We start from the raw sequence: 223021 nt of genomic DNA, 5'->3' as shown, positions 1-223021 counted from the left end.
TCTCTGCGTAGTCGGTGGTCCTACCCGCCGTCGGGCAGGCAGACTGGAGACCTATGTCGCCGTTCACGCCAAGCCTCCGGCTGCACGACCGGTACGTCCTGCGCGAGCGCATCGGCCGCGGCGGGATGTCCGAGGTGTGGCGCGCCCACGACGAGGTGCTGCACCGGCCGGTGGCGGTGAAGGCCCTCGCCGGCGAGCTGGCCGCCGACCCTCAGCTCCGGGCCACCATCCAGCGCGAAGCCCGCGCGGCCGCCCGGCTGAGCCACCCGCACGTGACCCAGGTGTACGACTACGGCGAGGCGTCCCTCGCCGGTGGCGCCGTCGTGCCGTACCTGGTGATGGAGCTGGTGGACGGGCACAACCTCGCCGACCGGCTGGCCGCCGGCCCGCTGCCTTGGCCCGAGGCGGTCCGGATGGCCGCGCAGGTCGCCGCGGCGCTCGCCGACGCCCACCGGATCGGCGTCGTGCACCGCGACATCAAACCCGGCAACGTCATGCTCACCGCCACCGGCGCGAAGGTGCTCGACTTCGGCATCGCCGCCCTGGCCGGTCCCGACCACCCCCTGGCCGGGCAGACCGGTGAGCTGCTGATGGGCACGCCCGCGTACTTCGCCCCGGAGCGGATGCGGCCCGGCCCGCCGAACCCGGCCAGCGACGTGTACGCCCTCGGCGCGCTGCTCTACCGCACGCTCACCGGCCGGGCGCACCTGCGCGTGGACAGCTGGGAGGACGCGGTCGACGTGCACGCCCGTGGCGCCACCGTGCCGCCACCGGCCGTACCCGGGCTACCGGCCGACGTCGCGCGGCTCACGCTCGCCTGCCTCGCCGCCGATCCGGCCCGCCGTCCCACCGCCGCGCAGCTCGCCGCCCACCTGCGTGCCACGCGACCCGCCGCCCCACCCGCGAACCCGCCGACCGCGATCCTGCCGTCCGTCGCCGCGTCGACGCCCGCCCACGCGCCGACGCTGGTCGACCGGCGCCCGGCCACCCCCGACGGTGCCGGGCCACGGCCGCCCGCCCCGACCCGGGCACCCGCCCGACGGTCGGACCGGCCGGTCGCCGCCCTGGTGGCCGCGGGTCTCGCCCTGGTCGTCGCGACCGTCGCCGCGCTGGTCCTCGGCGACCGGGGCGACCAGGCCCCGACCGCGGGACGGTCCGTGCCGGTCGAGGCGCCGAGCAGCTCGCCCGCGCCGAGACCCAGCACCGCCGCGCCCACCACCGCCGGACCGGCGCCGGTCAACCTGCGCGAGGTGGCCGCCGAGTTCGCCGCGGTGCTCGCGCTGGCGGTCGCCCAGGGCGACGTCGACCGCAAGACCGCCGAGCAGCTGGGCAGGGACCTCGTCGAGCTGGGCGGCCGGCCGCGGGACCGGGCCGAGCGGGTCGAGAAGCTGCGCGAGCGCCTCGACAAGGCCGTCGAGGACGGCAAGCTCGACCCGACGGTGGCCGCCCAGCTCGACGCCCTGCTCGCCGACACCGGCGGCACCCGGCGCGACGGCTGACGGTGAGCGGGCGCCGGCCCGGACCGCCGGCTCATCCCAGGACCGTCCGGGCGATGTCGCCGGTCGCCGCGCCGGCCCGCGCCAGCACGGTGCCGTCCGGGGACCAGATCGCCGATCGGCCGGCCGCCTCCGGGTAGCCCTCGCCGGACGAGCCGGCGAAGCTGGCCACGGCCACGTGGACCCGGTGCGCCGTGGCGATCCGGTGGGCCCGCCCGTCGGTCACCGCCGCGTCCCGGGCGGCCTCGAGGACGGACGCCACGTACACCTCGATCCCCGCGGCGGCGGTGCGCCGGGCGTGCTCCGCGACCCCGGTGTCCCTGCAGATCGCCAGGCCCAGCCGCCAGCCGTCCACGTCGAGCACCGCCGGTGCCGGGCCGGGGGAGAAGCGTCGCGGCTCCGTCCCACCCAGCCACATCTTCCGGTACGCCACCCGCGCCCCGCCGCCGTCCACGGCCAGCGTCGCGATGTGGTCACCGGCGACCGGCGCGCCGGCCAGGGCCAGCGCCCCCGTCGCGGCACACGCCTCGACCAGTGGCGCCAGCACCGGGTGGGTGGGGTCGAGGACGGGCGCGTCCAGGTGGTAGCCGGTCAGGGACAACTCCGGGAAGACCACGACCCGGGCGTCCGCCGCGCGGACCGCGTCGGCGTGCCGAGCCGCGTTGACCGCGACGTCGTACGGCTCACCCGCCGGTTGCGCGACGGCGATACGCAGGGGCGTACGCATTCGGGCGGCTCCTCTCCCGGGGCTCCGCAGCATAATCGGATCGCGCCAAAGTGGGGCCGCCCGCTCGGCCGGCTCTCAGGATGGGTTCGTAGCGTGTAGCTCATGTCTGGAACCGCGCACGCCCTACTCGCCGCCGGCACCGCCACCGGGGAGGCCGCACCACCCCAGGACGGCCTCGTCGGGTACGTCACCGGCCTGGTGGAACGGCTCGGAGGGCCCGGCGCGGGTCTGGCCGTGGCCCTGGAGAACCTCTTCCCGCCGATCCCCAGCGAGGTGATCCTGCCGCTCGCCGGGTTCGTCGCCGGGCAGGGCCGGATGAGCCTGGTCAGCGCGATCTTCTGGACGACGCTCGGCTCGCTGCTCGGCGCGCTGGCCCTGTACTACATCGGGGCCGCGCTCGGGCGGGAGCGGATGCGGGCCATCGCCGCCCGGCTGCCGCTGGTGAAGCTGAGTGACGTGGACCGCACCGAGGAGTGGTTCCTCCGGCACGGCGTCAAGGCGGTGTTCTTCGGGCGGATGATCCCGATCTTCCGCAGCATGATCTCCATCCCGGCGGGCGTGGAACGGATGCCGATCCTGACCTTCGCCGTCTACACCACGCTGGGCAGCCTGATCTGGAACACCACGTTCGTCATGGCCGGCTACCTGCTCGGGGACAACTGGCATCTCGTCGAGGGGTACGCCGGCGCCCTTCAGAAGATCGTCATCGTCGCCTGTGCGGTGGGGCTCGTCTGGTTCGTCGTCACGCGGGTGCGCCGGTCGCGTACGGCCGGTGGTGTGCTGCCGAACGGGCCCGAGGACGAGTTCCCCTCGTCCGTCCCGCCCGCCGACGGCGTACCCGACCCGCACGGCCGCGGCACGCTGTACCGCAGCTCGTGGTCGCAGGGGCAGGACGTCGGATAGGCGACTCGTCGTTGGTTGCGGTAGGGGGTGTGGCCCGCCGTGCCCGGCTCCTCACTGTCAGGCCTGATCCCTGCGCCGGTCACGGCGGGCCACACCCCTGACCTGGCCCTGTTCCGCCGGTGGGATGCCGACTCAGCCCTGTTCCGTGGCGAGATCTTGGAAGGGTTTGGCCCCTGGAGGGGCCGAATTCCTCCGTGATCTCGATGCGTCGCGTGCGCGTGCTGGGTGGTGTGTCCGGTTGGTCTGTGCCGTGTCACGCCCGGGTGTCTGGTTTGGGGGTGTGATGGGCGGCATCGTGGGGGTGGAATGGTGGCGGGGGCGGGGTCGTTACATCACCTGGACGATCGAGTAGGGCCGCCCACCCGAGCGGGTGGGGCATGGGTCCTCGGGCCCGGCCGGAATGATGGCGGGCCGGTGGTCGTTACATCTGGATCCGGCACCACGAGGGCCCCGGCCCCGGTTCGCCGGTCTTTCGATCACCACCTGCCCGCCCCCCTTGGGCCTGGTGGTCATCCCCTGAATGTCTGTGAGCGCCGGACGGTGCTTGCGTCACCACACCCCTTTCCCCCCTTTGCGGGTGGGTGGCGTCTTCCCCCGAATGGAGCTTGATCATGAACTCGAAGCTGCTGCGTAAGAGCGTTCTCGGTATCGCTGGTCTGGCCTTCGCCGGTGGCATGGTCGCCGGCCCCGCCACCGCCGCCCCGTCGGTGGAGTCCAAGCCGGTCGCCGCCACGGTGCTGGCCGACAAGCCCGACACCGGCAAGCTGATTCCGCACGGTGTGCAGGGCAAGCAGTCCCGCATCGACCTGGACGACGAGCAGGTCGCGAATGTGAAGGCGATCATCGCGGCGACGAAGAAGGCCGGCATGGACGAGCGGGCCGCCGTGGTGGCCATCGCCACCGCGTTGCAGGAGTCGAAGCTGGTCAACCTGGGTCACCTGGGTGAGCGCAACGACCACGACTCGCAGGGCCTGTTCCAGCAGCGCCCGTCCAGCGGGTGGGGCACGGTCGAGCAGATCACCGACCCCGAATACTCCACGCTGGCGTTCCTGAAGGGTCTCAAGCAGGTCGACGGTTGGCAGGACATGCCGCTGACCAAGGCCGCCCAGACGGTGCAGGTGTCGGCCTACCCGTTCCACTACGCCCAGTGGGAGACCCAGGCCGCCGACCTCGTCGCCGAGCACTGGAACTGACTTTCCTCATAGGGGGAACCAAGCCGCTGGCCGGCACCCGAACCCGGGTGCCGGCCAGCGGCGTCTGTGCCGTAGGCGTCACCCCGCAGGGGCCTGTGGTCACCGGAGCCGGTGGAGCCAGCGACGCTGCCAGGGTGTCTCCACGGCCCGGGGCCGGTAGTGGGCGCGTACCCAGGGCACCGCCTCCCGGTGCGGCAGCCCGTCGAGGATCGCCAGCGCCGCCAGGGCGGTGCCGGTACGGCCGGTGCCGCCCCGGCACGCCACCTCGACCCGCTCGCCGCCGTGGGCGCGGGCCAGCGCCTCCCGGAGGGCGTCCAGCGCGTCGGCGCGGTCGACCGGCACCCAGAAGTCCGGCCAGCGGATCCGCCGGTGCGGCCAGGCCGGCACCGGCCCCGGCGCCAGCAGCAGCGCGAAGTCGGCCGGCGGGGCCGGGTCGGCGAGGCGGCGCCCGCGTACGGCGGCTCCGCTGGGGAGGACGACGACGCCCGGCAGCCCTGTCCAATCGTCGCGTTCACGCACCCGGCCATCATGCCGTGGTGGGTGGCCGGCCGCGGGGCGCGTCCGGCCACCGCGGTCAGCGGGCGACGTACTCGCGCAGGTGGCGGGCGGTGAGCGTGTCCCCGTGGGCGACCAGTTCGGCGGGTGTGCCGGTGAAGACGATCCGCCCGCCGTCGTGGCCCGCGCCCGGCCCGAGGTCGATCAGCCAGTCGGCGTGCGCCATCACCGCCTGGTGGTGCTCGATGACGACGACCGTGTTGCCGGCGTCGACGAGACGGTCGAGCAGGGCGAGCAGCTGGTCCACGTCGGCCAGGTGCAGGCCGGTGGTCGGTTCGTCGAGGACGTACGTGCTGGTCTTCTCGGCCATGTAGATGGCCAGCTTGAGTCGCTGCCGCTCGCCGCCGGAGAGGGTGGTGAGCGGCTGGCCCAGCGTGATGTAGCTCAGCCCGACGTCGGCGAGCCGGTCGAGGATGACCCGGGCCGGACCGCTCGGGAAGAAGTCCCGCGCCTCGCTGACCGGCATCGCCAGCACCTCGCTGATGTTCTTCCCACGCAGCCGGTAGGTGAGCACCTCGTCGGTGAACCGGCGGCCCTCGCACCGCTCGCAGACCGAGGCGACCCCGGCCATCATGGCCAGGTCCGTGTAGACGAGGCCGATGCCCTTGCAGGTCGGGCAGGCGCCCTCGGAGTTGGCGCTGAACAGCGCGGCCTTCACGCCGTTCGCCTTCGCGAAGGCGGTGCGTACCGGGTCGAGCAGGCCGGTGTACGTGGCGGGATTGCTGCGCCGCGAGCCCCGGATGGGGGACTGGTCGACGATGACCACCCCGTTGCGGCGGCGCAGGGAGCCGTGGATGAGCGAGCTCTTGCCGGAGCCGGCCACCCCGGTGACCACGGTCAGCACGCCGAGCGGGACGTCCACGCTCACGTCGCGTAGGTTGTGCAGGTCGGCGTTGCGGATCGCCAGGTGCCCGGTGGGCGTCCGGACCTGGTCGCGCAGCCGGACCCGGTGGTCGAGGTGCCGGCCGGTGAGCGTGTCGGAGCGGCGCAGGCCGCCGACGTCGCCGGTGTAGCAGACGTGGCCGCCGGCCGTACCGGCGCCGGGCCCGAGGTCGACGACGTGGTCGGCGATCACGATGGTCTCCGGCTTGTGCTCGACCACCAGCACCGTGTTGCCCTTGTCGCGCAGCCGCCGCAGCAGGTCGTTCATGCGGGCGATGTCGTGCGGGTGCAGGCCGACGGTGGGCTCGTCGAAGACGTACGTGACGTCGGAGAGCGGTGAGCCGAGGTGCCGCACCATCTTCACCCGCTGCGCCTCGCCGCCGGAGAGGGTGGCCGACTCGCGGTCCAGGCTGAGGTAGCCCAGACCGATCTCGACGAGGGAGTCGAGCAGGTCGCGCAGATTGGCGACGAGCGGGGCGACCGCCGGGTCGTCGATGCCCCGCACGAACTCGGCCAGGTCGCTGATCTGCATGGCGGCGCACTCGGCGATGTTGCGCCCGGCGATCCGGGAGGAGAGGGCGGCGGCGTTCAGCCGGGTGCCGCCGCAGTCGGCGCAGGTCGTGAACGTGACCGCCCGGTCGACGAACGCCCGGATCTGCGGCTGCATCGACTCGCGGTCCTTGGCGAGGTAGAGCCGCCGGACCTTGACGACCAGCCCCTCGTACGTCCAGTTGTTGCTGCCGACCTTGATCTTCGTGGCCGGCTTGTGGAGGAGGTCCTGCCACTGCTGCGGCGTGTAGTCCTGGAGTTTGGCGTCCGGATCGAACAGCCCGGAGTTGGCGACGATCTGCCAGTACCAGGTGTCGACGCCGAAGTTGGGGACGGTGATCGCGCCGCCGTTGAGCGACTTCTCCACGTCGACGAGTTCGGTGACGTCGAGGTCGGAGACCCGGCCCAGCCCTTCGCAGGCCGGGCACATGCCCTCGGCGAGGTTGAAGCTGAACGCGCCCGCCCCGCCGACGTACGGCTGGCCGAGCCGGCTGAAGACGATGCGCAGCATCGCGTACGCGTCGGTGGCGGTGCCGACCGTCGAGCGGGAGTTGACGCCCATCCGCTCCTGGTCGACGACGATGGCCGGGGTGAGGTTGCGCAGGGAGTCCACGTCCGGCCGGGACAGGCTCGGCATGAAGGTCTGGAGGAACGCGCTGTAGGTCTCGTTGATCAGCCGCTGTGACTCCGCGGCGATGGTGCCGAAGACCAGCGAGGACTTGCCGGAGCCGGAGACCCCGGTGAAGACGGTCAGCCGGCGCTTGGGGATGTCGACCGAGACGGAGGCGAGGTTGTTCTCCCGCGCTCCGCGTACCTCGATCATGTCGTGGCTGTCGGCGGCGGACCGGTCTGGCTGCTGCATGCGAACCCTTCACGTGAATCGTGGGCAGGGCGAAGCCCCGCCGGGTGTGCGTCTTCTGGCCTGGCCGCCTTCAATCGTCTCATTGAAGCCCTCGTAGAGACTTCGCGTGCACAGGCCAGCGCGCTGAAGGCGAAGGACACCGGAAAGTCTCAAACAACGCGTAAGCAGTAGGGTGAGCTTGTGAGGACAGCGCGCCGGCTCCGGGCCGTGGACGTCGCCGCGACGGCCGGCATCTCCACCCAGCAGGTCCGCAACTACGTCGCCGACGGGGTGCTGCCGCCGGTCGAGCGCACCCCGTCCGGGTACCGGATCTTCACCGAGGCGCACGTGCGGGCCCTCGCCGTGGCGCGGCGGATGGCCGAGGGGCACGGCTGGGCGCGTACGCGGGAGGTCATGACCGCGGTCCACCGGGGTGACCTGCCGGCGGCGCTGGCGGCGCTCGACGGCGGCCACGCCGAGCTGGACCGGGAGCGGGCCGAGATCCGGCGGGTGCTCGGCGCGTTCGAGACCGTGGTGTCCGCGCCGGCGGTCGCGGCGCCGCGGGACGGCGCGCGGATCGGCGGGGTGGCGCGGCGGGTCGGCGTCCGCACCTCCCAGCTGCGGTTGTGGGAGGAGCGCGGCCTGCTCCGGCCGGTGCGCGACCGGGCCACCGGCTACCGGGTGTACGACGCGGCCGAGCTGCGCGCCGCGCAGGTGGTCGCGCTGCTGCGGCGCGGGGCGTACCCGTTCGACATCATCTCCGCCGTGCTGGACGAGCTGCGCACCACCGGCAGCGCCGTCCGGGTGCGCGCCGAGTTGGCACGCCGCGAGCAGGATCTGCACCGCCGGAGCCTGCGGCGGTTGCGGGCGACCGCGGCGCTGCACGACTACCTGCGCGAACGCGGCGAGGCCGGCCCGGTCTGAGCGGCGTCGGACCTCGACCCAGGCCTAACGCAGCACGAGCAGGTCCAGGTGGTCGACGACCGGCCCGGGGGTGTGCGGCGCGGCGGCACGCAGCCGGGCCACGCCGGCCTCGTACGCGTCGTCGCTGATCAACCGCAGCGGCGTGTGCGCCCGCCGGTCCAGTCGGTGCGCGAAGTCCGCGAGGGACGCGGCGGTGGTCTGGGCGACCGCCTCGACGCTGCTGACCGGGAAGCCGGCCGCGGCGAACACGGCGCGGACGCGGGCCAGATCGGGGTACGTCTCCAGCACCTCGATGGCCTCCGGGAACCAGTGGAAGAGACCGATCCGCTGGTGGCGCCCGGGGAAGGGGGAGCGGATCAGCACCGGCGCGCCGGGGCGCAGCACCCGGCGCAGCTCGTGGGCCGCCGCGTCGAGGTCCGGAACGTGGTGCAGCATCGTCGACAGCCAGGCGGCGTCCACGCTGGAGTCGCGCAGTGGCAACGCCCCGGCGTCCCCGGCGAGCAGCGGCCGGTGGTCCGCGTACGCGCGCATCGCCGTCGCGGGCTCCACGCCCACCACCCGGATGCCGAACCACCCGGTGAAGGCGTGCGCCCAGGCACCGGTGCCGCAGCCCAGGTCGAGCAGGGTCGTGGTGTCCCGGGGCCGCAGGTGCTGCTGCACGGCGTGGCGCCAGCGGTCGAGGCTGGCCGGGGGCAGCTCCCGGGTGGCGGCGAAGGCCGCCGCCTCGGCGTCGTCGTAGGAGACCAGAGCCACGTCCATCACCTCGCCACCGTCGCCGGGAGGTCCGGGCGATCGTTGCTGAGGTTCTAGTCGGACGGTGACCCCGTGGGCAACACCTTGTGATGTACCCCCCGAAACGTTGACGGCCGGGCGAGTGCCGCCCGGCCGTCACGACGGGACGGATCAGGCCAGGTCGACGCCCGGGTACAGCGGGAAGCCCGCCAGCAGCTCCGTGGCCTGCTTGCTGACCTTGTCGGCGATCGCCGGGTCGAGGACGTACTTCGCCTTCGAGGGGGTGCCGTCGGCGTTGGCGCCCGGGGTGGTCTGGCCGAGCACGGCGTGGATCAGCTCGGCGGTGGCGTCCATCTCCGCGGTGCCGAGGCCCCGGGTGGTCAGGGCCGGCGTGCCGATCCGGATGCCGGAGGTGTACCAGGCGCCGTTCGGGTCCTGCGGGACGGAGTTGCGGTTGGTGACGATGCCGGAGTCGAGCAGCGCCTGCTCGGCCTGCCGGCCGGTGAGGCCGTACGAGGTGACGTCGATGAGCACCAGGTGATTGTCGGTGCCGCCGGTGACCAGCTTGGCGCCGCGGCGCAGCAGCCCGTCGGCGAGGGCCTGCGCGTTGGCGACGATCCGCTGCGCGTAGTCGGCGAAGTCGGGGCGGCGGGCCTCGGCCAGGGCGACCGCCTTGGCGGCCATCACGTGCGGCAGCGGGCCGCCGAGCACCATCGGGCAGCCCCGGTCGACCTGCTCGGCCAGCTCCGGCTGGCAGAGCACCAGGCCGCCGCGCGGGCCGCGCAGCGACTTGTGCGTGGTGGTGGTGACGATGTGCGCGTGCGGCACCGGGTCGAAGTCGCCGGTGAAGACCTTGCCGGCGACGAGGCCGGCGAAGTGCGCCATGTCGACCATGAAGGTGGCGCCGACCGAGTCGGCGATCTCCCGCATGATCCGGAAGTTGACCTTCCGGGGGTACGCCGAGTAGCCGGCGACCAGGATCAGCGGCTTGAACTCGCGGGCCGCCTCGGCGACCTTGTCGTAGTCGACCAGGCCGGTGTCCGGGTCGGTGCCGTAGCTGCGCTGGTCGAACATCTTGCCGGAGATGTTCGGCCGGAAGCCGTGGGTGAGGTGGCCACCGGCGTCCAGCGACATGCCGAGCATCCGCTGGTTGCCCAGCTCGCGGCGCAGCGCGAACCAGTCGGCCTCGGTGAGGTCGTTGACGTGCCGGGCCTGGGCGCGCTTGAGCGCCGGCGACTCGACCCGGTCGGCCAGGATCGCCCAGAAGGCGACCAGGTTGGCGTCGATGCCGGAGTGCGGCTGCACGTACGCGTGGGACGCGCCGAACAGCTCCCGGGCGTGCTCGGCGGCGAGCGCCTCCACGGTGTCCACATTCTGGCAGCCGGCGTAGAAGCGGCGGCCGACCGTGCCCTCGGCGTACTTGTCGCTGAACCAGTTGCCCATGGCCAGCAGGGTGGCCGGGGAGGCGTAGTTCTCGCTGGCGATGAGCTTGAGCGACTCGCGCTGGTCGGCCAGCTCGGCGCGGATGGCGTCGGCCACGCGCGGCTCGACGCCGCCGATCACTTCGAGCGCGCTGCGGAAAGCGGTGGACTCGGCGTTCAGCGACATGCGACCTCCTGGTGACGTGCGGAAGGCCCAGGCGCTCGGCATGCGTCCTCGTGACGGGGCCGCTCCCCGATGGTTCTCCATCTCCAATGCGCCAGTCACGGCCCGAGGGGGATCCTACCGGGTGCGGGCGGGCCGGACCGTCCGCCGGGGGTCGACCGGGCGGTCGCGGTCACCCGGCCGTCGGGGGTCGGCCGCGCCGGGGCCGGGCACAGCGCCCCCGAGGCCGGCCGTCGGGGGTCGCGGGGCCGGTGACGGGCCGCCTAGGATCGACGGCATGGCGGGGGCGGGTGGTGGCGGGAGCCTGCTGGCCATCAGCGACCTGCACGTGCGGCACGCGGACAACCGCGCGATCGTCGAGGGGCTGCGTCCCGACTCGCCGGACGACTGGCTGCTCGTCGCCGGGGACGTCGGCGACACCGTCGAGCAGATCGAGTGGGCGCTGCGGCTGCTGGCCGGTCGGTTCGCGAAGGTGGTCTGGTCCCCGGGCAACCACGAACTGTGGACTCCGCCCAGCGATCCGGTGACGCTGCGCGGCGTGGCGCGCTACGCCCACCTGGTCGAGCTGTGCCGCGGCCTCGGCGTCCTCACCCCGGAGGATCCGTACCCGGTGTGGGCGGGGCGTGGCGGTCCGGTGACCGTGGCGCCCCTGTTCCTGCTGTACGACCACAGCTGGCGGCCGGAGGGCTTCGACACGCCGGAGGCGGCGCTGGCCGAGGCGTACCGGACGGGGGTGGTCTGCACCGACGAGTACCTGCTGCACCCCGACCCGTACGAGAGCCGCTCGGCGTGGTGCGCGGCCCGGGTGGCGCAGACCGCCCGGCGGCTGGCCGAGCGGGATCCGGCGCTGCCGACCGTGCTGGTCAACCACTGGCCCCTGGTCCGGGAGCCGACGCGGATCCTGCGCTACCCGATCTTCGCCCAGTGGTGCGGCACCGAGGCCACCGCCGACTGGCACGTCCGCTTCGGCGCCGCCGTCATGGTCTACGGCCACCTGCACATTCCCCGCACGACCTGGTACGACGGCGTACGGTTCGAGGAGGTGTCGCTGGGCTACCCGCGCGAGTGGCGGCGGCGCAGCGCGCCCCCGGGGCAGCTACGGCGGGTCCTGCCGGAGCCGGACGGGGTGCCGGCGACCGCCTGGTGACACGCGTCGGGGCCCGACCGACGGCCGGGCCCCGGACGGCGTGGCGGGGTCAGGCGCGCACCGCGTCCAGCGACTTCTTCAGCGCCTTCGGCGCGGCCGGCGAGCGGGGTGCCGTCGGACGCATGTCGATCATCCGCTGGCCGAGATCCTGCAGTTGGTTACGGCCCATCTTCTCGCGCACCTTGGGGAACCACTCCTGCTCCTCCTCCTCGACGTGGTGCAGCACGTTCTCGATCAGCACCGTCGTCTTGGCGTTGTAGTGCTCGTCGTCCGGCTTCATCGTGAAGAGTTCGAAGCAGAGCACGTCGGCCACGTGGTGCTCCTCGTACGACTCCAGGATGTGGTCCTCCAGCTCCGGCAGGCGCTTGCGGACCTCCGGGTACATGACCTCGTTCTCCAGGTACGTGTGCACGGTGAGCGCTTCGAGGATCTGCTTCACGAGCTTCTCGCGCTGGCTCGCCGGAGCGTCCTCGTTCGCCTGGAACTCCTTGAACAGGCGACGCATCTCCTTGTGGTCCTCTTTCAACAGGACGATGGCATCGGTCGACACCGGCTGACCTCCTCGACGTGGGCTGAGGACTCCCTCCGTACCCCACAGTGAGCAGGAGAAACGGGTGGGCCCGGCGGATCACCGCCGGGCCCACCGTGGTGCTGGTCGCTACTTCACGGCCTGGTAAGCGTTGACCATGCCGGCGCCGTAGAAGCCGTTGCGCGCCCCGCCGGAGCAGGTCGCGTCGTAGGCGTGCGGGCCGGCCGGGTGGAGCGGCGCCGGGTTGTAGACGCCATCCGGGCAGGACTGCGCCACGGCGCTGTTCTCCAACAGGGCCGCCAGAGCCCCCGGCTTGATGCCCGGGTGCGCCGAGGCGGCGAGCGCCGCGACACCCGCCGCGTGCGGCGAGGACATCGAGGTGCCCTGCTTGTAACCCCAGCCGTTGCCGCTGGTCTGCGACCAGGTGGTGGACAGGATGCCGTCGGTGGTGGTCGGGAGGGCACCCTGGGTGCGGAACCGGGTGTCGCCGCCCGGCGCCGTCACGTCGACGACCCCGGTGCCGTACGACGAGTAGAAGCTCTTCTCCCCGGTCGGGCCGGTCGCCGAGACGGTGACCACGCCCGGCGCCTCACCCGGCAGGACGAGGCAGGCGCTGTTGAGGTCCTTGCGGTCCTCGACCGGGCCGCTGCCGTCGTTCGGGCTGCCGTCGTCGGTGTTCTTGTGCGCCAGGTCCCAGTTGGAGTTGCCCGCCGACGCGACGTGCAGCACGCCCTGGGACTGCGAGTAGCGGATGGCCCGCTGCACCGCCTTCCACACCGGACGCTGCCGCTCGTCGTTCCGGCAGTTCAGCTCCCACGGGTCGATGTAGTAGCTGTTGTTGGTCACCTGCATGCCGTGCTCGGCGGCCCACATGAACCCGCAGACCGCAGCCTCCGGGAAGATCCAGCCGCCGTCGTTGACGACCTTGACCGCGGCCACCTTGACGCCCGGTGCGACGCCGGTGACGCCGACGCCGTTGATCGCCGCGGCGATCGTGCCGGCCACGTGGGTGCCGTGGTCGGAGGTGGTCGGGTTCCAGGCCGTCTCGGACGTGTCGACGACGCCGCCGAGGCAGGACGCGCTCTTGTCCTTGGCGATCTGGCTGGCCAGGTCGGGGTGGCTGCTGGAGATGCCGCTGTCCAGCACGCCCACCACGACGTTCGCGCTGCCGGTGGTGACGGCGTGCGCCTCGGGCACGTCGATCATCGGCATGTCCCACTGCAGGCCGTAGAGCGGCTCGCCGGTGGGGTCCCCGGCGGCAGCGGCGACGGCCGCGGTGTCGGCCTCGATGGCCACGCCCTCGTCGATGGCGGCACCGAGGCCGGTCGTCGCGGCGACCGAGTCGACCCCGCTGCCCGCCACGTCGGCGGCGAACCCGGGGTTGGTGGAGCGGACGACGAGCACGCCGATCTGGTCGTACTCGGCCACCACCGTGCCCTTGGCGGCGGCCACGCGGGCCGCTGCCTTGTCGGTCTTGGCGCCCTGCGGGGCCAGCACCAGGTACGTGGTGTCCGGCCCGGCGGCCGACGCGGCCGGAGCCATGCCACCGGTGACGGCGAGACCGACACCGAGGGACACGGCCGACGCGGCGGCCAGTGTCTTGCGACGGAGGTTCTTCACACAGACTCCCAGGGGGCTGTTGCGGTGCCGGTGCACTCCCTGGTGGGGAGCGACCGGTGGGTGGCGGGCAGGTCGCCGGCCACCGATGAACACAGCGCCGGAAAGTCATGTGGCGTTACACACACTTTCTCGCGGGAGACAAATGGTGTCAGACCGTGGCGAGGGTGTGCGGGATCTCGTCGAGCAGCTCGCGGGCCAGGAAGCCGATCCGGCCGTACTGCGGCACCAGGCGCTGGCCGCTGACGGCGTGCGCGAACGCGCCCCAGCACGCGGCCTGCGCCGGCTCCGCGCCCCGGGACAGCAGGCCGGCCAGCAGACCCGCCCGCACGTCGCCGCTGCCCGAGGTGCCCAGCCCCGCGTCGCCGCTCTCCTCCCGCCAACCGCGCCCGTCCGGAGTGGCGATGTGGCCGTACAGCGACACCACGGCGTCGTACCGGCCGGCCAGCTCCGCCGCCGCCGCGTCCAGGTCGTCGCCCGGCTCGCGGCCGAGCAGGTGCCGGGCCTCGGTGAGGTTGGGGGTCAGCACCACCGGACGGCCCGCGCCGACCAGCAGGTCCGGGGCGTGGCTGAGGGCCCCCAGGGCGTACGCGTCGAGCACCAGCGCCGTCTCCCGGCTCGCCGCGTCGAGCACCGTACGCAGCAGGAGTCCGGTCTCGTCGATGTCCTTGAGTCCCGGGCCGACCGCCACCACGTCCGCCTCGGCCACCAGCTCGCCGAGCCGGTCGCCGCCGGCACCGGCCACCGCGCCGTCCGCGGTCTCCGGCAGCCCCACCACCAGTGCCTCCGGCACCTGGATGCTCAGCGCGGCGGCGGTCGACTCGGCGGCGGCGAGCTGAAGCACCCCGGCACCCGCCCGCAGGGCGGCCACCCCGGCGAGCAGGACCGCGCCGGGCGTGAACCGGGAGCCGCCGACCACCAGCACCGTGCCCCGCGACTCCTTGCCCCCGGACGGCATGGGCAGCGCCCAGTCCCGCAGCAGCGCCGGCGTGATGACCGGGGTGTCAGACCGGCTCGGCATGGACCTCGTCCTCCCTGGTCGGCCGGGCACCTTCGCGGCGCAGGTGGCGGACGTCGTTGAACACGTCGGGGCGGAGCCGCCCGTCCTCGTCGGCCGACCAGCCGGTCACCGAGCAGTTCGCGATGACGTGCTCACGGGTCAACGCCATCAGCTCCTCCTCGGTGAGCCCCTCCACCAGGTAACGCATGAGGAAGACCAGGGCGTCGTGGCCGAACAGCAGCACCCGCCGGCCCTCGTGGTCACGGCGGAGGTCACCGAGCAGGGCGCGCAGCCGCAGCGCCACGTCCGTCCACGACTCGCCGCCGGGCGGGCGGTAGTAGAACTTGCCCAGCCGGTCCCGCCGCGCCGCCTCCTCGGGGTACCGGCGGCGTACCCCGTGCCCGGTCAGGCCGTCGAGGATGCCCAGCTCCCGGTCGCGCAGCCGCTCGTCACGGGTGCAGGAGACACCGGTGCCGTCGAGGGCCAACTCGGCGGTGCGCCGCGCCCGCAGGTACGGCGACACCACCGCCACGTCGGGGCGGCGCGCCTCGGGCAGCCCGGCGAGCCACCGGCCGGTGGCCCGGGCCTGCTCCTCCCCGGTGCGGCTGAGCGGCACGTCCGGGTCGCGGTGGGTGAGGTCGATCAGCTCGGCGCCGGCCGCCTCGGCCGCCCCGGCCGCCACGTTCGCCGTGCTCTCGCCGTGCCGGACGATCCACAGCGCCGCCAGTTCCGCCATGCGCCACCCCCTACCCCGGCGCGTCGCCGGGTAACCGCGAGGCGCCGGCGCCCGCGGGCGTGAACGGGCCGAAGAGGGGTAAGCGCTGGCTCGACCACGACACGGACAGGGGAGGTACGCCGTGGCGACCATGACCATGGAGCAGAAGAGCGCCCTCAAGGACAAGAACTACGACCTCATCCACGCGGTACAGATGTCCCTGGAGAACATCTACCGGATGGAGACGTACATTTCCGACGCCGAGGCGCGCGGAGACAGCGAACTCGCCACCTGGTTCAAGAAGATCCAGGAGAACAACCGCAAGGCGGGTGAGCAGGGCAAGCAGATGCTGATGGCGCGCATGCAGCAGGAAGGGCGCTGATCGTCGCCGTACCGCCGGCCGGACCGCTCACCGGAGCCGTCCGGCCGGCGGCGTGTCCCCGCCAGTCGGCCCACGGGCGGTTACGGTGTGGGCGTGGCGACGACGGCGGCGGAGGAGATCCGGGTCGGGGAGCGCGTCGTGCGGGTCTCCAGCCCGGACAAGCCGTACTTTCCGGAGCGCGGGCTGACCAAGCTCGACGTGGTGCGATACTTCCTGGCCGTCGGCGACGGGATCCTGCGGGCCCTGCGGGACCGGCCGACCATGCTGGAGCGTTGGCCGCGCGGCGTCTTCGAGGGCGCGAAGATCGCCACCCGGCAGGACAACCGGGGTGACGCCTTCTACCAGAAGCGGCTGCCGGCCGGTGCGCCCGACTGGGTGCGGACCGCGCACATCACGTTCCCCAGCGGTCGTACGGCCGACGAGGTCGCGCCGAGCGAGCTGGCCGTGGTGATCTGGGCGGCCAATCTCGGCACGCTGCGTTTCCACCCGTGGCCGGTGTCCAGGGGCGACGTCGAGCGGCCGGACCAGCTGCGCATCGACCTGGACCCGCTGCCGGGGGTCGGCTTCGACCAGGTGGTGCCGGTGGCGCACGAGGTCCGCGCGTTCCTCGACGAGCTGGGGCTGGTCGGCTACCCGAAGACCACCGGCGGTCGGGGCCTGCACGTCTACCTCACCATCGAGCCCCGGTGGAGCTTCGGCGAGTGCCGGCGGGCCGTCCTCGCGCTCGGCCGGGAGATGCGGCGCCGCCGCCCCGACCTGGTGACCACCACCTGGTGGCGGGACCAGCGGGACCGGCCGGTGTTCGTCGACTACAACCAGATGGCCCGGGACCACACGATGACGTCGGCGTACTCGATCCGTCCGACGCCGGCGGCGCTGGTGTCCGCGCCGCTGGACTGGGCCGAGCTGGACGACGTCCGGCCGGAGGACTTCGACGTCACGACGATGCCGGCCCGCTTCGCCGAACGCGGTGACCCGCACGCCGGCCTCGACGACCGGGCGTACTCCCTGGAACCCCTGCTGGAACTCGCCGACCGCGAGGGCCTGGAGGCCCCACCGGAACGCTGAGCCGCTCCACCGACCTGTCCGCTGCTCGTCGGCTCTGCGGCGCTCACCGGTCGCTGTCGAGGCGGGAGTGGAGGTGCATGTCGTGCCAGCCGTCGGCGTGGCGGCCCTGCCCGCGTCTCGTACCCTCGGCTGCGAACCCGGCGTGCCGCGCGACCCGGCAGGACGCCAGGTTCGCGGTCGAGTGGGACAGCTCGACGCGGTGCAGCCGGAGGGTGGCGAAGGCCCAGGCGGTCACCGCGGACAACGCGCGCGGGGCGATGCGGCGACCTCGCGCGGCCGGCAGCACCCAGTACGACACCTCGGCCCAGCCCTCGGCGAGGTCCACCCGGCGCAGGCTGATCTGCCCGACGACGCGCCCCGCGTCGAGCACGGCCCACCCGGCGCCGGTCTCACCGCGCCACCGGCCCGGCCAGGCGGCTATCCAGTCGCCGGCCTCGTCGTCGGTCATCGACCGGCAGTGCCAACGTCGGATGGCCGGGTCGGCGTAGGCGGCCACCACCGCCGGACGATCCGACGCCCGCCAGGGTCTCATCAGCAGCTCGGCGGTGTGGATCTCAGGCTGCGGCAGCGCCGACATCGAGCCGGGCGGCAGCGCGGGGGTGGCGAGCAACGGCACACCGGCCACTGTATGGCGGCCGGCTCAGCCCGGCCGGTTCCGAAGCGATCGCGGTAGCCCGAACGACGGGAGGACACTGTTCTCGAAGCGGGTCATCGCGCGGATCCGGTCGCCGCTCAAGGTGAGGACGTAGAGGCCGGTCCCGTTGCTGACGCCGCTGGGGCCGCGCAGGTAGGCGCCGAACGCCGGCTGACCGTTGGCTCTGGTCGGCACCAGGTCGAACCTCCGACCGGCGCGGAAGATGCGGGCGCAGAAGCTGGCCACGACGTCCCGACCCTCGTACTCGAAGGGCATGGGCGGCATCGACATGAAGACGTCGTCCGTCAGCAGGGCCACCAGCGCGTCGAGATCGGCGGACTCCCACGCCCGGACGAACCTCGCCACGGTCGCATCCTCGGCGGGTGATCCGGCGGCGGGCGGCGGTTCGCGGCCTTCGGTCGTGAGCCGTCGAGGCAGGCCGGCGCGCGCCCGTTTGAGGGCGCTCTTGACCGACTCGACGCTGGAGCCGAGCATGTCGGCCACCTCGTGGGCGCGGAATCCGAGGACGTCGCGCAGGATGAGCACGGCGACCTGGCGGGGCGGCAGGGTCTGCAGAGCGGTCACGAACGCCAGGGAGACGGCTTCGGTCCGCTCGTAGCGAGCCTCCGGGCCGGACGGCGTGTCGAGGGCACCGGTGAGCAGAGCGTCGGGGCATGGTTCGAGCCAGACGACCTCGCCGAGCCGGGTCGGCTCGAGCAGGTCGACGTCGGGCACGTCCCACTGCTTGGCCGGGCGTCGGCTGGCCGACCGGCGTGCGTTGAGACATCTGTTGGTGGCGATCCGGTAGAGCCAGGTGCGCAGCGAGGCGCGTCCCTCGAACCCGCCGAGGCCCTGCCAGGCAGCCAGCAGCGTCTCCTGCAGCGCGTCCTCGGCGTCCTGGACCGATCCGAGCATCCGGTAGCAGTGCACCCGCAACTCCCGGCGGTAGGGCTCGGTCAGCTCCCGGAAGGCGTCGCTGTCCCCGGCCCGAGCCCTTGCGATCGCGTCCGTTCCCACCCTCAGGTCACCTCCTCCCGCGCTCGGTCGCGCTCCGGGTACGGACACCGGCCAAGGGGCGAACGGGGCGGTCGGGGCCCGCCACTTTCTCGACGTCGCGGGTGTCCACCTCAGTGGTAGCTGACAGACACCAGCGGAGGAGAATCGAGATGGGGAAGATCGTCGTCAGCGAGAACGTCTCGCTCGACGGGGTCGGCCAGGATCTGACCGGTGAGGAGGGTTTCCGGTTCGGTGGCTGGTTCGGCCAGGTCGGGGACAGTGACCGCGAGGAGTGGGCCAAGGTCGGGTTCGCGGAGGCGCTGGGCGCCGAGGCGCTGCTGCTGGGTCGGCGCAGTCACGAGTGGTTCGCCGCGCGGTGGCCGTCGCGGACCGGTGAGTGGGCGGACAGGTTGAACGGCATGCCCAAGTACGTCGTGTCGTCGACTCTCGCGGATCCCGGCTGGAACAACTCGACGGTCTTGCGGGACGACGTTGTCAGCGAGGTCCGGAAGCTGAAGCGCCGGGTGGACGGGGAGATCGTCGTCTACGCCAGCGGGCGGCTCGTGCGCACGCTGCTGGCGCACGACCTCGTCGACGAACTGCGGTTGATGATCTATCCCTTCGTGCTCGGTGCCGGCGACCGTCTCTTCGACGGGATCGGCGACCGGAAACCGCTGCGGCTGGTCGGCTCCCGAACGGTCGGTGACAGCCTCGCCCTCCTCACCTACCAGCCGATCCGAGACGCGGGTGCGTGAGCCTCCACCGCGTCGCTGACGAGAACGCTCCGGGGCCGGAGGGCGGGGCCGTCGGCGGCGACGGTCCCGCCCTTCGTATCCCGGTGGTCCGTAGTGCGCGGGTTCCGGCATCGATGCCGGACGCGTCGGGGCCTTACCCGCTACCCGGCGTAGGTTTCGTATTCGGCGACTCTCGGCGTGCCGGTCGAGCTGGTGATCTCGAAGGTGATCTTGCGTAGCGAGGTCGCCGGGAAGGTGATGACGCCCGCCCCGCGGTTCTTTGCAGCGTTGGCGCGGCCCGGTCACTCCCAGGGGCTGGTCTCGCCGTCGAACTCGTGGAAGACCAGCCACGTGCGCGTGGAGAGAACCCCCGGGATGCTCTGCACCCGGCTCAACACCACGTCCCGCAGGGTGGCGTTGTCCGGCGCGCGGACCAGGGCGAGCACGTCGTGGTCACCGCCCAGCAGCGCGGCGTGCTCGATGTAGCGCACCCGCGCCAGTTCCGCGGACACCTCGCGCCAGGTGTTCTGCTCGATCGTGATCGCGACGTACGCGGAGGTGCCGAGCCCGGCGGCCTCCGGCGTGACCTGCGCCCGGAAGCCGGTGATCACGCCGTCGCGCAGCAGGCGCTCCACCCGGGCGTACGCGTTCGTGCGGGAGATGTGGATGCGCTCGGCGAGCGTACGCACCGAGGTGCGCCCGTCCCGGACCAGTTCGGCCAGGATGCGCCGGTCCACCTCGTCGAGGACGCGGGCCGATCGTCCCGTTCCGGGCGTCGAGTCCAGCTCCGGATCGGACTCCTGGCTCATGAGCGCACCACCTTCCTGTCATTCGTCCCGCGTTCACCGCGCATCTTGAGTCAATCATCCGACAGCAGGAGCATAGGCGCACCAGATGTCCAGGAGGTTCCCGCCGTGACGACCACACCCCAGGCGGTCCGCAGGGAGTCCCGGCGCCGGTCCCGACCGGCCACCACGCCGGATCCGGCCCGTGCGCTGCTGCCGGCGGGCGAGCCGGTACGCCTGCTCGACCCCGCCGGCACCCCGCTGCCGGCCCACCCCGACTACCCGGAGCCGCCCGTCGAGGCGCTCGTCGAGCTGCACCGGCGGATGGTGATCGGCCGCCGCTTCGACGTGCAGGCCACCGCGCTCACCAAGCAGGGCCGGCTCGCCGTCTACCCCTCCTCCCGCGGCCAGGAGGCGTGCCAGGTCGGCGCGATCCTCGCCCTGCGCGACGACGACTGGGTCTTCCCCACCTACCGGGAGTCGATGGCCCTGGTGTCCCGGAGCATCGACCCGGTCGAGGTGCTGACCCTGCTGCGCGGCGACTGGCACTGCGGGTACGACCCGGCCGCCCGGCGTACCGCGCCGCAGTGCACGCCGCTCGCCACCCAGTGCGTGCACGCCGCCGGCCTCGCCTACGGGGAGGCGTACCAGGGGCGGGACACCGTGGCGCTGGCCTTCATCGGTGACGGCGCCACCAGCGAGGGCGACTTCCACGAGGGCGTCAACTTCGCCGCCGTGTTCAAGGCGCCGGTCGTCTACTTCGTCCAGAACAACCGGTACGCGATCAGCGTCCCGCTGTCCCGGCAGACCGCCGCGCCGAGCCTCGCGTACAAGGGCGTCGGCTACGGCGTGCCCAGCGAGCAGGTCGACGGCAACGACCCGGTCGCCGTCCTCGCGGTGCTCACCCGCGCCGTGGCGCACGCCCGCGCCGGCCACGGTCCGTTCCTGGTCGAGGCGCACACCTACCGGATGGAGCCGCACACCAACGCCGACGACGCCACCCGCTACCGGGACGCCGACGAGGTGGAGGCGTGGCGGGACCGGGACCCGGTCGCCCGGCTGGAGACGTACCTGCGGGCCCGGGGCGCGCTCGACGACGCGGCGGTCGCCGCGGTCGCCGAGGAGGCCGAGGCGTACGCCGCCGACCTGCGGGACCGGATGCACGACAAGCCCACGGTCGACCCGCTGAGCCTCTTCGACCACGTCTACGCCCAGCCGACGCCGCAGCTCGTCGAGCAGCGGGAGCAGGTCCGCGCCGAACTGGCCGCGACCGCCGAGGAGGGGGACGCCTGATGGCCACCATGACCATGGCGAAGGCGCTCAACGCGGCCCTCGCCGACGCGATGCTCGACGACGAGCGGGTGGTCGTCTTCGGCGAGGACGTCGGCCAGCTCGGCGGCGTCTTCCGGATCACCGACGGGCTCCAGGCCCGCTTCGGCGACAAGCGCTGCTTCGACACCCCGCTCGCCGAGGCCGGCATCGTCGGCTTCGCCGTCGGCCTGGCCATGTCCGGCCTGCGCCCGGTGGTGGAGATGCAGTTCGACGCGTTCGCGTACCCGGCGTTCGAGCAGATCGCCTCGCACGTGGCGAAGCTGCGCAACCGCACCCGGGGCGCGCTCAGCGTGCCGATCGTCATCCGCGTCCCGTACGCGGGCGGCATCGGCGGGGTGGAGCACCACTGCGACTCCTCCGAGGCGTACTACGCGCACACACCCGGCCTGAAGGTGGTCACCCCGGCCACCGTCGAGGACGCGTACTCCCTGCTGCGCGAGGCGATCGCCGACCCGGACCCGGTGGTGTTCATGGAGCCGAAGAAGCTCTACTTCGCCAGCGCCGAGGCCGACCTGCCGGCCCGCACCGAGCCGTTCGGGCGCGCCGTGGTCCGCCGCCCCGGCACCGACGCCACCCTGGTCGCGTACGGGCCGGCGGTGCCGGTCGCCCTCGAGGCCGCCGAGGCCGCCCGCGAGGAGGGCTGGGACCTGGAGGTCGTGGACGTCCGCACGATCGTGCCGTTCGACGACGCCACCGTCACCGCCTCGGTGCGGAAGACCGGGCGGTGCGTGGTCATCCAGGAGGCGCAGGGCTTCGCCGGCGTCGGCGCGGAGATCGCCGCCCGGGTGCAGGAGCGCTGCTTCCACGCGCTGCACGCCCCGGTGCTGCGGGTGTCCGGCCTGGACATCCCGTACCCGGCGCCCATGCTGGAGCACACCCACCTGCCCGGGGTGGACCGGGTGCTCGACGCGGTGGCCCGCCTCCAGTGGGACGACCAGCCCGACGCGCGCTGGTTGACCGAGGCGGGTGCGGCATGAGCGAGAAGGTCTTCCTCCTGCCCGACCTGGGGGAGGGGCTGACCGAGGCGGAAATCGTCGAGTGGCGGGTCGCCGTCGGCGACACGGTGACGGTGGACCAGACCGTCGTCGAGGTGGAGACCGCCAAGGCCGTCGTCGACGTGCCCTGCCCGTACGCCGGGCGGGTCGTGGCCCTGCACGGCGCGGCGGGTGAGGTCCGACCGGTCGGCCAGCCGCTGATCACCGTCGCGCCGCTGGAGGCGGCGGCGCCGACGCCCGGCGGGGCTCCCGAGCCCCCCGGCCACGCCACCTATCGCGAGGAGGAGCGCGCCGGCTCCGGCAACGTCCTCATCGGGTACGGCACCGGCCACGGCGGCTCGGGCCGGCGCCGCCGGCCCCGCCTCGCCGCGGCGGCGGACGCGCCGGCCGGTGCGCCGGGCAACGGGACCGCCGTGCCGGCGGCCGCCGACGCGGGCGCCGTGCTGGTCATCTCGCCGATCGTGCGGCGGTTGGCGAAGGAGCGCGGCGTGGACCTGGCCACCGTGCGCGGCACCGGGCCGGGCGGGGTGATCCGCCGGGCCGACGTGGAGGCCGTCGGTCCGGTCTCGCCGACCCGGCTCGCCGCCGTTCCGGACGTCCCGGACCCGCACGTCGGGCTCGGCGACGGCGACGTCGTCATCCCGCTGACCGGCATCCGCAGGGCCATCGCCGACAAGCTGTCCCGCAGCCGGCGGGAGATCCCCGAGGTGACCATCTGGGTGGACGTCGACGCGACCGCCCTGCTGGAGACCCGCGCGGCGATCAACGCGGCCACCCCGGACGCGCCGGTGAGCATCCTGGCCCTGCTGGCCCGGACCTGCCTGTCCGGGCTGCGGAGGTTCCCGCAGCTCAACGCCCGGGTGGACACCGAGGGGCAGCGGATCGTGCAGTCCGCCGGGGTGCACCTGGGCATCGCCGCCCAGACCGACCGGGGCCTCGTGGTGCCGGTGCTGCGCGACGCGCAGCGGCTCACCACCGCCGACCTGGCCGCCGCGCTGGCCGAGACCACGGCGGCGGCGCGGGCCGGCACGCTGCCGCCGGCCCGGCTCACCGGCGGCACGTTCACGCTGAACAACTACGGCGTGTTCGGGGTGGACGGCTCCACCCCGATCATCAACCACCCGGAGGCGGCGCTGCTCGGCGTGGGGCGGATCGTGGACAAGCCGTGGGTGGTCGACGGCCAGCTCGCGGTGCGGAAGGTGACGCAGCTCAGCCTCACCTTCGACCACCGGGTCTGCGACGGCGGGGTGGCCGGCGGCTTCCTGCGGCACGTCGCGGACTGCGTGGAACGGCCCGCGCTGCTGATCGCCAACCTCTGAGCGACGGGCGCCCCGGGCGGTGATGCCCGGGGCGCCCCGTCCGTGCCGAGGGCGTTTCGCCCGCCGTCGGCCGGGAACCCCGCCCCGCAGCGCTGGAGCGCCGAAACCCCGCCGCCGGGCACGGCGTACGAGCTGCCCGACGCGCCGTCCGTGGTGGCCGGCCTGACGATCAACGCGGCCGTCGACTCGACGACCGTCCGGGGCAACCGGATCTGGGACAGCCAGGATCCGCGGACCCAGGCGTACGGGATCTGGGTGACCGAGCGGGGCAGCGCGGTCGGGTGCCGGGTGCAGGACAACGATCTCGCCGGCAACGGGCACGGTGGAATGCTGCTGGACACGCCGCCGGTCGGCGGCCGGTGGACCGGCAACGACGACGGCTCGGACTGGGACTGATCGGGCGCCGCCGGACACTCCGCCCGCACGGGCCGCGGGTGGTCGGCGCCCGGAAAATGGGGCCGGCAATTGCGGCCGGAGATTCGCCGAAATTGGGTACGAAACTGTGTCCGGCGGAGAGAATGTGGCAGAGGGAACGCAATAACGGGGGGACGCAACCATGGATTTCAGGCGGCGAATGACGCTGCTCGCGGTGACCGTCGCGGCCGCACCGTTGGCCCTGGGCGGATGCACCGCCGACCGCAAGCCGGGGGCGCGGCCGGGGGAGGGCCGGGGAGGCGGGCCGGAACTGGCGGTGACACCCGCGGAGGGGACCCGGGACGTGCCGATCAGCGCTGAGGTCGGCACGACCGTGAAGGGCGGCCGGGTCACCTCCGTGAAGATCGTGGACGACAAGGGCGGGCAGGTGGCGGCGGAGCCCCGGGAGGACGGCTCGGGCTGGGTGCCCAGCGCGCCGCTGAAGCCCAGCCGGACGTACACGGCCGAGGTGACCGCCACCGGTGACCGCGGCAAGACCACCACCCGGAAGACGACCTTCACCACGATGCCGAAATCCACCAAGCAGGCGATAACCAGTACATTGTATTTCGCGGGTAATCGGACTTACGGAACGGCGATGCCGGTAACCGTCGCGTTCGACCCGCCCATTCCGAAAGAGGCCAGGGCGGCGGTGCAGCGCCGATTGTTCGTGAAGACCGACCCGCCGCAGCCGGGGGTGTGGTCCTGGGTGTCCGACGGCACCCAGGTGTACTACCGGGCGCCCGACTTCTGGCGGCCGGGGACCACGATCAGTTTCCGCGCCGGGCTCGAGGGCCTGCCGATCGGCAAGGAGTACGTGGGCGACGCCGACCGGAGGGCGACCTCGAAGATCGGCCGGCAGGTCTCCCTGGAGATCGACAACGCCACCAAGCAGATGTCCGTGCACCGCGACGGCAAACTCGTCCGCAAGATCCCGGTGAGCCTGGGCAAGCCGAGCACACCCACCTCCAGCGGCAAGATGGTGATCATGGAGAAGCACCAGTTCACCACGTTCGACACCCGGGGCTCGGCCGACCCGTACGTGGTCGACGTCGAGGACGCGCAGCGCCTCACGTGGGGCGGCGAGTTCATCCACGGCGCCCCGTGGTCGGAGGGGGTCCAGGGGAGCGAGAACGTCTCCCACGGCTGCACCAACGTCTCCGCCACGGCGGCGGACTGGCTCATGAACATCACGCAGGTCGGCGACCTGGTGACGATCAAGGGCACCGAGGTGAAGCTGGACGAGGGCAACGGCTGGACCGCCTGGAACGTGAGCTGGGACAAGTACGTCAAGGGCAGCGCGCTGCCCGTGCCGGCCGGCCTGGCGCCGAGCCCCACGCAGGTGCCGCACCCCGGCGCGGTCGCCGGCGGCTCACCCGCGCCGGTGCCGTCCGTCCGCGGCGGCTGACCCGGGCAGTACGCGGGGACCGGTCCGGAAACGCGGGCCGGTCCCCGTGGCGCGGGGTCCGCCCGGTCCGCGGTGGACGCTCAGCCCAGCGGCACCCGGGCCACCCCGGCACCGGTGAGGCTGCCGAGCCAGAGGTGGTCGCCGTGCTGGCGGACACCGGTGACCATGTCGTACGTCCCGTTCGGACCGTGCAGGGTGCGCAGCACCTGACCGTCGCCGTCCACGAGGGCGACCAGGCCGTAGCGCAGCGGCTTCGGCTGCACCGCCGCCGGCAGGACGGCCACGAGCTGCCGCAGCCGAGGGTGCGGCAGCAGCCGCTCGACGACCGGCACGCGGGGGCTCGGCAGGGCGATCCAGTACGTCCCGTCGCCCACCGGGGAGACGTTGTCCGGGTACGCCGGCAGGTCCGCGAGCACCGTGACGACCCCGTCCGGCAGGTCGACCCGGACCAGCCGGTGGGTGGCCGTCTCCACCAGCATCAGTGCCGACTCGTCCGGGGTCAGCGCGATCCCGTTGGGGAAGTGCAGCCCCGAGCAGACCACCTCGGTGCGCCTACTGCCCGGGTCGTACGCCAGCACCCGCCCGTTTGGGCGGTGCTCCAGCAGGTCGCGTTTCCAGTGCGAGACGGGGAACCGGCTGGACGAGTCGGTGAAGTAGACCGTGCCGTCCCGGCTGATCGCGGCGTTGTCGGCCAGGTGCGGCCGGGGGCCGGAGCCGCCCAGGTCGCGGACGGCGCCGTCCCAGGTCACCCGCAGCAGCCCCCGGTAGGCGTCGCAGACCACGAGGCTGCCGTCGCGGGGGTCGACCTCCACGCCCAGCGGTCGGCCGCCGGTCTCGGCGAGAAGCCGCGGACGGGTGCCCGTCGGCGCGTCGACCGGCCACCACCAGATGCGGCCGTCCTCGGACCCGCTGACCACCCGCCCCGCCGGGTCGACGACGACGTCCTCGGGACCGGACGTGCCGTCGGGCAGGGGCAGCAGCTCGACGGCGTCGAGCCGGCGGTCGGCGGGCGCCCACGGCCCGTCGAGGGGCGGCGGGACCGTGGCGGGCTCGCGGACGGGTCGGATCAGCCACGGTGCGCGGGGGCGGGGGACGACCATCCGCTCATTCTGGCCCGCCGATCCGCCCGGCGTCGCCCCCCGACGTACCGGGGCGGGCCGTCCACCGGTGTGGGTCGCCGCCATCGCTGCCGGGGTCGCCCGGAAGGGGGATCCCCGATACCGGCGGGTGCGACCCTGGTCGTACCCGGATCCCGTCCCGCGGCACGACGGAACTGTCGGTGGTCGGGGCTAGATTCGTGGCCATGGGACAGCGGGACGACCGGTTCCACGTCGAGGTCAGCGTGGGTGCCCGGGTGGTGGAGGTGCGCGCGAACGGCGAGATCGACGTCGCCACGGTCGGCGCGCTGCGGTCGGCGCTGTGGGCCGTGCCGGCCCGGTCGGTGCTCCGGCTCGACCTGTCCGGCGTCCGTGTCCTCTCCGCCGCCGGGGTGCGTGCCCTGGCCGCCGCCCACCTGCGGTTGCGGGCCGGTGGTGGCGAGCTGGTGCTGGTGCGGCCCGACCCGGTGGTCGCCCGGGTCCTGCGCGTGACCGGCCTGCATCGGGTGGTCCGCGTCATCGACGACGCTCCCGCGCCGGTGGCCGGCCGCACGTTGATCGCCGCCTGACGCAACCACTGACCGCCGCGGTGCGGGCCCCGGTGGTGCCGGGGCCCGCACCGCGTCAGCGCACGCCGAGCAGGTCGACGACGAACACCAGCGTCTCGCCCGGCTTGATGACGCCGCCGGCGCCCCGGTCGCCGTAGCCGAGGTGCGGCGGGATGGTCAGGCGACGACGACCGCCGACCTTCATGCCGACGACACCCTGGTCCCAGCCGGCGATGACCCGTCCGCCCCCGAGGGGGAATTCGAACGGCTCGCCTCGGTTCCACGACGCGTCGAACTCCCGGCCGTCGGAGTGGGCGACGCCGACGTAGTGGACCCGCGCCACCTGCCCCGCACGCGCCTCGGGCCCGTCCCCGACGGTGATGTCCTCGACGACGAGGTCGGCCGGAGGCGCGCCCTCGATCGGGCCCACGTCGGGCTTGCCTGCCTGGTTCATCCGGAAGTCTCCTGCCGTGTCCGTCGTGATGTCCTTCGCCCCGTGATCCTGCCGGATCGCCACTCACCGATGTGCGCGCGGCCCCCGTTCAGAACAGTTCTTGCCATGGACCGGCCCCTCGAAGGGCCGACAGCATCCAAGGTCTGGGCACCGCGAAGCGGGCCTCACCCGGAGGGTGGGGCCCGCCCCTGTGGCTGTGCGGAGATCAGGTCAGCGGAGCCAGGGGAACCGCTGGACGATGGGCAGCTTCTCCCAGGTGGCGCCGAGGCCGAGGGTCCGGCCGGCGCCGATGAGGGTGAGGCCGACCAGGACGGCGGCGAGGGTCAGGTGTTCGTCCAGGAACGGGTTGGTCTGTGGGGGCAGGGCGACCGACCACATCATGACGTAGAGGGTGGCGCCGGTGGCGGCGGCGATGCGCATGCCGATGCCGAGGGTGAGGGCCAGGCCGATGCCGAGCAGGCCGAGCAGGAAGGTCCAGTTGGCGAAGGCGGTGCCGGCGAGGTCGTGGTAGATGCCGGCGAAGGGTCCTTCGGCGCCGCTCAGGAAGCCTTTGGTGGGGTTGCCGCCGTTGAGCCAGGCCCGTTCGGTGGGGGTGGCGAAGCCGAGCCCGAACACCTTGTCGACGAACGCCCACAGGAACGTCCAGCCGAGGGCCAGCCGGACACCCGCGAACACGTACCGCGCGGCGCGCCCCCGGGTGGTCTCGTCCTGGTGCCGCTGCTCCGCCGCCGGAGCGGTGTTCCCGGCGGTGTTCCGTTCGATCATCGCGGCCATGGTCTCCACGTCCCTTCCTGTCCCGCACCGCGCTTCCCGGTGGCATCTCCATTGGACGACCAGCCGCCCCCGGCGCGTCAGGGCCGACCGTGCCCTGCCGGACCGGGACCTTGGACCCCTCTCCCACCGGGTCTCCCGGACCGTCGGATCCCGGTCCCGCGGCCCTGCCCCGGCCCCCTGGCGCGGCCTAGCGGCTGCCGGTGCTGGACGACCTGGGCCGCCTGGTCGGCGTCGTGACCCGTGGTGACCTGCTGCGGGTGCACCTGCGGACCGACGCGGAGATCCGGGAGGACGTCGTGCAGGAGGTGCTGCACCGGGTGCTCGCGGTGCGGGACGGGCTGGTGACCGTCCAGGTCCGCGGCGGCGAGGTGACCCTGGACGGGCGGCTGGACCGGCGTAGCGCGGCTGAGCTGGCGGAGCGGCTGGCCGGGCAGGTGAGCGGCGTCGTGCGGGTGGTCAGCACGATCGCGTACGACGTCGACGACACCGTCCTGGTCGCGCTGGAGGCGGGCCAGGTCACCCCGGTCGCCTGATGGGCACCGGGTTCGGCGGAGCGCCGCCGGAGGGCCGGCCGGCCGCCTAGGCTCGGGGCGATGACGTGGTCCGGTTTCCCCGCCGGTTGCCGGGCGGACCGGTCCCGCCCCGTGGCCGGCGCCGGGAAAGGGGCGTCACGGATGCGGGGGGCGCCGGGTGGACGAGGCGACGTTCGCCGTGCCGCTGTGGGGGTGGGCGGCGGTCGGCGCGGTCATCGCCGTCATGCTCGCCGTCGACGTGCTCTCCCACCGTGACAACCACATCATCGAGCTGCGCGAGGCGGTCGTCTGGTCGGCGGTGTGGATCACCGCCGGTCTCGCGTTCGGCCTGGTGGTCCTGGTCTGGCTGGGCGGCGAGCCGGCGGTCGCCTACTACTCCGGCTATCTGCTGGAGAAGGCCCTGTCGGTCGACAACGTCTTCGTCTTCGCGCTGCTGTTCGGCTACTTCCGGGTCCCCGACGAGTACCAGCACAAGGTGCTGTTCTGGGGCGTGGTCGGTGCCCTCGCGTTCCGGCTCGCCTTCATCTTCGCGGGCGCGGAGTTGCTGCACCGGCTGGCCTGGGCCGGGCTCGCCCTCGGAGCGTTCCTGGTCTGGACCGGCTGGCGGCTGGCCGTACGCGGCGAACCGGACGTCGATCCCGACCGCAACCCGGTCGTCCGGCTCTTCCGCCGGCTGGTGCCGACCGATCCGCGCTACCACGGCAGCCGGTTCACGGTCCGCGTCGACGGGCGCCGCAAGGCCACCGTGCTGCTGGTCGCTCTCGTCGCGATCGAGGGCACCGACGTGGTCTTCGCGGTCGACTCGGTGGCGGCGATCCTCGCCATCACCACCGACACGTTCCTGGTCTGGACGGCGACCGCCTTCGCGGTCCTCGGTCTGCGCAGCCTCTACTTCTGCCTGGCCGGCCTGCTGCGGCACTTCGAGTACCTGCGGTACGGGCTGGCGGTCGTGCTCGCCTTCGCCGGGGTGAAGCTGATCCTCGCCGAGACCCCGGTGGGGGAGGTGCCGGTCTGGCTGACCCTGGCGGTGGTGGTGCTGGCACTGGCCACCTCGATCGCCTGGGGCCGGGTCGCCGCCTGGCCGGGACGCCGCCGGGCCCGCCGGGCCCGCCGCCGGGCCCGCCGGAGACGGATCAGCCCGCGGGACGGGTGACCGGCGCGGCCAACTGGGCCGCCAGCAGGGCGGGAGCCTCGGCGAGCGACGGTCCGTACCAGGTCAGGTGCCGACCCGACACCAGGGCGCACGGCGTCCCGGGGAATGCGTCCGGCCCGTCGGCGGCGGTGAACCGGTACGGCTCGTCGGGCAGCACCACCAGCTCCGGCGCCCGCCCGCGCAGCTCGTCCAGGCTCGGCCGGGGGTACCGCTCGGGGTGGTCGGCGTACCGGTTGGTCACGCCCAGCCGGCGCAGGACGTCACCGGCGAACGTGTCGCGACCCAGCACCACCCACGGCCGACGCCAGACCGGCACCACCGCCGGGCGCGGCGCCGCCTCGGCGGGCAGCGCCGCCCAGGCACGGCGGGCCGCCAGCAGCCAGGTCGGCTCGGCCGCCGCGCCCAGCTCGGTCAGCAGTGCGCCCAGTTCGGTGAGCGCCTCGTCCACGGTCCGGGGGTAGGTGACCCGCACCGGCACGCCGGCCGCCGCCAGCGCGTCGGCGTCCTCGCGGCGGTTCTCCTCGACGTTGAGCAGAACCAGGTCGGGGCGCAGAGCGCGGACCCGCTCCAGGTCCGGGTACTTGCTGCCGCCGACCCGGGGGACGTCCAGCCCGGTCGGGTGGGTGCACCAGTCGGTCGCCCCGACCAGCAGCCCGGGCAGCGTCGACGCCACCGCCTCGGTCAGCGACGGCACCAGCGACACGACCCGCACCCGACACCCTCCCCGTTCCCGTACCGGCGGCCTCCGTCGATCATCCCGCGTCGGCTGGCCGGGACCGCCGGGGCCGCCGACAATGTCAGGATGCCCCCGAACCGCCCCGCCGGCCCGCCGGCGTCCCGGCCCGTGCCCGACTACGGCGTACCCCCGACGGATGCGCTGGCCCGGGTGCGGGCCTTCGCCGACGCGATGACCCGGCGCCGCACCGTCCGCGACTTCAGCGACCGGCCCATCCCGGCCGGCGTGCTCGACCAGGCGCTGCGGGCGGCGGCTTCGGCGCCGAGCGGCGCGAACCGGCAGCCGTGGCGGTTCGTCGTGGTCACCGACCCGGAGCTCAAGCGCCGGCTGCGGGTCGCCGCCGAGGCGGAGGAGCGGGTGTTCTACGAGCGGCGCGCGCCGGAGGAGTGGCTGTCGGCGCTGGCGCCGCTGGGGACGGACGCGAGCAAACCGTTCCTGGAGACCGCTCCGGCGGTGATCGTGGTCTTCGAGGTGCACCGGGGGCCCCGCAGCCCCCGCCCCTACTACGTGAAGGAGTCGGTGGGGATCGCGGTCGGTCTCCTGCTCGCCGCGTTGCACCAGGCCGGACTCGCCACCCTGACCCACACCCCGAGCCCGATGCGCTTCCTCAACGAGCTGCTGGACCGGCCCGCCGAGGAACGGGGCAACCTGATCATCCCGGTCGGTTACCCGGCCGACGACGCTACCGTGCCGGACATTTCCCGAAAGCCGCTGTCCGAGGTGGTCGTCTGGCGCTGAGCGGGACCCGGCCCACCGACGCGCCGGCCGTGCTCGCACCCTAGACTCGGCCGGTCGCCGCCCGGGACGGCGACGGGACGGCGACGGGACGCGGGGCGATGACGAGCGGCGAGGGCGTGGATGGCGGCGGGCGGCGGGTGGTGCCCGGCGTCGGTGGTCCGGTGCTGACCCGGGACGGCCAGGTCGTGCACGGCCCGCTCCGGCTGAGCGACCTGGTGCGCCGGCGCCCACCGGGGGTCACCGGCCACCAGTGGAGCACCGCCCTGCGCGAGACGTACGACCTCGTCGTCCGCGCCGCCGGCACTGGCCGGGTCATCGTCGCGGTCGAGATCGGGCCACCGCCGGCCGACGGGTCGCCGGGCCAGCGCGTCGCCCGGATGAAGGACGCGGTCGCCGCCGCGGTCGGTCTGCCGGTGCTGCGGATCGGATCGTCGACCTTGCGGCCCGCCGACCACGGGCCCGGGATCGTGGCGTACGTCCTCGACGCCCACGCCTACACGAACCGCTGGGCGGGGGAGCCGGGTGTCACCGGGTTCCGGGACATCGCCGGTCGACTCCCCGACGGGCGGACCGGGCCGGTCAACGACCTCGGCGCGCTCACCCGCGCCGCGGCCGTCGAGGCGTACGTGGCGCGGCGGCTGTCCGACCCGATCGTGCGCGGCCTGCACGTGCGGTGGTCCGGTGGCCCGGCCGAGGGCTGGAGCTGGGTGGAGGTACGCCCCGGCGCGGTCCTGGTGGAGCGGGTCACGGTTGCGGAGCACCGGTTCACCTGCGGGGTCGACGCGGCGCGGCTCGCCGAGGACCTCGCCACCCTGGCGGTCGGTGAGCGGCTGCGCACGCTGGACGGTGCCGAGCCGCCCCTGACGTCGCGGGAGGAGCTGCTGGCCGGGATCCGTGGGCTGGCCGCGCGACGGGCCGAACTGGTCGACGGCTTCGCGTTCGACCACCTCTGCGTCGACTGATCGGCACCCCCCCCGCACGCCCTCTCGAAACCCGCGGGAAATTTCCCTCGCCCCGGTTGAACCATCGCCGCGGCCGTCCCGTACTCATGCGGGAATGGACAGGATCTCCCCGACCGCGTCCCCCGACGTGGAAGACGGTGCGGAAAGGGCATCGTCGGTCATCGACGTGCCACCGGATACGGCCCGACGGTAGTCGTCGGGGCGTTCCACCTCAATTCCGTCGGTCCGCCGAGGTCTCGAATGAACTACCGGATCGAGAAGGAGAGCAATTCGATGCGCAGGTCCACACGGGCGCGCCGGCCATCCGGTAACGCGCGGAGCAAGCGGCTGATCGCCGTTGTCGGCACGCTCGCGGTCTTCGGCGGCATCGTCGCCGTGACCCAGATCTCGTCGGCCGGAGAGCGGCGGTCGAACAAGACCCGGCCCGCGTCCGCGCAGTGCGTGCAGCCGAGCCCGGGTGCGACCGCGCCGAGCGGAACCGGCACCACGACGCGCACCTGGCAGAACGGACGGTGGGTGCGCAACCACTGGGGCGACGGCCAGCAGTCGGTCGAGGAGTGCCAGGAGACCCGGGACGGCCAGGCCCCCGGGAACAACGGCGGCTCCGCCGTGGCCTGCCCGGACGTGGCCGGCCGCCTGCCGCAGGTGCCCGAGCGGGCCCGCGCCGAGGTGGACCGCAACCTGGCCCAGTTGCAGGCCCAGATCACCGAGGCCGACCGGCGGCTCGCCGCCGAGGGAAGCCGCGGTGAGGCGTTCGTCCGCAACTCGATCCTGGCCCCGCTGGCCAGCAAGCGACGGGCGACGCTGGATCGCATCACGAACGCGATCGACCGGTTCGGTTCCCGCCCCCGCGGTCTGTCCCAGCTCGCCGAGTGCCAGGTCGCGCCGACCGGCAACACCAACGACGGAAACAACAACGGCGGCGACAACGACAACGACAATGACGGCGGCAACAACGGCGGAAACGACAACGGGGGCAACAACAACGGCGGCGATAACAACGCCCCGGGTGCCGGGCTCGGTGTGCTGGCGAACGACTGTGACGAGAGCCAGCTCCAGCCGCACGACGGTTTTCAGAACGGTAACCGGTGCGTGAGCACGGCCTTCGGTGAGGTCGCTGCCGCCGCGAACAACCCCTCGCTGCTGATCACGGACTTCCCGCAGCAGGTCCAGGCCGAAGAGCCGTTCACCCTCCGGGTGAGCACCCGGAACCTGGTCCGGGACCGGTTCCTCGCCGCCGGCCAGGGCGGGTACTACGTGGAGAGCTCGCTGCTCAACGGCGACGGCCTGGTGCGCGGCCACTTCCACACCGCCTGCCGGATGCTGGAGAGCACCGACGAGGCCCCGGCGAACCCGGAGGACGTGCCGGCGTTCTTCGTCGCCACCGAGGACAGCCGGGGCGGCCGGGAGGCCGACGAGGTGACCATCCAGGTTCCGGGCATGCCGGAGTCCGGTACCGCGCAGTGCGCGGTCTGGGCCGGTGACGGTTCGCACCGGGTACCGATGATGGAGCGGGCCAACCAGACGCCCGCCTTCGACGTGGTGCGCATCGAGGTCAACTGACCGACCAGGGTGGCGGGGCCGTCCGGGGGTACCGGGCGGCCCCGCCCCGTGCTCAGGCCGCGACCGGTGCCGGCGGAGCCGCCGTGGGCGCCGCCGCCCGGAGCGCGGCGATCCGCCGCGTGCGGGACCGGGCCGCGAGCAGGTTCGCGGCGGCCACCGCGAGCGCCAGGCCGAACAGGCCCAACCAGAGGGCGTCGACGGAGAACCGGTGGGCGACCAGGCCGCCCAGTGTCGGCCCGGCGAACGTGGCGAAAGCGTGCCCGAGCGAGTAGACGCCCTGGTAGCGCCCCCGCTGCGCGGTCGGTGAGAGGTCGGCGGTCAGTGCCGAGTTCGACGGGGTCATGGCCATCTCGCCGAGTGTCCAGACCAGCACCGTGACCGCGTAGAACCAGACGCTGTCGGCCAGCGCGGTGAGGGCGAACCCGGCGCCGATCACCAGGACGGCGACCGCGATGGTGCGCGACCGGTCGAAGCGGCCGACCAGGCGCGGCACGAAGAGCTGGCCGAGCACGATCAACAGACCGTTGACCGCGATGATCGGCCCGTACGCGGCGGCCGGCAGCCCGTCGGCCTGCAAGGAGACCGGCAGCATCACGCTCGCCTCGATGCAGAGCCAGGCCAGGCCGGTCAGCGCGGTGAACGTCAGGAAGACCCGGTCCCGCAGGACGGTGCCCAGACCGCCGCTCCCGGCGCGGGTGAGGGCGCCGGCGGCCGGCACGACGGGCCGGGACTCGGGAACGCGGAGACCGATCAACGCGGCGGTGCCCAGCAGCACGATGGCGTTGATCACGAACAGCAGCAGCGGGTCCACCCGGACCAGCAACCCGGCGACCGTCGCGGCGACCGAGAAGCCGATGTTGATGGCCCAGTAGTTCAGCGTCAGCGCCCGCAGCCGGTCCCGCTCACCGACGACGTCGATGATCGTGGCGGTGAAGGCGGGCCGGGCGACGCCGAGACACGCCCCGAGCAGCAGGGTCAGGGCGGCGATCGCGACCGGATGCCCGGCCAGGCCCAGCGAGAGCGCGGTGGCGGCGGCCGTGACGTTGCCGCCCAGCATCGCGGGCCGGCGCCCCCAACGGTCGGCGACGAGGCCGCCGATGACGCCCCCGGCCGCGCTGCCGGCCCCGTGCAACCCGATCACCATGCCGGCGTACGCGGGGCTGAAGTCCCGGACCGAGACGAGGTAGACGCCGAGGTAGATGGCGACGAAGCTGCCCAGCCGGTTGATCAGCGTGGCCGTCCACAGGTGCCAGAAGGTCCGGGGGAGTCCGCCCGCCGTCTGCGTCCACCAGTGCCTCATCCGCCGCCCCCGTCCGCTCGTCCCCGTAATGGCTGATCGGCTTTGCGATCATTGCAGCCCAGGGGTGCGACAGGACGGCGGCCGCCGGCCGGCGCGGGTGGCGCCGGTCACGGTCCCGGCCGGAGGGAATGGTGCGGGCCGCAAATGCCGGCGGGGCCGTGCCGTTTTCGGCACGACCCCGCGCGCGGGCCGGCCCGCTCCGGCTCAGCGGTTCTTGTAGGCCTCGACGACCTCCACCGGGATGCGGCCCCGCTCGGAAATCTTGTAGCCGTTCTTGACGGCCCATTCCCGGATCGCGCGGTTCTGCTCGCGGTCCATTCCGGCGCCGGATCCGGCTCCCCGTCGGGGTGCCCGCGACGTTTCCACGCCGCCGCGACCGATCCGCCGGCCGGCGCTGATGTACGGGTCCAGCGCCTTACGCAGGACACCCGCGTTCTCGTCGGACACGTCGATCGTGTACGCCACGCCGTCCAAGCTGAACTCGACGGTCCGATCGGCCTTTCCGCCGTCGAGATCGTCAGTCAGAACCGTGATTACTTTTCTGGCCATCGCCGATTACTCCCTGTGTGGGGACGGGGTGTGGTCAAAGTTTGACGTATCGCGTGGCATAACCGCAAGAAAACGCGTCCTCCTCATTTCGGCGGGTCGGGTAATCCCGCGCCGAAATCGGCGTGCCACCGGTCGGAAAGTGCCGTGCGGTCAGTCCCCGAGCAGGCCGGCGTGGCCGCCTACCTGAAGGAGGAACGCATGTCCGTCCCGCGCGCCCGACGCAAGCTCGTGTCCTTCGCGGCCCTCACCGTCGTCGCCCTGCTGGCGGGACTGCCCGGCCCGACGGTCGCCGCCCTGGTCCTGACCACCGTGGCGATCCCGCTCGCGGTGGCCGTCGGCGGGGGAAGCGGGCCGGTGCGGGAACTGCTGGCACTCCGCCGGCCCGTCCGGGTTCGGCGTGGCCTGGGTCACACCTCGGAACAAGGGGAACGATTTGTTACTTGAGTTGAACACGCTCAACTCAACGCGATAGCAGGTGTTCGATGGCAACTCTTCCGGTTCTTCCCCTGACCGACGCCGTGCTGCTGCCCGGCATGGTCATCCCGGTGACCCTCGACCCGACCACCCAGGCCGCCGTCGACGCGGCCCGCGCCACCGGCGACCACCGGCTCCTCGCCGTGCCCCGCATCGACGGCGAGTACGGTCCCGTCGGCGTCGTCGCCACGATCGAGAAGGTCGGCCGGCTGCCCAGCGGCGAACCGGCCGCCGTCGTCCGCGGCCTCACCCGCGCCCGCATCGGCTCCGGCGTCCCCGGACCCGGCGCCGCACTCTGGGTCGAGGCGGCCGAACTAACCGAGCCGGCACCCGCCGGCCGCGCCCGGGAACTCGCCCGCGAGTACCGGGCCCTGATGACCTCGGTGCTCCAACAGCGCGGAGCCTGGCAGGTCATCGACGCGATCGAGCGGATGACCGACCTCTCCGAGCTGGCCGACTCGGCCGGCTACGTCACCTGGCTCAGCCTCGCCCAGAAGACCGAACTGCTCGCCGCGCCGGACGTCACCGCCCGGCTCGAACTGCTGGTCGGCTGGGTGAAGGACCACCTGGCCGAGCAGGAGGTCACCGAGCAGATCAACACCGACGTGCGGGAGGGGCTCGAGAAGTCCCAGCGCGAGTTCCTGCTCCGCCAGCAGCTCGCCGCGATCCGCAAGGAACTCGGCGAGGACGAGCCGGACGGCTCCGCCGACTACCGGGCCCGCGTCGAGGCCGCCGACCTGCCGGAGAAGGTCCGCGAGGCGGCGCTCCGGGAGGTCGGCAAGCTGGAGCGGGCCAGCGACGCCTCACCGGAGGCCGGCTGGATCCGTACCTGGCTCGACACCGTCCTCGAGATGCCGTGGAACACGCGTACCGCCGACAACACCGACCTGGCGGCGGCCCGGGCGGTGCTCGACGCCGACCACGCCGGCCTGGCCGACGTGAAGGACCGCATCCTGGAGTACCTCGCGGTGCGCAACCGGCGCGCGGAGCGCAACCTCGGCGTGGTCGGCGGCCGCGGCTCCGGCGCCGTGCTGGCCCTCGCCGGCCCGCCCGGCGTCGGCAAGACCAGCCTCGGCGAGTCCGTCGCCCGGGCGCTCGGCCGGAACTTCGTCCGGGTCTCCCTCGGCGGTGTGCGCGACGAGGCGGAGATCCGCGGCCACCGGCGCACCTACGTCGGCGCGCTGCCCGGCCGGATCGTCCGGGCGCTGCGCGAGGCCGGCTCGATGAACCCGGTCGTGCTCCTCGACGAGGTGGACAAGCTGGCCGTCGGCTACTCCGGCGACCCGGCCGCCGCCCTGCTGGAGGTCCTCGACCCGGCGCAGAACCACACCTTCCGGGACCACTACCTGGAGGTCGACCTCGACCTGTCCGACGTGCTCTTCCTGGCCACCGCCAACGTGGTGGAGACCATCCCCGGCCCGCTGCTGGACCGGATGGAGCTGGTCACCCTGGATGGCTACACCGAGGACGAGAAGGTGGCCATCGCCCGGGACCACCTGCTGCCCCGGCAGCGGGAACGGGCCGGACTCACCGCCGACGACGTGACCGTCGCCGACGAGGCCCTGGCCCGGATCGCCGGCGAGTACACCCGGGAGGCCGGCGTCCGGCAGCTCGAACGCGCCCTCGCGAAGATCCTGCGCAAGGTGGCGGTCGCGCTGGCGACCGACCCCACGCCGGTACGCGTGGACACCGGCAACCTGGCCCGCTACCTGGGCCGGCCGAAGCACACCCCGGAGTCGGCGGAGCGTACGGCGGTGCCCGGCGTCGCCACCGGCCTGGCGGTCACCGGCGCCGGCGGCGACGTGCTCTTCATCGAGGCCACCAGCATGGAGGGCGAGCCGGGGCTGACCCTGACCGGCCAGCTCGGCGACGTGATGAAGGAATCCGCGCACATCGCCCTGTCGTACCTGCGGTCGAACGGGCGGCGGCTCGGGCTGGACCCGAACGCCCTCGCCGGACGGCGGATCCACCTGCACGTCCCGGCGGGAGCCGTGCCGAAGGACGGCCCGAGCGCCGGCATCACCATGGTCACCGCCCTCGCGTCCCTGGCGAGCGGCCGGCCGGTCCGCCCCGAGTTCGGGATGACCGGCGAGGTGACCCTCTCCGGCCGGGTCCTGCCCATCGGCGGCGTCAAGCAGAAGCTGCTCGCCGCCCACCGGGCCGGCCTGACCGAGGTGATCATCCCGATGCGCAACGAACCGGACCTCGACGACCTGCCGACCGAGGTACGCGAGGCGCTGACCGTCCACACCCTCGCCGACGTCGCCGACGTGCTCGCCCTGGCGCTGCGCCCGGCCGACCTCGACACGGAGGCATTGGACGGCCCGCCGGCCCTCACCACCGCCTGAGGTGTAAGGAAGGGCCCCCTGTTAACGCCTGGCGTTGTACAGGGGGCCCTTCTCAACGGCGTGGTTCCGGCGCCGCCCTCGATGCCGGTCGGCAACGTGCGGCGGTGTTAACAAGGGACCCTTTCGCTACCGCAGGCGTTGAGAAGGGGCCCTTCCTTACCGCTCAGCGGCGCTGCCAGCCGCGGTCGCGGCGGCCGTCGAAGCGGCGGTCACCGTCGGAGCGGCGGTCACCGTCGGAGCGCCGGTCGTCGCCGTCGGTGTCGCGGTCGCGGTCGCGGCGTACGGTGGCCTTGCGGCCCTTGATCGTACTGCCGCGCAGCCCGGCGATCACCTCGTCGGCCATCCCGACCGGCACCTCCACCAGCGAGAACCGGTCGGCGATCTCGATCGACCCGATGTCCCGCCCGCTCACCCCGGTCTCACCGGTGATCGCGCCCACCAGGTCCTGCGGCCGGACGCCGGCGCGCCGGCCCAGCCCGACGAAGACCTGCGTCGTGCCGGCGCCGCGGGGCCGGCCGCCGCCGCGCCGGTCGCCGCGGCCCTCGTACCCGGGCCGGCCCTCCCGCGCCGGGCGGACCGCGACCTGCGGGATCTCCTCCTCCTCGTCCGCGGTGCCCGGCAACGTGGCCTCGTGCGCCAGGCGCACCGCGGCGAGCGCCACCTCCATCAGGTCGAACTCGTCACTGAGCGACTCGACGATGGCACGGAACGGTTCGAGGTCGTCCTCCAGCAGGCTCTCCCGCAGCGCCGCCTGGGTGAGCTCCAGGCGGCGGGTCCGCAGGTCCGCCACCGTGGGGATCTTGTCGACGGTGATCCGCTGACCGGTGACCCGTTCGATGGTCTTGAGCATCCGGTGCTCGCGGGGCTCGGCGAGGGTGATCGCCACCCCCTCCCGCCCGGCGCGGCCCACCCGGCCGATGCGGTGCACGTACGACTCGGGCGCCGACGGCACGTCGTAGTTGACGACGTGGCTGAGCTGCTCCACGTCCAGGCCCCGGGCCGCCACGTCGGTGGCGACGAGCAGGTCGGCGGTGCCGGCGCGCAGGCGGCCCATCACCCGGTCACGCTGCTCCTGGCTCATCCCGCCGTGCAGCGCCTCGGCCCGGTACCCGCGGCCGTTCATCGTCTCGGTGAGCCGGTCCACCTCCTCGCGGCTGCGGCAGAACACGATCGCCGCGGTGGGCGACTCCACGTCCAGCACCCGGCCCAGCGCCGCCGGCTTGTGCGCCCGCGACACGAGGTACGCGCTCTGCCGTACCCGGGGCGCCTCGCCGGCCACCGGCTGCTCGCGGGCGATGAGGATGCGCACCGGGTCGCTCAGGTGCTGGCGGGCCAGCCCGTCGATGCGCGACGGCATGGTCGCCGAGAACAGCACGGTCTGCCGCTCGGCCGGGGCGTGCTCCAGGATCGCCTCGATGTCCTCGGCGAAGCCCATGTCCAGCATCTCGTCGGCCTCGTCCAGCACCACGGTGGCGAGCCCGGCGAGGTTGAGGGTGCCCCGGGCGATGTGATCCAGGGCCCGGCCGGGGGTGGCCACCACGACGTCCACCCCGGCGTCCAGGGCGCGAAGCTGCCGGCCGATCGGTTGGCCGCCGTAGATCGGCAGGGTCCGGGTGCCGAGGTCCTTGCCGTACCGGTGGAAGGCCTCGGAGACCTGCACCGCCAACTCCCGGGTGGGCACCAGCACCAACGCCACCGGATTCCCGCCCGGCCGGTCGTCCGGCATCCGCTGCAGCAGCGGCAACGCGAACGCGGCCGTCTTGCCCGTACCCGTCGCGGCCTGACCGAGCAGGTCCCGGCCGGCCAACAGAGGAGGGATCGCCTCCCGCTGGATCGGCGTCGGCTCCTCGTAGCCGAGCGTCGAGAGCGCGGCCAGCAGTTCGTCGCGCAGGCCCAGGTCGGCGAAGGCGGTCGCGTCGTCGGTGGGCGATTCGGTGGGTGCGTCGTGCCGTACAGGTGCGGAACTCATGCCGCAAGCCTTCCATCACCGCCGCGCGTCCGCTCCGGCGACCGGCACAACACGCCGCCCGGGCATCCGCGGCCCCGTGCCGCGGATGCCCGATCACGTCGCCGACAGGGGTGCCGCACGCGCCCCGGTCGTTCCTCACGGCGTGGCGAGGATCATCAGGCTCACCGTGACACCGACGACGGCGTCGAGGACGCCACAAAACTCGGCGTACCCGCGGGGCACGACCTCGTTCCGCCGGTGGTGGACCGCGTCCCACGCCGCGTGGGCCAGCCACCCGGCGGCCACCAGCCAGAGGGCGGCGTCCCCGCCGAGGGCCACCGCGGCCAGGGCCAGCGCCGTCCACCCGGCCAGGCCCGCCAGTTGTACGGCGAGCACCCGGCGGTCGCCGAGCCGGCCACGGTACGCCCCGATCAGCAGGTAGCCACCGGGCAGGACGAGCAGGGCCAACGGGTGGGGCGCCAGCGGCGAGAACCAGTTGCCGAAGGTCATCAGCAGGGCGAGTCCGGTGGGCCAGCGGTGGGCCAGCGCGCGGACCCACGGGTGCTGGCGCGGGGTGGGGCGGGAGGCGTGGTGCCGGGCGTACTCGTCGCGGCGCCGGAGCATCGCCACCAGCATCGCCGGCAGCATCAGCAGATGACCGCCCATGAGCAGGGCATCACCGTCGATCAGCCCGGCCCGGAACGGCACGAGCAACAGCAGCACCGGCACGTACATGGCGGCGGTCATCTCGCCGATCGCCGGCCCGGAGTGCCCGCGGTACCACATCCACACCGCCATGCCGACGCTCATGTCGGTGGCCATGAGCAGCGCTCCGACGCCGGGTGACGCCGGCGCCAGCCCGAACGCGCCGGCCAACGCGCCGCGTGCCGGACCGAGCAGCAGCATCCCGGCCAGCATGGCCAGCGCCATCTCCAACAGGTGCCGGGCCAGGGGCCGGAGTCCGGCGCGCCGCGCCCGACCGTCCTCGTGGTGGGGGGTCGTCGTAGTGGAGGTCAGCTCTGTCATGGGATCGAGCCTTCCGGCGGCGCCCGGCCGGAACCATCCGCGCGGTGTCACCGGTCGGCCGGGCGGAACGCACGGGCCGACCGTGCGCACCCGGCGGGTCCACCGGTGGGGCCGCCGCCTCTACGCTTCAGACCGTGGTGGCGGACCCTGCGGTGCCGGGCGGAGACCGGACCTTGTCGCGCGCCCGGACCGCGACCCTGGTCTCCCTCGCCTCCGGCATGGCCGCCACCCTGCTCCTGCCGGCGGTGGGGCTGTCTCGGGAACCGGACCCCTGGCGGGTGACGGCCGGTGCGGCCGGGCTCGGCGCGTTCGCGGTGGTGCTGGCGGTGGCGCTGCGCACCGCGGTGACCCCCGCGTCGTCCGACCGGTCACGCCGGCGGCTGCGGTCCGCGTACGCCGCCGTGGCGGTGCTCGGCGTTCCGCTCGTCGCACCCGTGGCCGTCGGCGTGTGGCCCACCTGGGCCTGGCTGGGCGCGGCCGTCGTCGGCGGGGTCCCGTTACTGGCCCCGTTCCGCTGGGTGGCGCCGACGCTCGTCGCCGCACTCGCCGTCGCCGGGGCGGTGGCCGGGTTGTCCGGTACGTCGGTGGCCCGGTCGCTGCTGGTCACCGGCCTGGGCGGCCTGGGCGTGGCCGCGGTGACGGGCTTCCAGGTGTGGTTCTGGGAGCTGCTGGTGCAGGCGGGGCAGGGACGGGCGGCCCAGGCTCGGCTGGCGGCGGCGCAGGAGCGGCTGCGCTTCGCCGGTGACGTCCACGACCTGCTCGGGCACCACCTGACAGTCATCGCGCTGAAGGCCGAGTTGGCGGCCCGCCTCGCGCCCACCGACCCGGAGCGGGCCGGCCGGGAGGCGGGCGAGGCGCAGCGCCTGGCGGCCACGGCGCTGACCGAGCTGCGCCGGACGGTGCACGGGTACCGCAGGGTCGACCTCGTCGAGCAGCTCACCGCCGTCGGGGAGGTGCTCCGCTCGTCCGGGGTGCGGTGCACCGTCGTGCCGCCGGCGGGCGAGCTGCCGCCGGAGGCGGCGACCCAGCTCGCGGCCGTGCTCCGTGAGGCGGGCACCAACGTGTTGCGGCACAGCCGGGCCGGCTGGTGCCGGATCGAGATCATCCAGGAGGACGACGTGGCGCGGATGACCGTGACCAACGACGGGGTGACCGCCAGGGCGGCGCCGGACCGGCACAGCCACGGCCTGCTCGGCCTGGCGGACCGCCTCGCCGGCGTCGGGGGACAGCTGCGGACCCGCAGCGTCGACGGTGTCTTCACCGTCGAGGCGACCGTACCGACCGCCGCATGATCCGCGTCCTGCTCGCCGACGACGAGGACCTGATCCGGTCCGCCCTCGCCGCTCTGCTCGACCTGGAGGACGACCTGGAGGTCGTCGCGCAGGCCGCCGACGGGGACGCCGCGGTGACCGCTGCCCTCGCGCACCGGCCCGACGTGGTGGTGGTCGACCTGTCGATGCCCCGGCGGGACGGTTTCCAGGTCGCCGCCGAGCTGTCCCGGGCGCTGCCCGGCTGCGCCGTGGTCATCCTGACCGGCCAGGGACGGCCCCCGCACCTGGCCCGCGCGCTCACCGCCGGGGCCCGGGGCTTCCTGCCCAAGGGCGCGCCCGGCGGCGCGCTCGCCGACGTGATCCGGCGGGTGCACGCCGGCGGCCGTTACGTCGACCCGGCGCTGGCCGCCGACGCGCTGCTGATCCCGCCCTGCCCGCTCACACCACGCGAACTGGAGACCCTGCGCCTGGCGCAGGACGGCGCACCGGCGGCGTCGATCGCCCGCCGTGCGCACCTGTCCACCGGCACGGTGCGCAACTACCTGGCGGCGGCGGTGCAGAAACTCGGCGTCGGCAGCCGCGCCGAGGCGGTGCGAGCCGCGCGGGAGAACGGCTGGCTCTGAACGCCGCGCCAGCGACACCACCCCGGAAACCGCCATGCCGGGTGGCGTGGACCCGTGCCCGCAGGGCGCTGCCGTGGGCATCAGGGCGGGTGGGTGTCGGTCCGGGTCCTTTGGAGCTGCCCGCATGGACGGGGCAGGTTTCGCGGGGAGAGCGGGTCCGCGGGGGCGGACCGGGACAGGGCCGGCGGGACGTGCTGTCGAACCGGGGCGCATCGATACCGTGGGCGCATAGACGGGGCAGCTCCACAGTCGCCCCGGAGCAAGTCTGGGCGGGGCCGGCCCGGCACGGGAGACGGGGCGGCGGTCCGGGCGGGTCGGCCCGGTGCAGGAGGTCCGCAGCGGTGCCGGGCCGGTCCGGCTGCCCCAGGCGAGGCGGGGCGTCCGGTTAGCCTGGCGGGGTGCGTACGGTGGAACTGGTCTGCTCGGCGGGCCTGGACGCCGCCGTGCGGGCGGCGTGGGCGCGGCTCGGGTTGGCCGGCCTGCCGAGCCTGGCCCGCAACACCCACCCCACCAACCGTCCACACCTGACGCTCGCCGCCGTCGACGACTTCCCGCCGGGGGCGGTCGCCCGCCTGGTCGCCCTCCTGGACGCGGCGCTGCCGCTGCCGGCCGTGCTGGGCGAGGTCGCCGTGCTGGACGGCAGCGCTCCGCTGGTGTGGCTGGTGCGTCCCGGTCCCGACCTGGTCGCACTGCACCGCGCGGTCTGGGCGGTGCTGGCTGACGCGGACGGCCGCAACCCCTGGCACGCGCCGGACCACTGGACGCCGCACCTCAGCCTGGCACTGCGCTTCCGCGATGCGGACCGGAGCCTGGCGCGGGCGGTGGTCGGGTCGGACCGTCCGACCGGTTCCTTCGTGGGCGCCCGGAGCTACGACAGCGCCGACCGGTCCGTCCACGTCCTGTCCGGCCGGCGCTGAATCCACCCGATCCGATCTTTTGCGGCGGCGTTCCGCGGGGTTTAATGCTCGGTAACTTGTGGCGCACGCCACAGGCAACCCTTGGGGGTGCCGTGCTGCGGGTACGGAATCTCGAGGTCGTCTACGACGACGTGATGCTGGTCCTTCGCGGCCTGAGCATCACCGTGCCGCCCGGTGCGATCGTCGCGCTGCTCGGCGCGAACGGCGCCGGGAAGACCACCCTGCTGCGGGCGATCACCGGGCTGCTCGACATCCACGACGGCGAGGTCGCCCGGGGTGAGGTCACCCTGGACGGCGAGCCGCTGCACCGGCTGCGGCCGGCCGCGATCGTGCGCCGGGGCGTCGCCCAGGTGATGGAGGGGCGGCGCATCTTCGGCGAGCTGACCGTCGAGGAGAACCTGCGCCTCGGTGGGCACACCGACCCCCGCCGGATCCCGGCCCGGCTCGACGAGGTCTACGCGCTGTTCCCGGTGCTCGCCGACCGCCGACGCCGGACGGCCGGCTACCTGTCCGGCGGGGAGCAGCAGATGCTCGCGATGGGCCGCGCGTTGATGGCCGGGCCACGGTACCTGCTGCTGGACGAGCCCAGCCTGGGCCTCGCGCCCCGGCTCGTCGAACAGGTCCGGGAGCTGATCCTGCGGATCAACGCCGCCGGCACCGCGGTGCTGCTGGTGGAGCAGAACGCGACGATGGCGCTGTCCATCGCCGCCCACGGGTACGTGCTGGAGACCGGCCGGGTGGTGCTCGACAAGCCGGCCGCCCAGTTGCTCGCCGACGACGACGTCCGCGAGTTCTACCTCGGGCTGCACGCCGGCGACGGGTCCACCCGGCGGTCGTTCCGGGACGTCAAGCACTACCGGCGACGAAAGCGGTGGTTGTCGTGAGCCACGAGCCGACCCGGACCGACGAGCCGACCCGGACCGACGAGCCGACCCGGGCCGACGAGCCGATCCTGACCTTCGACGACGTGCGGCTCGCCTTCGCGGGCGTCCGGGCGATCGACGGGGTGAGCTTCACCGTCGGCCGCCAGGAGCTGTTCGCGGTGATCGGGCCGAACGGCGCCGGCAAGACGTCCATCTTCAACGTGCTCTCCGGCGTCTACCGGCCGCAGGCCGGCCGGGTCGTCTTCGACGGCGTCGACCTGATCGGCCGCCGCCCCCACGAGATCGCCGCCCTCGGCCTGGCCCGGACCTTCCAGAACGTCGAGTTGTTCGCCAACCTCACCGTCCTGGAGAACCTGCTGCTCGGGCGGCACCACCACATCCGCTACGGGCCCCTGGCGGCGGTCCTGTGGCGGGGCCGCGCCCGCCGCGAGGAACTCGCCGCCCGCGCGGCGGTGGAGGAGATCGTCGACTTCCTGGAGCTGGAGCAGTGGCGGCGGATGCCGGTCGGGCTGCTGCCGTACGGGGTGCAGAAGCGCGTCGAGCTGGGCCGCGCGCTCGCCATGGAACCGAAGCTGCTGCTGCTGGACGAGCCGGTGGGCGGGATGAACCTCGAGGAGACCGAGGACATGGCCCGCTACATCCTCGACGTCCGCGAGGAACTCGGCATCCCGATGGTGCTCGTCGAGCACGACATGGGCCTGGTCATGGACCTCGCCGACCGCGTCCTGGTGGTCGACTTCGGCCAGCCGGTGGCCACCGGCACCCCGGCGGAGATCCAGCACCATCCGGACGTCATCCGCGCCTACCTGGGGGAGGTGACCAGGACATGAGCACCACCACCGCGCCGTCGGGGACGCCCGCCGCGGACACCGCCGGCGCCGCCGCCACCACGATCGCCTCCCGGGTACGTGACCGCGCCCGCGCGACCCCCGACCGGGTGGCCATGCGGGAGAAGGTCCGTGGCGTCTGGTCGGAGGTCGCCTGGGCGTCCTACTGGGACACCGTGACCACGGTGGCGCACGGCCTGCTCTCCCTGGGCGTACGGCCCGGTGACCGGGTGGCCGTCCTGGCCGAGAACCGGCGGGAATGGCTCTGGACCGACGTGGCCACCGTGGCCGTCCGGGGCGCCACGGTCGGCCTCTACCCGACCAATCCGGCCGGCGAGATCGGTTACCTGCTGGCCCACTCCGGGGCGCGCGTGTTGGTGGCCGAGGATCAGGAGCAGGTCGACAAGGTCCTCGACGTCATCGACGACTGCCCCGACCTGGAGCACGTGGTCTACCTGGAACCGCGCGGCGTCCGGGGCCGCTACACCCACCGCGCCCTGCTGCACTGGGACGACTTCCTCGCGCTGGGCACCGCGCACCGGGTGGCCCACCCCGGCGCGGTCGACCACCTCATGGCCGCCGCCGCCGACACCGACCTGGCCACCCTCATCTACACCTCGGGCACCACCGGCCGGCCCAAGGGCGCCATGCTGACCAACGCCAACGTGGACTTCGCCGTGCGGACGGTCACCGACGGCGCCGGCCTGGCCGACCCGCCGCCGGGCCCGGACGACCTGATCCTGTCGTACCTGCCGCTGTGCCACGTCGCCGAGCGGGTCTTCACCACCTGGAGCAACGCGGGCGCGGGCGTGCAGGTCAACTTCGCCGAGTCGATCGCCACCGTGCCGGCGAACCTGCGCGAGGTGCAGCCCACGCTGCTGTTCGGGGTGCCGCGCATCTGGGAGAAGATCCTCGCCACGGTCACCACGCGGATCGCCACCGCCTCGCCGCTCAAGCGGGCGGTCGCCCGCTTCTGGCTGCGGGTCTCCGACCGGATCGGGGCCCGGCTCGTCGCCACCGGCGGCCGGCACACCGCGGCCACCCGGCTGGCGTACGCGATCGGCTGGGTCTTCTGCTACCGGGCGCTGCGCGAGCGGATCGGTGTGCGCCGGGTCCGGTACGCGGCGTCCGGCGCCGCCCCCATCGCCCCCGAGGTGCTGCGCTTCTTCATGGGCATCGGGGTTCCCATGCACGAGGTGTACGGCATGACGGAGAACTCCGCCATCGCCACCGGCAACCACCCCGGGCGGGTGAGGCTCGGCACCGTCGGCGAGCCGCAGCCCGGCGTGGACCTGCGCGTCGACGAGGCGACCGGTGAGATCCTCACCCGCAGCCCCGGCGTGTTCGCCGGCTACCTCGACGACCCGGAGGCCACCTCGGCCGTGCTGGAGCCGGACGGCTGGCTGCACACCGGCGACGTGGGGGAGTGGGTGGACGGCACGCACGTGCGGATCACCGGCCGCGCCAAGGACATCATGATCACGGCTGGCGGCAAGAACATCGGACCCGCCGGCATCGAGAACGAGCTGAAGGCGTCCCCGTACGTCAAGGAGGCCGTGCTGATCGGCGATCGGCGCCCGTACCTGGTGGCGCTGATCGGCATCGAGCCGGACACGGTCGGGCAGTGGGCGCAGACCCGCCGGCTGGCGTACACCACCTACCGCGACCTGACCACCAAGCCGGAGGTGGTCGAGCTGGTCCGGGGCGTCGTCGACGAGGTCAACCGCCGGCACCCCCCGGTCGAGCAGGTGAAGCGGTTCCGGCTGCTGCCCAAGGAACTCGACCAGGACGACGGCGAGCTGACCGCCACCCAGAAGGTCCGCCGGGAGGCCGTCGGCCGGGCCTTCGCCGACCTGGTCGACGACCTGTACGCCCCGGGTGGTGACCGGTGACGGAGCTGATCGAGAGCCTGCTGCGCGGGCTCGGCACCGGCAGCGTCTACGCCCTGCTCGCGCTCGGGTTCGTCATCATCTACAAGGCCACCCGGGTGATCAGCTTCGCGCAGCCGGCGTTCATGCTCGCCGGCGTCGTGGCGGTCACGTACCTCAGCCCGGCCGTCGGCTTCTGGGCCGCGGTGCCCCTCGCGGCGCTCGGCACGGCGCTGCTCGCGCTGGGGGTGGAGCGCAGCGCCGTCCGTCCCATGGTGGGGCGGCCGGCGTTCGTCGTCGCCATCATCACCCTCGGCGTGGACGTGGCGGTCCGGGTGGTGGTCAACGCGTTCATCGGCCTGGACGTGCGGCACGTCGGCGACCCGTGGGGGCTGCGCACCCTCGCCCTCGGCCCGGTGGAGATGCAGCAACGGCACCTCGCCGCGGTGGCCGCGGCGGCCCTGCTGGTCGCCGGGCTGTTCGCGTTCTTCCGCTTCACCCGCACCGGGCTGGCCATGCGCGCCGCCGCGCTCGACCAGGAGGCGGCCCTCGCGCACGGCGTCTCCGTCGGCGCCGTCTTCGCGGTCAGTTGGGCCCTCGCCGGCGGGCTGGCCGCCGTCGCCGGGACGTTCGCCGCCGCCGGCGCCAGCGTGGACAGCGCCCTCTGGCTGATCGCCCTGACCGCCCTGCCGGTGATCATCCTCGGCGGGTTGGACTCGCTGCCCGGCGCGGTGATCGGCGGGCTCGCCGTCGGCGTCCTCCAGGAACTCGTCGCCACGTACGCCAACGACGTCGCCTGGCTCGGCGGCAACGTCTCGGTCATCACCCCGTACGTGCTGATGCTGGTCGTGCTGCTGGTCCGCCCGTACGGGCTGTTCGGAACCCGGGAGGTGGAGCGGGTATGAGGGGTCGGCCGCTGCTGCGCACGTCGTACGCGGAGGAGCTCGCGCTGCTCGACACCCCGGCGAAGCGGTGGTGGACCGGTGCGCTGCTGGTGCTGGCGTTCACGCTGCCCTTTCTGCTCACCGACGACCTGCTGCAACTGCTCGCGGTGTGCTGCGTCGCCGCGATCGGCGCGATCGGGCTCGGCCTCGTCACCGGGTACGCCGGCCAGGTCTCCCTCGGCCACGCGTTCTTCCTCGGCATCGGGGCGTACACGGCCGCGGCCCTCAGCGGCGACCCGGACGGCCGGGTCATCGGCCTCGGCGTCACCGACATCGCGCTCTGGCTGCCGGCCGCCGGCCTCGTCGCGGCGGTCGCGGGGGTGCTGGTCGCGCCCCTCGCGACCCGGCTGCGCGGGCTCTACCTCGCCATCGTCACCCTCGGCCTGGTCTTCATCGGCCAGCACATCTTCAACGAGTGGTCGTCGCTGACCGGCGGCGCGGGGGTCGGCCGGCCGGCGGCCACCCTGGAGTTCCTCGGGCGGCCGCTCGCCGTCACCGACGAGGTCGCCACCCGCGACCAGAAGCTGTACTGGTTGATGCTCGCGCTGCTGCTGGTCTTCGCCCTCGCCGCGCGCAACCTGGCCCGCTCCCGGATCGGGCGGGCGTTCACCGCGATCCGCGACCGGGACATCGCCGCCGGCGTGATCGGGGTGAACCTGCCCCGCTACAAGACCGTCGCCTTCGCCGTGTCGTCGTTCTACGCCGGCTGCGCGGGCGCGCTGCTCTACACCGTCACCGGCTTCTTCGACCCCGGTTCGTTCAGCCTGCTGCTGTCCGTGCAGTACATCGCCATGGTGCTCATCGGCGGCGCGGGCACCATCTCCGGCGCCGTCGCCGGGGCGTTCTTCATCACCCTGCTGCCCCGGCTCACCCGGGAACTGCAGGCGTGGGTGCCGTTCATCAGCACCCAGCCGAACGAGGTGCCGAACGTCTTCCAGGTGGAGACGATCCTCTACGGCGTACTCATCATCGTCTTCCTCATCTTCGAACCACGCGGGTTGTTCGGCCTCTGGGTACGGGCCCGCAGCTACTGGAAGGCGTGGCCGTTCTCCTACTGACACACAAGTGAGGAAGCCATGGGAAGAGCGACGTCGCGGATCGCCCTCGGGGCGGCCGTGGTCCTGCTGGCCGGCACCCTCACCGCCTGCCGGGGCGGTGACACCGAGACCGACGCGTCCGGGTTGAAGACCGACGTGGGCGTGACCTCCGAGCCCTGCCCGGAGGCGGTGGACAAGAACAAGGGCTGCATCTACCTCGGCATCATCTCCGACCTCACCGAGGGCCCCTTCCGGGCCCTGGCCGTGCCGATCACCGACGCCCAGAAGGCGTTCTGGAAGCGGGTCAACACGAGCGGCGGGATCGGCGACTACGAGGTGGACGTCAGCCGGTACGTGCGCGACAACAAGTACAACCCGCAGACCCACAACCAGGTGTACCAGGAGATCAAACCGAACGTGCTGGCGCTCGCGCAGAGCCTCGGCTCGCCCACCACGGGCGCGATCCTCGGCGACATGAAGGCCAACAACGTGATCGCCGCCCCGGCGGCGTGGACGTCCGGGTACGCCTTCGAGGACGTCATCATCGAGTCCGGCGCGAACTACTGCGTCGAGTCGATGAACGCCCTCGACTACGCCCGGGAGGCGTACAGCCCGAAGTCGGTGATGGCGGTGCACCTGGCCGGCGACTACGGGGACGACGCCGCCGCCGGGGTGAAGCTCGCCGCGCAGGCCCTCGGGCTGACCTTCACCGACGTCAAGACCGACTCGGGCGCCGACAAGCAGGCCGGGGCGATCCAGGCCATCCTGACCGGCAAGCCGGACCTGGTGGTGCTCACCATGGGCCCGGCCGACGCGGCGACCATCGTCGGCCAGGCCGTCGCCCGCGGCTTCGCCGGCCGGTTCATCGGCACCAGCCCCACCTGGAACCCGGCGCTGCTGCAGAGCCCGGCCGCTCCGGCGTTGCTGGCGAAGTACGAGCAGTCGGCACCGTGGAACTCCTGGAGCACCGACACCCCCGGCCACCGGGCGTTGCGGGAGGCGCTGCCCGGCGTCACACCCAACGACGGCTACACCGCCGGCTGGGTGTGGTCGTACCCGATGAAGGCGGCACTGGCGAAGGCGGTCGCCGACGGCGATCTGACCCGCGCCGGGCTGCTCAAGGCGGTCAAGTCCCTGACCAGGGTGGACTACGAGGGCATGCTGCCGGAGAACGCCGGCAACTACGCCGCCGGGCCCAACGACGGCGCCGTCCGGGTGACCGCGATCTACAAGCCGGACCAGGCCGCGCCCACCGGGGTCAGCCGGGTGCGGGACCTCTTCACGGGGCCGACGGCGCAGGCGTACACGCTGGACCGGCCCTGCTACGAGAAGCTCTGACGGGGTGTTAGGAAGGGGCCCCTGTACAACGCCAGGCGTTAACAGGGGGCCCTTCCTTGTGTGCCAGGATGGGGGATGAGTACCGCCGCCACGGGTGGTCCGGCGTTGGCCCGGCTCGCCGCCCTGCTCGCCGACGACACCCGGGCCCGGATCTGCCTGGCGCTGCTCGACGGGCGGGCGTGGACCGCGGGCGAGCTGGCCCGGCTGGCCGGGGTGGCGCCCTCCACCGCGAGCGACCACCTCACCCGGCTGGTCCGGGGCGGGCTGCTCGCCGAGGAACGGCAGGGGCGGCACCGGTACGTCCGGCTCGCCGACCCGTCGGTCGCCCAGCTCGTCGAGGACCTGGCCGCGCACGCGCCGGCCACGCCCGCGCCGGTCCGCTCGTTGCGCGCCGCCCGGGCCGACGCCGCCCTGGCGTACGCCCGCACCTGCTACGACCACCTGGCCGGCCGGCTCGGGGTGCTGCTCCGGGACGCGATGCTGGCCCGGGGACTGCTCGACGCCACGTCGGGGCTGGCGCTCACCCCGACCGGACACGACTGGCTCGCCGACCTCGCGGTGCCGGCGACCCGACTTGGTGCCACCCGGCGGCCGCTGGTCCGCGACTGTCTGGACTGGACCGAGCGCCGCCCGCACCTGGCCGGCGCGCTGGGCGCGGCGCTGTGCGACCGCTTCCTCGACCTGGGCTGGCTGGCCCGGGGCGGCGGCCGGGCGGTCCGCCTGACTCCGGCGGGCGGACCGGCGCTCGCCCTCGCCCTGGGTGTGCCGCCGGCCGACCTCGCGCCCGCGCCGGCGGCGGGAGCCGGCAGCGGGCGCGCCTGACCCCGGCCAGATCCGCGCAGTTTCGGGAAAGGTTGCGGCCTCGCCACGGAAGGAGGCAGCAACTTCCCCGACGTTGTGCGCCGGCCGGCCACGCGGGCGCGGCGGCACGCGGGGGGCTCCGCGAGGGTGCGGGGCGGGCGGACGGTTCGGCGGGCGCCGAAGCGATCGGCGCCTACGGTCGGGCGGTGACCGACGATCTCCTCATCGCCCCGCCGCCCGGTACGCCCGCTTGTGGGCCGCCCGTCCGCGACCCGGACAGCGGCTGGCTGGTGACCCGGCACGCTGACGTGCGCGCGGTCCTCACCGATCCGGCCTTCCAGGTCCCGGTCGCCGACGCGGGCCCGGCCGGAACCCTGGCCTGGCTGCGGAGCACCGTCAGCCGGTTCAGCGCCCCGCAGCGGCATCCGGACCGGCGGGCGATCGGGGTGGCCGTGCTCGCCGCGCTCGACCCGGACGAGTTGCGTACGGCAGCGGCCCGGCTGACCCACCAGGTCCTCGACGGGGCCGGCGACCGGCTGGAGGTGATGTCCGCGCTCGCGCGGCGCGGACCGCTGCGGGTGCTGGCGATCCGGCTCGGCCTGGCCGACCCCGATGCGGCGGTGCCCGCGGTGACGGCGGTCGCCGCTGCCTGGCATCCGGGCGTCGAGGGGCCACGGATCGCGGCGGCGGACCGGGCGGTCACCGCGCTGCTGGCGATGCTGCCGCCGAGCGCGCCGGACGTGGCGGCGAACCGGCTCGGCGTGCTGGTCCAGGCGTGCGACGCCACGGCCGGACTGATCGGCGCGGCCGTCCGGCACGGCCTGGGAACGCCACCGGCCGTGTCGACCGCCGCCCTGCTGGCGGAGGTGCTGCGGCTCGACCCGCCGGTCCGCGGGACCCGCCGGGTCGCCACCGCGTCCGTCCGGCTCGCCGGCCGCCACCTGGCTGCGGGCGATCCGGTGCTGCTCCGCTTCGACGCCGCCAACCGGGATCCCGCGGTCGTCGCCGACCCGGACCGCCTGCTGCCCGGCCGTACGGGGCTGCCGGTGACGTTCGGAGCCGGGCCGCGCGGCTGCCCGGGCGAACGCCATGCCCTCGCGCTGGCCGGTGGCGTGGTGGAGGTGCTGCGACACCGCTGCCGCCTCGTCCCCGGCCCGGCGGACCACGAACCGCACCCGCTGCTGCGCGTCCCGACCCGGCTGGAGGTGGAGGTCCGGTGACCGCCCGCTGCGCCGCCTTCCACGCCCTGCACCACGGCGACCGGCCCCTGCTGCTGCCCAACGCCTGGGACCACGCGAGCGCCGCCGCGTTCGCCGCCCGGGGCCACCCGGCCGTCGGGACCACCAGCCTGGGGGTCGCGGCGGCGGCCGGCCTGCCCGACGCGGCGGCGGCCACCCGGGCCGAGACTCTCCGGCTGGCCCGGCTGCTCCGTCCGCTGCCGGTGCTGCTGACCGTCGACATCGAGGCCGGACACGCCGACGACCCGTCGGCCGTCGCCGACCTCGCCACCGAGCTGGCCGGGCTCGGCGTGGTCGGCGTCAACATCGAGGACGGCCGCGGGGACGGGAGTCTCGGTGCGCCCGACGTTACCGCCGCCAAGGTGGCGGCGGTCAAGGCGGCAGCGCCCGGGTTGTTCGTCAACGCGCGTACGGACACCTGGTGGCTCGGTGTCCCGGATCCGCTGCCGGCCACCCTCGACCGGGCACGCGCCTACCGGGAGGCGGGCGCGGACGGCATCTTCGTTCCCGGCGCCCTCGACGGGCGGACCGTCGGCGTGCTCGCCGCCGCGATCGAGGGGCCGCTGAACGTGCTGTACCGGCCGGGCGGGCCGACGCTCGATGAGCTGGGTGCCCTCGGGGTGGCCCGGGTCAGCACGGGGTCGCTGTTGTTCCGGGCGGCGCTCGGCGCGGCGCTGGACGCCCTCGACACCGCCGTCTCGGGTCGGCCGGCGTCGACCGAACCGCCCTCGTACGCCGAGGTGCAGCGGTTGAGTCCGGTGTCCGGGGCGGAGCCGTTCGCGCCGGGGCGGCCGTCCTGACTCCGTTGCGGGGAAGATAGGAGGATTGTTCGGGCTTTGACCGCTGCGCGTGATTACGGTGTGACACAGGGTGACGTACACCGTGATGCCGTGACGGGAGAGAGGACCCGACCATGCGCGTGCCCAGTCGAAGCCCGGGACACCAGCCCGGTCCTCCCTCCTCGCCCACCGCGCCGGCCCGGCGGCGCGCACCCGCCGTGTCGCACCGCCGCCTCCCGGCCACCGAGCCCGACCTGGACGCGTACCGCGCCGCCGTCGCCGACCTGCTGGTCGAGATCGGCGCGCTTGCCGACACGTCCTGCGCCGCCGCCCGGCAGGTGCTGGTCGACCAGCGGCTGCGCGAACCGGCCCTCGCCGCGGTGCTCGACGCCACCCCGCAGGGCCTGGTCGGCGCCCGCGAGACGCTGCTGCTCGAGATGGCCCGGTACGTGCCGAACGAGCGCAGCTCCGCCGGTGACCTCGCTACCCTGGTCCGGATCTACCTGCTGTCCCGCATCGACGTGATGTGGTGGCGCGACGCGCCCACGTACCTCACCGACGAGCAGGTCAACGGCAGCCCGGACCTGGTCGACCTGGAGTGGCTGCGCCGGCGCGACCTGCTGCGCTTCCGGTACCAGGAGCAGCCCGCCACGCTGCTCGGCCGGGGCGTGCGGGCGGTGCGCCGCCGCGTCTTCCCCGGCGCCACCCCGCGCACGGCCGGCCTGCTGTTCCGCCGGACCCGCCGGGAGGTCGTGGCGTTGCTGAACGACATCGGCCGGGAGTTCGCCGCCCGTACCCCGGCCGCCACCCCGCCGCTCTGGGTGACCAGCCTCGTCCGCAGCGTCGAGCACCAGCACCGGCTGCGCCGGCTCGGGTACGCGGCGATGGTGCCGAGCGGGCACTGCCTCGGCTGGGCGGTGGACGTGGAGGTGACGTGGTTCGAGCGGTTCGGGGTGCGGGACACCCTCGCCGACCTGCTGCTCGCCCGGCAGCGGGCCGGCGAGGTCAACGTCGTCGACGAGGGTCAGGCCTGGCACGTGTGCCTCGCGCCCGCGGCCCGCCACCGCCTGCGCCGCGCGTACGAAGCCGAGATGGGGATCTGAGCCGATGTGTGGCATCACGCTGAGCATCGGCCCCGAGGCCGACCCGAGTGTCTTCCGGCGCATGCTGGCCACCCTGCAGACGCGCGGCGAGGTGACCGAGACCCGGTACGAGACCGGCCTGCTCACCGGCGTCCGCCGGCTGCGGGTGGTGGACCGCGACCGGGCCGTGCAGCCCTGGGTGTCCGACGACGAGGCGTGGGTGCTCTGCTACAACGGCGAGGTCTTCAACCACGACGAGCTGCGGGCGGAGCTGACCGCGCTCGGGCACCGCTTCCGCAGCGTCAGCGACACCGAGGTGGTGCTCGCCGCGTACCTGTGGTGGGGCGAGGGGATGGTCTCGCGGCTGCGCGGCGAGTACGCCTTCGCGATCGTGGAGCGGGCCAGCGGTCGCGTCTACCTGGTGCGCGATCCCCTCGGCGTCAAGCCGCTGTACTGGACGCGCACGCCGGGATGCCTGCACGTGGCGAGTGAGGTCAAGGCCCTGGCCGGTTTCGGGACCCCGATCGGCGAGGTGCCGCCGGGCCACCACGGCTGGGCGGACGTGGCGCTGCCGGTCCGGCTTCGCCCGTACGTCGACCTGCTCGCCCTCGGCGACGGACTGCCGTCGGTGGACGACCCGGACGAGGCCGCCCTGCTCGTCCGTGCCGCTCTCACCGACAGCATCCGCCGGCGGGTGGACACCGACCTCACCGTCGGCGTGGTGCTCTCCGGAGGGCTGGACAGCTCGCTGGCGCTGCTCCACGTGCGCGAGATGCACCCGGACTGCGTCGCCGTGACCGTCGGTGTCCCGGAGAGCCCCGACGTCGCGTACGCCCGGCGGCTGGCGAGGGACCTCGGCGTGCCGCACGAGGTGGTGGAGTTGCGCCCGCGCGACATCCGGCTGGCGGAGATCCGGGAGGCGATCCGCATCTCGGAGCTCACCGAGTACGGCGACATCATCAACGCGGTGGTGTCGGTGCCGCTCTTCCGGCGGCTGCGCGAGCTCGGCGTCAAGGTGGCGCTCACCGGCGACGGCTCGGACGAGCTGTTCGGCGGCTACCCCATGTACCAGCAGGTCGGCCCCGAGGCGGCCCGCCGGCTCTTCCTCCACAAGATCCGCAACCTCTGCCGTACGGAGTTGCAGCGCGTCGACCGGACCAGCATGGCGTACGGCGTGGAGGCCCGCGTGCCGTTCCTCGACCTGAGCGTGGTCGAGCTGGCGATGCGCCTGCCGGTCGGGCTGAAGATACGGGACGGCCAGGAGAAGTGGATCGTCCGCCGCGCGTTCGCCGACCTGCTGCCCGACTACATCCGGCGCCGGCCGAAGAACCCGATGTCGTACTCCTCGGGCCTGCACGAACGCGCCCGCCTGTACAAACCGCTGTTCGCCCGACTGCACCGGTCGTTCCGCTACGACCTTCTGGAGCCGGTGCGCCGGGACTTCGACAGTGTGCTCACCCGCTGCGGCAACGACCTGGACCGGGCGCTCGCCGCCGGCCGGGCCCGGCCCGACTACACGATGCTGGAGCACGCCCGGGACCTGGTCGGCGCGGCGAGGTGGAACGCCGTGCCGGTGGTGCGCCGGCTGGTCGGGCCCCGCCGCAACCGGGGGGACGGCGCGCCGCTGCCGGGGTGACCCGCTCTGATCCGCGGGTTGACTCTGACACCGTGTCAGGGCCGACCGTGGAGGGACCATGTTCACCATCGGAGACTTCGCCAGGCTCGGCCGGGTGTCCGTGCGGATGCTGCGTCACTACGACAGCATCGGCCTGCTCCGGCCAGCCGCCGTCGACCCGCACACCGGGTACCGCTACTACACCGCCGTGCAGTTGCGCCGGCTCAACCGGGTGATCGCCCTCAAGGACCTCGGCCTCACCCTGGCCCAGGTGCATGTGATCCTCGACGACGCGCTCGACGTGGCCGAGCTGCGGGGGATGCTGCGGCTGCGCCGGGCCCAACTGGAGGCGCAGGTCGCGGCGGACACCGCCCGGCTGGCGGGGATCGAGGCGCGGCTCCGGGCCATCGAGAAGGAGGGCGGCATAACCAACCAGGACGTCGTACTCAAGGAGATCCCGCAGGTCCGCGTCGCCGAGCTGACGGCGGTCGCGCCCAGCTACGCGACCCCGGACATCGGTCCGGTGATCCAGCCGCTCTACCCGGAGCTGTTCCGGCGGCTGGAGGCGGCCGGGATCACGCCGACCGGGCCCGGTCTGGCGTACTACGAACCGGCCGGCGAGCGGGAGAACGTCGTCGTGCACGCGGGCGTCGGCGTCGCCGTCGACCCGGACCGGGCCCGCGACTTCGCGGTCGTCGACCTGCCGGCGGTGCCGGCGGCGGCCACCATCATCCACCACGGTCCGATGGACGAGGTGGAGGGCACCATGCAGGTCCTGGCCCGCTGGATCGAGGAGAACGGCTGGCGGGCGGACGGCTACGCCCGCGAGCTGTACGTGGAGTACTGCGCCGACGACCCGTCGGCCGGGGTGACCGAGCTCCAGCTGCCGGTCCGCCGCGACTGACGTCGGCGCGGACGGCCGACGGGGCATCGGTCCCGGCCGCCGCGGCCGGGGCCGACGCGGGCGTTCCAGTCGTCCGCGGGAGTGCGGGCCGCCGCGCCGGGTACAGGGAGCGCGTGAGGGCACCGGACGTGATGGTGGTCGGGCAGCTGGCCCGCGACCTCGTACTGCTGGTCGACGAGGTCCCGGACGCCGGCGGCAGCGCGCCCGTGCGGCGCCGGCGGGAGATGCTGGGCGGCAAGGGCGCCAACCAGGCCGTCGCGCTGGCCCAGCTCGGCGCGGCCGTGGGCCTGCTGGCCGTGATCGGCGACGACGAGGTCGGCGAGCGGTTGCTGGCCCAGGCGCGGGCCGACGGGATCGACGTCGGCACGGTACGGTGCCGGCGCGGCGTCCGGACCGGACTCATCGTGGACGTCGTCGACGGGTGCGGCCACTGGCGCTACCTCGAGGACCTGCCGGACGGCGTGCTGGTCACGCCCGACGACGTGGCGTGGGCGGCCACCTCGCTGCGTGCCGCGCGGGCCGTCCTCGTTCAGCTCCAACAGCCACCGGCGGCGGCCCTGGCCGCGGCGCGTACCGCCCGTGACGGCGGGGCGATGGTCGTCCTCGACGGGGCGCCGTCCGACCCGGCCGCCACGGCCGAACTGCTGGTGCTCGCCGACGTGCTGCGCGCGGACGCGCGGGAGACCGAGCAGATCACCGGCGACCGTCCGGAGGACGCGGACGCGGGGCTCGCCGCCGGCCGGGCGCTCGTGCGCCGCGGTCCCTCCCTGACGGCGGTCGAGGTGGCCGGCGTCGGCAACGCCTTCGTCTGGCCCGACGGCGAGCTGTTCGTGCCGCTGAGCGAGACACCGACGGTCGACAGCACCGGGGCCGGGGACGCCTTCGTCGCCGCGCTCACCCGGGCTCTGCTGGCCGGCGAGCCCCGGGACCGGGCGGCGCGGCTGGCGGTGGCGGCGGCCGGCGCCACCGTCGGGCACCCGGGCGGTCGCCCGGCGCTGGATCCGGCGGCGATCCGCCGTCAGCTCGACCGCATCCCCGGCTGACCCACCCGCGCGGCAACCGACCGTACGGTCCAGGGCGTCGAACAAGCATGTGGCGGAAGATTCCGGGCGCCGGCGCCGCCCTCCTGATCGCCGTGACCGCGTGCTCCGCGCCGCCGGCCCCGGCCGGCGCCCCCGCGCCGGCCGGGGCGCCGGCGGCCTCTGGGACCGCCTCGCGCCAGGACGCCGGCCAGGCCGCGGCGACCCTCGCCAGCCTCCGGCGGGTCGACGACCTGCCGCTGTACGAGATGACGTACGTCGGGGCCTACGACCCGACCGTCGGCACCGACGCGAGCCCGGAGGCGGAACCGTTCGGCTGTTCGCTCTTCGTGGCGGCGGGTGACCGCGCCCGGCCGCTGTTCGCCCGCAACTTCGACTGGGATCCGAACCCGGCGCTGGTACTGCGCGCGGACCCGCCGGACGGGTACGCGTCGATCTCGGTGGTCGACATCTCGTACCTCGGTGTCGGCACCGACCCGGCCGGCGACCGGCGGCTGCTCGACGCGCCGCTGCTGCCGTTCGACGGGATGAACGAGCGGGGGCTGGCGATCGGGCTGGCCGCCGACGACGGAGCCCGGGCGATCCGCGACCCGGGCAAGCCCACCGTCGGGTCGGTCCGGATCCAGCGGCTCGTCCTGGACCGGGCGGCCACGGTGGACGAGGCGGTCGCCGTGTTCGCGCGACACAACCTGGACTTCACCGGCGGGCCGGCGCTGCACTACCTGCTCGCCGACGCGACCGGGGCGAGCGCCGTGGTCGAGTTCGTCGACGGACGGATGCGGGTCGAGCGGGGGCGTGCCGCGTGGCGTGCCCTGACCAACGTACCGGTCGTCGGGGTGCCGGAGCAGCGCCGGCGCGCCGACCACCGGTACGGGCGGATCGCTGCCGCCCTGGACCGGGCCGGCGGTGCGGTGGACGCCGCGGGTGCGGCCGCCCTGCTCACCGAGGTGCGCCAGCCGCACACCCGCTGGTCGGTCGTCTACGACCTGCGCGGCGGTGAGGTTCGGCTGACCACCGCCGCCGGCGGTTCGCGGCGCTACCGGATGCCGATGGCCTGACCTGGAACGCGGCCGGGCCCGGCCGCCGCGAGCGGAGCCGGGCCCGGTGGTGCGGGCGGTGCCTAACCGCCCAGGTAGCTGGGCTGGGTCTGCACGTTCAGCTCGCGGTAGCGGATCAGGTTCGCCGTCCAGGTGCGCCAGTCGCTGAGCTTGAGGACGTCCAGGCCCTTCACCATGTCGTTGGAGTAGATGTAGCCGTTGTACCAGTACGCGGACCAGGTGCCGCCGCCGGTGAGGCGCTCCGCGTTCAGCGGGCCCCGCTCCCAGTACGCGATCTCCCGCGGGTTGGCCGAGTCGGTGAAGTCCCAGACCGAGATGCCGCCCTGGTACCACGCCTGGACCATGATGTCGCGCCCGAACACCGGCACCAGCGAGCCGTTGTGCGCCACGCAGTTCTCGGTGTCGGCGTTGGGCCGCGGGATCTTGAAGTAGCTGCGGAAGACCATGGTGCGGTTGTCGCCGCGCCCGAGGATGTCGTAGACCGCGTCGGCGCCCCGGTTCGGGCCGACGGTCTCGTTGCAGGTGGCGGCGCCGCCACCACCCAACTCGTCGGTGAAGACCACCTTGGTGCCGGCGTTGTTGAACGTGGCCGAGTGCCAGAAGGCGAAGTTCACCGTGTCCCGCACCCGGTTGATGACCCGGGGCGCCTCCCGGTTCGAGATGTCCATCAGGATGCCGTCACCCATGCACGCGCCGGCGGCCAGGTTCTTCGACGGGTAGACGGTGATGTCGTGGCAGCCGCTGGTCGCCGACTTCTGACCCGGCACGCCCTCGAAACCGCCGTCGGGGAACAGGTTCGGCACGGCCACCACGGCCGCGTCGGTGGGCGACTTCACCGGCACCTTGATGATGGAGATGGAGTCGTGCGGCCGTGGGCAGCCGACGTACGTGTCCGACGGTCCGTACGACGACACGTACACGTACACCGTCTTGTGGTTCTTGCCCGGCACCAGCGTGTGCGTGTGCGAGCCGCAGGCGGTCTGCACGCTCTTGATGTAGCGCGGGTTGGCCTTGTCGCGGATGTCGAAGATCTTGATGCCCTCCCACCGCGTCTCGGTCGACGGCACGCCCGTGCTGGCGCAGGAGTCGTCGCTGCGCGGCGAGTCGGTGGAGAGGAACAGCAGGTCACCGTGGACGGAGATGTCGTTCTGCGACCCGGGGCAGAGCACCCGCGACACGACGGTCGGCGCGGTGGGCTTCGAGATGTCGTAGACGACGAAGCCGTTGTAGTTGCCGGCGAACGCGTACCGGCCCTGGAAGGCGAGGTCGCTGTTCGTGGCGTCGAGCGGCGCCACCTTCGGCAGGTTGGCGACCTGCTTCAGGTTGGGACTGCTCCGGATCTCGTCGACACCGGGGATGGTGTTCGCGGTATCGACCGTCCCGGACGGTGCGGTCGCCACCCCGGCGCTGCCCGGTGGGGCGGCGACCGTGCTGGCGAGGAGGAGGCCGGCCGTGGCCAGGCTCACGGTGGTGAGCCGTCGGGACCGCGGCGAGGGAAATCTGAACATCGGCGGCGCCCTTCGCAAGGGGATGATGCTTGGGCGACACCTTACCTCCGACTGACCACCATCGATAGAGTGCGGACCCGACCGGGCCCGGCCTTCGCGGGGAAGGCCGGGCCCGGGTGTTCCGGTCAGCTCCGCCGGAACGTCAGTAACTCGGCTGGGTCTGCACGTTGAGCCGCTTGTAGTGGTGCGTCTTCGCGCCCGGGATCGACTCCTGGTCGATCTCGATGACGTCGAAGCCCTTCTGGATGTCGCTCGAGTAGATGTGGCCGTTGTAGTAGTACGCCGACCAGGAACCGCCGAGGATCCGCTGGGTGTCGGAGAGCGGGCCCCGCTCCCAGTAGCCGATCTCCGTCGGGTTGGCCGAGTCGGTGAAGTCCCAGACCGAGATGCCGCCCTGGTACCACGCCTGGACCATGATGTCGCGGCCGGGCACCGGGATCAGCGAGCCGTTGTGGGCGACGCAGTTCTCGTTGACGGTGTTCTCCCGCGGGATCTTGAAGTAGCTGCGGAACACCAGCTTGCCGTCCACGATGTCGTAGACGGCGTCCGCGCCCCGCTTCGGTCCGATGGCCGGGTTGCAGGTCGCGCCGCTGCCGCCACCGAGCTCGTCGGTGAAGACCACCTTGGTGCCGGCGTTGTTGAACGTCGCCGAGTGCCAGAAGGCGAAGTTCACCGTGTCCCGGACGGAGTGGACGACCTTCGGCGCCTCCCGGTCGGAGATGTCCATCAGGATGCCGTCACCCATGCAGGCGCCGGCGGCCAGGTCCTTCTCCGGGAACACCGTGATGTCGTGGCAGCCGCTGGTGTTGGTGTATCCGCCCTCGGGGAAGAGGTTCGGCGTGGCCACCACCGCCGCGTCGGTCGGCGACTTCACCGGCACCTTCACGATGGAGATCGAGTCGTGCGGCGGCCGGCAGTCCGGGAAGGACGCCGACGGGCTGTACGACGAGACGTACAGGTAGACGAACTGCTTGTCCTTGGCCGGCACCAGCGTGTGGGTGTGCGAGCCGCAGGCCGTCTCGACGGCCTTGATGTACTGCGGCTTCACCGGGTTGCTGACGTCGAAGACCTTGATGCCCTCCCACGAGTCCTTCACCGTCGCGGACTGGGACGTGCTCGCGCAGGAGTCGTCGCTCCGCGAGGAGTCGGTGGAGAGGAACAGCAGGTTGCCGTGGATGGAGATGTCGTTCTGCGAACCGGGGCAGTGCACCGTCGACATGATCTTCGGTGCGGCGGGGTTCGCGATGTTGTAGATGGTGAACCCTTCGTAGTTGCCCACGTAGGCGAAGGGTCCCTGGAAGGCGATGTCGGTGCCGAGCGCCGCCGTGGTGTCGAACGGAGCCTGCTTCGGCAGGTTCGCGATCAGCCGCATGTTGTCGCTGCTGGCGATCTCGTCCACGGCGAGCTGGGCGGCGGCGGCAGCCTCCACGGTGGCCTGTTGCTGCGCGGCGACCTCGTCCGGTGCCGCCTGGGCGCCGGCCGGGGCGCCCGCGACGGTGGCCACGAGGAGACCGGCGGCGGCGACGCCGGCCAGGCGTCGCACCGATCGTGGTGCGGAGAATCGGATCATCGGCGAGTCCCTCCGGAAGGGGATCATGATTCACATCACAGTACTGTTTGCTAGAGCAACTTCTATGTGAAGCAGATCACATTTTGCGTCCGTCGCGAATGGATACGATCGCCATGACCTCGACCTCCAGGGGGTATCGGATGACCGTGCGAGGCAGATGGGTGCTGGCCGCCGTAACAACGGTGGCGCTGCTCCTGGTCGTGGTCGCCGCGCTGCTCCGGTCGGGCTCCGACACCGACCGCCCCCCACCTGCGCCGAGGGCCGCGACCGCATCGAGCGCCGGTGCTGGCCCGTCGGTCGTCGTGCCCGGACGACCGGGGGAGTCCGCCCAGGTCCGGCCCGCCGAGGAGGTGCGGGCCACGGCCTCGCCGGCCCACAACTCGATGGACGCCTGGTACGTCCGGATGATGATCCCGCACCACGAGCAGGCGCTGGAGATGGCCGCGCTCGCCCCGGACCGGGCCGCCGACCCGCGGGTGAAGGCCCTGGCGGACCGGATCCGGGCCGGTCAGGCGCCCGAGATCGGCGTGCTGCGGGCCTGGCTCCAGGCCCGGGATCTCCCGGCCGACGTCGCCGGGCACGACCACGGCACCATGCGGGGCATGCAGTCGCCCGAGGCGATGCGACGGCTCGCCGACGCCCGGGGCGCCGACTTCGACCGGCTCTTCGTGCGGATGATGAGCGACCACCACGCCGGCGCCGTCGAGATGTCCACCAACCTGCTGAAGGTGGGCGCGGAGCCCCTGCTCCAGGAGTTCGCCAACTCGGTCGCCGTGGAGCAGAACGTCGAGATCAACCGGATGCGGGAGATCGTCGACGCCTGACCTGGCCGCCCGGCCAGGGGCGTCGCCCGCGTACGCTGGGTGACCGTGGACCGCACCATCCTCGGCCGCCCGCTGCGCGGCGTCGCCTTCGACGTGTTCGTCTCCGGGGCCGTGGTGCTCGTCGGTCTGACCGGCGTGGTGAACCAGCCCGGCGGGTGGTGGGCCACCCTGGTCGGGGTCGGCATGGCGGTGGCGCTGCTGTTCCGCCGCGCCCACCCGTCGGCGGTCGCCGCCGTCGTGGCGGCGCTGGCGCTGGTGCAGGTGATCGCCGGGTGGGGGCCGCTGGCGTTCGACATCGCGGTGCTGATCGCGCTCTACAGCGTGGTGAAGTACGCCGACCGGCTCCGCGACGGTGTCCTGGCCGGCGTCGCCGCCGCGGTCGGCGTGGTGCTGGCCGCCCTCCAGACCGAGGGCCCCGAGTGGTGGGCGAGCGCCCTCTACTTCGGGCTGGTGACCGGCGCGGTCTGGCTGGTCGGCCTCAACGTGCGCACCCGGCGGCTCTACGTGGTCAGCCTGGAGGAGCGCGCGGCGACCCTGGAGCGCGAGCGGGAGGCCGAGGCGCGGGCCGCCGTGGCGGGGGAGCGGGCCCGCATCGCCCGCGAGTTGCACGACGTGGTGGCGCACAGCATGGCCGTGATGATCGTCCAGGCCGACGGTGCCCGCTTCATGATCGACCGTGATCCGGCGACCGCCCGGGAGGCCGTGCGGGTGGTCGCCGACACCGGCCGCCAGGCCCTCGAGGAGATGCGGCGGCTGGTCGGCGTACTCCGGGAGCCGAGCCCGCCCGAGACGGCGGCGGCCGGCCCCGACGGCGCCCGGGTCGTCGAGCCGGAGCACCGCCGCCCGGCCCTCACGGAACTACCCGCGCTGCTCGACCGGTTCTCCGACGCCGGCCTGCGGGTGCGCCGGACCGTCACCGGCGAGCCGCCGCCCCTGCCGCCCGGCCTGGAACTGACCGTCTACCGGGTCGTGCAGGAGGGGCTCACCAACGCGCTCAAGCACGCCGGGGTCGGCGCCACCGTCGAGGTCACCCTGGACCACACCGCCGACGCCGTCGCCGTGCGGGTGGTCGACGACGGGCGGGGCCGGCCGCCGGTGCGGCCCGCGCCGTCCGGCGGCCACGGCCTCGTCGGCATGCGGGAGCGGGTCGGCGTGTACGACGGCCGGCTCACCGCCGGGCCCCGCCTCGCCGGCGGCTGGCAGGTCGAGGTGCGGCTGCCGCTGCCGTCGACCCCGACCGCCGAGGCGGTGGCGGCGTGACCGTCCGGGTGGTGATCGTCGACGACCAGGCCCTGGTCCGGGCCGGATTCCGCATGGTGCTGGATTCCCAGCCCGACCTCGAGGTGGTCGGCGAGGCCATCGACGGCGCCGACGCGCTGCGCGTCCTGGCCCGCGTCGAGGCCGACGTCGTGGTGATGGACCTGCGGATGCCCACCATGGACGGGGTGGAGGCCACCCGCCGGCTCTGTGCCGGCCGGCCCGCCGGCCCCCCACGGGTGCTGGTGCTGACCACCTTCGACACCGAGGCGGACGCGTTCGCCGCGCTCCGGGCCGGGGCCAGCGGATTCCTGCTCAAGAACGTCCCGCCCGAGGACCTGCTCGCCGCGATCCGGGTGGTCGCGCAGGGCGACTCGGTCGTGGCGCCGTCGATCACCCGCCGCCTGCTCGACCGGTTCGCCGGCCAACTCGGGCCCGGCCCCGCCGAGGACCCGCGCCTCGCACAGCTCACCGACCGGGAACGGGAAGTGCTGCTGCTGGTCGCGCAGGGCCTGTCCAACGCCGAGATCGCCGACCGCGTGCACGTGGCCGAGGCGACGGTGAAGACCCACGTCGGCCGGATCCTGGCCAAGCTCCAGCTCCGCGACCGGGTGCAGGCGGTGGTGCTCGCGTACGAGAGCGGCCTCGTCACGCCCGGCGGCTGACCCGGCGTACGCCTCAGGTCGTACCCGCCGGTCCCGCCGTACCGCCCGAGGGCGCAGCGGGATCGAGAGCGCGGGTGGACGCCACCCCCGCGCGGCGTCCATAGCGTCGGAAGCGTTCACACTTCCGACCCACGGGGAGCAGACATGCCCGTCGCACCTCCCGCACACGCCACCGCCGGTGTCGCGGTCACCGCCCGCGGCCTGACCCGCCGCTACGGCACCGGCCCGGCCGCCGTCGTCGCCCTCGACTCGGTCGACGTCGACTTCGCCGCGGGCGCGTTCACCGCCATCATGGGCCCGTCGGGCTCCGGCAAGTCCACCCTGCTGCACTGTCTCGCCGGCCTGGACCGCGCCGACGCCGGCACGGTCCACGTGGGCACGGCCGACCTCGGGCGGCTCGACGACCGGGGACTGACGCTGCTGCGCCGGGACCGGATCGGCTTCGTGTTCCAGTCGTTCAACCTGCTGCCGGCGCTCACCGCCGAGGAGAACGTGGTCCTGCCCCTGGCGCTCGCCGGCCGGCGCCCCGATCCGGCCTGGCTGCGCCAGGTGGTGACCGCAGTCGGCCTCGGTGACCGGCTGCGGCACCGGCCGGCCGAACTCTCCGGCGGCCAGCAGCAGCGGGTCGCGGTGGCGCGGGCCCTCGTCACGAAGCCCTGGGTGGTGTTCGCCGACGAACCCACCGGAAACCTCGACTCCCGGTCCGGTGCCGAGGTGCTCCGGCTGCTCCGGGAGGCCGTCGACGCGCTCGGCCAGACGGTGGTCATGGTGACCCACGACCCGGTCGCCGCGAGCCACGCCGACCGGGTGGTGTTCCTCGCCGACGGCCGGCTCGTGACGGAGCTGACCGAGCCCACCGCCGAGCGCGTGCTCGACGCCCTCGCCCGCCTCGATCCGGCCCGCCGTCCCGAGGCGGTGGCCCGGTGATCCGGCTGACCCTGCGCTCGTTGCGGGCCGAGGCGCCGCGCCTGCTGCTGTCCGCCCTCGCCGTCGTGCTCGGCGTCGCGTTCGTCGCCGGCACGCTGATGTTCGTCGACGGCATGCGGGCCGGCGCGTACGACCGGGCGGGCGCCTTCGACCGCCACACCGACCTCGGCGTGTACCCGGCCGGCTCGGAACCGCTGTCTCCCGCGCTCGTCGAGCGGGTACGCGGTGTCGACGGGGTGGCCGCCGCCGAGGGGGAACTGCTCGGCTCCGGCGGGATCGTCGGCGCCGACGACCGGCCCGTGCTTGGCTACGTGGTCCTCGCCGCCATCCCCACCGACCCCGCGCTGCGCTCGTACGACGTGGTCGCCGGCCGGCTGCCGGACCGTCCCGGCGAGGTGGTCGTGGACGCGCCGACCGTGGCCGAGGAGGGCTTCGCCGTCGGCGCGCCGGTCCGCGTCGGCGGCGCGGCCGGCGCCGCCCGCCCGTACACCCTGGTCGGCACCGTCGACGTGGCCGGCACCGCCCGGGACGTCGGTGGCCCGTTCGTCGGCCTGGTCGGGGCGGACGCGCTCGCGGTGACCGGGCAGCGCGGCTACGACCGGATCCTCGTCGCCGCCGCGTCCGCGGGCGACGGCACGGGTCTCGCGGACGCGGTGGCGGCGGCGGTGGGCACCGGTGCCACGGTGAAGACGCGGGCCCGGATCCTCGACGAGGCGGTCGAGGACGCCGTACGCAACCTGGAGCAGTTCAACCTGGTGCTGCTCACCTTCGCCGCCGTGGCGGTGGTGGTCGCCGCGTTCGTCATCGCGAACACGTTCGCGATCGTCTTCGCCCAGCGGACCCGCCGCACCGCGCTGCTGCGGCTGGTCGGGGCCACCCGCGGGCAGCTGTTCCGGGCCGCGGTGCTGGAGGCCGCCGTGGTCGGGCTGGCCGCGTCGGCGCTCGGCGTGCTGTTCGGGGTGGGCCTGGCGGGTGGCCTGAACCAGCTCATGTCGCGGCTCGACGCGCCGGTTCCCGGCGGGCTGACCATCACCGCGCCGACGGTCCTGGCGGGCCTGGCACTGGGCACGGCGGTCACCGTGGGCGCCGCCCTCGCGCCGGCCTGGCGGGGGACCCGGGTGGCGCCGGTGGCCGCGCTGACCGACGCGGCGGTGCAACCGACGCGACGGGCCGGGTGGCTCCGGCTGACCGCGGGCGCGCTGGTCCTCGCCGCCGGGATCGCCGCCCTGCTCACCGCGGGACCGGCGGTGCAGGTGCCGCTGGTCGCCGCGGGCGGGGCGCTCTCCTTCTTCGGGATCGTCCTGTTCGGACCGGTGCTGGTTCCCGCCCTGGTCCGGGTGTTCGGTCTGCCGGCGCGCCGGCTGTTCGGGGCGACCGCCGGTCTCGCGGTGGCGAACGCCGTCCGCAACCCGCGCCGGATCGCGGCGACCGCGACCGCACTGGTGATCGGCATCGGGCTGGTCTCCGCCTTCGTGGTCGGCGCGCACAGCACCAAGGCGGGGATCGAACGCGGCGTGGACGCCGAGATCGGCGTGGACTGGCTGGTCACCGGCATCGGCGGCCCGCTGCCCGCCGCGGTCGTGGGCGAGCTGCGGGCACGGCCGGAGCTCGCGGTCGTCCACGAGCAGCGCAGTGGCCTGTGGTCGGACGTGGAGGTGCGGGCCGCCCATCCCGCGCTGGTCGGCCGGACGCTGACCGGTGTGCTCGCCGGGGACCCGGACCGGCTCGGGCCCGGCACGGCGCTCGTCGGCCGGGAACTCGCTGAGGCGCGGGGGTGGACGGCCGGCAGCGCCATCACCGTGCGGGGCCGGCCGCTGCGGGTGGTCGCCGTGGTCACCGACGGCGGGCCGGCGTTCGCGGGCAGCCCGGTGCCGGCGGGCCACGTGGTCCACGTCGTGGACGCCGACTTCATCGTCCTCTTCCCGGACGAGCGGGGAATCCTCGCCGAGATCGACCCGGCCGGTGGGATCACGCCGGACCGGGCGCGGGCGGCAATCGAGGCGGTCGTCGTGCGTTACCCGACGGTCAACCTGATGGACCAGGGCGCGTACAAGAAGATGCTCACCGGCACGGTCGACATGCTGCTCGCGATCGTCACCGGTCTGCTCGGCCTCGCCGTGGTGATCGCGCTGGTCGGCGTCGCGAACACACTGTCCCTGTCGGTGGTCGAACGGACCCGGGAGAACGCCGTGCTGCGCGCGGTCGGGCTGACCCGCGGACGGATGCGGGGCATGCTCGCCGTCGAGGCGGTGCTGACCGCGCTGGTCGGGGCCGTGCTCGGGGTGGGCCTGGGCGCCGCCGTGAGCGCGGCGGCGATGGCCCTGCTGAGCCGGCTCAGCGACGGGTTCTCGGTGGTGCTGCCGCTCGGCCAGCTCGGGCTGATCCTCGGCGTGGCGGTGGTCGCCGCGCTGGCCGCCTCGGTGCTGCCGGCCCGCCGGGCGTTGTCCCGGCCGGTGGTGGAGGCGCTCGGCGCCCAGTGACGCGCCGGAAACCTGGTCGGCGGTGCCGTCGAGTGGCGGCACCGCCGGGTCAGGTGGTCGGGTTCGCCGGCTCCGTGGTGGTCGGGTTCGGCAGCGGCGGCGTGGTCGGGGGCGTCCCCGGGTCGCTCGTGGTCGGCTCGGGATCGGGCGTCGTCGGATCCGACGTCGGGGGCGGGGTGGTCGGCTGTTCGGCCGTGGGGCTCGGCTCGCCCGTCGGCGACGGGCTCACCGACGGCGACGGGCGGCTGGTGGACCCGGCCGGCCGGTAGGGGCGCTGCGGAGCGGACGAGGTGGTCTCCGCCGGCAGCACCGGCACCGCCGCGTCACCGGTCCCGTCGTCGACCGGTGTCGTCGCCTCCGGCACCTTGACCCCCGCCGGAGCATCCGCCGCGCCGCTGATGCCCAGCGCCGCCGCCAGACCGGCGACCCCCACCAGTACGGCGGTGGCCGCTCCCACCAGGGGGCCGCGCCCGCGTCGGCGTGCCGGCGCCGCGGCGACGGGTACGTCGGCGCGGGTGTGCGGCCCGGCGTCGCGCAGCGCCGCCGCGCCCGCCGCGGGCACGACCGTCGTCGCCGCCGACGGGTCCGACACGGCGGCCCGGGCCGCCGCCGCCATGGCCGCGCCGTTGCTGAACCGGTCCGCCGGGTCCTTCGCCAGTGCCCGGGCGACCAGCGCCCGCACGGCCTCGGGGATGTCGTGGGGCAGCTCCGGCGGCTCGTCGTCGAGGTGCCGGACGGCGACCTGGAGCGGGTTGTCGCCGGTGAACGGCGGGCTGCCGCTGAGGCAGCAGTACGCCACCGCGCCCAGTGCGTAGATGTCGGTGGCTCCGGAGACCGGCCGACCGGCGGCCTGCTCGGGCGCCATGTAGAGCGCGGTGCCGGGGACCGCGTTGGTGCTGGTGATGCTGGTCACGTTGGTCGAGCGGGCCACCCCGAAGTCGACCAGGACGACGTTGCCGTCCTCCTGCACCAGCAGGTTGCTCGGCTTGACGTCGCGGTGCACGATGCCGTTCTTGTGCGCGGCGTGCAGCGACTGCGCCACCTGCGCCACGATCGACATGGTCTCGGCCACGTCGAGCCGGCCGGCGGCCTCGATCCGTCGCGACAGCGGCTCGCCGGTGACGAACTCCATGACCAGGTAGTCGGCACGGCTGCCGTCGTCGAGCTGGTCCTCGCCGTAGTCGAAGACCTGGACGATGCCCGGGTGCCGCAGCGCGGCCATGATCCGCGCCTCCGCCCGGAACCGGGCGATGAAGTCGGGATCGGAGACGAGCGCGGGCAGCAGCACCTTGACCGCCACCTGCCGGCCCAGGACCAGGTCGGTGCCCCGCCAGACGTCACCCATGCCGCCCGTGGCGACACGTTCGTCCAGGCGGTACCGACCGCTGAGCACGACCTCCGATGACAACACAGCACTACCGTACCCAGAGGGTGCATGGTCGGCGCGTCGTGGCCGGCCGGCGCGGGCGGGCCCACCAGCCCTCGCGCGGCGTCGGGTGAGCGTCCGGCTCCGGTGCGCTGTCACCGGGCGACTACGTGCGGTGACGGGAGCGACTTCACCCGTGCTTTACCCTGGGCAAACGTCGCGTTCGCCCGTTGCGCCGCGTGCGGAGCGCCCGGAGGAGTCGTAACGTTACGGCGACGCGCCGGCTGATCGTGTTGATTATTCTCACTCTTTTCCTGACCTCGGGCGACTTGTCCGATCGGCCCACGACTCCTAGCGTTGGCCCGGCTCGGGCCCACACGACGTTGTCGGCGGCGGTACGCCGACGGCGGGGCCGTCCTGGTGGAGCCCAGGCGAACGGTCGGGCCGAGCGGCCCTGGCGTGATCAGGTCAGCGGGGGGCTGAGGGTGCGGGATCAGGTCCGGCTGCCGGACCGGGTTGAGGTCGCGCCCACGGGCGTGTGCCGGCCCGGTGGGGCCGAACGGAAGCGGGCGGCGTGACCGGTGAGCTGAACGAGGCCGTCGTCGCGGCGCAGGCCGGGGACGAACAGGCCTTCCGTTTCCTCTACCGCAGCCTCCAGCCCGGTCTCCTGCGCTACCTGACCGCCCTGGTCGGGGCGGACGCCGAGGACGTCGCCTCCGAGACGTGGCTGCAGGTCTCCCGCGACCTGCCCAGCTTCACCGGCGGGGAGTTCCGCGCCTGGACGGTCACCATCGCCCGGAACCGGGCGATGGACCACCTGCGCCGGCAGCGCCGGCGTCCCTCGCTCCCCGTGCCCGTGCAGGCGTTGAGCGACCTGGCCAGCGACGCGGACACGGCCGAGCGGGCCGGCGAGACCATCGGGACCGAGGCGGCCCTCGCCCTGATCGGCACGCTGCCGCCCCGGGAGGCGGAGGCCGTCCTCCTCCGGGCCGTCCTCGGTCTGGACGCCGAGACCGCCGGGCGGGTGCTCGGCCGGCGCCCCGGCGCCGTCCGGACCGCGGCCCACCGGGGACTGCGCCGGCTCGCCGCACTGTTGGAACGCCGCGGCGAGGACGCCCCGGCCACCGCCGCCGAGGATGCGACCCCACCTCGTCCCCGAGACGCGCGCCGGCAGACGCCGCACGCCGAACCGGCGGACGGTTGACGTGAGGGGACTCAGGATGTTCTTCCGCCGTTCCGCGCGGGCCGACCGGGCCGCGCTCGACCGGCTCCTCGACGCCGCGCCCGACGCCGTCCCGGGTGCCGGCGCCGAACCGTTGTCCCGACTCCTGTCGGCCGCGGCCGCCCCGGGGCGGCCCGACGAACTCGCCGGTGAGGAGGCGGCCCTCGCCGCCTTCCGCGCCGCCCGCGCCACCCCGACCCCGGCGCCGGAGCCGCGGCGACGGCGTCGGCCGGTCACCGCGGGGGTGCTCGCCTGGGCCGCCGGAGCGGCCGCCACCGCGACCGCCGGTGTCGCGTTCGCGGCCGTCGCCATCGACCGTCCCGACGCCCCGCCACCCCGCCCGGCCCCGACCACCGGTGTGAGCGGCCCGGGCGAGACCGACGGTCCCGGCGGCACCCCGGGCGGTGGCGCCAGCACCGGCACGCCGGGCGGGACGCCGTCCGGGCCGCCGACGCCCACGGCCGGGGCGCCCTCGACCGGTCCCGGCTCACCGTCACCCCGCGAGCGGGCCGCCCAGTTGGACGGGCAGTGCCGCGCGTACCTGGCGAAGTCGCCGGCCCAGCGGGAGAAGGCCCTCGACACGCCCGGCTTCGCGGATCTCGTCGCCGCGGCCGGCGGTCGCGGGCAGGTGACCGACTACTGCCGGGAGCGGGTCGGCGAGCCGGAGCCCCCGAAGACAAAGAAGCCCAAGTCGGGGCCCACACCGACCGCGTCGACCACCCCCTGAATCCGGTTCGCGTTTACCCCGGACACGGGACGTTCGTCTGCTAGACAGAAGGAGGTCGGCCCGCCGGCGCCTGCCGATGTCGGTGGGTCGCGTTACGGTGGCTCGGACCGGACGTCGGGCGGCGAAAGGGGCCGAACCTGTGGTGACGTCTCCGGAGGTGGATCGGGCCACCGTCCTCTCCTCGTCCGCCGCGGCCGCGGGCCACATCGCCCGGATCTGCTTCAAGACCGGCCCACCCCGCCACGTCGGAGTCGAGCTGGAATGGACGGTGCACGACGCCGTCGACCCCGCCCGCCCGGTCGAGGCCGACCGACTGCGGGCCGCGCTGGGGCCGCACTGCCCCCGCACCCTGCACAGCACGAGCCCCGCCCAGCGGCTCCGGCACGGCAGCACGGTGACCGTCGAGCCGGGCGGGCAGGTGGAGATCTCCACCGCTCCACGCACCTCGATCGCCGCGCTCGTCGACGCGACGGACGCCGACATCGCCCAACTGTCGGCGCTTCTCGCGCCGGCCGGGCTGGTTCTCGGCCGCGACGGCATCGATCCCCACCGGCCGCCACGGGCGGTGCTGGAGACCCCCCGTTACCGCGCGATGCGCCGGGTGTTCGACCGGCGTGGCCCGGCCGGGCGCACGATGATGTACAGCACCGCCGGTCTCCAGGTCTGCCTCGACGCCGGGGAGGCGGAGCACCTCCCGGACCGGTGGGCCACCGCGCACGCGATCGGGCCGCCCCTGGTCGCGGCCTTCGCCACGGCCGGCCGTCACGCCGGGCGGCCCACCGGCTGGGCGTCGGCCCGGATGGCCGCCTGGCTCGCCATCGACCCGGAGCGCACCCACCCGGTGTGGACGCCGGAGCAGGGCGACACGGACCCGGTGGCGAGCTGGACGGCGTACGTGCTCGCCGCGCCGCTGCTCTGCCTGCGCGACGCCGGTCCCGACTGGACACCGCCGGCCGGCGTCACCTTCGCCGACTGGCTCGCCGGCGCGCTGCCCCGACCGCCGACCACCGACGACCTCGACTACCACGTGAGCACGCTGTTCCCGCCGGTACGCCCGCGCGGCTACCTGGAGCTGCGTTACCTCGACGCGCAGCCGGGGCGGGCGTGGACGGTGCCGGTGGCGGTGGTCGCCGCCCTGCTGGCCGACCCGGCCACCACCCACGCGGCGCAGGCCCTCGCCCGCCCGCAGGCCCACCGGTGGACCGCGGCGGCCCGCCACGGCCTGCACGACCGGGGCCTCGCGGCCGCCGCCGCCGACCTGTTCGACCTGGCGCTCGTCGCGCTGCCCCGGCTGGGGCTGCCGGCGGCGCTGCACGACGAAATCGACCGAGGCGTACGGCGGCGGCGTGCGGCCGCCGGGAGGAGGCAGCGGTGACGGAGACGACGACGGACCGGCGCGACGGGGAGGCGGTGCGGGCACGGATCGCGGCGGAACTGGCCCGCACCCGCGCCCGCACCGCCGCCCTGACCGACGCGGTCGACGACGAGGACCTGATGCGGCAGCACTCGCCCCTGATGTCCCCGCTCGTGTGGGATCTCGCCCACGTGGGCAACCAGGAGGAGCTCTGGCTGGTGCGCGACGTCGGCGGCCGCCCACCGGTCCGCCACGACATCGACGACCTCTACGACGCGTTCAAACAGCCCCGCCGGGACCGGCCGTCCCTGCCGCTGCTGCCACCGACCGAGGCCCGCGCCTACGTGGCGACGGTCCGGGACAAGGTCTTCGACCTGCTGGACCGGGTGCCCTTCACAGACCGCCCGCTGATCGCCGACGGCTTCGCCTTCGGCATGATCGTCCAGCACGAGCAGCAGCACGACGAGACCATGCTCGCCACCCACCAGCTGCGCTCCGGCGCGGCCGTCCTGGACGCCCCGCCCCCGCCCGAGCCGCGGGCCCGGGTCGGCGGTGAGGTGCTGATCCCGGCCGGCGAGTTCACCATGGGCACCGACACCGACCCGTGGGCGCTGGACAACGAACGCCCCGCGCACCGGGTGCACCTCCCGGCGTACGCGATCGACGCGGCACCCGTCACCAACGGCGCGTACGCGGGGTTCATCGCCGACGGCGGCTACGACGACGCCCGCTGGTGGAGCACCGCCGGATGGGCGCACCGGCAGCAGGCGGGGCTGTCCGCCCCGATGCACTGGCGTCGCGACGGCGACGGCTGGGCGTACCGCCGCTTCGGCCGCTGGGCGCCGGTCCGCGCCGACGAACCGGTGGTGCACGTCTGCTTTTACGAGGCGGAGGCGTACGCCGCCTGGGCCGGCAAGCGGCTGCCCACCGAGGCGGAGTGGGAGAAGGCGGCCCGCTGGGACCCGGCGACCGGCCGCTCCCGCCGCTACCCCTGGGGCGACGAGGACCCGACGGCCGACCACGCCAACCTGGGCCAGCGGCACCTCTGGCCGGCGCCGGTCGGCGCGTACCCGGCCGGGGCGTCACCGTTGGGCGTCCACCAGCTCATGGGCGACGTCTGGGAGTGGACCTCGACGAGCTTCCGTGGCCACCCGGGCTTCACCGCCTTCCCGTACCGGGAGTACTCGGAGGTCTTCTTCGGCGACGACTACCGGGTGCTGCGCGGCGGGTCGTTCGGCACCGACCGGGCGGCCTGCCGGGGCACGTTCCGCAACTGGGACTATCCGATCCGGCGGCAGATCTTCAGCGGGTTCCGTTGCGCCCGGAACGCGACGCCCGAGGAGGCCCACGCGTGAGGGTGGGCGCCTGATGTGCCGCCACCTGGCCTACCTCGGGCCCCCGGTCACCCTGCGGGAGCTGCTGTTCGATCCGCCGTACTCGCTGGTGCGCCAGTCCTGGGCGCCGCGCGACATGCGCGGCGGCGGAACGATCAACGCCGACGGCTTCGGCGTGGGCTGGTACCCGGGCGACGGCGAGCCGGTGCGCTACCGGCGGGCGCAGCCGATCTGGAGCGACCCGACGATCGAGCAGCTCGCCGGCGTCACGTCCGCGGGCGCGGTGCTCGCGGCGGTGCGCTCGGCGACGGTCGGCATGGCGGTGCTGGACTCGGCCGCCGCGCCGTTCGCCGAGGGACGCTGGCTGTTCAGCCACAACGGCGCGGTGCGGGGCTGGCCGGACAGCATGGTCCCGCTCGCCGCCGCGCTGCCCGTCCGGGACCTGCTCACCCTCGACGCGGCCACCGACTCGGCGCTGCTGTGGGCGCTGGTCCGGCACCGGCTGCGGTCCGGGATCAAGCCGGCCCGGGCCGTCGCCGAGACGGTCGTCGCGGTGGCCCGGACGGCACCCGGGTCGCGCCTCAACCTGCTGCTCACCGACGGGCACACGGTGGTGGCGAGCGTGGTCGGGCACGCGCTGTCGCTCCGCACGACGCCGGCCTCGGTGCTACTGGCGTCCGAGCCGCACGACGACGACCCCGGCTGGCAGGACGTGCCGGACGGGCATCTGGTGGAGGCCACCGCCACCGGGGCGCGGGTCCGCGCCCTGACGGAGGCGTGACCGCCCACCGAGACACCTCGACAGGAAGGGCAGAGATGGGCGCGGAGCCGTTGGAGATCCACCTCGAGGAGCAGGACCTGGGACGCAGCCTCCGGCAGGACGTGCGCACCGGGCTGACCGCCGAGGAGAAGTGGTTGCCCCCGAAGTGGTTCTACGACGCGCGGGGCAGTCAACTCTTCGAGGAGATCACCCGGTTGCCGGAGTACTACCCGACCCGGGCCGAGCGCGCGGTGCTCGCCGAACGCGCCGGCGACATCGCCGCCGTCACCGGAGCCAAGACGCTGATCGAGCTGGGCTCGGGCTCGTCGGAGAAGACCCGCCTGCTGCTGGACGCGTTCACCCGGCACGGCGACCTGGGCACCTTCGTCCCGCTGGACGTGTCGGTGAGCGCCCTGCGGCAGTCCACCGCCGAGATCGCCGCCGACTATCCGGGCCTCCGGGTCCGCGGCATCGTCGGCGACTTCACCCGCCACCTCGACCGGCTGCCCGCCGGTGGCCGGCGGCTCGTGGTGTTCCTCGGCGGCACGATCGGCAACCTGCTGCCGGCCGAGCGCGGGGAGTTCCTGACCCAGATGCGGTCCTCCCTGGAACCGGGGGACTGGCTGCTCGTCGGCACCGACCTGGTCAAGGACCCGGCGGTCATCGTGCCGGCGTACGACGACGCGGCCGGTGTCACCGCCGAGTTCAACCGCAACGTGCTGCGGGTGATCAACCGGGAGCTGGGTGCCGACTTCGACCCGGCGGCCTTCTGCCATGTGGCGTGCTGGGATCCGGAGCGGGAGTGGATCGAGATGCGGCTGCGGGCGCTGCGGCCGATGCGGGTACGGGTGCTCGACCTCGACGTGACGTTCGCCGTCGGGGAGGAGTTGCGGACCGAGGTCTCGGCGAAGTTCCGGCCGGAGGGGATCGCCGCGGAGCTGGCCGGGGCGGGCTTCACCGCCCACGACTTCTGGACCGATCCCGGCGGCCTCTTCGGGGTGACGCTGGCCCGCGCGGACTGACCGGTTGCGGCTGTTCACCCCCGGCACCCCGCCGCTCGGGTGATCGGCTAGGGTGAGCGCAGCGAAGGGGAGTAGCCCCCAACGTCGTGGTCGACACACTGGTGCGTTCCGCACCCGGCCACGCGGCCCCGCACCCACGGGGCGGGCGAGACCTTCGACCCAGGCTTGTGCAGCCGGGTCGAGGGCGCCCCGTACCTCCTCCCGGCCTGATCCGGAAGGATGTCATGGAGGGTTTCCTCGTCGCGCTGGTGGTCAGCTTCGGCGTCATCTTCGTCGCCGAGCTGGGGGACAAGTCCCAGCTGATGGCCCTGACCTTCGCCACCCGCTTCAAGCCGCTGCCGGTGCTGATCGGCATCACCGTCGCCACGGCCGTCGTGCACCTGGCGTCGGTGGCGATCGGCTACGGGCTGGGGGCCGCGCTGCCCACCGAGTGGATCTCCCTCCTCGCGGGCGTCGCGTTCCTCGGCTTCGGCGCGTGGACCCTGCGCGGCGACGTGCTCACCGAGGAGGAGCGGCGCAAGGCGCAGAAGAGCAGCAAGTCGGCGATCGTCGCGGTCGGGGTGGCGTTCTTCCTCGCCGAGCTGGGCGACAAGACCATGCTGGCCACCATCACCCTGGCCACCCAGTACGGCTGGTTCGGCACGTGGATCGGCTCGACCGTCGGCATGGTGGCCGCCGACGCCCTGGCGATCCTCGTGGGCCGGCTGCTCGGCCGGAAGCTGCCCGAGAAGACCGTGAGGTACGGCGCCGCGATCCTCTTCGCCGTCTGCGGGCTGTGGCTGATTCTGGAGGCCGTCGACCAGCTCACCTGACCTGCCGACTACCCGCCCGTCCGACGGGTAACGCCAGCGGGTGGGGGACGTCCTGCGGCACGGGTACGGGTTCCTGATCACCACGGTGGAGCTCGCCGGCGCGATCATCATCTTCGTCGGGGCGGTCTGGGCGGCGGCCCGGTTCGTCGTCGAAGGGCTGCGGCACCGCACCGCGAAGGTGTGCACCCCGATCCGGCTCGCTCTGGGGCGGGCCCTCACGCTCGGACTGGAGTTCCTGCTCGCGGCGGACATCCTGCGGACGGCCGCGTCGCCGACCTTCACCCAGATCGGCCAGCTGGCCGCCATCGCCGCCATCCGGACCGCGCTGAACTACTTCCTGGGCCGGGAGATCCGCGAGGAGCAGCGGCAGGTGCAGGGCCGGGACGAGGCGTGATCAGCACCCTGGTCACCGTCGTCACGGCGCTCGCCGCCGTGGCGGGGGTGGCCGTGCTGGTCGGCACCGGCTCCGGCCGCGCCGCCCTGCGCGTGCTGCTGGACCTGCTCACCGCCGCCGGCCTGCTCCGGCTCGTGGCCGGTCAGGGCTGGGTGGACCTGGCCACGGCCGCGGCGATCATCGCGCTGCGCCGGCTGCTCTGGGCGGTCCTGACCGCTTCCGGGCGACTATCCGCCCCCCGTCCGGGGAAAGACGATCACGGACCGCCGCTGACGGTGGGCGGTGAACGCGGACGTTCCGGGAGGTTGACCCCATGAGCAGACATGACGAGCCGAACGAGTACGGCTTCGCCGGTGGCGCCACGGCGCCCGAGCCGCCGCCCGGCGGGCGGGCCGACGAGCAGGACCGGGCGGAGGAGGTCGCGGTGCCCGGCGACGACCTCATGGAGCCGGTGAGCGACGCCCTGGCCGACGAGCAGGAGGAGCGTCGCCGCCGTACCGAGGGGCGGGCCTGACGAGCGGCGGCGGGCACCGGGCGGCCCCCGCCCGGCCCGCCGCGGTGCCCGGCCCCGACAGCGGTGTCCGTCCGGCGCCCGCCCCCGCGAGGTGCTCCGGTCAGGCGTCGCGGCGCTGGTAGACGTCGGGGATGCCGTCGCGGTCCGAGTCCACCTTTTCCGCCTCGGCGATCCGCCGGTAGGCGGCGTTGCGGCGGACCAGGACGGCGGTGGCGAGCAGGGCCGAGATCAGCGAGCCGCTGAGCACCGCGGCCTTCACGTTGCCGTCCGCCGCGGTTCCGGTGCCGAACGCCAGCTCGCCGATCAGCAGTGACACGGTGAAGCCGATGCCGGCGAGCAGGGCGACGCCGAGCAGATCCGACCAGGTGATGTCCTCGTCGAGTTGAGCGCGGGTGAACCGGGCCAGCAGGAACGTCGAGCCGAGGATGCCGATCGCCTTGCCGAGCACCAGCCCGGCCACGATGCCGACGACGATCGGGTCGGTGACCACCGCCCCCAGGTCGGCGTCGCGCAGCGACACCCCGGCGGCGAAGAACGCGAAGACGGGCACGGCGAAGCCCGCGGACACCGGCCGCCAGCGGTGCTCCAGGTGCTCGGCGAGCCCGTGCCGGTCACCCTCCTTGCCGCGTAGCACCGGGACGGTGAAGCCGAGCAGCACGCCGGCCACCGTGGCGTGCACGCCGGAGGCGTGCACCAGCGTCCAGGCCACCACGGCGAGCGGGATGAGGGCCCACCACCAGGTTCGGCGGCGCTGCACCAGCAGCCCGAACAGCGCGATCGGCGCCAGCGCGCCGAGCAGCGGCAGCAGGCTGAAGTCGTCGGTGTAGAAGATGGCGATGATCGTGATGGCGAAGAGGTCGTCGACCACGGCGAGGGTGAGCAGGAAGGCCCGCAGCCCCTGGGGCAGGTAGGAGCCGATCACGGCCAGCACCGCCAGGGCGAAGGCGATGTCGGTCGCGGTGGGGATCGCCCAGCCCCGCAGGCCCTCGCCGCCCGCGGCGAGGTTGACCCCCACGTAGATCAGCGCGGGCATCGCCATTCCGCCGAGCGCGGCGACCACCGGCAGGGCGGCGCGCCGCGGGTCGCGCAGTTCCCCGGCGACGAACTCGCGCTTGAGTTCCAGGCCGACCACGAAGAAGAAGATCGCCAGCAGGCCGTCGGCCGCCCACTTCGCGAGCGTCAGGTCCAGGTGCAGGGCCGAGCCGCCGGACCAGGGCACCCACTTGGTGACCGCGGTGTACGCGTCCCCCCACGGCGAATTCGCCCAGATCAACGCTACGACCGCGCCGAGCAGCAGCAGGCCGCCGCCAACCGTCTCGGTGCGCAGCACGTCGGCCAGGAAGCGCGCCTCCGGCCAGGAGGTACGCGAGAACAGCCGGAAGCGGCCGGGCTGCGGGGTGCGGTCGGTCATGCGTGATCCATCCGGTGGGTCGAGGGCAGGAGGCATCGATCGCCGACCAGGCTTCCCGGCACACCGCCCGTAACCCTATCCAGCCGGGCGAACGGCCGCGAACGGAGACGACGTGACCTCGCTCGCGCCGTTCCGTTTGTCCCTGGGGAAATGTGTGCCCGGCTGTTAGTCGAAAATGCATAACTCCGGACATAAGACGCACGAGCCGCTTTAATGGTTTCACGCGATTAAGACGACCTTGGGGGTTTTCGTGAAGTTCTTTGGCGTTACCGGCCTGGTACGGAGGCGCGCCTGATGGACCTGTACCGCCACCTCCGCCTCGTGCGCCGGCACTGGTGGATCGTCCTCGTCACGCTCCTGGTCGCGATGGGCGTCACCGCCCTGGTCACCGTCCGGGCCCAGCCCCGGTACGTCGCCTCGGTGACCTTCTTCGTCACCACGCCCAGCCAGGGGGTGACCGACGCCTACCAGGGCGGTCTGTTCCTCCAGCAGCGCGTGAAGTCGTACGCGGAACTGCTGACCAGCGACCGCCTCGCGCAGAGCGTGGTGGCCGACAACCCGGTCGGGCTCACCGCCGAGCAGGTCCAGCGACGGGTGAGCACCTCCACCGAGGCCGGTACGGTCCTGCTGCGCGCCTCGGTCACCGACACCGACCAGACCCGCGCGCTGCGGGTCACCGAGGCCCTGTCGGCGAAGTTCGTCGAACTGGTGCAGAAGGTCGAGACCACACCGGACGGCAAGGCCGGCCCGATCAAGATCGAGGTCGTCAGTGGGCCGCGGGTCAGCCCGACCCCGGTTTCCCCGCAGCCGGTCCGCAACTTCGCGATCGGAGCGCTGATCGGCCTGCTCGCCGGTGTCGGCCTGGCGATCCTCCGCGGGCTCGCCGACGTCCGGCTGCGCGACGCCGCCGGTCTCCAGCGCGTCACCGGCAGTCCGCTGCTCGGGGAGATCCCGTACGAGGGCACGGCGAAGGCCTCCCCGCTGATCGTCGGTGAGGCCGCCACCTCCGCCCGGGCCGAGGCGGTCCGGAAACTGCGGACGAACCTGCGCTTCGTCGACGTGCACGAGCCGGCCCGGGTCATCGCCGTCACCAGCGCGTTGCAGGGCGAGGGGAAGACGACCCTCTCCTGCAACCTCGCCATCGCGCTGGCCGAGGCCGGCTGGCGGGTGCTGCTGGTCGACGCGGACCTGCGTCGCCCGAAGGTCGGCGACTACCTCGGGCTGGACAACGGCGTCGGGCTCACCGACGTGTTGGTCGGCGACGTGCAGGTCGGGGACGTCGTCCAGCGCTGGGGCGACAAGTCACTGCTGGTGCTGCCCAGCGGTTCGGCTCCGCCCAACCCGAGCGAACTGCTCGGCTCGAAGGCGATGGCCGACCTGCTGCTGGCGCTGCGCGAATCGGCCGACATCGTCATCATCGACACCGCGCCGCTGCTCGCCGTCACCGACGGCGTCGTGGTCGCCGTCCAGGCCGACGGCGCCCTGCTGGTGACCCAGCAGGGCCGGACGTCCCGCTCGCAGGTGGCCACCGCCGCCCGGTCGCTGCACTCGGTCTCGGTGCGGCTGCTCGGCTGCGTCCTCAACATGGCCAAGGTGCCGAAGGCCGAGGCCTACCAGTACGAGGCCTACCGGGTGGTCGCGGCCGCGGAGCCGCCCGCCGTGCCGGCCGAGCGGGTCGCCGGTCCCCGGCACGCCGGGCAGCCGGGCGTGGTCAGCGACCACACGCAGGAACTCACCCGGCTGTCCCGATGAGCGCCGCGAGGGGTCGCAGCGACCGTTCGATCTCCTCGGCGCAGCGTCGGAAGTCGGCGGCCGTGCCGCCGATCGGGTCCCGCAGGTCATCCGCGTCGGGGGCGGCTGGTTGCAGTCGCCCCCGGGCGCGGGCGGCGGCCTCGACCGCGGCGCGCAGCGGGTCGTCGGCCGGCGTCGACGCCGGCTCCGCCGCGGCGGCGAGCCGCCCGAACTGGCGCAGGGTGAACGTCCGGTGCAGTACGGCCGGGGCGAGGGTGGCGCACACCGAACGTTGGCGCCGGGTCGCGGTCAGCACCAGCGTCGCGCCGGTCAGGTGCTCGCGGCGCAACCGGCGGGTGCGGAACCCGGTCGGGTCCGCGCCGGTCCCGGCCGCGACCTCGGCCGCGTACGGGTGCATGGACAGGTCGTCGACGGCGTCGGTGCCGGCGCTGGCCACCTCGACCGGGCGGTCGGCCAGCAGCCGTCGGGCCAGGTACTCGGCCATCGGTGACCGGCACAGGTTGGCGTGGCAGACGAACAGCACCCGGTCGATCATCAGGACCCCTCTTGCGGACGCGGAGACGGCGGGCGTCCGGCACGGGCGGCCGGACGCGGAGGGGTTGCCCGCATCGTACGTGGACACCCGCCGGGCGCGTCACCGTGCCGCGCCGAGCATCGGGGAGTCGCGATGAGGATCGGCATCCTGTCGTACCACTTTCCACCGGAACCGGCCTTCATCCCCGGCAGCCTCGCCGAGGAGCTGGCCCGCCGTGGCCACGAGGTGCGGGTGCTGACCGGCTTCCCGGACTATCCGGGCGGCCACATCTATCCGGGGTGGCGCCAGCGCTGGCACCACGAGACCCGCAGCGAGCGGCTGACCGTGCGCCGGGTGCCCCGCTACGCCGGGGGAGACGGGTCGGTCCGGAGCCGGATGGCCGGCTACCTGTCGTTCGCCGGCAGCGCGTCCCTGGTCGGCCGGCGGTTCCTCGCCGGCGTCGACGCCCTCTACGTGCACCAGCCGCCGGCGACCGCGTTCGCCGCCGCGGCCCTGCTGCGGCTGCTCGGCCGGGTGCCGACCGTCCTGCACGTGCAGGACGTGTGGGCCGAGGAGGAGCCCGCCGCCGGCGAGCAGGGCCGGTGGAAGGCCCGGGTGGCCGGGGCGATGGCGCGGACCTACCGGGCGGCCGACCGGGTCGCGGTCGCCGCACCGTCGATGCGCGAGCTGGTGGTGGCCGCCGGGGCCGACCCGGCCCGGGTCGACGTGGTCCTCAACTGGACCGACGAGCGGATCTTCCAGCCGGCCCGACCCAGCCCGGCGGCGCGACGGCTGGTCCGCCGGGACGACCGGTGCGTGGTCATGCACGCCGGCACCATCGGCGCGCGACAGGGCCTGGAGACGGCGGTACGGGCGGCCGTGGCGCTCGACCGCACGATGGATCTGGTCCTGGTGGGGTCGGGCGAGCAGGAGCGGCGGGTGCGGGGGCTCGCCGCCGAGTTGCGCGCCGACAACGTGCGGTTCGTCGAGCGGCGCTCGCCGCTGGACATGCCGGAGCTGTACGCCGCCGCCGACTACCAGCTGGTCATGCTGCGGGACCTGCCGGAGCTGCGCAGCACCCTGCCCGGGAAGCTCCAGGCGGCGCTCTCCTGCGCGGCGCCGGTCGTCGTGTCGGCCGGCGGGGACGCCGCCGAGCTGGTCGAGCGGGCCCGTGCCGGGTTGTCCTGCCCGCCGGAGGACTGGGCGACGCTCGCCGACCGTTTCTGGCTGGCCGCCACGATCCCGTCGGGCGCCCGGGCCGAGATGGGCCGCCGGGGCCGCGAGGCGTACCTGCGGCAGATGTCGATGCCGGCCGGTGTGGACCGCATCGAGCGGCTGCTGTACGAGGCCGCCGCTCGCTGAGCTGATCCCATACCGACCGCGACGCCGTGCCCGACCGGGCGCGGCGTCGCGCGCTGGGAGTACGAGCTTCACTCTCGTAACGGTCAAGACCGTCAATTTCCCACTACGTCGGTCGTTACGTGTTAAGAACGACGGAGAAATCATCCCTAGTGTCCGATTCCGGGGGAACGGAGTGTCTGTGAGGGAGAGCGAGGCACCGCGTCGACGGCGCGGTCGATCCCGCCGGCGTCGGCAGGCCCGCCTGCGGCGCGCGCTGCTCGCCGCTCTGGTGGCCGGTTCGGTGCTGCTGGTCTCGGCCGGCTGGGTCGGCTTCCGGGGCTGGCAGGCCCGCGCCCACCTGGTCAACGCCGCGGGGCTCGCCCGTGACCTCAGCGCCCAGGTGGTCACCGGGGACACCGAGCGGGCCCGGCGCACGCTCGCCGCGCTGCAGGAACAGGCTGCCGCCGCCCGCGCGGCCACCGGCGACCCCGGTTGGCGGCTCGGCCGGCAGGCCCCGTACGCCGGGGACAACCTGGTGGCCGTCCGGCAGATCGCCGTCGCCATCGACGACCTGGCCCGGGAGGCGTTCCCGGCGCTGCTGCGGACCGACCTGAGCACCCTGCTGCCGAAGGCGGGGCGGCTCGACGTCCAGCGGCTGCGCGCCCTCTCCACCGACCTCGCGGCGATCGACGCCACCGTGCGACGGAGCCGGGCGAGTCTCGCCGAGGTGCCCACCGCTGGCCTGGTCGACCAGGTCCGGGCGGCCCTCGCCGGCCTGCGGGGAGAGATCGACCGGCTCGCCGGCCTGACCGCCGCGGCCGGCCAGGCCACCCGGCTGTTACCGCCGCTGCTCGGTGTCGCCGGCCCGCGCAGCTACCTGCTGGTCTCGCAGAACCCCGCCGAACTCCGGGCCACCGGCGGCCTCATCGGCGCGTACGCCCTGTTGCACGCCGAGGGCGGGCGGGTGCGGCTCGGCCGCCAGGGCACGAGCGCGCAGCTCGGCCGGTTCACCAAGGCACTGAAGGTCCCGGAGGAGGTCCGCGCCCTCTGGGGTGACCTGCCCGGGATCTATCCGGCCGACGTCAACCTCACCCCGCACTTCCCGACGGCGGCCGCTCTCTACCGGGAGATGTACCGCCGAAAGACCGGGACGGCCGTGGACGGTGTCCTCGCCGTCGACCCGGTCGTCCTGTCGTACCTGCTGAAGGCCACCGGCCCGGTCATGGTTCCCGGCGGGGTGCCGCTGGCGGCGGACACCGTGGTGCGGACGTTGCTCAGCGAGGCCTATCAACGCCTCGACCTGCGTGAGCAGGACGAGTACTTCGCGACCGCCGCGGCATCGGTGTTCCACACGCTGTTCACGAAGAATGTCGACCCGATGGGGCTATTGTCCGCATTTGACCGTAGTGTCACCGAACGCCGGATATTGTTCTGGAGTGCCCGACCTGAAGAGCAACGGACGCTCGGCGACAGCCGGATGGCCGGGGTGCTTCCGGAGAAGGACACCGTGCCGACGGTCGGCGTGTTCCTCAACGACGGCAGCGGCGCGAAGCTCGGCTACTACCTCCGGCCGGAGGCGACCCTGACGGTCGGCGACTGCCAGGACGACGGAAGCAGGGAACTGCGGTTGCGGGTCACCCTGCGCTCGACGGCGCCGAAGACGGGACTCAGCGAGTCCGTGCTCGGTCTCGGCCTGGCGGGCGATCCCTACACCGTCCGCACGCTCGTGTCGGTCTACAGCCCGGCCGGCGGCGGCGTGCAGGGCGCGCGGCTCGACGGCGCCGACCTCCCGGTGGGCACCGGCACCGAGCGGAAACGGCAGGTGGCCACGGCGAACATCGAAGTCCCACCGGGGGCCTCCCGGACCGTCGAGGTGACCGTGCACACCGCGAAGACCGGCAGTGGGACGGCCGAACTGTGGCTGACCCCCACCGCCACTCCATGGACCACCCAAGTAACTACCGCACCAAGCTGTGACCAGTAGGAGGGAACCAATCATGCGGCTATCCCGCATCATCATGGCGCTCACGGTCGGTCTGGCCGTCGCGGCCGCGCCGACCGCGGCGGGGGCGGCGCAGCCGCAGCCGACGCAACCACCGGTGTACCCACCGGGTGGGGTCGAGCTGTCCGTGGACGACCCCCAGATCATCCTCGGCGAGACCGTGACGCTGTTCGGACGGGGCTGGAACCCCGGCGAGCGCATCGTCATCCGGGTGTCCTCGAGCCCGCTGGCCAACGCCATGACGGCCGTACGCGGCAGCAGCGGCGACCGGGTCGCGATGACGCCGGTCGCCTACCGGCCCAGCCGCGACGAACCGGACCTGGCGGCGTTCGCCGCCCGGGCCGACGGCACCTTCGAGGTGACCTACACGCCGCGCCGCACCGGCTACTTCCTCTTCGAGGCGGTCGGCGAGACCGGCCGTACGGACACCGCCCAGGTGACCGTCCTGCGCAAGAAGAAGAGCGCGCTGCCGGTGACGGGTGCCAGCACCAGCACGCCGATGAAGGTCGGTGGCGGTCTGGTGGCCACCGGTGCCGTCCTGCTGCTGATGACGCTCGCGTGGCGGCAGCGGCACCGCTTCAACACCCGGAGCGTCCGCTGACGTGACCGCGCGCCGGGCAGGGCCCGGACATGTCGTGGGCGGGCGCCCGCCGGGTCGATCTCCCGGCGGGCGCCCGCCCCGTGGTGCGCTCGTCAGCAGGCGGGGTAGAGGCGGCGGGTGCCGACGCCGGCGGCGTACGCGGCCCGGTCGCTGAACCGGCAGCCGTAGTCCGCCGCCGCCACCACCGCCGGGTCGGTGACGGTGTCGCCGGCCGGGCGCTTGCCGGTGCGTACCCAGGACGCCAGGTCGTCCCAGGCGGCGCCGGCCTCGGCCGGGGTGAACTCGCAGTGCTGCGCGGCCCGGACCGCCCGCTGGACCAGCAGCCGGCTCCGGCCGTGCTTCGCGACGTCGCGGGCGTACGCCTGCTCCATCGAGAACGGTACGAAGAGGTCGCCGAGGTTGTGCAGGCTGAGCACCGGCGCGGTGGGCCGGCCGGCGACGCGGGGCACCTCGGTCAGGGTCGGGGACAGCCGTTGCCGCAGGTTCTCCGGGGCGACGCGCCGCACGGCGGCGTTGACGTCCACCGGGCTGTTCGGCGCGTACCGGGTGAACAGGTTGGTGGCGAGCTGCCCGGGCCGCTCGGCGGGGGAGTCACCACCGTTGGGCACGCTGATCCCGAACAGGAAGTCCTTCCAGATCGCGAACGTGACATCCGCCCCGGGACGCGGCCCGCCCGACCGGTTGACGGTGATGTCCCGAAGCTGCCGCCCCCGCTCGTTGGTGATCCCCGGGCTCGTGGGCGTCACCCCGGTCAGGCCCAGCGCCACCTGGATCCGCGGCACCACGGCGGTCAAATAGTCGGCCGGCACCGGGTAGGCGTCGACCCCGGCGAGGGCCTGCGCGACCAGGTTGTAGTCGAGGAAGAAGTCCAGCAGCGTCTGGTCGCCGAGCACCCCGCACAGCGGCAGCGCGCCGGCGTAGAAGCCGGGATACTGCTCCAGCGAGCGGGCGATCACGTAGCCGCCCATCGACGCGCCCGCCAGGTACGTCCGGTGCGGGCGCCGCACCTCCCGACGGAAGTGGTCGGCCAGGTCCCGGGTGCTCAACACGCCGGCCCTGATGTCGAAGCCGTTGCGGTAGTACGAGGAGGACGCCCACGCGTACCCCTGCTCCAGCAGGCGCTGCCGCAACCCGAACCCGGGCGGTTCCGGCGACAGGACCGTGCTCTGCCCGCGATAGCCGTGCGCCCACATCACCAGGTCGCCGTTCCACTTCGCCGGGACCTCGACGATGTAGGCGGAGTGGCGGTGGACGCCCTGCCGGACGGTGGTGGGCGCGCCGCCCACCACCAGCGGGTCGAGCGGCGGGTTGCTGATCGTGTAGCCGGGCAGCGGCTGCGTGCCGTCGCCGTGGCGGTCGGGGGCGGCGGTCGCGGGCACGGCGCCGGCGAGCCCGACCGTCAGGGTCAGGGCCACGCCGGCGCCGAGAAGACGTCGGACGGTACGGGCGGTCGAGGACAGCATCGGCGCTCCCGCTGGGACGGTGGCCGCCCGGTGGTGAGCGGGCGGGACGGTGGCCTACCGACCGGTAGGGACCTGAACGTAGGCGCGCCGTTCCACCGGTGTCAATGGAACCGACTGACCGACCGGTCAGTCACACCACCCCGTGCGCCAGCATCGCCTCCGCCACCCGGCGGAACCCGTTGATGTTCGCCCCGGCCACGTAGTCACCGGGCAGCCCGTACTCCTCGGCGGTCGCCCAGCAGCGGGCGTGGATGTCCCGCATCGTCTCCCGCAGCCGCTGCTCCGACTGCGCGAAGGTCCACGAGTCGCGGCTGGCGTTCTGCTGCATCTCCAGCGCGCTCACCGCCACCCCGCCCGCGTTCGCCGCCTTGCCCGGGGCGAACCGCACCCCCGCCCGCCCGAGGATCCGCACCGCCTCCGGGGTGGTCGGCATGTTGGCCCCCTCGACCACCGCGACGCAGCCGCCGGCGACGAGCTCCGCGGCCTCCGCGCCGCCGATCTCGTTCTGCGTCGCGCACGGCAGGGCCACGTCGCAGGGCACCTCCCAGACGGTACGGCCGGCGACCGCGACCGCGTGCGGCACATGGCGTACGTAGTCCTCCAGCCGGGTCCGGCGCTCCTCCTTCAACTCCCGCAGCAGCTCCAGGTCGATGCCCTTCTCGTCGAGCACGTACCCGTTCGAGTCGGAACAGGCCACCACCGTCCCGCCGAGCTGGTGCACCTTCTCGACCGCGTAGATCGCCACGTTGCCCGAGCCGGAGACCACCACCCGCTTGCCGTCCATGCCGTCCCCGGTCTGCTTCAACATCTCCTCGGCGAAGAACACCGCCCCGTACCCGGTCGCCTCGCGGCGCGCCTGCGCACCCCCGTACGCCAGGCCCTTACCGGTGAGCACCCCCGACTCGTAGCGGTTGGTAATCCGCTTGTACTGCCCGAACAGGTAGCCGATCTCCCGGCTGCCCACGCCGATGTCCCCGGCCGGCACGTCGGTCTGCGCACCGATGTGCCGGTAGAGCTCCGTCATGAAACTCTGGCAGAAGCGCATCACCTCCCGGTCCGAGCGGCCCTTCGGGTCGAAGTCCGCCCCACCCTTGCCGCCGCCGATCGGCAGCCCGGTCAGCGCGTTCTTGAAGATCTGCTCGAAGCCCAGGAACTTGACGATCCCCAGGTACACCGACGGGTGGAAACGCAGCCCACCCTTGAACGGGCCGAGCGCGCTGTTGAACTCGACCCGGAAGCCCCGGTTCACCCGCACCCGGCCGTGGTCGTCCTCCCACGGCACCCGGAAGATCACCTGCCGTTCCGGCTCGCAGATGCGCTCGATGATCCGCGCCTCGGCGTACTCCGGGTGTCGCGCCAGGGCCGGCCCGATGCTCTCCAACACCTCCCGAACCGCCTGGTGGAACTCCGGCTCACCCGGGTTCCGGGTGACCACCCGGGCGAACACCGTCTCGACGGTCTCCGGCATCCCGACACGTCCCTTCGATCGCTCCCGGCGGCCCCGTTGCCGCCCGCGTCGGCGACTTCGCCGAACCGTCCCCGAGTACGGACCGTCACCCCTGTCCGGTTCACCGACGCGTGCCGTCGGTCATGTGCTCGCCTTTGCCTGGTCGGGGTTGGAGCCCTGTGCCGGGGCGAGATCTTGGAAGGGTTTGGCCCCTGGAGGGGCCGAATTCCTCCGTGATCTCGATGCGTCGCGTGCGCGTGCTGGGTGGTGTGTCCGGTTGGTCTGTGCCGTGTCACGCCCGGGTGTCTGGTTTGGGGGTGTGGTCGGCGGCATCGTGGGGGTGGAATGGGGGCGGGGGCGGGGTCGTTACATCACCTGGACGATCGAGTAGGGCCGCCCACCCGAGCGGGTGGGGCATGGGTCCTCGGGCCCGGCCGGAATGATGGCGGGCCGGTGGTCGTTACATCTGGACCCGGCACCACGAGGGCCCCGGCCCCGGTTCGCCGGTCTTTCGATCACCACCTGCCCGCCCCCCTTGGGCCTGGTGGTCATCCCCTGAATGTCTGTGAGCGCCGGACGGTGCTTGCGTCACCACACCCCTTGTCCCCCCTTTGCGGGTGGGTGGCGTCTTCCCCCGAATGGAGCTTGTCATGAACTCGAAGCTGCTGCGTAAGAGCGTTCTGGGTGTTGCTGGTCTGGCCTTCGCCGGTGGCGTGGTCGCCGGCCCCGCCACCGCCGCCCCGTCGGTGGAGTCCAAGCCGGTCGCCGCCACGGTGCTGGCCGACAAGCCCGACACCGGCAAGCTGATTCCGCACGGTGTGCAGGGCAAGCAGTCCCGCATCGACCTGGACGACGAGCAGACCGCGAATGTGAAGGCGATCATCGCGGCGACGAAGAAGGCCGACATGGACGAGCGGGCCGCCGTGGTGGCCATCGCCACCGCGTTGCAGGAGTCGAAGCTGGTCAACCTGGGTCACCTGGGTGAGCGCAACGACCACGACTCGCAGGGCCTGTTCCAGCAGCGCCCCTCCAGCGGGTGGGGCACGGTCGAGCAGATCACCGACCCCGAATACTCCACGCTGGCGTTCCTGAAGGGTCTCAAGCAGGTCGACGGCTGGCAGGACATGCCGCTGACCAAGGCCGCCCAGACCGTGCAGGTGTCGGCCTACCCGTTCCACTACGCCCAGTGGGAGACCCAGGCCGCCGACCTCGTCGCCGAGCACTGGAACAACTGACCCACAGTCTTTCCTCGACAGGGGGAACCAAGCCGCTGGCCGGCACCCGAACCCGGGTGCCGGCCAGCGGCGTCTGTGCCGTAGGCGTCACCAACGGAGCCCAGCACGCGAGCCAACCCCAGCCCGATCCACCGACCGGGCAGCGCCCGCCCGTGGCTGCGGCCGTCGGAGCACGGCCGCCGTGGTCGTACGCCGGACGGCTGCTGGTGGCGGCGGGTTGCCCGTTCCGGAGCCGGGCCGGTCCGCGGGCGCCACCGCGGTGACGGTCACCTGGGGTTGAGCGCAGGTCGGTGGGCGTACAGTCGGGCCGTGGAGCGTACCGAGAAGATGCCGGCGGAGACCCGCCCACCTGGTGTGGCGACGGTGGATCCCGGCAGCGTGCTGCTGCCCGGCCACGACGTGCCGCTGGGGCGGTACACGACGGTGCGGCGGCTGCTTCCGCAGCGGCAGCGGCGACTCGTCGGGGCGTGGTGCTTCGTCGACCACTTCGGCCCGGACGACGTCGCCGAGCGGCCCGGCATGGAGGTGCCGCCGCACCCGCACACCGGCCTGCAGACGGTGACCTGGCTGCTGGACGGGGAGATCCTGCACCGCGACAGCCTCGGCAACGTGCAGCCGATCCGCCCGGGCCAGCTCAACGTGATGACCTCGGGGCACGGCATCGCCCACTCCGAACGGTCGCCGGCGCAGCATCCGCCCCTCATGCACGGCGTGCAGCTGTGGGTGGCGCTGCCGGACCCGGCGCGGGCCGGCGCGGCGGACTTCGCCCACCACGCGGAGCTGCCGCGCTGGCGCGACGACGACCTCGACGTGACCCTGCTGGTGGGCGAGCTGGCCGGCGAGCGCTCTCCGGCGGTGGTGCACACGCCGCTGCTGGGCGCGCAGCTCGAGCCGCGCGGCCCGGCGCCGGCCACGCTGCGGCTGCGCCCCGACTTCGAGTACGGGCTGCTGGCCATGTCCGGCGCCGCCGACGTGGACGGGGTGGGTCTGACCCCGGGGGCGCTGCTCTACCTGGGCACGGGGCGGGAGCGGCTGACCCTGCGCGGTGAGCCGGGAAGCAGGTTGCTGCTGCTCGGCGGCACGCCGTTCGACGAGCCGCTGGTGATGTGGTGGAACTTCGTCGGGCGTTCACACGAGGAGGTCGCCGCCGCCCGGGAGGACTGGATGGCCGGGCGCCGCTTCGGCGTGGTCGCCGACGACCCGGCGCCGCCGCTGCCCGCACCCGCGCTGCCCACCACCCGGCTGAAGGCCCGCGACCGCAGCGGCGGCGTGCACGGCTGAGCGGTCGTCGCCGGGCAGGCGTGGGCCGGCGCGGGACGGGTAGTCGCCGCCCATGCCGAGCATCTCCACCATCGAGGACAAGAAGCGCCTGGTCCGCCGGCTGGCCGGCGGCGGGCGAGGCTTCGCCGAGCAGTACGGCTTCCGGGTCACCAACAACCCGTCGAGCCTGTTCCAGATTCTGTGTCTCGCCGTGCTGCTGGCCCGGCGGGGCGATTTCCGGCGCGCCCTGGACAGCGCGCACGCCCTGCCCGCGAACGGGTAGGACAGCGCCGCGCGGCTGGCCCGTTCCCTGCACGCCGACCGGATGCGGGTGCTGCGGGAGAGCGGCCAGCGGGGGGACGTCGACGCCCTCGCCACGACCCTCGGCGATCTGGCGCGTACCGTCGTCGAGCGGTACCGCGGCGACCTGCGCCGGTTGCGGTCTCTCGCCCACCACGATCCGGCCCGGGAGCGGGCGCTGCTCACCGAGCTGCCCGGTGTGGACGGCACGGTGGCCGACCTCTTCCTTCGTGAGGCGCAGGCGCTGTGGCGGGAGGTGGCGCCGGTGGCCGACCGGCGCGCGCTGGTCGCGGCGCGGCGGCTCGGGCTGGGGCGCTCCGCCGACGACCTCGCCGGCCTCGCCGGCAGCGGCGAGTCGGAGCGGCTGGCCTGGCTGGTGGGCGCACTGGCCAGGGTGGATCTGGAGCAGCGGTACGCGGAACTGACGCGCTGACGCGACGTGCGCCAGCCCACAGTCATCCGGAATTTCCACCCGTTCGGGGGATGTCATGTCGTATGCTGAGCGCGGCAGAGATGCCCGCCCGGTTCGGGCGTAGGGCAACTGCCTGGTGAGCGCGATCCGGTTCGGGCGCGCAGACCACCGGGACAGGTCCGTGTATGGCGCCCCAGGTCGCGGTTCGCGGCCCGGGGCGCCGGCCTGTCCGGGCCGGCTCACCTCGGCAAACTGACCAGCAGGTTCACGATCGCCGCGACGACGAACGCCCCGAACAGGTACGACACCATCGAGTGCCGCAGCACGGTCCGGCGCATCTCGATGCTGGTAATCGTCGTGTCCGACACCTGGAAGGTCGCACCGACGGTGAACGCGAGGTACGCGAAGTCCGTGTAGCAGGGCGGGCCGGTCTGGCTGAACTCGATTCCGCCGGCGTCGTCCATGTAGTAGAGCCGGGCGTACCGCGCGGCGAAGACGGTGTGCACCACGAACCACGACAGCAGCACGCTCAGCACACCCACACCGCCGAAGGCGTCCCGGACCGCCCGGGTGGGCGCGCTGTGCGCGGTGGTCACCACGAACCCGATCGCCAGCAGGCTGGCCACGCACGCCACCAGCAACAGCACGTCCCGTACGGCCCGGTTCGGGTCCTCGCGCAGCGAGAGCCGCGCGGTGTCCTCGGCGTCCAGCGGCCACAGCTTGTGCCACACCAGCACCAGCCACGTCAACGCGGCGGCGTCCCACCCGATCAGGGGGGCGAGGGTCTCCATGCCGAGCGCCACGCTGACGGCACCAGTCACCACGCCGACCACGCCCATGACGGTGAGCTGGACCGCGGCCGGCGGGTGCCCGTCCGGCATCCGCACCTTACGTACGCGTCAGATGCTGCGCAGGTGCTGCGACACCCGTTGGTGCCGCTCCCTCGCCTGCGCGGCGCGCTGGGAGGGGCCGACCTCCGGGGCGGCCTCGATGCCCGCGGAGCGGGCCACCTCGTTGCCGTTGGCGTAGTCGACCTGGGGCGGCAGGGCACGCAGGGCGCGCAGCACGTCCGGCGGGGCGCCCTCCCGTTCGGCCTCGCGTACCACGTCGTCCTTCTCCGCCGGGTAGTCCAGGCTCGACAGGTACTGCAGCACGTCGGCGTACGTCGCCATGATGGTGAGCTCCTCCGGCATCGATCCGGTCACGACCGGCGGCGGTTACCCGTCCGGGCCGGACTCACGCCCCCGACCGGCGGGTAACCGGGCCGTTTTCCGGGCCGGGTTGCGGGTACCCGCGGGGCCGGATTCCGAGGGAGTACGCATGAACTACGACACCTTCATCGACCGGGTCGCGCAGCGCACCCGTACCCCGTCCGAGCAGGCGGTGGAGCTGACCCGGGCGACGCTGGAGACCCTGGCGGAGCGGCTGACCGGCGGGGAGGTGCTGGACCTGGCCGTGCAGCTGCCCCGCCCGTTGCAGCTGGTGCTGAAGCCGGGCCCGGACAACGAGTCGGCGCAGCGCGTCGGGGCGGCGGAGTTCGTGACCCGGGTGGCGGCGCGGGCGCACGTGGACGAGTCGACCGCCCGGGACGCGGTGCGGGCGGTGTTCACCACGTTGCGGGAGGCGATCAGCGGCGGCGAGTTCGACGACGTGGTGGTGCAACTGCCCCGCGACTACCGGGACATGGTGGAGCCGGCACTCGCCCCGGGCGCGACGCTGCGCCGGCCCTGACGGCTGTTAACAAGGACCCCTTCCACTACCGCAGGCGTTAACAGGGGGCCCTTCCTTACACCTCAGGCGATTGCGCCGCTGGTGCGGAGGGCGGCGATCCGGTCGGCGTCGAAGCCGGCTCCGGCCAGCAGTTCGTCGGTGTGCTCGCCCGGCTGCGGCGGTGGGCGACGCAGCGCCGTCGGGGTGCCGGAGAAGCGCGGAGCGGGCGCCGGCTGCGTCGCACCGTCCCGCTCGACGAACGTGCCGCGCGCGGCCAGGTGCGGGTGTGCCGGGGCCTCGGCCCAGTCCAGCACGGGGGCCACGCAGGCGTCCGAGTCGGCGAGCAGCGCCGCCCACTCGTCGCGGGTCCGGGTCCGGAACAGCCGCGCCCACGCCTGCCGCAGCGCCGGCCAGTTCGCCGGGTCGGTGCGGTCCAGTGCCTCGTCGCCGGGCAGCGGGAAGCCGGTCCGCCGCACCAACTCGTCGTAGAAGCGCTGCTCCAGCGCGCCCACCGCGACGTGCCTGCCGTCGGCGCACTCGTACGTGTCGTAGAACGGCGCGCCGCCGTCGAGCAGGTTCACGCCGCGCGGGTCCTGCCACATGCCCAGCCGCCGCAACGCGTGGATCTGGGTGCTGAGCACCGACACGCCGTCCACGATGGCCGCGTCCACCACCTGGCCCGGGGCGCCGCCGCGCGCCGCGTACAGGGCGCTGACCAGGCCCAGGGCCAGCATCATCCCGCCGCCGCCGAAGTCGCCGAGCAGGTTCATCGGCGGCACCGGCCGCTCGCCGGCCCGCCCCATGCCGTGCAGCGCCCCGGTCAGCGCGACGTAGCCGATGTCGTGCCCCGCGTACGGGGCGGCCGGGCCGTCCTGTCCCCAGCCGGTCATCCGCCCGTACACCAGGCGCGGGTTGACCGCGTGGCAGTCCGCCGGCCCGAGGCCCAGCCGCTCGGTCACGCCCGGCCGGAAGCCCTCGATCAGCGCGTCCGCCCCGGCCGCCAGCGCGAGCACCACGTCCCGGCCGTCCGGTGACTTCAGGTCGACCGCGATCGAGCGGCGGCCGCGGTTGAGCAGGTCCGGGTGCGGGCTGCCGAACGCGGACGGGTCCACGTCGGTCACCCGGTCCACGCGGACCACGTCCGCGCCCAGGTCGGCCAGCATCATCGCGGTGAACGGTCCCGGCCCGATCCCGGCCAGCTCGATCACCCGTACGCCGGCGAGGGGGCCGGCTGGGACGTCCTCGGTCACCGGGCCACGATAGGCGGTCCGGTGTTTGCGCGGTCAAGGGGCCGGGAACGCGACCGGGTGGACGGGAAGGTGGCCGACGACCGGATCGGGGTGGCCCTGCCGCACGGTGATCCGCCGGGCTCGGGGCGTACCGCGCTTGGCGGTCGGAAACCGGCTGACCTAACCTTGTGCCACGAGGGGAGTACTTCCCACGAACCATGCCGGTCAGTACGGCGTGCCCGGAGCACGCCTCGGGTGGTTGCCCACGAAAGCGGGTGAAGGAGACCTCGAGCATGACACCGTGTTCGAGGAGGCTCCATGACTGAGTTGCACCTTTTCGCCGATCTCCAGTCGGTCGGCACTCCTACGCTGTGGGCCGTCACCATCGCCGGCGTGCTCGCGCTCCTGGTGCTCGACTTCCTGGTGACCCGGCGACCGCACGAGGTGTCGCTGCGGGAGGCGCTCGGCTGGTCGGCGTTCTACATCGCCCTGCCGCTGGCCTTCGGCGCGTGGATCTGGTCCCGGTACGGGTCGAAACAGGGCATCGACTACCTCACCGGTTACCTGGTCGAAAAGTCGCTGTCGGTCGACAACCTGTTCGTCTTCATGCTGCTGCTGGCCGCCTTCGCGGTGCCCGCCGTGCTCGCCCAGCGGGTTCTGCTCTACGGCATCGCCGGCGCGCTCGTGCTCCGGGCGATCTTCATCGCCCTCGGCGCCGCCGCCCTGCAGACGCTCGACTTCGCCTTCCTGCTCTTCGCCGCCATCCTGCTGGTCACCGCCGTGAAGCTGCTGCGGGACGCGCTCTCCGGCCACCAGCAGGAGGTCGACATCAACAAGATGCGCTCGGTGCGTCTGCTGCGGAGGTTCATGCCGGTCACCGAGGACTACCACGGCACGAGGATGACCGTCCGCATCGACGGCCGGCGGACGCTCACGCCGCTGGCCCTCGTGGTGGTGGCGGTGCTCGCCACGGACGTGGTGTTCGCCGTCGACTCGGTGCCCGCCGTCTACGGCATCACCGAGGACCCGTACCTGGTCTTCGCCACCAACGCGTTCGCCCTGCTGGGCCTGCGGGCGCTCTACTTCGTCCTGCACGCCGCGCTGAGCCGGCTGGTCCACCTCACCTACGGCCTGTCGATCATCCTCGGCTTCATCGGTGTCAAGCTGGCCCTGCACTGGGCGCACGGCATCTGGGCTGGCGTGCCGGAGATCCCCACGCCGATCTCCCTCGCCGTGATCGTCGTGGTGCTCGTGGTGGTCACCCTCACCAGCCTGCGCGCCACCCGCGAGCGCACACCGGGCGAGCGGGAGATCGTCGTCGAGCGCCGGTGACGGTCACCCGCCGCGGGTCCCTTCCCCCGAGCGGGCACGGACCCCCCGCCCGGGGTGGTAGGACTGACGGGTGGGAATCGTGTCACCGGGCTTCCAGGGCCGGCCCCGCTCGGCGGAGCCGGCCCTGCCGCCGGGCCAGTACCTGACCGAGGACTTCCCGGTGCTGTCGGCCGGCCCGACCCCGAAGGTGCCCCTGGACACCTGGGAGTTCGTCATCACCGCCGAGACCGGCGTCGAGTACCGGTGGACGTGGGACGAGATGATGGCCCTGCCGCAGGAGACGGTGACCGTCGACATCCACTGCGTGACCCGCTGGTCCAAGCGCGACACCGACTGGCGGGGCGTCTCCCTGGACACGCTGCTCGGCGGCGTCGACACCGCCGCCCACTACGCGCTGGCCCACTCGTACGGCGGCTACACGACCAACCTGCCCCTGGCCGACCTGCGCGGCGCGCGGGCCTGGGTGGCGCACACGTACGACGGGGGGCCGCTGCACGCCGAGCACGGGGGGCCGGCCCGGCTGCTGGTGCCGCACCTGTACTTCTGGAAGTCCGCGAAGTGGGTGCGCGGCATCCGGCTGGGCACCACCGACCAGCCCGGGTTCTGGGAGACCGCCGGCTACCACGACTACGGCGACCCGTGGCGTGAGCAGCGGTACCAGGGCGACTGATGGCGGCACCGACGGCGGGCGCCCGGGTCGCCCCGCTGACCTGGCGGGTGGGCCGCCTCGTCGAGCGCCGGACGGAGACGCCGACCGCGCAGACCCTCGTCCTGGAGGTCCCCGGCTGGCCGGGGCACCTCGCCGGGCAGCACCTCGACGTGCGGCTCACCGCCGAGGACGGCTACCAGGCGGCCCGGTCGTACTCGCTGGCCGGGCCCGCCGACGGGGACCGGATCGAGCTGACCGTGCAGCGGGTGCCCGACGGCGAGGTGTCGCCGTACCTCATCGACACGTACGCCGTGGGTGACCCGGTGGAGGTGCGCGGCCCGGTCGGCGGCTGGTTCGTGTGGCGGCCGGCGGAGACCGCGCCGGTGCTGCTGGTGGGGGGCGGGTCGGGGGTCGTGCCGTTGATGGCGATGGTCCGGGCCCGGCGCGCCGCCGGCAGCCGCGCGCCGTTCCGGCTGCTCTACTCCGTCCGCACGCCGGTGGACGTCTTCTACGCCGACGAGCTGCGCCGCCGGGTCCGCGACGACTTCGGCCTCGACGTGGCGTACGTGTACACCCGGGAGGCCCCGGAGGGCTGGCGGGGGGAGCCGCACCGCATCGGCCTCGCCGACGTCAACAGCCACGGCTGGCCACCCGACCTGCAACCGCTGTGCTACGTCTGCGGCCCGACCGGCTTCGTGGAGACGGTCGCCGACCTGCTGGTCGGCCTGGGACACGAGACCCGCCGGGTGCGGACCGAACGGTTCGGGCCGACCGGCTGACCCGCCGAGAGGGAAACCATGACCGAGATGTCCTACCTGGACGGCAACATGCTGGACGGGCCGCTGCGGGAACTGTTCGCGGTCGACCTGAGCTCCGCCACCGGCCGCTGCGAGAACTGCGGGATGGTCGGCCCGTTGGCCACGCTCCAGGTGTGGTCGCACGCCCCCGGCCTGGTGGCGCGCTGCCCGAACTGCACCGCGGTGATGCTGCGCCTGGTGCGCGCCCCCGATCGCGCCTGGCTGGACCTGCGGGGCAGCACCTTCCTCCAGGTGCCGATGCCGCTCGACCAGCCGCACCCGCGTCCGCTCTGACCGACGCCGGGTGGACACCGGCGCGACGAGCGGCCAGAGTGGGGCGCCGTGAGGTACCTGTGCAGCGACGGGCGGGTGGGCATCCGCCGTCCCCGTCCCACCGACGAGGCCGAGTTCGTCGCCGCCGCCCGCCGCAGCCGCGAACTGCACCACCCCTGGCTGTCCGCGCCCGACGACGCGTCGGCGTACGCCGCGTACCTCGCGAAGCTGCGCCGCCAGGACCACTCCGGCTACCTGATCTGCGACCGCGCGAGCGGCGCCATCGCCGGGTACGCGAACATCAGCGGCATCATCCTGGGCGCGTTGCGCGGCGGCTTCCTCGGCTACGCGGCCTTCCTGCCGTACAGCGGCACCGGGCACGCCTCGGCCGGGATCGGCCTGGTGGTGCGGCACGCGTTCACCGCGCTCGGACTGCACCGGCTGGAGGCCAACATCCAGCCGGGCAACGAGGCGTCCCGCCGGGTGGCCCGCAAGCTCGGCTTCCGGCTGGAGGGCTACTCGCCCGACTACCTCTACGTCGACGGGGCGTGGCGGGACCACGAGCGCTGGGCGATCACCGCGCCCTGACCTCGCTGGTCCGGCCTCCGGGAAGGCCGGACCGGGTCACCGACCGGGACCGCGGGCTTCGCGGCGCTGCCCTCCCAGGCTCTCGATGTGGCCCTCCTTGTGCTTCACCCGCCGGCGCTGGCGCGGGGTGAGCTGCGTACGGCCGCTCTGCCGCAGGTACGTCGGCACCCGCCGGTCGTTCGGTGTCGGCTCGCTCATGCGGCGCTCCCTTCCCGTCTCGTGGTGGAACAAGGGTGCGCCCCCCTCGGGTGAGTCGTCCTCACCCGGGACGGGTGAGGACGAGCGCCCGACCGGCACGTTTGTCCCGGGTGTCGGTGGGAACGGCAGCGGGCATGACGAAGCCTCGTGTGGTGATCGTGGGGGCCGGGTTCGCCGGGTACCACGCGGCGAAGACGCTCAGCCGCCTGGCGAAGGACCGGGCCGAGATCGTCCTGCTGAACGCGACCGACTACTTCCTCTACCTGCCGTTGCTGCCCGAGGTCGCCGCCGGCGTGGTGGAGCCGCGACGGCTCTCCGTGCCGCTGACCGGCACCCTCGACGGGGTCCGCGTCGTCATCGGCGAGGCCGACCACGTCGACCTCCAGAACCGCTGGGTCGGCTTCACCCAGCCGGAGGGGGAGCGCAACCGGATCGCGTACGACCGTCTCGTGCTCGCCGTCGGCAGCGTCAACAAGCTGCTGCCCATCCCCGGGGTGACCGAGTACGCCACCGGCTTCCGCAGCCTGCCCGAGGCCGTCTACCTGCACGACCACGTCGTGCGGCAGATCGAGCTGGCCGAGCAGGCCACCGACCCGGCCGAGCAGCGTGCGCGGGCCACCTTCGTGGTGGTGGGGGCCGGCTACACCGGCACCGAGGTGGCCGCCCACGGGCAACTCTTCACCGACCGGCTGTCCGCGCAACGACCCCGCCTCAAGATCCGGCCCCGGTGGATGCTGCTCGACGTGGCGTCCCGGGCGCTGCCCGAGCTGGACAGGAAGATGTCGGACACCGCCCACCGGGTCCTCGACCGGCGCGGCGTCGACGTGCGCATGGGCACGTCGGTGGGCGTCGCCACCGCCGACGGGGTGAAGCTCACCGACGGCGACTACATCCCCACCTGCACGCTGGTCTGGTGCGTGGGCGTCCGCCCGGACCCGTTCGTCGCCCAGCTCGGCCTGCGCACCGAGAAGGGCCGCCTGGTGACCGACGAGTACCTCACCGTCCCCGGCTTCCCCGAGGTGTACGCGTGCGGCGACGCCGCCGCGGTGCCCGACGTGACCCGGCCCGGGGAGGTCTGCACGATGACCGCGCAGCACGCGCAGCGGCAGGGCAAACTCGTCGCCCACAACATCGCGGCGTCGTACGGGCAGGGCAAGCGCAAGCCGTACAAGCACCACGACCTGGGCTGGGTGGTCGACCTCGGCGGACGGGACGCCGCCGCCAACCCGCTGCACGTGCCCCTGTCCGGGCTGCCCGCCAAGGCGGTCACCCGCGGCTACCACCTGCTCGCGATGCCGGGCAACCGCGCCCGGGTGGCCTCCGACTGGGTGCTCGACGCGACGCTGGCCCGCCCCGCGGTGCAGCTGGGCCTGGTGCCCGCCAACGCCGTGCCGCTGGAGAGCAGCTCACCGGAGATCCCCGCCCGCGTGTAAGGAAGGGCCCCCTCTTAACGCCTCGCGTTGTAAAGGGGTCCCTTCCTAACCGCCGGCCGGGTCGGTGCGGGGGTGGGCGCCCGCGACGAAGGCGTCGAGTGCCGGGCCGTGCAGCACCCCGCCCGGCACCGGGTCGCGCAGCGCGCGTGCCACCAGGCGCGGCACCGGCAGCCGGCCGGGACGCCGCCCGGCGGCGAGCACGAGATTGCCGTACCGCCGACCGCGCAGCATCCGCCGGTCGGCGACGAGGCACACGTCGGCGAACACCGCCCGCAGTGTCGCGGCCTGCACGCGGGCGTGGACCAGCGGGGGAAGGTCGGTGACGTTGACCAGGTGGATGCCGTCCGGGCGCAGCACGCGGGCCACCTCGGCGGCGAACCCCACCGTGGTGACGTGCGGCGGCATCCGGGCCGCCCGGTAGATGTCGGCCAGCACCAGGTCGTACGCGCCGTCGGGGGCGGCGCTGACCGCCTCGCGGGCGTCGGCCACGTGGATCTCGACCGGCGGGGGCGGGAGTTCCCGCGTCACCAGCTCGACGACCGCCCGGTCCCGCTCGACGACCACCTGTGTCGACCCGGGCCGGGTCGCCGCGAGGTAGCGCGGCAGCGTCAGCGCGCCGCCGCCGAGGTGCAGCGCCCGCACCGGCCGGCCGGCGGGTGCGGCCAGGTCGATCACGGCGGCCATCCGGCGGACGTACTCGAAGTGCAGGTACCGCGGATCGGCGACGTCCACGTACGACTGCTCGACGCCGGCGGCGAGGAGGGTGCGCCCGGTGGGCCGGGCCGGGTCGACGACCAGTTCGAGCCGGTCGTCGGGGGCGTCCATGAGAGGCCAGGCTAGCCCATGCCGAGCGGCGTGCCGCGCAGCGCCGGCGCCGGCCGGCGAGGCGGGAGCCCGCCGGCCGGCGAACGCGGTCAGCCGCTGTTCATCCCGGCGCCCACCTCGTCGATCGCGTCGTCGACGGCGTGCGCCAGGTCGACGTCGGGGGCGGTCACCGAGCGGTCCTGCCGGGACCGGACGGTCGCCACGGTCACGAGGGCGGTGTTGCCGTCCGGCCGGGCGATCCGCGGTCCGCGACCGGTCTGCTGCTTGAGCAGGTCGAGGCGGTCGAGTACGCGGTCGAGATTGTCCGCCGGCAACACCACCGTCCGCGACAGCCCGTTCACGTCACCGGACCAGTACGGCAGATCGGCCAGCGCCTCGCGCACCTCCGCCTCGCCGAGCGGAGGTGTCGAGGTGGTGGCGCCCACCAGACCGCCCCCGGGCTCAGGTGGGGCGAGCAGGTCCCGCAATCCGTCCGGGACGTGCAGTGACTCGACCAGGTCACCGTCCCGGTCGGCCAGCGCGGCGAGGGTCGCCTCGGCCTGGTAGCGGGCCTGTTCCGGGGTACGGCCGCTGAGCCGGCCCACCTCGGCCAGGAAACCGGGCAGGTCGGCGTGGCTCTCGACACCGTCGACCGGCGTGACGTCGTGCAGGGACATCGGCACCGCGTCCAGCAGCCGACGGCGCTCCGCCTCACCGAGCGCCCAGGCCAGAACCAGCACGGTCGCCTCCGCTCCCACCTTCGCGGTCCGGAAATCCACCCCGGCCCGGCGGCCCACGTCGTCGACGAGTTCGCGGTAGCCGATGGTGGTCACTCCCGGGGAGGCCGTACCGGGGTCCGCCATCGGCCGGGGGTTCTCCGGGATGCCGGTCGGGGGCGGTGCGGGACCACCGCGCGTAGCGTCCGGTTTGCGACGACCCGCCGGGGGCGGCCCGTTCCGTCGTCCCTGGTCGAGGCTGGTCAACTGCTTCGACGCGCTCAGGCTGGCACCGGTCTCGCTGGGCCGCATGCCGCGTTCCCGGGCCTGGCGGGCCAGGGCGCGGCGGCGCTGGCTGTCGCCCTCCATCTGCTTGCGCATGGTGACACCTCGCTTCCGCTGGTGTTCCCTCGCTTTCCAGCCGGTCGCCTTCCCGCCGCCGCCGACCACGAAACGGACGCCGCCGGCCACGAAAGGGACACGCCGCCGGCCACGAAAGGGACAAGCGGCCGGCCCGGCCCGACCGGGTACGAGCTTCATCCAACGTGGGTGAGGGACGGTCACCCGCCCGGGCCGGACGATCGCAGCGGACCGGGAACCTCCGAGGCACACCCGGAAGGGAAGGTCGTGATGAAGAGGATCGTCGAGATCGTCCCCGCCCGACCCGGCTGGTACGCGCGCTGGCAGCTCGCCCCCGGCGACACGCGCTGCTACCCGGTCAGCCTGTGGGCGCTGCTGGAGGAGGCCGACGGCACCGGCCGCGAGGTGATCGGCGTGGACTGTGTCGGGCAGTGGCCCGGGGCGGACGACAACGAGGCGGGTGGGGAGTTCGTCCGCTACCTCTTCCAGACCCCCGATTCCGGCGCGCCCGACGACGTCGAGCCGCCACCGGACGTGCCCGAGCGGGCGACCGGACCCCGCCGGCAGGCGGTGCCCGCACCCTGAGCATCACTCCGGCCCCCGGCCCCTGGTCCCAGGGTCGGGGGCCATCCCCCGGGCGGCGCGACCCGGCCGCTTGCGCAGGCCGCGGTCAGCCGGCCTCGCGCAGGTCGTCGTCCCCGGTCCGCTCGACGGCCAGCAGCTCGACCAGGCCGGTGCGGTCCAGCAGGTTCTGAAGTTGTGGGCTCACGCCGGCCAGGCGGACCGGGCCGGTGCCGGCGCGGTGCACCACCACCAGGGCGCTCAGGCCGGACGAGTCGCAGAGGCCGACCCCGCCCAGGTCGATCAGAAGCTCGTGGTGGCCGTCCCGGCGCGCCTCGGCGGCCGCCTCGACGAGCTCCGGCGCGGTCTCGAAATCCAGGTCGCCGGTCAACCGGAGCCGGGCGCATCCGGCGTCGAGCCGGGTCACCTCGATCGTCAACAGCCGCGGCCCCATGCCTCCATGTTCCCAGTCGCGCACCGATTGGCAACTGTCGGGGCGGCGTCGGCGATTCACGCCGGGGCGGTCGGTTGTTCCGCGGGGTCGTCCGTGGCGGGGCCGCTGTCGGTGATCGGACGCGCGAGCAGGCCCGTGACGCCGGTCAGGTCGAGGATCGTCGCCAGGAACCGGGGCACCGTGCGCAGTTCGAGGACCGTGCCGCCGGCCTGCCCCTCCCGCCACGCGTGCACGATGACGCCCAGGCCGGTGCTGTCGATGAAGCACAGGTCGGCGAAGTCGAGGACGAGGGTGGCCGGGACTTCGGCGAGGACTCGGTCGACCTCGGTCCGCAGCGGGGCGGCGGTCGTGTACGCGAGGTCGCCGGCGACCCGGATGAGCGGGGCGTCCGGATCCGACCGATCGACGGTCATGCTCATCGGCGCGGGCTCCGGGTTCCTCCCATGGCCTAGCACGATCACGCCTTTCCGCAGGCTGCCGGTCGGCAAGCGTCCCCGGGATGGTAGCAACACCCGCTCGACGCCGCCGGGAGCCGAGTCGCCCGCCCGGCGAGGGCGTGGGGTGGCGGTACCGGCGTACCGGCGTAGGGTGGGACGCAGAGATTTGACCACAAGCGTCGGTTCCCGGCGCGGTGCGGGTGTCGACGAGGAGTGGGGCTCAGCTGGTGACTGCTGCCGACGTCAGGGGTCAGGACCCGGGCGACGGGCGGATCTCCACGCCGAATGCCGCACGGGCTCCGGCGTGGCCCGCCGACACCCGGGCTCGTCCCATCCGCGCCCGTCCGGCACTCGCGCCCGACCCCGCCCCCGTCGCACCCGAGTGGTCCGAGGTCGTCGAGCACGTCCGGGAGGGCCTCGTCGTCTGCGACGCCGACGGCGTCGTGCGGCACGTCAGCCCGGTCGCGCAGCGGCTGCTCCCCGAGGTGATGGCTGGTGCGTCCCTCGCCGTTCCCGGGCTCCTCTCCGGCGACTTCACCCACCACGGCCGCCGCCTGCGGTCCCGGCGGGTGGCGCTGTCGTCCGGCCGCTCCTGCTGGTACGTCGAGGATGTGACCGAAACCCTCGCCCGCGCCGACGCCCTGCTCGCGGAGCGGGCCCGGTCGGCGTTCCTCGCGGTGGTCGGCGAGAAGCTCGGCAACCCCCTGCACCCCGACCGCGCCGCCGCGGCGGTCGTCCGGCTCGCCGTGCCCACCCTCGGGGAGGTGGCGGTCCTGGCGCTGGCCCCCCGTGCCGGACGGGTCCGCTGGTGGCGCGCCTCGCGGGCCGACGACGAGACACCCACGGTCGACAGCGGTGCCCTCCCCGCGACCCACCTGCCGCCGGCCGTCGTTCAGGGGCTCGAGGGCACCGAGCCGCACGCGGTGGACTGGCTCGTCGAGCAGGCCGTCGACGCGGGCTGGCTGCCCGGCCCCGCCTCGACCGACATGTGCGCCCGGGTGGTGCCGTTGCCCGGCCGGGACGCGCCGGCCGGGGTGCTGCTGGTCGTCCGGTGGGCGGCCCGGTGGTACGAGGACGCCGACGTGGACCTGGTCCGGGCGTTCGCCGCGCGGGCCGGGGCGGCGTTGACGACCGCGCTGCTCTACCGCGACCAGGCCGAGGTCGCCGACACCCTCCAGGCCAGCCTGCTGCCGGTGGAGCCGGCCGCGGCCACCGGCGTCCAGTGGGGCACCGCGTACCGCCCGGCGCAGGCCGGGCTGCGCATCGGTGGCGACTTCTACGGCTCGCACCGGCTGCCCGACGGCGGGTCGGTCTTCTTCCTCGGCGACGTGTCCGGCAAGGGCGTCGAGGCGGCCGTGTTCACCGGCCAGCTACGCCAGTGCCTCCACGCGCTGCACCGGGTCGAGACGCACCCGGGGCGGCTGCTCAAGCTGCTCAACGACGCCCTGTTGGAGACCACCCAGGCGCACGACCGGGGGCGGTTCGCGACCATGGTGCTCGGGGTGCTCCGCCCGTGCCGGGACGGCGGCCTGACGCTGACGCTGGCCGGCGGCGGTCACCTGCCGCCGCTGGTCCTGCGCAACTCCGGCGAGGTCGAGCAGGTGCCGCTGCGCGGGATGCTGGTCGGCGTCGTCCCGGACCCGCGCATCGGCGAGCAGACGGTCCACCTCGACGCGGGCGAGACCTGCCTGCTCTACAGCGACGGCGTGACCGAGGCCCGGGGCGGGCGCCACGGGCACGAGCAGTTCGGCACCGACCGGCTCGTCACCGCCGTCACGGGGTGCCAGCGCATGCCGGCGCCGGCCCTGGCCGAACGGGTCGAACAGGTCACCTGTGACTGGCTGGCCGACGGGGACCACGACGACATCGCCGTGCTCGCGCTCCGCGCGACCGGCCCGGCCGGGCGTACGCCCCGGCACCTGCACGCCGTGCCCGACCAGGCGGCGACGGACGAGGAGAGGGAGGCGCGCGGGTGACCGCCTCGACCACCGCGGCCGGCCCGGCCGCCGCCTGGTCCCGCTATCTGCACTGCCTCGCCGAGGCCGACGAGTACGCCGCCGTCGAGGTGGCGACCCGCCTGCTCGACGACGGGCTGTCCGCCGAGCGGGTGCTGCTCGATCTGGTCGCCCCCGCCCAGGCCGAGGTGGGGGACCGCTGGGCCCGCAACGAGTGGAGCGTGGCGCAGGAGCACGCCGCCACCCACATCAGCGAGCGGGTGGTGGCGGCCGTCGCCGCGTACGCCGGTTCGCGCCCGACCCGCGGTCGGATCGTCGTCGCGTGCATGGACGGCGAGTGGCACGCGTTGCCGCCCCGGCTGGTCGCGGAGGTGCTGCGCCTGCGCGGCTGGCAGGTCACCTTCCTCGGCGCGAGCGTGCCGGCGGCGCACCTGGTGTCGTACCTGCACCGGCACGACGCGCACGCCGTCGCGCTGGCCTGTGCGCTGCCGATGCGGCTGCCGCAGGCGCACCGCATGATCGAGGCGTGCCGCCGCTCCGACGTTCCCGTGGTCGTCGGCGGGCGGGGCTTCGGCGCCGACGGGCGGTGGGCGCGTCGGCTCGGGGTCGCCTGGGCGCCGGACGCGCCGTCGGCGGCGGACCTGGTCGCCGACGAGCGGGCGCTGCGGCGGACCCCGCCGGCGGAGCTGTCCCACCTTGCCGACGACGAGTACGCGAGCCTCGTCAAGCGGCGCGGGGAGCTGGTCGACTCGGCGCTGGCGGACCTGCGGGAGCGGACGCCGGCGACCCGGGACTACACGCCCGCCCAGGTGGACTCGACGGTCAGCGACCTCGGGTACGTGGTCGATTTCCTGGCCGCCGCGCTCTACGTCGACGACGGCACGCTCTTCACCGAGTTCGTGGACTGGCTCGTCGACATCCTCGCCAGCCGGGGCGTGCCGGCGCCCGCGGTGGGGCTGACGCTGACGCACTACGCAGAGTCGCTGCGGGATTTCCCGCGGGCGGCACGCTTCCTCGACGCGGGTCGCAAGGTCGTCGCCGCGCGGTAGATCACGCCGGCTGCTGCGCGGGCACCTGTGCGTATACTTGCCCCGCTGCAAATGTCCACGGTCGACCGAGGGAGACCACCGTGACGTTCTCCGTCACGTACGCCGAACGCGACGGGGACACGACCCGCGTGTGGCTCTCCGGCGAGCTCGACCTGAGCACCGCCGGCGAGCTCAACGCGGTGCTGGACCGGCTGTCCGAGGCGGGCGTGCACCGGTTCCTGGTCGACCTCAGCGACCTGGCCTTCTGCGACTCCACCGGGATCGCCGCCTTCGTCCGCGCCGACAACCGCGCGGCCGCCCGTGGCGGCTGGCTGCGGCTCACCGGCGCCACCGGGCGGGTGCACCGGGTGCTGCAGGTCACCGGTCTGGCCGAGGTGCTGCGACACGACTCGGACACCGGCAACCCGGGTGTGACGGTTGATCCCTCGATCGGCTAGATTTCCCCGCCAGCACGGTGACCGCCAGGTCCCCGCTCCACCGACACGAAGCAGGTAACGATGGGTCCAGAGAGCCCGAATCCGGTGCGTATCCTGGTGGTGGACGACGACCCTGGTGACGTGCTCATGATCGAGGAGGCGCTCGCCGACTCGGACGTCGAGAAGGTCATCGACGTGGTCGGCGACGGCCAGGAGGCGATGGAGTTCCTGCGGCGCACCGGCCGGCACACCGAGGCCCGGCGGCCGGACGTGATCCTGCTCGATCTGAACATGCCGCGAATGGACGGGCGGCAGGTGCTGGGCCAGGTCAAGGGTGACGCGGACCTGCGGACCATCCCGATCGTCGTGCTCACCACCTCCAACGCCGACACGGACATTCTCGGCAGCTACACCCTCCAGGCCAACGCGTACGTGACGAAGCCGATCGACCTGGACGACTTCAACGACGTGGTGCGTCGCATCGACGAGTTCTTCGGCCGGGTGGTCGTGCTGCCCAAGCGGCCCTGACGCTCCTCGGGTGGCTCGGCGCATTGTCCACGCCGGGCCGCCGGCCGGCACCCCACGACGCGCCGAGGCGCACCGGCAGCTCGCATGCTGAACATTTTTCCCGAACCCCCTCGGCGGCCGTCCGCAGCGCCGAGGATCAAGGGCGGGGGAAGACGTACCAGCTGCCTGGGGGGCGACAGTATGAGGTTCTCCGTCGTTGAGCTCGGCTACGACCAGCGGCAGGTGGATTACTGCCTGGATGAGCTCGGTATCCGGTTGATGCGGCTCGCGGTGCGGGCCGAGGGCGCCGGGGGGACCGGACGGGAGTGGGACGAGATCCGCGAGGAGGCGGCGGGTCTGTGCGGCCTGCTCCAGCGACTCGACATCGGCGACGGGACCCGCCGGTTCGGCAACGCGGTCGAGCGGGAGGCCGCCGAACTGCTCGCCCGGGCGCGGTACGAGCTCGACGCCGCCCGGGAGGAGGCCCGGCAGGTGCGCGAGCGGGTGTACGAGGAGGCGGTGCAGGCGCGCCGCGAGTTCGAGGCGGCGCTGCACGCCCGCCGCCGGCGCGAGGCCCGGGTGGACGAGATCCTCGGTGGGGTGGCCGCGGAGCCGGTCCCGGCGGACACGCCGACCGCCGCCGCGGCGACCCCGGGCAACCGGGGCCGGCTCTTCGGCCGCGCGGCCCGCTGAGACGCGCCACCGCCACGGGGCGGCGGCCCGGCGGACGGCCCGCCGGTGCCTGACCGCCCCGATCCCGCCCGGCGAGCGCGGCGAGGTGCCGCCCCGCGCCGGGCGCCGACGGTCAGGTGAGCGCGTCGACGATGGTGGTGGCGCGCATCTCGTGCTGGGCGTACGCGTCCGGGAAGGCGGAGACCTGCACGGCCTGGGCGGCACCGGCGACGCTCATCGCCTGCCAGCCGGGGATCTCCAGCAGCGCCTCGTAGAAGGCCCGCGCGGCGTACGACGGGCGCATGAGCTGCGCGACGGTGCCCCAGCCGCTGCTGGGCCGCTGCTGGAACAGCCCGACGGAGTCGTGGTCCCAGCCGGTGGCCTGGTAGGGGTGGTTGAACGAGTCGGGCACCCCGCCGTTGGCGTAGTTGAGCAGGGTGCTCTCCTGCATCGCGGTGGCGATGGCGACGACCAGGGCCCGGCGGGGCATCTTCATGTCGACGCCCACGTCGACAATGATCTTGGCGTTGTCCATCTGCATCTGGGTCAGGCCCGCCACCGGGCGCGGCCGGGCCGGCTTGGTGGGCTTCGGCTTTTTCGGCGCCTTCTTCTTGGTGGCCGAGGGGGAGGGCTTGGGCTTGGGCGTCGGGCTCGCGCTGGTCGGTACGGGGGAGGCGGCCCGGTCCAGCGAGCGGGAGGCGCGCTCGTCGGCGGCGGCCCGGTCGGCCACCGCCTCGGCGACCGGGGTCCGGTCGGTCTCGGCGAGGCCCCGCGTGCCGGTGACGGCGACCACGCCGAGGCAGCAGGTCACACCGGTGGCGAGGGCGATGCGTACGGGGGTCGACGCGAGCAGCGCCCGTCGGCCGCGGCTGGGCGCCTCGGTGGCGCGATGCCGGCCGATCGTCCGTTCGGCTGAGGCGGCATCGGCGGACCGGTCATCCGGTCGCGTCTCGGTCGTCTTCTGGTCGAAGGTGTCGTCGGGGTGCACCCGCCGAGGCTAGAAAGCGGATCGTGGGTTGCCACCGGCACCCTTTGGTGGCATGCGTCACAATTCGCGGCAATGGCCTGGGCGAAGAGTGTGAGGCGACCAGCAATGCCACTTTCCGGCCCTGTCTGCCATGTCGGATATGAGGCCGACAACGGCTAGGAAGGGCACGAAAGATGGATCTTGGGCACCGTGGGAGGGGTGCGGCACACCCATCGGCCGAACGGTGGACCATCCATCAGGCGTACGGGCTACGGATCGCCGGTCGGACGTGCCGGCGAGCCGGAGTCAGTGCCGGCCGTTCTCCGCCGGAGTCACCGTCAGCCGGTGCCGGCTACCGTCCCCGGACGAGAACGGCCAGAGCCGATCCGCGTGCTCGACCAGCTCGTCCAGCTGCTTGCGGGTGAGCCCGGCGGACGAGATGGAGGCGTGCACGTCGGCCAGGTACCGTCCCTCGCCGTCGCGACCGAGCTTCGCCTCCGCCCGTACCTGCACGGTGTGCGCCTCGTCGGTGATGTCCCCGGCCGCCTCGACCGCCGCGTGGTGCAGGCAGGAGGCGAAGGCGGCGGCGAGCAGCTGCGAGGGTGTCAGCCCCGTACAGTGCTGTGCCAGTGGAGACGCCAGGGCGGTGGATAGACTGCCGTCCTCGGTGCGGACATGGCCGCCCTCCGCGGTCGCGGCGGCCGTCTCGTCGAGCCAGGAACTGTGGTGCGACATCGCGTTCCTCCCGTCACTCACCGGCCCGGCTACCCGGCGCCCGGCCGGTGAAACCGCACCGGACCGTGACGGCGCAGGTCAGCCCCGGTGCCACTCGGGAACGGGCGCCGCCTCGGTCGCCTCGGCCGCCGCCTGCTCCGTCCAGCGGGACACCGGCGCCGTCCGCTGTCGGGGCGGCACCGGCTGCCGCATCGGCACGTAGACGCGGGCGTCGACGGCCTCGGCGAGCAGCAGCGCGGCCATCAGGCTGGTCGGCCGGCGCTCCGGATCGTCGGACAGGCAGCGGGCGCACAGGTCCGCGACCTCCGGCGGCAGGCCCGCGATCTCCGGCAGGGGCGCGGGCGGCTGCCGTCGCCGTACCCCGAACAGCTCGGTGGCCGTCCCGGCGGGGTACGGCAGGTGCCCGGCCAGGCAGTAGTAGAGGAGGACGCCGACGGCGTACATGTCGGCGGCCGGCGTGGCGGGCTCCCGGTCGAGCTGCTCCGGGGCCAGGTACGCCGGCGTACCCAGCACGATGCCGTCCGGCACCTCGTCGGGGACGCCGGAGGGCGTGGCGATGCCGAAGTCCAGCACCTTGACCCCGGACGGGGTGAGCATCACGTTCGCCGGCTTGATGTCGCGGTGCACGATGCCGTGCGCGTGCGCCGCGGCGAGGGCCGCGCTCACCTCCGCGCAGACCCGTACCGCGATCCGCCAGTCGAGCGGCCCCGCCCGCAGGTGGACGGCGAGCGTCTCGCCCTCCGCCAGCTCCATCACGATGTACGGCACCTGCCGCTGCGACGAGGACGAGGCGGTGCCGAAGTCGTGGACGCTGGCCACGTTGGGGTGGACCAGGCGGGCGGCGGAGCGTGCCTCCGCGCGGATGCGCTCCACCGACGCGTCCTCCCGGCCCTCGCGGGCCGGCGCGATCAGCTTGACGGCGACCGGACGGTCGAGCACCTCGTCGTGGGCCGACCAGACCTCCGACATCCCGCCGACGCCGATGCGCTGTTCGAGCCGGTACCGCCCGTCCAGCGTCCTCATCGACCGCTCCTCTGCTCCTGTCCGACCTGCTTCGGGGTGCCGGTACCCGGGCTCCGATCAGGGCAAACCGCCGCGGGATCGGCCGGCGTCGGTCCCGGGTGCGGTAGCTTGCGAGCCGAGAGGCGTGTACCGATGGAGGCGGGATGAGCGACGTGACCGTACGCTTCGTCGGCGGGCCGGCCCACGACGTGATCCGCGCGCTGCCGGCCGACCCGGACGGCGCCCCGCCGGCCCGCTGGGTCCTGCGCCACCCCGACGGCGGTGGCCCGACGGTCACCGGAGCCCCGGACCACCTCTACGAGCGGGACCGGCCGGACGGGTCCGGGACCTGGACGATGCGGTTCGTCCACACCTACCCGGTGGGGATGTCCGAGTAGGCGCGCACAGCGCGGACACAGGAAACGCACACACGCGGCACAGCGGACCCGCCCACGATGGGGGTCATGGTGACCAACGAGCAGGTCGGCCCGGTCCGGGTGGAGCTGCGCCGTCCCGACGGGCAGCCCGTCCGCGTCCTGGTGGTCGACGACGAGGCGACCCTGACCGACCTGCTGTCGATGGCGCTGCGCTACGAGGGCTGGCAGGTGCGTACCGCGGGCGACGGCATGGCGGCGTTGAGCGCCGCCCGCCAGTTCCAGCCGGACGCGGTGATCCTCGACGTGATGCTGCCCGACCTGGACGGCTTCGCGGTGCTGCGCCGGCTGCGGGAGGTGTACCCGACCGTGCCGGTGCTCTTCCTGACCGCGCGGGACGCCGTCGAGGAGCGGATCGCCGGGCTGACCGTCGGCGGCGACGACTACGTGACCAAGCCGTTCAGCCTGGAGGAGGTCATCGCCCGCCTGCGGGCGCTGCTGCGCCGCTCCGGCTTCGCGGTCGCCGCCCGCGCGGAGGCGGTGCTCACCGTCGGGGACCTCACCCTCGACGAGGACAGCCACGAGGTGCGCCGGGACGGCCAGTTGATCACCCTGACAGCGACCGAGTTCGAACTGCTGCGGTACCTGATGCGCAACCCGCGCCGGGTGCTCAGCAAGGCGCAGATCCTCGACCGGGTGTGGAACTACGACTTCGGCGGCCAGGCCAACGTCGTCGAGCTGTACATCTCGTACCTGCGAAAGAAGATCGACGCCGGTCGCAAGCCGATGATCCACACCCTGCGCGGCGCGGGCTATGTCCTCAAGCCCGCCGAGTGAGCGCGCGGGCCGGCTGCGCCGGTGGCTGGCCGGCTGGTCGCTGCGCACCCGGCTGGTGGTCATCCTGCTCGCCCTGCTCGCCGTGGTCAGCGTCGCCATCGGCGGCATCACGACGGTGGCGCTGCGGCACTTCCTGATCGAGCAGGTGGACGACCAGCTCACTCTCGACGATCGCCGTCCGGGCGGGCCGCCGGCCTGGTTCGGTACCGACCGGTGGCGGCAGCCCGGGCAGCAACCCGGCACCGGGCCGGAGCCGCCACCCACCTTCCGGCCGGGCTCGGTGGCGGCGCGCGTCGTCGGTGACGACCTCACCGCCGCGCGGATCCGAACCGAGGCCGGCACCGTCGAGACCGTTCCGGTCGCCGAGGTCTCCGCGTTGGCGCGGGTGCCCGCCGACGGGCGGCCGCACACCGTCGACCTGGGCGACCGGGGGGAGTACCGGGCGGTGGCCCGCGAGATCACCGACGTGACCGTGCTGGTCTTCGCGATCCCCCTCGCCGAGGTGCGGGAGACAGTCATGTGGATGGTCGCCGCGCAGGCCGCCGTCGCCGGGGCCGGACTGCTCGTCGCGGGCGCCGCCGGCGCGCTCATCGTCCGGCGTACCCTGCGCCCGCTGCGGCGGGTCGCCGCCACCGCCGGCCGGGTCAGTGAGCTGCCCCTCGACCGGGGGGAGGTGGCCCTGTCGGTCCGGGTGCCGGACGCCGACACCGACCCGCGCACCGAGGTCGGGCAGGTCGGCGCCGCACTCAACCGCATGCTCGGGCACGTCGCCGCCGCGCTCGCCGCCCGGCAGGCCAGCGAGACCCGGGTACGCCAGTTCGTCGCCGACGCGAGCCACGAGCTGCGTACCCCGCTCGCCGCCATCCGGGGGTACGCCGAGGTGGCCCGACGTGGCCGGGACCGGGTACCGCCGGACGTGGCGCACGCCCTGCGCCGGGTGGAGTCGGAGAGCACCCGGATGACCAGCCTCGTCGACGACCTGCTCCTGCTCGCCCGGCTCGACTCGGGCCGGCCCCTCGCGGTCGAGCCGGTGGACCTCTCCGCCCTCGTGGTGGACGCGGTCAGCGACGCGCACGTCGCCGGGCCGGAGCACCGGTGGCAGCTCGACCTGCCGGACCAGGCGGTCCGGGTGCCGGGCGACCCGGCCCGGCTGCACCAGGTGCTGGCCAACCTGCTGGCCAACGCCCGGGTGCACACCCCGGCGGGCACCACCGTCACCACCGCCCTGGCCGTCGAGCCGGACGCCGCGGTGCTCCGGGTCACCGACGACGGTCCCGGCATCCCCGCCGACCTGCGCTCCGACGTCTTCGAACGGTTCGCGCGCGGCGACAGCTCCCGGTCCCGGGCGCACGGCAGCACCGGCCTCGGCCTGGCCATCGTCGCCGCGGTGGTCGCGGCGCACCACGGCGCCGTGTCGGTGCAGAGCCGGCCGGGCCGGACGGTGTTCACCGTGCGGCTGCCCCATCCCACCGCTGACGGATAGCCGGCACCCGGGGCCGGGACGTCGGCACGGTCGGCGTCCCGGCCCGACCGGCGGCGGGTCAGGCGGTTGTCGTCGGGCGGGCCCTGCGCAGCCCGAACAGGGCGACCAGGGCGAGGAGGATGATGGCGACGGAGTACTCGTTCGCGGTCTGCGGCAGCCCGCCGGCGTGGACCACCAGGTAGCCGGCGACGACGGTGGGCAGGCCGAACCCGACGTAGCAGACGATGTAGAGCAGGGAGAGCACGCTGCCGCGGTCGTGCGCCTCCACCAGCGGCATGACCGTCTTGAGGCTGCCCTGGAAGCCGGCGCCGAAGCCCACACCGCCGAACGCGAGACCGACGAAGAAGCCGGGGACGGACTCCATCATGACCGACACCAGCGTGATGACCATGCCCAGGATGAGAGCGCCGATTCCGGTGAGCATCACGGTCTGCGGGGCGGCGTTGCGCAGCAGCAGGACGGTGATCGACCCGACGAGGCCGAAGACGAAGAGGAGCAGGCCGGCAACCACGATCGAGGTGTTCATCAGGGCGCGTACGAGCGCCGGGCCGAGCGCCCCGAAGAAGCCGGCCAGCGCCCAGACGGCGAAGACCACCGGCAGGACGCCCAGTACCCGTCCGCGTACGGCGCGGGGCAGCCTGATCTCCGGCCGCAGACTCCGCAGCGCTCCCGCCATCGGCGTGACCGTCTCCCGCATCAGCAGGATGCCGACGCCCTGGATCAGCAGGACCACGAGCAGGACGACGTACACGAGTCGCGTCGGCGCGGGCAGGTACCGGATGAGCAGCGCCGAGAGCAGGGCGCCGGTGCCGGTGCCGATGCCGGGGGCGATCGCGTTCGCGAGCGTGCCGCGGGAGCGGTCGATGTCGAGCATGGCGGCGCCGACGGCGCCGGTGGCGGCCCCGGCCGCGAGCCCCTGCACGACGCGGGCGGCCAGCAGCGCGGCTACGCCGCCGGCGAGGATGAAGATGACCAGCGCGACCATCTGGACCGCGATCGCGACGAGCAGGACCGGCCGCCGCCCGACATGGTCGGACAGCTTGCCGAACGTGAGCAGGGTCGCCAGCACCGCGACGGCGTAGACGGCGAACACCACCGTCGTCGTGATCGGCGAGAAGTGCCAGCGCTCCTGGTAGGTCCCGTAGAGGGGGGTCGGGGCGGCCGACGCGGCGAGGAAGGACACGAGCACCGAGGCGAGCAGGAACAGGGAGACGTTCGGCGACAGGCGCCCCGATCCGGGGATCCCCATCCGGCTGACCTCCTGAGCGGCGAGCGGCGGCCGTGCCTAGTCGGCCAACACCTCGGCGAGGACCTCGACGACCCGCTCCGCGTGGCGGCCGTCGGGGTCCTCGTCGGCGTTGAAGTCCGCGAGGCTCATCCCGAGCAGGCGACCCGACCGCACCATCGGCCTGATCAGGGCGGCGACGTCCGGCCAGTCCAGCCCACCCGGCTCCGGGTAGGTGACGGCCGGCAGCACCAGCGGGTCGAGCACGTCCAGGTCGAGGTGCAGCCAGGCCGGCCCGGCGCCGTCGGCGGCCAGGTCCCGGCCCGCGGCCGCGGCGGCCTCCCCGCGCAGCCGGTCCGCCGTCACGACGTGGATCGCCGGGTCGAGCCGGGCCGCCTCCCGCACCCCGGCGGGCTCGTGGGACGGCCGGTAGCCGAGCACGTGCACCTGGTCCGGGTCGACCAGCGGCCCCTCCCGGTCGAGCACGCCGGCCGGGCCGTGGTCGGTGACCAGCGACAGGTCCATGTCCGCCGCCTCCCCGGTGAGGGAGGTGATGCCGTCGTAGAAGTCGAGGTGCCCGTCGAGGAACCACAGCGTGAACCCCGACGGCAGCCCCTGGAGGACGCCCGGCAGGATCGCGCAGTCACCCCCGACGACCAGCGGCACGTGGCCGGCGTCGGTCAGCTCGGTCACCCGGGCCGCGATCGCCCGCCCCGCCCGGCGTACCTGGTCGGCGCCCACCATCCCGGTCTCCGGGTCGCGGACCGGGTCGGTGATCACCGTGTCGATCGCGCCCACGTCCCGCGCGTCCAGCCGGTCGACCAGACCGGCCGCGCGTAGGGCGACCGGTGCCCGCCGTTCGCCCCGCCCCCGGCCGGAGGAGTCGAGCGGCGCGTCCACCACCGACCATCGCACAGCTTCCGAGGCTAGTCGGGCGTGGCAGGCTGGGGGCGTGTACCGGGAACGTCCCGCCGGAATCGCCGGCGCCGTGCTCTGGACCAGCACCGTACCGGCCGGGGCGGCGCCCACCCGGGTGCTGCCCGACGGCTGCGTCGACCTCCTCTGGTCCAGCCGGGCCGGGTTGCTGGTGGCCGGCCCGGACCGCACCGCCTTCGTCAGCGTGAACCCGCCGGGGGAGCGGTGGGTGGGGCTGCGGCTGCCACCGGGCGCCGGGCCGGCCGTCCTCGGCGTACCGGCGGTGGAGTTGCGGGACCGGCGCGTTCCCGTCGCCGCGCTCTGGGGCGACCGGGCCGCCGCGCGGCTCGCGGCCCGGGCCGGCGAGTCCCCGGCTCGGGCACTGGTCGAGGCGGCCGCCGCCCGGCTGCGCGAGGCGGGTGGCCCCGACCCGCTCGCCGCGCGGGTGACCGCCGCGCTGGGCGCCGGCGCCACGGTCGGCGCGGTCGCCGCCGCGGCCGGGCTCGACCCGCGCGCCCTGCACCGCCGGTCCCGGCGCCTCTTCGGGTACGGCCCGAAGACCCTGGCCCGGATCCTGCGGTTGCAGCGGGCGCTGGCCCTGGCGCGTGCCGGCACGCCGCTGGCCGAGGTGGCGGCCCGAACGGGGTACGCCGACCAGGCCCACTTCAACCGGGACGTCCGGGACCTGGCCGGGGTGCCGCCGACCGCGCTGCTCTGACGGGCTGGGCCGGCGCGGCCCGGCATGTTCGCGTGGAACGGGTTCCGGGCCCCCAGGACAGGCTCTTCCTGTATCGACCTTGCCAGCTCCTGGCGTGACCCCTGAGCCCCTCGGGTCGCGCAATGGCCGCAGTCGGGCGGGCGACGACCTCGCCCGACAGCCGCTGTCCGGGCGGGAAGGCGGCTGTCGGGCGCGCGTCGGTGGATCAGCGCTGCGGGCTGGGTGACGGGATGGGTGCGGTGGGCCACGAGGTGGGCCTGCCGGGCGGCGGGAACGCGGGGCTCGTGGACGGAACGGCGGCGGTTGGCGTCGGCGGTGGCACGCTGGCCGCCGGGGTGGGCGGGGCGGTTGGCGCCGGCGGGCGCGGGGCGGCCGGCCGCGGCGCGTCCCCGCCGGTCGCGGCGACGGCGAGCGGCGCGGCGATGAGCACGGCGGCGAGGGTCCCCGCCACGCCGAGCGCCGCGGTGGCGCGTCGGCGGTTCCGGGCCCGGCGTTCCGCCGGGATCAACTGGTCCTGCACTGTGGGTGCCTCCTCGGCCAGGTCGGAGAGGGTGGCGCGGATGAGATCCTCGATCGGCGTGGTCACGGCCGTACCTCCAGGAGTTCGACGTCCGGCAGGAGCTGCCGCAGCCGGCTCACCGCCCGGTGGGTACGGCTGCGTACCGTGCCGACGGTGCAGCCCAGCGCCTCGGCCACCTGGGTCTCGGTGAGGTCCTCGTAGTAGCGCAGGACCACCACCGTGCGCTGGGCCGGCGGCAGGTGACGCAGTGCCGCCCGCATCGCCAGGCGTACGTCGGTGCCGCCGCTCGGGTCTTGCTGGACCGCCTCGTCGGCCCCGGTGAGCGCGATCTCCCGCCGTCGGCGCAGCCGCCGCCACCAGCTCACCTGCTCCCGGTACATGACCGTGCGCAGGTACCCCTCCGGGTCGGCGTGCCGCAGCGTCCGCCACTTCGGAATGGTCCTGGCCAGCGCCGACTGGAACAGGTCCTCGGCGGCGTGCCGGTCGCCGGTGAGCAGGTACGCGACCCGCATCAGCGCCGGCGTACGGCTGGCCACGAACTCCGCCAGCCGGGCCCGGTCGTCCTCGTCCACGCACCCTCCCGCACTTCTCTGTCACCGATACAGACGCCCCAGCTCAGGCCAGCTATCCATAGCCCGGCAACGGATTTCGCCGCTCCAGTAACAGACATGGCGAGACTCGTCTCACCCTCCCGTCCCGACACCACTCATGGGCTAACCGGGCAGGGGTGCGAACAGGTCCACGCCGTTGCCGTCCGGGTCGTGCAGCACCGCGTACCGCTGTCCCCAGAAGGTGTCCCACGGCTTGCGGTGGCCGTGGTACCCGGCTTCGGTGAGCTCGGCGTACCAGCGGTCGACCTCCGTGGGGTCGGCGCAGCGGAAGGCGAGGTTCATCCGGGGGCTGCCGGTGGGCGGTGTCCAGTCCGGGTCGAACGAGCGGATGGTGTCGACGGTGTCCCAGGCGAGTCGGACACCGCCGGGCAGGGTCACCTCCACGTGCGGCTCGGACTCCGCGCCGGGCGGGATGTCGAGGCCGAGCCGGCGGTAGAAGTCCAGGGTGCGGGCCATGTCGGTGACGGCCGTGCCGATCAGGTCGAAGCGAGGTGTCATGCCGGCCACGGTAGGGCCCGCGGCGCCGCCCGGTCTTGGACGGATCGGACACCGGGTGCCCGGTCTCGCCCTCGCCGGGGCGTCTTTCCGCGTACTGTGACCGACAAGTCAGGCGTACCGGGTCAAATCCCTCAGGAGGATGCTCCGGTGCGCCGAGGGTCGATACGGAAGGAGCGGTCGGTGAACCATCTGGCGTACCTGGACGCGGGTTCCGGCAGCCTGATCGTGCAGGCGGTGGTCGGCGGCGTGGCCGGCGTCGCGGTGGCGGCCAAGCTCTACTGGCGGCGCCTGGTGGACCGGTTCCGCAAGCAGCCCACCGACCAGCACTGACCGGCATGGCGTACCCCGACACCGGCCTGCGGGCCGAGCCGGCGTCCTTCCGCGACCCGGCGAACCGCGTCTACCACCACGGCGACGAGGTGCTGCGGGTGCTGGACGAGCGGGCCGCCGCCGAGTGGCGGGCGCTCGCCGCCAGCGACTTCTTCCCCGCCCTGCTCGCCGAGGGCAGGGTGTGCGGCACCGAGCCCGTCGAGACCGTACCCGTGCCGCAGGGCTGGGCGGCCGTGCTGCGCCACGAGCGCATCCCGTTCGTCTCCCACCCGTACGAGTGGTCGCACGCCATGCTGCGCGACGCGGCCCTGCTGCACCTGGAGATCCTGCGTGCGGCGCTGCCGGCCGGCTTCACCACCAAGGACGGGTCCGCCTACAACCTCCAGTGGCGCGGCGCGCAGCCGGTCTTCATCGACGTCGGCTCGTTCACGCCGGCCCGAGACGGCGAACCGTGGGCCGGCTACCGCCAGTTCTGCCAGACGCTGCTCTACCCGCTGATGCTCGGCGCCCACCTCGGGCTGGACTTCCAGCCGTGGCTGCGGTCCCGGGTCGACGGCATCGAGCCGGACGAGATGCGCCGCCTCTTCGCCGGCCGACACCGGCTGCGGCCCGGCGTGTTCGCCCACGTGCACCTGCACGACGCGATGCGGCGCCGCAACGCCCGGGCCAGCACGGCCGACGTCCGCACCCAGTTGCGCGCCGCCGGCTACTCGCGGGAGCTGGCCCTGGCCACCGTACGCGGACTCGAACGCCTGGTCGGCCGCCTGGACCGGCAGCCGCCCGCCAGCCACTGGATCGACTACCAGCGCACCTGCGGCTACAGCGCCGCCGACCGGGCGGCCAAGGAGAGCTTCGTCGCCGGGTCGCTGGCCGCCGGGCCCCGCGCCCGCCTCGCGCTCGACCTCGGCGCCAACGACGGGCGCTACGCCCGCCTCGCCGCCGACCACGCCGACTACGTCGTCGCCGCCGAACAGGACCCGGCGGTGGTGGACCGGCTGTACCGGGCGCTGCGGGCCGAGGGGGAGCGGCGCATCCTGCCGCTGGTGATGGACCTTGCCGACCCGTCCCCGGGCGGGGGCTGGCGGGGCGTCGAGCGGGCCGCCTTCGCCGACCGGGCACGGGCCGACGCGGTGCTCGCCCTGGCCGTGGTCCACCACCTGGCGATCGGGCGCAACGTGCCCCTGCCCGAGGTGGTGGACTGGCTCGCCGGCTTCGGCGTGCCCGGCGCCCGGCTCGTCGTGGAGTTCGTACACCCGGAGGACCCGATGGCCGGCCGCCTGCTGGCGAACAAGCCGGACGGGCTGTTCCCCGACTACCGGCGGGACGAGTTCGAGCGGCTGCTCGGGGCCCGTTGCCGCATCGAGAACCGCCTCGACCTGCCCTCGGGCACCCGGACGCTCTACCGGGCGGTCGTGGGTGGCTGACCCGGCCACCCCGCCCGATCCACCGGGCCGGCGGGCCGTACGGCTCCGGGCCGGCTGGCGGGCGGAGCGCGGCCGGCTGCTGGAGATCACCGCCCTGGTCGGGCTCGCGGTCACCCAGCCGCTGCTGGACGTCCTGGGCCGCAGCCCGGACTTCTTCCTGTTCCACCGCGCCGACCGGGGTGAGATCCTGCTGCTGGTGGCGCTGGTCGCACTGGTACCCACGCTCGCGGTGGGGCTGCTCGGCGCGGTGTCCCGGCTCGCCGGAGCACGCGTCCGGGCGGCGACGCACACCACCCTCGTCGGCCTGCTGGTCGCGGCGCTGGCGGTGCAGGTCGGCCGGTCCGTCACCACGCTGCGGGGCACGTCGCTGCTGCTCGTCGCCGTCGCGGCCGGTGCCGGCGGCGCGGTGGCCCACCGGCGCTGGCGGGGACCCGGGCGGGTGCTACGCGTGGCGGCGGTGGGTCCGCCGATCTTCGTCGGGCTGTTCCTGCTCGCCTCGCCGACGTCGGCGGTGGTCCTGCCACGTGGCGAGGGCGGGGCCGCCGGGGTCGCCAACGGGGGCCGCCACCCGCCGGTGGTGATGCTGATCCTCGACGAGCTGCCCCTGGTCTCCCTGCTCGGCCCCGACGGGCGGGTGGACGCCGCCCGGTTCCCGCACTTCGCGGAGCTGGCCGCCGGGTCGACCTTCTACCGCAACGCGACCGGCGTGAGCGGCTGGACGCCGTACGCGATGCCGGCGATGCTGTCCGGGCGCTACCCGACGACCGGTGCCGCGCCGCACTACTCCCAGCACCCGGACAACCTGTTCACCGCCTTCGGCGGCCTGTACGACATCCGCGCCGAGGAGAGCATCACCCGGCTCTGCCCACCCAGCCGCTGCGAGCGCCGCGTGACACCGGAGCAGGGGATCGGTGTGCTCGTCCGGGAGAGCGCGGAGCTGCTGGCCCGCCTCGCCGCGCCCGTCGACAGCCGGGTCGACCCCCAGGACTCCTACCGCGAGCGCACCGCCGCCGAGGCGGGCGTCGACGCGGCCGAGCCGGTGCCCACCGACCCGAAGTTCCGGTGGGACCGGCTGAACGCCAACCAGCCGGCCCGGTTCACCAGCTTCCTCGCCGGCCTGAAGCCGTCGGCCACGCCGACGCTGCACTTCCTGCACCTGCTGATGCCGCACTCGCCGTGGGCGTACCTGCCCTCCGGGATGCGCTACGAGGCGCCCGAGGACTTCCCGAACGTGGGGGAGGGCTGGATCGAGCTGGCCCGGCAGCGCCACCTGGCCCAGCTCGGCTACACCGACCGGCTGATCGGCGAGACGCTGCGCACGCTGCGGGCCACCGGCCTGTACGACCAGGCGCTGCTGGTGGTGACCGCCGACCACGGGGTCAGCTTCACGAGGGGCGCGCAGGGGCGGGGCATGGACGCGATCCGGGCCGCCGTCGACGAGGTCGCCTGGGTGCCGCTGTTCGTCAAGTCGCCGGGGCAGCGCGCCGGTCGCGTCGACGACCGGAACTGGCAGCACGTCGACCTGCTGCCCACCGTCGCCGACGAGGCCGGGATCCGGGTGCCGTGGCCGGTCGACGGCCGCTCCGCCCGGCAGGCGCCGCGGGACGACCCGGGCAAGCTCTTCTACGACCGGCCCGCCCAGGGCACCCCCATCTCCGGCGGGGTGCCGGCCGCGCCGCCGCCACCCTCCCCGCACCCGCTGATCGGTACCCCGGTGGGGAACCCGCCGACGGCCGGCTCGGCCCGCGTCGGCGACCTCGCCGCGTTCCGGGACGTGGACCCGGACGCCGGGCGGCTGCCCGCGCTGGTCTGGGGCGACCTGCCCGACTCCGTGCCCGACGGCACGCCGCTGGCCGTCGCGGTCAACGGCCGGGTCGCCGCGGTCGTGCCGGTGGTTCCCCGGGACGCCGGCGGTCGCCGGTTCGCGGCCCTGGTCGCCGACGACCGGCTGTTCCAGGTCGGGGCGAACCGCCTCGACCTCCTCCTCGTCGCCGCCGACGGTACGCTGGCCCGCCTCGCGCTCTCCTGACCCGCGCCGGCCCGACCGGGGTTTCCCAGCCGGCTGGTCGGGAATCGGGTGACGCATACCTCACCGGAGAACCACCGCGGGCGGTGTCCCGCGAACCGCGAATACGGTAGAAGCGAAGGCAATTCAGCGAAGATCTGCCGGCGAAGCGAGGAACCACATGACGGAAGTCAAGCTCGATCACCCCGGTGGGCAGCTCTCGATGCCGGTGCACCCCGCGGTCGAGGGCCCCTCCGGAATGCGCGTGGGCAATCTGCTCAAGGAAACCGGGCTGACGACGTACGATCCCGGTTTCGTGAACACGGCAGCGTGCTCCTCCGCGATCACCTACATCGACGGCGACGCGGGGATCCTGCGTTACCGCGGCTACCCGATCGAGCAGCTGGCCGAGAAGTCCTCCTTCCTGGAGGTCTCGTACCTGCTGATCTACGGCGAGCTGCCCACCCAGCAGCAGCTCACCGAGTTCTCCGAGCGGATCCGGCGGCACTCCCTGCTGCACGAGGAGATGCGTCGGTTCTTCGACGGCTTCCCCCGCGACGCGCACCCGATGGCCGTGCTCTCCTCGGCGGTCAGCGCGATCTCGACCTTCTACCAGGACAGCCTCGACCCGTTCGACGCCTCCCACGTGGAGATGTCGACGGTCCGGCTGATGGCGAAGGTGCCGACCATCGCGTCGTACGCGTACAAGAAGTCGATCGGCCAGCCGCTGCTGTACCCGGACAACTCCCTCGGGTACGTGGAGAACTTCCTCCGGATGACCTTCGGCGTGCCGGCCGAGCCGTACGAGGTCGACCCGGTCGTGGCGAAGGTGCTGGACCAGCTGTTCATCCTGCACGCCGACCACGAGCAGAACTGCTCCACGTCGACCGTCCGGTTGGTCGGTTCCAGCAACGCCAACCTCTTCGCCTCGGTCTCGGCCGGCGTGAACGCGCTCTTCGGCCCGCTGCACGGCGGCGCCAACCAGGCCGTGCTGGAGATGCTGGAGCGCATCCACGCCGACGGCGGTGACGTCCGCGCCTTCGTACAGAAGGTCAAGGCCAAGGAGGCCGGCGTCAAGCTGATGGGCTTCGGCCACCGGGTCTACAAGAACTACGACCCGCGCGCCGCGATCGTGAAGAAGGCCGCCCAGGACGTGCTCGGCCGGATGGCCAAGCCGGACCCGCTGCTGGACATCGCGATGGAGCTGGAGGAGATCGCGCTCGCCGACGACTTCTTCGTCTCCCGCCGGCTCTACCCGAACGTGGACTTCTACACCGGCCTGATCTACAAGGCCATGGGCTTCCCGACCAAGATGTTCACGGTGCTCTTCGCGCTGGGCCGGCTCCCGGGCTGGATCGCCCAGTGGCGCGAGATGATCAACGACCCGGAGACCAAGATCGGCCGCCCGCGGCAGGTCTACACCGGCTCCCCCGAGCGCGACTACACCCCATCCAACGAGCGCTGAGGTGCAAGGAAGGGCCCCTTCTTAACGCCTCAGGTAGAGGAAGGGTCCCTTCTTAACATCGGTGCCGCACGAAGGCCGCCGACCTGGAGTCCGGGTCGGCGGCCTTCGTCGTCCGCGCCGATGGGCAGGTGTTAACAGGGGGCCCTTCCTCTACCCCAGGCGTTAAGAGGGGGCCCTTCCTTTCACCGCAGGGCGGGGGTGGTTAGGAGGTTGCCGGAGGGGAGGGGCGGCGGGGTGTGGCCGTGGGTCATGCGGTGGGCCGCCCTCGCCGTGGCGAAGGTGGGGGCTTCCGTGATCGCTGCGGCGTACGTCGAGGCGGTGCGGGCGGCTATCTGGGGCCAGCCGTACTGGTCGTGGACCATCTGGCGGGCGCGGCGGGCGAGTTGGCGGGCGTGGTCGCGGTCGGACAGCAGGGCGTGCACGGCGTCGGTCAGGCCGTCCGGGTCCTGCGGGCGGAAGGTCATCCCGGTGACGCCCGGCTCGACGATCTCGGCGAGCCCGCCGGTCGCGGACACGGCGAGGGGCGCCCCGGCGGCGGCGCCCTCCAGGGCCACCATCCCGAACGGCTCGTAGATGCTCGGCACCGCGAAGCAGTCCGACGCCGCCATCACCGCCGGCAGGTCGGTGCCGCCGAGGAAGCCGGGCAGGCTGACCGTGTCGCCGAGGCCGAGCCGTCGCACCTCCGCCTCCAGTTCCCCGCGGTACGGGCCGTCGCCGACGATCACCGCCCGCAGTCCGGGGTGCCGGTCGCACAGCCGGGGGAGGCCGGCGAGGAGGTGCTGGACGCCCTTCTCGTACACCAGCCGGCCGGCGAAGGTGACCAGCGGGCCGTCCCCGGCGAAGCGGGCCCGGGCGCGGGCCACCGCGGCGGCCGGCGCCCGCCAGCGGCGCGGCTCCACGCCGTTGGGCACCACGTCGACGCGGGCGGTCGGCACCCGGAACAGGGTGGTGACCTCCGAGCGCATGTAGCCCGAGCAGGCGATGACCCGGCCAGACTCGGTGGCCAGCCACTGTTCGACACCGTGGATGGTGCGGTTCATCTCCTCGGGCAGCCAGCCCTGGTGCCGGCCCGCCTCGGTGGCGTGGATGGTGCTGACCAGTGGGATGTCCAGGTGCTCGCGCAGGGTCATCGCGGTGTGCGCGACGAGCCAGTCGTGGGCGTGGATGACGTCGTACCCGCCGGTCTCGGCGGCGCGCAGGGCGGCCCGGGTGAGGGTGTGGTTGAACGCCATCGTCCAGGCCAGCAGCGAGCCGGTGGCGAGGGGGAAGGTGACGGGGTCCTCGGCGGCGCGGACGATGCGGACGCCGTCGGCGTACTCCTCCAGGGGTGCGCCGTCGGCGTGGCGGGTGACGACGGTGACCTCGTGGCCGGCGGCGGCGAGGGCGACGGACAGGGCGTGGACGTGCCGGCCGAGGCCGCCGACGAGCACCGGCGGGTACTCCCACGACAGCATCAGGATCCGGCGGGGCTGCGGGGGGACGCCCGGGGCCGGCTGGGCCGGGACCTGGGTACGGGAGGTGAGGGTGGGCCGGTGGATCCGGTCCGGGGCGGTGGCGAGCGGCTCGCCGACCCGCAGGGTGGTCACATCAATCTCCGTCCATGCATGGTGGGTCGCGCCGGCGCCGGTGCCGGCAGAGAAGGTGGTGGGGTCGGCCGAGAGGCCGGGCGGAGGCGCGCACCCGCGCGCCCTATCCAAGAAAGCGCATGCGGGCCGATTCCGCACCCGGGAGAAGGGCGACCGTGACGGAAGACACCTGAAGGTTTACCAGGGGTCAGTAGGGTGGATTCCGGTCATCGGCCGAACGGTGGGATTGGTGGCGAATTCTGTGGGGCAATAACCGCGTGCGTGCCAGCGGCCCCGCCGGTGGCCCGCTCATGGTGCGGTGCCGCGCTCATGATCGTGTGCCGAAGGAGCGACATGCAGGTCTGGCCGGGTGAGCGTTACCCCCTCGGGGCCACCTACGACGGGATGGGCACCAACTTCGCGATCTTCTCCGAGGTGGCGGAGAAGGTCGAGCTCTGCCTCTTCGACGAGTGGGACATCGGCACCGAACGCCGCGTCGAGCTGCGCGAGGTCGACGCGTACGTGTGGCACGCGTACGTGCCGGGGATCGAGCCGGGCCAGCGGTACGGCTACCGCGTCCACGGCCCGTACGACCCGGCGAACGGGCTGCGCTGCAACCCGCACAAGCTGCTGATCGACCCGTACGCGAAGGCGATCGACGGCGACGTCGAGTGGAACCCGGCGGTGTACGACTACGAGCTGGGCGACCCGGACACCCGCAACGACACCGACTCGGCGCCGTTCATGCCGAAGTCGGTGGTGGTGAACCCGTACTTCGACTGGGGCAACGACAAGCCGCCGCGCACCCCGTACCACCATTCGGTGGTCTACGAGGCGCATGTGCGCGGCCTGACGATGCGCCACCCGGACGTCCCGGAGGAGCTGCGCGGCACGTACGCGGGCATCGCCTCCCCGCCGATGATCGAGCACCTGCGGAAGCTCGGGGTGACCGCGATCGAGTTGATGCCGGTGCACCAGTTCGTGCACGACCACCGCCTGGCCGACCTGGGCCTGCGCAACTACTGGGGTTACAACACGATCGGCTTCTTCGCCCCGCACCACGGCTACTCGGCGCTGGGCCGCCTCGGCCAGCAGGTGCAGGAGTTCCGCGGCATGGTGAAGGCGCTGCACGCCGCCGGCATCGAGGTCATCCTCGACGTCGTCTACAACCACACCGCCGAGGGCAACCACCTCGGGCCCACGCTGAGCTTCAAGGGCGTCGACAACGCCAGCTACTACCGCCTGTCCGAGGAGGACCGGCGGTACTACGTCGACTACACCGGCACCGGCAACAGCCTCAACGTCCGCAGCCCGCACTCGCTCCAACTGATCATGGATTCGCTCCGGTACTGGGTGACCGAGATGCACGTCGACGGCTTCCGGTTCGACCTGGCCGCCACCCTGGCCCGCGAGTTCTACGAGGTCGACCGCCTGTCCACCTTCTTCGAGGTGGTGCAGCAGGACCCGGTGGTCAGCCAGGTGAAGCTGATCGCCGAGCCGTGGGACGTCGGGCCGGGCGGCTACCAGGTCGGCCAGTTCCCGCCGGTGTGGACGGAGTGGAACGGCAAGTACCGGGACACCGTCCGCGACTTCTGGCGCGGCGAGCCGGCCACCATCGCCGAGTTCGCCTCCCGCATCTCCGGCTCCGCCGACCTCTACCAGGACGACGGGCGCCGCCCGTTCCACAGCATCAACTTCGTCACCTGCCACGACGGGTTCACCCTCAACGACCTGGTGTCGTACAACGACAAGCACAACGAGGCCAACGGCGAGGAGAACCGGGACGGCGAGAGCCACAACCGCTCCTGGAACTGCGGCGTCGAGGGCGAGACCGACGACCCGGGAATCCTCGGCCTACGCGCGCGCCAAAAACGCAACTTCCTCGCCACCCTCATGCTCTCGCAGGGCGTGCCGATGATCGGCCACGGCGACGAGCTGGGCCGCACCCAGCGGGGCAACAACAACGCGTACTGCCAGGACAGCGAGCTGGCCTGGATCGACTGGGAGCACGCCGACACCGCCCTGCTGGACTTCACGAGAAGGCTGGTCGACTTCCGCCGCCGGCACCAGGTGTTCCGCCGCCGCCGGTTCTTCACCGGCCTGCCGGTGCGCTCCCGGCTGGTCGACGAGCCGCTGCCCGACCTGGCCTGGTACACCCCCGACGGCCGCGAGATGACCGGCGAGGACTGGGGCAACGACTTCGGCCGGTCGGTCGCGCTGTTCGTCAACGGCGAGGGCATCCGCGAACGCGGCCAGTACGGCCAGCGCCACGTCGACAGCTCGTTCCTGCTCTGCTTCAACGCCCACGACGCGCCGCTGGACTTCACCATGCCGCCCGCCGAGTTCGGCCAGCGCTGGGAACTGGTGATCAGCACCGCGGAGCCGGAACCGGAGAAGACGACGACGGTCGAGGCCGGCGACGCGCTGACCGTCCCCGACCGCTCCCTGGTGGTCCTGGAGAGGACGATCTGATGCCCCCCACCCCGCAACCCGGTCCCGCCACCTCGGCGAGGGTCGGGTCGACCTACCGCGTGCAGATCCGCCCCGGCTTCGACCTCGACGCCACCGCCGGGCTCGCCGGCTACCTCGCCGACCTCGGCGTCACCCACCTCTACAGCGCGCCGCTGCTCGCCGCCACCCCCGGCTCGCCGCACGGCTACGACGTGGTCGACCACCGCCAGGTCAACCCCGAGCTGGGCGGCGAGGCCGGCCGGCAGCGCCTCCTCGCCGCGCTGCGGGCCGCCGGGCTGGGCCTGGTCGTGGACATCGTGCCCAACCACGCCGGGGTCGCCCGGCCGGCGGCCAACCCCGCCTGGTGGGACGTGCTGCGCCGGGGCCGCGACTCCGCGTACGCCCGCTGGTTCGACATCGACTGGGACCGGGGCCGGCTGCTGCTCCCGGTCCTCGCCGACGACCCGGCGGCCCTCGACGACCTGAAGATCGTGGACGGGGAGCTGCGCTACCACGAGCACCGCTTCCCGATCGCCGACGGCACCGGCGACGGCACGCCGCGGGAGGTGCACGACCGGCAGCACTACGAACTGGTGTCCTGGCGGCGCGGCGACAGCGAACTCACGTACCGCCGGTTCTTCGCCGTCTCCGACCTGGCCGGCCTGCGGGTGGAGGACCCGGAGGTCTTCGCCGCCACCCACGAGCTGATCCTGCGGTGGGCGCAGGCCGGGGAGATCGACGGCATCCGCGTCGACCACCCGGACGGGCTGCGCGACCCCACCGACTACCTGGCCCGGCTCCGCGCCGCCGCGCCCGCCGTGTGGCTGGTCGTGGAGAAGATCCTGGAGTACGGGGAGGAGCTGCCGGACTGGCCGGTCGACGGCACCACCGGCTACGAGGCGCTGTCGGCGGTCTCCGGTCTCTTCGTCGACCCGGACGCCGAGGGGGACTTCACCGCCCTCGACGCCCGCCTCGTGGGCGGGCACACCTCCTGGGAAGACCTCACCCACGACACCAAGCTCGAAGCCGCAACCCGGCTGCTGTCGGCGGAGCTGACCCGGCTCGCCATGCTCGTCCCCCAACTGGACCGGCACGCCGTGCGCGCCGCGCTCGCCGAACTCGCCGCCGCGTTCAACGTCTACCGCGGCTACCCGCCCGAGGGCGCCCGGCACCTCGCCGCCGCCCGCTCCGAGGCCGGCCGCCGCCGGCCGGACCTCACCGGCGTCCTGGACGCGGTCACCCGCCGGCTGCGCGACCCGGACGACGAGCTGGCGAAACGCTTCCCGCAGCTCACCGGCGCGGTGATGGCCAAGGGCGTGGAGGACACCGCCTTCTACCGGTGGAGCCGCTTCATCGCCCTCAACGAGGTCGGCGGCAGCCCCGCCCACTTCGGCACCCCGCCGGCCGAGTTCCACCGCTTCGCCGCCGCCCGCAACGTGCGCTGGCCGGCCGCCATGACCACCATCTCCACCCACGACACCAAGCGGTCGGAGGACGTCCGCGCCCGCCTCGCCGTCCTGTCGGAGCTGCCGGAGCGCTGGGCCGTGCAGGTCGGGAGCTGGCTGGCCCGGGTGCCGCTGCCCGACCCCGCCTTCGCCCATCTGCTGTGGCAGACCGCCGTCGGCGCCTGGCCCGTCGAGCGCGAGCGCCTCCACGCGTACGCGGAGAAAGCCGCCCGGGAGGCGTCGACCTCGACCAGTTGGGCGGACCCCGACCCGGCGTTCGAGCAGGCGATGCACGACCTGGTCGACGCCCTGTACGACGACCCCGCGCTGAACGCGGAGCTGACCGCCTTCGCCGACCGGATCACCCCGGCCGGCTGGTCCAACTCCCTCGGGCAGAAGCTGGTGCAGCTCGCCATGCCCGGGGTGCCGGACACCTACCAGGGCACCGAGCTGTGGGACAACTCCCTCGTCGACCCGGACAACCGGCGGCCGGTCGACTTCGCCGTACGCAAGGACCTGCTGGCCCGGCTCGACGCTGGCTGGCATCCTCCGGTGGACGCGTCCGGGGCGGCGAAGCTGCTCGTGGTGTCGCGGACCCTGCGGCTGCGCCGGGACCGCCCGGAGCTGTTCACCGGCTACCGGCCGGTGCCCGCGCGTGGGCTCGCCGCGCGGCACGCGGTCGCCTTCGACCGGGGCGGCGCGATCGCCGTCGCCACCCGCCTGCCGGCGCGGCTGGCCGCTCGTGGCGGGTGGCGCGGAACCAGGCTGTCGATTTCCGCGCATTCTGTTACAGACATGTTCACCGGACGGGTCTACAGTGGGTCTGAGCTGCTGCTTCATGATCTGCTGCGCACCTATCCCGTCGCCCTCCTCGCTCCCACCGATTCCGTGGAGGCTGCCGCATGACCGAGTTCAGGGTGTGGGCGCCCGAAGCCGCCCGGGTGCGGCTGCGCCTCTTCGGCGACGCCGACCACGAGATGCGCGCCGGCGCCGGCGGGTGGTGGCGGGTCGAGGTGCCGAGCGCCGGCCCCGGCACCGACTACGCGTTCCTCCTCGACGACGACGATTACGCCCTGCCCGACCCCCGCTCGTCGTGGCAGCCTGATGGCGTCCACGGTCCGAGCCGGGTCTACTCGCATGCGGCGTTCCCGTGGACCGACTCCGGCTGGACCGGCCGGCAGCTCCCCGGCAGCGTCCTGTACGAGCTGCACGTCGGCACCTTCACCCCCGAGGGCACCTTCGACGGGGTGATCGCCAAGCTCGACCACCTGGTCGACCTGGGCGTCGACATGATCGAGCTGCTGCCGGTCAACGCCTTCAACGGCGAGCACAACTGGGGCTACGACGGGGTCTGCTGGTACGCGCCGCACCAGCCGTACGGCGGGCCGGACGGCCTCAAACGACTCGTGGACGCGGCCCACGCGAAGGGGCTGGGGGTGATCCTCGACGTCGTCTACAACCATTTCGGGCCCTCCGGGGCCTACGCGCCGATGTTCGCGCCGTACCTCAGCGAGCAGTCGAACCCGTGGGGCCGGACGGTCAACCTGGACGGGCCGCACTCGGACGGGGTGCGCCGCTACATCATCGACTCGGTGCTGATGTGGCTGCGGGACTACCACGTCGACGGCCTGCGCCTGGACGCCGTCCACGCGATGCCCGACTCCCGCGCGGTGCATGTGTTGGAGGAGGTCGCGGTCGAGGTCGAGGCCCTGTCGACGCACCTGGGCCGGCCGCTGTCGCTGATCGCCGAGTCCGACCTGAACGACCCTCAGTTGATTACGCCCCGGGAGGCCGGCGGGTACGGCCTGCATGCCCAGTGGAACGACGACGCCCACCACGCCCTGCACACGCTGCTGACGGGGGAGCGGCAGGGCTACTACGGCGACTTCGGTTCGCTGGAATGCCTGACCGACGTGCTCACCGGCGGGTTCTTCCACGCGGGCACCTGGTCTTCGTTCCGTCAGCGTCATCATGGGCGGCCAGTCGATCGACAGCGGACGCCGGGGCACCGGTTCGTGGCGTACCTCCAGAACCACGACCAGATCGGGAACCGCGCTACCGGGGATCGGATCTCTTCCACGCTCTCGCCTGGGCTGCTGCGGGTGGGGGCGACGTTGCTGATGACGGCGCCGTTCACGCCGATGCTGTTCATGGGGGAGGAGTGGGCGGCTTCGACGCCGTGGCAGTTCTTCACGTCGCACCCGGAGCCGGAGTTGGCTGCTGCTGTCGCCAACGGTCGTCGTCGGGAGTTTGCTTCGCACGGGTGGGCTACGGAGGACGTGCCGGATCCGCAGGATCCGCAGACGTTCATCCGGTCGCGGCTGGACTGGGCGGAGCTGGACAAGCCGGAGCACCGGGAGATGTTGGAGTTCTACCGGCGGCTCATCGCGCTGCGGAAGAGCCGGCCGGACCTGACGGACCCGCGGCTGACGGCGGTCGACGTGCGGCACGGAGACCAGTTCCTGCTGATGCGGCGGGGGGAGTGCCTGGTGGCGGCGAACCTGGCCGGGAAGCCGCAGCGGATCACGCTGCCCGGGGTCGTGCGGAAGGTGTTGCTGGCCACCGGGGACGGCGTGACGGTGATGCGGGACCGGATTGAGCTACCGGCGGAGACGGCAGCGATCGTGGCGCTCTGAGGTTTGAGTGAACCATGGGCAGCCGCCCCGCGCCGTCCTCACATGCGGTCGAAGCAGCCATAGGACGCAAAGCAAAGCTGCCGCCCCTGGCGGGACCCTGCAACACCCGGCGATTGTTTCTACTCGGAGCGGGCTCACGGGCCTCGCCATCCATGCACCTCGGCTCGCTTCAAGCACCGGGCTGCAGTAGATTGGCTGCGTGCGCATCGAAAGACTTAAGGTTGAGAATATCGGCGGCCTGCCTGACCTTGATCTTGAAATACCCCAACAGCAAATGGTCGCCTTTGCCGGAGCTAACGGGACTGGAAAGTCCAAGCTACTCGCATCGCTCTTAACGCCTTGGATCACAGCCTTTCCCGTCGCGCGGAGTCCGGATGTGGAGGCCAGAGTATCGATCAGATTCGCCTTTGATAGCAACGAGCTTGATCAGTTTGAGGCTTTCGACCGTGAGAATAATTGGCGGCGCGGGCGGCCCCCTGAGCGGGTTGCTGTGACTGTCATGCGAACTTCAACTGGAAATGTAAGGCGTGACGCCCGCGCGGCTGATGGCACCCCTCATCCATCAATCGTGGGTGGGCTTCATTCCTCGCAACTCCTAAAGAGATGCCCAAGCCTCAATGTAATTTATCTGCCCGCCGAAAGACGATTCCATCCTTCTGGCGCGGCTTCAGTCGACCTATCGCAGTTAAGCCCGGAGGCAGCCGTCCAGAAGATCATCGATGCGCGAGCGAGCAGCCTTGGTCCCGGGCACCTGGACGACCAAGAATTCGAGACGTATGCCAAGGCGCTTTGCGTAGCTGGATTTCTACCATCAGAAGATGCGGCGCTTGTAAGCCGAGCGCAGTCTCAATGGGAGCGCTTTCGTGATTCGGTTGACTCGCTGCTCTTTCCAAAGAAGTTGCTGCCTCTGACTGCCGAGAACCCCTCGTCGCTCCGAATAGGGCTGCCCGACGGTTCAACCCATGAGGTTAGTAGTCTATCGAGCGGCGAACGACAAGCGCTCATTATCATAAGCCGTGTGTTTCGTGCTGGAGAAGGGCACAGCCTAGTTGCAATCGACGAGCCGGATGCGTACCTACATCCGTCGCTCAGCGCCCGGCTGCTACGTGCACTACGCCCAGGTCTAGAGACAGGTGGCCGACTTATCGTGGCAACTCATAGCCCTTCCGTCCTGGATGCGCTTCCGACCGCCGGGATTGTTCGGCTCCGTCACTCGGCTGCACCTGCGATCATTGAGGACGAGGTAGAACGGCTCGATCTTTATCGCGAAGCGGGTTTCCGTGCCAGCTCATTAACTCAGGCCGACTTGCTGGTCTTGACGGAGGGGGAATTCGACGCCACCGTTTTGCCTCTTCTAGTGCCAGAGATGGCGTCCGCAAGCATCCAGTCCAAGGGCGGCCGGGAGCCGACAATAAAGGCGCTCAACCTGCTTGCTGGCTACGGCCTGCCGATTATGGCGATTGTAGATTCGGATGTGCTGGCCGACGATGTGCCCGCAGGCTTGCGGGACATTTGCCACGTATGGCCAGTCTCCGACATCGAAGCCGCCCTTCTTAGTGACCCGGCATTCCTGCAAGCTGCAGTTGACGGGAAGCTAGTTCGAGAGTCTTACAGTTCGGTAGACGCCCTGCAGAAGCTTCTAACCGAGCAGCTGATCGCGCACAGGGATCAGGCGGTGAGTGAATACGCTCAGCGACTCCTGCGGGGACGTACCAGGATCATTTGGCCGAGTCCTCGCGGCGGCGATGCTCTGGAAAGGCTACGCAGGGTGGCGGACTTGGCGCAGCCGTTGACGCCGCAAATGGTTGAGGAGGCGATTGTAGAGGCAGAGGCGGCGTGGGATCTGGCCCTACCCAGCCCTTGGACCATGGTCCGTGGTAAGTGGATCATCGGAGCCTTCGTTGCAGAAGCAACCTACTTCAGGTCGAAGGACGCATTCGTTAACGCCGTAGCCGCCCGGCAGCCCGAGCTTGTGTCGGTTGAAGGGCTTAGAGAGACGCTGCGGCGGGTTGCCAGAAGCAAGTAGCCGTTGCTGATCTTGGGCCGTTACGTCTCAAGGAGGGCGCTGAGGGATCACCCGGTGGCCTGCGCCGGCATGCCGTCGATCCAGTTCAGGCGGCGTTAGGACCTCACAGTATTGCCGGCTGCTTGCCAACGTTTGACGGTGTCTTGTGCCCCATCTGTTCCCCGGGCGGTCTGCCGCACCTCCTCTCGCCCGAGCCAGCGTCGGCGCCCAGGGCTTGGGATGGCAGATGCGCTCGACCGGCGCCCAGCCTTCTACCAGGGACTACGCCCGACGTTCGAACAGCCCCGAGCTCAGCGTCTCCGCGCCTCATGACGTGAGTGAGCTGGATCTCCGCCCTGATTGACGCCCGTGGCAGCATCCATCTCATGACGAGGTCATGGCAGATGGGCTGGCGCGACCAGCGGAGAGCCGAGTCGCAGATGGAGGAAGGACGGTCTCTGACGACGCAAGGCGTCGGCTCCGCCTTGGACTATTTTTGGGAGCGTAGCGTGGTGAAGCTATACATGGACGAGTCAGGGAATGGGCACCCGTCGCAGCCGTTGATCGTGGGTGCGGTCGAAACGAACGAGAACTCGGAAGAGATTGAGAACCGAGTCCGGGAGCTCTATCGCCGCTTGTCCGCTCGGCGAAGCCTCGGCGGACTGCGAAGCTTTGAGGATTTTCGCAAACACGGATTCCACGCTTCAACCGATCCATTGGAAGTCTCTGGCCCGTTTATCGAGCTTATGCAGGACCTGCCCTTCAAGGCATATCTTCTAGTCACTGAGAGGACTGATGCCAGAGCAGGCGACACCGAAACCGAAAAGCTCGCGTTCATGTACGAAAGCCTGCTCGGCGATCTACTGATCCGACATCGTAACGAGTCAGAATTGTTGTGTTGCATCGAGCAGAATGACAGCTTGCGGCAGTTGATCCGAACTCTACCTCAAAATGCGCTTAAGCGAGCCTATATTAAGCTTGGGCGCAAAGTTCCCCTACCACGGCTCAACATCTCCATGCTTACCAAGACGGAAGCAATGTCCATGGCTATCGTGGACTACATAATGTTGGCGGTAAGTAGGTGGCTCCGAGCCGACAATAGGGCTGATCCGGCAAGTCGGCACTATCGGGCCTTCCGGGAGGTGGAGCCGTTCATCTCCGTTCTGTATTCCCTGGAGCATGGCCTCATTACCAGCCGAAAGACCCCACTACATTGATGTGTGGTACACTCGCCCCGAGTAGGGCCGGAGTCATTTAGTGCGCGAGTCCGCGTGCGTTGCTGAATAGTTCTTGGACAGGGACGCCGGCCCTACTCTCGCAACCTAAGACGCAAGGGCCTGCCAATGTCTTACTCCATCCACGATCTCGCACAGCACGCAGGCGCTCCGATGGGAATACTGGAAATGCTCTTCGAGAGCCTTCCGTCGGGGGCTGGACGTCTTTACCAAGCTCGGTCGTTCCGCAAGAGACGTGGAGGGTTGCGCGAGATAATCAAGCCAGGACATGTGCTTGACGCCGTAACCAAGAATCTCCATCGGAGTTTCTCGACGGAATTGCCATACCGGCCACCCGACCACGTCCATGGATTCGTTTCTCAACGCTCGACTTTGACCAACGCGTCCGCACATCTTGGCAAGGCATGTGTCCTGCGTGTTGACCTCGAAGACTTTTTCCCTTCGATTAACTCAACACAGCTGAGGGCCGCACTGCAGGAGCAAGGATACAATGAGAAGGCGGCAGAGTTAGCAATTGGTATTGTCACCATAGCTGGCAAGCTTCCAATTGGACTAAGCACGTCTCCATTCTTGTCCAATCTCGCTTTTCAGGATACGGATCGGCTTCTTGCCGAACATGCGGCAGTGGAAGGTCTGTCATTTACGCGCTATGTGGACGACCTCACATTCTCCGGCGCGGTGACCGACCAGCACTATGCCGACATTGAGCGGATTATCAACGATGCAGGCTGGTCCATCAACTCAAGTAAGACTGCCTTTATGCGGCGGGGTGGCCCCCAGTATGTGACTGGACTCTATGTTGGGGCTGAGGACCGTCCACGCATCCCACGCGAAATAAAACGGCGCATGCGCTGGGTCTCGCATATTATTGCGAAATTTGGTTACGAAACCTACATGACTGAGTTTGGTGGCGAAAACGCCGACATGCTACCCCAGCGCCTTCTCGGTTGGGCACGCTACATCGCCGCCGTCGAGCCCGACGAGGGCTACGACCTTTTGCGACTATTTCACGAGGTGCTTCCAGAGCAGTATATTTCCAGCAGCGATATCGAGTGGCTGATGCAGATCAACGATCTGGATTGAGGAGTGACCAGATAGCCCCGCTAGCGACAAGTGGGTAGCGAGCATGTCAGTGGGGAGAGTTAGTCTCGGTCTATGGATCTGGCGCTACGTTCGATGCGTGGCATCGGTGACCGTTGGTCGACTCCGCGCACGACGGTCAACTGACTATGTGAAGAGGGGTAGCCGAGCCGCCGGCAAGGTAGATCGGGGCATTCTGGGCTCGGGCCTGCAATGCCGCCCGGACTCGCGGAGCTACGTTATCGGGAAGACGCTCCTCGGCCTCCTCCTGGGAGTAGAACGCGATGTCCTCCAACTCTTGTCCCGAGAAGTCCAAGCCGTCTGGGCCAATGAGGGAACCGCAGTCGAAGGTGAAGCTGATGATTGCCCGTGGCCGTTGCCCGGCGGGCGGTGCCCAATCCACAACCAGCAGTTCGCCTGCCGTCACATGGACCCCCAGCTCTTCCCGGATCTCCCGGGCGCAGGACTCATGCGGATATTCGCCTTCGTCAACGTAACCCCCTGGGAAGGCCCAGTGGTCTCGGTACGTCGGTTTGACGAGCAGCACGTTGCCAGCCGGATCGGTGATGAAGGCTGCAGCGGCGGCATAGAAGGAGGGCAGGTTGGCGTACCAGGTGGCGGGCTCCGTCCAGGTCACATCAGTGACGCTAGCCGACGGGCCGCCACATGGGTTCGCGCTAATTAGGCGGTGGCGTAGTCCCGAAGGCAACTAGGAGTTCGTTGACCTGGGGCAATGCTTGACGTGGACTCAGCGCGGCGATCAGTTCGCTGACCCGGTGCTTCACCCGGGCAGAGTGAACGTCTGTGGCGCGTCGCGCTGCCTCTCTGCCCCAGCAGCAGGAGGCGTCGATATCACCGGCGCGGGCATGCGTCGTGGCAACCAGAGCGGTGTGCAGGGCGAGTGTCCGAGCGTTGCGACCCGCAAGAGCGATCGCGTCGGGTGCGTACCGGAGTGCTTGCGTGTAGAGGCGGAGGTCGCTCAGGCACTTCAGCGCGGTGCCGGCAAAATGAGCCGGGCTGAAGTAGGCGGCCCACCGGGGACTAGCGTGGGCGCTCGCTCGGTCGAGGTCGCGTTCCGCCCTGGCAAGTGCAGTCTGGCATGCGCGTCTCTCGCCCGACCGTCCGTAGGCGCTGGCCACAGCGGTATAGAGCCGCGCGCGGACCGCAGCGGGGGCGCGGTCTGCGCCATCGATGGCTGCTTCGGCGAGCCGAGCGGCATCTTGCGCGTGTCCGAGGAAGACGGCTTGGGTGGCGAGGTTGGCAAGCAGGTGAGCGCCGTACAGACGGTCGTCCGCTGCCTTGGCGAGCCGCAGGGCGATGGTCAGGTGATGTTGGGCAATGGCGTGATCGCCTGCGTCGTAGCACATGAAGGCGAGCTGGCCGGAGAGCGTCGCGGCTGCGCGCATGAGTTCCCGCCCAACGGAGCCGGTGTAGGCGCCGTGCAGCATGGGGGCGACCTGACGAACAAGGAAGTCGGCCATGAGAGCCCGGGCGCGCGGCGATCCGCCGCCATGACGTCGGTCGAGATCGGTGAAATGGTCGGCGAGTGCGTACAGCGACTGGACTTCGGCCGTCGTGACCGGCTGTCGACCATTCCGGCTGACCGGCTTGTCGGGCCGGTCGTACCGCCAGGCGATCGCGGCTTGGAGCGCTTGGGCGCTGTCGAACGTCCCATTGGTCGGCGAGCTGGACTGCTTGGTCAACGTAGTCCAGAGTCGCTCGGCGGACTCGATCGCGTCACTGCAGGAGACGGGGTAGGGGACGTGCGCGGCAACGTGGGCGGCAGTGAAGCCCAGCTCCACGATCGCGACGGGACGACCGAGTCTGCGGCCGAGTACATCGGCCATGGTGGCTTGGACGCGTCTCTCGGGTCGACGTCCTCGCAGCCACCAATAGACGCTGGCGGCGTCGTATCGCCACGTGCCGTGGGCGCGTCCAGCGTGGTTGAGCTGGCGGGCGAAAGCAGCATGGGCATTGTCGTAGCCGGCGTCGCGCAGCAACGCTTCAAACGCTCCATTCGTGACTGGCCGCACCACGACACGTGCCTCCCGAGATCGAGCAACTACCAACGGTGACGATCCTATGGCTTGCAGTACTCGTATGGGGGACCCGCGCAACCCCGCACAACCTCTGCGGGAGCTAACGCAACGGCACACATGAGTCGCCACCTGTTGGGTCAGGCCGCACTCGACTTCGCTGCCATGTGGAGCCCGCACTTGGCGGCGCTCCACGTGACGGAGGTGGCGGATGCGGCGTGACGAGTCGGTGAGCCGGGGTGAGCAAGTAGAGGAGTCGGAGCGGGAGGCTGCGAAGCAACGTCTGCTAAAGCAGGCCGAGGCGGAGCGTGTACCCGTGGAAGACACCACTCGGGCGGTGCCGGACCGGCGGTGGCGGCGTGACCGCTGATGACCTGCCGATCGGTCGCCGGGTGGCGCGCTGGCGGGTACGGCGGCGGATGACCCAGCAGATGCTCGCCGACCGGCTCGGCCGGTCGAAGAGCTGGGTGGACAAGGTGGAGCGGGGTGTCCGCGCGTTGGACCGGTACCCGGTGATCCAGGAGATCGCCGAGGTGCTGCGCGTCGACCCGATGGCGCTGCTCGGCCAGCACAGCCCGCCGGCACCGGCCACACCGCAGACGCTGGACGGGGTGGACGGGATCCGGGCCGCCCTCGCCCGCTACGACAACCCGCCGCCGAAGCCGACAGGCGAGGTCCGGCGGCACGTCGAGCACGCCTGGCTGACCTACCAGCACGGGCACTACGCGCAGCTCGTGCGGGTGCTGCCGGGGCTGCTCGACGCCACCCGGAGCGCAGAGCCAGGGCTGCTCGTGCCGGCGTACCGGATCACCTCGTCGCTGCTGGTGAAGCTCGGCGAGGCCGACCTCGCGTGGCTGGCGGCCGACCGGGCGATGGCCGCGGCGGGCGGCGATCCGGTCCTGGTCGCGGCGGCGGCCGTGTCGATCGGGCAGGCGCTGCGGGCGCTGGGCCGGCACCGGTTGGCCCTCGCCGCGACGCTCGCCGCCGCGAGCCGGCTCACGCCGACGCAGGCGCAGGCCGTCCACGGGACGCTGCTGCTCCAGGCCGCCCTGGCCGCCGCCGGCTGCGGCGACGCCCGCCGGGCCGAGGAGCTGACCGAGCGCGCCGCCGGGATAGCCGCCCAGGTCCGAGCCGGCGACGATCCCCATCGGACCGGCTTCGGGCCGGCCGCCGTCGAGCTGGCGCGCGTGGTGGTGGCGGTCGAGCTGGGGGACGGCGGGGGAGCGGTGCAGCGGCACACGACGGTCGTGCGGCGGGAGGCGTGGCGGTGGCTGCCGGCCGAGCACCGGGCCGCGTACCTGGTGGACGTCGCGCGGGCGTACCTTCAGATCGGTGACCTGCGCGGGGCGGCCCGCGCGCTGGTCGAGGCCGACGCCGTCGCGCCGGCCGAGGTCCGGTGCCGGCCTCTGGCGCGTACGGTGATCGCCGAGGTCGCCCGCGGCCACCCGGCGCCGGCCGGCGTGGCGCGCCTGGCGACGCTGGTCGGCCTGACCCGGTAGACATCGTCGCGGTCGCCCGATGCGGCTGGTTGACCGGTTGGGACGGCGGAACTCATCGCTGACCGGATAACGGCCGCCGCGTCGGACGGGCCGGCCTACTGGCCGAAAGTGGACCGCAGGTTCTCGTTGATCAGAAAGTTGAGGCGCTTGCGCAGGTGCCCGAGCAGCGAGGGGTCGGGCAGCCGATCGGCTACCAGGAGCGTCCAGCGTGACGTGGGATCACTAAGCCGGCTTCCGTAGCTGCTCGATGATTCGGGACCAGCCGTCGCCACCGTGGCCACTGTCGACGGCGGCGGCTGCCAGGTCGCGCATGACCCGCGGGAATCTGCCGTCCAGACCGAGGTCGTCACTCGTGTCGACGATGTGGCCGAGGGCTGCCAACTCCATGGTGAGGTTGTCCTCGGTTCCCGGGTACGTCCCGGCGTCGACGTCTCGGGCCAGCCCGGCCAAGGACGCCGGCAGGATGTTGATCATGACCTCGGCGAACGGGAGAAAGTCAGTAGCCTTGAGCCCTTGACCGGTGACCATGGCCGTCGCATGCAGGAATCCCGTCATGCCGGCGAAGAACACCTCGAGCATGCCGGTGTCGAGCAGCGAGGCCAGCCCGTGGTCGGTGCCGACGTGCCGTGCGTCGCCTCCGAGGACCGCCAGCACGTCGGCATGAGCGTCGAACAGCGCCCGCTCGCCGCTGTAGAGGAACAGCGCGTCCGGCGTTCCCACGAGCGGAGTGGGGACCATGATGGCGCCGCTCAGCCACGACGTCCTGCGCTCGGCCGCCCATTCGGCCATTCGGCGTGCCTCGCCCGGGGTTGACGTGGCGAAATTGACGATGGTGCGTCCCCTGAAGGCGTCTCCGGGGATCGGCTCGAGTACCGCTCGTGTCGCATTGCCGTCTCTCAGCACGCCGATGACAAGGTCCGCGGCGCGGACGGCGGCCTCTGCGTTCGGCGCTATGCGGGCTCCAGCGGCTGCCTGTGCTTCGGCCCGTTGGCGCGTTCGGTTCCAGACGGTCGTCGGAACCTTCGCCTTGAGCAGGGCGTGCGTCAGTGCGGCTCCCATCGGGCCCTGTCCGAGCACGGCGACGGTCGGATTCGGCTCTGACATTCGCGTCCATCCTCTCCACAACGGTGGATCTTCGAATCGGCATCAAGGCGCTGCCGCCTACGAGCGGGACTGCCTGTCGTGGGCGGGAGCGTCCCGTCCAGCCTCACGAACAGCGGTAGTGTCGACAAGTACCTACTTCGAAGTGCGGTACTCACCGAAAGGTAAGTGAAATGGCAGGACGCGGGCCGTACAGTTGCGGTCTGGACGCGGCAGTCGATGTGGTCGGTGGCAAGTGGAAGGCCCTGATCCTGTGGGAGCTGCACGCGGGGCCCCGGCGCTTCGCCGAGCTGCGTCGGGGGCTGCCCGGAGTGAGCGAGAAGATGCTCATCCAGCAGCTGCGCGAGCTGCAGGCTGACGAGCTCGTACACCGCGAGGTTTACCGACAGGTGCCACCCAAGGTGGAATACTCGCTCACCGAATTCGGTGCCTCGCTCAACCGGGCACTCGTCCCCCTCGGCGACTGGGGCGAGCGGCACATGGCGCGCATCACCACCAACCGACCGCATTAGTCGGCCGACGACGAGGCGCGCCACGCCTGGCGGGGCTGGTCGGCCTTACCCGGTGATCCGCCGGAGCCTCGGGCCGTTCGCGGCGTCCTATCCGACCTTGAGGGCGAGCTTCCCGACATAGTGATCATTCAGGGCGCGATGCGCATCCTTGACCCGCTCGAACGGGAAGGTCCGGGCGACGTGGACTTCGAAGCTGCTCGCCTCGATGATCGCGTTCAGCCGATCGGTGGCGGTGCGGCTTCGATCCCCGTCGTAATGGGACAATGTCGCGCTCGGCGGCGTCACCGGCACGGGCAGGACGCCGTTCGGCCAGGCGATCCGCCCCGAGCTCTTGATCGCGCCAAGGGAACGTTCGGCGGTCTCGCCTCCCACGGTGACCAGAGCCGCATCGAGCCCGTCCGGCGCGAATGCGGACGCCGCAGCCAGCACATCGTCTCGGCGACCGTCGACGGCGTGGTCAGCGCCCAGCCGCCGGGCCAGGGCGACACCGTCGTCCCCGGAGGCCACGGCCAACACCCGGATGCCGCTGTGCCGCGCCAGCTGCACGGCCATGTGCCCGATACCCCCGCTGGCTCCGAAGACCATGAGTGTCTGGCCCGGCCGCAGGCCAAGCAGGTCGAGACCGCTCAGCGCGGTCAGGGCATCCCACGCCATCGGGCCGGCCTGCTCGGTTGGCATCCGGTCGGGCACGCGCGCCACGAACTCCGCCTCGACGACGCCGTACTCGGCGTAGAAGCCGCCACGCGGCACCGGCATCGACGCGGCGTAGACACGGTCACCCACGTCGAACCGGGTGACGTCGCGCCCGACCGCGGCGACCCGGCCCGCCGCGTCCCAGCCGAGGACGTAGGGGAAGGTCGACGCGACGCCGAAGGCGCCGTCGTAGTGCCCCTCCCGCTCGACCGCATCCCAGGACCCGACCCCGGCGAACTCCACCCGGATGAGGACGTCGTCGTCCCCGACCTCGGGGAGCGGCATCCGGCGCGGCGAGAGTTCGTCGACGCCGCCGAACCGGTCAAGGACCATCGCGTTCATCTGCGGCTCCACGATCGCACCGCTCGCGGTGCGCTCGACTCTGCTGTCCATCCGCCCTCCTCCGTTACTTGAGTGAATCAAGGACCATTCGATCACGACTAGTTGAGCGAATCAAGTAACTGTTCTAGGCTGGGAGCCGTGGCACTGTCGAACCGACCCGCAACCACCTCGTCCGAGGCCGAGGCTGCCATGTTCGACCTGGTCGACATCTACGACCGCGCCTACGAGGCGGCCGCGGCCGAGTTGTCGCTCAGCCCGGCGCAGGCATGTGTGCTGGGGCGACTCGACGAGCGACGCGGCATGGGCGCCCTGGCCGAGGAACTCGGCTGCGATGCCTCCAACATCACCCAGATCGTCGCGCGTCTCGAAGCGCTCGGCCTCGTGGCCCGCGAACCGGATCCCCGGGACCGCCGCGCACGACTGGTCGCGCGAACCCCTCGGGGAAACGAGATCAACCAGCGGTTCGCGACGGCCTTCACCTTCGCCCGCACCGCGGTCGGACGACTCTCACCCGACGAACAGGACCAGTTGACGGCGCTGCTGCGCAAAGCACTGGGCTGACCGCCGGTAGGAGCCGGCCACGCCGTAGCCGAGAGCAATGATGCGCTGCGCGCATCAGGGGAGAGCAACGAGATGAGACCACTTCGATACTCGATCAACGTCACACTCGACGGCTGCTGCCATCACGAGGCAGGGCTCCCCCCGGACGAGGAGTCGATGCGCTACTGGACCGCTGAGATGGAACGAGCCGACGCCCTGCTGTTCGGCCGGGTGACCTACGAGATGATGGAGTCGGCGTGGCGGCAGCCGGCCACGGGCACGTGGCCTGACTGGATGAATGAGTGGGAGATCCCGTTCGCCGAGACCATCGACCGGGCGAAGAAGTACGTCGTGTCGAGCACGCTGAGCGGGGCCGATTGGAATGCCGAGCTGGTGCGAGGCGACCTGGGGCAAGCGGTTCAGCGGCTCAAGCAGGAGCCAGGCGAAGGCCTGTTCGTGGGTGGCGTGACGCTCCCTCTGGCGTTGGCGGATCTGGGACTGATCGACGAGTACGCGTTCCTTGTGCAGCCGGTCCTTGCCGGACACGGGCCGACGTTGCTCGCCGGTCTGCGCGAGCGCATCCAGCTCGAGCTCGTGGATCGCCATGAGTTCCGGTCGGGGGCGGTCGCCCTGCGATACCGGCCCGCGAGTAACGGCTTGACGTGATTAGTCCTGGCACTTGCCGAGGGCCACGCAGTCAGGGCGGGCGCCGATCCCCATCGGACCGGCTTCGAGCCGGCCGCCGTCGAGCTGGCTCGGGTGGTGGTGGCGGTCGAGCTGAGGGACGCCGGGGGAGCGGTGCACCGGCATGTGAAGGTCACGCAGCGGGAGGCGGTGGCGGCGGCTGCCGGCCGAGTATCGGGCCGCGTACCTGGTGGATGTCGCGCGGGCGTACCTCCAGCTGGGTTACCTGCGCGGGGCGGCCCGCGCGCTGGTCGAAGCGGACGCCGTCGCGCCGGCCGAGGTCCGGTGCCGGCCTCTGGCGCGTACGGTGGTCGCCCAGGGCCACCCGGCGCCGGCCGGCGTGGCGCGACTGGCCGCCCATCCGCTGCGCTGGCGGCTGTTGACCGAGCTCGCGGCCAGCGATTACCGGGTCCGGGAGTTGGTGACGCTGGTGGGCGAGCCGCAGAACCTGGTCTCGTACCACCTGCGGCTGTTGCGCGACGCGGGGCTGGTCACGGCCGCCCGCAGCAGCTTCGACGGCCGCGACAGCTACTACCAACTGGACCTGGACCGCTGCGCGGACGCACTCGCCGCTACCGGGGTGGCCCTGCACCCTGCGCTGCGCCGGGAGCGCGTCGCGCCAGATGTGCCACCGGCGGATCTGTCTCGCTCGCCCCGCATCGGCGTGCTGTTCCTGTGCACCGGCAACAGCGCCCGCTCGCCGATCGCCGAATCCCTGCTACGTCACTACACCGACGGCCAGGTCGAGACGGCAAGCGCCGGTAGCCAGTCCAAGCCCCACCTGCACGCCGACGCCGTACGGGTGCTCCGCGAGGAGTTCGACATCGACATCACCGCCCAGAGCCCCCGGCACTGGGACACCCTGTCCGGTCGACGGTTCGACTACGTCATCAGTCTCTGCGACAAAGCCCGCGAGGCGTGCCCCGACTTCCCGGATCAGCCCCGGCGGGCGCACTGGAGCATTCCCGACCCCGCCGCCACCGGCGGCACCGATCAGGCCGGCTACCTCGCCTTCCGGCGCACCGCGGCTGTCATCGCGACCCGCGTCCGGCACCTGCTGCCCGTCCTCAGCGCCATCCGATCCTGAAGGAGATCCAGCCGTGACAGCCTCCGAACGGTACGCCAGTGTCCGCTACATCGTCGACGACGTGCAGACGGCCGTCGACTTCTACACCACCCATCTCGGCTTCGTCCTGAACACCAGTGCCGCGCCGGCCTTCGCGGACGTGGTGCGCGGCCCGCTGCGGCTGCTGGTCTCCGGCCCAAAAAGTTCCGGCGCCCGCGCCACGCCCGACGACGCCACCACCGCCGGACGCAACCGCATCCACCTCACTGTCGACGACCTGGACGCCGAGATCGATCGACTACGAGGTGCCGGGTTGTCGTTCCGTAGCGACGTCCTGGCCGGCGTCCCCGGAGTCCTCGCGCTGCTGGCGCCGGTGGCGACCTGTTCCCCTCACTGTCCTTGCCGGGCGACAGAAAGTTGTCCTGCCACCGATATGACCGTCAGGAATATTTATGCCTGACAGTCATACCGCTCGGTCCGGCAGCGTTTGTCGTGGCTACGGCTTCCAGTCGCGCCGGAGCAGGCCGTAGAGCACGAAGTCGGCGAAGCCGTCGCCGTCGTACTCGCGCTCCCGCTGGGTGCCCTCGTGCGTGAAACCGCACGCCTCCGCCGTCCGCCGCATGGCCGTGTTACTGGCCAGCGTCTCCAGTTCCAGCCGGCGCAGGTTGCGGTTGCGGAAGCCGTACCGGCAGAGCAGCCGGATCACCTCGGTCCCGTACCCCTGGCCGCGCGCCTCGGGAACCAGGGCGATGCCGAGATGGGCGTACCCGTTGAACGCGTTGATCCCCCACAGCACGCCGCGACCCAGGAAGGTGCCGTCGGCCACCGTCTCGGCCAGCAGCAACACCGGCGACTGGCCGTCGGGCGGCTGGGTGACCTGCTTCTCCAGCCACGCCCGGAGCTGGCCGACGTGGCGCGGCAGGAACGGCTCGCCGTCGGTGATCAGGTGCAGCTCGGGATCGCCCTTCAGGCGGAACAGGTTCGGCGCGTCGTCGGGCGTGGGTGGGCGCAGCCGGACCCGTTCGGTGGCGAACACGGCACGACGCTAACAGCCGACCGGCGTGACCACCGACCGGTTAATGCCGGGCAGGCGGTGATGAGTTGTCGGGCCCGTGGCCGTCATACGTAGGACGGGACACCACGAGGCGGAAGGATGACGTGATGGCTGCAGAGCTGCGGGAGCTGGGCGAGGTCGACGAGCGGGCGTTCTCGGGGCTGGCGGAGCGGCACCGGCGGGAGCTGCACGTGCACTGCTACCGGATGCTCGGGTCGTTCGAGGACGCCGAGGACACCGTGCAGGAGACATTCCTGCGTGCCTGGCGGCGGCGGGAAACCTTCGCGGGGCGGTCGACGTTCCGGGCCTGGCTGTACCGGATCGCCACCAACGCCTGCCTGGACCTGCTGGCCAAGGTCCGCCCGGAGCCGGCGACCGGGGGTGAGGTGCGGTGGTTGCAGCCCTACCCGGACCGGCTGCTCGACGAGTTGCCCGCGGGCGACGCGGACGAGCCGGAGGCCGTCGCCGTCGCGCGGGAGACGATCGAGCTGGCGTACCTCATCGCGGTGCAGCACCTCGCGCCGCGCCCGCGGGCCGTGCTGATCCTGCGGGACGTGCTCGGCTGGCCGGCGAAGGACGTCGCGGAACTCCTCGGCGACTCGGTCAACTCCGTGAACAGCGCGCTGCAGCGGGCCCGCGCCGGCATGCGGGAGCACCTGCCCGCCGAGCGCCAGGACTGGACCGGCGGCGAGGAGGACACCGGCACCCGCGAGCTGGTACGCCGCTACACCGAGGCCAGCGTGGCCACGGACGTGCCGACGCTCGCCGCGATGCTGCGCGACGACGTACGCAGCTCGATGCCGCCCACCCCGGGCCTGTACGTCGGCCGCGACGCGGTGGTGAACGACTGGGTCGAGGGCGGCTTCGAGGGCATGACGGGCCTGCGCGGCATCCCCACCTTCGTGAACCGGCAGCCCGCCGTCGCCTTCTACCACTGGCGGGAGCGGGAGGGCGCGTACCTGCCGCTGGCGATCGACGTCCTGCGCGTCACCGGCGGGAAGATCACCGAGATCGTCACATTCCACGACGACCGGTTCCCGCGGCTCGGGCTGCCGGAGCGCCTGCCGGCGGACGGCACGGCATGAACAGCATGGATGACACCAGGCTGTCGGCGTCGACTTCGCGGTCACCAACAGCAGCGAGACGATCCCGGTGCCCGGGATCGCCGTGGTGACCGGCTTCTTCTCGGTCGTGGGCATCGTCATCGCGGTCGCTCTTCGTCGGTGGAGCGCTCGCCCCGCCGAGCGATTCGTGTGGACGGCGGTGTCGCTGACGGCGATCTCGCTGGTCCCGCCCATCCTCTTCGGGGCTGACGCCGCCACCGTCACCGCCCTGATCGGGCTGCACCTCGTCGCTGCGGCGGTGATGATCCCCGCCCTGGCGCGAAGCCTCCGCGCCCGGACCGACTGACGGTTCCGTCACCGGACGACGCGCGCGCCGTCAGGCGTGCTGGAGCGACCTCCGACGCAGAGTCGGCGGCGGTTCCTCACCGCGGCACGACGGCGATCACGTCGATCTCCACCAGCATGCCGGGCAGCGCCAGGGCGGGCACCGGGATCAGGGTCCAGGCCGGCTTGCGGTCACCCCACACGCGACCGAACTCCTGTTTCACCACCCCGAACTTCTCCTCGTCGTGGTCGACGACGAGGAGGTTGAACTTCGCCACGTCCGACATGGTGGCGCCGGCGGCGGCGAGCACGGTCTCCGTGTTCGACAGCGCCTGCCGGACCTGCGTCCCGAAGTCCTCCGACAGGACGCCGTCCTCGGTCTCGCCGCCCTGCCCCGCCGGAAGGATCATCCGCCAGCCGGCCGGGAAGACCGCAAGATGCGAGTACGCGTTCGGCCGAGGATCGTAGAGCCCCTTCGGGTTGACGAACGTCAGCTCGTCGATCTCCCCCGCACGAATGTCACCGGCCATGTCGCTCTCGCCCCTCTGCATCTGCTGTGGCGTCCACTGTCAACGACCGACCTTAGTTGCCCACGGTGCTTGGAACGTGACTAATCGTCATCGCGGCGGCGCTGACCCGCGAGGTGCTGCCGGGCTGGCCGGAGGATGCGTTCATCACGAACTGGCCGATGCCGGAGCACTCGGCCGAGGACGTTCCGAGGGGTTGGACGAGCGGTGCGAATTTGATGCAGGGCGAGATCGGCGTTCACACGGAGTGCTCCACGGTCTTGGGCAGCAGTCGACCGCGCTCTATGTTGGCTGGTGGGGGAGTTCGCGCGGGTCGCGGCGGCAAGGAGCCGCTGGATGCCTTTGCCTTGCAAGTGAAAGCAGATTGGGTGCAGGTTGGCGAAGTGGTCACCGCGCCCGAAGTGCTCACCGAGTTTGGGCAGGGCAGAGGGCTCTGGCCTGCGGTGATGCAGTCGAGCGGTGTGGCGTGACCTCCCGGAGAAGACCGAAGTTGTCAAGTTGGACCCGCGAGTGAGCGGCCCCGGCACCTGCGGCCGACGGCCTATTCGCTGGCGGCGTCCTCGATGTGGATCCCGAGCGCGCCCGCCAGCGTGTAGGACAACGCCGCGAGGTCTTGGTGGGCGATGGCTGCTCCTGCCATGCTGGTCACTCCGCCGATCCCGGAGAGCAGGCAGTTGGCGAAGCGGGTGCCGTTCATCGTCGCTTGGGAGAACTGGGCGCCGGTCAGGTCGCAGTGGGTGAAGCGCACGCCGGTCAGGTCCGCGTTTTGGAAGTCCGCCCGGGTCAGGTTGCAGTCGTCAAAGGTGACGTCGGTGAAGTTGGTGAACCGGAACGACGACAGGTCCAGCCGGCACTCGGACACCGTCACGTCGCGCAACGCCCCGTTGATCCAGTGCACGCCCGTCATCCGAAGCGTCGATAGTCGAGTCCGGATCATGGACGACTTCTCCGCCCGCAGGTTCGCCAGGTTCGTACTCTCGAACAGGCAGTCGGTGATGGCTGCCCCGTCGAGCTGGACACCGCTGAGGTCCGCGCCCTTGAATCGGCACTGCGCGAGTTCCACTCCGTCGGCCGCCTGCCCGGACAGGTCGAGATCGACGAATGCCAGCCGTCGGAACGTCGATTCGGGCTCAAACCTGTGCTCTTCGGCTGTAGCACGTTGCAGCGAGGCCGGCGGTCTCGGCTTCGCCGGCACCCGATAGCGGGCGACACCCGAACCACTACCACGAGACGTCCGCGCAGCCATCCGCGCACTCTAGCCGCGGGCGTCGTGTCCACCGCCTGGCACACGCCGCACCACCCGCGCTGCCGTATCCTGGAGCCTCTTGACCCGCCAGGGCGGCCAGGCTGGCCGTTGTCGCCGTATCCCGACGGGGACTATCACATCTACCTGTCGGAGGACTTCCGGTTCGGCTCCTTCGGACATCCGTGGGAGTCGTCGCTGTGCATTTTCGGTGCTGAGCTGCTCGACGCGATCGCCGCCGTTCGCCGATCGCTACCGGGCTCGTGGTGGGAGGTCTGTACGTTGCCTGCGTCGCGGTGGCGTGGTCAATGGGTGGACGCCTGAAGCTCGGGGTTATGCCGGCGCATCTCGTCGATGAGCGCCTCCAGCGAGTACGGCAGGGCGGACTCTGGCACGTTGACCGGCGGGAAGCCGGATGCATAGTTCATCCGCAGGAGGGCGCGGCGGACGAACCCGGCTCGGGCAATCACCGCATTCGGGTCATGCGGCAGAACCGCCAGCATTCGTTGCCCCCCGACGGAGTGGATCTTCACGACGCCGATCTCGCGCCAACCGAGCCGGCCAGCCGAGGCCAATGACGCCCGGTCGGTGATGCCCTCCGCGTCGACCTGCAGGGTCGGTCGCCGATAGGCCAGTTCGAGGAGAAAATAGACGCCGGCCAGGCCGAAGAACGCAATGCCGACCACCGCGACGACAATGCCGACGAACCCACCGAGCGAGGCATCAATGATCCACAGACTCGCTAACACGAAGGCGGCGGAGGCGAGCAACAGAAGCAGCAGCGTCGATCGGGGAGCGTAAACGCGGACCGTTTCCACGACGAGAGCGTACTGCCGTCCAACCATGACGCCGTCACGTGATCGACGAACAGCTAACCATCCTCGTTTGCCGCAGACCGCGCGCCGGGTCACCGAACTCGACGCGGAGGCCGGCGCCCGCGCCCTCGACGGCTTCGTCGACGGACTTCGCGCCGCCCACGACGGCACGTCCTGCCACGTCACCGTCCTCGGGCACAGTCACGGCTCGACCGTCCTGGTAGAGGCGGCCAGCACCGGTGACGGCCTCGCCGCAGACGACATGATCGCCGTCGGCAGCCCCGGCATGCGCGTCGACGACGCCAGCGAGACACCCAGCAGGTGTGGGCCGGAGCCGCAGCCGACGACACCTTGGTCGCCCGGCCCGAGGAGCACGCCACCTGGCTCACCGGCCTGCCTATCGTTGGCCCGTTCTGGCCGTACTCGACCACGGGGAAACGCCATGACCCTCCACCACCGGGCGGCTTGGCGGCATGCTGCCGCCCTCACAGCCGTACTGATGATCCTCACCGCCTGCACCGGTGGCGGCATCTCGCGCGGCAAGGACGACTCCTTGCAGACCAGAGCCACCGCCGAGGTGAAAGGCCTGGCCGAGGCTAGTGCTCAGGCCGTCGCCACCACCGTCGGCATCCCGCTGAATGACTGGCGGACCAACACCTCGCCCTGCGTAGGCGAGCGAGGCGAGATCGCCGACGACGGCCGCTGGACGTTGAGCGGCTTCGCCGGGATACCCGTCGCCCCAGCCGACCAGATCACCTCGCTGCACCGGATCCGAGACAGGTGGCGGCAGCAAGGCTACGAAGTGACCGAAGACCGCATCTTCGCCGACGGCACCCGAGGCGCAGTCTCCATGCGGGATCCCGGAACAGGGATCACGGTCAGCCTCACCACCACGAAGAGCCGAGACAGCATCGCCTTGATCCTGGCCAGCGACTGCTACCTGCCCGCAGCCGGAGAGGACCCTGCCAACGCCTGAGCCAGCCGCCACTCAGCGAGAACCATCATCCGTCGGGGAGCTGACCCCGGTGCGACCCCAACGGACCGCAACTGCGCCGGCGGGTGTGGCGCGCCTGGCGACGGTGGTCGGCCTGACCCGGTGGGCGTGCCGTGTCGGGGATGGTTGGCCTACTGGCCGAACGTGGAACGCAGGTTCTCGTTGATCAGGAAGTTGAGGCGCTTGCGCAGGTGACCGAGGAGCGACGGGTCCGGTAGCGGCTCGACGACCAGGAGCGTCCAGCGCAGCTGGGTTCCGTAGATACCGTCAAACGCCAGGTGGAAATGCACCTCGGCGTCTGGCCGCCGTGGCCACAGCGACGACCAGACGACCAGGTGCGGGTGCTCGGCGCGGAGGACCCGGGGTGCCTGTTCGTCATCGAGCAGCCGCAGCCAGGGACGCCGTGGATCGCGGTCGGGCGTGGTGAGTGCCTCGAAGACGGCGGCCGGTGGGGGCGGCTGGTTACGCATGCGGCTACCGGCCTCGAGCATGCCTCAGCGTAGCGGCGCGTCGGGCAGCGCTGATCAGCGCGGCGGTGTGGGGCTTCCGGGCCGCACCAGGCCAGCGACGACCAGCAGGTCAGATGGTGACGACGACCTTCCCGGCCGGGTGCCCCTCCCTGAGGTGCCGGATGGCGTGCGCTGCCTCGGCGAGGGGATAGCTGCGGTCGACCGCCGGGGTCAGTGCACCGGCTTCGATGAGCTCCCGCAGCGTGTCCAGGTCCTCGGTCCGCTCCATGGCGCTCACGCTGCGCAGCCGCTGGCCGACGAAGAGGGACAGCAGCGGCGCGCGGACCATCTGCCGGTCGTAGCCACTGAGCAGCGGGCCCTTGGTGTACGCGCCGCCGACCAGCGCCAGCGTCCCGCGCGGGGTGAGGGCACGGCGCAGGAGTGAGAACGGCCGGTCACCGCCGGTGTCGATGACCACGTCGTAGACCGGGCCGTCACGGTCGATCTCCTCGCGCGTGTAGTCGAGGACGTCGTCGGCGCCGAGGGCGCGTACGACGTCAGCCCTGGCCGGGGCGCAGACGCCCGTCACTGTCGCGCCGTACGCCTTGGCGATCTGCACGGCGTGGGACCCGACGCCGCCCGACGCGCCGATCACCAGCACCCGGTGCCCCGGGCGCACCTCGCCGCTGTCGCGGACCGCGCGCAGCGCCGTCATCCCGGAGACGGGCACCGCGGCGGCCTGCGCGAACGACAGGTTGGCCGGCTTGCGGGCCAGCCGCCGCTCCGGCGTGCTGGTGAACTCGGCGTACGAGCCGCGCAGGGAGGTGCCGTACACCTCGTCGCCCGGCCGGAACCGGGTCACCCGGGCGCCGACCGCGGTCACCACCCCGGCCAGGTCCCGGCCGCGCACCGGCACCCGGGGCCGGCGCAACCCGCTGGCCAGCCGCGCCAGGTAGGGGCGGCCGGTCATGAAGATCCACACCCCGGGGTCGACCCCGGCCGCGCGGACCTGGACGAGGACGTCCCCGTCGCCGATGGTCGGCCGGTCGACGTCGCGGAGTCGGAGCACGTCCGCCGGGCCGTAGGTGTCCTGGACGATGGCCTTCACGGTGCCGCCTCCTCGGGGTACTGGAACACGTCGTCGAGCCGCACGTCGAACACGTGGGCGATCCGGAACGCCATCTCCAGCGAGGGCGAGTAGCGGCCCTGCTCGATGGCGATGACGGTCTGCCGGGTCACGCCGATCCGCTCGGCGAGCTCGGCCTGGGTCATCTCGTCGTGCGCGAAGCGCAGTGCGCGGATGCTGTTCGTGACGCGGGTCGGCTTCACCACTGCGGGACACCCCTGCGGTAGACGATCACCTTCGCCAGGGAGCCGACCACCGCCGACAGGACGAAGCACAGGTAGACGACGTTGGCGATCCAGAACCAGTCCCACTCGGCCAACGCCATCAGCATCGCCGACACCGCGCCGACGACCACGAACGCCTGGCCGACGTGGTCGCCGAGCCGCCCGATCTCCCGGTCGCGCACGTCCTTGGCGCGGGACGCCCGGGGGTTCACCACGCCCATCCCGATCTCGGCCACGATGTTCGCGACGATGGCGCCGCCGACCGTCCACAGCAGAACGCCGGCGTAGGGGGTGGCGGCGAGCGGCCCGCCGTCGACCCGGCTCAGGACGACGGCCACGTAGACGGCGTACCCGACTGCGCTGACGACCAGCATGGTCCAGGCGCGTTTCTCCTCGTGCGTCATGACCGACTCCCATGTAAAGAATCCTTGACATGGTCAGAGTAAAGCGTCTTTGACGCCGTGTCTAGAAACTTTTACATGCGCGGGGAGTCCCGGTGACCGGCGTTATTGGCTTGTTGCCCTGCTGGCCCGTGCCTACCGTGAGGCGATGACCTCGAGGCTGCTGTCGGTGACCTTCGATGCCCGCGACCCGGCTCGCCTGGCGGAGTTCTGGGCCGGCATGCTCGGCCGGGAGATCGTCGAGGACGCCGATGGTGCGCTCCTGCCCGGCGACGACACCCAGCTCAGCCTCCGGTTCGCGTCGAGCCGCGCGGAGCTGGTGCGGCCGAACCGCATGCACCTGCACCTGACCAGCGACAGCCCCGCCGACCAGCAGCACCGGGTGGCGACGGCGCTGCGGCTCGGTGGCGGCCACCTCGACGTCGGGCAGCGCCCCGATGAGGGGCACGTCGTCCTGGCCGACCCCGAAGGCTACGAGTTCTGCGTGATCGCACCCGGCAACACCTTCCTCGCCGGGTGCGGCCCGCTCGGCGAACTCGCCTGCGACGGCACCCGGGAGGTCGGCCTCTTCTGGCGCGACGCGCTGGGCTGGCCGCTGGTGTGGGACCAGGACCAGGAGACCGCGATCCAGTCACCGCACGGTGGCACGAAGGTCGCCTGGGGCGGTCCGCCGGTGGCCCCGAAGAAGGGGAGGAACCGGCAGCGATTCGACCTCGCCGTGGCCGGTGGCGACCAGCGGGCGGAGGTCGAGCGGCTGGTCTCTCTCGGGGCCACTCGGCTGGAGGTCGATGAGGACGGCGCCGTCGTGCTGGCCGACCCCGACGGCAACGAGTTCTGCCTGAGAGACAACTGATCGCCCGGGTCAACCGGAACGCCTCAGTGGTCGACCACGTCGCTGAACATGACCGCCGCAGCTCCTATCGCATCCCAGAATCCCCGTGCCCACTCTACGTAGCGTTTGATTGCACTCATCAGGAAGCCCAACTGGCCCTGATCCGTGTGCGTGTAGATAAATGCGTGACGGGGGAGGAGATGCTGTCTCCCCCGTCACGCATTTTCACCGGCGCGCAGGTGCCACGAACATGCCGACCGAGCCGCACGTCCGCGCCGCGTCCTTGAACTGGTCTCCGTCAACCACGTAGACCACCGCACCCCACGCCGGGGTGGTCGAGGGCTCCGTCCCAGGCGTCGGGCCTGCCGTTGCCCGCTTCACACACCCGTACAGGTGCGTCGGCGCATCACCCCCGAACACCTTCTCCCACCCTCGTCGGCAGGCGTCGACGGGCGTTTCGCCCGCCCGAGCCGGCACCTCACCCATGCCGCGCAGGCCGGCGGTCGCGCAGAGGAAGGCGTCGGCGTTGGCGGGCAGTGCCTCCGACGGCGCTGTCGGTGCGCCATAGCCGCCGATCGCAGCCGTCGCCCCGCCGGCAAGAAGCGTGCCGAGCACCACCGCCGCGCCTACCGTCACCGCCCGCCGCTTGGATCGCTGCTCCACCGCAGGTCGGGGTGTCTCCAGAAGGCGAGCCAGCAATGCCGAACCAGGTGCGGTACGAACAAAGTCGGGCCGGACGTCAGGACGAGCTCCCGCGATGCGGGCACCGGTTGACTTGCGGTCCAGCTTCACACCTGCCCCCTCGCGTAGATGGTGAACGTCTTGTCCAGCGCCGGTTGCTGATCCTGTTGTTCGCCGGCCTCGTACACGCGCTCGAACCTGCGGCGGGCGCGGTGCAGACGCACCGCCAAGGTGGCGGTTGTGCAGCCGAGCACCTTGGCCGCTTCCTTGCTGCTCAGGTCGTACCAGTAACGCAACAGGAGCACCTCTCGGTCCGGCTCTGGCAGCTCCTGCAGCGCAGCGGCAACGCGGGTCCGTTCGTCGACGACGGCCGCCATGCCGGCGACGCGCGGCTCACCGATCCCCTCAAGCCTGGTCCGCAGGGCAGCGTGCGTGGCGCTGAGCCGGCGATGCTCAAGCATCAGCCGACGCGCGACGCCGAACAGCCAGGGACGCTCCTCGCCGGGCCTGACCGCCGGCAGTCGACGCCAGGCTACGAGGAAGACGTCGGCGACAAGGTCGTGCGCGTCATCCGTTCCGAGGCGATCGCAGACGTAGGCGTAGATGTCGTTGCCATGACGGTGGAACAGGTCGGTCAAGCGTTGTCGTTCCGCCGCTGACCGCTCAGCATCTGGCACCGGTCCTCCAAGTGGTGATCTGACACTAGTACTTGTCGGCACGGGCGTGCTTGCTTACCGCTTCGCGCAAGATTCAGCGGCTTCTCTTCAGGCCTGGCGTCAGCGGCGCGTCGCGAGCACCACGCCGGCCAGGCAGAGCGCGCCGCCCAGCAGGGCGAGTGGCGCCGGCACCTCGTCCAGCAGCAGCCACGACAGCAGGACGGTCACCGGCGGTGCCAGGTAGGTGGCGGCGGTGGTGCGCCCCGCGGTCCAGCGGGACAGCACGTAGCCCCAGGCGAGGAAGCCGACCGCGGTCGGGAAGACGCCCAGGTAGAGCATGCCGAGGGTGGCCGCCGGCGGGGCGGTGGCGAGCTGGCCGAGGAGCGTGGGGGCGAACGGCAGCAGCGCCGCGGTCCCGGCCAGCGCGCCGAGCCAGGTCATCGTCACGGCGTCCACCCGCGCCAGCAGGCGCTTCTGGAGCAGCACGCCGAAGGCGTACAGCAGGGCGGAGAGCAGCGCCAGCGCGACGCCGAGTTTGTCGGCGTGTCCGGTGAAGCCGCTGGCCGCGATCAGGGCGACGCCGGCGAAGGCGATCGCCACGCCGGCGCCGAGCCGGCCGGTGAGCCGCTCGCCCAGGACGAGGACCGCGGCCACCGCGACGAGGATCGGCGCGACCGCCACCAGCAGTGCCGCCGTCCCGGCGTCGACCAGCCGCTCGGCGGCGTTGAGCGCCACGTTGTAGCCGCCGAACCACGCCACGCCCCACAGCGCGATGAGCCCCAGGGTGCCGCCACGGGGCAGAGCGGCCCGGCGGGGCGCCGGGCTGTGCGGCTCCGGCGCGGCGTGCGGAGAACGGGCGCGTCGCAGCCCGGCGGTGAACGCCACGAACGCGCTCAGCGCGACGGACGCCGCCGCCATGCGGCCCAGCGCCAGGGCGCCGGGGGAGTAGTCGTGCCCGACGAAGCGGATGCCGACGAACGCCGACGCCCACAGGAACACCGTCGTCCCGGCGGCGACGAGGGTGGGCCAGGACCGGGGGTACGCCGCGCGGGCGTGGTCGCCCTCGGTGGCGTCCGGCCGGAGCGGGGCGGCGGTGAGGTGTGCAGGGGTCATGGGGTGATTCTCGTGCGCCCGAATGTTCAGCACCAGCGACTGTTTCTTCACAACTGTTCAGTGGGGCTTTACTGTTGCGGGGTGCTCGACGTTCACCGCCTCCGGGTCTTCCGCTCCGTCGTCGCGTCCGGGTCGGTCCAGGCGGCCGCCGCCAACCTGGGCTACACCCCGTCCGCCATCAGCCAGCACCTCACCGCACTCCAGCGCGAGACGGGCCTCACCCTCCTCGCCCGCGCGGGGCGGGGCCTTCGGCCCACCGCCGCCGGGCACGCCCTGGCCGCCGAGGCGGACCGGGTGCTCTCCCGGCTCGGTGCGGCCGAGTCGCTGATCGCGGACCTGCGAGCCGGCCGCACCGGCGCACTGTCCATCGCGTACTTCGCATCCGTGGGCGCGGCGTGGATGCCGCTCGTGGTGCGGTGCATCCTCGCCGAACACCCCGGTGTGCGGCTCGACCTGGAACTGCGCGAACACATCCCGGACAGCCGGGAGGAACGCGCCGACCTCCAGGTGGTCGTGGCGGGCGCCGGCTTCGACCCCGGCTCGGGCTTCACCGCCCACCATCTCCTCGACGACCCGTACGTGGCCGTGCTGCCCGCCGGGCACCGCCTCGCCGGGCAGGAGGAGGTGGACCTGACCGACCTCGCCGACGAGCGCTGGGTCGACAACGACTTCGCCCGCGGCTGGTGCCGCGCCAACCTCATCGAGGCGTGCACCGCCGCCGGCTTCAGCCCGGCCTTCCGGGTCGAGGCGCACGACTACCCGACGGCGCTCGCCTTCGTCGCGGCCGGCATCGGCCTCACGGTGCTCCCCGCGCTCGGCGCGGCACACCTGCCCCCCGGCGTGACCAGCGTCCAGGTGGTCCGCCCGACGCCGATCCGGTCGATCCGCGTGGTGGTGCACGACGCGGTCGAGCACACGCCGGCGGTGCGGACGGCGGTCGCCGCGCTGCGGGAGGCCGCCACGTCCGCGTACGCGGACGGTCGGGGCTGATCGGATGCGGTCGTCGGGATCCTGACTCCCCAATTGCCCGCATTGTGACTGTGGCTGGCGAATTCCTGTCCTGATTGCCTGGGGCTACGAATAACTGGGCCATTTCATTACGCGAGGAAGCGTGCCTTCGCGGTGCCGCTGTGCGTCGCGTCACATGGCTGGGGAGTGGGCGGAAGATCGTCCGCCGGGATTAGTGTCCGCGGTGGCAATGGGATTGTCGCCGGTTGTTCATTCGGATGCGCATGCTGCCCTTGACTTCCGGGTTGCGATCACCACTCAGCGTCCATACTGCCTGGTCACAGCCCTCGCAACAGCGAGGGGACTTGCGTCGACATCAACCCGCCGGCATCGCAACTCCCACCCGCCGACAGTGAAGGACGTTCTCCGGCGGAGGACGCGGAATTGCGGCGCTGGGATTTGCGCACCGTTTTCGGCCGCCCGGTGGCGGTGTCAATTATCCGGCATTCGATCACGTTGCGCCGAATGCAATTCAGTCGATACGTTGCGGTGGCCCAATCGGGGGCACGAGGAAAATAGGAGGGGCACTTGAAATCAACCCTGCGATGGTCCGCAACGGCCAGCCTGGCGCTCGCGCTGGTCGTGACCGGACCGACGGCCGCCGAGGCCAAGCCGACCACGACCGACAAGAACGGCAACACCACCACGGTCGCCCGCACCAGCGACGGTCGCGCGATCACCAACGCGAAGATCGCCAAGGAGGTGACCGCGTTCTGGACGCCGGAGCGCATGGCCAACGCCGTCGACCTGGACATCGCGAAGCGCCCCGGCGCCACCGAGTCCTCCGACCGGGTGGCGAAGCCCGTCGGACCGGCGGGCGCGGTCGCGCCGGTGAAGCCGAGCGTCGCCAGCACCGGCGACATCAGCATCCAGCTCAACGAGTCGGCGGTCGTCGGCAAGGTCTACTTCACCACCCCGTCCGGCGGTACCGCCTCCTGTTCGGCGAGCGCCGTCGCCAGCGGCAAGCGCCGACTCGTCATGACCGCGGGTCACTGCGTGCACCAGGGCCGCGGCGGGCAGTGGTACCGCAACTGGCAGTTCGTTCCGCGCTACCGCCATGGCGCGCGGCCGTTCGGCACGTTCGTGGCCTACCAGCTCACGACCCGCACCGCGTGGATCAACAACAACAGCTACGACGAGGACATGGGCATCGCCATCATGCACAACGGCGGTAACTGGGGCCTCAAGGTCGTCGACACGGTCGGCGGCCACGGTCTGCGCTGGAACTGGGGCTACAACATTCCCCTGATCACCGCCCTCGGCTACCCGTCGAACCTCGGCGGCGGCGAGGTCCAGTGGTACTGCCAGAGCGGCACCTGGCACGCGGGCGGCCAGCAGATCCGGATGTGGTGCAACATGACCTACGGCTCCAGCGGCGGACCCTGGCTGCAGGAGTACAACGACCAGAACGGCCTCGGGTACATCAACAGCGTCGTGAGCCACGGCGACAACCCGGGCAACGGGCAGTTCGACGGCCCGTACTTCGACAACGACATCAAGAGCCTCTACGACTTCGCGGAGGGTCTGTCCCCGGCGTGACCCACGTGCACACCGGAGCCCCGGCCCCACGGCCGGGGCTCCTCACGTGCGCGGAGGCGTCGTCGGCGCAGGTCCACAGTGGTGGAGACGCGGCCAGCTCCAGGCCACCGGTGGCCTGGCGGCCCGGCGGTTTCGGCGTAATTCCCGGCGTCGCAGGACGTTAGGCTTCGGCGCATGGTGACGTGGCGGCGTGATGGCCGGGTGGCGAACACCGCGCTGGTGGTGGTGGTCGGCCTGGTCGCGTTCATCGGCCTGGTGGTGCAGTCGCGTGGCATCGACACCGCCGCCGAATGGCTGGCGTTGCTGGCTGTGCTGGCCTCTGCCGCCGCGCTGTACCTCCGCCGTCGCCGTCCGGTGGCGGTGGGCGTGGTGGCGCTGGCCGCGGTTGTCGCGTACGGAGCACTGCTGCACCGGCCCGGTCCGGTCATGCTGGTGTTCGTCGTGGCGCTCTACACCGTCGTCGACGAGGGGCACCTCGCGGTCGCGATCGGACTCGGTCTCGCCTCGGTGGTCGCCTTCGCCGTCGCGGACAGCTACACCAGGACCGCCGACAGCGCGAACGGGGCGACGCTGCTGCACGCCGGCTGGCTCGTCGCGGTCATCGTCGGCGTGACCCGCAACCGCCGGGCGTACCTCGCCGAGGTGCAGGCCCGGGTGCTCGCGGCGGAGCAGAGCAAGGAGGCGGAGGCCCGGCGCCGGGCGACCGACGAGCGATTGCGCATCGCCCGCGAGCTGCACGACGTGCTCGGCCACCACCTCTCACTGATCAACGTGCAGGCCAGTGCCGCGCTGCACCGCCCGGACCCCACCCGGTCCGAGCAGGCGCTGACCGCGATCAAACAGACGAGCAAGGAGACGCTGCGGGAGTTGCGCACCGCGTTGGGCATCCTGCGGCAGGAGGGCGAGGCGCCGACCGCGCCCGCACCCGGGCTGACCCGGCTCGACGAGTTGGTGACGACGGCCGGACGGTCCGGACTGGAGATCCGCACCGAGCTGGCGGAAACCCGGCCGCTGCCGCCGGAGGTCGACCTGGCGGCGTACCGGATCGTGCAGGAGGCGCTCACCAACGTGACCCGGCACGCCGGTGCGACCGCCGTGGTGGTCCGCGTCCGGCCTGACCGCGACGACGTGTTGGTGGAGGTCGAGGACGACGGCACCGGCGCACCCGGCTTGCCGGGCAAGGGGATCCTGGGCATGGGCGAGCGGGCCCGGGCCCTGGGCGGTTCGCTGACCACGGGCCCCGGACCGGGTGGCGGCTTCCAGGTGCGCGCCCGCCTACCGCTGCGGCCCGGCCCGGCACCGGCCGGAGCGCCGGCATGATCCGGGTGCTGGTCGCCGACGACCAGACGCTGGTACGCGCCGGATTCCGGTCCATTCTGGATGGTGAGGACGGCATCGAGGTGGTCGGCGAGGCCGCCGACGGTGCCGAGGCGGTGCGGCTCGCCCGACACCTGGGACCGGACGTCGTCCTCATGGACATCCGCATGCCCGGACTGGACGGCCTGGCCGCCACCCGGGAGATCACCGCGACCTCCGCGGTACGCGTGATCATCCTGACCACGTTCGACCTGGACGACTACGTCTACGGCGCGCTACGGGCGGGCGCGAGCGGCTTCCTGGTCAAGGACACCGAGCCGACGGAGCTGATCCACGGGGTGCGGGTGGTGGCGCGCGGTGACGCGCTGATCGCGCCGTCGATCACCCGCCGGCTGATCTCCGAGTTCACCGCCCGGGTCACGCATCCGGACCCGGGGCCGCGGCTGAGCGCGCTCACCGAGCGGGAGCGTGAGGTGATGGCGCTGGTCGCCGCCGGCCTGTCCAACGACGAGATAGCGGCGCGCCTGGTGCTCAGCCCGGCCACCGCGAAGACGCACGTCAGCCGGATCATGACCAAGACCCAGGTCCGCGACCGGGCCGGTTTGGTGATCCTCGCGTACGAGTCCGGCGTGACCGTTCCCGGTTGGCTCGCCCGCTCCTGACAACTCAGGCGGCGCGGCGGGAACGCACCAGGGCCAGCCCACCGAGGACGACGGCGATCAGCCCCACCACCAGTGCCAGGTAGCCGCCGCCTCGCCCGTTGCCGGTGCCGACACCGCTGTCGGAGGTGGCCACGACCAGCCCACCGAGGGCCATGCCGGTCAGCCCCGCCACCAGGGCCACGGTGGCTCCGAACCGCCCGGAGCCGGTGCCGGTCCGACTGGCGGGTCGGGCCAGAGCCAGCCCTCCGATGACCAGGCCGGCCAGCCCCAGCACGGCGGCGACGCTGGCACCGAGCCGCCCGGCGCTCATGCTGTCGACGCTGACGGCGAACGGTTGGGTGGAGACGTGCGCGGCCGCTGGTGCGGCGGACCCGAACCCCCCGAGCAGGGCGGCTGCGGCGGCGACAAGCAGGTGACGGACGTTCATCGGGGACCCCTTCGCTGGCGTGAGGACTACACGAGGCAGCGTATGGACGGGTGTGCTCACCAGTCGTCATGCCGGAGTTGCCGATCGGCGTACCACCTGGGTTGCGCGCGCTCCGCGCGTCGTACCACCGGAGTTGTCCTCCTGCGGCCGTCGTCAGGCGCGAGCTTGACCGATTGGTGCACCGGCAACCCGGGCCGCAGGTCACGATGGGCCCGGGGCGTCGTTACAGCAGGGAGACGGCAGTGCGGATCTTCGTCGCGGGCGGAACCGGGGTGCTGGGCCGGCCCCTCGTCGAGGCCCTGGTGGATCGGGGTCACGAGGTCACGGCCAGCACCCACCGGAGCGAGAACATCTCCGTCGTCGAGGCGCTCGGGGCGCGGCCGGCGTTGATGGACGGGCTCGACGAGGCGGCGGTGCGTCGGGCGGTTCTCGGCGCCGCACCGGAGGTGATCGTCAACGAGATCACCGCGTTGTCCGCGCCGGCGCGTGACTACGCGACGTGGCTGGAGTTGACCAACCGGCTGCGGAGCGAGGGTACGAGGACGCTGATGGCGGCGGCCCGTGAAGCCGGCACCCGTCGGGTCGTCTCGCAGAGCGCCAGTTTCATGACCGAGCCGGGGGGATCGGAGCCCACGGACGAGTCGACGCCGCTGTACCTGGACGCCCCGGAGCCGATCCGGAGCCACGTACAGGCGAACATCGCGGCCGAGGCGCTGGTGTCGGGCACACCGGAGATCGAGGGCGTCGTTCTCCGGTACGGCTTCCTCTACGGCGAGGGCACCGCGATCGGGCCGGGTGGCGACTGGGCAATCGGCGTCGCGTCGGGTGATCTGCCGATCGTCGGCGAGGGCACCGGCCACTATCCGTTCGTCCATGTCGGTGACGCGGTCGCCGCCACCGTGCAGGCGGTCGACCGGGGACGTCCCGGCATCTACAACGTCGTGGGGGACGAGCCTGCCCCGCAGGCCGACTGGCTGCCGTACCTGGCCGAGATCCTGGACGCTCCTCCGCCGCGGCGCATCTCCGTGGCGGAGGCCGAGGAACAGATCGGCGTCCAAGCCGTCTACTACGGCACCCAGCTCCGCGCGGCCAGCAACGCCAGGGCCAGGTCGGAGTTGGGGCTGAGCCTCACGTACCCGTCGTGGCGGGAGGGGTTCCGGGAGGTGTTCGGGTGATCGCCGCGGGGGACGGCCCCGGATCGGCGCCTCAGGTGGCGCGGCCGGTGGTCAGGGTCGCGAACACCACGATGTTGTCCCGGTACGACTTCGCCGCCTTGTCGTAGGTGCCACCACAGGTGATCAACCGGAGCTGCGCCTTGCCGGTGTGGCCGTAGACCTGGTTCAGCGGGAGCTTGGCCTTCGGGTAGCGGGCCACCCCGTCGACGACGAAGGTGGCATTCTTGCCGTCCTGGCGGAGCACCTCGATGGTGTCTTTCGGTTTCAGCGCGCCCAGGCGGAAGAAGACGGCCCGTCCGCTGACCCGGGAGTCGACGTGGCCCACCACCACGGCGGTCCCCACCTCGCCGGGAGTCGGCCCCAGCTTGTACCACCCGGTCGTCCTGGGTTGGTTCAGCGGCGGGACCGCGATCTGCTGGTTCCGGTCGAGCCCGAGCGGAACCGTCGGCGCGTCGACGCCGATGCGCGGGATCTTGATGCGGGTCGGCTGGGAGCGCACCATGCCGACCACCGTCGGAGCGGGAGACGGGCGGGTCGCGGCGGACCCGCGGGCACGGCGCGGCGCGCCGGGCGTCGCCCCGGTGCTCGGCGACGCGCTGGTTCCGCTCGGCGTCGGTGCTGCTGCCGTGGTGGGTTGGTCCGACGGCGGTGACAGCAGGAACTCCGGTGCGGCGGCGGGATCGGGCTGCGGCGGCGGCCCGACCGGATCGGGAGCCGTGGCGGCGAGCCCGACCAGCCCTGCTCCGGTGAGGATGACAAGGACGACCAGGGAGAAGCCAGCGGCACGCCACGGGAAACCGTGGCGGCCGCTGGCGCTCCTCGCCGCCTCAGGCGGCAGTGCCATTGGCGGACCGCCGACGCAGCAGGGCGATGCCACCGAGCACGCCAACGCCCATCATGCCGGCACCGGCCGCCGTGAGGGCACCGGTGTTGGTGTCGGAGAGCGCGCCACCGTCACCGGCCGCGACGCCGGCCGTCCTCGGCAGCACCCAGGCTCCTTCCGGGCCCGCGTACGCGCCGCCGGGAGCGGCGGCGGTGGCGGCGCGCTGGCCCACCGGCGAAGCGGCCTCGACCATCCGGAGGAGATCGCCGAGGAGGTCGACCTCCACGTCCAGCTCGACGTCGAGGTCGCGGATGCAGACGACGATGACCTTTCCGGTCTCGTTGTTGTTCGTCGCCGCCTGCGCCGCGTTCAGGTTGAAGGTGACGACGCTGTCCGTGATGGTGTTGTCCTTGATGATCTGGTCGATGTTCTGCTCGTTGATCTGCTTGGTGGTCGCGCAGATGACCCCGTTGCCCTGCTTGTCCTTCAGGTCGAACGTCTTCGGCTTGTCGTCCGACTTCCGGCCGGACTTCCCGTCCGACTTCCCGTCCGACTTCTGTCCCTGGTCCGACGTCTTGCGGTCCTTGGATCCGTCGTCGTACGCGGCGAGCGCGGTGGCGGGCGTAGCGAGCAGCAGGGCGGCGCTGCCCAGCACCACGCCGCCGGCGAGCTTGGTCAGAAAACTCATCGAACTGTTCCTCACTCTCTCGTGGTGGCTCTGGAGGACGAGCCACGTCGAACGTTAAGCGGATTCATCCGAAAGCAGAGGAAATTCCAGGTTTCGTAACATCTAAGGGGTGAGAGGCAATAAGTAGTTAATTCATGTTGTTTGAGAGCTACGCGCCCTGTCTGTCCCGTCTGGGCGGTGGCGCGCCGCCGTCGGTAGGGTCCACCCATGACGGCGCCACGGGAGCAGCGGCGGGTGTTCGGCGAGGTCGCCGACGCCTACGACGACGTCCGGCCGGGCTACCCGGCGGAGATCCTGGACCTGATCACCGCGTACGCGGGCCGGGCGCCGAGGACCGTGGCGGAGTCGGGCGCGGGGACGGGCAAGGGCACGGCGCTGCTGCGTGGCCTCGGCGTACCGCTGACCTGCGTGGAACCCGACCCGGCGATGGCCGCGCTGCTGACCCGCCGCTTCGACGGCGACGACCTGGTGTCGGTGGTGGTCAGCCGGTTCGAGGACTGGACCCCGCCGCCGGGCGGAGTCGACCTGCTGGCCAGCGCGCAGGCCTGGCACTGGGTCGACCGAACCCGGCGCAGCCGCCTGGCCGCCGAGGCGCTGGCGCCGGGCGGGGTGCTCGCGGTCTTCGGGCACGACTTCGGCTTCGTCGACGCACGACTGCGGGCGGAGCTGGACGCGGTGTACCTGCAGCACGCGCCGGAGATCGCCGACCAGCCCGGACGGCCGGTCAACACCCGCCACCCGGGCGTGTTCCACCCGGACGAACTGCGTGGTTCGCCGTGGTTCATCGACGTCGAGGAGCAGCGGGTCGTGACGGTGGTGCCGTACGACACCGCCCGTTACCTCACCCTGCTGTCCACCTTCTCCCCGCACCGGATGCTGCCCGAGCAGCAGCGGTCCCGCCTGCACCGCGCCCTGGCCGACCTCGTCGACGCGCGCGGCGGTGTCGTCGAGCAGCGGTTGACCACCGGGCTGTGCCTGGCGCGCCGGGTCAGCCGATTTCCGCCCGCTCGCGGTCACCGGGGTTGAGGGCCTGCCACATCTCGCGGGTCATCTCGTACTCGACCTCACCCAGCTCGCTTCCCGGCAGCGGGTCGTCCCAGGACGGGAAGTACGTGCGCACGTACCGCATGCCGACGGCCTCCATTACGCCCCGGGAGCCGGCGTTCACGGCCATGGTCTGCGCGATCACCCGGCGCTGCCCGACGGTGTCGAAGGCGTGCCGCAGGAGCGTGCGGGACGCCTCGCTGGCCAGGCCCCGCCGCCAGCAGCGACGGAGGATGCGGTAACCCAGGTCGCTGACCGTGGGGTCGTCCGGCTGGTCGGGGCCGTGCGCCGGCGGGAGCATCATCAGCCCGACGAAGTCGCCCTCGTCCTCGCTGGCCGGCGGCGTCGAGCCGCGCGCCCCGCCGTCGGTGCCGAACGCCGTCCAGTAGCCCAGGCCGTCCACCGTGTCGGCGAGGGCCATCCGCTGCGCGTGTGACGCGACCACCTCGTCCCGGGACCGCGCCCGGCCGTAGAGGTAGCGCAGCACCTCCGGGTCGGAGTCGAGCTGGACCTCCAGCTCCAGGTGCCGGTCGGCGAGGGGGACGAGCAGCAGGCGGTCGGTGCGCAAGTTCGGCTGAGGCACCCGGCAACGATCGCACGACGCGTCGGGTGCGGCGATCCGATTTGGCGGTGGCCGACGCTCATTGAGCAACCATCGGTTGCGCTAGGTTGGCGGATCGGCTAGCGTGATGCGCAACCAAACGTTGCGAAAGGTGACCGGTATGGAGTACGGAACGATCGAGCGGGAGATCCACATCGACGCCTCACCCGAGGTCGTCTTCGACGTGGTGAGCAGTCCCGAGCACCTGCGCGAGTGGTGGCCGGACGAGGCCGAGTACCCGGCCGTGCCCGGCGGAGCGGGGCGGATCTGCTTCGGGGACCCCGCGCAGGGCGGCACCTGGGTGCAGTTCACCGTCGTCGACGCCGTGCCGCCGCGGCTCTTCTCCTTCCGGTGGACCCACGCGGAGGGGGAGACCGCCGCCCAGGGCAACTCGTTCCTGGTCGTCTTCGAGCTCGAACCCCACGGCGACGGGACGCTCCTGCGGATGACCGAGAGCGGCTTCCGCGAGCGCGGCTGGGACGAGGCGAAGGTCGCCGCCGAGCACGCCGACCACGTCAGCGGCTGGGACCACTTCCTGTCGCGACTGCCGGCGTACGCCGCGAAGGTCGCGGCATGAGCGTGCTGGTGGACGACGACCTCTGGTCGGCGGTCGGCGACCCGACCCGCCGCCGGATGCTCGACCTGCTGCTGAGCGAGGGCAGCGGGACGGCGACCAGCCTGAGCGAGCGCCTGCCGGTGACCCGGCAGGCGGTGGCGAAGCACCTCGCCGTCCTCGACCGCGTCGGCCTGGTGCGCGCCACAGCCGCCGGCCGCGAGAGGCAGTTCCGGGTCGACCAGGCCCAGCTCGCCCGCGCCGTCGCCCAGCTCGCCGACGTCGGCACCGCCTGGGACCGCCGCCTGCGGCGCATCAAGCGCATCGCCGAGACGATCCAGCGTGACACGGACACGACCGACGAGACCGGCAAGAACGAGTAGACAGGATCACGGAGATGGCAGACATCCTTCACCGCATCGGCGTCGAGCGCTCCTCGCCGGAGCAGGTGTACGCCGCGCTCACCACCCTGGACGGCCTGTCCGGCTGGTGGACCGAGAAGACGTCGGGACAGACGGACCTCGGCGGTGTGATCGAGTTCCGGTTCCGGCCGGGCGGGTTCGACATGAAGGTCGCCCAGCTCGATCCGGGCCGCCTCGTCCGCTGGGACGTCGTGGACGGCCCGGAGGAGTGGATCGGCACCAGCATCCAGTGGGACCTCCGCCAGGACGGCGAGTACACGATCGTGCTGTTCCGGCACGAGGGCTGGCGTGAGCCGGTCGAGTTCATGAACCACTGCAGCACCAAGTGGGGCACCTACCTGATGAGCCTCAAGCAGCTCCTCGAGACCGGGGAAGGCGCCCCCGACCCGCGCGACGTGCGGATCAGCGACTGGCACTGACCCGCCGCCGCGCGTCGGGTCAGTCGAGGCAGAACTCGTTGCCCTCGGGATCGGCCATCACGATGTGGCCGGTCCCGAGCGGGGGTGCGGGCTCGTGGCGCTCGCGCCGGGTGGCGCCGTGGGAGACCAGCCGCGCGGCCTCCGCCTCCAGGGCCGCCATCCGCGCGTCGCCCGCGAGCCCGGGCGCGGCCCGCACGTCGAGGTGTACGCGGTTCTTGGCCTGCTTGCCCTCCGGCACGCGCTGGAAGAACAGCCGTGGCCGGGCGCCCTCGGGGTCGACCAACGCCGAGGCGTCGTTGCGTCGCTCCGGCGGCACGCCCATCGCCTCCAGTGCCTGGTCCCACGACTCGAAGCCGTCGGGAGCGCGCTGCACCTGGTAGCCGAGGGCCTCGGCCCAGAACGCGGCCAAGCCGGCCGGGTCGGCGCAGTCGAAAGTGATCTGGACGTCGCGGGCCATCTCAGCTCGCCTCCTGTCAGGTCTGTCGGTCAGTGTGCAGGTAAAGGTCGCGGAGCAGATACACCAGCCCCAGCCTGCCCGCCATAGCGGACAGGATCATTCCTAGATCGGTGCAACGATGGACCGGTGACCGTCGAGCGGACGACCGAGCGGGTGCTGCGACTGCTGGCGCTGCTGCAGCGGCGGCCGTCGTGGACCGCCTCCGCGCTCGCCGCACAGCTGGGTGTCACCGACCGCTCGGTGCGCCGCGACGTGGAGCGGCTGCGCGCGCTCGGCTACCCGGTGCACGCGACGGCGGGCGTCGGCGGCGGCTACCGGCTCGGCGCGGGCACCCGGCTGCCGCCGCTGCTCCTCGACGACGAGGAGGCGATCGCGACGGCGGTCTCCCTGCGGCTGGCGTCCGGAGGCACGGTCGCCGGGGCGGGCGAGGCGGCGCTGCGCGCGCTCGCGAAGCTCGACCAGGTGATGCCGTCCCGCCTGCGCGCCGAGGTGCGGGCGGTGCACGGGGCCACCGACACCCTGGTCGGCCCCGGGATCGAGATCGACGCGGAGCTGCTGGTGACACTCGCGCGGGCCTGCCGCGACACCGTGCGGGTGCGGTTCCGGTACGCCGGACGCGACGGCGGGGAGCGCGAGCGCACCGTCGAACCGGTGCGGATGGTCACCACCGGCCGCCGCTGGTACCTGATGGCCCGGGACGTCGACCGCGACGACTGGCGCACCTTCCGGCTGGACCGGATGCGCGAGGTGGTGGCGACGACCTGGCGCTTCCGGCCGCGGGAGCATCCGGACCCGGTCGCGTACGTGCACCGGTCCGTGACCGAGGCGCCGTACCGGTATCTCGGCCGGGTCCGGGTGCACGCCCCGCCGGACCGCGTACGGGAGTTCGTGCCGCCCCAGGTGGGGCGCGTCGAGGACGACCGCGACGGGTGGTGCGTGCTCGTCCTCGGTGGGGACGACCTGGACTGGCTCGCCGTGCACGTGGCCCGGCTGGGCTTCGACGCGGAGGTGCTGGAGCCGCCCGAACTGCGCGAGGCCGCCGGCCGGCTCGCCCGCCGCCTCTCGGCGATGGCCGAAACCGGCTGACGGCCGTCGCCGGCGCCCCGAGCTGCGTGAGCAGCCGGGCGGCGAGCTCGTCGGTGACGGCGGCGGGGCGTAGGACTTCAGGTCCTGGTCGCACTCCTTCCACCTGGCCGCCTTCCGGCCGGCGCCGATCTGTGACAGCGACCGCGGTCCGGCGACGCGGGCGCATGGTCCCGGGTGGAAGGGGAAGGCCAGGGCCGCAAGGAGGAGGGACCTGAGGAGGTTGCGCCATGACGGACACATCGCGCAGCGGGGCGGGTAGCGCCCAGGCCGGCTTCGCCGTGGTGGAGTTGTTCACCTCCCAGGGCTGCAACAGCTGTCCTCCGGCCGAGTCGGCGCTGTCCGAGATCGACCGCGACGCCCGGGAACGGGGGCGACCCGTCTACGCCCTCGGCTTCCACGTCGACTACTGGGACCACCTGGGCTGGCCCGACCCCTTCGGCGCCGCCGCGTACACCCGCCGGCAGGAGGACTACGCGCGGGCCTTCGGCTCGGGCGGGCTGTACACGCCGCAGATGATCGTCAACGGCACCACCGAGTTCGTCGGCTCCGACCGCCGGCAGGCCTCGGACGCCATCGCGTACGCCCTGAAGACGCCGGCCGTCACGCCGGTCACGCTGTCGGTGGCGGCCGCCGACGGGGGCGGCGGGCGCCGGGTGACGGTGGACTACCAGGTCGACCGGCCGCCGCAGCGAGGGATGGTGAACGTCGCCGTCGTCGAACGGGGCCTGGAGAACGACGTCCCCCGGGGTGAGAACGCCGGGCGGCGGCTGCGGCAGGACGCCGTGGTGCGCGCCTTCACGGCGACGAGACTGGACACCGGGAGCGGACGGGTCGAACTCGACGTGCCGGCGGATCTCGACCCGGGACGCGCCATGGTGGTCGGCTACGCGCAGAACGACGGTGACCGGGCCATCGTCGGCGCCACGGCCGTCGACCTGGCAGCCGGATGAGGCAGATGGCCCTGCAGCTTCCTCCCATCACCGTCGAGCGGTGGGTCAACTCGCCGCCGCTGACCCCCGACGACCTGCGCGGCCGGGTGGTCCTGGTCGACATCTGGGAGTACACCTGCGTCAACTGGATCCGCACCGCGCCCTACGTCAAGGCGTGGCACCGCGACTACGCGGACCTGGGCCTGACCGTGGTCGGTGTGCACGCCCCCGAGTTCGAGTTCGGCCGGGACGCCGCGAACATCGACCGGGCGGTCCGGGACCACGGCCTCACCTATCCCGTCGCCCTCGACAACGACTTCACGTTCTGGCGGATCCTCCGCAACGACGCCTGGCCGGCGAAGTACCTCTTCGACGCCGAGGGACGGCTCGTCGACCGGTGGGTCGGCGAGGGGGCGTACGAGCGGGTGGAGTCGGAGATCCGGCGGCTGCTGGAGGTCCGGGCGCCGCGTACCGGGCTGCCGCCGGTCAGCCCGGAAGCGGCGGCCTTCGCCGAGGTGGGGGAGCCCTCCTACGTCGGGATCACGCCCGAGACGTACGTCGGCGCCGACCGGGGGGTGCCGGGCACCTTCACCGTGACCGGCGACTGGCTCAGCGGCGGCGAGTACGTCGAACTCGTCAGCGGCACGGGGGAACTCGCCCTGCCCTTCAACGCCGGTGAGGTGAACCTCGTCGTCGACCCGGGACCCACCGGCCGGGCGGAGGTCCGGGTGCTGCTCGACGGCGAGCCGATCGGCGGCGAGCGCGGCGCCGACGTCGACGCGGACGGCGTCGCGCACCTCGACCGGGCGGCCATGGTCCGGCTCGTCGACGGCGCGTCCCGGGACGACCACCTGCTGAGCCTCGTCACCGGCCAAGTCGGCTTCCGCGCGTACGTCTTCACGTTCGGCCCGTAGGGCCGTCCTGACGTGGTGGGCAACGGAAGGGGAGGGGAGGGGAGCGATGACCGACACGACGGAGAAGGCGATCCTGGCCGGTGGCTGCTTCTGGGGGATGCAGGATCTCATCCGGAAACGCCCCGGCGTGGTCGACACGAGGGTCGGCTACACCGGCGGGGACGTCCCGAACGCGACGTACTACAACCACGGTTCCCACGCCGAGGCGATCGAGATCGTCTACGACCCGGACAAGCTGACCTACCGGGACCTGCTCGAGTTCTTCTTCCAGGTGCACGACCCGACGACGAGGAACCGCCAGGGCAACGACGTGGGGGCGAGCTACCGGTCGGCCATCTTCTACACCGACGACCAGCAGCGGGAGATCGCCGAGGACACCATCGCCGACGTCGACGCCTCCGGTCTGTGGCCGGGCAAGGTGGTCACCGAGGTCGGCCCCGCCGGCCCCTTCTGGGAGGCCGAGCCGGAGCACCAGGACTACCTGGAGAAGCATCCCGGCGGCTACACCTGCCACTTCGTCCGGCCGGACTGGAAGCTGCCCCGGCGAGGAGAGAACCGCGGTTGATTGCCGAGCCTCGGGCGAACCCGGCTGGAGCCCGGATCGTGTCGCCCGGGCCGCCAGCTTCGCTGACTCACCACGTGCCCGTACTCGACGGGTCGGCCGGGTGGCTCGACATCGAGCCGCCCGGCCGCGTCAGCTGCCTCCGCAGCCACTGATTGCGCCGAGCCGCGAGTCAGGTCCGGAACACTTCCGGAAATCGCGGCCGTGTCCGCTCTGGTGGATGGCGCCCGGTCGATCCCGGCGGGCGGACGGGCGGCAGTTCACCGTGCTGAAGCGCCTTCGGGCGGTCAATGACTCCGGAGTCGTTTCCGAAACATTTCCGGGACTTGTTGACTGCGTTGCGACGCCGGTCGATACTTTCGGCATCGACGGACCTCGACATCTGTCGATCCGGGTCGCCGCCGTGACCCGGCCTCCGGTCGCCCACCGCACGGCGACCGGCCCCCACCCCTGCCGCGTCGTGCGATGCCGGGCGCGCGGCGGTTACCCCACCGCCCCGCCCGGTCGCACCGCGCTGCCTGGCCCCCGCCAGCCTTCCCGAAGGAGGAAGAGCGCATGAACGACGTCCCCGCCAACCCGCCAGGCCGCAGGCGCGGCCACCTCCGGCTGCTCGTCGGCGCCGCCTGCACCCTGGCCCTGGTCGCGGCAGCACTGATGCTGCCCGGTGCCGCCAGCGCCGCCGTCACCTCGAACCAGACCGGCACCCACGACGGCTACTTCTACTCGTTCTGGACCGACAGCCCCGGGACCGTCTCCATGGAACTCGGCTCCGGCGGCAACTACAGCACCTCGTGGCGCAACACCGGCAACTTCGTCGCCGGCAAGGGCTGGAGCACCGGCGGGCGCCGCAGCGTGACGTACTCGGGCAGCTTCAACCCGTCCGGCAACGCGTACCTGACCCTGTACGGCTGGACGACGAGCCCGCTCGTCGAGTACTACATCGTCGACAACTGGGGCACCTACCGGCCCACCGGGACGTACAAGGGAACCGTCACCAGCGACGGCGGCACGTACGACATCTACGAGACGACCCGCTACAACGCCCCCTCCATCATCGGCACCGCGACGTTCAAGCAGTTCTGGAGTGTCCGGCAGTCGAAGCGGACCGGCGGCACCATCACCAGCGGCAACCACTTCGACGCCTGGGCGCGCAACGGGATGAACCTCGGCGGCCACAACTACATGATCATGGCGACTGAGGGATACCAGAGCAGCGGCAGCTCGGACATCACGCTGGGCGGTGGTGGTGGCGGCGGTGGCGGCGGTGGTGGCTGCACCGCGACGCTCTCCGCCGGCCAGCAGTGGAGCGACCGCTACAACCTCAACGTGTCGGTGTCCGGCGCCACCGCCTGGACCGTGACGATGAACGTCCCGTCGCCCGCCCGGATCATCGCGACGTGGAACATCAGCGCGAGCTATCCCAGCGCCCAGGTGCTGACCGCCCGGCCGAACGGCAACGGCAACAACTGGGGCGTGACCATCCAGCACAACGGCAACTGGACCTGGCCGACGGTCTCCTGCGGCACCGGCTGACCGCGCCGACCGGTGGCGCGGCGGCCGCAGCCGCCGCGCCACACCGGGGTGCGGTGGTCGGAAGCCGCCGCGCCACCCGTCGGGGTCCCGCCCGTCGCCCGTCACGTCCAGGGTGCGGTCGGGTACCAGGGGATGATCTCGCGGCGGGCGAGCAGGCGGACGTCCCAGTACAGGAACGTGAAGGCGCCCGCGACGAGGAACGCGGCGCCGGTGATCGCCGCCAGCCGGGCCGGACGGGCCGCGAACCAGGCCTGCAGGCGGCTCCCGGCGAACCAGGCGAGCAGCAGGAACAGCACCGCCATGATGACGATGTTGCCGATCGACTGGAGGGTGAACGCCGCCGCGCCGTAGAGCGGGTTCCCGCTCTCCGCCGCGTCCCGGAACATCTGCCGGAACAGCGGGTACGGCCGTCCGATGAGGAACCCGGCGACCAGCGCGCCCATGAAGACCAGCGGGGCGTTGGGGCGGCGGCGGGAGATCCGCGCGAACGGGTCCGGCACCACCTTCAGGGCGGCCAGGCCGAGGTAGACCATGGTCAGCCCGATCAGGCCGAAGACCACCATGGACTGGATGCTGCGCGGCGACAGGGACCCGGGCGTGTTCTGCGCGGTGGAGAACTGCGGCATCGACGTCCCGACGAGACCGACGACCGCGCCGTACGCCGCGGACACGGCGACCATGCCGACGGCCAGCCAGCCCAGCGGGCGCAGCGGCGCCAGGAAGCGGCCCAGCCGGCCGCCGGGTGAGCCGGCCAGGGGAGCGATGGCGCCGAACGCGGCGATGTTGCACGCGGTGAAGGTGCCCGCGATGCCGGAGACGAACGCGAACAGCACCCCGGACACGATCCCGGTCAACGGCGTCTCGGTGGGATCGTGGCCCAGCAGCGTGTCGGCGACGTTGTGGCCGATGGTCTGATCGACGAACTCCGCCGACCAGACCACGGTCAGCAGGAAGCCGCCCAACACGCTGAGCAGGATGAGCAGCCCGCGCCGGCGCGGGACGTGGCCGTTGACGAACAGGGACGTGGCGTGGGGTGAGGCCGACAGCCGGATCGGATCGGTGGCGTCGCGGGGGCCGCTGAGCCGGTCGGTCTGGGTCACGGAAGGCTCCTCAGGCGTTACAGACGGTGAGCCTTCATGATGGGGCGGGCCGGGCCGGCGATGGTCTTCCGGATTGCTTGAATGTGGGCGGGAACGGTCAGGGCAGCGGCCACTCGTGGACGGGCCGGTTGCTGTGCATGAGGTCCACGTAGTGGCGGACCACCTCGCGCAGCGCCGCGGGCCGGTCCAGGTGATCGGCGGACTCCAGCCGGTGCAGCGTCTCCACCTGCCAGCTCGCGCCGTTGCGGCCGGTGAGACAGCGCTTCTCGATGATGCCGAGCAGCCGGTCCCGCTCCTCCGGGGCCACACCCCAGCGGTCCAGTCCGTGGTGGGCGAGCGGCAGCAGCCGGCGCAGCACCAGCTCGGTGACCGGCAGGTACCCCAGGCCCGGCCAGAAGACCTGCGCGTCGATGCCGTACCGGGCGCAGGAGGTGAAGTTCTCCTCGGCGGCGCTGAACGACATCTGCGACCACAGCGGCCGGTCACTCTCGGCCAGGGCCCGGACCAGCCCGAAATAGAAGGCGCCGTTGGCGATCGTGTCGACGACCGTGGGCCCGGCCGGCAGCACCCGGTTCTCCACCCGCAGGTGCGGCCGGCCCTTCAGCACGTCGTACACCGGGCGGTTCCACCGGTAGATGGTGCCGTTGTGCAGCCGCAGTTCGGCGAGGGCCGGCACGCCGCCGGCCGCGAGCGTCCCGGCCGGGTCCTCCGGCTCGCAGATCGGCAGCAGCGCCGGGAAGTAGCGGACGTTCTCCTCGAACAGGTCGAAGACCGTCGTGATCCAGCGTTCGCCGAACCACACCCGGGGACGGACGCCCTGCGCCTTGATTTCCTCGGCGCGGGTGTCGGTGGCCTGCTCGAACAGCGGGACCCGGGTCTCCCGCCACAGTTCGCGGCCGAAGAGCAGCGGCGCGTTCGCGCCGAGCGCGACCTGGACACCGGCGATCGCCTGCGCCGAGTTCCAGTAGTCGGCGAACTGGGCGGGGCTGACCTGGAGGTGGAACTGGGTGCTGGTGCAGGCGGCCTCCGGAGTGATCGTGTCCGCCGTGACCGCCAGCCGCTCGACCCCGTTGATCGCGATCCGCAGGTCCTCGCCGCGGGCCGCGAAGATCTGCTCGTTGAGCAGCCGGTAGCGGGGGTTGGCCGACAGCGTCGCCGCGGTCAGGTGCTCCGGACGCAGCGTCGGCAGGATCCCGATCATGACCATGTGGGCGCCGACCGTCCGCGCCTTGGCCTCGGCGGCGTTGAGGCTGGCGCGTACCTGCTCCTCGAACTCGGCGGTGCCGGTCCCGGCGAGCCGCCGGGGCGCCACGTTGATCTCGACGTTGAACTGGCCCAGCTCGGTCTGGAAGTCCGGGTCGGCGACGGCGGCGAGGACGTCGGCGTTGCGCATGGCCGGCATCGACCCGTCGTCGACGAGGTTGAGCTCGATCTCCAGCCCGGTCATCGGCCGGTCGACGTCGAACCGCGACTCCCGCAGCATCTCGGCGAAGACGTCGAGGCAGCGGCGCACCTTGTCGCGGTACCGGGCCCGATCCTCACGGCTGAAGGTCCGCGCACCGACATCCTCGCCCATGGTCACCACCCTGTCACCGCTGGTTCCCCCTAAGTTCGCATGCCGGTACCGGTGGGGGAAGACCCATCGGTCCTCTTCTACCCACCCTGGGGCTCCGTGATCCCCGTCGCGCGCCGCCCCTTCGCGCCCGGCGGGCACAGTCGGCGCGGCTAGCATGGCCCGGCGGAAGGGGTGGGATTGTGACGATGCGGGAACGGGTGACCCGGCTGTTCGTCGTGGCGGCGATCGCCGAGGCGATCTCCTGGGCGGGCCTGCTGGCCGGCATGGCGGTGAAGTACGGGCCGCCGGCCAACGAACTGGGCGTGCAGGTCTTCGGTCCGATCCACGGCGCGCTCTTCGTCGCGTACGGCGTTCTGGTGCTCGCGGTGGCCCGGCTGCGCCGGTGGCGCCTGCTCACGGCCGGGGTGGCCCTGCTCTGCGCCGTGCCGCCCTTCGCCACCCTGGTCTTCGAGCGGTGGGCCCGCCGCCGGGGCCTGCTCGCCGACGCCCCCGCTCCGGCCCGGGACGCCGCCCCCGTCGGCTGACCCCCGGCGCGGTCACCCCGCCAGGAACGCCGCCAGGGTCGTGGCGAGCTGCTCCGGCGCCTCCTCGGCCATGTGGTGCCCGGCCGGCAGGCCGAAACCCCCGCGGTTAGGAAGGGACCCTTATACAACGCCAGGCGTTAACAAGGGGCCCTTCCTTTCACGTCAGCGCGGAGCAGGCGGCGACGGCGGCGAGCAGGAGCGCGCCGAGTGCGGCCTGGAGCAGCAGCGGCGGCCCGAGATGCGACCAGATCGTCGCGGTACGCGGGGTGAGCAGCTGCCCGGTGGTCAGGTTGACGATCCGCTCGATCTTCGGCGGCAGGTCGGGGTCGCGCTGGCGGCGCAGCGTGACCTGCACGTGGTCCGCCGGGTGCAGGGCGCTCTGCGGCAGGTGCCCGTGCAGCTCCACCTCGCAGAGCCGCCCCGCGGTGTCGCGCAGGCGGACCGGGGTGACCAGGTACTCCGGGCCCTTCTTCAGGTCCTTGAAACGGCGGCGCGCGCCCCCGGAGCCGGCGGACAGGACGGTGCGGACGAGGGCCACCAGCAACCCCGCGACTCCGGCCGCGGCCAGCACCACCACCAGCACCGGCTGACCCACCCGCACCTCACGGGGGTAGCCCTCGAGCAGTCGGACGACCCGGCCGGTGACGATCCGCGCCGTCGGGTGGACGATCCGCGGGGTTTGCAGGTCGCTGTCCATCGCCACCACCCAGAGTCCGGTTCCGTTCACCGATCGTATCGGCCCGGCCAGTTGAACGACGTGAATGAACGCAGGTCACGCCCCACCGAGCGGTTCAGGTGACAAGCCGGACGGCATGGGTAAGCGCAGGGCCGAGCTGGAAAGGGGTCGAGCATGCAGCTGTCCTTCCTGCGCCCGCTCTACGACCGGCCGGGCCCGTGGTGCTCGGTCTACCTGGACGCGTCCGCCGACACCGAGGACGCCCACCCGGCGCTGGACCTGCGCTGGCGCGCCCTGCGGGACCGACTTCAGCAGCAACGGGCCGACCTGGCGTCGATCGAGGCGATCGAACGGGTCGTACGGGGCCACGACCCGATGCCGGGCGACTACGGCATCGCGGTGTTCGCCAGTCACGGCCGGGTGGCGCTGTCGGAGTACCTGTCCGCCCCGCCGCTGCGCGACCTCGCCGCGTTCGCGCCGCTGCCGCACGTGATGCCGCTGCTCGCCCAGCGCGGCGAGCAGGTGGCCTGGGTGCGGGTCCTGGCCAACCGGGAGGGCGCCGACGCGATGGCGGTCAGCGCCGGCGGCGTTCCCCGGCGCGCCGCGGTCACCGGCCGCGAGGACTTCCAACTGCGGCGGGTCAACCCGGGAGGGTGGTCGCAGTCGCGGTACCAGCGAGCCGCGATGGAGGCGTGGCACCACAACGCCGGCGACGTCGCCGCCGCGACGGTGCAGCTCGCCGAGAAGGTGGGCGCCGACGTGGTCGTGGTGGCCGGCGACGTCCGGGCCACCGGCGTGATCGCCGCCCAGATGCCCGACCGCTGGCAGGACGTCCTCGTCCGCACCGACGCCGGCTCCCGGGCCAGGGGCGCCGACGACACCCTCCTGGACGACCTGACGGTGCAGACCATCGCCGAGGTCGCCGACCAGCGCATCACCGCCACCCTGGACCGGTTCGGCATGCAGGAGGACGTGGGTGCCGGGCTGGACGCGGTGGTGTCGGCGTTGCAGCGCAACCAGGTGGAGAACATGCTCATCGTCGACGACCCGTCGGCGAACGGGGAGCTGTGGATCGGACCCGAGCCCACCGAGATCGCCACCGACCCGCAGCAGCTGGCCGCGATGTCGGTACGCGACCCGGCGAAGGTCCGCGCCGACGCCGCTTTGGTGCGGGCTCTGGTCGGGACCGACGCCGAGCTGACCGTGCTCGGCCCGGACGAGGCGCCGGAGCTGACCGACGGGGTGGGCGCCGTGCTGCGCTACGTCGACGCCGGCACCCCCGGCCGGGGCGATGGTTGAGCGTACGGCGGCCGACCTGGTGGTCGAACGGCTCCGGGCCTGGCGGGTCCCGCGCGCGTTCGGCTACCCCGGGGCGGCCATCGCCCCGGTGGTCGAGGCGCTCGACGCCTCGGGCGGGGACCCCGCCTTCGTGCCCGCCCGCCACGAGGAGACCGCCTCGTTCATGGCCACCGGACACGCCAAGTTCACCGGCGGCATCGGGGTGTGCCTCGCCACCCACGGACCCAGCGCGGTCCAACTGCTCAACGGGCTCTACGACGCGAAGCTCGACAGCAAGCCGGTCGTGGCGATCGTCGGCGAGGACGTCCGGGGGCCCCTCGGGGGCGCGCACGAGCAGATCGGCCTGAGCCGGCTCTTCGGTGACGTGTGCAACCAGTTCGTCCGGTACGCGCGCGCCCCGGCGCAGGTGCCGGGCCTCCTCGACGAGGCGTTCCGCACCGCCGCGGCCACCCGGAGCCCGGTCTGCGTCGTGCTGCCCCGTGACGTCCAGGAGGCCGCGGTGCCGGACCTGCTGCCCGAGTCGGTCGTCGTCACCACGACGCCCGGCGAGCCGCTGGCCCGGGTGTTGCCCCGCGACGCGGACCTGGCGGCCGCGGCGCACCTGCTCGGCGGCTCCCGGCGCACCGCGATCCTGGTCGGGCAGGGCGGCCGGGGCGCCGCCGAGGAGATCGTGGCCCTCGCCGACCGGCTCGGCGCCGGCGTGGCCACCTCGCTGCTCGGCAAGCCGGTGCTCGACGAGCGGCTGCCCTTCCACACCGGGGTCCTGGGCGAGGTCGGCACACCGGCCGCGGCCGAGCTGATGGGTGGCTGCGACGCGCTGCTGATGATCGGCACGAACGACCCCTGGACCGACTACTTCCCGATGCCCGGGCAGGCCCGCACCGTCCAGATCGACATCGACGGCCGCCGAATCGGCTCCCGCTACCCGGTGGACGTGCCGCTGGTCGGCGACGCCGCCGAGACGCTGCGCGCGCTGCTCGCCCGGGTGCCCGACCGGCCGAACGCGACCTGGCGGGACACCGTCGAGGACTCCGTCGACCGGTGGCGCAACGAGGCCGCCGCGCGCGCCGCCGCGCCGGCCGAGCCGGTCAACCCGCAGCTGGTGCTGCACGAGTTGGCCGCCCGGGTGCCGCGTACCGGCGCGATCGCCGTGGACGTCGGCTCGGTCCTCCACTGGTACGCCCGCCACGTGGAACTGCCCTCGGGCGTCGATGCGCAGCTGTGCGGCACCCTCGGGTCGATGGGCTGCGCCCTGCCGTACGCGGTCGCCGCCAAGCTCGCCGCCCCGGACCAGCCGGTGCTCGCCCTGATGGGCGACGGCGCCATGCAGCTCAACGGTCTCGCCGAGCTGGTCACGATCTCCCAGCACTGGCGGGAGTGGCCCGATCCGCGCCTGGTGGTGCTCGTCCTCAACAACCGCGACCACTCCGGTATGGGCGGCGGTTGGGGGCCGACGGCCGACCTGTCCCGGCGCCGCCCCGACGTGCCGTACGCGGGCTGGGCCCGCCTGCTCGGGCTGCACGGCGTCCGGGTGGACCGGCCTGATCTGGTCGGCGCGGCGTGGGAGGAGGCGTTCGCCGCCGACCGGCCGTGCGTGGTGGAGGCCGTCGTCGACCCGGCCGTGTCGCCCGCCCCGCCGGAGCCGGCGTTCGCCGACCTGCGCGCCGTGTTCGCCGGGGGTGACGCCGCCCGTCGGGTCCGTGACCGGGTGCTCGGCGCCGGGCTGGCCGTGGAGGACCTCGTCTAACCTCCGGGCACCATCGGCGGGCGGCGGGCGCGGCTTCTCGCGGGCACGGGTCGGGCTGGCCGGTCGAGCCACCCGATCTGTGCGACCAGCGCCCGGCCTGCCCCGTCGGGGCGGCTCGACGGCATCCGTGCCGCCCGTCCCGATGCGGTGTCGCCGTGTCGTCTGGCGGCATCGGCACGGAAGCGGCCCCGGTGGGAGAGCCGGCACCTGCCGGGTACGGCAGCCGGTAGCCGACCCGGACCGGCGATCCGCCGGAGATCGCGGGATTACGACCGAGCGGTCTGGGATGCCCCGTTTGAACCGCATCGGGACGGGAAGCCGGGCCGCGTGGTGAGCGAACGAGGCAAGGTAGGGCCGGTGCACAAGGTGCGCGCGGGGCTCACGGCTGAGGGCGCCGGCCTGGCCGGCGACCGCGTCGTGGCGGCCGGCAGCGCGGCCCGGATCCTGGTCGGGGCGACGGCCCGGGCGTTGCGCGGCGCCGACTGCGCGGACCTGGGCCACCCCGGCCCGCTGTCGCGCTTCACCGGCGCGCCCGAGGCGGTACGGCGGGCCGCGGTGACCCGGGCCGCCGGCCGGGTCGCGCTGACCGTGGGCCAGACGGCGGAGGTGGACGCCGACCGGGTCGCCCGCTGGTTCGTCGACCAGTACCCGTGCCGCCGGTACCCGGGGCTGCTGCTCGGCTCCCCGCACGGCGCAACGGCCCACCTCGCGGTGGCGCTCGGCGTGCCGTGGCTGCCCGCGAGCTTCGAGATGAGCGTGCACTGGGCGCAGGGCGCGGTGGACCGCCCGGAGGCCGCCCTCGACCATGGCGCCGCGCTCACCGCGCGGCTGCTGGCCGGCAACCCCGACCTGCACGTACGCCAGGTGCACTGCCCGGCCAGCCGGGGCGCCCTCGCCGGTGCCACGGTCTCGCTCGCCGCGCGGTGGCGGCGGCTGCCCGCCGCGTACGTCCGGTTCCTGGCCGACCGCCTGGAGCCCGGCGCGCCGGTGCTGCTGTTCCGCGACGCCCGCACCTGGCCGGTGCTCGACTCCGCACCCGGGCACAGCTTCCAGGTCGGCTGCCCCGGCAGCGGGCTGGACCCGGTGGACTTCCACCCGGACAGTCACGCGCTGCGCCAGGTGCTCCGCTCGGCGGGCGGCGACGGCACGCGCTGGACGCCGCCGGAGGTCGTCGAGCCGCCACGCCCCGCCGAGCACGGCGTGGAGTCCGGTTTCGACCAGGCCGTACGGGAGTGGGCCGACGCGCACCGGCACCCGCTGCACCGGGTGCTCGTCCCGGAACCGGCGGCGCTGAGCGCGGCGACCGCCGACCTGTACCGGCGCTGGCTGCGCGCCGCCGGCAAGACCGGCAACCGCCTGGTCGTCGAGTGCGGCCGGCTGCTCGACCCGTGGCAGGTGGTCCGCGCGGGAATGGTGCCCTACTGGTGCGAGAACGCCACCCGGCGCAGCGTGGAGGGGGTGGAGTGGTGGCTCGCCGGCAGCGAGCCGTTCAGTTCGGTGGACGTCCTGCCCGAGCCGCCAGGACTGCGGTCACCGGCCCTCGCGGGGCTGCCGCAGTGGCTGGCCGTGGCCGCCTTCGGCCGCCGCCGGCGCGCCCTGGACCGTACGGCGGCCCGGGGGTACCCGGTCACCTCGGTGCCCACCCGCCGGGCGACCGAGGTGCTGCGGGCGCAGCCGTACGACCTGCCCACACCGCCGGCGATGAGCGTCGGCGCGGCCCTGGAAGCGCTCCGCGACAGCGGCTCCCACCAGGGCCTTCTGGTCTGTTGAGACCGGCACACCGAAACATCCTCGCGAACCCGGGGTCCCGTGATTGAGTACCTACGGAGCGGGAACACCGCTGGCTGCGACGGCCTGATCACGCCGTGCAGTGCGGCGCCGTCGCCCGCTGGCGTCCCAGTCACGTAACCCACTTCCGGCCCGGTGCGTGGTGCCACCACGCGCACGACCGGTTTCCCAAATCCGGGCGGGGGACCTTCCTGAGGGAGGCGCGGATGTTCGGACAGACCACCACAAGCACACCGCCACCTACCGACCGGGGCCTCGAAGACCTCGACGCGGCGGCTCTGGCGTACGCGGCACGGATCGAGGGACTGCCGCCCGAACGGCGGCAGGAGGCACGCGACGACCTGGTCCGCTTCGCGCTGCCGTTCGCGGGGCGACTGGCGCGCCGGTACCGGGGACGTGGTGAACCGCTGGAGGACCTGGAGCAGGTGGCCCGGCTGGGGCTGGTCAACGCGGTGGACCGGTACGACCCGGAACGGGGTTCGTTCACCGCGTACGCGGCGATCACGATCGTCGGCGAGATCAAACGCCACTTCCGCGACCGCACGTGGGGCGTGCACGTTCCCCGGCGGCTGCGCGACCTGATCCTCGAGGTGGGACAGGCGACGGCGGCGCTGACCAGCGAGCTGTCCCGCGCCCCCACCGTGGCGGAACTGGCCGAGCGGCTGGAGACGCCCGAGGAGGAGATCCTCGCCGCGCTGGAGTCGGCGGCCGGGTACAGCCCGGCGTCGCTGAACGCCCCGGTGGGCGGGGAGAGCTCGGCCGAGTTCGGTGACCTGGTGGGGGAGTCCGACAACGCCCTGGAGTCCGTGGACGACCGGGTGACCGTCAGCGGCCTGCTGCACCGGCTGCCCTGGCGTGAGCGGCGGATCCTCGCCATGCGCTTCTACGGCAACCAGACCCAGGCCGAGATCGCGGCCCGGTTCGGCATCTCGCAGATGCACGTCTCCCGGCTGCTGTCCCGGGCGCTGACCTGGCTGCGACAGGCGATGCTCGCCGACGCGCCGCCGCCGTGGCAGAACGGCGCCGGCGAGGCCGACGCGGTGAAGACGAGGATCTCGGTGAAGCAGAACGGCGACCGGGTGGTGGTCGAGGTCGGCGGGGACGTCGACCGCGAGGGCGCCGACCAGTTGCGCCGGGCGATGCTGGAGGCGATGACCGGCCAACCCACCGAGGTGGTGGTCGACCTGGTCGGCGCGGCCGGCTTCGACGCCGGCGGGATCGCCGCGCTGATGGCCGGCCAGGAGGCCGCCGCCCGCACCGGCGTACCGCTGCGGCTGACCCGGGTGCAGCCCGCGGTCCGCCGCTCGCTCGCCGCCGCCGGCCTCCCCCCGACCCGCGACTGACCGCACGAGGGGGGCCGACGCGACAGCGCCGGCCCCCTCCTCGTGCGGTCGGTTACTTCTCCGTGGTGTCGTCGGGGTGGCCGCCGGGGCGGCGCCACCGTTCGTTCTCCTGCGGTGCGCGCCGCGCGCCCAGGATGGGCTCCTCCGCCTCTTCGGTCTCCTCGAAGCTGGGCCGGCGCACCTCCTCCGGCTCGGGGACCTCGATCGGCCGGGCGCCGGACTGCGGGGCCGGGTGATGCGCCATCGCCTCGCGCGGACCGGCCACCGCACCGTCGGCGCTCGGCGATTCGGGCACGTGCCTCTCCATGTGCAACTCCTCACGGAACTCCTGGGGTGGCCGGGTGGCGCGCTGCGGCAGGTCGCGGCCGAGGTCGGCGACGAGCTGGCCGTACTTGGCGTCGAACGCGGGCCGCTCGGAGCGGATCCGGGGCATCCGGTCGAAGTTGCGCAGCGGCGGCGGGCAGGTGGTCGCCCATTCGAGGGAGTTGCCGAAGCCCCAGGGGTCGTCCACGTTGACCATCGCCCCGTACCGCCAGGACTTCCACGCGTTCCAGATGAAGAACAAAGTGGAGGCTCCGAGGAGGAAGGAGAAGATCGTGGAGATCGTGTTGAGGGTGGTGAACCCGTCGCTCTCCAGGTAATCGACGTACCGGCGGGGCATCCCCTCACCGCCCAGCCAGTGGTGCACCAGGAAGGTGCCGTGGAAGCCGATGAACATGGTCCAGAAGTGCGCCTTGCCCAGCCGCTCGTCCAACAGCCGGCCGGTCATCTTCGGCCACCAGAAGTAGAAGCCGCCGAATAGCGCGAACACCACCGTGCCGAACATGACGTAGTGGAAGTGCGCGACGGCAAAGTACGTGTCGGTGGCGTGGAAGTCGACCGGCGGGCTGGCCAGCAGCACCCCGGTCAGTCCGCCCAGCAGGAACGTCACCAGGAATCCGATGGCGAACAGCATCGGTGTCTCGAAGGTGATCTGCCCCTTCCACATCGTCCCGATCCAGTTGAAGAACTTGACCCCGGTCGGCACGGCGATCAGGTAGCTCAGGATGCTGAAGAACGGCAGCAGCACCTGGCCGGTGCCGTACATGTGGTGCGCCCAGACCGCCATGGACAGGATGGTGATCGCGATGGTGGCGAGCACCAGACCCGTGTAGCCGAAGATCGGCTTCCGGGCGAAGACCGGGATGATCTCGGTGATGATCCCGAAGAACGGCACTGCGATGATGTAGACCTCGGGGTGCCCCCAGAACCAGAACAGGTGCTGCCACAGCATGGGCCCGCCCGTGGTCGGGTCGTAGACGTGGCTGTTCAGGATCCGGTCGGACGCCAGTGCCAGCAGCGCTGCGGCCAGCAGCGGAAACACCAGGATCACCAGCAGGCTGACGAAGAGCATGTTCCAGGTGAAGATCGGCATCCGGAACATGGTCATGCCCGGCGCCCGCAGGGTCAGGATCGTGGCGATCAGGTTCACCGCACCGAGGATGGTCCCCAGTCCGGAGAGCACCAGGCCGATCACCCACATGTTGGCACCGACACCGGGGGAGTGCTCCACGCTGCTCAGCGGGTTGTACGCGAACCAGCCGAAGTCCGCCGAACCGCCCGGGGTGAGGAATCCGCCGATCACCATCAGGCCGCCGAAGAGGTAGAGCCAGTAGGCGAGAGCGTTCAGCCGGGGAAACGAGACGTCGGGCGCCCCGATCTGGATCGGCACGATGTAGTTGGCGAACCCGAACGCGGCCGGGGTGGCGAACAGCAGCAGCATGATCGTGCCGTGCGAGGTGAAGAGCTGGTTGTACTGCTCCGGGGACAGGAACTGCAGGCCGGGCCGGGCCAGTTCGGCGCGCATCAGCATCGCCTGGAGGCCGGCGATCAGGAAGAACCCGAACGAGGAGAGCAGGTAGAGCAGACCGATCTGCTTGTGGTCGGTGGTGCGCAGCCACCGGGTCAGCCTGCTGCCGGGCAGCGCCGGCCGCAGCTGGCCCGGGTAGCCGCCGAAGCGCGCCGGCGCCAGGATCGCCGGACCCCGGTCGCGTGGTTCCGTGGTGACCCGCTTGGGCATTGGAAGCATCACCCCCGCCGTGACGACAGTTGGACCGGGCGCGCCTACCCGCGCCTCTGCCCATGAAACCAGGCGAGAGCGACCATTAAGGCTATAGCGGTAATTTGGGGTTAATTGGCGGCCACGGTCGCCCAGACGGCCTTGCCCGCACCGGCCGGCACGCAGCCCCAGCGCTCGGCCAGCTCCCGGACCAGCAGCAGGCCCCGCCCGCCCTCGGCCCGGAGGTCCGGCCGCCCGGCACGGGCCGGGCTACGGCTGCCGTCCTGCACCGCCACGTGCAGGTACGGGCGGCGCAGGGTCAGCGTCACCTGCATCGGGGTGTGCGCGTGCCGGACCACGTTGCCGACCAGCTCACTGAGCACCAGCGACGCCGGCCCGGCCGCCCCCGGCACGTTCCACCGGGCGCACGCGTCCCCGACCAGCTCGCGGGCCAGTCGGCAGGCCTCCGCCACCGGCTCCAGCCGGGTGCGCAGCCGGGGCGCCACGGCCCGCCGGGCCTCGTGGGTCGCCTCGGCGCAGTCCTGCCGTACCGGCAGCACCCGGGCCAGGGTCGACTCGGCCAGCCACCTCGCCGCCTCCGGCGGCGGGGCGCACACCACCATCGGGACCGCCGGCCAGTCGGCCGCCCGGCGCGCGGTGGTGGCGAAGACCGACAGGGCCAGCCGGTCGCGGACGGTGACACCGGCCAGGTCGACCACCAGCGCGTCGGGCTGTGTGGACAGGCACCGGTCCAGCACCGTACGCACCGCGCGCATGCTGCCCAGATCGAGACCGCCGTACAGCCGCACGACCGTCACCGGCGCCCAGTCGCGCACCTCACAGGTGATCCGGCTCGGCATGCGGCCCTCGCCTCCCGTCCGTCGGAACCTGCGAACTACCCGCGCCTGAGCAGGGCGAAACCGGACCGAGACCGGGGTCACCGGGCGCGTCGTTCACCGGCGGGCGCGGCGCGGGGCCAACGTGCCCAGCGCGACCATCCCGGCGCCGAGAACCAGGTGCAGCCAGTCGTCGGCGTTGTTCACCGGCAGGAAGTTCGCCGCGCTGCCGTGGTCCACCGCCAGGCCGTACAGCCACAGCACCAGGTAGATCGCCCCGCCGCCGACCAGGTACATCCGGGCGGTCGGGACCGACCGGGCCAGGACCAGCCCGGCCACACCGAACAGCAGGTGGACGAGGTTGTGCAGGACGGACACCTCGAAGACGCCGAGCAGCCGGGCCCCCGACTGGTGGCCCGCGATCCGGAGGTCGGCGAAGTTCTCGGTGACCCCGGGCACGAAGCCGAGCAGACCGCTGACCAGGAAGACCACGGCGATGGCGAAGGCGGCCCGGCGCACCGGCGGCTGGCCCTCGGCCGGGTTCCGCCGAGCGCGCGCGTGGGCGGGCGGGACCGTCACCGGTGGGCGGTACCCGTCACACCGGGGCCGAAACGCGCCCGGCCGCCCCCTGCGGTGGGGACGGCCGGGCGCGGCGCGTCAGGCGGGTTGCAGCCGGGGCGCGGTGGCGAGCTGGCGGACCTGCTCGTACAGGGCCACGTACCGCTGCGCCATCGTCGCCGGCGTGAACCGGGCGGCGGCCTCCCGGCGGCACTCACCCTCGTCGATCAGGCTCGCCGCGAGGAGCAGGTCGCCGAGTTCCTCCTCGTCGGTGGTGAGCAGCCCGGTACGGCCGTGGTCGATCAGCTCGGGCAGGCAGCCGCGGGCGGTGGACACCACCGGCGTGCCCAGGGCGAGGGACTCCACCACCGCCGTACCCCCCGGCTCCTCCCACCGCAGCGGGAAGAGCGCAACGCGGGCGCCGGCCAGCAGGTCGTCGCGTTCCCGCCCGGCCACCGTGCCGACCCAGCGGACCAGGTCGCCGTCGACGTGCGGGGCCACCTGCTCGAGGAAGAACCGCACGTCCGGGTTCTGCCGGGCCTCCTCGCCGGCCGCGGCCAGGTCCTCCGGCCGGTGATACGGCCCGACCGGGCCGGCGAGCACCAGCGGGACCCCCACCCGCTGCGCCACCCGGGCGCCCAGGTCCTGCCCCTTGCCGGGGTTGATCCGGCCCAGGACGACCGCGTAGTCGCCCTTCGGCGCGGCGGGCCGGCGGTCCGCGTCCACCGCGAGCGGCGTGGACAGGTGCACGTGCCCGACCGAGTGCTCCCGCAGCGCGCGCGGCGCCCGGGCCAGCTGCGAGGCGGACACGCCGTTGACCCGGACCCGGTCCCCGCCGTCGACGTTGCCGTACAGCTCGGGGTGCTTGGCCAGGTCCCAGTGGAGGGTGTGCAGCGCCGGTGGGGCGTCCGGCCCCATCGCGGTGAGCGTGGCCAGCCCGACCGCCTCCACGTGGTCGTGCACCAGATCGATGTCGTCGCGGGCGTGCAGCTCCCGCACCACGCCGTTCAGGTGCGCCTGGGAGATCCCGCAGACCTGGTTGTACGGGCGTTGCAGTGCGTGGAACTGCCCGTCGGGGAAGACGGAGAGCATCTCGTCGACCGGGAGGGTGCTGGTGCCGACCGAGGCGAGCACGACGTGGACGCCGAGCCGCCGCAGCTCCGGCACCAGGGTCGCGATGACGTTCTCGATGCCGCCGTAGCCGGGCGGGGGCACGGACAGCCAGGGGCCGGCGTTCATCAGGACGGTGAGGCTCATGCGCGGTCCCTCCCCTCGGCGGGGGTGTACGGGCCCCGCGCTCCACCACCGACCGGGCGGTGCGCCCGGCTCGTCACGCCGCCGCCATCCGGCGCCGGGGGACCCGGTGCCGCAACTCGGCCAGGGGGGGACGTTCCTCGATGGACACGTCCGTGACGACGATCTCCCGGTCCAGGTTCGGAAGGGCCTCCGACCCGCCGCGCCGGAACTGGGTGAGCAACTCCACGGGGAACGCCCCCGGCGCCGCCCACCCCCGGCGCTGGAGCCGGGACCAGGCGGTGAGCAGGATCTGCGCGGACATCCGGCCCAGGGCCGCGGTGTCCTGGTGCCGGTGCTTGCGTTCACCGAGATCGACCTGGGCGAGCGCGTCCAGGCCCACCAGGTCGAGCAGGTCGATGAGCATCGCCGTCTCGACCCCGTACCCGGAGACGAACGGCACCCGCTCCAGCACGTCCCGGCGACCGGCGTACTCACCGGCCAGCGGCTGTACGAAGCCGGCCAGCTCCGGCCAGAACAGGTTCAGCAGGGGGCGGGCCATCAGCTCGGTGACCCGGCCCCCGCCGTCGGCCTCCACACCGGTCTTTCCGACCAGGGGGCGGTGGTAGAAGCCCTTGACGAAGTCGACGGACGGGTCGGTGAGCAGCGGGCCGATCAGCCCGGTCACGAAGTGCGGACGGAACTCCCGCAGGTCGGCGTCGACGAACGCGACCACGTCGCCCTCGGCGGCCGCCAGCCCGGCCCAGAGCGCGTCGCCCTTGCCGGTGAGTCGCGGCAGGCCGCGGGTCATCGCGTCCTGGCTGACGACCTCGGCGCCGGCGGCCCGGGCGACCTGGGCCGTCCGGTCGGTGGACCGGGAGTCGACCACGATGAGCTCGTCGACCAGGGCCACCCGGTCCACGAGGTGCTCTCGGATCGTCGACACGATGGCACCGACCGTGGCCTCTTCGTTGCGGGCGGGCAGCACCACGCTGACCCGGGTGTCTCCCTTGGCGCGCAGCAGGCGCCGCGCCGGCCAGTCGGCGGCCGACGTCGTCCGGTAGGTGGCCCAGGCCTCCACCACCGGTGAGACGATCGTTTCCGAATTCCGCACAGGCACCCCCTGATCGTGGCGGAAAAACCGGTACTGGTTTTCCCACTACCTCCCTCGTGCTAACCGGATCATGCCTAACAGGATGATCACGCAAGTGCTGACGACGCGTTCCCGGGGGATGAACGTTTGATTGCGCCCACCCGGGGGGAGAGCTGGCGCGGGACACTGAAACGTCGTGGAGAGGCGTGATGAGATGCGCACGTGCCGGGTGGGACTGATCGGTGCCGGCGGGGTGGCACAGCGCCACGCCCGCGTGTTGAGCGGGTTCGACGACGCCGAGCTGCTCGGGGTGACCGACGTGGTGCCGTCCGCGGCCGCCGCCCTGGCCGGCACGTACGGCGTCCCGACCTTCACCGGCGTCGCCGACCTGCTGGCCGCCGGCCCGGACGCGGTGTACGTCTGCGTCCCGCCGTTCGCCCACGGGCCGGCGGAGGAGGCGGTGATCGCCGCCGGCGTGCCGATGTTCGTGGAGAAGCCGGTGGCGGTGGATCTCGGCACCGCCGAGCGGATCGCCGCCCTCGTCGCCGAGCGGGGCCTGCTCACCGGCGTCGGGCACCACTGGCGGTACCTGCCGGTCGTCGAGCAGGCCCGGGAGCTGCTCGCCGACCGTCCGGTGCGGATGGTCGCCGGGTCCTGGCTGGACAAGGTGCCCCCGGTGGCCTGGTGGTCGCGGCGCGACCACTCCGGCGGGCCGGTGGTCGAGCAGGCCGCGCACGTGCTGGACCTGGTCCGCGTCCTGGTCGGCGAGGTCACCGAGGTGACCGCGTACGGGAACGGCACGCCGCCGCCGGTCGACGGCGCCGACATCGACTCGGTGACCACCGCCGCGCTGCGCTTCGCCTGCGGCGCCGTCGGCACCCTCACCGCCGCCTGTGTGCTCGGCTGGAAGCACCGGGCCGGCCTGGAGATCCTCGCCGACGGGCTCGCCCTGGCGCTGACCGAGGACGGCCTGGTGGTCCGCGACGCCGACGGCGAGCGGGTGTTCGCCGCCGACCCGGACGCCGCCCGGGTGGCCGTGGACCGCGCGTTCGTGGACGCCGTCCGTGGCGTCGGCGACGACGTGCGCGTCCCGTACGCGGAGGCGCTCGGCACCCAGCGGCTCGCGGTCGCGGTGGCCGACTCCGCCCGCGCCGGCCGGACGGTGCGGCTGACCGCCCCGGATACCACGCCGACCCTGGTGGCCGGGGTGAGCGTCGATGCGTGACCGGATCGTGGCCGTCACCGCCCCCGGGCGGGTGGAGCTGGTCGAGCAGGACGCCGCCCCCCTGTCGGAGGGCACCTTCCGCGTGGAGACCCTCTACAGCGGCGTCTCCGCCGGCACGGAACTGAGCTTCGTCAAGGCCACCAACCCCTACCTGAACGTGACCTGGAACGCCGACCTCGGCCTGTTCGAGCCCGGTGCGGCGAGCACCCCGTACCCGGTGACCCGGCTCGGCTACATGCAGGTCGGGCGGGTGGTGGAGAGCGCCACCCCGGCCGTCGCCGTCGGCACCGTGGGCGCCATGACGTACGGCCACCGCACCGGCTACGTCGCCGACCCGGTCAAGGAGCGGTTCGTCCCGCTGCCCGACGACCTCGACCCGCTGCTCGGCGTGTACGTCGCCCACATGGGGCCGATCTGCGCCAACGGCATCCTGCACGCCGCCGCCGACGTGCACGGCACCGACGTGCGCTCGCTGGACGACGGGGTGCGCGGCCGGCGCGTCGCGGTGGTGGGCAGCGGCGTGGTGGCGCTGCTCACGGCGCTGTTCGCCAAGCGGCACGGCGCCGCTTCGGTGGTCGTGCTCGACCCGACGCCGCAGCGCCGGGCGGTCGCCGAGGCGCTGGGCCTGGAGACGCTCGACCCCGAGGCGGACGACCCGGCGGTGGTGCTGAAGACCCGGTGGGCGCACACCGCCGGGGACCGGGGCGCCGACGTGGTCTTCCAGTGCCGCGGCCAGGCCTGGGCGATGCAGCTCGCACTGCGCCTGCTCCGCCCGCAGGGCACCGTCATCGACCTGGCCTTCTACCAGGCCGGGGCGGACGCGGTCCGGTTCGGCGAGGAGTTCCACCACAACGGGCTGTCCCTGCGCTGCGCCCAGATCGGCCGGGTGCCCCGGGGGCTCGCCCCCACCTGGGACCGGGAGCGGCTGAGCGCGGAGACGATCGACCTGCTCCGCGCGTACGGCGAGGAGATCCGCAAGCACCTGGTCTCGGCGGTGGTGCCGTTCGACGAGGCGCCGGCGCTGCTGACCGATCTGGCCGACCGCCGCCGCCAGGAACTCCAGGTCGTCTTCACCTGCTGACCGACCCGACCCGCTCCGCTCCGCGATCGTGCACCCTCGGTCGCCGGTTCGGGCGCCGGGCGGCACGTGCCGGGGCGGTAACGGCACGATCGCGGAGATTCGGGGATCGGCGGCGACACCCGGGCGGGCGGGGACCCAAGAGATCGGTCCGGTCGCGTACCGTTGCCGCTCATGGGTGTGTCGCAACGGTTGAAGAGCAGGTTCCGCCGGTTCCTCCAGCGGCCCGGCACGACGGTGGAACTGGGGCCGCTGGAGAAGCTGCTGCCGGCCATCGAGGCGCGCGAGGAGGAGCTGCGGGCGCTCGACGACGCCGCGCTGACCGAGGCCGCCGGCAAGGCCGAGGGCTACGAGGAGATCTGCGCGGTCGGCCGGGAGGCCGCCCGCCGCGGGCTCGACCAGCGGCCGTACGACGTGCAGCTGCTCGGCGCGATGGCGCTGTTGTCCGGCAAGGTCGCCGAGATGGCGACCGGTGAGGGCAAGACCCTGACCGCCACGATCGCCGCGTACGGGCACGTCCGGGTGGGCAACGGACCGGTGCACGTGCTCACCGTCAACGACTACCTGGCCCGCCGCGACGCCCAGTGGATGGAGCCGGTCTACACCCTGCTCGGCCTCACCGTCGGCTGGGTCAACGAGGCCTCCACGCCGCAGGAGCGGCGCGACGCCTACGCCTGCGACGTCACCTACGTCTCGGTGAGCGAGGCCGGCTTCGACTACCTGCGCGACCAGCTGGTCACCGACATCGACGACCGGGTGCAGCCGCCGCTGCGCACCGCGATCGTCGACGAGGCCGACTCGATCCTCATCGACGAGGCCCGGGTGCCGATGGTCCTCGCCGGTGCCGTCGCCGGCGAGCAGGACCCGGCGCACACCGCCGCCGCGCTCGTGCGCGGCCTGCGCAAGGGCAAGCACTACACCGTCGCGGAGGACGGCCGCAGTGTCGCCTTCACCGCCGCCGGCCTCGCCGCCGTGGAGGCCAAGCTCGGCATCGACCTGTACCACGAGGAGAACGTCGCCCAGCTCTCGGCGGTCAACGTGGCGCTGCACGCCCACGCCCTGCTGCACCGCGACGTGGACTACATCGTCCGCGAGGGCACGGTCGAGCTGATCGACGAGATGCGCGGCCGGGTCGCCCAGCGGCGCCGCTGGCCCGACGGTCTCCAGGCGGCCGTGGAGGCCAAGGAGGGCCTGGACGCCACCGCCGAGGGGGAGGTGCTCGGCACGATCGCCGTCCAGGCGTACATCGGGCTCTACCCGACCGTCTGCGGGATGACCGCCACCGCCGTGCTGGTCGGTGACCAGCTCCGGGAGTTCTTCGGCCTGGAGGTGGCGGTGATCCCGCCGAACACCCCGTGCATCCGCGAGGACGAGTCGGACCGGATCTACGCGACCCGCGCCGAGAAGGAGGAGGCGCTGATCGACGAGATCCGGCGCAACCACGAGCGCGGGCGGCCGGTGCTGGTCGGCACCCTCGACGTCAAGGAGTCCGAGGGGCTGGCCGCCGGCCTGAACGCGGCCGGCGTGCCGTGTGTGGTCCTCAACGCCAAGAACGACGACGAGGAGGCGGCGATCATCGCCGAGGCCGGCGCGTACGGCGCGGTGACCGTCTCCACGCAGATGGCCGGCCGGGGTGTCGACATCCGCCTCGGCGGCAGCGACCAGGCCGACCGGGACCGGGTCGCCGAGCTGGGTGGCCTGTACGTGATGGGCAGCGGCCGGCACGACAGCCGCCGGGTCGACGACCAGCTGCGCGGGCGGGCCGGCCGGCAGGGCGACCCGGGTGGCTCCGTCTTCTTCGTCAGCCTGGAGGACGACCTCGTCGTCCGGCACGCCGGGGACACCGTGCCGGCGTCGCCCCGGATGAACGCCGACGGCCTGGTCACCGACCCGCAGGTCGACTACGCCGTCGAGCACGCCCAGCGGGTCGCCGAGGGCGTCAACCACGAGATCCACCGCAACACGTGGCGCTACAGCGTGGTGGTCGAGCAGCAGCGCAAGGCCCTCGCCGAGCGCCGTGAGCGGCTGCTGACCACCGACGTCGCGGCACTGATGCTGCTGGACAAGGTGCCCGACAAGGCCGGCGAGATGGACGAGGACCTGCTCGCCCGGGTCGCCCGGTCGATCGCCCTCTTCCATCTCGACCGGCTCTGGGCGGAGCACCTCGCCGAGCTGTCCGAGGTCCGCGAGGGGGTGCACCTGCGGGCCCTGGGCCGGCTGGACCCGCTCGACGAGTTCCACCGCGCCGCCGTGCCCGCGTTCAACGACCTGGTGCCGGAGATCGAGCGGCGCACCATCGAGACCTTCACCGAGACCGAGTTCGACGAGACCTGGGTGCCCGACGAGGCCAAGCTGGTCCGGCCGAGCGCCACCTGGACGTACCTGGTCCACGACAACCCGTTCGGCTCGGAGCTGGACCGGCTCATCGCCTCCGTGGGCCGCCGGCTCAGCTCCGCCTCCCGGTAGTCGCGCCCCGGGGTGCTCTTCCGGTGACGAGGGACACCGGAAGAGCACCCTTTTGCGCCGTTTCGACACCTGGCACCGGGGTAGTAGCCCGGGTCCGGAGAGTCGGGAGAGATCAGGACCATGGAACAGGGAACGGCCCCGGTGGGGCGCGCGATGTCGCGCGCCGTCGCGACGGGGGCGGAAGACCGGTGAACCTCGAGATGCGGGAGCCGGTCGCGGAGACGCTCGGCGTACTGGAGACCGCCGCCCTGCTGCGGGAGCTGACCGCCGGACTGATCGGCGTCGACGACTTCGACGAGGCGCTGGACGTGCTGGTTCGGATCGCTTGCGACGCGGTCGCGGGAGTCAGCTGGTGCGGGTTCACCGCCCTGCGCGCCGGGGAACCGGCCGGCGTGGCGGCGTCCGACGCCCGGCTCGCCGGTCTGGACGACCTGCGCCACGGCCCGGACTCGCCGGCCATGGAGGCGATCCGGCGGCGGGAGATGGTGGTCTCCGAACACCTGGGCCGCGAGTCGCGCTGGCCGGACTGGACGGCGCGGGCCCGTGAGCTCGGCGTGCGGGGGGTGATCTCGGCCCAGGTCGACGTGGACGAGCAGGTGATCGGCTCGCTCAACCTCTACGCCGGCGCCACCGACGCGCTCACCCCCCGGCACCAGCTCATCGCCATGCTGATCGCCGAGCACGCGGGGCTGCTGCTCGCCGCCGTACGCGACCGGGCCCGCTCGGCCGCCGAGGCCGGCCAGTTGGACGCCACCGTGCTCGGCGACGGGGTCGTCGGCCAGGCGATCGGCGTGATCATGACCCAGCGGGGCTGCCGGGCCGAGGAGGCCCTGGAGGTGTTGCGCAACGCCGCCACCTCGCTCGCCATCCCGCTGCGCGAGGTCGCCGAGCGGCTGGTGAGCACGGTCTCCCGCCCCCGGGAGAGCTGACCGCGTCGTTTCGTCCCGGGTGCGCCCGGGTAGCACCCTTGACTGGTGACGTGACGCGACCTGGGGAGAAGCGATGCAGAGCCGGCTGCGGGTGCAGGGGCACCCGATCCAACCGATGCTGGTGACGTTCCCGTTCGGGCTCTTCGTGAGCGCGACGGTGTTCGACCTGACCGACGTGATCGGGGGGCCGGCGTTCCTCGGTGAGGTGGGGTACTGGACGGCCGTGGCGGCGCTCGTCGCCGCCGCGCTGGCCACCGTCGCCGGCATGATCGACCTGTGGGACGTCCCGGGCGGGGGCACGCGCCGGACGGCCGCGACGTTCAACCTGGTCAACGCGGCGATGGCCGGCCTGTTCCTGATCGCCTGCCTGATCCGGGCGGACGCGCCGCAGCGGGGTGCCAGCGTCGTGCTGCTCCTCACCGAGCTGGTCGCCCTCGCCGTGGGCGGCTACGGCGTCGCCCTGGGGGCCCGCCTGATGCGCCAGTTCGAGGCCGGCCGTGCCGAGGCCACCACCCTCGACGCCCTGGGCGGCGTCGCGGGCTCCACCGTGGAGATCGTCCGCCCGCGCCCCTGAATCTCCGTTGCCGCGTCGGGGTCGGGCCGGGCAGGCTGCCCGGGTGGCAACGGACGAACGCTTCGACGACCTGGTCGCGGAGGGGGCGACGGCCCCGGTGGGCGGCTGGGCGTTCGACTGGCTCGCCGGACGGGCGACCGAGGAACGGCCGCCCTGGGGGTACGCGCGCCTGGTCGCCGCCCGGATGGCGGTCGCGGACGCGGCGCTGGACGTGGACACCGGCGGCGGAGAGGTGCTGGCGGAGGTGCCGTCACCGCCCCGCCTGCTGGTCGCCACCGAGGGGTGGCCGCCGAACGTGCCGGTTGCGGCCCGGACGCTGCGCCGGGTCGGCGCCACGGTGGTGGCGGTGGCGCCGGACGCGCCGCTGCCGTTCGGGGACGCGTCCTTCGACCTGGTGGTGAGCCGGCATCCGGTCCGCACCGACTGGCGGGAGACCGCCCGGGTGCTGCGGCCGGGTGGGACGTTCCTGTCCCAGCAGATCGGCCCGGGCACCGTACGCGAGCTGAGCGAGGCGATCCTCGGCCCGCTGCCCCCTCCGGCCGACCGCCACCCGAAGCAGACGGTGGCCGCCGCGACGGCCGCCGGCCTGACCGTGGTGGACCTGCGGGAGGCCACCCTGCGCACGGTGTTCCACGACGTCGCCGCGGTGGTCTGGTTCCTGCGCAAGGTGGTCTGGACCGTGCCCGGGTTCGACGTCGCACGGCACCGGCCCACGCTGGCCCGGCTGCACCGGCGGATCGAGGCCGAGGGTCCGTTCGTGGCCCACGCCCGCCGCTTCCTCATCGAGGCGACCAGGCCTGCCTGACGGGAGTCAGTGGGCCGCGTCGTGGTGGGCGGCCAGGACGTCCTCGCCGAAGTCGCTCGCCGGGCGGCGGAGCACGGTGTGGGCGTGGTTGCCGTCGTCGGTGGTGTTGTCGTACTCGATCAGCAGGTCGTCGCCCTGCACCCGGTAGTAGTGGCGCTGCCCCGGACGGGTGGGCCCCGCCCACGCGAAGTGCAGCGGTGTGCCGGCGAGGCGGCGCGCCTCCCGGATCGCCAGCTCCGGCGGGAGCCGGTCCAGGTAGAGGGCGACGAGCTGGTCGAGCAGGGCCCGGCCGGTGGGACCGAGCCGGTCGGCCGGCACGCCGAGCGGCCCGACCGGGGCGTCGACCCGGGGCCGGGTGGCGCTGACGATGTCGGCGGGCGCCTCGTCGGCGACGATCGCCGCGGCCCGGCCGGCGGGGCCGATCGCGTCCAGGAGGGCCCGGCCGAGGTCCTCCTCGGGACCGAGGGGACGTGACACCGGGTGGCCGGCCCACCGGACGGCGGCCGGGTTCGCGCCGAAGAAGACGGGTGCGGGGGAGACCTGGTCGTCCACCACGGTCATGCTGACCGACAGGTGGTGCCCCTCGACCCGCCACGCCCACGCGTCGTCGCGGGCCGGGTCGCCGAAGACGGCCACCCAGTAGTCGTCGCTGTGCCGCCCGCGCCGCCACCCCTCGGCCCGGTCGAGCACCTCCTCGAGCGCGATGATCGCCATCGCCTGCGCGTACGCCGGCGGGCTCAGCGCCGTCGCCAGCAGCCGGTGGGCGGCCTTGCGGGCGGTGCGGTCGAGGTCGGCGAGGCACACGCCGGGCCGGGGTCGCGGGCGGTACTCCAGCCAGCGCCGCGCGGCGACGTCGTCGAACCGGTGCGCCGCGCCGGCCCGGGCGGGCCCGTCTAGGGCGGCGAGCAGCGCCGTGCCGGCGGCGCGCATCTGCTCGGGCAGCGGATCCTCCACCGCCCCTGTATACCGGGCGGCGCGGGCGCCCGCCGGCCGACCGGGCGACCCGTCCGGCCCGGCAGGTGCCCCTGCGAAGGGTGGGATGCCGCCTCCCCGACGAGGCGCGCGTCCTCGTCGCTCACAGCTACTGAATCGTTCGGAAACCTAACCGGTCCGAGCCGTGCCTCGGCCTGTCGCGGTTGTCACACCGCCGGTACGCGGAGCGTCCAAATGGGAGCGCAACCAGGCCTCCGACCTCGGCATGAATCACGTTCGTCAACCACGCTCCGTGACCGCCTCCGGCGAATGTGAACCGGGTGGGCACCCCCCGTATCGGGTCATCTCGGCGACTCTGCTGTAATCATCAGGCCTCGTACGCAGAGCGAGCATTCGGCTCCGATGTGTTCGTCAATTGTCACATTCATGCAACGCAGCCGCCCCTTGACCCCCGCACGGGCGCCGGGAAGCATCGATGAAGCGGCGTCCCGGGCCGTGGGGATATACCCGGACCAGCCAAGGAGGACCATGTCGGTCAGCCCTGCTTCGTCGCGCGCCGGATGGCATACGTCCCAGCCGGCTGTTCCCGGTCGACCCCCGGGTGGCCAGCGCCGTCCCGCGAACACAGCCGCGCCGGTGCTCACGGTGACCCTGTCGATCCCGCTGGCCAACGAGGAGGCGCTCACACCACCGGCACGCCGGCTGCTGGAGGCCGCACGGGAGCTGCTGGAGCGGGGCGAGGGCACCATCACCGCCGCCGGTTCCAACGGCGTCGAGCGCCGGCCCGAACCGGTCCCCGCCGGCCGGTCCCCGGGCCGCCAGCTCGCCCCGACCATCCCCACCCTGCACATCCTCGCCTCGTCCCGGTCGGTGCTGCGTGACGGCGAGCCCCTGCCGCTGACCCGCCTGGAGTTCGACCTGCTGCTGCACCTGGTCGCCCACCCCCGCCGGGTCTTCACGCGGCTCCAGCTGCTCAACGCCGTCTGGGGTTACGAGCACGCCGGCGTACGCACGGTGGACGTGCACGTCCGCCGGCTGCGCGGCAAGGTCGGAGTGGACGTCCCGCTGGTCACCACTGTCTACGGCGTCGGCTACCGGCTCGCCGACGACGCCCGGGTCACCATCGACCGCAGCGGCTGAGCGACCGTCCGGCCCGCGCCGCCCGGCCGGCGCCGCGGCGGCCGACCGGGCACGATGGTCGGCGTGCGTGTCCGTCCGATCTCGCCCGAGCATCTCGTCACCGAGCTGGCCGACCGGCTCGCCGGCACCACGGCCGCCGGCCGGTTGCGGGTGGCCGTCGACGGCCCGCCGGCGGCCGATCCCGACGCCCTGGCCGGTGCGCTGGTCGACCCGCTGCGCGCCCGGGGCCGTCCGGTGCTGCACGTGCGGGCGGCGGACTTCCTGCGGCCGGCCTCGGTGCGACTCGAACAGGGCCGCACCAACCCCGACGCGTACTACGAGGGCTGGGTCGACGAGGCCGGGCTGCGCCGGGAGGTGCTCGACCCGGCCGGCCCGGACGGGTCGGGGCGGGTCCTGCCCTCGCTGTGGGACGCCGACGTCGACCGCGCCAGCCGCGCCGAGTACGTCGAACTGCCCGAGCGCGGCGTCGTCCTGGTCAGCGGGTCGCTGCTGCTCGGCGGTGGCCTGCCCTTCGACGTCACCGTGCACCTGGCGCTCTCCCCGGCCGCCCTGGACCGGCGCACCGGCCCGGAGCAGCGGTGGACGCTGCCGGCGTACGCCCGCTACGCCGACGAGGTGGCCCCGGCCACGTTCGCCGACGTGGTCGTCCGGGTCGACGACCCCCGCCACCCCGCGCTGGTCGACGTGGCGGCGGGGCCGGACTGAACGGCGCCGGCGGACGCCGGGCCCGGAACGTCACGAACCGGCCCGGAGATCCGGCGAAGTCGCCGGTTTGATCCACCGGACCCCGGGGTATTCGCCCGGCTCACAGAGCACGGGTGATCCGCCCGCGCGGGCGACGACCATGCCGGGGCCGGTGGCCCCGGTGGACCGTGAGTTTCGGAGAAAGGCAGGCAGCGATGCTCGTCCACGACACGGTCGGCACGGGCCGATCCCAGGCGGAGGTCGACCAGATCCGGCAGTCCCTCCGGGCCCGCTACGACGAGCTCACGGCGGAGTACGAGCAGGCCGTGCTGGACAGCCAGGTCCTGCGCCTGGTCGAGGTGGGCGACACCGCGGGCGACGACCAGGCCGACAGCGGCACCAAGACCGCGGAGCGGGACACCGCGCAGTCGCTGCTGCGGACCATCCTGGACCGTCGGGCCCAGTACGAGCACGCCCTCACCCGGCTGGACGAGGGCACCTACGGATTCTGCGAGGGCTGCTCGGCTCCGATCCCGGTGGAGCGGCTGGAGATATTCCCGTCGGCCACGACCTGCGTGACGTGCAAGCAGACCCGGGAGCGCCGGGCGGCCTGACCTGCGGGTGTTGCCGGTCGGTCCCGGGCGCGGTGGACTGCACCCATGGGTGACATCAAGGTGGGCACCGCCTCCTGGACCGACCGTACGCTGCTGGACTCCGGCTGGTACCCGCAGACCGCGGACACCCCGGAGAAGCGCCTGGCGTACTACGCCAAGCAGTTCCCGCTCGTCGAGGTGGACGCCACCTACTACTCGCCCCCGGCCGAGCGGACCGCCCGGCTGTGGGCCGAGCGCACCCCGGCCGGTTTCACCTTCAACGTCAAGGCGTTCAGCCTGCTCACCGGCCACCCGACGAAGGTCAGCTCGCTCTACAAGGACCTGCGGCCGGAGACGGGGAAGCGGAACGTCTACCCGGACGACCTCGCGCCGCAGGCGTACGAGGAGGTCTGGACGCGCTTCCTCAGCGCCCTGGACCCGCTGGTCGAGGCGGGCAAGCTCGGCGCGCTGCTGTTCCAGTTCCCGCCCTGGTTCACCATCAAGCGGGACAACAAGCAGTACCTGCGCGAGGTGGCGGCGCGCTGCGCGCCCCTGCGCCCGGTCTTCGAGTTCCGGCACGCCTCCTGGTTCGACGGTGCCAACGCCGACGAGACCCTCGCCTTCCTGCGCGGGCACCGGCTGCCGTTCGTGTGCGTGGACATGCCGCAGGGGCACCGCTCGTCGGTGCCCCCGGTGCTCGCCGCCACCGCGGACCTCGCGGTGGTGCGCTTCCACGGGCAAAGCGACAAGTGGACCAGCACCGACATCCACGAGAAGTTCGGTTACCGCTACTCCGACCGGGAGCTGCGCGACTGGGCGCCGAAGCTGCGTGAACTGGCCGGTGAGACCGAACGGACGCACGTCCTCATGAACAACTGCTACCGGGACTACGCGCAGACCAACGCCGCCACCCTCGCCCGGCTGCTCGACGCCGGATCATCCTGACCGGGTGAGCCGGCCTCACCCCGCGTGGCGGAAGCATGGGGGTGCCTCGTGGTCGTCGGTCCGGCGACCGCGGATCCGACACGGAGGTGGCGTCATGACCACTCGGGTGGTGGCGGACCGGCGACGGGGGGCCGTCCTGCACGTCGTCGGTGCGACCGGTGACAGCCGGCGGCCGCGGGCCGGCCGGGCCAGCCCGGTCCGGCAGTGGCGCGGTCCGGCGGGGCCGCCGCGGCGGGACGATGACGGACGGTGGGAGACCGACGTACGGGGGTGGAGAGATGGCTGAGCAGTTGCAGTCCGCGATCGACGCTTCGACGGAGAAGACGAACCTGATCCTCAAGGGCATCGAGAAGGAGTACGGCTGGCCGAAGGAGCAACGCAACCAGTCCTACTGCGCACTGCGCACAACGCTGCACCTGCTGCGCGACCGGCTGCCGGTGCAGGAGAGTGTGGAGTTCGCGGCGCAGTTGCCGTTGGTGCTCCGCGGGATCTACTTCGACGGCTGGAAGCCGATGGACGTGCCGGTCAAGCTGAACCGCGACGACTTCCTCCTCGAGTTCCGGAAACAGTTCACGTACGACATGGAGGGCAGCGCGGAGCACCTCGTCCAGGTGGTGCTGAACTCCCTGCGCCAGCACGTGACGAGCCCGGGGCAGTGGGACGACGTGAAGGACAACATGCCGAAGGACCTGGCCCGGATGATGCCCTGACCGTCGCACCCCGACGGCTCGCCCCGCACCGCGTGGGGCGGGCCGTTCGCGTCCGGCGCCACCAGTCGCGGTACCGCCGGCCGGAGGTGCCGACCAGCATCATGCCGGCCCCTACCAGAGGTCGAAGCGGAACACCTCGAAGGCGGCGCCGTAGCGGACGCCGAGGCGGGTGCCCACCGGGCGGTTCAGGCCCTCCAGGAACTCCTCGGCGTCGAAGCTGCCGTCGCCCAGCCCGGTCAGGTACACGTGGTGCGCGCGCAGCGACGCGACACCCTTGTCGAAGGTGTCGGTGACGTCCACCCCGTGTGCGGCGAGGGGCGACGCCGCCGCCCACACCTGCCGCACGCCGTTCCACGGCTGCACCCCGTCGACCAGTTGCTCCGGGAAGACCCACCGGTTGCCGGCGTCCCGCACGGCGTCGAGCACCGCGCGGCCGGTCGCGATGTGGTCGGCCTGGTTCAGCGCGTACCCGCCGTCCCAGGTGTCCCGGAAGTTCGTGGTGAGCACGATCTCCGGGCGGTGCCGCCGGATCACACCGGCCAGTTCCCGGCGCAGCGGCACTCCGTACTCCAGGATGCCGTCGGGCAGGCCGAGGAACTCGACCGTGTCGACCCCGACCAGGGCGGCGGACTCCCGCTGCTCGGCCTCCCGGACCGCCCGGGCGCGCTCCGGCGGCATCCCGTCGATGCCGGCCTCGCCACTGGTCACCAGGCAGTACGCGATCTGCTTGCCCTGACCGGTCCAGCGGGCGACGGCGGACGCGGCGCCGAACTCCAGGTCGTCGGGGTGGGCGACGATCGCCAGCGCCCGCTGCCACTGCTCGTCGAGCGGCTCCAGCGCCGGGACGTCGGTCAGGTCGGTCATCGGCACCTCCTCGGTCCGCACCATCCTGTCACCGTCGCCGCCCGCCCACTGCCCACGACGGGCGGGGCCGACCGGATACCGGTCCGGGGTGCGAACCGCGCGTGCCGGACACTCCGGACGTCTACCGTGTGGTTAGAGAAGATCGGGCGTGGGGTACCACCCGCTGCACGACGGACCCCGGCGCACGGCGGGGCGGCACATCCGAGGGAGCACCCATGGCACTCAACGACGACGACATGACGACCACCGGCGGTGGCGGCCTCGAGGGTCCCGCCGACGGCGGCGCCACCCCGGGCCACCAGGACGGTGGCGCCGACGGGGCCGCCGACCGGGGTGTCGAGCGGGGCGCCGACCAGGGCGCGGACCAGGGCGCCGAGGGGCCGGCCGACGGTGGCGCGACCCCGGGCCAGCAGGACGGTGGCGCCGACGGCGGCGCCGAGGGGCCGGCCGACGGTGGCGCGACCCCGGGCCACCAGGACGGCGGCGCCGACGGCAGCGCCTCCTGAGCGGCACGTCATGACGCACCTCGACCCGCCGGGCGGCCTGGGCCGCCCGGCGGTTCCGTCCACCGCCGCAGGGCCTGGGTCGACCCAGGCCCTGGCCCGCTGCGTCTCGGTCGAGCCGGCGAAGTTCGCCGCCGCCCACTGGGGACGCACCCCGCTGCTGTCCCGCGCCGACGAACTGCCCAATCCGCACGGCTTCACCGACCTGCTCAGCCCCGCCGACGCCGACGAACTGCTCAGCCGACGCGGTCTGCGTACCCCGTTCCTGCGGGTCGCCAAGGACGGCGCGCTCGTGGCGGCGGCGCGCTACACCGGCGGCGGTGGCGCCGGCGCCGAGATCGGCGACCAGGTCCTCGACGAGAAGATCCTCGACCTGTACGCCGGCGGTGCCACCCTGGTGCTCCAGGGCCTGCACCGCACCTGGCCCGCCGTGATCGACTTCGCCCGCGACCTCGGCCTCGCCGTTGGACAGCCGTTGCAGGTCAACGCCTACCTGACCCCACCCGGCAGCCAGGGCTTCGCCACCCACTACGACACCCACGACGTCTTCGTGCTCCAGGTCGACGGCCGCAAGCACTGGCGGATCCACCCGCCGGTGCTGCCCGACCCGCTGGAGAAGCAGCCGTGGGGCGGCCGCGCCGACGAGGTGTCCGCCACCGCGGACGGTCCACCCGCGCTCGACGTGGTGCTCGCCCCCGGCGACGCCCTCTACCTGCCGCGCGGCTGGCTGCACAGCGCGCAGGCGCAGGACTCCAGCTCGCTGCACCTGACCGTCGGCGTCCGGGCGCTGACCCGGTACGCCCTCGTCGAGGAAGTGCTCGCCCTCGCCGCCGAGGACCAGCGGCTGCGGGCCACCCTCCCGTTCGGTGTCGACGTGTCCGATCCGGACGCGATCGAACCGGAGCTGACCGAGACCGTGGAGGCGCTGCGGGACTGGCTGCTGCGGGCCGACCCGGCGGCGGTGGCCGGCCGGCTGCGGCAGCGGGCCTGGCCGGCCGCCCGACCGGCCCCGATCCGGCCCCTCGCCCAGGCCGCCGCGCTCGACGCGCTGGGCCCGCACAGCCGCGTCACCCCGCGTCCCGGCCTGCGCTGGCAGCTCACCCCGGTGGGGGAGAAGGTGGCGCTGCGGGTGTTCGACCGCACGATCACCCTCCCCGGCACCTGCGAACCGGCCCTTCGGGCGCTGCTCGCCGGCGAGGTCACCCGCGTCGGTGACCTGCCCGGGCTGGACGACGACGCCGACCGGGTCACCCTCGTCCGCCGGCTCCTCCGCGAGGCGGTCGCCGTTCCGGCCTAGACGCCGGGACCCGCGTCACGGGGCCAGGGCCAGCAGCAGGACCGTCGTCACCAGGCCGGCGACGACGACCACCGCCGCCGGTCGGGGGCCGAGGACCGCGTGGCGGCGGTCGGCGAGCACCTTCGCCGGCACCAGGCCGGCCAGCGGCCCGAGCAGCGTCACCACCAGCGCCAGCACCGGCAGCCCGACCGCGAGGTCACCGCCGTACCGGTCGCCCGCCGCCCGCGCCGCGGTACCCAGGGCGTACGCGACCAGCGCGCCGACCACCCCGCAGAGCGCCAGCAGCGGGTTCACCGAGCCCGGCAGCTCGCCGGGTTGCCCGGTACGGGCCAGCAGGTCCCGCACCGCGGCCAGCATCGGCGCCGGGTCCCCGGTGGCACCCGCCACCGGGCCCGGCGGCCCGCCCACCCGGCGCGCCCCGATCCGGCCGCGCAGCTCCTGCCACAGCACCGTGGCCTCGGCGTCGACCCGCTCCTGCAGCTCGCGGGCCGCCGCGAGCTGCCGTTCGGCGCGGTGCACCTGGTCCCCGGCGTCGGCCACCGCCCGTCGCGCGGCGGCGCACTGCTGGTCGTACCAGGTGTGCGCCTCCGCGCGCTGCGCCGACACGCGCTCGGTCAGCTCGGCGAGCCGGCGGACCTGCGCCGCGTACGACTCGCTCGTCACCGGTTCGTTCACCGCTCCGGCCCGTACGGGATGATGGTCTGACCGGTGCGGTGCACCGCCCGGTCGAAGAAGAGGCCCCGCCACGGGCGGGGATACCAGTCCGGCCCGCCGGTGCCCGGGTACAACGACGAGCCCAGCTCCCCGCCGTGCGCGTCCAGCGCCACCCACGCCCCGATCTGGTCGGTGCGCGCGGCCGGCCCGCCGAGGTCGGCGCGCATCCGCGCCACGCCCCGCCACCAGGCCAGCACGTGGGTACGCCGCTCCGGCCCGTCGTGCAGGATCCGGCGCAGCTGCTCCAACCCCGTCCGCCCGCCGACCCGGGTGGCGAGCGCGCCGGCCGCGGCGTCCACCGCGTACAGCAGCAGGTAGTGCGGGGTCCCGGCGGCCCCCGCGGGGCCCAGCCCGGCGGCGGTCTCGGCCATCAGCTCGGTCACGCTCTCCTCGTCGTACCAGGCGGCGTCGTCGGCCAGGTCCTCGTAGAGGGCCCGGGCGGCGGGGTCGGCGTCCGGGTCCAGGCAGGCGATGGAGAACCGCGCGGACCCGGGGCGGTGCTGGCGGGCGAGGGACCGCGCGGCGGCGTCCAGCACCGCGCACGCCTCGTCGACCCGGGTGCCGAGCACGGCCAGGTTACGGCCGGGCGCGCGGGGCAGTCGCAGCGCCGCCGAACGGGCCTGCACGTCGATGATCTCGCCGAGCAGTGCCACCGGCGCCCGCAGCGTGCCCGTCTCCGGGGCGGACAGCGCCCGGAAGTCCGGTGCGTCGGCCAGCCGGGGGATCGCGTCGCCGTCGAACAGCCGCGCCGGCGCGGCGTCCGGCGGGCGCATCCGCCACAGCCGGTGCTGCAGCTCGCTCCAGGTCTCCCAGTCGCTCGCCGACGGGATGCGGGCGACCTCGTTCCCCTCGACCAGGCCCGACTCGGCGTTGACGACGGCGTGGTGACGGGGCAGCGACTGCGCCGCGTCGTTGCGTTCGGCGAGGATCCGCAGCGCCTTCGGCAGGGCGATGCGCAGGGTGAACTGGGCGACCAGGGCGGGCCGCCCCCACAGCGCCTCGATGCCACGGACGTCCTGCGAGGCGAGCACCAGGTGGATGCCCTGGGAGCGGCCCCGCCGGGCCAGGTCCTCCAGCAGGTCGGCGGCCTCGCGGGCGACCGCGTCCCGGCCGGCCAGCAGCATCTGGAACTCGTCGACCACCGCGACGATCCGCGGCCAGTGCCCGGTCGGGTCGACCGCGCGCAGCTCCGCCAGCTTGGTGACCTCGTGCTTCTTCGCCGCGTCGGCGCGGCGGCGCAGCTCCTCGGCGAGGAAGCGCAGCAACGCGAGGCCGAACTCCCGGTCGGTGTTGACGTTGATGCCGACCAGCCGCATGTGCGGCAGCCAGCTCGGGTCGCGCCGGCCCTGCGCGAACCGGGCGAAGGACACCCCCTCCTTGAAGTCCAGCAGATAGAACTCCAGCTCGGCGGGGGAGTAGCGGGCGGCGAGCGCGCCGATCCAGGCGAAGATCAGGTTCGTCTTGCCGGTGCCGGACGGGCCGCCGATCAGGGCGTGCGGCGGGTAGTCGCCGAGGGTCAGCAGCACCGGCCGGCCGTGCGGGCCCTCGCCGATCGGCGCGGTCAGGCCGGTCGCCGAGTCCTCCCGCCACATCCGCTCCGGCGGCGGGAGCAGATCGGTGAAGGGTGTCGGCGCCGGACCGGCGTTGACCCGGGCGGCCACCTCGCGGCAGGTCTCGGTGACCAGGCTCGCCGGGGGCGGTGCGTCGAGGTCGACCGGCGGGGCGCCCGCCAGGTGGGCACGGCCCGGCTCCACGCGGATCCGGGTCACCGTGCCGTCCGGCGGCAGCGCCAGACCACGCACCACCAGGTGTACGCCGCACGCCGCGCCGGTGCGGACCACCCGGTCGAGCTGGCCGCGCTCGTGCCGGGACGGCTCCTCGCCGCCGAGCAGCACCGCCACCCGCCACGGCTCCGGCCGGCGTCCGGTGGTGGTGGCCAGCTCGCGCAGCGAGGCGTACTCACCGGCGAGCACCGTGGAGTTGATCCGGCGGATGTGCTCCACCAGGTCGTCGAGCAGCCGGCCCAGCCCGCCCGGGCCGACGGAGGTCAGCAGACCCGCCGTGCCGAGCGGGGCGAAGCCGGCCAGGCCGCCGCCCAGGTGTTCCGGGTCGTACGCGGTCAGCCGGACCGCGCCCGGCTCGGCGCGGCCGACCGCGCGCAGCAGCAGCGCCGACACCACGGCCTCGCTCGCCGCCCGGTCGTCCCCGGTCAGCTCGACGTGACCCGCGTCCAGCAGCGGCACCAGCGCGGGCACCGGGTCCGCGCCGGGCCCGGCGAGCGTCCCCACGCGCAGCGCGCCCGGCGGCTCCGCCCGGCCGGCGGGGGTCGGCCGCCACCGCGCCCACTCGGCGGACGCGGCCCCGGGCGACTCCCGCCCCGCCGCCTCGGCCGCCCGGCGGGTCAGCTCGGCGATCCGGGCGGCGTGCCGGCCGTCGATCTCGGCGAGGCGGCGGTCCCGCTCCGCGCCGACCCGCTCCGGCACGGCCGCCGCGGCCCGCCGGACCCGGGCCAGCCGGTCCCGCTCGGCGGCGAGTTCCGTCTGCGCCGCGGCGACCCGGGTGCGGGTGGCGCCGAGTGCCTCGCCGAGCGTGCGCCGGACCCGGGCGGCGAGCTGCGTCCGCCGGTCAGCCATCGACGTCCCGTCGGATCGGCGTCCGCCAGGCGGGGGTGCCCGCCGGGCCGGGACGACCGGCCGCCGGGGGCGCGGTCCGCCGTACGTCGGCCGCCCGCTGCTGCGCGGCGGCGACCCGGGCCCGGGCGGCGGCCGCCTGCTCCCGGGCCGCCTCGGCGCGGCGCTCCCACTCGGCGTCGGCGGCCCGGGCGCGGTCCGCCGCGGCCCGCCGCCGGTCGTCGTCCGCCACGTCCCGCGCCCGCGCGTCCTCGGCCCGGCGCTCCCGCTCGTCGGTGGGCGGCAGCTCGCGGCCCAGTCGGTCGAGCAGGACGCCGGCGAGCACCCCGGCGGTGACCGCCGGGTCGGCCGCGTGCGGCCGCTCGCCGTCGCCGCGGCGCGGCGGGGGCATCCGGCAGACCCGGGTCAGCAGGGTGTCGAGCACCGGCGCCGGCAGCCCCGGCAGCAGGTCACGCACCCGCCCGTCCAGCTCGCGTCGCAGCCGGGGCAGGTCCTCCGCGCGTGGCGGGTGCCCGAGCAGCTCGCCGGCCAGCTCCCGCAGCAGCGGCGGCGCGACCGCCGCGACGCCGAGGCCCACGTCGGCGTGCGCGCGGCCCAGCTCGGCCCGCAGCCGGTCCCGGTCGCCCGAGCGCACCGCGCCGACGACGCGGCGCAGCAGCTCACCCGGGTCGGCGACGGTCCCGTCCGGACGGTCCGCCGACGCCGTGCCACCGCCGGTCAGCTCCGCCACCCGTGCCGCCCACCAGCGGGGCGCGGGCGCGTCGGCCGCCGGCTCGGGCGGGAGCGCCACCGGCGGCGCCGCGTCGGGCGCGTCGTGCCTCGGCCGCCGCTGCTCCGGCGCCGGCCGTGGGGCGGGCGCGCCGTCGGGGGCCAGCCCGATGGCCGCCAGGTACGCCGTCAACTGTTCCTGGGCGACGCGCAGCGCGTACCCGGCGGTCTCGGCGTGCTCGATCGCGCTGGACAGCTCCGGCACACCCATCGGGTCGGCCGACTCCTGGCGGACCCAGCGCAGCCGCTCGGCGGCCAGCCCGAACCGTTCGAGGGCCTGGGCGAGTTGGCCCAGCGGCAGGTCATCGACGGCGGCGCGCACCTGGGCGCCGAGATCCTCGACGATGGACACGGCGGCGCTCAGAGGGTCGCGACGTACAGCTGCGCCTGCTCGACCGCGACGAGCGTCGCGGCGAGGCACTCCTCCAACTCCTGGCCGGCCTGCGTCAGCGAGGCCTGCGCCGCTTCGACCGTCTCGTGACCGCTGCCCTCCAGCGCGCCGGCCAGGGTCTGCTGCGCCTCGGCCAGCCGCTCACCGGCCGCCTGTACGGCGCTCTGGCCGTCGCCGATCTGTTGGAGCGCGACATCGATGGCTGCCTTGAGCTCGGCGACGCTCGCCACGTCGGAACCTCCTGGGGGCGGGGGAGGTCTCCATTAGAGCCTATCGGCCGCGGGGAGAGAACATCCGCCCTGTCAGTGTTCCTTCCCTACTGACCGGTTGCCGCCCGGACGCGCCGGGAGTCCGATTAATGGGACTCCCGGGGGTGGGCGTCGCGGTCGGTCAACCACCGCGGGCCGTACACCTCGGCGCCCCGCTCCCGCACGCGTTCCCGCAGCTCACGGTCGGCCGTGACGACCACCCGGCGGCGCTGCGGAGCCGCCGCGACCAGGTCGACCACGGCATCGTCGCCGGAGCGGTCCGCGGCCACCACCCGCACCCCCGGCACCGGCGCCACGTTCCGGGCCGCCCCCTCCACCACCAGCACCACCTCCACCGGCGGCGGAAGCTCCGGCACGACGCCGGAGGCGGCCACCGGGACGAGGCTGTCGCGCAGCCGGGCGGTCGCCCCGGCCCGGTCCCGCCACCACCCGTTCGGTCGGGACCCGACCACGTTGGCGGCGTCCACGATCAGCAGCGGTGTCGCGTCCATGCCGCCAGCCTGCCACCCGCGGCGGGCGCGGCCCGTGCACCCCCGGCGTGGCACCCGGCGGCGTTTGTCCGGGCGACCGCCGGGTAGCCCCTGGCGACCGTGCCGCGCCCGAGCAGCGGAGGACAGAGATGATGGGACCCGGCGACTTCGGCTCCGACCCGTGGGACGAGTTCCTGGCCCGGTACTTCGGCCGGGGCGAGGGTGGGCGCCGACCCGCGCACCGGGTCGACATCACCCGGCTGATGACCGCCGACGCCCGGGAGATGCTCGCCGACGCGGCCCGGCGGGCGGCCCAGAAGCACAGCAACGACCTGGACACCGACCACCTGCTCTGGGCGGCCCTGCAACGCGAGCCGCTGCGCGACCTGGTCCGGCGGGCCGGCGCCGACCCGGACACCCTGCTCAACGCCCTCGGCGGGCGCGGCGACGGCGCGCCCCGCGGCGAGGTGCCGCCGAACCTCTCGCTCACCCCCGCCGCCAAGCGGGCGCTGCTCGACGCCCACCAGCTCTCCCGCGCCATGGGCGCCAACTACATCGGCCCCGAGCACATCCTCATGGCGTTGCCGCTGAACCCGGAGTCGCCGGCCGGGCGGATGCTCGCCGCCGGCCGCATCCAGCCCGAGTCCCTCCAGGCCGCCAACGCCGAGCGGGGGCCGATGGCCGGCCCGAAGCCCGACCGCGGCACCCCCACCCTCGACCAGTACGGCCAGGACCTCACCGACCTCGCCCGCAACGACCAGATCGACCCGGTGATCGGGCGGGCCGACGAGATCGAGCAGGCGGTGGAGATCCTCTCCCGCCGGACCAAGAACAACCCGGTGCTCATCGGCGAGGCCGGCGTCGGCAAGACCGCGATCGTCGAGGGCCTCGCCGAGCGGATCTGCGACGGCGACGTGCCGCAGACGCTGCTCGGCAAGCGGGTGATCCAGCTCGACCTCGCCGGCCTGGTCGCCGGCACCCGCTACCGGGGCGACTTCGAGGAGCGGCTGAAGAAGGTCATCGACGAGATCCGGTCGCACAAGGAGGAACTCATCGTCTTCCTCGACGAGATCCACACCCTGGTCGGCGCGGGCGGCGCCGGCAGCGAGGGCGGCATGGACGCGTCCAACATGCTCAAGCCCGCGCTGGCCCGCGGCGAGCTGCGCGTGATCGGCGCGACCACGCTGGACGAGTACCGGCGCAGCATCGAGAAGGACGCCGCGCTGGCCCGCCGCTTCCAGCCGGTCTTCGTGCCCGAGCCGAGCGTCGAGGACACCGTGGCCATCCTGCGCGGCCTGCGGGACCGCTACGAGGCGCACCACCAGGTCCGCTTCACCGACGAGGCCATCGTCGCCGCCGCCGAGCTCTCCGACCGGTACATCACCGACCGCTTCCTGCCGGACAAGGCGATCGACCTCATCGACCAGGCCGGCGCGCGGGTGCGCCTGCGCACCCGGACCCCCGCCTCCGACGTCCGTGAGCTGGAGCAGCAGCTCGACGAGGTACGCCGGGACAAGGAGCAGGCGGTCGCCGACGAGCAGTACGAGAAGGCGTCCACCCTGCGGGACCGGATCGCCGAGCTGGAGCAGGACATCCGCCGCGCCCGCGGCGACGAGGGGACCACCAACCACGTGCCGGAGGTCGGGCCGCGGGAGATCGCCGAGGTGGTGTCCCGCGCCACCGGCATCCCGGTCAGCCAGCTGACCGAGGAGGAGCGGGACCGGCTGCTGCGGCTGGAGGGCTACCTGCACGAGAAGGTCGTCGGCCAGGACGACGCGGTCACCGCCGTCGCCGAGGCGGTGCGCCGCTCGCGTACCGGCCTGGCCGACCCGAACCGGCCGATGGGCAGCTTCCTGTTCCTCGGCCCGACCGGCGTCGGCAAGACGGAACTGGCGCGGGCGCTCGCCGAGGCGCTGTTCGGCGAGGCCGACCGGATGGTCCGGGTCGACATGAGCGAGTTCCAGGAGCGGCACACCGTCAGCCGGCTCGTCGGCGCCCCGCCCGGCTACGTCGGGTACGAGGAGGCCGGCCAGCTCACCGAGGCGGTGCGCCGCCGCCCGTACGCGGTGGTGCTGCTCGACGAGATCGAGAAGGCGCACCAGGACGTGTTCAACATCCTGCTCCAGGTGCTCGACGACGGGCGGCTCACCGACAGCCAGGGCCGTACGGTGAACTTCAAGAACACCGTGCTCATCATGACGAGCAACCTCGGTTCCGAGCTGATCACCGGCACCCAGCGGGCGGTCGGCTTCGGCGCCGGTGCGGAGGGCGGCGGGGAGAGCGACGAGCTACGGGAGCGGCTCATGCGCCGGCTCCAGGAGAACTTCCGGCCGGAGTTCCTCAACCGCATCGACGAGGTCATCATCTTCCGCCGCCTCGAGGCCGAGCAGCTGCGCCAGATCACCGGGCTGCTGCTGGAGGAGACCCGCCGTCGGCTGCACGCGCAGGACGTCCAGGTGGAGTTCACCACCGCCGGCATCGACTGGCTGGCCGAGCACGGCTACCAGCCGGAGTTCGGCGCCCGGCCGCTGCGCCGGGTCATCCAGCGGGAGGTGGACAACCAGCTCTCCCGGATGCTGCTGGAGTCGTCGGTGTCGCCCGGCCAGAAGGTCATCGTGGACGCCCGGGACGGGCAACTCACCATCGACGTCCGCGAGGGCGAGCGCGGCTACACCGCCGCCACGACCACGCATCCCCGATGAGCCGGAGGCGGGGGATGACCGAACCGGAGGAGAGCCGGGAAGACACCGAACCGGCGGAACCGATCGTGGCGCCACCCACGGCGAACCCCGCGCGGGTGCAGGTGCCGCCGGAGGGCCTGGGCCAGCAGGCTGACGAGCCGGACCCGGCGGCGTCCGACCGCCGCCGGCGAGAGGAGGGCTGATGGTACGGCAGCAGCGGGTCGAACCCGAGGTGGAGGAGCTCTGGGAGGCGTTCCACGAGCAGGTGAACGTGCCGTCCGAGCAGCTGCGGCAGTGGCTGCTCACCCGGGGCTCCGGCGAGGAGGCGTTCGGTCCGGACCCCGACCTCGACCTGCCGGAGCCCGGCCGGCACATCCTGCGCGTGCTGACCAAGCGCAAGGTGGACCTCACCCCGGACGACATCCAGACCATGCGCGACACGCTCGACCTGATCCAGGACCTGATGGACGCGAAACCAGCCCGGGGCAACGCCGACGACGAGTGGCGGCACTCCCTCCTGGACCTGGGCCACGACGTGCTCGTGGAACGCTGAGCGGGCCGTCGGCGCAACCCGTCATGACGTTGTCGTCACGCGTGTCGTGACGACAACGTCATGATCACCGGGTCGGTCAGCGGCCCTGGTCGGACTCCAGGCTGGCGATCGTCAGGCCCGCCGCGTCGGCGGCGGCCTCCCGGTCGGCCCGGGTGCGTTCCTCCCGGGTGAGCAGGTTGGCGTACTCGGTGACGTCGGCCGGGTCGGGCACCTCGGGCAGGCGTCGCAGGAACGCCTCCACGTCCTGTGCGGCGGCGGTGTGCGCGGCGGCCGCCTGACGCAGGATCTCGCGGTCGTCGGCGGCGGGGTACAGATCGGTCATGCCCGCCTGATACCCGGCGTCACGCCGTTCGCACCCCGGCGACCGGTCCGGCGGCCGCCGGACCCCGGGCCCCGAAGCCGGGATTGCGCAGCAGCCACGCCAGATAGGCCGGATGCGCCGCCAGCGAGTCGGTGTACGCGGCCAGCGCCGTCTCCAGCACCAGATCGGCCACCCGGGCGGCCGGGGCGTCCGGGTGCCAGCCGAGCATCAGCCGCCACCGCAGCGGGATCCCCGCCAGCCGCCGGGTCACCAGGCCGGCGACCGGGCGGAAGGTGGCCTGGCACAGGGCGATCGCCTCGCCGGCGTCCACCAGGTCCAGACAGCCGCGCACGTCCGCCTCGTACACCTTGCGGGGGGTGAACCCGGCGCGGGCGCAGGCGGCGGCGAAGCAGTCGCCGAAGCAGCCGTCGCCCGGCGCGGCCACCCACTGCTCGTGGCGCAGATCCTCCAGCCGGATCTCGTCCCGGTCGGCCAGCGGATGCGGCTCCGGCAGCAGCACGTGCACCGGATCGATCGACACCTCCCGCCAGCACAGCCCGAACTCGCCCGACGGGGACGAGTCGCCGCACACACCGGTGAGCGCGAAGTCCAGCCGGCCGCCGGCGACGAGCTGGGCCAGCTCGTCCACCGACCACGAGGCGTACGTGGTGATCTGCGCGTGCGGTTGCTCGGCGGCGAGCCGGTGCACCAGCCGCCCGAGGATGGGGCTGTTGACCCCGCCGAACCGGTACCGGCGCGGCGCGTCCCCGGCGCCGGCCAGCCGGGCCGCCTCGTCCTGCAGGCCCTTCATCGCCGGCAGCAGCACCCGCGCCCGGGCGAGCACCAGCTCGCCCAGGGCGGTGGGGCGGGCGCCGCGCCGGTCGCGCTCGAACAGCGGCCCACCCAGGGTGCGCTCGATGCGCTGGAGCTGGGCGGTGAGCGCCGGCTGTGCCAGGCCGAGCGCCGAGGCCGCCTTGGTCACGCTGCCCGTCTCGGCGATCGCGCAGACCACCCGGAGGTGGCGGAGCTCCAGGTTCATAGACCGACGGTAGGGCGGCGTGGCGGCCGGGGGAAGGGTTCGGACCGATCAACGATTTGCGATGTGTGCAGGACCACTCACTCGGGTGTCCGCCCCGACAGATCGCCCAGGTACGTGGGCCGCCCGGTCACCGCGTCGCGCAGCTTGTCCACGACGCCGACGGCCGGCTCGACGATCCGGTTCCACGGCGGGGTGGCCGGGGTACCCGGATGGGGCCGGGTCGGCGCCGCCTCCTCGGCGATCTCCAGGCGGTTGCCCAGCCGGATCAGCTCCTCGGTGGTGGCCACCTCCCGCAGGCCCCGCACCAGCGCGCCCACCTCCTCGACGTGCCGGCGCACCCGCTCGGCGACGTCGGCGAGCCCGTCCGCCGTCAGCCCCTTGAGCGCCGCGAGCAGCACCCCGTCCGCCTCGATCACCCGGTCGACCCGCTCGGTGTCCGCGGGGCGGGCCGCCCGGACGGCCGGCAGCAGGTACTGCTCCTCGGCGGACAGGTGCCGGGACAGCGCCGCGGTGAGCACGTCCAGACCCCCCTCGGGGGCCGAACCCGGGTCGGGGTCGGTCAGCCGCCGCACCAGCTCGCACAGCTGCCGGTGCTCCCCGTCGACGATGTCGGCGACGCTGCGCCCGCCCGGCCGGTAGTGCTCGTCCTCGCCGGTGGGCGGCAGCGGGGGCAGGGGAACGGTCATAATGCCCTCCCTCGGGCGGCGGAGCGCGGGTGCGGTCGCCGACGGCCGGTACCCCACCGCGGTGATCGCGAAACCGGCGCCCCCGTGCGACCCGGCGTGACCGGTCCGTCCCCGCACCGACGCGGCCGGGACGGGCGACGGGATCGGGCCGTGCGGCTGGTATGAAGAGGCAATGACGACCGACGCCGCCCCCGTCCACCCCTCGCCCACCGACGAGGTCGTCGACCTCTGCCGCGACCTGCTGCGCATCGACACCACCAACACCGGTGACAACGACACCAGCGCCGGTGAGCGCCGCGCCGCCGAGTACGTGGCGGAGAAGCTCGCCGAGGTCGGCGTGGAGTCGGTCCTCCACGAGTCGGCCCCGGGCCGGGCGAACGTGGTCGCCCGCATCCCCGGCGCCGACCCGGGCCGTCCCGCCCTGCTCGTGCACGGCCACCTCGACGTGGTGCCCGCCGACGCCGACGAGTGGTCGGTGCACCCGTTCTCCGGCGAGCAGCGCGACGGCTACCTGTGGGGCCGGGGCGCGATCGACATGAAGGACTTCGACGCGATGGCGCTCGCGGTGGTGCGGCACTGGCAGCGCACCGGCGTCCGCCCGCCCCGGGACATCGTGCTCGCGTACACCGCCGACGAGGAGGCCGGCAGCGACTACGGCGCGCACTTCCTGGTGGAGCGGCACGCGGACCTCTTCGAGGGCTGCACCGAGGCGATCGGTGAGGTCGGCGGCTTCTCGTACTCGGTTGACGAGAACCGGCGGCTCTACCTGATCGAAACCGCCCAGAAGGGCATCGACTGGCTGCGCCTGCACGCGAAGGGCCGCCCCGGCCACGGCTCGATGGTGCACGACGACAACGCCGTCACGGCCCTCGCCGAAGCCGTCGCCCGGGTCGGCCGGCACCGCTTCCCGGTCGTCATGACCGACACGGTGCGCGCCTTCCTGGAGCAGGTGTCCGAGGTGCTCGGCATCGAGCTGGACCCGGACGACCCGGAGACCGCCATCGCCAAGCTCGGCCCGATCGCCAACATCATCGGCGCGACCATCCGCAACACCGCCAACCCGACCCGCCTCGCCGCCGGGTACAAGGACAACGTGATCCCGGGGCGGGCCACCGCCACCATCGACTGCCGCAGCCTCCCCGGCCAGTCCGAGCTGCTGGAGCAGCAGCTGCGCGAGCTGGTCGGCCCGGACATCGCCATCGAGTACGTCCAGCGCCAGCCGGCGCTGGAGACCACCTTCGACGGCGACCTGGTGGCGGCGATGTCCGCGGCGCTGCGCGCCGAGGACCCGGGAGCCCGGCCGGTGCCGTACATGCTCTCCGGCGGCACCGACGCGAAGGCGTTCTCGCAGCTCGGGATCCGCTGCTTCGGTTTCGCGCCGCTGCGGCTGCCGGCCGACCTGAACTTCTCCGCGCTGTTCCACGGCATCGACGAGCGGGTTCCGGTGGACGGGCTACAGTTCGGCGTGCGGGTTCTCGACCGGTTCCTCCGCACCTGCTGACCCGCGTCCGGTTCCCGGCGCGGTACTCCCCGAACATCGAAGGGACTTCCACACATGACCGACCAGCACGGTGAGCTGGACGCCGCCCTCGAACGCGTCATCGAAGCGGCCCGCCACCACCTGGCCGCCGTCCGCGCCGCGCAGGGCCGCATCGACGACGACGACGTCTGGCAGGCGTACGTGACCTTGAACAACGCGTCGTACGCCTACGACGAGCAACTCATGGACGCCTTCGGCGAGGTCACCCCGTGGGACGTGGAGTCGATCGACCCGGACGAGGCCGACAAGCGGTTCGCCGGCCTCGAAGGGGTCGAGCCGACCGACCCGCACCCGCAGGTCATCTCGGTGCGCCAGCGGCGCGACTACCGGGTGCCGAGCGTCTCCGCGCTCATCCGCGCCGCCGAGGCGGCCCGCCGCGCGGGCACCCCCGACGACGACGAGCCCGAGCCCGTCGAGGGCGTCGGCGAGGCCGTGCTGGAACTGCTCCAGAGCGGGGACGGCTCGCTCGCCGCGCTGGACGTGCCGGAGCTGGAGCCGCTCGACGGCGTGGTGATGGTCAGCGAGGTCAGCACCCCGGTCGACCTGGAGTCCTTCGACGACGACGACGCGGTCGGCCCGTTCCAGCCGGCCCCCGACGACCGACTCGTCGGCCGGCTCGACGAGCACCCGTTCCTGGAACTCGACGACGAGGAGCACGACCACGCCCACTGACCACGCGTCACCTGACCGGCGCGCGACCGGTCAGGTGGCGACGCCCGGGGACCGGCCGGACGGCCCGGACCCCGGGCGGGCCGGCCGCCACCGGGCGACGGCCGGGTGGCCGGTCAGTACGACAGGCCCGGCTGCGGCTGGTTGATCCGGCGACGGCGCAACATCACCTGCCGCGTACCGTCCCGGAACAGCCGCACCCGGGCCAACTCCCAGCCGGAGAACTCCGCCTGGATCGCCAGCTGCGCCGCGGCGGTCAACCGGTCGACATTCGGCGGCAACCGCAGCGGCGCGTATTCGTAGTCCATGCGCCCTATGCTGCCCAGCCCGGCGGCCCGGCGCCACCCCCCGGCGGGTGACCCGCGCCGCCCCGCCCGGCGGGCCGCCGTACGCGCGCCCGGCCGGGGTCACGCGGTGGGGACGTTCGCCGCCAGCAGCGCGGTCAGGGCCGGCGCGGCCAGCGTGAGGGCCGCCGGGCCACCGGCGTCCACCGCCAACCCCCACCGCCCGTCCGGCCAGTCCGCGAACAGCTCGGCACAGGGTACGGCCACGAACGGCACCCCCGACCCGGCGAACGCGGTCAGCGCCTCCGGCGAGGTGAACACCGGGAGCAGCGGCGCCCCGTCGGCGTCGGTGACGACCGCCCAGGGAAAGCCCCGCTCCGGGGACGGCTCCGCCGTGAGCGGCACGCACACCACCACCCCGGCGAGCACCGCCAGGAAACCGGCCAGGTCCCGGCGTCCGACGGCCGCCGCCAGGCGCTCCCGGACCGCCCCGTCCGCCGCCGGCCACCCGGGCCGCCCGCCACCTCCGCCGGCGGGCTTCCCGGCCACCGGCCCGGCGCCGGCGCTGCCGCCGTCCCGGCCCGCAGCGGGCGTCGCCCCGCCGCCGCCCGCCGGTTCGGGACGCGCCCGGGAAGCGGCCGGTGATGCCACCCGGCAGGAGAGCGCGTCCGGGTCGTCGGTCAGCACCGCCGCCGCGGTCCGCAGCGCGAAGTCACTCCACCAGCGCACCGCGCGCGGGGTACGCGGCGTCTCGAACCACCAGCCGCCCCCCGCGCCGGGCGGCTGCCAGCCGAGACCGGCCAGCCGTTGCGCGTCGTACCCCGGGCACTCCCCACGGACGGTGTCCCGCCGCACCATCAGGCGCAGCCGGCGGTCCCCGGCGGTGAGCTCCAGGTCGGTGTCCCGGTGGCACCGGACCAGCGTGTCGTGCAGCCGGGCGACCAGGTCGGGCCAGCCCGAGGTCATGCCGGCGGCCCCGGCAGCCGCCCGTCCAGGCGGCCGAGCCGCTCGATGGCCTCCTCCAGCCGGCGGCCCTGCGCGGAGAAGTCGCCGGGCTCGCCGAACAGGCCGCCCAGGCCCGCGCCGAGCGTCGCCTCCAGCCCCTCGGTCCGGTCGGTGAGCTGCTCCGCCGCCGCCGAGCGGGCCTGCCGGTACGCGGCCAGCACCATCGCCGACAACTCCTCCGTGCCGGCGCGGAGCGCGGCGGGTGCGAAGGTCACGCCTTGCAGCTCGCCGGCGGCGTCCACTGTGGCCGTGACCAGGCCGGAGTCGTCCGTGGCGGTGCCACTGAGCTCGGCGAGGTCGTCCTGGAGCCCGGCGAACCGGCGTTGGATGTCGGCGATCCGTCCGGCGAGCGCGTCGAACGCGGACAGCGGGTCACTCATGCGAAACCTTCCCCCATTGCGGCACCGGCGGGGTGGCGACCGGCGACCGCATGATCGTATCTTCGGTAGGCCGCGACGGTGGGGAGGACGGCATGGCGGACATCGACGTCGACGTGCAGGCGGTACGACGGTTGGCGGCGGCGGCGAAACAGGTGGCCGCGTCGCTCGGCGCGCTGGAAGGCCGGGTGGTGTCCGCGGGCGACCTGCCCGACGACGCGTTCGGCCACCTGCCGTTCGCCAGCGACATCCTCCGCGCCACGTACGCCGAGCAGGTCAGCGGCGGGATGGAGCTGTTCCGCTCCGGCCGCGACGCGTTCGAGCGGGTCGGCGCCGCGCTGGGCTCGACGGCGGAGACGTACGAGCGCAACGAGCAGGACATCGACGCGGGCTTCCGCGCGATCGGCGGCGGGATGGCCGGGTGAGCGGGCCCGCCGGCACCGCCGTCGAGCTGTGGAACGGCCTCGACAACGCCCTGTCCGGCGTGGACCGTGCCGTCGACGGTGTCTGCCGCACCCTGGCCTGGCCGCTGATCCAGCTCGTCGACCTCGTCGACGGCGAGCCGGCCGCGCTGCGCGCCAAGGCCACCGAGTGGGACGCGCTCGCCGTCGAGGTGCGCGAGCTGGCGATGGGCCACCGCGGTGTCCGCGAGGCCGAGCAGGCCGGCTGGCGCTCACCCGCCGGCGAGGCGTACGGCACGCGGCTGGCCGAGGTGGAGCAGCAGCTGCTGGACGTGGCCGAGCATTTCGCCGCCACGGCCGAGTACCTGCGCGGCACCGCCGACGCCCTGCAGACCGTGCACGACGTGCTGGTCGACATCTGCGTCGAGTTCGTCAACTTCCTGCTGGTCACGCTGGTGACCGCGCTGCTGATGGCGCCGTTCACCGCCGGCGCGTCCTGGGCGGCGGGCCTGGCCCTCGGGGTCACCCGGGGCATGATCGCCCTCGCCCGGATGCTCAAGGTGATCCGGCCCCTCGCCGCCCACCTGCAGAAGGTCATCAAGCTGCTGCAACGGGTCCTGTACCACCTGCGCAAGCTGCGCAACCACCTGGACAAGCTGGTCGACAAGCAGAAGGCGCTGCGCACCGGCACGAAGTACGCCGACAAGCGGCGCGCCGCCGGCGAGGCCGACAAGTGGTTCCACAAGTTCCTCGACCCCACGAAGGGCACCTGGAAGCTCGGCAAGTCCGGGTCGCCGTTCGACATGAGCGCCTTCGAGCGTCTCGGCGCGCTGCGGGCGCACGGCGTCGGCGACGGGGCGCGGGTGATCGGCCGGGACTGGGCCACCAACCTGCCGTGGAACATCCCCAACTCGGTGGTGCACGGTGTCACCTGGGGCAGCGTCGCCGTGGTCAGCGGGCTCTCCGTGCCCGGCATGGACCAGGTCGGTGACCAGGTCGACCAGGCCGTGCGGGACGGCGCCGACTGGATCGACCAGAATGTCTTCGGGCAGCCGCCCGCGACGCAACCGGCCGGCCGGTGAGGGCCGATCGAGGAGGTACGGCGTGACCGGAGCACGAGGTCGACTCGGTCGGCTGACCGACGCGGTGCTCGGCGGCGCCCGGGCCGCCCGGGACAAGGCCCGCGAGCTGCGCGACGAGTTCCGCACCAGCGACGAACCGGAACGCGCCCTGGTCGCCCCGCTGGTACCCGACCAGGAGCTCCGCTACGTCGGCCTGGCGCCGGTCCGCACGCCGGAGACGCACCGGGCGGGCAGCCAGCTCGCCGACCGGGTCGGCACCGAGGTCGCCGAGGCCCTCGACCCGCGTGCCCTGTTCGGGCTGCTCAACATCGTCAACCCGGTGGCGTGGGTGGAGGCGGTGCTGGCGCCGGTCCGGATCGCCGCCGGCGTCCTGCTGCTGCCGGGCAGGGCCGCCGCGGTCGCCGCCGGCCTGCCCGAGTCGGTGGGCGACCAGCCGGAGCGTCCCGCCCCGTCGCAGCCCGCCGAGCCGCGTGAGCCGCTGCCGCTGACCCCGGAGCAGGAGGCCTTCCGCACCCTGTTCCGGCTCAGCCGGTACCGCCCGCTGGCCGACCAGCTCGCCGAGATCGCCTACCGGCGGCGGTACGTCTTCAGCGGCGACCTCGCCACCCTCGCCGGCAGCCTGCTGCTGTTCCTGGAGCGCTACACCGGCACGCCACTCGCGGTGACCGACACCCACCTGCTCCTGCTGCGGATGGGCCGCCGGCCCGACGAGGGGCGGCCGGACCGCCGCCGGCCGCAGGTGCTGTGGAGCGTGGAGCGGCGGCGGATCGCCCGGATCGACTCCGAGGGCGGTGCGCGGCTCATGCAGTTCCCGTCGACCGTCGTCTTCGACGACGGGTCGTGGATCCGCATCGTCAACCCGGCGACCCGGGACGACCAGTCGCGCTTCCTCGCCGCCGTCCGCGACACCGCCGGCGACCGTCCGACGCCCTGATCCCGGACCGGACGGGCACCGGCCCGGCCGCGGCCCTCGGTTCGCGCCCTGCTCAGCCGTCGCGTTCCGGGTAGCCGACCTCGACCGCCGACACGTCGTCGAGCGCCGTCACGATCTCGTCCGGCAGGGTCATCCGCTCGACCTGGAGCACGCCGAGCAGCTGACCGACCGTGCGGGCGCCCAGGATCGGCGCGACCACGCCCGGCCGGTCGCGGACCCAGGCCAGCGCGACCTCCATCGGGGAGACCCCGAGACCGCCCGCGGCGGTGGCGACCGCCTCCACGATGCTGGAGCACCGCGGCTCCAGGTAGGTGGCGACGAACCGTTCGAAGTGCGGCGACGCGGCCCGGGAGTCGGCGGGCCGGCCGTGCCGGTACTTGCCGGTGAGCACCCCCCGCCCGAGCGGCGACCAGGGCAGGACGCCCAGCCCGAGCGCCTCGCAGGCCGGCAGCACCTCCCGCTCGATGCCGCGTTCCAGCAACGAGTACTCCACCTGCGTGGCGACCACCGGGGCCCGGCCGGGCCAGGCGGTCTGCCACGCGGCGGCCCGGGCGGTCTGCCAGCCGGAGAAGTTCGACACGCCCACGTAGCGGACCCGCCCGCTGGCCACCGCGTGGTCCAGCGCGGCGAGGGTCTCCTCCAGCGGCGTGTCGGGGTCGTACCCGTGCACCTGGAACAGGTCGACGTGGTCGGTGCCGAGCCGGCGCAGCGAGGCGTCCAGCGTCCGCAGCAGGTGCCCGCGCGAGCCGTCGCGGCGCCGGCCGCTGCCCGGCCGCAGCCCCGCCTTGGTGGCGATCAGCAGTTCGTCGCGGGGGACCAGGGTGCCCAGAAGGGAGCCGATCACGGACTCGGCGTCGCCGTCGCCGTAGACGTCGGCGGTGTCGATCAGGTTGCCGCCCGCGTCGAGGTAGCTCTTCAGCTGGGCGGCCGCGTCGTCGGCGTCGGTGTCCCGGCCCCAGGTCATGGTGCCGAGCGCGAGCCGCGAAACCGCCAGCCCGCTTCGGCCGAGCGGTCGCTGTTGCATGCGTGAACCTTATTTCCAACGGGGCCGCACCGATATCCTCGCTCCCGTCAAGTCTGCCGGCAGGTCCGTGGATCCGCTCGCCCGGGTCGCCGCGCGCCCTCCGTCGCCGCTCGCACCGGTTTTCCGTGAGCCGGTGATCGGGTGCGGCGGGGGCATTGCGTAACCTGATGCGACCTGTGGTGCGGATGGGGGAGGACTAGTGCGACTCGGGCTCAGCCTCGGATACCAGACGGCGTGGAGCACACCGGCCGACCACCTGGCCCTGGCCCAGGAGGCGGACCGGCTCGGCTACTCGGTGGTGTGGGCGGCGGAGGCCTACGGCTCCGACTCGCCGAGCATGCTCGCCTGGATGGCCGGCCAGACCCAGCGGATCGACGTGGGCAGCGCGGTGATGCAGATTCCCGCCCGGACGCCGGCGATGACCGCGATGACCGCGGCGACCATCGACGCGCTCTCCGGCGGCCGGTTCCGGCTGGGTCTGGGCGTGTCCGGGCCGCAGGTCTCCGAGGGCTGGCACGGCGTACGGTTCGGCAAGCCCCTGGCGCGGACCCGCGAGTTCGTCGACATCGTGAAGCTGGCGGTGGCCCGCAAGGAGGTCGCCTACGACGGCGAGTTCTACACCCTGCCGCTGCCCGACGGGCCGGGCAAGGCGCTGCGCCTGGGCTTCCACCCGCCCCGCGAGCACATCCCGATCTACCTGGCCGCTGTCGGTCCGAAGAACCTGGAACTCGCCGGGGAGATCGCCGACGGCTGGCTGGCCGTCTTCTACGCGCCGGAGTTCGCCGAGGAGCAGCTCGCCAGCGTGCGGGCCGGCCGGGCGAAGGTCGGCAAGGAGCTGGCCGGGTTCGACGTGGTGCCGTCGGTGCCGGTGGTGGTCGGCGACGACATCGCGTCCTGCGCCGAGCTGGTCCGCTGGTACGCGGCCCTCTACGTGGGCGGCATGGGCAGCCGGCAGCAGAACTTCTACAACCAGCTCGCCACCCGGATGGGGTACGGCGACGCCGCTCGTGAGGTGCAGGACCTGTACCTGGCGAAGCGGCAGCGCGACGCCGCCGCGGCGGTGCCGATGGAGTTCATCGACCGCACCTCGCTGCTCGGCCCGAAGGAGCGCATCGCCGACCGGTTGCGGGAGTACGCGGCGGCCGGTGTCACCACCCTGTCGGTGACGCTGTTCGCCGCCGACCGGGACAGCGGCGTGCAGACGCTGCGTACCGTCGCCGAGGCGCTGGACCTCTCGGGAGTCGGGGAGTGACCTGGGTCGAAGCCATCGTTCTGGGCATCGTCCAGGGGCTCACCGAGTTCCTGCCGGTCAGCTCCTCCGGGCACCTGCGGATCACGTCGGCGATCTTCTTCGAGCGGGACGCCGGCGCGTCGTTCACCGCGGTGACGCAGCTCGGCACCGAGGCGGCGGTGCTGATCTACTTCGCCAAGGACATCTGGCGGATCGCCCGGACGTGGGTGGTCGGCCTGTGGGACCGGTCGGTGCGTTCCAGCCTCGACTACCGGATGGCCTGGTACGTGATCGTCGGCTCGATCCCGATCGGCTTGTTCGGCTTCCTGTTCAAGGATCAGATCCGCACCGCCGGCCGGAACCTGTGGCTGGTCGCCACGACGCTGATCGTGTTCGCGTTCGTGCTGGCGTTCGCCGAGTACTGGGGCCGGCAGACCCGCACCCTGGAGAACTTCCGGATGAAGGACGGCATCGTGATGGGCTTCGCCCAGGCGATGGCGCTGATCCCGGGCGTCTCCCGCTCCGGTGGCACGCTCACCGCCGGCCTGCTGCTCAACCTGACCCGGGAGACGGCGGCCCGCTACTCGTTCCTGCTGGCCATCCCCGCCGTGGTCATGTCGGGCATCTTCAGCCTCGGGGACGTCTTCGAGCCCGCGGCGCCGGGCACCTCGGTGCCGAGCGGCGCGCAGATGGTCGTGGCGACGATCATCGCGTTCGCGGTGGGGTACGCGGCCATCGCCTGGCTGCTGCGCTACGTCGCGCACCACACCCTGTACGTCTTCGTGCTGTACCGGGTCGCCCTGGGCACGCTGGTGCTCGCCCTGCTGCTGACCGGCACGATCAGCGCCACCTGAGCCGCCCGCCCAGCGGGAGGTCTTGGCGGGTTTCGGCCCCGCGAAGGGCCGTTTCCTTCCCGAGATCTCCCGCCGGGCCGCGCTCCTCACCGGACGCGGCCACACCCCCGAGCCTGGCCGGCACGATCCCGCCCACCACACCGCCTAGGGTGGTCAGCGTGGCGACCCTTCTGCTTCTGCGACACGGCCGGACGACCGCGAACGCGGACGGCGGGCTGGCCGGCCGGCAGCCGGTCGAGCTGGACGAGACCGGCCGGGCGCAGGCCACAGCCGTCGGGGAGCGGCTCAGGCCGGTGCCGCTGGCGGCGGTGGTGACCAGCCCGCTGGTCCGCTGCCGGCAGACCCTCGAGCTGGCGCTGCCGGAGGCGACGCCGG

The 223021-nt window shown here is 73.1% G+C and carries 226 protein-coding genes, 3 pseudogenes and 1 riboswitch (1 of these 230 running past the window's edge); of the genes and pseudogenes, 143 read left to right on the top strand and 86 right to left on the bottom strand.

The window, feature by feature from the left end; genetic code table 11:
* Positions 1-53 precede the first annotated feature (53 nt).
* A complete protein-coding gene (locus ACN26Y_RS24320) occupies positions 54-1499 on the top strand; it encodes a serine/threonine-protein kinase (RefSeq protein WP_155332508.1) in 1446 nt (481 codons plus the stop codon).
* Between the two features lie 31 nt (positions 1500-1530).
* Here ACN26Y_RS24320 and ACN26Y_RS24315 read toward each other — a convergent pair whose 3' ends face one another.
* Positions 1531-2223, bottom strand: coding sequence for a carbon-nitrogen hydrolase family protein (locus ACN26Y_RS24315; protein ID WP_422733579.1), 693 nt, complete (start codon positions 2221-2223; stop codon positions 1531-1533).
* Between the two features lie 102 nt (positions 2224-2325).
* Between ACN26Y_RS24315 and ACN26Y_RS24310 the strand changes: the two genes are divergently transcribed.
* Both ACN26Y_RS24310 and ACN26Y_RS24305 read left to right on the top strand, forming a co-directional pair.
* Positions 2326-3126: a DedA family protein gene (locus ACN26Y_RS24310; protein ID WP_155332506.1), complete on the top strand. Its 801-nt coding sequence runs from the start codon at positions 2326-2328 to the stop codon at positions 3124-3126.
* A 611-nt stretch (positions 3127-3737) separates the two neighbouring features.
* Positions 3738-4319: a hypothetical protein gene (locus ACN26Y_RS24305; protein WP_422733578.1), complete on the top strand. Its 582-nt coding sequence runs from the start codon at positions 3738-3740 to the stop codon at positions 4317-4319.
* Positions 4320-4418: 99 nt separating this feature from the next.
* Here the strand turns inward: ACN26Y_RS24305 and ACN26Y_RS24300 are convergent, their stop codons facing one another.
* Both ACN26Y_RS24300 and ACN26Y_RS24295 read right to left on the bottom strand, forming a co-directional pair.
* Positions 4419-4838, bottom strand: coding sequence for a protein-tyrosine phosphatase family protein (locus tag ACN26Y_RS24300; protein ID WP_196255680.1), 420 nt, complete (start codon positions 4836-4838; stop codon positions 4419-4421).
* A gap of 55 nt (positions 4839-4893) precedes the next feature.
* On the bottom strand, positions 4894-7167 hold the full coding sequence (locus ACN26Y_RS24295; RefSeq protein WP_155332504.1) for an ATP-binding cassette domain-containing protein: 2274 nt from the start codon (positions 7165-7167) through the stop codon (positions 4894-4896).
* 180 nt (positions 7168-7347) lie between these two features.
* Between ACN26Y_RS24295 and ACN26Y_RS24290 the strand changes: the two genes are divergently transcribed.
* Positions 7348-8070, top strand: a complete 723-nt coding sequence (locus tag ACN26Y_RS24290; RefSeq protein ID WP_422733577.1) for a MerR family transcriptional regulator — start codon at positions 7348-7350, stop codon at positions 8068-8070.
* Between the two features lie 24 nt (positions 8071-8094).
* On the opposite strand, the gene ACN26Y_RS24285 is transcribed toward ACN26Y_RS24290, so the two are convergent.
* Together ACN26Y_RS24285 and ACN26Y_RS24280 are read right to left on the bottom strand one after the other, a co-directional pair.
* The gene (locus tag ACN26Y_RS24285; protein ID WP_155332502.1) at positions 8095-8823 is read right to left on the bottom strand and encodes a class I SAM-dependent methyltransferase; all 729 of its coding nucleotides are present in this window, start codon (positions 8821-8823) and stop codon (positions 8095-8097) included.
* A gap of 150 nt (positions 8824-8973) precedes the next feature.
* Positions 8974-10410, bottom strand: a complete 1437-nt coding sequence (locus ACN26Y_RS24280; RefSeq protein WP_155332501.1) for a glycine hydroxymethyltransferase — start codon at positions 10408-10410, stop codon at positions 8974-8976.
* An 18-nt stretch (positions 10411-10428) separates the two neighbouring features.
* A riboswitch (ZMP/ZTP riboswitch) is annotated at positions 10429-10519 on the bottom strand.
* A gap of 165 nt (positions 10520-10684) precedes the next feature.
* Between ACN26Y_RS24280 and ACN26Y_RS24275 the strand changes: the two genes are divergently transcribed.
* On the top strand, positions 10685-11554 hold the full coding sequence (locus ACN26Y_RS24275; protein ID WP_155332500.1) for a metallophosphoesterase family protein: 870 nt from the start codon (positions 10685-10687) through the stop codon (positions 11552-11554).
* A gap of 49 nt (positions 11555-11603) precedes the next feature.
* On the opposite strand, the gene ACN26Y_RS24270 is transcribed toward ACN26Y_RS24275, so the two are convergent.
* The 4 genes from ACN26Y_RS24270 to ACN26Y_RS24255 all read right to left on the bottom strand — a co-directional run bounded on the left by ACN26Y_RS24270 (position 11604) and on the right by ACN26Y_RS24255 (position 15436).
* Positions 11604-12104: a hemerythrin domain-containing protein gene (locus tag ACN26Y_RS24270; RefSeq protein WP_155332499.1), complete on the bottom strand. Its 501-nt coding sequence runs from the start codon at positions 12102-12104 to the stop codon at positions 11604-11606.
* Positions 12105-12212: 108 nt separating this feature from the next.
* A complete protein-coding gene (locus tag ACN26Y_RS24265) occupies positions 12213-13703 on the bottom strand; it encodes a S8 family peptidase (protein WP_155332498.1) in 1491 nt (496 codons plus the stop codon).
* 148 nt (positions 13704-13851) lie between these two features.
* Positions 13852-14721 (bottom strand): NAD(P)H-hydrate dehydratase, encoded by an 870-nt coding sequence (locus ACN26Y_RS24260; RefSeq protein WP_155332497.1) that lies wholly within the window; start codon positions 14719-14721, stop codon positions 13852-13854.
* A complete protein-coding gene (locus ACN26Y_RS24255) occupies positions 14705-15436 on the bottom strand; it encodes a histidine phosphatase family protein (protein WP_155332496.1) in 732 nt (243 codons plus the stop codon). Before ACN26Y_RS24255 ends, ACN26Y_RS24260 begins: the two co-directional genes overlap by 17 nt.
* A 130-nt stretch (positions 15437-15566) precedes the next feature.
* Between ACN26Y_RS24255 and ACN26Y_RS24250 the strand changes: the two genes are divergently transcribed.
* Both ACN26Y_RS24250 and ACN26Y_RS24245 read left to right on the top strand, forming a co-directional pair.
* A complete protein-coding gene (locus tag ACN26Y_RS24250) occupies positions 15567-15797 on the top strand; it encodes a hypothetical protein (protein ID WP_155334271.1) in 231 nt (76 codons plus the stop codon).
* Between the two features lie 87 nt (positions 15798-15884).
* Positions 15885-16865 carry a DNA polymerase domain-containing protein gene (locus ACN26Y_RS24245; protein ID WP_155332495.1) on the top strand — a complete coding sequence of 327 codons (981 nt, stop codon included), beginning with the start codon at positions 15885-15887 and terminating at the stop codon, positions 16863-16865.
* Between the two features lie 43 nt (positions 16866-16908).
* Here the strand turns inward: ACN26Y_RS24245 and ACN26Y_RS24240 are convergent, their stop codons facing one another.
* On the bottom strand, positions 16909-17481 hold the full coding sequence (locus ACN26Y_RS24240) for a GNAT family N-acetyltransferase (protein ID WP_230688745.1): 573 nt from the start codon (positions 17479-17481) through the stop codon (positions 16909-16911).
* A 24-nt stretch (positions 17482-17505) separates the two neighbouring features.
* Positions 17506-18516 carry a sigma-70 family RNA polymerase sigma factor gene (locus ACN26Y_RS24235; protein ID WP_155332494.1) on the bottom strand — a complete coding sequence of 337 codons (1011 nt, stop codon included), beginning with the start codon at positions 18514-18516 and terminating at the stop codon, positions 17506-17508.
* Between the two features lie 149 nt (positions 18517-18665).
* Between ACN26Y_RS24235 and ACN26Y_RS24230 the strand changes: the two genes are divergently transcribed.
* Positions 18666-19250 (top strand): dihydrofolate reductase family protein, encoded by a 585-nt coding sequence (locus ACN26Y_RS24230; RefSeq protein WP_155332493.1) that lies wholly within the window; start codon positions 18666-18668, stop codon positions 19248-19250.
* A gap of 281 nt (positions 19251-19531) precedes the next feature.
* Here ACN26Y_RS24230 and ACN26Y_RS24225 read toward each other — a convergent pair whose 3' ends face one another.
* A complete protein-coding gene (locus ACN26Y_RS24225) occupies positions 19532-20038 on the bottom strand; it encodes an Lrp/AsnC family transcriptional regulator (protein WP_155332492.1) in 507 nt (168 codons plus the stop codon).
* A gap of 72 nt (positions 20039-20110) precedes the next feature.
* On the opposite strand from ACN26Y_RS24225, the gene pdhA reads away from it, so the two are divergent.
* From pdhA to ACN26Y_RS24200, 5 genes are all read left to right on the top strand, one after another.
* Positions 20111-21307, top strand: a complete 1197-nt coding sequence (pdhA, locus tag ACN26Y_RS24220; protein WP_196255940.1) for a pyruvate dehydrogenase (acetyl-transferring) E1 component subunit alpha — start codon at positions 20111-20113, stop codon at positions 21305-21307.
* Positions 21307-22323 (top strand): alpha-ketoacid dehydrogenase subunit beta, encoded by a 1017-nt coding sequence (locus ACN26Y_RS24215; RefSeq protein ID WP_155332490.1) that lies wholly within the window; start codon positions 21307-21309, stop codon positions 22321-22323. The genes pdhA and ACN26Y_RS24215 overlap by 1 nt, the downstream gene beginning before the upstream one ends.
* Positions 22320-23660, top strand: coding sequence for a dihydrolipoamide acetyltransferase family protein (locus tag ACN26Y_RS24210; protein WP_155332489.1), 1341 nt, complete (start codon positions 22320-22322; stop codon positions 23658-23660). Before ACN26Y_RS24215 ends, ACN26Y_RS24210 begins: the two co-directional genes overlap by 4 nt.
* 42 nt (positions 23661-23702) lie before the next feature.
* On the top strand, positions 23703-24056 hold the full coding sequence (locus tag ACN26Y_RS24205) for a hypothetical protein (protein WP_155332488.1): 354 nt from the start codon (positions 23703-23705) through the stop codon (positions 24054-24056).
* A gap of 160 nt (positions 24057-24216) precedes the next feature.
* A complete protein-coding gene (locus ACN26Y_RS24200; protein WP_155332487.1) occupies positions 24217-25482 on the top strand; it encodes a L,D-transpeptidase in 1266 nt (421 codons plus the stop codon).
* Between the two features lie 80 nt (positions 25483-25562).
* Here ACN26Y_RS24200 and ACN26Y_RS24195 read toward each other — a convergent pair whose 3' ends face one another.
* Entirely contained in the window at positions 25563-26582 is a 1020-nt protein-coding gene (locus tag ACN26Y_RS24195; RefSeq protein ID WP_422733575.1) for an SMP-30/gluconolactonase/LRE family protein, read from the bottom strand.
* 203 nt (positions 26583-26785) lie between these two features.
* Here ACN26Y_RS24195 and ACN26Y_RS24190 point away from each other — a divergent pair, with 203 nt between their 5' ends.
* Positions 26786-27148 (top strand): STAS domain-containing protein, encoded by a 363-nt coding sequence (locus tag ACN26Y_RS24190; protein ID WP_422733574.1) that lies wholly within the window; start codon positions 26786-26788, stop codon positions 27146-27148.
* Positions 27149-27203: 55 nt separating this feature from the next.
* On the opposite strand, the gene ACN26Y_RS24185 is transcribed toward ACN26Y_RS24190, so the two are convergent.
* Together ACN26Y_RS24185 and ACN26Y_RS24180 are read right to left on the bottom strand one after the other, a co-directional pair.
* Complete coding sequence (locus ACN26Y_RS24185; protein ID WP_155332484.1) at positions 27204-27581, bottom strand: FKBP-type peptidyl-prolyl cis-trans isomerase; 378 nt, start codon at positions 27579-27581, stop codon at positions 27204-27206.
* A gap of 210 nt (positions 27582-27791) precedes the next feature.
* Positions 27792-28364 (bottom strand): hypothetical protein, encoded by a 573-nt coding sequence (locus ACN26Y_RS24180; protein ID WP_155332483.1) that lies wholly within the window; start codon positions 28362-28364, stop codon positions 27792-27794.
* A 191-nt stretch (positions 28365-28555) separates the two neighbouring features.
* Here ACN26Y_RS24180 and ACN26Y_RS24175 point away from each other — a divergent pair, with 191 nt between their 5' ends.
* Positions 28556-28888 carry a BON domain-containing protein gene (locus ACN26Y_RS24175; RefSeq protein WP_230688744.1) on the top strand — a complete coding sequence of 111 codons (333 nt, stop codon included), beginning with the start codon at positions 28556-28558 and terminating at the stop codon, positions 28886-28888.
* A 157-nt stretch (positions 28889-29045) separates the two neighbouring features.
* Positions 29046-30041 carry a TerC family protein gene (locus tag ACN26Y_RS24170; protein WP_155332481.1) on the top strand — a complete coding sequence of 332 codons (996 nt, stop codon included), beginning with the start codon at positions 29046-29048 and terminating at the stop codon, positions 30039-30041.
* Here ACN26Y_RS24170 and ACN26Y_RS24165 read toward each other — a convergent pair.
* Complete coding sequence (locus tag ACN26Y_RS24165; protein ID WP_155332480.1) at positions 30022-30753, bottom strand: helical backbone metal receptor; 732 nt, start codon at positions 30751-30753, stop codon at positions 30022-30024. The two genes, ACN26Y_RS24170 and ACN26Y_RS24165, sit on opposite strands and share 20 nt — an antisense overlap.
* Positions 30754-30843: 90 nt before the next feature.
* On the opposite strand from ACN26Y_RS24165, the gene ACN26Y_RS24160 reads away from it, so the two are divergent.
* The 3 genes from ACN26Y_RS24160 to ACN26Y_RS24150 all read left to right on the top strand — a co-directional run bounded on the left by ACN26Y_RS24160 (position 30844) and on the right by ACN26Y_RS24150 (position 34040).
* Positions 30844-31515: a nitroreductase family protein gene (locus ACN26Y_RS24160; RefSeq protein ID WP_155332479.1), complete on the top strand. Its 672-nt coding sequence runs from the start codon at positions 30844-30846 to the stop codon at positions 31513-31515.
* 98 nt (positions 31516-31613) lie between these two features.
* Positions 31614-32477, top strand: a complete 864-nt coding sequence (locus ACN26Y_RS24155; RefSeq protein WP_155332478.1) for a hypothetical protein — start codon at positions 31614-31616, stop codon at positions 32475-32477.
* 273 nt (positions 32478-32750) lie between these two features.
* On the top strand, positions 32751-34040 hold the full coding sequence (locus tag ACN26Y_RS24150) for a hypothetical protein (RefSeq protein WP_422733573.1): 1290 nt from the start codon (positions 32751-32753) through the stop codon (positions 34038-34040).
* Positions 34041-34092: 52 nt separating this feature from the next.
* On the opposite strand, the gene ACN26Y_RS24145 is transcribed toward ACN26Y_RS24150, so the two are convergent.
* Both ACN26Y_RS24145 and ACN26Y_RS24140 read right to left on the bottom strand, forming a co-directional pair.
* Positions 34093-35340: an MDR family MFS transporter gene (locus tag ACN26Y_RS24145; protein WP_155332476.1), complete on the bottom strand. Its 1248-nt coding sequence runs from the start codon at positions 35338-35340 to the stop codon at positions 34093-34095.
* A gap of 204 nt (positions 35341-35544) precedes the next feature.
* Entirely contained in the window at positions 35545-35889 is a 345-nt protein-coding gene (locus tag ACN26Y_RS24140) for a histone-like nucleoid-structuring protein Lsr2 (RefSeq protein WP_155332475.1), read from the bottom strand.
* Between the two features lie 198 nt (positions 35890-36087).
* On the opposite strand from ACN26Y_RS24140, the gene ACN26Y_RS24135 reads away from it, so the two are divergent.
* Positions 36088-36333: a hypothetical protein gene (locus tag ACN26Y_RS24135; RefSeq protein ID WP_155332474.1), complete on the top strand. Its 246-nt coding sequence runs from the start codon at positions 36088-36090 to the stop codon at positions 36331-36333.
* Positions 36334-36371: 38 nt separating this feature from the next.
* The gene (gene lon / locus ACN26Y_RS24130; protein WP_155332473.1) at positions 36372-38711 is read left to right on the top strand and encodes an endopeptidase La; all 2340 of its coding nucleotides are present in this window, start codon (positions 36372-36374) and stop codon (positions 38709-38711) included.
* A gap of 163 nt (positions 38712-38874) precedes the next feature.
* On the opposite strand, the gene ACN26Y_RS24125 is transcribed toward lon, so the two are convergent.
* Both ACN26Y_RS24125 and ACN26Y_RS24120 read right to left on the bottom strand, forming a co-directional pair.
* Positions 38875-40680, bottom strand: a complete 1806-nt coding sequence (locus ACN26Y_RS24125; protein WP_230688743.1) for a DEAD/DEAH box helicase — start codon at positions 40678-40680, stop codon at positions 38875-38877.
* Positions 40681-40815: 135 nt separating this feature from the next.
* Positions 40816-41685: a hypothetical protein gene (locus ACN26Y_RS24120; RefSeq protein ID WP_230688742.1), complete on the bottom strand. Its 870-nt coding sequence runs from the start codon at positions 41683-41685 to the stop codon at positions 40816-40818.
* 134 nt (positions 41686-41819) lie between these two features.
* Between ACN26Y_RS24120 and ACN26Y_RS24115 the strand changes: the two genes are divergently transcribed.
* From ACN26Y_RS24115 to ACN26Y_RS24035, 17 genes are all read left to right on the top strand, one after another.
* On the top strand, positions 41820-42977 hold the full coding sequence (locus ACN26Y_RS24115; RefSeq protein ID WP_422733572.1) for a sensor histidine kinase: 1158 nt from the start codon (positions 41820-41822) through the stop codon (positions 42975-42977).
* Positions 42974-43579, top strand: a complete 606-nt coding sequence (locus ACN26Y_RS24110) for a response regulator transcription factor (protein ID WP_155332472.1) — start codon at positions 42974-42976, stop codon at positions 43577-43579. The genes ACN26Y_RS24115 and ACN26Y_RS24110 overlap by 4 nt, the downstream gene beginning before the upstream one ends.
* 398 nt (positions 43580-43977) lie before the next feature.
* Positions 43978-44496, top strand: a complete 519-nt coding sequence (locus tag ACN26Y_RS24105; RefSeq protein WP_155332471.1) for a 2'-5' RNA ligase family protein — start codon at positions 43978-43980, stop codon at positions 44494-44496.
* A gap of 44 nt (positions 44497-44540) precedes the next feature.
* Positions 44541-45380, top strand: coding sequence for an ABC transporter ATP-binding protein (locus tag ACN26Y_RS24100; protein ID WP_370463271.1), 840 nt, complete (start codon positions 44541-44543; stop codon positions 45378-45380).
* Positions 45377-46210 (top strand): ABC transporter ATP-binding protein, encoded by an 834-nt coding sequence (locus tag ACN26Y_RS24095; RefSeq protein ID WP_155332469.1) that lies wholly within the window; start codon positions 45377-45379, stop codon positions 46208-46210. The genes ACN26Y_RS24100 and ACN26Y_RS24095 overlap by 4 nt, the downstream gene beginning before the upstream one ends.
* Positions 46207-48099 (top strand): AMP-dependent synthetase/ligase, encoded by a 1893-nt coding sequence (locus ACN26Y_RS24090; protein WP_155332468.1) that lies wholly within the window; start codon positions 46207-46209, stop codon positions 48097-48099. The genes ACN26Y_RS24095 and ACN26Y_RS24090 overlap by 4 nt, the downstream gene beginning before the upstream one ends.
* On the top strand, positions 48096-48980 hold the full coding sequence (locus tag ACN26Y_RS24085; RefSeq protein WP_155332467.1) for a branched-chain amino acid ABC transporter permease: 885 nt from the start codon (positions 48096-48098) through the stop codon (positions 48978-48980). The genes ACN26Y_RS24090 and ACN26Y_RS24085 overlap by 4 nt, the downstream gene beginning before the upstream one ends.
* Positions 48977-50077, top strand: a complete 1101-nt coding sequence (locus ACN26Y_RS24080; protein ID WP_155332466.1) for a branched-chain amino acid ABC transporter permease — start codon at positions 48977-48979, stop codon at positions 50075-50077. Before ACN26Y_RS24085 ends, ACN26Y_RS24080 begins: the two co-directional genes overlap by 4 nt.
* An 18-nt stretch (positions 50078-50095) precedes the next feature.
* Positions 50096-51394, top strand: coding sequence for an ABC transporter substrate-binding protein (locus tag ACN26Y_RS24075; RefSeq protein WP_155332465.1), 1299 nt, complete (start codon positions 50096-50098; stop codon positions 51392-51394).
* Positions 51395-51469: 75 nt separating this feature from the next.
* A complete protein-coding gene (locus ACN26Y_RS24070; RefSeq protein WP_155332464.1) occupies positions 51470-52216 on the top strand; it encodes an ArsR/SmtB family transcription factor in 747 nt (248 codons plus the stop codon).
* A 185-nt stretch (positions 52217-52401) separates the two neighbouring features.
* Positions 52402-53415: a cytochrome P450 gene (locus ACN26Y_RS24065; protein WP_230688739.1), complete on the top strand. Its 1014-nt coding sequence runs from the start codon at positions 52402-52404 to the stop codon at positions 53413-53415.
* Positions 53412-54233 (top strand): isocitrate lyase/PEP mutase family protein, encoded by an 822-nt coding sequence (locus ACN26Y_RS24060; protein WP_155332463.1) that lies wholly within the window; start codon positions 53412-53414, stop codon positions 54231-54233. Before ACN26Y_RS24065 ends, ACN26Y_RS24060 begins: the two co-directional genes overlap by 4 nt.
* Positions 54234-54346: 113 nt before the next feature.
* Complete coding sequence (locus tag ACN26Y_RS24055; RefSeq protein WP_155332462.1) at positions 54347-55315, top strand: DUF5715 family protein; 969 nt, start codon at positions 54347-54349, stop codon at positions 55313-55315.
* A gap of 4 nt (positions 55316-55319) precedes the next feature.
* Positions 55320-56930, top strand: a complete 1611-nt coding sequence (locus tag ACN26Y_RS24050) for an asparagine synthetase B family protein (protein ID WP_422733571.1) — start codon at positions 55320-55322, stop codon at positions 56928-56930.
* Between the two features lie 58 nt (positions 56931-56988).
* Positions 56989-57813 (top strand): MerR family transcriptional regulator, encoded by an 825-nt coding sequence (locus tag ACN26Y_RS24045; protein WP_422733570.1) that lies wholly within the window; start codon positions 56989-56991, stop codon positions 57811-57813.
* Positions 57814-57926: 113 nt separating this feature from the next.
* Entirely contained in the window at positions 57927-58856 is a 930-nt protein-coding gene (locus ACN26Y_RS24040; RefSeq protein ID WP_230688738.1) for a PfkB family carbohydrate kinase, read from the top strand.
* 47 nt (positions 58857-58903) lie between these two features.
* Positions 58904-59911 carry a carcinine hydrolase/isopenicillin-N N-acyltransferase family protein gene (locus tag ACN26Y_RS24035; protein WP_155332459.1) on the top strand — a complete coding sequence of 336 codons (1008 nt, stop codon included), beginning with the start codon at positions 58904-58906 and terminating at the stop codon, positions 59909-59911.
* Positions 59912-59973: 62 nt separating this feature from the next.
* Here ACN26Y_RS24035 and ACN26Y_RS24030 read toward each other — a convergent pair whose 3' ends face one another.
* Both ACN26Y_RS24030 and ACN26Y_RS24025 read right to left on the bottom strand, forming a co-directional pair.
* On the bottom strand, positions 59974-61419 hold the full coding sequence (locus tag ACN26Y_RS24030) for an LVIVD repeat-containing protein (RefSeq protein WP_422733569.1): 1446 nt from the start codon (positions 61417-61419) through the stop codon (positions 59974-59976).
* Between the two features lie 142 nt (positions 61420-61561).
* On the bottom strand, positions 61562-62989 hold the full coding sequence (locus tag ACN26Y_RS24025; RefSeq protein WP_155332457.1) for an LVIVD repeat-containing protein: 1428 nt from the start codon (positions 62987-62989) through the stop codon (positions 61562-61564).
* Positions 62990-63129: 140 nt separating this feature from the next.
* Here ACN26Y_RS24025 and ACN26Y_RS24020 point away from each other — a divergent pair, with 140 nt between their 5' ends.
* The 5 genes from ACN26Y_RS24020 to ACN26Y_RS24000 all read left to right on the top strand — a co-directional run bounded on the left by ACN26Y_RS24020 (position 63130) and on the right by ACN26Y_RS24000 (position 69142).
* Positions 63130-63813, top strand: coding sequence for a DUF305 domain-containing protein (locus ACN26Y_RS24020; protein ID WP_155332456.1), 684 nt, complete (start codon positions 63130-63132; stop codon positions 63811-63813).
* 39 nt (positions 63814-63852) lie between these two features.
* On the top strand, positions 63853-65073 hold the full coding sequence (locus tag ACN26Y_RS24015) for a sensor histidine kinase (RefSeq protein WP_155332455.1): 1221 nt from the start codon (positions 63853-63855) through the stop codon (positions 65071-65073).
* Positions 65070-65735, top strand: a complete 666-nt coding sequence (locus ACN26Y_RS24010; protein WP_155332454.1) for a response regulator — start codon at positions 65070-65072, stop codon at positions 65733-65735. Before ACN26Y_RS24015 ends, ACN26Y_RS24010 begins: the two co-directional genes overlap by 4 nt.
* 144 nt (positions 65736-65879) lie before the next feature.
* Complete coding sequence (locus tag ACN26Y_RS24005; RefSeq protein ID WP_155332453.1) at positions 65880-66662, top strand: ABC transporter ATP-binding protein; 783 nt, start codon at positions 65880-65882, stop codon at positions 66660-66662.
* Positions 66659-69142 (top strand): ABC transporter permease, encoded by a 2484-nt coding sequence (locus ACN26Y_RS24000; protein WP_422733568.1) that lies wholly within the window; start codon positions 66659-66661, stop codon positions 69140-69142. The genes ACN26Y_RS24005 and ACN26Y_RS24000 overlap by 4 nt, the downstream gene beginning before the upstream one ends.
* Positions 69143-69191: 49 nt before the next feature.
* On the opposite strand, the gene ACN26Y_RS23995 is transcribed toward ACN26Y_RS24000, so the two are convergent.
* On the bottom strand, positions 69192-70553 hold the full coding sequence (locus ACN26Y_RS23995) for a serine/threonine-protein kinase (protein ID WP_155332451.1): 1362 nt from the start codon (positions 70551-70553) through the stop codon (positions 69192-69194).
* Positions 70554-71082: 529 nt separating this feature from the next.
* Between ACN26Y_RS23995 and ACN26Y_RS23990 the strand changes: the two genes are divergently transcribed.
* From ACN26Y_RS23990 to ACN26Y_RS23945, 10 genes are all read left to right on the top strand, one after another.
* On the top strand, positions 71083-71712 hold the full coding sequence (locus tag ACN26Y_RS23990; protein WP_155332450.1) for an RNA polymerase sigma factor: 630 nt from the start codon (positions 71083-71085) through the stop codon (positions 71710-71712).
* A gap of 16 nt (positions 71713-71728) precedes the next feature.
* On the top strand, positions 71729-72457 hold the full coding sequence (locus ACN26Y_RS23985) for a hypothetical protein (protein WP_196255679.1): 729 nt from the start codon (positions 71729-71731) through the stop codon (positions 72455-72457).
* A 139-nt stretch (positions 72458-72596) separates the two neighbouring features.
* Positions 72597-73832 (top strand): ergothioneine biosynthesis glutamate--cysteine ligase EgtA, encoded by a 1236-nt coding sequence (gene egtA, locus ACN26Y_RS23980; protein ID WP_422733567.1) that lies wholly within the window; start codon positions 72597-72599, stop codon positions 73830-73832.
* Complete coding sequence (gene egtB, locus ACN26Y_RS23975) at positions 73829-75166, top strand: ergothioneine biosynthesis protein EgtB (RefSeq protein ID WP_422733566.1); 1338 nt, start codon at positions 73829-73831, stop codon at positions 75164-75166. The genes egtA and egtB overlap by 4 nt, the downstream gene beginning before the upstream one ends.
* A 13-nt stretch (positions 75167-75179) precedes the next feature.
* Positions 75180-75926: an ergothioneine biosynthesis protein EgtC gene (gene egtC, locus ACN26Y_RS23970; protein WP_155332447.1), complete on the top strand. Its 747-nt coding sequence runs from the start codon at positions 75180-75182 to the stop codon at positions 75924-75926.
* A 35-nt stretch (positions 75927-75961) separates the two neighbouring features.
* Positions 75962-76927 carry an L-histidine N(alpha)-methyltransferase gene (gene egtD / locus ACN26Y_RS23965; protein WP_155332446.1) on the top strand — a complete coding sequence of 322 codons (966 nt, stop codon included), beginning with the start codon at positions 75962-75964 and terminating at the stop codon, positions 76925-76927.
* 224 nt (positions 76928-77151) lie between these two features.
* Positions 77152-77739, top strand: a complete 588-nt coding sequence (locus tag ACN26Y_RS23960; RefSeq protein WP_155332445.1) for a TMEM165/GDT1 family protein — start codon at positions 77152-77154, stop codon at positions 77737-77739.
* 40 nt (positions 77740-77779) lie between these two features.
* On the top strand, positions 77780-78133 hold the full coding sequence (locus ACN26Y_RS23955) for a DUF1622 domain-containing protein (RefSeq protein WP_155332444.1): 354 nt from the start codon (positions 77780-77782) through the stop codon (positions 78131-78133).
* Positions 78130-78450 carry a hypothetical protein gene (locus ACN26Y_RS23950; RefSeq protein WP_155332443.1) on the top strand — a complete coding sequence of 107 codons (321 nt, stop codon included), beginning with the start codon at positions 78130-78132 and terminating at the stop codon, positions 78448-78450. Before ACN26Y_RS23955 ends, ACN26Y_RS23950 begins: the two co-directional genes overlap by 4 nt.
* A complete protein-coding gene (locus ACN26Y_RS23945; RefSeq protein ID WP_155332442.1) occupies positions 78447-78647 on the top strand; it encodes a hypothetical protein in 201 nt (66 codons plus the stop codon). The genes ACN26Y_RS23950 and ACN26Y_RS23945 overlap by 4 nt, the downstream gene beginning before the upstream one ends.
* 100 nt (positions 78648-78747) lie before the next feature.
* Here the strand turns inward: ACN26Y_RS23945 and nhaA are convergent, their stop codons facing one another.
* A complete protein-coding gene (gene nhaA / locus ACN26Y_RS23940; RefSeq protein ID WP_155332441.1) occupies positions 78748-80058 on the bottom strand; it encodes a Na+/H+ antiporter NhaA in 1311 nt (436 codons plus the stop codon).
* A gap of 294 nt (positions 80059-80352) precedes the next feature.
* Here nhaA and ACN26Y_RS23935 point away from each other — a divergent pair, with 294 nt between their 5' ends.
* Positions 80353-81810, top strand: a complete 1458-nt coding sequence (locus ACN26Y_RS23935; RefSeq protein ID WP_155332440.1) for a polysaccharide biosynthesis tyrosine autokinase — start codon at positions 80353-80355, stop codon at positions 81808-81810.
* On the opposite strand, the gene ACN26Y_RS23930 is transcribed toward ACN26Y_RS23935, so the two are convergent.
* A complete protein-coding gene (locus ACN26Y_RS23930) occupies positions 81791-82345 on the bottom strand; it encodes a low molecular weight phosphatase family protein (protein WP_155332439.1) in 555 nt (184 codons plus the stop codon). The genes ACN26Y_RS23935 and ACN26Y_RS23930 overlap by 20 nt on opposite strands.
* 132 nt (positions 82346-82477) lie before the next feature.
* On the opposite strand from ACN26Y_RS23930, the gene ACN26Y_RS23925 reads away from it, so the two are divergent.
* The 3 genes from ACN26Y_RS23925 to ACN26Y_RS23915 all read left to right on the top strand — a co-directional run bounded on the left by ACN26Y_RS23925 (position 82478) and on the right by ACN26Y_RS23915 (position 86268).
* Complete coding sequence (locus ACN26Y_RS23925; protein ID WP_422733565.1) at positions 82478-83686, top strand: glycosyltransferase family 4 protein; 1209 nt, start codon at positions 82478-82480, stop codon at positions 83684-83686.
* A 178-nt stretch (positions 83687-83864) separates the two neighbouring features.
* Positions 83865-85649, top strand: coding sequence for a DUF4012 domain-containing protein (locus tag ACN26Y_RS23920; RefSeq protein ID WP_422733564.1), 1785 nt, complete (start codon positions 83865-83867; stop codon positions 85647-85649).
* A gap of 13 nt (positions 85650-85662) precedes the next feature.
* A complete protein-coding gene (locus ACN26Y_RS23915) occupies positions 85663-86268 on the top strand; it encodes a hypothetical protein (RefSeq protein ID WP_366601062.1) in 606 nt (201 codons plus the stop codon).
* A gap of 92 nt (positions 86269-86360) precedes the next feature.
* Here ACN26Y_RS23915 and ACN26Y_RS23910 read toward each other — a convergent pair whose 3' ends face one another.
* Both ACN26Y_RS23910 and gdhA read right to left on the bottom strand, forming a co-directional pair.
* On the bottom strand, positions 86361-87731 hold the full coding sequence (locus tag ACN26Y_RS23910; RefSeq protein ID WP_155332435.1) for a hypothetical protein: 1371 nt from the start codon (positions 87729-87731) through the stop codon (positions 86361-86363).
* 130 nt (positions 87732-87861) lie between these two features.
* Positions 87862-89199, bottom strand: a complete 1338-nt coding sequence (gene gdhA, locus ACN26Y_RS23905; protein WP_155332434.1) for an NADP-specific glutamate dehydrogenase — start codon at positions 89197-89199, stop codon at positions 87862-87864.
* A 629-nt stretch (positions 89200-89828) separates the two neighbouring features.
* Between gdhA and ACN26Y_RS23900 the strand changes: the two genes are divergently transcribed.
* The 3 genes and pseudogenes from ACN26Y_RS23900 to ACN26Y_RS23890 all read left to right on the top strand — a co-directional run bounded on the left by ACN26Y_RS23900 (position 89829) and on the right by ACN26Y_RS23890 (position 92406).
* The gene (locus ACN26Y_RS23900) at positions 89829-90413 is read left to right on the top strand and encodes a hypothetical protein (protein WP_422733563.1); all 585 of its coding nucleotides are present in this window, start codon (positions 89829-89831) and stop codon (positions 90411-90413) included.
* Positions 90414-90722: 309 nt separating this feature from the next.
* Positions 90723-91694 (top strand): pirin family protein, encoded by a 972-nt coding sequence (locus ACN26Y_RS23895; RefSeq protein WP_155332432.1) that lies wholly within the window; start codon positions 90723-90725, stop codon positions 91692-91694.
* 52 nt (positions 91695-91746) lie between these two features.
* A pseudogene (locus tag ACN26Y_RS23890) lies at positions 91747-92406 on the top strand (hypothetical protein).
* A gap of 218 nt (positions 92407-92624) precedes the next feature.
* On the opposite strand, the gene ACN26Y_RS23885 reads toward ACN26Y_RS23890, so the two are convergent.
* Both ACN26Y_RS23885 and ACN26Y_RS23880 read right to left on the bottom strand, forming a co-directional pair.
* Positions 92625-93266, bottom strand: coding sequence for a DUF1345 domain-containing protein (locus ACN26Y_RS23885; RefSeq protein WP_155332430.1), 642 nt, complete (start codon positions 93264-93266; stop codon positions 92625-92627).
* Between the two features lie 18 nt (positions 93267-93284).
* The gene (locus ACN26Y_RS23880; RefSeq protein WP_422733562.1) at positions 93285-93590 is read right to left on the bottom strand and encodes a DUF2795 domain-containing protein; all 306 of its coding nucleotides are present in this window, start codon (positions 93588-93590) and stop codon (positions 93285-93287) included.
* 115 nt (positions 93591-93705) lie between these two features.
* Between ACN26Y_RS23880 and ACN26Y_RS23875 the strand changes: the two genes are divergently transcribed.
* Positions 93706-94116, top strand: a complete 411-nt coding sequence (locus ACN26Y_RS23875) for a DUF2267 domain-containing protein (RefSeq protein WP_422733561.1) — start codon at positions 93706-93708, stop codon at positions 94114-94116.
* A gap of 62 nt (positions 94117-94178) precedes the next feature.
* Here ACN26Y_RS23875 and ACN26Y_RS23870 read toward each other — a convergent pair whose 3' ends face one another.
* Positions 94179-95345, bottom strand: a complete 1167-nt coding sequence (locus ACN26Y_RS23870) for a CaiB/BaiF CoA transferase family protein (RefSeq protein WP_155332428.1) — start codon at positions 95343-95345, stop codon at positions 94179-94181.
* Positions 95346-95642: 297 nt separating this feature from the next.
* On the opposite strand from ACN26Y_RS23870, the gene ACN26Y_RS23865 reads away from it, so the two are divergent.
* The 5 genes from ACN26Y_RS23865 to ACN26Y_RS23845 all read left to right on the top strand — a co-directional run bounded on the left by ACN26Y_RS23865 (position 95643) and on the right by ACN26Y_RS23845 (position 98963).
* Positions 95643-96656, top strand: coding sequence for a TerC/Alx family metal homeostasis membrane protein (locus ACN26Y_RS23865; protein WP_422733560.1), 1014 nt, complete (start codon positions 95643-95645; stop codon positions 96654-96656).
* A gap of 79 nt (positions 96657-96735) precedes the next feature.
* Entirely contained in the window at positions 96736-97326 is a 591-nt protein-coding gene (locus tag ACN26Y_RS23860) for a sulfite oxidase-like oxidoreductase (RefSeq protein ID WP_230689095.1), read from the top strand.
* On the top strand, positions 97326-98084 hold the full coding sequence (locus ACN26Y_RS23855; RefSeq protein WP_155332425.1) for a ferredoxin reductase: 759 nt from the start codon (positions 97326-97328) through the stop codon (positions 98082-98084). Before ACN26Y_RS23860 ends, ACN26Y_RS23855 begins: the two co-directional genes overlap by 1 nt.
* Positions 98085-98102: 18 nt before the next feature.
* Entirely contained in the window at positions 98103-98396 is a 294-nt protein-coding gene (locus ACN26Y_RS23850; RefSeq protein WP_155332424.1) for a DUF6510 family protein, read from the top strand.
* Between the two features lie 48 nt (positions 98397-98444).
* Positions 98445-98963, top strand: a complete 519-nt coding sequence (locus ACN26Y_RS23845; RefSeq protein ID WP_155332423.1) for a GNAT family N-acetyltransferase — start codon at positions 98445-98447, stop codon at positions 98961-98963.
* Positions 98964-98999: 36 nt separating this feature from the next.
* On the opposite strand, the gene ACN26Y_RS23840 is transcribed toward ACN26Y_RS23845, so the two are convergent.
* Entirely contained in the window at positions 99000-99161 is a 162-nt protein-coding gene (locus ACN26Y_RS23840) for a hypothetical protein (protein WP_155332422.1), read from the bottom strand.
* A 134-nt stretch (positions 99162-99295) separates the two neighbouring features.
* On the opposite strand from ACN26Y_RS23840, the gene ACN26Y_RS23835 reads away from it, so the two are divergent.
* Positions 99296-100594, top strand: a complete 1299-nt coding sequence (locus ACN26Y_RS23835; RefSeq protein WP_422733559.1) for an NAD(P)/FAD-dependent oxidoreductase — start codon at positions 99296-99298, stop codon at positions 100592-100594.
* Positions 100595-100639: 45 nt separating this feature from the next.
* On the opposite strand, the gene ACN26Y_RS23830 is transcribed toward ACN26Y_RS23835, so the two are convergent.
* Positions 100640-101419 carry a spermidine synthase gene (locus ACN26Y_RS23830; protein WP_422733558.1) on the bottom strand — a complete coding sequence of 260 codons (780 nt, stop codon included), beginning with the start codon at positions 101417-101419 and terminating at the stop codon, positions 100640-100642.
* 89 nt (positions 101420-101508) lie between these two features.
* Positions 101509-102495 (bottom strand): DUF2267 domain-containing protein, encoded by a 987-nt coding sequence (locus tag ACN26Y_RS23825; RefSeq protein WP_422733557.1) that lies wholly within the window; start codon positions 102493-102495, stop codon positions 101509-101511.
* A 249-nt stretch (positions 102496-102744) separates the two neighbouring features.
* Between ACN26Y_RS23825 and ACN26Y_RS23820 the strand changes: the two genes are divergently transcribed.
* Entirely contained in the window at positions 102745-103059 is a 315-nt protein-coding gene (locus tag ACN26Y_RS23820) for a hypothetical protein (protein ID WP_155332418.1), read from the top strand.
* An 85-nt stretch (positions 103060-103144) separates the two neighbouring features.
* Here ACN26Y_RS23820 and ACN26Y_RS23815 read toward each other — a convergent pair whose 3' ends face one another.
* Both ACN26Y_RS23815 and ACN26Y_RS23810 read right to left on the bottom strand, forming a co-directional pair.
* Positions 103145-103489 carry an STAS domain-containing protein gene (locus tag ACN26Y_RS23815; RefSeq protein ID WP_196255678.1) on the bottom strand — a complete coding sequence of 115 codons (345 nt, stop codon included), beginning with the start codon at positions 103487-103489 and terminating at the stop codon, positions 103145-103147.
* Between the two features lie 56 nt (positions 103490-103545).
* On the bottom strand, positions 103546-103908 hold the full coding sequence (locus tag ACN26Y_RS23810; RefSeq protein ID WP_230688736.1) for an STAS domain-containing protein: 363 nt from the start codon (positions 103906-103908) through the stop codon (positions 103546-103548).
* Positions 103909-104153: 245 nt separating this feature from the next.
* Between ACN26Y_RS23810 and ACN26Y_RS23805 the strand changes: the two genes are divergently transcribed.
* From ACN26Y_RS23805 to ACN26Y_RS23785, 5 genes are all read left to right on the top strand, one after another.
* Positions 104154-105902, top strand: coding sequence for a PP2C family protein-serine/threonine phosphatase (locus ACN26Y_RS23805; protein ID WP_422733555.1), 1749 nt, complete (start codon positions 104154-104156; stop codon positions 105900-105902).
* On the top strand, positions 105899-106930 hold the full coding sequence (locus tag ACN26Y_RS23800) for a cobalamin B12-binding domain-containing protein (RefSeq protein WP_155332415.1): 1032 nt from the start codon (positions 105899-105901) through the stop codon (positions 106928-106930). The genes ACN26Y_RS23805 and ACN26Y_RS23800 overlap by 4 nt, the downstream gene beginning before the upstream one ends.
* Positions 106931-107010: 80 nt before the next feature.
* Positions 107011-107367 carry an STAS domain-containing protein gene (locus tag ACN26Y_RS23795; RefSeq protein ID WP_155332414.1) on the top strand — a complete coding sequence of 119 codons (357 nt, stop codon included), beginning with the start codon at positions 107011-107013 and terminating at the stop codon, positions 107365-107367.
* Between the two features lie 60 nt (positions 107368-107427).
* Positions 107428-107874, top strand: a complete 447-nt coding sequence (locus tag ACN26Y_RS23790; protein WP_155332413.1) for a response regulator — start codon at positions 107428-107430, stop codon at positions 107872-107874.
* Between the two features lie 180 nt (positions 107875-108054).
* On the top strand, positions 108055-108546 hold the full coding sequence (locus ACN26Y_RS23785) for an ATPase (protein ID WP_155332412.1): 492 nt from the start codon (positions 108055-108057) through the stop codon (positions 108544-108546).
* 112 nt (positions 108547-108658) lie between these two features.
* On the opposite strand, the gene ACN26Y_RS23780 is transcribed toward ACN26Y_RS23785, so the two are convergent.
* The 3 genes from ACN26Y_RS23780 to ACN26Y_RS23770 all read right to left on the bottom strand — a co-directional run bounded on the left by ACN26Y_RS23780 (position 108659) and on the right by ACN26Y_RS23770 (position 111250).
* Positions 108659-109513 (bottom strand): hypothetical protein, encoded by an 855-nt coding sequence (locus ACN26Y_RS23780; protein ID WP_155332411.1) that lies wholly within the window; start codon positions 109511-109513, stop codon positions 108659-108661.
* 285 nt (positions 109514-109798) lie between these two features.
* The gene (locus ACN26Y_RS23775) at positions 109799-110227 is read right to left on the bottom strand and encodes an OsmC family protein (protein WP_155332410.1); all 429 of its coding nucleotides are present in this window, start codon (positions 110225-110227) and stop codon (positions 109799-109801) included.
* Between the two features lie 78 nt (positions 110228-110305).
* Positions 110306-111250 (bottom strand): serine/threonine-protein kinase, encoded by a 945-nt coding sequence (locus tag ACN26Y_RS23770; protein WP_155332409.1) that lies wholly within the window; start codon positions 111248-111250, stop codon positions 110306-110308.
* A 143-nt stretch (positions 111251-111393) separates the two neighbouring features.
* On the opposite strand from ACN26Y_RS23770, the gene ACN26Y_RS23765 reads away from it, so the two are divergent.
* The 4 genes and pseudogenes from ACN26Y_RS23765 to ACN26Y_RS23750 all read left to right on the top strand — a co-directional run.
* Positions 111394-111627, top strand: coding sequence for a hypothetical protein (locus ACN26Y_RS23765; RefSeq protein WP_155332408.1), 234 nt, complete (start codon positions 111394-111396; stop codon positions 111625-111627).
* Between the two features lie 66 nt (positions 111628-111693).
* Positions 111694-112440: a response regulator transcription factor gene (locus ACN26Y_RS23760; protein ID WP_155332407.1), complete on the top strand. Its 747-nt coding sequence runs from the start codon at positions 111694-111696 to the stop codon at positions 112438-112440.
* Positions 112418-112609, top strand: a pseudogene (locus ACN26Y_RS23755) (two-component sensor histidine kinase); the annotation flags it as partial. The gene ACN26Y_RS23760 and the pseudogene ACN26Y_RS23755, both read left to right, overlap by 23 nt.
* Positions 112610-112843: 234 nt before the next feature.
* Positions 112844-113923, top strand: a pseudogene (locus ACN26Y_RS23750) (HAMP domain-containing sensor histidine kinase); the annotation flags it as partial.
* A 58-nt stretch (positions 113924-113981) separates the two neighbouring features.
* On the opposite strand, the gene ACN26Y_RS23745 reads toward ACN26Y_RS23750, so the two are convergent.
* A complete protein-coding gene (locus tag ACN26Y_RS23745) occupies positions 113982-115172 on the bottom strand; it encodes an MFS transporter (RefSeq protein WP_155332405.1) in 1191 nt (396 codons plus the stop codon).
* 36 nt (positions 115173-115208) lie between these two features.
* Positions 115209-116063 carry an arginase family protein gene (locus ACN26Y_RS23740; protein ID WP_196255677.1) on the bottom strand — a complete coding sequence of 285 codons (855 nt, stop codon included), beginning with the start codon at positions 116061-116063 and terminating at the stop codon, positions 115209-115211.
* Between the two features lie 37 nt (positions 116064-116100).
* Here ACN26Y_RS23740 and ACN26Y_RS23735 point away from each other — a divergent pair, with 37 nt between their 5' ends.
* The gene (locus ACN26Y_RS23735) at positions 116101-116781 is read left to right on the top strand and encodes a helix-turn-helix domain-containing protein (RefSeq protein ID WP_422733554.1); all 681 of its coding nucleotides are present in this window, start codon (positions 116101-116103) and stop codon (positions 116779-116781) included.
* Between the two features lie 205 nt (positions 116782-116986).
* Here the strand turns inward: ACN26Y_RS23735 and ACN26Y_RS23730 are convergent, their stop codons facing one another.
* The 3 genes from ACN26Y_RS23730 to ACN26Y_RS23720 all read right to left on the bottom strand — a co-directional run bounded on the left by ACN26Y_RS23730 (position 116987) and on the right by ACN26Y_RS23720 (position 118410).
* Complete coding sequence (locus tag ACN26Y_RS23730; protein ID WP_155332402.1) at positions 116987-117367, bottom strand: hypothetical protein; 381 nt, start codon at positions 117365-117367, stop codon at positions 116987-116989.
* Positions 117364-117873 carry a SigE family RNA polymerase sigma factor gene (locus tag ACN26Y_RS23725; protein ID WP_155332401.1) on the bottom strand — a complete coding sequence of 170 codons (510 nt, stop codon included), beginning with the start codon at positions 117871-117873 and terminating at the stop codon, positions 117364-117366. Before ACN26Y_RS23725 ends, ACN26Y_RS23730 begins: the two co-directional genes overlap by 4 nt.
* Positions 117874-118014: 141 nt before the next feature.
* Positions 118015-118410 carry a VOC family protein gene (locus ACN26Y_RS23720; RefSeq protein ID WP_422733553.1) on the bottom strand — a complete coding sequence of 132 codons (396 nt, stop codon included), beginning with the start codon at positions 118408-118410 and terminating at the stop codon, positions 118015-118017.
* A 180-nt stretch (positions 118411-118590) separates the two neighbouring features.
* Here ACN26Y_RS23720 and ACN26Y_RS23715 point away from each other — a divergent pair, with 180 nt between their 5' ends.
* The 4 genes from ACN26Y_RS23715 (at position 118591) to ACN26Y_RS23700 (ending at position 123634) form a co-directional block, all read left to right on the top strand.
* Positions 118591-118740 carry a hypothetical protein gene (locus ACN26Y_RS23715; RefSeq protein ID WP_168003842.1) on the top strand — a complete coding sequence of 50 codons (150 nt, stop codon included), beginning with the start codon at positions 118591-118593 and terminating at the stop codon, positions 118738-118740.
* A 5-nt stretch (positions 118741-118745) separates the two neighbouring features.
* Positions 118746-120164, top strand: coding sequence for a methyltransferase (locus ACN26Y_RS23710; RefSeq protein ID WP_155332399.1), 1419 nt, complete (start codon positions 118746-118748; stop codon positions 120162-120164).
* On the top strand, positions 120157-122193 hold the full coding sequence (locus ACN26Y_RS23705) for a sulfatase-like hydrolase/transferase (protein ID WP_422733552.1): 2037 nt from the start codon (positions 120157-120159) through the stop codon (positions 122191-122193). The genes ACN26Y_RS23710 and ACN26Y_RS23705 overlap by 8 nt, the downstream gene beginning before the upstream one ends.
* A 157-nt stretch (positions 122194-122350) precedes the next feature.
* On the top strand, positions 122351-123634 hold the full coding sequence (locus tag ACN26Y_RS23700) for a citrate synthase (RefSeq protein WP_155332397.1): 1284 nt from the start codon (positions 122351-122353) through the stop codon (positions 123632-123634).
* Between the two features lie 182 nt (positions 123635-123816).
* On the opposite strand, the gene ACN26Y_RS23695 is transcribed toward ACN26Y_RS23700, so the two are convergent.
* Positions 123817-125220: a glycosyltransferase family 4 protein gene (locus ACN26Y_RS23695; protein ID WP_422733551.1), complete on the bottom strand. Its 1404-nt coding sequence runs from the start codon at positions 125218-125220 to the stop codon at positions 123817-123819.
* A 333-nt stretch (positions 125221-125553) separates the two neighbouring features.
* On the opposite strand from ACN26Y_RS23695, the gene glgX reads away from it, so the two are divergent.
* The 6 genes from glgX to ACN26Y_RS23665 all read left to right on the top strand — a co-directional run bounded on the left by glgX (position 125554) and on the right by ACN26Y_RS23665 (position 136054).
* Positions 125554-127671 (top strand): glycogen debranching protein GlgX, encoded by a 2118-nt coding sequence (glgX, locus tag ACN26Y_RS23690; RefSeq protein WP_422733550.1) that lies wholly within the window; start codon positions 125554-125556, stop codon positions 127669-127671.
* A complete protein-coding gene (gene treY / locus ACN26Y_RS23685) occupies positions 127671-130001 on the top strand; it encodes a malto-oligosyltrehalose synthase (RefSeq protein ID WP_422733549.1) in 2331 nt (776 codons plus the stop codon). The genes glgX and treY overlap by 1 nt, the downstream gene beginning before the upstream one ends.
* Complete coding sequence (treZ, locus tag ACN26Y_RS23680; RefSeq protein ID WP_422733548.1) at positions 129998-131731, top strand: malto-oligosyltrehalose trehalohydrolase; 1734 nt, start codon at positions 129998-130000, stop codon at positions 131729-131731. The genes treY and treZ overlap by 4 nt, the downstream gene beginning before the upstream one ends.
* Positions 131732-131930: 199 nt before the next feature.
* Positions 131931-133757, top strand: coding sequence for an ATP-dependent nuclease (locus ACN26Y_RS23675; RefSeq protein WP_422733547.1), 1827 nt, complete (start codon positions 131931-131933; stop codon positions 133755-133757).
* Positions 133758-134074: 317 nt separating this feature from the next.
* Positions 134075-134953 (top strand): hypothetical protein, encoded by an 879-nt coding sequence (locus tag ACN26Y_RS23670; protein WP_422733546.1) that lies wholly within the window; start codon positions 134075-134077, stop codon positions 134951-134953.
* A gap of 126 nt (positions 134954-135079) precedes the next feature.
* Positions 135080-136054, top strand: coding sequence for a reverse transcriptase family protein (locus ACN26Y_RS23665; RefSeq protein WP_422733545.1), 975 nt, complete (start codon positions 135080-135082; stop codon positions 136052-136054).
* Positions 136055-136190: 136 nt separating this feature from the next.
* On the opposite strand, the gene ACN26Y_RS23660 is transcribed toward ACN26Y_RS23665, so the two are convergent.
* Positions 136191-136688 carry an NUDIX domain-containing protein gene (locus tag ACN26Y_RS23660; RefSeq protein ID WP_422733544.1) on the bottom strand — a complete coding sequence of 166 codons (498 nt, stop codon included), beginning with the start codon at positions 136686-136688 and terminating at the stop codon, positions 136191-136193.
* A 40-nt stretch (positions 136689-136728) separates the two neighbouring features.
* Positions 136729-138051, bottom strand: a complete 1323-nt coding sequence (locus ACN26Y_RS23655; protein ID WP_422733543.1) for a hypothetical protein — start codon at positions 138049-138051, stop codon at positions 136729-136731.
* Between the two features lie 395 nt (positions 138052-138446).
* On the opposite strand from ACN26Y_RS23655, the gene ACN26Y_RS23650 reads away from it, so the two are divergent.
* Positions 138447-139586 carry a helix-turn-helix domain-containing protein gene (locus ACN26Y_RS23650; protein ID WP_422733542.1) on the top strand — a complete coding sequence of 380 codons (1140 nt, stop codon included), beginning with the start codon at positions 138447-138449 and terminating at the stop codon, positions 139584-139586.
* Positions 139587-139808: 222 nt separating this feature from the next.
* Here ACN26Y_RS23650 and ACN26Y_RS23645 read toward each other — a convergent pair whose 3' ends face one another.
* Positions 139809-140690 carry an NAD(P)-dependent oxidoreductase gene (locus ACN26Y_RS23645; protein ID WP_422733541.1) on the bottom strand — a complete coding sequence of 294 codons (882 nt, stop codon included), beginning with the start codon at positions 140688-140690 and terminating at the stop codon, positions 139809-139811.
* 170 nt (positions 140691-140860) lie between these two features.
* Between ACN26Y_RS23645 and ACN26Y_RS23640 the strand changes: the two genes are divergently transcribed.
* A complete protein-coding gene (locus ACN26Y_RS23640; RefSeq protein ID WP_422733540.1) occupies positions 140861-141199 on the top strand; it encodes a winged helix-turn-helix transcriptional regulator in 339 nt (112 codons plus the stop codon).
* An 87-nt stretch (positions 141200-141286) separates the two neighbouring features.
* Here the strand turns inward: ACN26Y_RS23640 and ACN26Y_RS23635 are convergent, their stop codons facing one another.
* Complete coding sequence (locus ACN26Y_RS23635) at positions 141287-142285, bottom strand: quinone oxidoreductase family protein (RefSeq protein WP_422733539.1); 999 nt, start codon at positions 142283-142285, stop codon at positions 141287-141289.
* Between the two features lie 87 nt (positions 142286-142372).
* Here ACN26Y_RS23635 and ACN26Y_RS23630 point away from each other — a divergent pair, with 87 nt between their 5' ends.
* From ACN26Y_RS23630 to ACN26Y_RS23615, 4 genes are all read left to right on the top strand, one after another.
* Positions 142373-142795, top strand: coding sequence for a MarR family winged helix-turn-helix transcriptional regulator (locus ACN26Y_RS23630; protein WP_422733538.1), 423 nt, complete (start codon positions 142373-142375; stop codon positions 142793-142795).
* Between the two features lie 72 nt (positions 142796-142867).
* Positions 142868-143440 carry a dihydrofolate reductase family protein gene (locus ACN26Y_RS23625; RefSeq protein ID WP_422733537.1) on the top strand — a complete coding sequence of 191 codons (573 nt, stop codon included), beginning with the start codon at positions 142868-142870 and terminating at the stop codon, positions 143438-143440.
* Between the two features lie 208 nt (positions 143441-143648).
* Positions 143649-144545, top strand: a complete 897-nt coding sequence (locus ACN26Y_RS23620; protein ID WP_422733536.1) for an ArsR family transcriptional regulator — start codon at positions 143649-143651, stop codon at positions 144543-144545.
* 13 nt (positions 144546-144558) lie between these two features.
* Positions 144559-144984, top strand: coding sequence for a VOC family protein (locus tag ACN26Y_RS23615; RefSeq protein WP_155332385.1), 426 nt, complete (start codon positions 144559-144561; stop codon positions 144982-144984).
* 36 nt (positions 144985-145020) lie between these two features.
* Here the strand turns inward: ACN26Y_RS23615 and ACN26Y_RS23610 are convergent, their stop codons facing one another.
* Positions 145021-145560, bottom strand: a complete 540-nt coding sequence (locus ACN26Y_RS23610; protein WP_422733535.1) for a GNAT family N-acetyltransferase — start codon at positions 145558-145560, stop codon at positions 145021-145023.
* A gap of 125 nt (positions 145561-145685) precedes the next feature.
* Between ACN26Y_RS23610 and ACN26Y_RS23605 the strand changes: the two genes are divergently transcribed.
* Both ACN26Y_RS23605 and ACN26Y_RS23600 read left to right on the top strand, forming a co-directional pair.
* Positions 145686-146663 carry an RNA polymerase subunit sigma-70 gene (locus ACN26Y_RS23605; RefSeq protein ID WP_422733534.1) on the top strand — a complete coding sequence of 326 codons (978 nt, stop codon included), beginning with the start codon at positions 145686-145688 and terminating at the stop codon, positions 146661-146663.
* A 67-nt stretch (positions 146664-146730) separates the two neighbouring features.
* Positions 146731-146988 carry a DUF6069 family protein gene (locus ACN26Y_RS23600; RefSeq protein ID WP_422733533.1) on the top strand — a complete coding sequence of 86 codons (258 nt, stop codon included), beginning with the start codon at positions 146731-146733 and terminating at the stop codon, positions 146986-146988.
* A 76-nt stretch (positions 146989-147064) separates the two neighbouring features.
* Here the strand turns inward: ACN26Y_RS23600 and ACN26Y_RS23595 are convergent, their stop codons facing one another.
* Positions 147065-147496, bottom strand: coding sequence for a RidA family protein (locus ACN26Y_RS23595; protein ID WP_155332382.1), 432 nt, complete (start codon positions 147494-147496; stop codon positions 147065-147067).
* Positions 147497-147711: 215 nt separating this feature from the next.
* Here ACN26Y_RS23595 and ACN26Y_RS23590 point away from each other — a divergent pair, with 215 nt between their 5' ends.
* Positions 147712-147963, top strand: coding sequence for a hypothetical protein (locus tag ACN26Y_RS23590; RefSeq protein ID WP_155332381.1), 252 nt, complete (start codon positions 147712-147714; stop codon positions 147961-147963).
* A 71-nt stretch (positions 147964-148034) separates the two neighbouring features.
* Here ACN26Y_RS23590 and ACN26Y_RS23585 read toward each other — a convergent pair whose 3' ends face one another.
* Positions 148035-148739, bottom strand: coding sequence for a pentapeptide repeat-containing protein (locus ACN26Y_RS23585; protein ID WP_155332380.1), 705 nt, complete (start codon positions 148737-148739; stop codon positions 148035-148037).
* On the opposite strand from ACN26Y_RS23585, the gene ACN26Y_RS23580 reads away from it, so the two are divergent.
* A complete protein-coding gene (locus ACN26Y_RS23580; protein ID WP_370463270.1) occupies positions 148632-149060 on the top strand; it encodes a DUF2716 domain-containing protein in 429 nt (142 codons plus the stop codon). The two genes, ACN26Y_RS23585 and ACN26Y_RS23580, sit on opposite strands and share 108 nt — an antisense overlap.
* Here the strand turns inward: ACN26Y_RS23580 and ACN26Y_RS23575 are convergent.
* Positions 149042-149554, bottom strand: coding sequence for an STM3941 family protein (locus ACN26Y_RS23575; RefSeq protein ID WP_155332379.1), 513 nt, complete (start codon positions 149552-149554; stop codon positions 149042-149044). The genes ACN26Y_RS23580 and ACN26Y_RS23575 overlap by 19 nt on opposite strands.
* Positions 149555-149579: 25 nt before the next feature.
* Between ACN26Y_RS23575 and ACN26Y_RS23570 the strand changes: the two genes are divergently transcribed.
* Complete coding sequence (locus ACN26Y_RS23570; protein WP_422733532.1) at positions 149580-150527, top strand: alpha/beta hydrolase; 948 nt, start codon at positions 149580-149582, stop codon at positions 150525-150527.
* Between the two features lie 149 nt (positions 150528-150676).
* Here the strand turns inward: ACN26Y_RS23570 and ACN26Y_RS23565 are convergent, their stop codons facing one another.
* From ACN26Y_RS23565 to ACN26Y_RS23550, 4 genes are all read right to left on the bottom strand, one after another.
* Positions 150677-151036: a hypothetical protein gene (locus ACN26Y_RS23565; RefSeq protein ID WP_155332377.1), complete on the bottom strand. Its 360-nt coding sequence runs from the start codon at positions 151034-151036 to the stop codon at positions 150677-150679.
* Positions 151037-151124: 88 nt separating this feature from the next.
* Positions 151125-152102 carry an NAD(P)-dependent alcohol dehydrogenase gene (locus ACN26Y_RS23560; RefSeq protein ID WP_155332376.1) on the bottom strand — a complete coding sequence of 326 codons (978 nt, stop codon included), beginning with the start codon at positions 152100-152102 and terminating at the stop codon, positions 151125-151127.
* Positions 152099-152326: a helix-turn-helix transcriptional regulator gene (locus ACN26Y_RS23555; protein ID WP_155332375.1), complete on the bottom strand. Its 228-nt coding sequence runs from the start codon at positions 152324-152326 to the stop codon at positions 152099-152101. The genes ACN26Y_RS23560 and ACN26Y_RS23555 overlap by 4 nt, the downstream gene beginning before the upstream one ends.
* Positions 152320-152748, bottom strand: coding sequence for a hypothetical protein (locus ACN26Y_RS23550; protein ID WP_422733531.1), 429 nt, complete (start codon positions 152746-152748; stop codon positions 152320-152322). Before ACN26Y_RS23550 ends, ACN26Y_RS23555 begins: the two co-directional genes overlap by 7 nt.
* A gap of 145 nt (positions 152749-152893) precedes the next feature.
* On the opposite strand from ACN26Y_RS23550, the gene ACN26Y_RS23545 reads away from it, so the two are divergent.
* On the top strand, positions 152894-153598 hold the full coding sequence (locus ACN26Y_RS23545) for a VOC family protein (protein ID WP_422733530.1): 705 nt from the start codon (positions 152894-152896) through the stop codon (positions 153596-153598).
* Positions 153599-153802: 204 nt separating this feature from the next.
* Here the strand turns inward: ACN26Y_RS23545 and ACN26Y_RS23540 are convergent, their stop codons facing one another.
* From ACN26Y_RS23540 to ACN26Y_RS23530, 3 genes are all read right to left on the bottom strand, one after another.
* Positions 153803-154369, bottom strand: a complete 567-nt coding sequence (locus tag ACN26Y_RS23540; protein ID WP_422733529.1) for a hypothetical protein — start codon at positions 154367-154369, stop codon at positions 153803-153805.
* A complete protein-coding gene (locus ACN26Y_RS23535; protein ID WP_422733528.1) occupies positions 154366-154896 on the bottom strand; it encodes an RNA polymerase sigma factor in 531 nt (176 codons plus the stop codon). Before ACN26Y_RS23535 ends, ACN26Y_RS23540 begins: the two co-directional genes overlap by 4 nt.
* Before the next feature lie 138 nt (positions 154897-155034).
* Positions 155035-156027 carry a DMT family transporter gene (locus ACN26Y_RS23530; RefSeq protein ID WP_422733527.1) on the bottom strand — a complete coding sequence of 331 codons (993 nt, stop codon included), beginning with the start codon at positions 156025-156027 and terminating at the stop codon, positions 155035-155037.
* A gap of 81 nt (positions 156028-156108) precedes the next feature.
* Between ACN26Y_RS23530 and ACN26Y_RS23525 the strand changes: the two genes are divergently transcribed.
* From ACN26Y_RS23525 to ACN26Y_RS23510, 4 genes are all read left to right on the top strand, one after another.
* Positions 156109-157017, top strand: a complete 909-nt coding sequence (locus ACN26Y_RS23525) for a LysR family transcriptional regulator (protein WP_155332369.1) — start codon at positions 156109-156111, stop codon at positions 157015-157017.
* A 546-nt stretch (positions 157018-157563) separates the two neighbouring features.
* Complete coding sequence (locus tag ACN26Y_RS23520) at positions 157564-158574, top strand: trypsin-like serine peptidase (protein ID WP_155332368.1); 1011 nt, start codon at positions 157564-157566, stop codon at positions 158572-158574.
* A gap of 174 nt (positions 158575-158748) precedes the next feature.
* Positions 158749-159894, top strand: coding sequence for a sensor histidine kinase (locus ACN26Y_RS23515; protein WP_422733526.1), 1146 nt, complete (start codon positions 158749-158751; stop codon positions 159892-159894).
* On the top strand, positions 159891-160553 hold the full coding sequence (locus ACN26Y_RS23510) for a response regulator transcription factor (RefSeq protein ID WP_155332366.1): 663 nt from the start codon (positions 159891-159893) through the stop codon (positions 160551-160553). The genes ACN26Y_RS23515 and ACN26Y_RS23510 overlap by 4 nt, the downstream gene beginning before the upstream one ends.
* A 4-nt stretch (positions 160554-160557) precedes the next feature.
* On the opposite strand, the gene ACN26Y_RS23505 is transcribed toward ACN26Y_RS23510, so the two are convergent.
* Positions 160558-160980 (bottom strand): DUF6223 family protein, encoded by a 423-nt coding sequence (locus ACN26Y_RS23505; protein ID WP_422733525.1) that lies wholly within the window; start codon positions 160978-160980, stop codon positions 160558-160560.
* A gap of 242 nt (positions 160981-161222) precedes the next feature.
* Here ACN26Y_RS23505 and ACN26Y_RS23500 point away from each other — a divergent pair, with 242 nt between their 5' ends.
* Positions 161223-162155 carry an NAD-dependent epimerase/dehydratase family protein gene (locus ACN26Y_RS23500; RefSeq protein ID WP_422733524.1) on the top strand — a complete coding sequence of 311 codons (933 nt, stop codon included), beginning with the start codon at positions 161223-161225 and terminating at the stop codon, positions 162153-162155.
* Between the two features lie 31 nt (positions 162156-162186).
* Here ACN26Y_RS23500 and ACN26Y_RS23495 read toward each other — a convergent pair whose 3' ends face one another.
* Together ACN26Y_RS23495 and ACN26Y_RS23490 are read right to left on the bottom strand one after the other, a co-directional pair.
* Complete coding sequence (locus ACN26Y_RS23495; protein WP_155332363.1) at positions 162187-162999, bottom strand: class F sortase; 813 nt, start codon at positions 162997-162999, stop codon at positions 162187-162189.
* Positions 162983-163666 carry a hypothetical protein gene (locus ACN26Y_RS23490; protein ID WP_155332362.1) on the bottom strand — a complete coding sequence of 228 codons (684 nt, stop codon included), beginning with the start codon at positions 163664-163666 and terminating at the stop codon, positions 162983-162985. Before ACN26Y_RS23490 ends, ACN26Y_RS23495 begins: the two co-directional genes overlap by 17 nt.
* A gap of 207 nt (positions 163667-163873) precedes the next feature.
* Here ACN26Y_RS23490 and ACN26Y_RS23485 point away from each other — a divergent pair, with 207 nt between their 5' ends.
* Entirely contained in the window at positions 163874-164692 is an 819-nt protein-coding gene (locus ACN26Y_RS23485; RefSeq protein WP_155332361.1) for a class I SAM-dependent methyltransferase, read from the top strand.
* On the opposite strand, the gene ACN26Y_RS23480 is transcribed toward ACN26Y_RS23485, so the two are convergent.
* Positions 164655-165293: a GNAT family N-acetyltransferase gene (locus ACN26Y_RS23480; RefSeq protein ID WP_155332360.1), complete on the bottom strand. Its 639-nt coding sequence runs from the start codon at positions 165291-165293 to the stop codon at positions 164655-164657. The two genes, ACN26Y_RS23485 and ACN26Y_RS23480, sit on opposite strands and share 38 nt — an antisense overlap.
* Positions 165294-165432: 139 nt before the next feature.
* Here ACN26Y_RS23480 and ACN26Y_RS23475 point away from each other — a divergent pair, with 139 nt between their 5' ends.
* Genes ACN26Y_RS23475 through ACN26Y_RS23465 form a run of 3 tightly spaced genes read left to right on the top strand, consistent with a single transcriptional unit; the run spans position 165433 to position 166705 of the window.
* Complete coding sequence (locus tag ACN26Y_RS23475; RefSeq protein WP_422733523.1) at positions 165433-165888, top strand: SRPBCC domain-containing protein; 456 nt, start codon at positions 165433-165435, stop codon at positions 165886-165888.
* Positions 165885-166247, top strand: coding sequence for an ArsR/SmtB family transcription factor (locus ACN26Y_RS23470; protein ID WP_155332358.1), 363 nt, complete (start codon positions 165885-165887; stop codon positions 166245-166247). The genes ACN26Y_RS23475 and ACN26Y_RS23470 overlap by 4 nt, the downstream gene beginning before the upstream one ends.
* Positions 166248-166261: 14 nt before the next feature.
* Positions 166262-166705, top strand: a complete 444-nt coding sequence (locus ACN26Y_RS23465) for an SRPBCC family protein (protein WP_155332357.1) — start codon at positions 166262-166264, stop codon at positions 166703-166705.
* Between the two features lie 19 nt (positions 166706-166724).
* On the opposite strand, the gene ACN26Y_RS23460 is transcribed toward ACN26Y_RS23465, so the two are convergent.
* A complete protein-coding gene (locus tag ACN26Y_RS23460; RefSeq protein ID WP_155332356.1) occupies positions 166725-167162 on the bottom strand; it encodes a VOC family protein in 438 nt (145 codons plus the stop codon).
* 126 nt (positions 167163-167288) lie between these two features.
* Here ACN26Y_RS23460 and ACN26Y_RS23455 point away from each other — a divergent pair, with 126 nt between their 5' ends.
* The 5 genes from ACN26Y_RS23455 to ACN26Y_RS23435 all read left to right on the top strand — a co-directional run bounded on the left by ACN26Y_RS23455 (position 167289) and on the right by ACN26Y_RS23435 (position 172186).
* Complete coding sequence (locus ACN26Y_RS23455) at positions 167289-168248, top strand: helix-turn-helix transcriptional regulator (RefSeq protein ID WP_422733522.1); 960 nt, start codon at positions 167289-167291, stop codon at positions 168246-168248.
* A 227-nt stretch (positions 168249-168475) separates the two neighbouring features.
* Positions 168476-169198 (top strand): DUF1223 domain-containing protein, encoded by a 723-nt coding sequence (locus ACN26Y_RS23450; protein WP_422733521.1) that lies wholly within the window; start codon positions 168476-168478, stop codon positions 169196-169198.
* 5 nt (positions 169199-169203) lie between these two features.
* A complete protein-coding gene (locus ACN26Y_RS23445; RefSeq protein WP_422733520.1) occupies positions 169204-170091 on the top strand; it encodes a redoxin in 888 nt (295 codons plus the stop codon).
* 46 nt (positions 170092-170137) lie between these two features.
* Entirely contained in the window at positions 170138-170656 is a 519-nt protein-coding gene (gene msrA, locus ACN26Y_RS23440) for a peptide-methionine (S)-S-oxide reductase MsrA (RefSeq protein WP_155332352.1), read from the top strand.
* Between the two features lie 552 nt (positions 170657-171208).
* The gene (locus ACN26Y_RS23435) at positions 171209-172186 is read left to right on the top strand and encodes a glycoside hydrolase family 11 protein (RefSeq protein WP_422733519.1); all 978 of its coding nucleotides are present in this window, start codon (positions 171209-171211) and stop codon (positions 172184-172186) included.
* A 101-nt stretch (positions 172187-172287) separates the two neighbouring features.
* Here ACN26Y_RS23435 and ACN26Y_RS23430 read toward each other — a convergent pair whose 3' ends face one another.
* Together ACN26Y_RS23430 and ACN26Y_RS23425 are read right to left on the bottom strand one after the other, a co-directional pair.
* The gene (locus ACN26Y_RS23430) at positions 172288-173286 is read right to left on the bottom strand and encodes a hypothetical protein (protein ID WP_155332350.1); all 999 of its coding nucleotides are present in this window, start codon (positions 173284-173286) and stop codon (positions 172288-172290) included.
* 97 nt (positions 173287-173383) lie between these two features.
* The gene (locus ACN26Y_RS23425; protein ID WP_155332349.1) at positions 173384-174862 is read right to left on the bottom strand and encodes a glutamate--cysteine ligase; all 1479 of its coding nucleotides are present in this window, start codon (positions 174860-174862) and stop codon (positions 173384-173386) included.
* A 185-nt stretch (positions 174863-175047) separates the two neighbouring features.
* Between ACN26Y_RS23425 and ACN26Y_RS23420 the strand changes: the two genes are divergently transcribed.
* Positions 175048-175386, top strand: a complete 339-nt coding sequence (locus tag ACN26Y_RS23420) for a DUF3817 domain-containing protein (protein ID WP_155332348.1) — start codon at positions 175048-175050, stop codon at positions 175384-175386.
* Between the two features lie 157 nt (positions 175387-175543).
* On the opposite strand, the gene ACN26Y_RS23415 is transcribed toward ACN26Y_RS23420, so the two are convergent.
* Positions 175544-176092, bottom strand: coding sequence for a hypothetical protein (locus ACN26Y_RS23415; RefSeq protein WP_422734967.1), 549 nt, complete (start codon positions 176090-176092; stop codon positions 175544-175546).
* A gap of 144 nt (positions 176093-176236) precedes the next feature.
* On the opposite strand from ACN26Y_RS23415, the gene ACN26Y_RS23410 reads away from it, so the two are divergent.
* The 4 genes from ACN26Y_RS23410 to ACN26Y_RS23395 all read left to right on the top strand — a co-directional run bounded on the left by ACN26Y_RS23410 (position 176237) and on the right by ACN26Y_RS23395 (position 182239).
* Positions 176237-177361 carry a Vms1/Ankzf1 family peptidyl-tRNA hydrolase gene (locus ACN26Y_RS23410; protein WP_155332347.1) on the top strand — a complete coding sequence of 375 codons (1125 nt, stop codon included), beginning with the start codon at positions 176237-176239 and terminating at the stop codon, positions 177359-177361.
* A complete protein-coding gene (locus tag ACN26Y_RS23405) occupies positions 177354-179108 on the top strand; it encodes a thiamine pyrophosphate-binding protein (RefSeq protein WP_155332346.1) in 1755 nt (584 codons plus the stop codon). Before ACN26Y_RS23410 ends, ACN26Y_RS23405 begins: the two co-directional genes overlap by 8 nt.
* Before the next feature lie 357 nt (positions 179109-179465).
* Entirely contained in the window at positions 179466-180878 is a 1413-nt protein-coding gene (locus ACN26Y_RS23400) for a hypothetical protein (protein ID WP_366599244.1), read from the top strand.
* A gap of 224 nt (positions 180879-181102) precedes the next feature.
* A complete protein-coding gene (locus tag ACN26Y_RS23395) occupies positions 181103-182239 on the top strand; it encodes a SigB/SigF/SigG family RNA polymerase sigma factor (RefSeq protein ID WP_155332345.1) in 1137 nt (378 codons plus the stop codon).
* 52 nt (positions 182240-182291) lie between these two features.
* On the opposite strand, the gene ctaD is transcribed toward ACN26Y_RS23395, so the two are convergent.
* The 5 genes from ctaD to ACN26Y_RS23370 form a co-directional block, all read right to left on the bottom strand.
* Positions 182292-184298 (bottom strand): cytochrome c oxidase subunit I, encoded by a 2007-nt coding sequence (gene ctaD, locus ACN26Y_RS23390; RefSeq protein WP_155332344.1) that lies wholly within the window; start codon positions 184296-184298, stop codon positions 182292-182294.
* Positions 184299-184408: 110 nt separating this feature from the next.
* Positions 184409-185137, bottom strand: a complete 729-nt coding sequence (locus tag ACN26Y_RS23385) for an ATP-binding protein (RefSeq protein WP_155332343.1) — start codon at positions 185135-185137, stop codon at positions 184409-184411.
* A 93-nt stretch (positions 185138-185230) separates the two neighbouring features.
* Positions 185231-185692 (bottom strand): DUF4383 domain-containing protein, encoded by a 462-nt coding sequence (locus ACN26Y_RS23380; protein WP_155332342.1) that lies wholly within the window; start codon positions 185690-185692, stop codon positions 185231-185233.
* Positions 185693-185770: 78 nt separating this feature from the next.
* A complete protein-coding gene (locus ACN26Y_RS23375; RefSeq protein ID WP_155332341.1) occupies positions 185771-186928 on the bottom strand; it encodes a glycosyltransferase in 1158 nt (385 codons plus the stop codon).
* Between the two features lie 73 nt (positions 186929-187001).
* The gene (locus ACN26Y_RS23370) at positions 187002-187985 is read right to left on the bottom strand and encodes a glucosyl-3-phosphoglycerate synthase (RefSeq protein ID WP_230689092.1); all 984 of its coding nucleotides are present in this window, start codon (positions 187983-187985) and stop codon (positions 187002-187004) included.
* 226 nt (positions 187986-188211) lie between these two features.
* Between ACN26Y_RS23370 and ACN26Y_RS23365 the strand changes: the two genes are divergently transcribed.
* From ACN26Y_RS23365 to ACN26Y_RS23340, 6 genes are all read left to right on the top strand, one after another.
* Positions 188212-189222, top strand: coding sequence for a Gfo/Idh/MocA family protein (locus ACN26Y_RS23365; RefSeq protein ID WP_155334259.1), 1011 nt, complete (start codon positions 188212-188214; stop codon positions 189220-189222).
* Positions 189215-190303: a zinc-binding dehydrogenase gene (locus ACN26Y_RS23360; protein ID WP_155332339.1), complete on the top strand. Its 1089-nt coding sequence runs from the start codon at positions 189215-189217 to the stop codon at positions 190301-190303. Before ACN26Y_RS23365 ends, ACN26Y_RS23360 begins: the two co-directional genes overlap by 8 nt.
* 171 nt (positions 190304-190474) lie before the next feature.
* Positions 190475-192766: an accessory Sec system translocase SecA2 gene (gene secA2 / locus ACN26Y_RS23355; protein WP_155332338.1), complete on the top strand. Its 2292-nt coding sequence runs from the start codon at positions 190475-190477 to the stop codon at positions 192764-192766.
* A gap of 188 nt (positions 192767-192954) precedes the next feature.
* Positions 192955-193695, top strand: coding sequence for a GAF and ANTAR domain-containing protein (locus ACN26Y_RS23350; RefSeq protein ID WP_422733518.1), 741 nt, complete (start codon positions 192955-192957; stop codon positions 193693-193695).
* Between the two features lie 73 nt (positions 193696-193768).
* Complete coding sequence (locus ACN26Y_RS23345) at positions 193769-194269, top strand: DUF2231 domain-containing protein (RefSeq protein WP_155332336.1); 501 nt, start codon at positions 193769-193771, stop codon at positions 194267-194269.
* A gap of 43 nt (positions 194270-194312) precedes the next feature.
* Entirely contained in the window at positions 194313-195074 is a 762-nt protein-coding gene (locus ACN26Y_RS23340) for a class I SAM-dependent methyltransferase (protein ID WP_422733517.1), read from the top strand.
* A 6-nt stretch (positions 195075-195080) separates the two neighbouring features.
* Here ACN26Y_RS23340 and ACN26Y_RS23335 read toward each other — a convergent pair whose 3' ends face one another.
* Positions 195081-196028 (bottom strand): DUF3500 domain-containing protein, encoded by a 948-nt coding sequence (locus ACN26Y_RS23335; RefSeq protein ID WP_422733516.1) that lies wholly within the window; start codon positions 196026-196028, stop codon positions 195081-195083.
* 507 nt (positions 196029-196535) lie between these two features.
* Here ACN26Y_RS23335 and ACN26Y_RS23330 point away from each other — a divergent pair.
* From ACN26Y_RS23330 to ACN26Y_RS23310, 5 genes are all read left to right on the top strand, one after another.
* Positions 196536-197147: a winged helix-turn-helix domain-containing protein gene (locus tag ACN26Y_RS23330; protein WP_422733515.1), complete on the top strand. Its 612-nt coding sequence runs from the start codon at positions 196536-196538 to the stop codon at positions 197145-197147.
* 63 nt (positions 197148-197210) lie between these two features.
* Positions 197211-197852, top strand: a complete 642-nt coding sequence (locus tag ACN26Y_RS23325; RefSeq protein WP_155332332.1) for a uridine kinase — start codon at positions 197211-197213, stop codon at positions 197850-197852.
* Between the two features lie 194 nt (positions 197853-198046).
* Positions 198047-198445: a TraR/DksA family transcriptional regulator gene (locus tag ACN26Y_RS23320; protein WP_155332331.1), complete on the top strand. Its 399-nt coding sequence runs from the start codon at positions 198047-198049 to the stop codon at positions 198443-198445.
* A 45-nt stretch (positions 198446-198490) separates the two neighbouring features.
* Positions 198491-199369: a DUF72 domain-containing protein gene (locus ACN26Y_RS23315; protein ID WP_422733514.1), complete on the top strand. Its 879-nt coding sequence runs from the start codon at positions 198491-198493 to the stop codon at positions 199367-199369.
* 278 nt (positions 199370-199647) lie between these two features.
* Complete coding sequence (locus tag ACN26Y_RS23310; RefSeq protein WP_155332329.1) at positions 199648-200079, top strand: DUF2267 domain-containing protein; 432 nt, start codon at positions 199648-199650, stop codon at positions 200077-200079.
* A gap of 111 nt (positions 200080-200190) precedes the next feature.
* Here ACN26Y_RS23310 and ACN26Y_RS23305 read toward each other — a convergent pair whose 3' ends face one another.
* Positions 200191-200943, bottom strand: a complete 753-nt coding sequence (locus tag ACN26Y_RS23305; protein ID WP_155332328.1) for a PIG-L deacetylase family protein — start codon at positions 200941-200943, stop codon at positions 200191-200193.
* A gap of 215 nt (positions 200944-201158) precedes the next feature.
* On the opposite strand from ACN26Y_RS23305, the gene ACN26Y_RS23300 reads away from it, so the two are divergent.
* Positions 201159-201449, top strand: coding sequence for a hypothetical protein (locus ACN26Y_RS23300; RefSeq protein ID WP_155332327.1), 291 nt, complete (start codon positions 201159-201161; stop codon positions 201447-201449).
* A 10-nt stretch (positions 201450-201459) separates the two neighbouring features.
* Positions 201460-202743 (top strand): cupin domain-containing protein, encoded by a 1284-nt coding sequence (locus ACN26Y_RS23295; RefSeq protein ID WP_155332326.1) that lies wholly within the window; start codon positions 201460-201462, stop codon positions 202741-202743.
* A gap of 15 nt (positions 202744-202758) precedes the next feature.
* Here the strand turns inward: ACN26Y_RS23295 and ACN26Y_RS23290 are convergent, their stop codons facing one another.
* From ACN26Y_RS23290 to ACN26Y_RS23270, 5 genes are all read right to left on the bottom strand, one after another.
* Positions 202759-203418 (bottom strand): hypothetical protein, encoded by a 660-nt coding sequence (locus tag ACN26Y_RS23290; RefSeq protein WP_155332325.1) that lies wholly within the window; start codon positions 203416-203418, stop codon positions 202759-202761.
* Complete coding sequence (locus tag ACN26Y_RS23285) at positions 203415-206090, bottom strand: FtsK/SpoIIIE domain-containing protein (protein ID WP_155332324.1); 2676 nt, start codon at positions 206088-206090, stop codon at positions 203415-203417. Before ACN26Y_RS23285 ends, ACN26Y_RS23290 begins: the two co-directional genes overlap by 4 nt.
* A complete protein-coding gene (locus ACN26Y_RS23280) occupies positions 206083-207207 on the bottom strand; it encodes a hypothetical protein (protein WP_155332323.1) in 1125 nt (374 codons plus the stop codon). Before ACN26Y_RS23280 ends, ACN26Y_RS23285 begins: the two co-directional genes overlap by 8 nt.
* 8 nt (positions 207208-207215) lie before the next feature.
* Positions 207216-207476 (bottom strand): hypothetical protein, encoded by a 261-nt coding sequence (locus ACN26Y_RS23275; RefSeq protein ID WP_155332322.1) that lies wholly within the window; start codon positions 207474-207476, stop codon positions 207216-207218.
* Between the two features lie 125 nt (positions 207477-207601).
* Complete coding sequence (locus tag ACN26Y_RS23270) at positions 207602-208006, bottom strand: hypothetical protein (protein WP_155332321.1); 405 nt, start codon at positions 208004-208006, stop codon at positions 207602-207604.
* A gap of 128 nt (positions 208007-208134) precedes the next feature.
* Here ACN26Y_RS23270 and ACN26Y_RS23265 point away from each other — a divergent pair, with 128 nt between their 5' ends.
* The 3 genes from ACN26Y_RS23265 to ACN26Y_RS23255 are packed head-to-tail and all read left to right on the top strand — an operon-like array spanning position 208135 to position 211219.
* Positions 208135-210687 carry an ATP-dependent Clp protease ATP-binding subunit gene (locus ACN26Y_RS23265; protein ID WP_155332320.1) on the top strand — a complete coding sequence of 851 codons (2553 nt, stop codon included), beginning with the start codon at positions 208135-208137 and terminating at the stop codon, positions 210685-210687.
* Positions 210688-210701: 14 nt separating this feature from the next.
* Positions 210702-210869, top strand: coding sequence for a hypothetical protein (locus tag ACN26Y_RS23260; RefSeq protein WP_196255671.1), 168 nt, complete (start codon positions 210702-210704; stop codon positions 210867-210869).
* Positions 210869-211219, top strand: a complete 351-nt coding sequence (locus tag ACN26Y_RS23255) for a DUF3140 domain-containing protein (RefSeq protein WP_155332318.1) — start codon at positions 210869-210871, stop codon at positions 211217-211219. Before ACN26Y_RS23260 ends, ACN26Y_RS23255 begins: the two co-directional genes overlap by 1 nt.
* 76 nt (positions 211220-211295) lie before the next feature.
* On the opposite strand, the gene ACN26Y_RS23250 is transcribed toward ACN26Y_RS23255, so the two are convergent.
* From ACN26Y_RS23250 to ACN26Y_RS23240, 3 genes are all read right to left on the bottom strand, one after another.
* On the bottom strand, positions 211296-211541 hold the full coding sequence (locus tag ACN26Y_RS23250) for a hypothetical protein (RefSeq protein WP_422733513.1): 246 nt from the start codon (positions 211539-211541) through the stop codon (positions 211296-211298).
* Between the two features lie 19 nt (positions 211542-211560).
* Complete coding sequence (locus ACN26Y_RS23245; protein ID WP_155332316.1) at positions 211561-212559, bottom strand: LysR family transcriptional regulator; 999 nt, start codon at positions 212557-212559, stop codon at positions 211561-211563.
* Between the two features lie 77 nt (positions 212560-212636).
* Positions 212637-213245, bottom strand: coding sequence for a hemerythrin domain-containing protein (locus tag ACN26Y_RS23240; protein WP_155332315.1), 609 nt, complete (start codon positions 213243-213245; stop codon positions 212637-212639).
* A gap of 172 nt (positions 213246-213417) precedes the next feature.
* Here ACN26Y_RS23240 and ACN26Y_RS23235 point away from each other — a divergent pair, with 172 nt between their 5' ends.
* Both ACN26Y_RS23235 and ACN26Y_RS23230 read left to right on the top strand, forming a co-directional pair.
* Entirely contained in the window at positions 213418-214746 is a 1329-nt protein-coding gene (locus ACN26Y_RS23235; protein WP_155332314.1) for a M20/M25/M40 family metallo-hydrolase, read from the top strand.
* A 54-nt stretch (positions 214747-214800) separates the two neighbouring features.
* Positions 214801-215457, top strand: a complete 657-nt coding sequence (locus ACN26Y_RS23230; protein ID WP_155332313.1) for a hypothetical protein — start codon at positions 214801-214803, stop codon at positions 215455-215457.
* 113 nt (positions 215458-215570) lie between these two features.
* Here ACN26Y_RS23230 and ACN26Y_RS23225 read toward each other — a convergent pair whose 3' ends face one another.
* The 3 genes from ACN26Y_RS23225 to ACN26Y_RS23215 form a co-directional block, all read right to left on the bottom strand.
* Positions 215571-215762, bottom strand: coding sequence for a DUF5703 family protein (locus tag ACN26Y_RS23225; RefSeq protein WP_088993715.1), 192 nt, complete (start codon positions 215760-215762; stop codon positions 215571-215573).
* Positions 215763-215861: 99 nt separating this feature from the next.
* A complete protein-coding gene (locus ACN26Y_RS23220; protein WP_155332312.1) occupies positions 215862-216704 on the bottom strand; it encodes an SseB family protein in 843 nt (280 codons plus the stop codon).
* Positions 216701-217123, bottom strand: coding sequence for a YbaB/EbfC family nucleoid-associated protein (locus ACN26Y_RS23215; protein WP_155332311.1), 423 nt, complete (start codon positions 217121-217123; stop codon positions 216701-216703). Before ACN26Y_RS23215 ends, ACN26Y_RS23220 begins: the two co-directional genes overlap by 4 nt.
* 92 nt (positions 217124-217215) lie before the next feature.
* On the opposite strand from ACN26Y_RS23215, the gene ACN26Y_RS23210 reads away from it, so the two are divergent.
* Genes ACN26Y_RS23210 through ACN26Y_RS23200 form a run of 3 tightly spaced genes read left to right on the top strand, consistent with a single transcriptional unit; the run spans position 217216 to position 219537 of the window.
* Positions 217216-217545, top strand: a complete 330-nt coding sequence (locus tag ACN26Y_RS23210) for a hypothetical protein (protein ID WP_155332310.1) — start codon at positions 217216-217218, stop codon at positions 217543-217545.
* A complete protein-coding gene (locus tag ACN26Y_RS23205; RefSeq protein ID WP_155332309.1) occupies positions 217542-218603 on the top strand; it encodes a WXG100 family type VII secretion target in 1062 nt (353 codons plus the stop codon). The genes ACN26Y_RS23210 and ACN26Y_RS23205 overlap by 4 nt, the downstream gene beginning before the upstream one ends.
* Before the next feature lie 22 nt (positions 218604-218625).
* The gene (locus ACN26Y_RS23200) at positions 218626-219537 is read left to right on the top strand and encodes a hypothetical protein (protein WP_155332308.1); all 912 of its coding nucleotides are present in this window, start codon (positions 218626-218628) and stop codon (positions 219535-219537) included.
* A 52-nt stretch (positions 219538-219589) separates the two neighbouring features.
* Here the strand turns inward: ACN26Y_RS23200 and ACN26Y_RS23195 are convergent, their stop codons facing one another.
* Positions 219590-220561, bottom strand: a complete 972-nt coding sequence (locus ACN26Y_RS23195; protein ID WP_155332307.1) for an aldo/keto reductase — start codon at positions 220559-220561, stop codon at positions 219590-219592.
* Between the two features lie 199 nt (positions 220562-220760).
* On the opposite strand from ACN26Y_RS23195, the gene ACN26Y_RS23190 reads away from it, so the two are divergent.
* From ACN26Y_RS23190 to ACN26Y_RS23180, 3 genes are all read left to right on the top strand, one after another.
* Positions 220761-221813, top strand: coding sequence for an LLM class F420-dependent oxidoreductase (locus tag ACN26Y_RS23190; protein ID WP_155332306.1), 1053 nt, complete (start codon positions 220761-220763; stop codon positions 221811-221813).
* Positions 221810-222646 (top strand): undecaprenyl-diphosphate phosphatase, encoded by an 837-nt coding sequence (locus tag ACN26Y_RS23185; RefSeq protein ID WP_155332305.1) that lies wholly within the window; start codon positions 221810-221812, stop codon positions 222644-222646. The genes ACN26Y_RS23190 and ACN26Y_RS23185 overlap by 4 nt, the downstream gene beginning before the upstream one ends.
* Positions 222647-222795: 149 nt before the next feature.
* Positions 222796-223021, top strand: the 5' end (the start) of a protein-coding gene (locus tag ACN26Y_RS23180; RefSeq protein ID WP_155332304.1) for an MSMEG_4193 family putative phosphomutase. It continues 491 nt past the right edge of the window; only the first 226 of its 717 coding nucleotides appear in the window; its start codon is at positions 222796-222798; the stop codon falls past the right edge of the window.

Origin of the sequence: Micromonospora sp. WMMD558, assembly GCF_049315255.1 — a bacterium.
Lineage (GTDB): Bacteria > Actinomycetota > Actinomycetes > Mycobacteriales > Micromonosporaceae > Micromonospora.
The sequence above is the reverse complement of the archived record's forward strand: the minus strand, read 5'-3'. Positions and strand labels throughout refer to the sequence as shown.

Excerpts from the sequence above, each read along its gene's own strand:
- ACN26Y_RS24320 (WP_155332508.1), top strand. The coding sequence starts at position 54 with ATGTCGCCGTTCACGCCAAGCCTCCGGCTGCACGACCGGTACGTCCTG.
- ACN26Y_RS24315 (WP_422733579.1), bottom strand. The coding sequence starts at position 2,223 with ATGCGTACGCCCCTGCGTATCGCCGTCGCGCAACCGGCGGGTGAGCCG.
- ACN26Y_RS24310 (WP_155332506.1), top strand. The coding sequence starts at position 2,326 with ATGTCTGGAACCGCGCACGCCCTACTCGCCGCCGGCACCGCCACCGGG.
- ACN26Y_RS24305 (WP_422733578.1), top strand. The coding sequence starts at position 3,738 with ATGAACTCGAAGCTGCTGCGTAAGAGCGTTCTCGGTATCGCTGGTCTG.
- ACN26Y_RS24295 (WP_155332504.1), bottom strand. The coding sequence starts at position 7,167 with ATGCAGCAGCCAGACCGGTCCGCCGCCGACAGCCACGACATGATCGAG.
- ACN26Y_RS24280 (WP_155332501.1), bottom strand. The coding sequence starts at position 10,410 with ATGTCGCTGAACGCCGAGTCCACCGCTTTCCGCAGCGCGCTCGAAGTG.
- ACN26Y_RS24275 (WP_155332500.1), top strand. The coding sequence starts at position 10,685 with ATGGCGGGGGCGGGTGGTGGCGGGAGCCTGCTGGCCATCAGCGACCTG.
- ACN26Y_RS24260 (WP_155332497.1), bottom strand. The coding sequence starts at position 14,721 with ATGCCGAGCCGGTCTGACACCCCGGTCATCACGCCGGCGCTGCTGCGG.
- ACN26Y_RS24255 (WP_155332496.1), bottom strand. The coding sequence starts at position 15,436 with ATGGCGGAACTGGCGGCGCTGTGGATCGTCCGGCACGGCGAGAGCACG.
- ACN26Y_RS24250 (WP_155334271.1), top strand. The coding sequence starts at position 15,567 with ATGACCATGGAGCAGAAGAGCGCCCTCAAGGACAAGAACTACGACCTC.
- ACN26Y_RS24230 (WP_155332493.1), top strand. The coding sequence starts at position 18,666 with ATGGGGAAGATCGTCGTCAGCGAGAACGTCTCGCTCGACGGGGTCGGC.
- ACN26Y_RS24225 (WP_155332492.1), bottom strand. The coding sequence starts at position 20,038 with ATGAGCCAGGAGTCCGATCCGGAGCTGGACTCGACGCCCGGAACGGGA.
- ACN26Y_RS24215 (WP_155332490.1), top strand. The coding sequence starts at position 21,307 with ATGGCCACCATGACCATGGCGAAGGCGCTCAACGCGGCCCTCGCCGAC.
- ACN26Y_RS24210 (WP_155332489.1), top strand. The coding sequence starts at position 22,320 with ATGAGCGAGAAGGTCTTCCTCCTGCCCGACCTGGGGGAGGGGCTGACC.
- ACN26Y_RS24200 (WP_155332487.1), top strand. The coding sequence starts at position 24,217 with ATGGATTTCAGGCGGCGAATGACGCTGCTCGCGGTGACCGTCGCGGCC.
- ACN26Y_RS24195 (WP_422733575.1), bottom strand. The coding sequence starts at position 26,582 with ATGGTCGTCCCCCGCCCCCGCGCACCGTGGCTGATCCGACCCGTCCGC.
- ACN26Y_RS24190 (WP_422733574.1), top strand. The coding sequence starts at position 26,786 with ATGGGACAGCGGGACGACCGGTTCCACGTCGAGGTCAGCGTGGGTGCC.
- ACN26Y_RS24185 (WP_155332484.1), bottom strand. The coding sequence starts at position 27,581 with ATGAACCAGGCAGGCAAGCCCGACGTGGGCCCGATCGAGGGCGCGCCT.
- ACN26Y_RS24160 (WP_155332479.1), top strand. The coding sequence starts at position 30,844 with ATGCCCCCGAACCGCCCCGCCGGCCCGCCGGCGTCCCGGCCCGTGCCC.
- ACN26Y_RS24155 (WP_155332478.1), top strand. The coding sequence starts at position 31,614 with ATGACGAGCGGCGAGGGCGTGGATGGCGGCGGGCGGCGGGTGGTGCCC.
- ACN26Y_RS24150 (WP_422733573.1), top strand. The coding sequence starts at position 32,751 with ATGCGCAGGTCCACACGGGCGCGCCGGCCATCCGGTAACGCGCGGAGC.
- ACN26Y_RS24145 (WP_155332476.1), bottom strand. The coding sequence starts at position 35,340 with ATGAGGCACTGGTGGACGCAGACGGCGGGCGGACTCCCCCGGACCTTC.
- ACN26Y_RS24140 (WP_155332475.1), bottom strand. The coding sequence starts at position 35,889 with ATGGCCAGAAAAGTAATCACGGTTCTGACTGACGATCTCGACGGCGGA.
- ACN26Y_RS24135 (WP_155332474.1), top strand. The coding sequence starts at position 36,088 with ATGTCCGTCCCGCGCGCCCGACGCAAGCTCGTGTCCTTCGCGGCCCTC.
- lon (WP_155332473.1), top strand. The coding sequence starts at position 36,372 with ATGGCAACTCTTCCGGTTCTTCCCCTGACCGACGCCGTGCTGCTGCCC.
- ACN26Y_RS24125 (WP_230688743.1), bottom strand. The coding sequence starts at position 40,680 with ATGAGTTCCGCACCTGTACGGCACGACGCACCCACCGAATCGCCCACC.
- ACN26Y_RS24120 (WP_230688742.1), bottom strand. The coding sequence starts at position 41,685 with ATGACAGAGCTGACCTCCACTACGACGACCCCCCACCACGAGGACGGT.
- ACN26Y_RS24110 (WP_155332472.1), top strand. The coding sequence starts at position 42,974 with ATGATCCGCGTCCTGCTCGCCGACGACGAGGACCTGATCCGGTCCGCC.
- ACN26Y_RS24100 (WP_370463271.1), top strand. The coding sequence starts at position 44,541 with ATGCTCGGTAACTTGTGGCGCACGCCACAGGCAACCCTTGGGGGTGCC.
- ACN26Y_RS24090 (WP_155332468.1), top strand. The coding sequence starts at position 46,207 with ATGAGCACCACCACCGCGCCGTCGGGGACGCCCGCCGCGGACACCGCC.
- ACN26Y_RS24080 (WP_155332466.1), top strand. The coding sequence starts at position 48,977 with ATGAGGGGTCGGCCGCTGCTGCGCACGTCGTACGCGGAGGAGCTCGCG.
- ACN26Y_RS24075 (WP_155332465.1), top strand. The coding sequence starts at position 50,096 with ATGGGAAGAGCGACGTCGCGGATCGCCCTCGGGGCGGCCGTGGTCCTG.
- ACN26Y_RS24070 (WP_155332464.1), top strand. The coding sequence starts at position 51,470 with ATGAGTACCGCCGCCACGGGTGGTCCGGCGTTGGCCCGGCTCGCCGCC.
- ACN26Y_RS24055 (WP_155332462.1), top strand. The coding sequence starts at position 54,347 with ATGCGCGTGCCCAGTCGAAGCCCGGGACACCAGCCCGGTCCTCCCTCC.
- ACN26Y_RS24050 (WP_422733571.1), top strand. The coding sequence starts at position 55,320 with ATGTGTGGCATCACGCTGAGCATCGGCCCCGAGGCCGACCCGAGTGTC.
- ACN26Y_RS24045 (WP_422733570.1), top strand. The coding sequence starts at position 56,989 with ATGTTCACCATCGGAGACTTCGCCAGGCTCGGCCGGGTGTCCGTGCGG.
- ACN26Y_RS24035 (WP_155332459.1), top strand. The coding sequence starts at position 58,904 with ATGTGGCGGAAGATTCCGGGCGCCGGCGCCGCCCTCCTGATCGCCGTG.
- ACN26Y_RS24030 (WP_422733569.1), bottom strand. The coding sequence starts at position 61,419 with ATGTTCAGATTTCCCTCGCCGCGGTCCCGACGGCTCACCACCGTGAGC.
- ACN26Y_RS24025 (WP_155332457.1), bottom strand. The coding sequence starts at position 62,989 with ATGATCCGATTCTCCGCACCACGATCGGTGCGACGCCTGGCCGGCGTC.
- ACN26Y_RS24020 (WP_155332456.1), top strand. The coding sequence starts at position 63,130 with ATGACCGTGCGAGGCAGATGGGTGCTGGCCGCCGTAACAACGGTGGCG.
- ACN26Y_RS24005 (WP_155332453.1), top strand. The coding sequence starts at position 65,880 with ATGCCCGTCGCACCTCCCGCACACGCCACCGCCGGTGTCGCGGTCACC.
- ACN26Y_RS23985 (WP_196255679.1), top strand. The coding sequence starts at position 71,729 with ATGTTCTTCCGCCGTTCCGCGCGGGCCGACCGGGCCGCGCTCGACCGG.
- egtC (WP_155332447.1), top strand. The coding sequence starts at position 75,180 with ATGTGCCGCCACCTGGCCTACCTCGGGCCCCCGGTCACCCTGCGGGAG.
- egtD (WP_155332446.1), top strand. The coding sequence starts at position 75,962 with ATGGGCGCGGAGCCGTTGGAGATCCACCTCGAGGAGCAGGACCTGGGA.
- ACN26Y_RS23960 (WP_155332445.1), top strand. The coding sequence starts at position 77,152 with ATGGAGGGTTTCCTCGTCGCGCTGGTGGTCAGCTTCGGCGTCATCTTC.
- ACN26Y_RS23945 (WP_155332442.1), top strand. The coding sequence starts at position 78,447 with ATGAGCAGACATGACGAGCCGAACGAGTACGGCTTCGCCGGTGGCGCC.
- nhaA (WP_155332441.1), bottom strand. The coding sequence starts at position 80,058 with ATGACCGACCGCACCCCGCAGCCCGGCCGCTTCCGGCTGTTCTCGCGT.
- ACN26Y_RS23935 (WP_155332440.1), top strand. The coding sequence starts at position 80,353 with ATGGACCTGTACCGCCACCTCCGCCTCGTGCGCCGGCACTGGTGGATC.
- ACN26Y_RS23930 (WP_155332439.1), bottom strand. The coding sequence starts at position 82,345 with ATGATCGACCGGGTGCTGTTCGTCTGCCACGCCAACCTGTGCCGGTCA.
- ACN26Y_RS23925 (WP_422733565.1), top strand. The coding sequence starts at position 82,478 with ATGAGGATCGGCATCCTGTCGTACCACTTTCCACCGGAACCGGCCTTC.
- ACN26Y_RS23915 (WP_366601062.1), top strand. The coding sequence starts at position 85,663 with ATGCGGCTATCCCGCATCATCATGGCGCTCACGGTCGGTCTGGCCGTC.
- ACN26Y_RS23910 (WP_155332435.1), bottom strand. The coding sequence starts at position 87,731 with ATGCTGTCCTCGACCGCCCGTACCGTCCGACGTCTTCTCGGCGCCGGC.
- gdhA (WP_155332434.1), bottom strand. The coding sequence starts at position 89,199 with ATGCCGGAGACCGTCGAGACGGTGTTCGCCCGGGTGGTCACCCGGAAC.
- ACN26Y_RS23900 (WP_422733563.1), top strand. The coding sequence starts at position 89,829 with ATGAACTCGAAGCTGCTGCGTAAGAGCGTTCTGGGTGTTGCTGGTCTG.
- ACN26Y_RS23885 (WP_155332430.1), bottom strand. The coding sequence starts at position 93,266 with ATGCCGGACGGGCACCCGCCGGCCGCGGTCCAGCTCACCGTCATGGGC.
- ACN26Y_RS23875 (WP_422733561.1), top strand. The coding sequence starts at position 93,706 with ATGAACTACGACACCTTCATCGACCGGGTCGCGCAGCGCACCCGTACC.
- ACN26Y_RS23865 (WP_422733560.1), top strand. The coding sequence starts at position 95,643 with ATGACTGAGTTGCACCTTTTCGCCGATCTCCAGTCGGTCGGCACTCCT.
- ACN26Y_RS23855 (WP_155332425.1), top strand. The coding sequence starts at position 97,326 with ATGGCGGCACCGACGGCGGGCGCCCGGGTCGCCCCGCTGACCTGGCGG.
- ACN26Y_RS23850 (WP_155332424.1), top strand. The coding sequence starts at position 98,103 with ATGACCGAGATGTCCTACCTGGACGGCAACATGCTGGACGGGCCGCTG.
- ACN26Y_RS23840 (WP_155332422.1), bottom strand. The coding sequence starts at position 99,161 with ATGAGCGAGCCGACACCGAACGACCGGCGGGTGCCGACGTACCTGCGG.
- ACN26Y_RS23835 (WP_422733559.1), top strand. The coding sequence starts at position 99,296 with ATGACGAAGCCTCGTGTGGTGATCGTGGGGGCCGGGTTCGCCGGGTAC.
- ACN26Y_RS23830 (WP_422733558.1), bottom strand. The coding sequence starts at position 101,419 with ATGGACGCCCCCGACGACCGGCTCGAACTGGTCGTCGACCCGGCCCGG.
- ACN26Y_RS23825 (WP_422733557.1), bottom strand. The coding sequence starts at position 102,495 with ATGCGCAAGCAGATGGAGGGCGACAGCCAGCGCCGCCGCGCCCTGGCC.
- ACN26Y_RS23820 (WP_155332418.1), top strand. The coding sequence starts at position 102,745 with ATGAAGAGGATCGTCGAGATCGTCCCCGCCCGACCCGGCTGGTACGCG.
- ACN26Y_RS23815 (WP_196255678.1), bottom strand. The coding sequence starts at position 103,489 with ATGGGGCCGCGGCTGTTGACGATCGAGGTGACCCGGCTCGACGCCGGA.
- ACN26Y_RS23810 (WP_230688736.1), bottom strand. The coding sequence starts at position 103,908 with ATGAGCATGACCGTCGATCGGTCGGATCCGGACGCCCCGCTCATCCGG.
- ACN26Y_RS23790 (WP_155332413.1), top strand. The coding sequence starts at position 107,428 with ATGGGTCCAGAGAGCCCGAATCCGGTGCGTATCCTGGTGGTGGACGAC.
- ACN26Y_RS23785 (WP_155332412.1), top strand. The coding sequence starts at position 108,055 with ATGAGGTTCTCCGTCGTTGAGCTCGGCTACGACCAGCGGCAGGTGGAT.
- ACN26Y_RS23775 (WP_155332410.1), bottom strand. The coding sequence starts at position 110,227 with ATGTCGCACCACAGTTCCTGGCTCGACGAGACGGCCGCCGCGACCGCG.
- ACN26Y_RS23770 (WP_155332409.1), bottom strand. The coding sequence starts at position 111,250 with ATGAGGACGCTGGACGGGCGGTACCGGCTCGAACAGCGCATCGGCGTC.
- ACN26Y_RS23765 (WP_155332408.1), top strand. The coding sequence starts at position 111,394 with ATGAGCGACGTGACCGTACGCTTCGTCGGCGGGCCGGCCCACGACGTG.
- ACN26Y_RS23760 (WP_155332407.1), top strand. The coding sequence starts at position 111,694 with ATGGTGACCAACGAGCAGGTCGGCCCGGTCCGGGTGGAGCTGCGCCGT.
- ACN26Y_RS23745 (WP_155332405.1), bottom strand. The coding sequence starts at position 115,172 with ATGGGGATCCCCGGATCGGGGCGCCTGTCGCCGAACGTCTCCCTGTTC.
- ACN26Y_RS23720 (WP_422733553.1), bottom strand. The coding sequence starts at position 118,410 with ATGACACCTCGCTTCGACCTGATCGGCACGGCCGTCACCGACATGGCC.
- ACN26Y_RS23710 (WP_155332399.1), top strand. The coding sequence starts at position 118,746 with ATGGCGTACCCCGACACCGGCCTGCGGGCCGAGCCGGCGTCCTTCCGC.
- ACN26Y_RS23700 (WP_155332397.1), top strand. The coding sequence starts at position 122,351 with ATGACGGAAGTCAAGCTCGATCACCCCGGTGGGCAGCTCTCGATGCCG.
- glgX (WP_422733550.1), top strand. The coding sequence starts at position 125,554 with ATGCAGGTCTGGCCGGGTGAGCGTTACCCCCTCGGGGCCACCTACGAC.
- treY (WP_422733549.1), top strand. The coding sequence starts at position 127,671 with ATGCCCCCCACCCCGCAACCCGGTCCCGCCACCTCGGCGAGGGTCGGG.
- treZ (WP_422733548.1), top strand. The coding sequence starts at position 129,998 with ATGACCGAGTTCAGGGTGTGGGCGCCCGAAGCCGCCCGGGTGCGGCTG.
- ACN26Y_RS23665 (WP_422733545.1), top strand. The coding sequence starts at position 135,080 with ATGTCTTACTCCATCCACGATCTCGCACAGCACGCAGGCGCTCCGATG.
- ACN26Y_RS23645 (WP_422733541.1), bottom strand. The coding sequence starts at position 140,690 with ATGTCAGAGCCGAATCCGACCGTCGCCGTGCTCGGACAGGGCCCGATG.
- ACN26Y_RS23640 (WP_422733540.1), top strand. The coding sequence starts at position 140,861 with ATGGCAGGACGCGGGCCGTACAGTTGCGGTCTGGACGCGGCAGTCGAT.
- ACN26Y_RS23635 (WP_422733539.1), bottom strand. The coding sequence starts at position 142,285 with ATGGACAGCAGAGTCGAGCGCACCGCGAGCGGTGCGATCGTGGAGCCG.
- ACN26Y_RS23625 (WP_422733537.1), top strand. The coding sequence starts at position 142,868 with ATGAGACCACTTCGATACTCGATCAACGTCACACTCGACGGCTGCTGC.
- ACN26Y_RS23605 (WP_422733534.1), top strand. The coding sequence starts at position 145,686 with ATGGCTGCAGAGCTGCGGGAGCTGGGCGAGGTCGACGAGCGGGCGTTC.
- ACN26Y_RS23595 (WP_155332382.1), bottom strand. The coding sequence starts at position 147,496 with ATGGCCGGTGACATTCGTGCGGGGGAGATCGACGAGCTGACGTTCGTC.
- ACN26Y_RS23590 (WP_155332381.1), top strand. The coding sequence starts at position 147,712 with ATGCAGGGCGAGATCGGCGTTCACACGGAGTGCTCCACGGTCTTGGGC.
- ACN26Y_RS23585 (WP_155332380.1), bottom strand. The coding sequence starts at position 148,739 with ATGGCTGCGCGGACGTCTCGTGGTAGTGGTTCGGGTGTCGCCCGCTAT.
- ACN26Y_RS23570 (WP_422733532.1), top strand. The coding sequence starts at position 149,580 with ATGACGCCGTCACGTGATCGACGAACAGCTAACCATCCTCGTTTGCCG.
- ACN26Y_RS23565 (WP_155332377.1), bottom strand. The coding sequence starts at position 151,036 with ATGCTCGAGGCCGGTAGCCGCATGCGTAACCAGCCGCCCCCACCGGCC.
- ACN26Y_RS23550 (WP_422733531.1), bottom strand. The coding sequence starts at position 152,748 with ATGACGCACGAGGAGAAACGCGCCTGGACCATGCTGGTCGTCAGCGCA.
- ACN26Y_RS23545 (WP_422733530.1), top strand. The coding sequence starts at position 152,894 with ATGACCTCGAGGCTGCTGTCGGTGACCTTCGATGCCCGCGACCCGGCT.
- ACN26Y_RS23530 (WP_422733527.1), bottom strand. The coding sequence starts at position 156,027 with ATGACCCCTGCACACCTCACCGCCGCCCCGCTCCGGCCGGACGCCACC.
- ACN26Y_RS23515 (WP_422733526.1), top strand. The coding sequence starts at position 158,749 with ATGGTGACGTGGCGGCGTGATGGCCGGGTGGCGAACACCGCGCTGGTG.
- ACN26Y_RS23510 (WP_155332366.1), top strand. The coding sequence starts at position 159,891 with ATGATCCGGGTGCTGGTCGCCGACGACCAGACGCTGGTACGCGCCGGA.
- ACN26Y_RS23505 (WP_422733525.1), bottom strand. The coding sequence starts at position 160,980 with ATGAACGTCCGTCACCTGCTTGTCGCCGCCGCAGCCGCCCTGCTCGGG.
- ACN26Y_RS23495 (WP_155332363.1), bottom strand. The coding sequence starts at position 162,999 with ATGGCACTGCCGCCTGAGGCGGCGAGGAGCGCCAGCGGCCGCCACGGT.
- ACN26Y_RS23490 (WP_155332362.1), bottom strand. The coding sequence starts at position 163,666 with ATGAGTTTTCTGACCAAGCTCGCCGGCGGCGTGGTGCTGGGCAGCGCC.
- ACN26Y_RS23485 (WP_155332361.1), top strand. The coding sequence starts at position 163,874 with ATGACGGCGCCACGGGAGCAGCGGCGGGTGTTCGGCGAGGTCGCCGAC.
- ACN26Y_RS23475 (WP_422733523.1), top strand. The coding sequence starts at position 165,433 with ATGGAGTACGGAACGATCGAGCGGGAGATCCACATCGACGCCTCACCC.
- ACN26Y_RS23470 (WP_155332358.1), top strand. The coding sequence starts at position 165,885 with ATGAGCGTGCTGGTGGACGACGACCTCTGGTCGGCGGTCGGCGACCCG.
- ACN26Y_RS23465 (WP_155332357.1), top strand. The coding sequence starts at position 166,262 with ATGGCAGACATCCTTCACCGCATCGGCGTCGAGCGCTCCTCGCCGGAG.
- ACN26Y_RS23460 (WP_155332356.1), bottom strand. The coding sequence starts at position 167,162 with ATGGCCCGCGACGTCCAGATCACTTTCGACTGCGCCGACCCGGCCGGC.
- ACN26Y_RS23450 (WP_422733521.1), top strand. The coding sequence starts at position 168,476 with ATGACGGACACATCGCGCAGCGGGGCGGGTAGCGCCCAGGCCGGCTTC.
- ACN26Y_RS23445 (WP_422733520.1), top strand. The coding sequence starts at position 169,204 with ATGGCCCTGCAGCTTCCTCCCATCACCGTCGAGCGGTGGGTCAACTCG.
- msrA (WP_155332352.1), top strand. The coding sequence starts at position 170,138 with ATGACCGACACGACGGAGAAGGCGATCCTGGCCGGTGGCTGCTTCTGG.
- ACN26Y_RS23435 (WP_422733519.1), top strand. The coding sequence starts at position 171,209 with ATGAACGACGTCCCCGCCAACCCGCCAGGCCGCAGGCGCGGCCACCTC.
- ACN26Y_RS23425 (WP_155332349.1), bottom strand. The coding sequence starts at position 174,862 with ATGGGCGAGGATGTCGGTGCGCGGACCTTCAGCCGTGAGGATCGGGCC.
- ACN26Y_RS23420 (WP_155332348.1), top strand. The coding sequence starts at position 175,048 with ATGCGGGAACGGGTGACCCGGCTGTTCGTCGTGGCGGCGATCGCCGAG.
- ACN26Y_RS23410 (WP_155332347.1), top strand. The coding sequence starts at position 176,237 with ATGCAGCTGTCCTTCCTGCGCCCGCTCTACGACCGGCCGGGCCCGTGG.
- ACN26Y_RS23405 (WP_155332346.1), top strand. The coding sequence starts at position 177,354 with ATGGTTGAGCGTACGGCGGCCGACCTGGTGGTCGAACGGCTCCGGGCC.
- ACN26Y_RS23395 (WP_155332345.1), top strand. The coding sequence starts at position 181,103 with ATGTTCGGACAGACCACCACAAGCACACCGCCACCTACCGACCGGGGC.
- ctaD (WP_155332344.1), bottom strand. The coding sequence starts at position 184,298 with ATGCCCAAGCGGGTCACCACGGAACCACGCGACCGGGGTCCGGCGATC.
- ACN26Y_RS23385 (WP_155332343.1), bottom strand. The coding sequence starts at position 185,137 with ATGCCGAGCCGGATCACCTGTGAGGTGCGCGACTGGGCGCCGGTGACG.
- ACN26Y_RS23375 (WP_155332341.1), bottom strand. The coding sequence starts at position 186,928 with ATGAGCCTCACCGTCCTGATGAACGCCGGCCCCTGGCTGTCCGTGCCC.
- ACN26Y_RS23365 (WP_155334259.1), top strand. The coding sequence starts at position 188,212 with ATGCGCACGTGCCGGGTGGGACTGATCGGTGCCGGCGGGGTGGCACAG.
- ACN26Y_RS23360 (WP_155332339.1), top strand. The coding sequence starts at position 189,215 with ATGCGTGACCGGATCGTGGCCGTCACCGCCCCCGGGCGGGTGGAGCTG.
- secA2 (WP_155332338.1), top strand. The coding sequence starts at position 190,475 with ATGGGTGTGTCGCAACGGTTGAAGAGCAGGTTCCGCCGGTTCCTCCAG.
- ACN26Y_RS23345 (WP_155332336.1), top strand. The coding sequence starts at position 193,769 with ATGCAGAGCCGGCTGCGGGTGCAGGGGCACCCGATCCAACCGATGCTG.
- ACN26Y_RS23330 (WP_422733515.1), top strand. The coding sequence starts at position 196,536 with ATGTCGGTCAGCCCTGCTTCGTCGCGCGCCGGATGGCATACGTCCCAG.
- ACN26Y_RS23320 (WP_155332331.1), top strand. The coding sequence starts at position 198,047 with ATGCTCGTCCACGACACGGTCGGCACGGGCCGATCCCAGGCGGAGGTC.
- ACN26Y_RS23315 (WP_422733514.1), top strand. The coding sequence starts at position 198,491 with ATGGGTGACATCAAGGTGGGCACCGCCTCCTGGACCGACCGTACGCTG.
- ACN26Y_RS23310 (WP_155332329.1), top strand. The coding sequence starts at position 199,648 with ATGGCTGAGCAGTTGCAGTCCGCGATCGACGCTTCGACGGAGAAGACG.
- ACN26Y_RS23305 (WP_155332328.1), bottom strand. The coding sequence starts at position 200,943 with ATGACCGACCTGACCGACGTCCCGGCGCTGGAGCCGCTCGACGAGCAG.
- ACN26Y_RS23300 (WP_155332327.1), top strand. The coding sequence starts at position 201,159 with ATGGCACTCAACGACGACGACATGACGACCACCGGCGGTGGCGGCCTC.
- ACN26Y_RS23295 (WP_155332326.1), top strand. The coding sequence starts at position 201,460 with ATGACGCACCTCGACCCGCCGGGCGGCCTGGGCCGCCCGGCGGTTCCG.
- ACN26Y_RS23285 (WP_155332324.1), bottom strand. The coding sequence starts at position 206,090 with ATGGCTGACCGGCGGACGCAGCTCGCCGCCCGGGTCCGGCGCACGCTC.
- ACN26Y_RS23270 (WP_155332321.1), bottom strand. The coding sequence starts at position 208,006 with ATGGACGCGACACCGCTGCTGATCGTGGACGCCGCCAACGTGGTCGGG.
- ACN26Y_RS23265 (WP_155332320.1), top strand. The coding sequence starts at position 208,135 with ATGATGGGACCCGGCGACTTCGGCTCCGACCCGTGGGACGAGTTCCTG.
- ACN26Y_RS23260 (WP_196255671.1), top strand. The coding sequence starts at position 210,702 with ATGACCGAACCGGAGGAGAGCCGGGAAGACACCGAACCGGCGGAACCG.
- ACN26Y_RS23255 (WP_155332318.1), top strand. The coding sequence starts at position 210,869 with ATGGTACGGCAGCAGCGGGTCGAACCCGAGGTGGAGGAGCTCTGGGAG.
- ACN26Y_RS23250 (WP_422733513.1), bottom strand. The coding sequence starts at position 211,541 with ATGACCGATCTGTACCCCGCCGCCGACGACCGCGAGATCCTGCGTCAG.
- ACN26Y_RS23245 (WP_155332316.1), bottom strand. The coding sequence starts at position 212,559 with ATGAACCTGGAGCTCCGCCACCTCCGGGTGGTCTGCGCGATCGCCGAG.
- ACN26Y_RS23240 (WP_155332315.1), bottom strand. The coding sequence starts at position 213,245 with ATGACCGTTCCCCTGCCCCCGCTGCCGCCCACCGGCGAGGACGAGCAC.
- ACN26Y_RS23235 (WP_155332314.1), top strand. The coding sequence starts at position 213,418 with ATGACGACCGACGCCGCCCCCGTCCACCCCTCGCCCACCGACGAGGTC.
- ACN26Y_RS23230 (WP_155332313.1), top strand. The coding sequence starts at position 214,801 with ATGACCGACCAGCACGGTGAGCTGGACGCCGCCCTCGAACGCGTCATC.
- ACN26Y_RS23225 (WP_088993715.1), bottom strand. The coding sequence starts at position 215,762 with ATGGACTACGAATACGCGCCGCTGCGGTTGCCGCCGAATGTCGACCGG.
- ACN26Y_RS23220 (WP_155332312.1), bottom strand. The coding sequence starts at position 216,704 with ATGACCTCGGGCTGGCCCGACCTGGTCGCCCGGCTGCACGACACGCTG.
- ACN26Y_RS23215 (WP_155332311.1), bottom strand. The coding sequence starts at position 217,123 with ATGAGTGACCCGCTGTCCGCGTTCGACGCGCTCGCCGGACGGATCGCC.
- ACN26Y_RS23210 (WP_155332310.1), top strand. The coding sequence starts at position 217,216 with ATGGCGGACATCGACGTCGACGTGCAGGCGGTACGACGGTTGGCGGCG.
- ACN26Y_RS23195 (WP_155332307.1), bottom strand. The coding sequence starts at position 220,561 with ATGCAACAGCGACCGCTCGGCCGAAGCGGGCTGGCGGTTTCGCGGCTC.